205 protein-coding genes, 4 tRNA genes and 8 pseudogenes (2 of these 217 cut by a window edge) are annotated in these 230,686 nt (G+C 62.1%); 100 read left to right on the plus strand and 117 right to left on the minus strand.

The genetic code is table 11. The features are described from left to right. Window positions 1–535 carry the 3' portion of a sulfurtransferase gene (locus tag DYST_RS22470; protein WP_239948576.1) on the plus strand. 347 nt of this gene lie to the left of the window's left edge, so only the last 535 of its 882 coding nucleotides appear in the window; its start codon lies beyond the left edge, outside the window; the stop codon is at window positions 533–535. Window positions 536–588: 53 nt separating this feature from the next. On the opposite strand, the gene DYST_RS22475 is transcribed toward DYST_RS22470, so the two are convergent. The 4 genes from DYST_RS22475 to uvrA form a co-directional block, all read right to left on the minus strand. Continuing rightward, window positions 589–1,344 (minus strand): enoyl-CoA hydratase/isomerase family protein, encoded by a 756-nt coding sequence (locus DYST_RS22475; protein WP_239948578.1) that lies wholly within the window; start codon window positions 1,342–1,344, stop codon window positions 589–591. 99 nt (window positions 1,345–1,443) lie between these two features. Then, window positions 1,444–2,901: a DUF4139 domain-containing protein gene (locus DYST_RS22480; protein ID WP_428993938.1), complete on the minus strand. Its 1,458-nt coding sequence runs from the start codon at window positions 2,899–2,901 to the stop codon at window positions 1,444–1,446. A gap of 104 nt (window positions 2,902–3,005) precedes the next feature. Next, window positions 3,006–3,512 (minus strand): acyl-CoA thioesterase, encoded by a 507-nt coding sequence (locus DYST_RS22485; RefSeq protein ID WP_239948579.1) that lies wholly within the window; start codon window positions 3,510–3,512, stop codon window positions 3,006–3,008. Beyond that, window positions 3,509–6,415 carry an excinuclease ABC subunit UvrA gene (gene uvrA, locus DYST_RS22490; RefSeq protein ID WP_239948581.1) on the minus strand — a complete coding sequence of 969 codons (2,907 nt, stop codon included), beginning with the start codon at window positions 6,413–6,415 and terminating at the stop codon, window positions 3,509–3,511. Before uvrA ends, DYST_RS22485 begins: the two co-directional genes overlap by 4 nt. Before the next feature lie 183 nt (window positions 6,416–6,598). On the opposite strand from uvrA, the gene DYST_RS22495 reads away from it, so the two are divergent. The 5 genes from DYST_RS22495 to cgtA all read left to right on the plus strand — a co-directional run bounded on the left by DYST_RS22495 (window position 6,599) and on the right by cgtA (window position 10,036). Next, a complete protein-coding gene (locus DYST_RS22495) occupies window positions 6,599–7,345 on the plus strand; it encodes a DUF2059 domain-containing protein (protein WP_239948583.1) in 747 nt (248 codons plus the stop codon). 97 nt (window positions 7,346–7,442) lie between these two features. Further along, a complete protein-coding gene (gene rplU / locus DYST_RS22500) occupies window positions 7,443–7,757 on the plus strand; it encodes a 50S ribosomal protein L21 (RefSeq protein ID WP_038616498.1) in 315 nt (104 codons plus the stop codon). Window positions 7,758–7,776: 19 nt separating this feature from the next. Next, window positions 7,777–8,034: a 50S ribosomal protein L27 gene (gene rpmA, locus DYST_RS22505; RefSeq protein ID WP_102303537.1), complete on the plus strand. Its 258-nt coding sequence runs from the start codon at window positions 7,777–7,779 to the stop codon at window positions 8,032–8,034. 155 nt (window positions 8,035–8,189) lie between these two features. Next, entirely contained in the window at window positions 8,190–8,960 is a 771-nt protein-coding gene (locus DYST_RS22510) for a hypothetical protein (protein ID WP_239948585.1), read from the plus strand. Further along, window positions 8,957–10,036, plus strand: coding sequence for an Obg family GTPase CgtA (gene cgtA, locus DYST_RS22515; RefSeq protein WP_102303539.1), 1,080 nt, complete (start codon window positions 8,957–8,959; stop codon window positions 10,034–10,036). The genes DYST_RS22510 and cgtA overlap by 4 nt, the downstream gene beginning before the upstream one ends. 338 nt (window positions 10,037–10,374) lie before the next feature. Here cgtA and rpsT read toward each other — a convergent pair whose 3' ends face one another. Then, entirely contained in the window at window positions 10,375–10,638 is a 264-nt protein-coding gene (gene rpsT, locus DYST_RS22520) for a 30S ribosomal protein S20 (protein ID WP_102303540.1), read from the minus strand. A gap of 277 nt (window positions 10,639–10,915) precedes the next feature. On the opposite strand from rpsT, the gene murJ reads away from it, so the two are divergent. The 6 genes from murJ to DYST_RS22550 all read left to right on the plus strand — a co-directional run bounded on the left by murJ (window position 10,916) and on the right by DYST_RS22550 (window position 18,373). After that, complete coding sequence (gene murJ, locus DYST_RS22525) at window positions 10,916–12,508, plus strand: murein biosynthesis integral membrane protein MurJ (protein ID WP_239952181.1); 1,593 nt, start codon at window positions 10,916–10,918, stop codon at window positions 12,506–12,508. A 63-nt stretch (window positions 12,509–12,571) separates the two neighbouring features. Continuing rightward, on the plus strand, window positions 12,572–13,525 hold the full coding sequence (locus DYST_RS22530) for a bifunctional riboflavin kinase/FAD synthetase (protein WP_239948586.1): 954 nt from the start codon (window positions 12,572–12,574) through the stop codon (window positions 13,523–13,525). A 115-nt stretch (window positions 13,526–13,640) separates the two neighbouring features. Continuing rightward, a complete protein-coding gene (gene ileS, locus DYST_RS22535; protein WP_239948588.1) occupies window positions 13,641–16,523 on the plus strand; it encodes an isoleucine--tRNA ligase in 2,883 nt (960 codons plus the stop codon). A 193-nt stretch (window positions 16,524–16,716) separates the two neighbouring features. Continuing rightward, entirely contained in the window at window positions 16,717–17,208 is a 492-nt protein-coding gene (lspA, locus tag DYST_RS22540) for a signal peptidase II (protein WP_239948590.1), read from the plus strand. 77 nt (window positions 17,209–17,285) lie between these two features. Further along, the gene (gene ispH / locus DYST_RS22545; protein ID WP_102303545.1) at window positions 17,286–18,245 is read left to right on the plus strand and encodes a 4-hydroxy-3-methylbut-2-enyl diphosphate reductase; all 960 of its coding nucleotides are present in this window, start codon (window positions 17,286–17,288) and stop codon (window positions 18,243–18,245) included. Between the two features lie 52 nt (window positions 18,246–18,297). Beyond that, window positions 18,298–18,373 (plus strand) — tRNA-Thr (locus DYST_RS22550). 413 nt (window positions 18,374–18,786) lie between these two features. Here the strand turns inward: DYST_RS22550 and DYST_RS22555 are convergent. Beyond that, window positions 18,787–19,056, minus strand: a complete 270-nt coding sequence (locus DYST_RS22555; protein WP_239948598.1) for a hypothetical protein — start codon at window positions 19,054–19,056, stop codon at window positions 18,787–18,789. A gap of 383 nt (window positions 19,057–19,439) precedes the next feature. On the opposite strand from DYST_RS22555, the gene DYST_RS22560 reads away from it, so the two are divergent. The 5 genes from DYST_RS22560 (at window position 19,440) to DYST_RS22580 (ending at window position 25,932) form a co-directional block, all read left to right on the plus strand. After that, window positions 19,440–21,212: a KAP family P-loop NTPase fold protein gene (locus tag DYST_RS22560; protein WP_239948599.1), complete on the plus strand. Its 1,773-nt coding sequence runs from the start codon at window positions 19,440–19,442 to the stop codon at window positions 21,210–21,212. A 239-nt stretch (window positions 21,213–21,451) separates the two neighbouring features. After that, the gene (locus tag DYST_RS22565) at window positions 21,452–21,967 is read left to right on the plus strand and encodes a hypothetical protein (protein ID WP_239948601.1); all 516 of its coding nucleotides are present in this window, start codon (window positions 21,452–21,454) and stop codon (window positions 21,965–21,967) included. A gap of 125 nt (window positions 21,968–22,092) precedes the next feature. Then, window positions 22,093–23,325 (plus strand): Qat anti-phage system QueC-like protein QatC, encoded by a 1,233-nt coding sequence (gene qatC, locus DYST_RS24220; protein ID WP_343214878.1) that lies wholly within the window; start codon window positions 22,093–22,095, stop codon window positions 23,323–23,325. A 17-nt stretch (window positions 23,326–23,342) separates the two neighbouring features. Next, window positions 23,343–24,062 carry a Qat anti-phage system TatD family nuclease QatD gene (qatD, locus tag DYST_RS22575; protein WP_239952182.1) on the plus strand — a complete coding sequence of 240 codons (720 nt, stop codon included), beginning with the start codon at window positions 23,343–23,345 and terminating at the stop codon, window positions 24,060–24,062. A 1,249-nt stretch (window positions 24,063–25,311) separates the two neighbouring features. Next, on the plus strand, window positions 25,312–25,932 hold the full coding sequence (locus DYST_RS22580; protein ID WP_239948612.1) for a replication protein RepA: 621 nt from the start codon (window positions 25,312–25,314) through the stop codon (window positions 25,930–25,932). Between the two features lie 447 nt (window positions 25,933–26,379). Here DYST_RS22580 and DYST_RS22585 read toward each other — a convergent pair whose 3' ends face one another. Continuing rightward, entirely contained in the window at window positions 26,380–26,958 is a 579-nt protein-coding gene (locus DYST_RS22585; protein WP_239948614.1) for a hypothetical protein, read from the minus strand. Between the two features lie 469 nt (window positions 26,959–27,427). On the opposite strand from DYST_RS22585, the gene DYST_RS22590 reads away from it, so the two are divergent. Together DYST_RS22590 and trbL are read left to right on the plus strand one after the other, a co-directional pair. Then, window positions 27,428–27,859: a hypothetical protein gene (locus DYST_RS22590; protein WP_239948619.1), complete on the plus strand. Its 432-nt coding sequence runs from the start codon at window positions 27,428–27,430 to the stop codon at window positions 27,857–27,859. Between the two features lie 936 nt (window positions 27,860–28,795). Further along, a complete protein-coding gene (gene trbL, locus DYST_RS22595) occupies window positions 28,796–30,034 on the plus strand; it encodes a P-type conjugative transfer protein TrbL (protein ID WP_239948621.1) in 1,239 nt (412 codons plus the stop codon). Between the two features lie 504 nt (window positions 30,035–30,538). Here trbL and DYST_RS22600 read toward each other — a convergent pair. The 3 genes from DYST_RS22600 to DYST_RS22610 all read right to left on the minus strand — a co-directional run bounded on the left by DYST_RS22600 (window position 30,539) and on the right by DYST_RS22610 (window position 33,842). After that, the gene (locus DYST_RS22600) at window positions 30,539–30,886 is read right to left on the minus strand and encodes a hypothetical protein (protein WP_239948623.1); all 348 of its coding nucleotides are present in this window, start codon (window positions 30,884–30,886) and stop codon (window positions 30,539–30,541) included. A gap of 294 nt (window positions 30,887–31,180) precedes the next feature. Further along, window positions 31,181–32,287, minus strand: coding sequence for a UvrD-helicase domain-containing protein (locus DYST_RS22605; RefSeq protein ID WP_239948625.1), 1,107 nt, complete (start codon window positions 32,285–32,287; stop codon window positions 31,181–31,183). After that, entirely contained in the window at window positions 32,265–33,842 is a 1,578-nt protein-coding gene (locus DYST_RS22610; protein ID WP_239948632.1) for an ATP-dependent nuclease, read from the minus strand. Before DYST_RS22610 ends, DYST_RS22605 begins: the two co-directional genes overlap by 23 nt. 280 nt (window positions 33,843–34,122) lie before the next feature. Here DYST_RS22610 and DYST_RS22615 point away from each other — a divergent pair, with 280 nt between their 5' ends. From DYST_RS22615 to DYST_RS22625, 3 genes are all read left to right on the plus strand, one after another. Then, window positions 34,123–34,407 (plus strand): hypothetical protein, encoded by a 285-nt coding sequence (locus tag DYST_RS22615; RefSeq protein ID WP_239948634.1) that lies wholly within the window; start codon window positions 34,123–34,125, stop codon window positions 34,405–34,407. Window positions 34,408–34,412: 5 nt separating this feature from the next. Continuing rightward, a complete protein-coding gene (locus tag DYST_RS22620) occupies window positions 34,413–35,303 on the plus strand; it encodes a TIR domain-containing protein (RefSeq protein WP_239948637.1) in 891 nt (296 codons plus the stop codon). A gap of 102 nt (window positions 35,304–35,405) precedes the next feature. Continuing rightward, on the plus strand, window positions 35,406–35,921 hold the full coding sequence (locus DYST_RS22625) for a DUF2971 domain-containing protein (RefSeq protein WP_239948639.1): 516 nt from the start codon (window positions 35,406–35,408) through the stop codon (window positions 35,919–35,921). 263 nt (window positions 35,922–36,184) lie between these two features. On the opposite strand, the gene DYST_RS22630 is transcribed toward DYST_RS22625, so the two are convergent. Beyond that, a complete protein-coding gene (locus DYST_RS22630; RefSeq protein WP_239948641.1) occupies window positions 36,185–37,297 on the minus strand; it encodes a site-specific integrase in 1,113 nt (370 codons plus the stop codon). Window positions 37,298–37,322: 25 nt separating this feature from the next. On the opposite strand from DYST_RS22630, the gene DYST_RS22635 reads away from it, so the two are divergent. From DYST_RS22635 to DYST_RS22675, 9 genes and pseudogenes are all read left to right on the plus strand, one after another. Then, window positions 37,323–37,433 (plus strand) — tRNA-Ser (locus DYST_RS22635). Between the two features lie 482 nt (window positions 37,434–37,915). Continuing rightward, entirely contained in the window at window positions 37,916–39,547 is a 1,632-nt protein-coding gene (locus tag DYST_RS22640) for a ShlB/FhaC/HecB family hemolysin secretion/activation protein (RefSeq protein WP_239948642.1), read from the plus strand. Between the two features lie 41 nt (window positions 39,548–39,588). Next, a complete protein-coding gene (locus DYST_RS22645) occupies window positions 39,589–43,719 on the plus strand; it encodes a filamentous hemagglutinin N-terminal domain-containing protein (RefSeq protein WP_239948644.1) in 4,131 nt (1,376 codons plus the stop codon). Continuing rightward, window positions 43,676–45,310: pseudogene (locus tag DYST_RS22650) on the plus strand (beta strand repeat-containing protein); the annotation flags it as partial. The gene DYST_RS22645 and the pseudogene DYST_RS22650, both read left to right, overlap by 44 nt. Window positions 45,311–47,000: 1,690 nt before the next feature. Next, window positions 47,001–51,383, plus strand: a complete 4,383-nt coding sequence (locus DYST_RS22655; protein ID WP_239948646.1) for a hemagglutinin repeat-containing protein — start codon at window positions 47,001–47,003, stop codon at window positions 51,381–51,383. Beyond that, the gene (locus tag DYST_RS22660; RefSeq protein ID WP_239948648.1) at window positions 51,380–52,270 is read left to right on the plus strand and encodes a PoNe immunity protein domain-containing protein; all 891 of its coding nucleotides are present in this window, start codon (window positions 51,380–51,382) and stop codon (window positions 52,268–52,270) included. The genes DYST_RS22655 and DYST_RS22660 overlap by 4 nt, the downstream gene beginning before the upstream one ends. A gap of 29 nt (window positions 52,271–52,299) precedes the next feature. Continuing rightward, on the plus strand, window positions 52,300–52,905 hold the full coding sequence (locus DYST_RS22665; RefSeq protein ID WP_239948650.1) for a hypothetical protein: 606 nt from the start codon (window positions 52,300–52,302) through the stop codon (window positions 52,903–52,905). 198 nt (window positions 52,906–53,103) lie between these two features. Further along, the gene (locus DYST_RS22670; RefSeq protein WP_239948652.1) at window positions 53,104–53,919 is read left to right on the plus strand and encodes a hypothetical protein; all 816 of its coding nucleotides are present in this window, start codon (window positions 53,104–53,106) and stop codon (window positions 53,917–53,919) included. Window positions 53,920–54,142: 223 nt separating this feature from the next. Beyond that, window positions 54,143–54,811 carry a hypothetical protein gene (locus tag DYST_RS22675; RefSeq protein ID WP_239948654.1) on the plus strand — a complete coding sequence of 223 codons (669 nt, stop codon included), beginning with the start codon at window positions 54,143–54,145 and terminating at the stop codon, window positions 54,809–54,811. Window positions 54,812–55,537: 726 nt separating this feature from the next. Here the strand turns inward: DYST_RS22675 and DYST_RS22680 are convergent. Further along, window positions 55,538–57,208 (minus strand): WG repeat-containing protein, encoded by a 1,671-nt coding sequence (locus DYST_RS22680; RefSeq protein WP_239948656.1) that lies wholly within the window; start codon window positions 57,206–57,208, stop codon window positions 55,538–55,540. 698 nt (window positions 57,209–57,906) lie between these two features. On the opposite strand from DYST_RS22680, the pseudogene DYST_RS24110 reads away from it, so the two are divergent. The 9 genes and pseudogenes from DYST_RS24110 to DYST_RS22720 all read left to right on the plus strand — a co-directional run. After that, window positions 57,907–57,966, plus strand: a pseudogene (locus DYST_RS24110) (prepilin-type N-terminal cleavage/methylation domain-containing protein); the annotation flags it as partial. 21 nt (window positions 57,967–57,987) lie between these two features. Next, a complete protein-coding gene (locus DYST_RS22685) occupies window positions 57,988–58,437 on the plus strand; it encodes a GspH/FimT family protein (protein WP_275666985.1) in 450 nt (149 codons plus the stop codon). Continuing rightward, a complete protein-coding gene (pilV, locus tag DYST_RS22690) occupies window positions 58,434–58,919 on the plus strand; it encodes a type IV pilus modification protein PilV (RefSeq protein ID WP_239948659.1) in 486 nt (161 codons plus the stop codon). The genes DYST_RS22685 and pilV overlap by 4 nt, the downstream gene beginning before the upstream one ends. Continuing rightward, window positions 58,916–59,923 (plus strand): PilW family protein, encoded by a 1,008-nt coding sequence (locus DYST_RS22695; RefSeq protein ID WP_239948661.1) that lies wholly within the window; start codon window positions 58,916–58,918, stop codon window positions 59,921–59,923. The genes pilV and DYST_RS22695 overlap by 4 nt, the downstream gene beginning before the upstream one ends. A gap of 1 nt (window position 59,924) precedes the next feature. After that, window positions 59,925–60,530 carry a pilus assembly PilX family protein gene (locus DYST_RS22700; protein ID WP_428993939.1) on the plus strand — a complete coding sequence of 202 codons (606 nt, stop codon included), beginning with the start codon at window positions 59,925–59,927 and terminating at the stop codon, window positions 60,528–60,530. 66 nt (window positions 60,531–60,596) lie between these two features. Continuing rightward, complete coding sequence (locus DYST_RS22705) at window positions 60,597–64,331, plus strand: pilus assembly protein (RefSeq protein ID WP_239948665.1); 3,735 nt, start codon at window positions 60,597–60,599, stop codon at window positions 64,329–64,331. A gap of 62 nt (window positions 64,332–64,393) precedes the next feature. After that, window positions 64,394–64,849 (plus strand): type IV pilin protein, encoded by a 456-nt coding sequence (locus DYST_RS22710; RefSeq protein ID WP_275666892.1) that lies wholly within the window; start codon window positions 64,394–64,396, stop codon window positions 64,847–64,849. A gap of 163 nt (window positions 64,850–65,012) precedes the next feature. After that, on the plus strand, window positions 65,013–66,035 hold the full coding sequence (locus DYST_RS22715; RefSeq protein ID WP_239948667.1) for a prepilin-type N-terminal cleavage/methylation domain-containing protein: 1,023 nt from the start codon (window positions 65,013–65,015) through the stop codon (window positions 66,033–66,035). A 1-nt stretch (window position 66,036) separates the two neighbouring features. Continuing rightward, window positions 66,037–66,588: a pilus assembly PilX family protein gene (locus tag DYST_RS22720; RefSeq protein ID WP_275666893.1), complete on the plus strand. Its 552-nt coding sequence runs from the start codon at window positions 66,037–66,039 to the stop codon at window positions 66,586–66,588. Here DYST_RS22720 and recD read toward each other — a convergent pair. From recD to DYST_RS22740, 4 genes are read right to left on the minus strand one after another with little or no spacing between them, the layout of a single operon-like run. Beyond that, complete coding sequence (gene recD, locus DYST_RS22725) at window positions 66,585–68,594, minus strand: exodeoxyribonuclease V subunit alpha (RefSeq protein WP_239948678.1); 2,010 nt, start codon at window positions 68,592–68,594, stop codon at window positions 66,585–66,587. The genes DYST_RS22720 and recD overlap by 4 nt on opposite strands. Beyond that, window positions 68,584–72,249: an exodeoxyribonuclease V subunit beta gene (gene recB / locus DYST_RS22730; RefSeq protein ID WP_239948680.1), complete on the minus strand. Its 3,666-nt coding sequence runs from the start codon at window positions 72,247–72,249 to the stop codon at window positions 68,584–68,586. The genes recD and recB overlap by 11 nt, the downstream gene beginning before the upstream one ends. Then, window positions 72,246–75,797, minus strand: coding sequence for an exodeoxyribonuclease V subunit gamma (gene recC / locus DYST_RS22735; protein ID WP_239948690.1), 3,552 nt, complete (start codon window positions 75,795–75,797; stop codon window positions 72,246–72,248). The genes recB and recC overlap by 4 nt, the downstream gene beginning before the upstream one ends. A 40-nt stretch (window positions 75,798–75,837) precedes the next feature. Further along, window positions 75,838–78,291 (minus strand): TonB-dependent receptor plug domain-containing protein, encoded by a 2,454-nt coding sequence (locus DYST_RS22740; RefSeq protein WP_239948692.1) that lies wholly within the window; start codon window positions 78,289–78,291, stop codon window positions 75,838–75,840. A gap of 332 nt (window positions 78,292–78,623) precedes the next feature. Between DYST_RS22740 and DYST_RS22745 the strand changes: the two genes are divergently transcribed. The 3 genes and pseudogenes from DYST_RS22745 to DYST_RS22755 all read left to right on the plus strand — a co-directional run bounded on the left by DYST_RS22745 (window position 78,624) and on the right by DYST_RS22755 (window position 81,665). Next, window positions 78,624–79,073, plus strand: coding sequence for a DUF3574 domain-containing protein (locus DYST_RS22745; RefSeq protein WP_428993940.1), 450 nt, complete (start codon window positions 78,624–78,626; stop codon window positions 79,071–79,073). A gap of 1 nt (window position 79,074) precedes the next feature. After that, window positions 79,075–80,668: pseudogene (locus DYST_RS22750) on the plus strand (hypothetical protein). A gap of 241 nt (window positions 80,669–80,909) precedes the next feature. Further along, the gene (locus DYST_RS22755; RefSeq protein ID WP_239948694.1) at window positions 80,910–81,665 is read left to right on the plus strand and encodes an SEL1-like repeat protein; all 756 of its coding nucleotides are present in this window, start codon (window positions 80,910–80,912) and stop codon (window positions 81,663–81,665) included. Window positions 81,666–81,690: 25 nt separating this feature from the next. On the opposite strand, the gene DYST_RS22760 is transcribed toward DYST_RS22755, so the two are convergent. Both DYST_RS22760 and DYST_RS22765 read right to left on the minus strand, forming a co-directional pair. Then, the gene (locus DYST_RS22760) at window positions 81,691–82,140 is read right to left on the minus strand and encodes a hypothetical protein (RefSeq protein ID WP_102303569.1); all 450 of its coding nucleotides are present in this window, start codon (window positions 82,138–82,140) and stop codon (window positions 81,691–81,693) included. Window positions 82,141–82,369: 229 nt separating this feature from the next. Continuing rightward, window positions 82,370–83,842 (minus strand): hypothetical protein, encoded by a 1,473-nt coding sequence (locus DYST_RS22765; RefSeq protein ID WP_239948696.1) that lies wholly within the window; start codon window positions 83,840–83,842, stop codon window positions 82,370–82,372. 338 nt (window positions 83,843–84,180) lie between these two features. Here DYST_RS22765 and DYST_RS22770 point away from each other — a divergent pair, with 338 nt between their 5' ends. Genes DYST_RS22770 through DYST_RS22780 form a run of 3 tightly spaced genes read left to right on the plus strand, consistent with a single transcriptional unit; the run spans window position 84,181 to window position 87,762 of the window. Beyond that, window positions 84,181–84,957, plus strand: a complete 777-nt coding sequence (locus tag DYST_RS22770) for a TIGR00266 family protein (protein WP_239948698.1) — start codon at window positions 84,181–84,183, stop codon at window positions 84,955–84,957. 49 nt (window positions 84,958–85,006) lie between these two features. Next, complete coding sequence (locus DYST_RS22775) at window positions 85,007–85,915, plus strand: response regulator (protein ID WP_239948700.1); 909 nt, start codon at window positions 85,007–85,009, stop codon at window positions 85,913–85,915. 2 nt (window positions 85,916–85,917) lie between these two features. Further along, window positions 85,918–87,762, plus strand: coding sequence for a sensor histidine kinase (locus tag DYST_RS22780; RefSeq protein WP_239948702.1), 1,845 nt, complete (start codon window positions 85,918–85,920; stop codon window positions 87,760–87,762). Here the strand turns inward: DYST_RS22780 and DYST_RS22785 are convergent. After that, window positions 87,759–91,151, minus strand: a complete 3,393-nt coding sequence (locus tag DYST_RS22785) for an Ig-like domain-containing protein (RefSeq protein WP_239948712.1) — start codon at window positions 91,149–91,151, stop codon at window positions 87,759–87,761. The genes DYST_RS22780 and DYST_RS22785 overlap by 4 nt on opposite strands. A gap of 222 nt (window positions 91,152–91,373) precedes the next feature. Here DYST_RS22785 and DYST_RS22790 point away from each other — a divergent pair, with 222 nt between their 5' ends. Further along, a complete protein-coding gene (locus DYST_RS22790; protein WP_239948714.1) occupies window positions 91,374–91,880 on the plus strand; it encodes a GNAT family N-acetyltransferase in 507 nt (168 codons plus the stop codon). A 148-nt stretch (window positions 91,881–92,028) separates the two neighbouring features. Here DYST_RS22790 and DYST_RS22795 read toward each other — a convergent pair whose 3' ends face one another. Further along, window positions 92,029–92,304, minus strand: coding sequence for a hypothetical protein (locus tag DYST_RS22795; RefSeq protein ID WP_239948716.1), 276 nt, complete (start codon window positions 92,302–92,304; stop codon window positions 92,029–92,031). A gap of 46 nt (window positions 92,305–92,350) precedes the next feature. After that, on the minus strand, window positions 92,351–93,295 hold the full coding sequence (locus DYST_RS22800; RefSeq protein ID WP_239948718.1) for a hypothetical protein: 945 nt from the start codon (window positions 93,293–93,295) through the stop codon (window positions 92,351–92,353). A gap of 80 nt (window positions 93,296–93,375) precedes the next feature. On the opposite strand from DYST_RS22800, the gene DYST_RS22805 reads away from it, so the two are divergent. From DYST_RS22805 to DYST_RS22815, 3 genes are read left to right on the plus strand one after another with little or no spacing between them, the layout of a single operon-like run. Beyond that, entirely contained in the window at window positions 93,376–93,981 is a 606-nt protein-coding gene (locus tag DYST_RS22805; RefSeq protein ID WP_239948720.1) for an ECF-type sigma factor, read from the plus strand. Further along, window positions 93,978–96,698 carry a serine/threonine-protein kinase gene (locus DYST_RS22810; RefSeq protein WP_239948722.1) on the plus strand — a complete coding sequence of 907 codons (2,721 nt, stop codon included), beginning with the start codon at window positions 93,978–93,980 and terminating at the stop codon, window positions 96,696–96,698. The genes DYST_RS22805 and DYST_RS22810 overlap by 4 nt, the downstream gene beginning before the upstream one ends. Window positions 96,699–96,734: 36 nt before the next feature. Continuing rightward, complete coding sequence (locus tag DYST_RS22815; protein WP_239948723.1) at window positions 96,735–97,181, plus strand: NUDIX hydrolase; 447 nt, start codon at window positions 96,735–96,737, stop codon at window positions 97,179–97,181. A gap of 9 nt (window positions 97,182–97,190) precedes the next feature. On the opposite strand, the gene DYST_RS22820 is transcribed toward DYST_RS22815, so the two are convergent. Then, window positions 97,191–97,772, minus strand: a complete 582-nt coding sequence (locus DYST_RS22820) for a flavin reductase family protein (protein WP_239948725.1) — start codon at window positions 97,770–97,772, stop codon at window positions 97,191–97,193. A 110-nt stretch (window positions 97,773–97,882) separates the two neighbouring features. Here DYST_RS22820 and DYST_RS22825 point away from each other — a divergent pair, with 110 nt between their 5' ends. The 3 genes from DYST_RS22825 (at window position 97,883) to DYST_RS22835 (ending at window position 99,289) form a co-directional block, all read left to right on the plus strand. Further along, window positions 97,883–98,332, plus strand: a complete 450-nt coding sequence (locus DYST_RS22825; RefSeq protein WP_239948727.1) for a helix-turn-helix transcriptional regulator — start codon at window positions 97,883–97,885, stop codon at window positions 98,330–98,332. 35 nt (window positions 98,333–98,367) lie between these two features. Further along, a complete protein-coding gene (locus tag DYST_RS22830; protein ID WP_239948729.1) occupies window positions 98,368–98,778 on the plus strand; it encodes a VOC family protein in 411 nt (136 codons plus the stop codon). Between the two features lie 130 nt (window positions 98,779–98,908). Next, window positions 98,909–99,289 (plus strand): GFA family protein, encoded by a 381-nt coding sequence (locus DYST_RS22835; protein WP_239948730.1) that lies wholly within the window; start codon window positions 98,909–98,911, stop codon window positions 99,287–99,289. A gap of 13 nt (window positions 99,290–99,302) precedes the next feature. On the opposite strand, the gene DYST_RS22840 is transcribed toward DYST_RS22835, so the two are convergent. The 6 genes from DYST_RS22840 to DYST_RS22860 form a co-directional block, all read right to left on the minus strand. Continuing rightward, entirely contained in the window at window positions 99,303–100,019 is a 717-nt protein-coding gene (locus tag DYST_RS22840) for a hypothetical protein (protein WP_239948732.1), read from the minus strand. A 191-nt stretch (window positions 100,020–100,210) separates the two neighbouring features. Beyond that, window positions 100,211–101,140 carry a hypothetical protein gene (locus DYST_RS22845; protein ID WP_239948734.1) on the minus strand — a complete coding sequence of 310 codons (930 nt, stop codon included), beginning with the start codon at window positions 101,138–101,140 and terminating at the stop codon, window positions 100,211–100,213. Window positions 101,141–101,384: 244 nt separating this feature from the next. Then, window positions 101,385–101,516, minus strand: a complete 132-nt coding sequence (locus DYST_RS24115; protein ID WP_275666896.1) for a hypothetical protein — start codon at window positions 101,514–101,516, stop codon at window positions 101,385–101,387. A gap of 21 nt (window positions 101,517–101,537) precedes the next feature. Further along, window positions 101,538–101,714, minus strand: a complete 177-nt coding sequence (locus DYST_RS22850; RefSeq protein ID WP_239948736.1) for a hypothetical protein — start codon at window positions 101,712–101,714, stop codon at window positions 101,538–101,540. Between the two features lie 425 nt (window positions 101,715–102,139). Further along, on the minus strand, window positions 102,140–102,517 hold the full coding sequence (locus DYST_RS22855; RefSeq protein WP_239948737.1) for a hypothetical protein: 378 nt from the start codon (window positions 102,515–102,517) through the stop codon (window positions 102,140–102,142). An 84-nt stretch (window positions 102,518–102,601) separates the two neighbouring features. Further along, a complete protein-coding gene (locus tag DYST_RS22860; protein ID WP_239948739.1) occupies window positions 102,602–103,129 on the minus strand; it encodes an AAA family ATPase in 528 nt (175 codons plus the stop codon). A 234-nt stretch (window positions 103,130–103,363) separates the two neighbouring features. Between DYST_RS22860 and DYST_RS22865 the strand changes: the two genes are divergently transcribed. Next, a complete protein-coding gene (locus DYST_RS22865) occupies window positions 103,364–103,921 on the plus strand; it encodes a carboxymuconolactone decarboxylase family protein (RefSeq protein WP_239948741.1) in 558 nt (185 codons plus the stop codon). Between the two features lie 118 nt (window positions 103,922–104,039). Continuing rightward, window positions 104,040–104,885, plus strand: a complete 846-nt coding sequence (locus tag DYST_RS22870) for a helix-turn-helix domain-containing protein (RefSeq protein WP_239948743.1) — start codon at window positions 104,040–104,042, stop codon at window positions 104,883–104,885. Window positions 104,886–104,990: 105 nt separating this feature from the next. On the opposite strand, the gene DYST_RS22875 is transcribed toward DYST_RS22870, so the two are convergent. The 5 genes from DYST_RS22875 to DYST_RS22895 form a co-directional block, all read right to left on the minus strand. Further along, the gene (locus DYST_RS22875) at window positions 104,991–105,206 is read right to left on the minus strand and encodes a DUF3820 family protein (RefSeq protein ID WP_102303598.1); all 216 of its coding nucleotides are present in this window, start codon (window positions 105,204–105,206) and stop codon (window positions 104,991–104,993) included. 185 nt (window positions 105,207–105,391) lie between these two features. Next, a complete protein-coding gene (locus DYST_RS22880; protein ID WP_239948745.1) occupies window positions 105,392–105,901 on the minus strand; it encodes a cytochrome P460 family protein in 510 nt (169 codons plus the stop codon). 22 nt (window positions 105,902–105,923) lie between these two features. Further along, window positions 105,924–106,976 carry an alpha/beta fold hydrolase gene (locus DYST_RS22885; protein WP_239948747.1) on the minus strand — a complete coding sequence of 351 codons (1,053 nt, stop codon included), beginning with the start codon at window positions 106,974–106,976 and terminating at the stop codon, window positions 105,924–105,926. Window positions 106,977–107,284: 308 nt separating this feature from the next. Beyond that, complete coding sequence (locus tag DYST_RS22890; RefSeq protein ID WP_102303601.1) at window positions 107,285–107,560, minus strand: hypothetical protein; 276 nt, start codon at window positions 107,558–107,560, stop codon at window positions 107,285–107,287. A gap of 141 nt (window positions 107,561–107,701) precedes the next feature. Next, window positions 107,702–108,298 (minus strand): redoxin domain-containing protein, encoded by a 597-nt coding sequence (locus DYST_RS22895; protein ID WP_239948749.1) that lies wholly within the window; start codon window positions 108,296–108,298, stop codon window positions 107,702–107,704. A 390-nt stretch (window positions 108,299–108,688) separates the two neighbouring features. Here DYST_RS22895 and DYST_RS22900 point away from each other — a divergent pair, with 390 nt between their 5' ends. The 4 genes from DYST_RS22900 to DYST_RS22915 all read left to right on the plus strand — a co-directional run bounded on the left by DYST_RS22900 (window position 108,689) and on the right by DYST_RS22915 (window position 112,383). Next, a complete protein-coding gene (locus tag DYST_RS22900; protein WP_239948751.1) occupies window positions 108,689–109,528 on the plus strand; it encodes an SAM-dependent methyltransferase in 840 nt (279 codons plus the stop codon). 173 nt (window positions 109,529–109,701) lie between these two features. After that, complete coding sequence (locus DYST_RS22905) at window positions 109,702–110,001, plus strand: hypothetical protein (RefSeq protein WP_239948752.1); 300 nt, start codon at window positions 109,702–109,704, stop codon at window positions 109,999–110,001. A gap of 9 nt (window positions 110,002–110,010) precedes the next feature. Then, a complete protein-coding gene (locus tag DYST_RS22910) occupies window positions 110,011–111,786 on the plus strand; it encodes a tetratricopeptide repeat-containing diguanylate cyclase (RefSeq protein WP_239948754.1) in 1,776 nt (591 codons plus the stop codon). A gap of 192 nt (window positions 111,787–111,978) precedes the next feature. Next, a complete protein-coding gene (locus DYST_RS22915; RefSeq protein WP_102303606.1) occupies window positions 111,979–112,383 on the plus strand; it encodes a VOC family protein in 405 nt (134 codons plus the stop codon). A gap of 49 nt (window positions 112,384–112,432) precedes the next feature. On the opposite strand, the gene DYST_RS22920 is transcribed toward DYST_RS22915, so the two are convergent. Further along, the gene (locus DYST_RS22920; protein WP_239948756.1) at window positions 112,433–113,143 is read right to left on the minus strand and encodes a DUF899 family protein; all 711 of its coding nucleotides are present in this window, start codon (window positions 113,141–113,143) and stop codon (window positions 112,433–112,435) included. Window positions 113,144–113,345: 202 nt separating this feature from the next. Between DYST_RS22920 and DYST_RS22925 the strand changes: the two genes are divergently transcribed. Continuing rightward, a complete protein-coding gene (locus DYST_RS22925) occupies window positions 113,346–113,798 on the plus strand; it encodes a GyrI-like domain-containing protein (RefSeq protein ID WP_239948758.1) in 453 nt (150 codons plus the stop codon). Window positions 113,799–113,808: 10 nt separating this feature from the next. On the opposite strand, the gene DYST_RS22930 is transcribed toward DYST_RS22925, so the two are convergent. Then, entirely contained in the window at window positions 113,809–114,429 is a 621-nt protein-coding gene (locus DYST_RS22930) for a hypothetical protein (RefSeq protein WP_239948759.1), read from the minus strand. Window positions 114,430–114,633: 204 nt separating this feature from the next. Between DYST_RS22930 and DYST_RS22935 the strand changes: the two genes are divergently transcribed. Both DYST_RS22935 and DYST_RS22940 read left to right on the plus strand, forming a co-directional pair. Continuing rightward, the gene (locus tag DYST_RS22935; RefSeq protein WP_239948761.1) at window positions 114,634–116,079 is read left to right on the plus strand and encodes an alkaline phosphatase family protein; all 1,446 of its coding nucleotides are present in this window, start codon (window positions 114,634–114,636) and stop codon (window positions 116,077–116,079) included. A gap of 178 nt (window positions 116,080–116,257) precedes the next feature. Further along, window positions 116,258–118,567, plus strand: coding sequence for a transferrin receptor-like dimerization domain-containing protein (locus DYST_RS22940; protein WP_239948763.1), 2,310 nt, complete (start codon window positions 116,258–116,260; stop codon window positions 118,565–118,567). 16 nt (window positions 118,568–118,583) lie between these two features. On the opposite strand, the gene DYST_RS22945 is transcribed toward DYST_RS22940, so the two are convergent. Together DYST_RS22945 and DYST_RS22950 are read right to left on the minus strand one after the other, a co-directional pair. After that, on the minus strand, window positions 118,584–118,907 hold the full coding sequence (locus tag DYST_RS22945) for a GIY-YIG nuclease family protein (RefSeq protein ID WP_239948770.1): 324 nt from the start codon (window positions 118,905–118,907) through the stop codon (window positions 118,584–118,586). Window positions 118,908–118,974: 67 nt separating this feature from the next. Further along, window positions 118,975–119,430 carry a hypothetical protein gene (locus DYST_RS22950; RefSeq protein ID WP_239948772.1) on the minus strand — a complete coding sequence of 152 codons (456 nt, stop codon included), beginning with the start codon at window positions 119,428–119,430 and terminating at the stop codon, window positions 118,975–118,977. Window positions 119,431–119,543: 113 nt separating this feature from the next. Here DYST_RS22950 and DYST_RS22955 point away from each other — a divergent pair, with 113 nt between their 5' ends. Then, window positions 119,544–120,200: a 2'-5' RNA ligase family protein gene (locus DYST_RS22955; RefSeq protein ID WP_239948774.1), complete on the plus strand. Its 657-nt coding sequence runs from the start codon at window positions 119,544–119,546 to the stop codon at window positions 120,198–120,200. A gap of 51 nt (window positions 120,201–120,251) precedes the next feature. On the opposite strand, the gene DYST_RS22960 is transcribed toward DYST_RS22955, so the two are convergent. The 3 genes from DYST_RS22960 to DYST_RS22970 all read right to left on the minus strand — a co-directional run bounded on the left by DYST_RS22960 (window position 120,252) and on the right by DYST_RS22970 (window position 121,780). After that, window positions 120,252–120,815, minus strand: a complete 564-nt coding sequence (locus tag DYST_RS22960) for a Spy/CpxP family protein refolding chaperone (protein WP_239948775.1) — start codon at window positions 120,813–120,815, stop codon at window positions 120,252–120,254. A gap of 37 nt (window positions 120,816–120,852) precedes the next feature. Beyond that, complete coding sequence (locus DYST_RS22965) at window positions 120,853–121,191, minus strand: hypothetical protein (protein ID WP_102304939.1); 339 nt, start codon at window positions 121,189–121,191, stop codon at window positions 120,853–120,855. A gap of 187 nt (window positions 121,192–121,378) precedes the next feature. Next, on the minus strand, window positions 121,379–121,780 hold the full coding sequence (locus DYST_RS22970) for an ExbD/TolR family protein (protein WP_239948777.1): 402 nt from the start codon (window positions 121,778–121,780) through the stop codon (window positions 121,379–121,381). A gap of 157 nt (window positions 121,781–121,937) precedes the next feature. Between DYST_RS22970 and thpR the strand changes: the two genes are divergently transcribed. The 6 genes from thpR (at window position 121,938) to DYST_RS23000 (ending at window position 127,427) form a co-directional block, all read left to right on the plus strand. Further along, on the plus strand, window positions 121,938–122,549 hold the full coding sequence (thpR, locus tag DYST_RS22975; RefSeq protein WP_239948785.1) for an RNA 2',3'-cyclic phosphodiesterase: 612 nt from the start codon (window positions 121,938–121,940) through the stop codon (window positions 122,547–122,549). Between the two features lie 81 nt (window positions 122,550–122,630). Continuing rightward, window positions 122,631–124,025: a M20/M25/M40 family metallo-hydrolase gene (locus DYST_RS22980; RefSeq protein ID WP_239948787.1), complete on the plus strand. Its 1,395-nt coding sequence runs from the start codon at window positions 122,631–122,633 to the stop codon at window positions 124,023–124,025. A gap of 88 nt (window positions 124,026–124,113) precedes the next feature. After that, window positions 124,114–124,881 carry a class I SAM-dependent methyltransferase gene (locus tag DYST_RS22985; RefSeq protein WP_102304943.1) on the plus strand — a complete coding sequence of 256 codons (768 nt, stop codon included), beginning with the start codon at window positions 124,114–124,116 and terminating at the stop codon, window positions 124,879–124,881. 48 nt (window positions 124,882–124,929) lie between these two features. Beyond that, complete coding sequence (locus DYST_RS22990) at window positions 124,930–125,112, plus strand: oxidoreductase-like domain-containing protein (RefSeq protein WP_239952185.1); 183 nt, start codon at window positions 124,930–124,932, stop codon at window positions 125,110–125,112. A gap of 288 nt (window positions 125,113–125,400) precedes the next feature. Then, on the plus strand, window positions 125,401–126,213 hold the full coding sequence (locus DYST_RS22995; protein WP_239948789.1) for a creatininase family protein: 813 nt from the start codon (window positions 125,401–125,403) through the stop codon (window positions 126,211–126,213). Window positions 126,214–126,251: 38 nt separating this feature from the next. Further along, window positions 126,252–127,427 carry a YncE family protein gene (locus DYST_RS23000; protein WP_102304945.1) on the plus strand — a complete coding sequence of 392 codons (1,176 nt, stop codon included), beginning with the start codon at window positions 126,252–126,254 and terminating at the stop codon, window positions 127,425–127,427. 61 nt (window positions 127,428–127,488) lie between these two features. Here DYST_RS23000 and DYST_RS23005 read toward each other — a convergent pair whose 3' ends face one another. The 4 genes from DYST_RS23005 to DYST_RS23020 form a co-directional block, all read right to left on the minus strand. Continuing rightward, on the minus strand, window positions 127,489–128,916 hold the full coding sequence (locus DYST_RS23005) for a carbohydrate porin (RefSeq protein WP_239948791.1): 1,428 nt from the start codon (window positions 128,914–128,916) through the stop codon (window positions 127,489–127,491). A gap of 94 nt (window positions 128,917–129,010) precedes the next feature. After that, window positions 129,011–130,654, minus strand: coding sequence for an NRAMP family divalent metal transporter (locus DYST_RS23010; RefSeq protein ID WP_239948792.1), 1,644 nt, complete (start codon window positions 130,652–130,654; stop codon window positions 129,011–129,013). A 108-nt stretch (window positions 130,655–130,762) separates the two neighbouring features. After that, a complete protein-coding gene (locus DYST_RS23015) occupies window positions 130,763–131,191 on the minus strand; it encodes an S-adenosylmethionine decarboxylase (protein WP_239948794.1) in 429 nt (142 codons plus the stop codon). Between the two features lie 1,155 nt (window positions 131,192–132,346). Next, on the minus strand, window positions 132,347–133,405 hold the full coding sequence (locus DYST_RS23020; RefSeq protein WP_275666900.1) for a DMT family transporter: 1,059 nt from the start codon (window positions 133,403–133,405) through the stop codon (window positions 132,347–132,349). 161 nt (window positions 133,406–133,566) lie between these two features. On the opposite strand from DYST_RS23020, the gene DYST_RS23025 reads away from it, so the two are divergent. Continuing rightward, window positions 133,567–134,565, plus strand: a complete 999-nt coding sequence (locus DYST_RS23025) for an LLM class flavin-dependent oxidoreductase (protein WP_239948796.1) — start codon at window positions 133,567–133,569, stop codon at window positions 134,563–134,565. 1 nt (window position 134,566) lies between these two features. Here the strand turns inward: DYST_RS23025 and DYST_RS23030 are convergent, their stop codons facing one another. From DYST_RS23030 to DYST_RS23070, 9 genes and pseudogenes are all read right to left on the minus strand, one after another. Continuing rightward, window positions 134,567–135,607 (minus strand): HDOD domain-containing protein, encoded by a 1,041-nt coding sequence (locus DYST_RS23030; RefSeq protein WP_239948798.1) that lies wholly within the window; start codon window positions 135,605–135,607, stop codon window positions 134,567–134,569. Between the two features lie 98 nt (window positions 135,608–135,705). Continuing rightward, window positions 135,706–136,968: a TIGR03862 family flavoprotein gene (locus DYST_RS23035; protein ID WP_239948799.1), complete on the minus strand. Its 1,263-nt coding sequence runs from the start codon at window positions 136,966–136,968 to the stop codon at window positions 135,706–135,708. Between the two features lie 52 nt (window positions 136,969–137,020). Continuing rightward, window positions 137,021–137,770 (minus strand): slipin family protein, encoded by a 750-nt coding sequence (locus DYST_RS23040; protein WP_102304951.1) that lies wholly within the window; start codon window positions 137,768–137,770, stop codon window positions 137,021–137,023. 26 nt (window positions 137,771–137,796) lie between these two features. Further along, window positions 137,797–139,164 (minus strand): NfeD family protein, encoded by a 1,368-nt coding sequence (locus tag DYST_RS23045; protein WP_239948801.1) that lies wholly within the window; start codon window positions 139,162–139,164, stop codon window positions 137,797–137,799. A gap of 262 nt (window positions 139,165–139,426) precedes the next feature. After that, window positions 139,427–139,897 carry a hypothetical protein gene (locus tag DYST_RS23050; RefSeq protein ID WP_239952187.1) on the minus strand — a complete coding sequence of 157 codons (471 nt, stop codon included), beginning with the start codon at window positions 139,895–139,897 and terminating at the stop codon, window positions 139,427–139,429. Window positions 139,898–140,017: 120 nt separating this feature from the next. After that, the gene (minE, locus tag DYST_RS23055) at window positions 140,018–140,287 is read right to left on the minus strand and encodes a cell division topological specificity factor MinE (RefSeq protein WP_102304953.1); all 270 of its coding nucleotides are present in this window, start codon (window positions 140,285–140,287) and stop codon (window positions 140,018–140,020) included. A 5-nt stretch (window positions 140,288–140,292) separates the two neighbouring features. After that, entirely contained in the window at window positions 140,293–141,108 is an 816-nt protein-coding gene (minD, locus tag DYST_RS23060; RefSeq protein ID WP_102304954.1) for a septum site-determining protein MinD, read from the minus strand. Between the two features lie 42 nt (window positions 141,109–141,150). After that, a pseudogene (gene minC, locus DYST_RS23065) lies at window positions 141,151–141,928 on the minus strand (septum site-determining protein MinC). Then, on the minus strand, window positions 141,925–142,545 hold the full coding sequence (locus DYST_RS23070) for a GNAT family N-acetyltransferase (protein WP_102304956.1): 621 nt from the start codon (window positions 142,543–142,545) through the stop codon (window positions 141,925–141,927). Before DYST_RS23070 ends, minC begins: the two are co-directional and overlap by 4 nt. A 235-nt stretch (window positions 142,546–142,780) precedes the next feature. On the opposite strand from DYST_RS23070, the gene DYST_RS23075 reads away from it, so the two are divergent. The 7 genes from DYST_RS23075 (at window position 142,781) to DYST_RS23105 (ending at window position 151,305) form a co-directional block, all read left to right on the plus strand. Then, on the plus strand, window positions 142,781–144,010 hold the full coding sequence (locus tag DYST_RS23075) for a sensor histidine kinase (protein WP_102304957.1): 1,230 nt from the start codon (window positions 142,781–142,783) through the stop codon (window positions 144,008–144,010). A 372-nt stretch (window positions 144,011–144,382) separates the two neighbouring features. Next, a complete protein-coding gene (locus DYST_RS23080) occupies window positions 144,383–145,024 on the plus strand; it encodes a response regulator (protein ID WP_102304958.1) in 642 nt (213 codons plus the stop codon). 237 nt (window positions 145,025–145,261) lie between these two features. Next, entirely contained in the window at window positions 145,262–146,608 is a 1,347-nt protein-coding gene (locus tag DYST_RS23085; RefSeq protein ID WP_239948803.1) for a polyketide cyclase, read from the plus strand. A gap of 169 nt (window positions 146,609–146,777) precedes the next feature. Then, entirely contained in the window at window positions 146,778–147,710 is a 933-nt protein-coding gene (locus DYST_RS23090; RefSeq protein ID WP_239948805.1) for an ABC transporter ATP-binding protein, read from the plus strand. Further along, window positions 147,707–148,441, plus strand: coding sequence for an ABC transporter permease subunit (locus tag DYST_RS23095; RefSeq protein WP_102304961.1), 735 nt, complete (start codon window positions 147,707–147,709; stop codon window positions 148,439–148,441). The genes DYST_RS23090 and DYST_RS23095 overlap by 4 nt, the downstream gene beginning before the upstream one ends. Next, window positions 148,438–150,342, plus strand: coding sequence for a GldG family protein (locus DYST_RS23100; protein WP_239948811.1), 1,905 nt, complete (start codon window positions 148,438–148,440; stop codon window positions 150,340–150,342). The genes DYST_RS23095 and DYST_RS23100 overlap by 4 nt, the downstream gene beginning before the upstream one ends. 99 nt (window positions 150,343–150,441) lie before the next feature. Then, window positions 150,442–151,305 carry a cytochrome c oxidase assembly protein gene (locus DYST_RS23105; protein WP_239948812.1) on the plus strand — a complete coding sequence of 288 codons (864 nt, stop codon included), beginning with the start codon at window positions 150,442–150,444 and terminating at the stop codon, window positions 151,303–151,305. Between the two features lie 63 nt (window positions 151,306–151,368). Here the strand turns inward: DYST_RS23105 and DYST_RS23110 are convergent, their stop codons facing one another. Both DYST_RS23110 and DYST_RS23115 read right to left on the minus strand, forming a co-directional pair. Further along, the gene (locus DYST_RS23110; RefSeq protein ID WP_239948813.1) at window positions 151,369–151,830 is read right to left on the minus strand and encodes a copper chaperone PCu(A)C; all 462 of its coding nucleotides are present in this window, start codon (window positions 151,828–151,830) and stop codon (window positions 151,369–151,371) included. Continuing rightward, complete coding sequence (locus tag DYST_RS23115) at window positions 151,827–152,444, minus strand: SCO family protein (RefSeq protein WP_102304965.1); 618 nt, start codon at window positions 152,442–152,444, stop codon at window positions 151,827–151,829. The genes DYST_RS23110 and DYST_RS23115 overlap by 4 nt, the downstream gene beginning before the upstream one ends. An 81-nt stretch (window positions 152,445–152,525) precedes the next feature. Between DYST_RS23115 and DYST_RS23120 the strand changes: the two genes are divergently transcribed. After that, window positions 152,526–152,903: a DUF423 domain-containing protein gene (locus DYST_RS23120; RefSeq protein ID WP_239948820.1), complete on the plus strand. Its 378-nt coding sequence runs from the start codon at window positions 152,526–152,528 to the stop codon at window positions 152,901–152,903. Between the two features lie 6 nt (window positions 152,904–152,909). Here DYST_RS23120 and DYST_RS23125 read toward each other — a convergent pair whose 3' ends face one another. The 5 genes from DYST_RS23125 to DYST_RS23145 form a co-directional block, all read right to left on the minus strand. Next, window positions 152,910–153,374, minus strand: a complete 465-nt coding sequence (locus DYST_RS23125) for a DUF1203 domain-containing protein (RefSeq protein ID WP_239948822.1) — start codon at window positions 153,372–153,374, stop codon at window positions 152,910–152,912. Window positions 153,375–153,453: 79 nt separating this feature from the next. Further along, a complete protein-coding gene (locus tag DYST_RS23130) occupies window positions 153,454–153,657 on the minus strand; it encodes a hypothetical protein (protein WP_239948824.1) in 204 nt (67 codons plus the stop codon). 95 nt (window positions 153,658–153,752) lie between these two features. Continuing rightward, the gene (locus tag DYST_RS23135; protein ID WP_102304969.1) at window positions 153,753–153,944 is read right to left on the minus strand and encodes an Arc family DNA binding domain-containing protein; all 192 of its coding nucleotides are present in this window, start codon (window positions 153,942–153,944) and stop codon (window positions 153,753–153,755) included. Continuing rightward, the gene (locus DYST_RS23140) at window positions 153,934–154,803 is read right to left on the minus strand and encodes an SPFH domain-containing protein (RefSeq protein WP_239948826.1); all 870 of its coding nucleotides are present in this window, start codon (window positions 154,801–154,803) and stop codon (window positions 153,934–153,936) included. The genes DYST_RS23135 and DYST_RS23140 overlap by 11 nt, the downstream gene beginning before the upstream one ends. Window positions 154,804–154,864: 61 nt before the next feature. Next, complete coding sequence (locus DYST_RS23145; RefSeq protein ID WP_239948828.1) at window positions 154,865–156,364, minus strand: transglutaminase-like domain-containing protein; 1,500 nt, start codon at window positions 156,362–156,364, stop codon at window positions 154,865–154,867. A gap of 148 nt (window positions 156,365–156,512) precedes the next feature. Between DYST_RS23145 and purT the strand changes: the two genes are divergently transcribed. Together purT and DYST_RS23155 are read left to right on the plus strand one after the other, a co-directional pair. Further along, window positions 156,513–157,694: a formate-dependent phosphoribosylglycinamide formyltransferase gene (gene purT / locus DYST_RS23150; RefSeq protein WP_239948829.1), complete on the plus strand. Its 1,182-nt coding sequence runs from the start codon at window positions 156,513–156,515 to the stop codon at window positions 157,692–157,694. A 117-nt stretch (window positions 157,695–157,811) separates the two neighbouring features. Then, on the plus strand, window positions 157,812–159,335 hold the full coding sequence (locus tag DYST_RS23155; RefSeq protein ID WP_239948831.1) for an FMN-binding glutamate synthase family protein: 1,524 nt from the start codon (window positions 157,812–157,814) through the stop codon (window positions 159,333–159,335). A gap of 91 nt (window positions 159,336–159,426) precedes the next feature. On the opposite strand, the gene DYST_RS23160 is transcribed toward DYST_RS23155, so the two are convergent. Continuing rightward, window positions 159,427–159,957, minus strand: a complete 531-nt coding sequence (locus tag DYST_RS23160) for a hypothetical protein (protein ID WP_239948833.1) — start codon at window positions 159,955–159,957, stop codon at window positions 159,427–159,429. Between the two features lie 335 nt (window positions 159,958–160,292). On the opposite strand from DYST_RS23160, the gene adhP reads away from it, so the two are divergent. Further along, on the plus strand, window positions 160,293–161,327 hold the full coding sequence (adhP, locus tag DYST_RS23165; protein ID WP_239952188.1) for an alcohol dehydrogenase AdhP: 1,035 nt from the start codon (window positions 160,293–160,295) through the stop codon (window positions 161,325–161,327). A gap of 41 nt (window positions 161,328–161,368) precedes the next feature. On the opposite strand, the gene DYST_RS23170 is transcribed toward adhP, so the two are convergent. The 4 genes and pseudogenes from DYST_RS23170 to DYST_RS23185 all read right to left on the minus strand — a co-directional run bounded on the left by DYST_RS23170 (window position 161,369) and on the right by DYST_RS23185 (window position 164,125). After that, the gene (locus DYST_RS23170; protein WP_102304976.1) at window positions 161,369–162,079 is read right to left on the minus strand and encodes an arginyltransferase; all 711 of its coding nucleotides are present in this window, start codon (window positions 162,077–162,079) and stop codon (window positions 161,369–161,371) included. A 78-nt stretch (window positions 162,080–162,157) separates the two neighbouring features. Beyond that, a complete protein-coding gene (locus DYST_RS23175; protein ID WP_102304977.1) occupies window positions 162,158–162,550 on the minus strand; it encodes a hypothetical protein in 393 nt (130 codons plus the stop codon). 86 nt (window positions 162,551–162,636) lie between these two features. After that, window positions 162,637–163,500, minus strand: coding sequence for an acyl-CoA thioesterase II (gene tesB / locus DYST_RS23180; RefSeq protein ID WP_102304978.1), 864 nt, complete (start codon window positions 163,498–163,500; stop codon window positions 162,637–162,639). A gap of 59 nt (window positions 163,501–163,559) precedes the next feature. After that, window positions 163,560–164,125: pseudogene (locus tag DYST_RS23185) on the minus strand (N-acetylmuramoyl-L-alanine amidase). Between the two features lie 80 nt (window positions 164,126–164,205). On the opposite strand from DYST_RS23185, the gene DYST_RS23190 reads away from it, so the two are divergent. From DYST_RS23190 to egtD, 5 genes and pseudogenes are all read left to right on the plus strand, one after another. Then, window positions 164,206–164,727: an alpha/beta hydrolase gene (locus DYST_RS23190; RefSeq protein ID WP_102304980.1), complete on the plus strand. Its 522-nt coding sequence runs from the start codon at window positions 164,206–164,208 to the stop codon at window positions 164,725–164,727. Then, on the plus strand, window positions 164,724–167,063 hold the full coding sequence (rlmKL, locus tag DYST_RS23195) for a bifunctional 23S rRNA (guanine(2069)-N(7))-methyltransferase RlmK/23S rRNA (guanine(2445)-N(2))-methyltransferase RlmL (RefSeq protein ID WP_239948842.1): 2,340 nt from the start codon (window positions 164,724–164,726) through the stop codon (window positions 167,061–167,063). Before DYST_RS23190 ends, rlmKL begins: the two co-directional genes overlap by 4 nt. Then, on the plus strand, window positions 167,060–167,392 hold the full coding sequence (locus DYST_RS23200; protein ID WP_199045950.1) for a hypothetical protein: 333 nt from the start codon (window positions 167,060–167,062) through the stop codon (window positions 167,390–167,392). The genes rlmKL and DYST_RS23200 overlap by 4 nt, the downstream gene beginning before the upstream one ends. Window positions 167,393–167,637: 245 nt before the next feature. Further along, a pseudogene (gene egtB / locus DYST_RS23205) lies at window positions 167,638–168,892 on the plus strand (ergothioneine biosynthesis protein EgtB). After that, window positions 168,889–169,875 carry an L-histidine N(alpha)-methyltransferase gene (gene egtD / locus DYST_RS23210; protein ID WP_102304984.1) on the plus strand — a complete coding sequence of 329 codons (987 nt, stop codon included), beginning with the start codon at window positions 168,889–168,891 and terminating at the stop codon, window positions 169,873–169,875. The pseudogene egtB and the gene egtD overlap by 4 nt, the downstream one beginning before the upstream one ends. Before the next feature lie 45 nt (window positions 169,876–169,920). Here the strand turns inward: egtD and DYST_RS23215 are convergent, their stop codons facing one another. From DYST_RS23215 to DYST_RS23225, 3 genes are all read right to left on the minus strand, one after another. Continuing rightward, window positions 169,921–171,075 carry a calcium:proton antiporter gene (locus DYST_RS23215; RefSeq protein ID WP_102304985.1) on the minus strand — a complete coding sequence of 385 codons (1,155 nt, stop codon included), beginning with the start codon at window positions 171,073–171,075 and terminating at the stop codon, window positions 169,921–169,923. Window positions 171,076–171,087: 12 nt separating this feature from the next. Next, window positions 171,088–171,510, minus strand: a complete 423-nt coding sequence (locus DYST_RS23220) for a VOC family protein (RefSeq protein WP_239948844.1) — start codon at window positions 171,508–171,510, stop codon at window positions 171,088–171,090. A 178-nt stretch (window positions 171,511–171,688) separates the two neighbouring features. Continuing rightward, window positions 171,689–173,617, minus strand: coding sequence for a CocE/NonD family hydrolase (locus DYST_RS23225; protein ID WP_239948846.1), 1,929 nt, complete (start codon window positions 173,615–173,617; stop codon window positions 171,689–171,691). Between the two features lie 215 nt (window positions 173,618–173,832). Here DYST_RS23225 and DYST_RS23230 point away from each other — a divergent pair, with 215 nt between their 5' ends. Next, entirely contained in the window at window positions 173,833–174,714 is an 882-nt protein-coding gene (locus tag DYST_RS23230) for an AraC family transcriptional regulator (protein ID WP_239948847.1), read from the plus strand. A 10-nt stretch (window positions 174,715–174,724) separates the two neighbouring features. On the opposite strand, the gene DYST_RS23235 is transcribed toward DYST_RS23230, so the two are convergent. Next, a complete protein-coding gene (locus DYST_RS23235) occupies window positions 174,725–175,159 on the minus strand; it encodes a VOC family protein (RefSeq protein WP_239948849.1) in 435 nt (144 codons plus the stop codon). Window positions 175,160–175,339: 180 nt separating this feature from the next. On the opposite strand from DYST_RS23235, the gene DYST_RS23240 reads away from it, so the two are divergent. Next, the gene (locus tag DYST_RS23240; protein ID WP_102304991.1) at window positions 175,340–175,897 is read left to right on the plus strand and encodes an NADPH-dependent FMN reductase; all 558 of its coding nucleotides are present in this window, start codon (window positions 175,340–175,342) and stop codon (window positions 175,895–175,897) included. A 54-nt stretch (window positions 175,898–175,951) separates the two neighbouring features. On the opposite strand, the gene ppk1 is transcribed toward DYST_RS23240, so the two are convergent. Both ppk1 and DYST_RS23250 read right to left on the minus strand, forming a co-directional pair. Beyond that, on the minus strand, window positions 175,952–178,135 hold the full coding sequence (gene ppk1, locus DYST_RS23245; RefSeq protein ID WP_239948851.1) for a polyphosphate kinase 1: 2,184 nt from the start codon (window positions 178,133–178,135) through the stop codon (window positions 175,952–175,954). Between the two features lie 204 nt (window positions 178,136–178,339). After that, complete coding sequence (locus tag DYST_RS23250; protein WP_239948854.1) at window positions 178,340–179,122, minus strand: AraC family transcriptional regulator; 783 nt, start codon at window positions 179,120–179,122, stop codon at window positions 178,340–178,342. Window positions 179,123–179,249: 127 nt separating this feature from the next. On the opposite strand from DYST_RS23250, the gene DYST_RS23255 reads away from it, so the two are divergent. Next, complete coding sequence (locus DYST_RS23255; RefSeq protein WP_275666901.1) at window positions 179,250–180,503, plus strand: MFS transporter; 1,254 nt, start codon at window positions 179,250–179,252, stop codon at window positions 180,501–180,503. Window positions 180,504–180,678: 175 nt separating this feature from the next. Here DYST_RS23255 and murB read toward each other — a convergent pair whose 3' ends face one another. From murB to amaB, 6 genes are all read right to left on the minus strand, one after another. Beyond that, a complete protein-coding gene (gene murB, locus DYST_RS23260; RefSeq protein WP_428993941.1) occupies window positions 180,679–181,719 on the minus strand; it encodes a UDP-N-acetylmuramate dehydrogenase in 1,041 nt (346 codons plus the stop codon). Then, window positions 181,709–182,746 (minus strand): quinone-dependent dihydroorotate dehydrogenase, encoded by a 1,038-nt coding sequence (locus DYST_RS23265; RefSeq protein WP_102304995.1) that lies wholly within the window; start codon window positions 182,744–182,746, stop codon window positions 181,709–181,711. The genes murB and DYST_RS23265 overlap by 11 nt, the downstream gene beginning before the upstream one ends. Before the next feature lie 2 nt (window positions 182,747–182,748). Beyond that, a complete protein-coding gene (locus DYST_RS23270; RefSeq protein WP_239948855.1) occupies window positions 182,749–183,516 on the minus strand; it encodes a class I SAM-dependent methyltransferase in 768 nt (255 codons plus the stop codon). A 4-nt stretch (window positions 183,517–183,520) separates the two neighbouring features. Further along, entirely contained in the window at window positions 183,521–184,312 is a 792-nt protein-coding gene (locus DYST_RS23275; protein WP_239948857.1) for an SDR family NAD(P)-dependent oxidoreductase, read from the minus strand. Between the two features lie 7 nt (window positions 184,313–184,319). Beyond that, window positions 184,320–184,619 (minus strand): DUF4190 domain-containing protein, encoded by a 300-nt coding sequence (locus DYST_RS23280; RefSeq protein ID WP_102304998.1) that lies wholly within the window; start codon window positions 184,617–184,619, stop codon window positions 184,320–184,322. A gap of 72 nt (window positions 184,620–184,691) precedes the next feature. Next, window positions 184,692–186,227, minus strand: a complete 1,536-nt coding sequence (amaB, locus tag DYST_RS23285) for an L-piperidine-6-carboxylate dehydrogenase (protein WP_239948858.1) — start codon at window positions 186,225–186,227, stop codon at window positions 184,692–184,694. Between the two features lie 114 nt (window positions 186,228–186,341). Here amaB and DYST_RS23290 point away from each other — a divergent pair. Next, window positions 186,342–186,418 (plus strand) — tRNA-Arg (locus DYST_RS23290). Window positions 186,419–186,549: 131 nt separating this feature from the next. On the opposite strand, the gene DYST_RS23295 is transcribed toward DYST_RS23290, so the two are convergent. Further along, the gene (locus DYST_RS23295; RefSeq protein WP_239948860.1) at window positions 186,550–186,852 is read right to left on the minus strand and encodes a hypothetical protein; all 303 of its coding nucleotides are present in this window, start codon (window positions 186,850–186,852) and stop codon (window positions 186,550–186,552) included. 105 nt (window positions 186,853–186,957) lie between these two features. Next, on the minus strand, window positions 186,958–187,173 hold the full coding sequence (locus DYST_RS23300) for a hypothetical protein (protein WP_102305185.1): 216 nt from the start codon (window positions 187,171–187,173) through the stop codon (window positions 186,958–186,960). Window positions 187,174–187,421: 248 nt separating this feature from the next. On the opposite strand from DYST_RS23300, the gene DYST_RS23305 reads away from it, so the two are divergent. Next, window positions 187,422–188,174 (plus strand): hypothetical protein, encoded by a 753-nt coding sequence (locus DYST_RS23305; protein WP_239948861.1) that lies wholly within the window; start codon window positions 187,422–187,424, stop codon window positions 188,172–188,174. Between the two features lie 44 nt (window positions 188,175–188,218). Here DYST_RS23305 and DYST_RS23310 read toward each other — a convergent pair whose 3' ends face one another. Beyond that, window positions 188,219–188,647 carry a LuxR C-terminal-related transcriptional regulator gene (locus DYST_RS23310; RefSeq protein WP_239948863.1) on the minus strand — a complete coding sequence of 143 codons (429 nt, stop codon included), beginning with the start codon at window positions 188,645–188,647 and terminating at the stop codon, window positions 188,219–188,221. Between the two features lie 94 nt (window positions 188,648–188,741). After that, a pseudogene (locus DYST_RS24225) lies at window positions 188,742–188,861 on the minus strand (DNA-binding response regulator); the annotation flags it as partial. A gap of 489 nt (window positions 188,862–189,350) precedes the next feature. On the opposite strand from DYST_RS24225, the gene DYST_RS23320 reads away from it, so the two are divergent. The 6 genes from DYST_RS23320 (at window position 189,351) to DYST_RS23345 (ending at window position 194,494) form a co-directional block, all read left to right on the plus strand. Then, a complete protein-coding gene (locus DYST_RS23320; protein WP_239948865.1) occupies window positions 189,351–190,871 on the plus strand; it encodes a DcaP family trimeric outer membrane transporter in 1,521 nt (506 codons plus the stop codon). A 55-nt stretch (window positions 190,872–190,926) separates the two neighbouring features. Beyond that, entirely contained in the window at window positions 190,927–192,270 is a 1,344-nt protein-coding gene (locus DYST_RS23325) for an amino acid permease (protein ID WP_239948867.1), read from the plus strand. Between the two features lie 170 nt (window positions 192,271–192,440). Continuing rightward, complete coding sequence (locus DYST_RS23330) at window positions 192,441–192,899, plus strand: hypothetical protein (protein ID WP_239948869.1); 459 nt, start codon at window positions 192,441–192,443, stop codon at window positions 192,897–192,899. A gap of 107 nt (window positions 192,900–193,006) precedes the next feature. Beyond that, the gene (locus DYST_RS23335; protein WP_239948871.1) at window positions 193,007–193,525 is read left to right on the plus strand and encodes a 2'-5' RNA ligase family protein; all 519 of its coding nucleotides are present in this window, start codon (window positions 193,007–193,009) and stop codon (window positions 193,523–193,525) included. 27 nt (window positions 193,526–193,552) lie between these two features. Beyond that, window positions 193,553–193,807 (plus strand): hypothetical protein, encoded by a 255-nt coding sequence (locus tag DYST_RS23340; RefSeq protein WP_239948872.1) that lies wholly within the window; start codon window positions 193,553–193,555, stop codon window positions 193,805–193,807. Between the two features lie 231 nt (window positions 193,808–194,038). Next, on the plus strand, window positions 194,039–194,494 hold the full coding sequence (locus DYST_RS23345) for a hypothetical protein (protein ID WP_239948874.1): 456 nt from the start codon (window positions 194,039–194,041) through the stop codon (window positions 194,492–194,494). 89 nt (window positions 194,495–194,583) lie between these two features. Here DYST_RS23345 and DYST_RS23350 read toward each other — a convergent pair whose 3' ends face one another. From DYST_RS23350 to DYST_RS23385, 8 genes are all read right to left on the minus strand, one after another. Beyond that, window positions 194,584–194,985: a DUF2628 domain-containing protein gene (locus DYST_RS23350; protein WP_102305175.1), complete on the minus strand. Its 402-nt coding sequence runs from the start codon at window positions 194,983–194,985 to the stop codon at window positions 194,584–194,586. 441 nt (window positions 194,986–195,426) lie between these two features. After that, the gene (locus tag DYST_RS23355; protein WP_239948876.1) at window positions 195,427–195,912 is read right to left on the minus strand and encodes a hypothetical protein; all 486 of its coding nucleotides are present in this window, start codon (window positions 195,910–195,912) and stop codon (window positions 195,427–195,429) included. A 42-nt stretch (window positions 195,913–195,954) separates the two neighbouring features. After that, window positions 195,955–196,308: a hypothetical protein gene (locus tag DYST_RS23360; protein ID WP_239948878.1), complete on the minus strand. Its 354-nt coding sequence runs from the start codon at window positions 196,306–196,308 to the stop codon at window positions 195,955–195,957. 306 nt (window positions 196,309–196,614) lie between these two features. Continuing rightward, entirely contained in the window at window positions 196,615–197,448 is an 834-nt protein-coding gene (locus DYST_RS23365; RefSeq protein WP_239948879.1) for an AbiJ-NTD4 domain-containing protein, read from the minus strand. 300 nt (window positions 197,449–197,748) lie between these two features. Beyond that, window positions 197,749–198,165 carry a hypothetical protein gene (locus DYST_RS23370; RefSeq protein ID WP_239948881.1) on the minus strand — a complete coding sequence of 139 codons (417 nt, stop codon included), beginning with the start codon at window positions 198,163–198,165 and terminating at the stop codon, window positions 197,749–197,751. A 26-nt stretch (window positions 198,166–198,191) separates the two neighbouring features. Next, window positions 198,192–198,881, minus strand: a complete 690-nt coding sequence (locus DYST_RS23375; RefSeq protein ID WP_343214844.1) for an RHS repeat-associated core domain-containing protein — start codon at window positions 198,879–198,881, stop codon at window positions 198,192–198,194. Between the two features lie 100 nt (window positions 198,882–198,981). Continuing rightward, complete coding sequence (gene xerC, locus DYST_RS23380) at window positions 198,982–199,977, minus strand: site-specific tyrosine recombinase XerC (RefSeq protein WP_239948883.1); 996 nt, start codon at window positions 199,975–199,977, stop codon at window positions 198,982–198,984. Window positions 199,978–199,980: 3 nt separating this feature from the next. Next, window positions 199,981–203,001, minus strand: a complete 3,021-nt coding sequence (locus DYST_RS23385; protein WP_239948885.1) for a CHC2 zinc finger domain-containing protein — start codon at window positions 202,999–203,001, stop codon at window positions 199,981–199,983. 144 nt (window positions 203,002–203,145) lie between these two features. Here DYST_RS23385 and DYST_RS23390 point away from each other — a divergent pair, with 144 nt between their 5' ends. Beyond that, a complete protein-coding gene (locus tag DYST_RS23390; RefSeq protein WP_239948887.1) occupies window positions 203,146–203,502 on the plus strand; it encodes a helix-turn-helix domain-containing protein in 357 nt (118 codons plus the stop codon). A gap of 199 nt (window positions 203,503–203,701) precedes the next feature. Then, window positions 203,702–204,292: a DUF6037 family protein gene (locus DYST_RS23395; protein WP_239948889.1), complete on the plus strand. Its 591-nt coding sequence runs from the start codon at window positions 203,702–203,704 to the stop codon at window positions 204,290–204,292. Between the two features lie 41 nt (window positions 204,293–204,333). Here DYST_RS23395 and DYST_RS23400 read toward each other — a convergent pair whose 3' ends face one another. The 6 genes from DYST_RS23400 to DYST_RS23425 all read right to left on the minus strand — a co-directional run bounded on the left by DYST_RS23400 (window position 204,334) and on the right by DYST_RS23425 (window position 210,673). Continuing rightward, window positions 204,334–204,699, minus strand: coding sequence for a hypothetical protein (locus tag DYST_RS23400; protein WP_239948891.1), 366 nt, complete (start codon window positions 204,697–204,699; stop codon window positions 204,334–204,336). Window positions 204,700–205,069: 370 nt separating this feature from the next. Beyond that, entirely contained in the window at window positions 205,070–205,333 is a 264-nt protein-coding gene (locus DYST_RS23405; RefSeq protein WP_239948893.1) for a hypothetical protein, read from the minus strand. Window positions 205,334–205,402: 69 nt separating this feature from the next. Further along, a complete protein-coding gene (locus DYST_RS23410; protein ID WP_239948895.1) occupies window positions 205,403–205,597 on the minus strand; it encodes an MbcA/ParS/Xre antitoxin family protein in 195 nt (64 codons plus the stop codon). A gap of 242 nt (window positions 205,598–205,839) precedes the next feature. Continuing rightward, window positions 205,840–206,553, minus strand: a complete 714-nt coding sequence (locus DYST_RS23415) for an RHS repeat-associated core domain-containing protein (protein ID WP_239948897.1) — start codon at window positions 206,551–206,553, stop codon at window positions 205,840–205,842. A 100-nt stretch (window positions 206,554–206,653) separates the two neighbouring features. Further along, entirely contained in the window at window positions 206,654–207,649 is a 996-nt protein-coding gene (gene xerC, locus DYST_RS23420; RefSeq protein WP_239948883.1) for a site-specific tyrosine recombinase XerC, read from the minus strand. A gap of 3 nt (window positions 207,650–207,652) precedes the next feature. Further along, window positions 207,653–210,673 (minus strand): CHC2 zinc finger domain-containing protein, encoded by a 3,021-nt coding sequence (locus tag DYST_RS23425; RefSeq protein ID WP_239948899.1) that lies wholly within the window; start codon window positions 210,671–210,673, stop codon window positions 207,653–207,655. A 111-nt stretch (window positions 210,674–210,784) separates the two neighbouring features. Here DYST_RS23425 and DYST_RS23430 point away from each other — a divergent pair, with 111 nt between their 5' ends. Then, entirely contained in the window at window positions 210,785–211,180 is a 396-nt protein-coding gene (locus DYST_RS23430) for a helix-turn-helix domain-containing protein (protein ID WP_239948901.1), read from the plus strand. 154 nt (window positions 211,181–211,334) lie between these two features. Here DYST_RS23430 and DYST_RS23435 read toward each other — a convergent pair whose 3' ends face one another. From DYST_RS23435 to DYST_RS23535, 22 genes and pseudogenes are all read right to left on the minus strand, one after another. Next, window positions 211,335–211,682 carry a hypothetical protein gene (locus DYST_RS23435; RefSeq protein WP_239948903.1) on the minus strand — a complete coding sequence of 116 codons (348 nt, stop codon included), beginning with the start codon at window positions 211,680–211,682 and terminating at the stop codon, window positions 211,335–211,337. Window positions 211,683–212,038: 356 nt separating this feature from the next. Then, window positions 212,039–212,302 carry a DUF2730 domain-containing protein gene (locus DYST_RS23440; RefSeq protein WP_239948905.1) on the minus strand — a complete coding sequence of 88 codons (264 nt, stop codon included), beginning with the start codon at window positions 212,300–212,302 and terminating at the stop codon, window positions 212,039–212,041. Window positions 212,303–212,356: 54 nt separating this feature from the next. Further along, window positions 212,357–212,776 (minus strand): hypothetical protein, encoded by a 420-nt coding sequence (locus DYST_RS23445; protein WP_239948907.1) that lies wholly within the window; start codon window positions 212,774–212,776, stop codon window positions 212,357–212,359. Between the two features lie 10 nt (window positions 212,777–212,786). Further along, the gene (locus DYST_RS23450) at window positions 212,787–215,927 is read right to left on the minus strand and encodes an RHS repeat-associated core domain-containing protein (protein WP_239948909.1); all 3,141 of its coding nucleotides are present in this window, start codon (window positions 215,925–215,927) and stop codon (window positions 212,787–212,789) included. Window positions 215,928–216,554: 627 nt separating this feature from the next. After that, a pseudogene (locus DYST_RS24405) lies at window positions 216,555–217,316 on the minus strand (DUF6531 domain-containing protein); the annotation flags it as partial. Window positions 217,317–217,642: 326 nt separating this feature from the next. Beyond that, window positions 217,643–217,728 (minus strand) — tRNA-Leu (locus DYST_RS23455). A 26-nt stretch (window positions 217,729–217,754) separates the two neighbouring features. After that, window positions 217,755–218,333 (minus strand): cysteine dioxygenase family protein, encoded by a 579-nt coding sequence (locus tag DYST_RS23460; RefSeq protein ID WP_239948911.1) that lies wholly within the window; start codon window positions 218,331–218,333, stop codon window positions 217,755–217,757. A gap of 67 nt (window positions 218,334–218,400) precedes the next feature. Continuing rightward, the gene (gene metX / locus DYST_RS23465) at window positions 218,401–219,504 is read right to left on the minus strand and encodes a homoserine O-acetyltransferase MetX (protein ID WP_239948913.1); all 1,104 of its coding nucleotides are present in this window, start codon (window positions 219,502–219,504) and stop codon (window positions 218,401–218,403) included. 3 nt (window positions 219,505–219,507) lie between these two features. Beyond that, on the minus strand, window positions 219,508–220,551 hold the full coding sequence (locus DYST_RS23470; protein WP_239948915.1) for a tetratricopeptide repeat protein: 1,044 nt from the start codon (window positions 220,549–220,551) through the stop codon (window positions 219,508–219,510). Then, on the minus strand, window positions 220,548–220,994 hold the full coding sequence (locus tag DYST_RS23475) for a cytochrome c-type biogenesis protein (protein ID WP_239948916.1): 447 nt from the start codon (window positions 220,992–220,994) through the stop codon (window positions 220,548–220,550). Before DYST_RS23475 ends, DYST_RS23470 begins: the two co-directional genes overlap by 4 nt. Continuing rightward, window positions 220,991–221,533, minus strand: coding sequence for a DsbE family thiol:disulfide interchange protein (locus DYST_RS23480; protein WP_239948918.1), 543 nt, complete (start codon window positions 221,531–221,533; stop codon window positions 220,991–220,993). Before DYST_RS23480 ends, DYST_RS23475 begins: the two co-directional genes overlap by 4 nt. Next, entirely contained in the window at window positions 221,530–223,509 is a 1,980-nt protein-coding gene (locus DYST_RS23485) for a heme lyase CcmF/NrfE family subunit (protein ID WP_239948920.1), read from the minus strand. Before DYST_RS23485 ends, DYST_RS23480 begins: the two co-directional genes overlap by 4 nt. Next, on the minus strand, window positions 223,506–223,973 hold the full coding sequence (gene ccmE, locus DYST_RS23490) for a cytochrome c maturation protein CcmE (RefSeq protein ID WP_239948927.1): 468 nt from the start codon (window positions 223,971–223,973) through the stop codon (window positions 223,506–223,508). Before ccmE ends, DYST_RS23485 begins: the two co-directional genes overlap by 4 nt. A gap of 20 nt (window positions 223,974–223,993) precedes the next feature. Beyond that, window positions 223,994–224,179, minus strand: coding sequence for a heme exporter protein CcmD (gene ccmD / locus DYST_RS23495; RefSeq protein WP_239948935.1), 186 nt, complete (start codon window positions 224,177–224,179; stop codon window positions 223,994–223,996). Next, the gene (locus DYST_RS23500) at window positions 224,179–224,985 is read right to left on the minus strand and encodes a heme ABC transporter permease (RefSeq protein WP_239948937.1); all 807 of its coding nucleotides are present in this window, start codon (window positions 224,983–224,985) and stop codon (window positions 224,179–224,181) included. The genes ccmD and DYST_RS23500 overlap by 1 nt, the downstream gene beginning before the upstream one ends. A 4-nt stretch (window positions 224,986–224,989) precedes the next feature. Next, window positions 224,990–225,676, minus strand: coding sequence for a heme exporter protein CcmB (gene ccmB / locus DYST_RS23505; RefSeq protein WP_102304270.1), 687 nt, complete (start codon window positions 225,674–225,676; stop codon window positions 224,990–224,992). Then, window positions 225,673–226,311, minus strand: a complete 639-nt coding sequence (gene ccmA, locus DYST_RS23510; protein ID WP_239948945.1) for a cytochrome c biogenesis heme-transporting ATPase CcmA — start codon at window positions 226,309–226,311, stop codon at window positions 225,673–225,675. The genes ccmB and ccmA overlap by 4 nt, the downstream gene beginning before the upstream one ends. A 111-nt stretch (window positions 226,312–226,422) precedes the next feature. Then, window positions 226,423–226,842, minus strand: a complete 420-nt coding sequence (locus DYST_RS23515; RefSeq protein WP_239948947.1) for a DUF3293 domain-containing protein — start codon at window positions 226,840–226,842, stop codon at window positions 226,423–226,425. Further along, complete coding sequence (locus DYST_RS23520) at window positions 226,835–228,235, minus strand: FAD-dependent oxidoreductase (RefSeq protein ID WP_239948948.1); 1,401 nt, start codon at window positions 228,233–228,235, stop codon at window positions 226,835–226,837. Before DYST_RS23520 ends, DYST_RS23515 begins: the two co-directional genes overlap by 8 nt. Before the next feature lie 124 nt (window positions 228,236–228,359). Next, window positions 228,360–229,121, minus strand: a complete 762-nt coding sequence (gene phbB / locus DYST_RS23525; protein WP_239948950.1) for an acetoacetyl-CoA reductase — start codon at window positions 229,119–229,121, stop codon at window positions 228,360–228,362. A 103-nt stretch (window positions 229,122–229,224) separates the two neighbouring features. Beyond that, window positions 229,225–229,728, minus strand: a complete 504-nt coding sequence (gene phaR / locus DYST_RS23530) for a polyhydroxyalkanoate synthesis repressor PhaR (protein WP_102304262.1) — start codon at window positions 229,726–229,728, stop codon at window positions 229,225–229,227. 148 nt (window positions 229,729–229,876) lie between these two features. Beyond that, window positions 229,877–230,686, minus strand: partial view of a DHA2 family efflux MFS transporter permease subunit gene (locus DYST_RS23535; protein WP_239948952.1) — the 3' portion only. Its footprint extends 744 nt past the window's final position; 810 of the gene's 1,554 nt are visible here — the last part of the coding sequence; its start codon lies off the right edge, out of view; it ends in the stop codon at window positions 229,877–229,879.

Consider the following 230,686-nt stretch of genomic DNA (forward strand, 5'->3'; position numbering starts at 1 on the left):
GTGGTTGCTGAAGCTTGCTGGCATTCGTGACGTGGCGGTACTCGACGGTGGCTATCAGGCGTGGGTAGCAGTGGGCAAGCCGGTGGAGTCGGGCGATGTGCATCGGACGTCCCGCCCGGTGTCACTGCATTTCGATACCAGTCGATACATCGTGGATCATGCCTCGCTGCGCAGTGATGCGCATCGCATGCTTATCGATGCACGCGCTACGCCACGCTATCGCGGTGAGGTCGAGCCGATCGATCCGGTGGGCGGCCATGTGCCGGGCGCATTCAGTCGCCCGTTCTCGGAAAATCTTCGCGTGGATGGCCGTTTCAAACAGGCTGCCGAGCTGCGTAAGGAATTCGAGGCCTTACTCGGCACGCACGCGCCGCAAGATGTGGTGCACATGTGTGGCTCTGGCGTCACCGCGTGCCACAACCTGCTGGCGATGGAGCATGCGGGCCTGTCAGGGGCGCGGTTGTACGCGCCGTCCTGGAGCGGTTGGGTGAGTGATGCGAATCGCCCTGTGGCCAAGGGCGCCGAGCCGGGCTGATGCCGCTTTCATCTGCAGAAGCGCACGTTGTGCGCTGCTGCAGGAAAGAGGTATCAGTCTTTCTTTTTCAGGCGTGCGACAAGCTTCTCCAGCACCGCCTGAGTTTCCGGATGGAAGTACGCATCGACAAACTCGTTGATCGGCAGCTTTTCTGGATGTGCCCAAATCGCTGTGAGGTCCGCGCGCGCAATGGTGCGCGTCCTGAGCATGGCGTTGGAGGGCAGGGCAAGCATGACTTGCATCCACGCTACCGCACGCGTCACCACCTGATCGACATGGGTGAGTTCGTCCACCAGGCCGATGGCCAGGGCTTCAGCCGACTCGACCATCGCGCCCGCCACCATCAGCCGTTCGGCGCGATAACTACCCACAATGCGGCGCAGCGCCATCTGGATGCTTTCCGGCACCACCAGGCCGACCTGCACTTCGTTGAGGCCGATACGGAACGGACCGTCTGCCATCACGCGGTAGTCGCAAAACAGCGATAACACCGCACCGCCCGCGGGGCTGTGCCCGGTGATGGCGGCGACGACGGGCACGGGTGACGTGGCGAGCTTGGAGCAGGTGAGAAAGAACTCGCGCCAGAAATCGCGCACGCCATCGCGGTCACGTCCGAGCAGCGAGGGTACATCGACACCGGCAGAGAACATGCCGGGCATGCCCGACAGCACGAGGCCACGTGCGCCACCAGCGACGGCGTTGTCGACTGCATCGCGGATCGCGCGCAACAGGTCGACATTCAGCGCGTTCACCGGCGGACGCGTCATGTTGATTTCGGTGATGGCGTCGTGCGTGATCAGATTGAGCATGGCGATAGGCCGGGAATGAGTGAGAGAGGTGTGTGGCGAGAGTAGCAAAGACCACGAGGCCCCGCTTTCTCTCGCCACTCAGTCCGTTTCACTCGTTGCTCACCCCTGCGGGTTGTCGTCTGCCGTCCACTGGTAGCGCACCGCATAGTCAAGCGTTGCCTTGCCGTTGGCTGGCACCGTCACCTTGAATTCCAGTGTGTCGGTGGTTTGCGAACTCGGCTTGCTGCTCGATGACACCAGGGTCCACTGGCGCCACCGCTGAGGATGCTCACGCACCGTCACCGTGCGCGGACTGTCGCCAGCATTGGTCAGCGTAATGCGGAAGGATTCGTCCAGCGTGCGGCCGTTCTTGTCGACGTGGAACGCGGTACGTTCGTGATTGCCACGCAGGTCGAAGGACTGGCCCAGCGTGATGCGTGCATCCTCGCCCTTGGGTGTGTCGTTGATACGGCCTTCGCCGATGAATTGCGGCGTGCCGTTGCGATCAGCGGTGAGCACGCGGAGATAGCCGGCGGGCAGGCTGTCGAAGGCATGGAACTGCAGCGTGCTGACGATGCCTGTGTTCTCACCGCCGGGTGCGAAGTCCTGGCCGATCATCGGCTGCGGTGGTACCCAACCGCCGCCATTTTCGTACAGTGACGTGCGTTCGCATTCGATCGTGCGGGTGGTGTACAGCGGTACCTGGCTCACGCTGCCGTCCGGCAGGTCCACGGCGCCCGGCAGCGTGTAGGTGCGGTAGTCGGCCAGCGTTGATTGTTCGGGCATGGCCCTGTCAGCGGCCTGGGCCTTCATGGCAAAAGCCATGGGGCGCGGTCCACCGACGGGCTTGGCGATCTGCGGCTCTCCTGCGACCAGGGTCAACTGCACATTGCTCCAGTCGCGACCGCTGCGGTTGGCGATGCTGGCGCGGGATTCGAACTGCATCTTGCAGCCATCGCCCGGTGCCAACGTACCCACGTAAGCGGCACGCCAGCCGAGTCCCGACGTGGTGTAGCTCAAGGTGGCCTGTGCCTTGCCGGCGCGTTTGGCGTCGACGCGCAATTGCAGGCTGGCGCCAGTCTGGAAGCTGCCTTGCGCGCGCACGGCGGCGTAATCGCGGATCAGGCTGGTACGGCCGGAGGCATCTTGCACGAGCAGCCCGTCATCAGCGCGCAGCAGCGTGCCGTTGGCCAGCGGCTGACCGCTGGTGGCGAGGACTTCTACGGGTTGGCCGATCAGGCTACCCAATGCGGCGTTCTGGCCCTGGCCGAGGCGCAGTCGCTGGGAAATCACCTGGGCGGCGTCGCCGTCGACACTCAGTGCCATGGCTTCCGGGTCAAGGTACTGCGGCAGGCCGCCGAGGCTGATGTCCTGCGTGCCGGACTTGAGATCCAGTTGGCGGGGCTCGCGAGCCACGGCATAGCCAGCATGCACGCTACCGCTGTCACCGGCGCTGTAGAGCGCGGTGTCGTCACTACGATACAGGGTGAGCGTGGTGGAAGAGGGGGCGGCGATGGCGCCAGCGCCGGTGCCGGCGGCCATGGCAAAGGCAAGGGTACGAAGGGGAAGCGGGATCACGGTCGAACTCCTTTCGGGTGGTCGCCGTTGATAGTACGGATGCCGCATGAAGCTGCGGCATCCGTCGAGCCGAAGGGCTTAACCCCGAATGCCGGTTGGGTCGTTCAAGCGCCCGCTTCGGCAGCGTCGCGGATCGACTGCGGTAGCGGCACGGGTTTGCCCGTGGCCGGGTCCATCCACACCATGACCACCTTGCCGTCGCTGTAGAGCGCGCCATCGTTCGCGTTGACGATGCGGTGGGCGATGGTGACCGAGCTGTTGCCCAGGCGCTCGCAGAACAGCTCCACGTTCAACTGGGCCGGCCATTCGATCGGGCGGCGATAGTTCAGCTCGCTCGCCGCCAGCACGGGCATCGAATGCTCGTCGAACCAGCCCGGCACGTGCTGCAGCCACTGCAGGCGCGCCTCTTCAAGGTAGGTGAGGTAGTTTGAATTGTTGACGTGATTGAACGCATCCAGGTCACGCCAACGCACGCCGATGGGGGCGACGAACAGTGGGCCGCTCGCCGCCTCCGGTGCCTGTGCGTCGTCCGTCACGGCCGGGGCAGCTTCCTGCACCTCGGCCTTGCGGGAACGTGTGCGCTTCTCAGGCACTGTTTCGGTGGAACTCATGCAGTCTTCTTCCGTAATGCGGGTTTGCTCTTGCCATTGCTCTCGGCCTTGGTCGCCTTGGCCGCCTTGGTGGGCTTCATGTCGAGGTGCGGGGCAAGGAAGTGTCCGGTATGCGAACCCGGCGTGGCAGCCACCTGCTCCGGCGTGCCGGTTACGAGGATGCGACCACCACCGGCACCACCTTCCGGGCCGAGATCGACCAGCCAATCGGCGGTCTTGATCACATCGAGATTATGCTCGATCACTACCACCGTGTTGCCCTGTTCCACCAACTGGTGCAGCACGTCGAGCAACTGCTCAATATCGTGGAAGTGCAGGCCAGTGGTCGGCTCGTCAAGGATGTACAGCGTGCGGCCCGTGTCGCGCTTGGACAGCTCCTTGGACAGCTTCACGCGTTGTGCTTCGCCACCGGACAGCGTGGTCGCACTCTGGCCGAGCTTGATGTAATCCAGGCCCACGGCGCGCAGCGTTTCAAGCTTGCGTGCGATGGTCGGCACGTTCTCGAACAACTTCAGCGCATCCTCCACGGTCATGCCGAGCACGTCGGCAATGGTGTGGCCCTTGTAATGCACTTCCAGGGTTTCGCGGTTGTAGCGCTTGCCGTGGCAGACGTCGCAGGGCACGTACACATCCGGCAGGAAGTGCATCTCGACCTTGATCATGCCGTCGCCTTCGCAGGCCTCGCAGCGGCCGCCGCGCACGTTGAAGCTGAAACGGCCTGGCGTGTAGCCACGGGCGCGTGCTTCCGGCACCTGCGCGAACAGTTCGCGCAGCGGCGTGAACAGGCCAGTGTAGGTGGCAGGATTGGAGCGTGGTGTGCGGCCAATCGGCGACTGATCGATGTCCACCACTTTGTCGAATAGCTCCAGGCCTTCGATGGACTTGTACGGCGCCGCCTTTTCGCCGGAACCATTGAGTTCGGTGGCGGCAAGGCGGTACAGCGTGTCGTTGATTAGCGTGGACTTACCCGAGCCGGACACGCCTGTCACGCAGGTGAACAAGCCCGCGGGAATGGCGAGGTCGACGTTCTTCAGGTTGTTGCCGTGAGCGCCCTTCAGGTGCAGCCAAGAGTCGGGGTCGAGCTGCTGGCGGCGTTCCTCTGGCACCTTGATGCCGCGCTTGCCGGACAGGAACTGGCCGGTGACGGAGCGCGGCGAGGTCAAGATGTCCTTGAGCGTGCCTTCTGCGACGATTTCGCCGCCATGCACACCCGCGCCGGGCCCGATATCGAGAACGTGGTCCGCCATGCGGATGGCGTCTTCGTCATGCTCGACCACGATCACTGTGTTGCCTAGGTCGCGCAGACGCGTCAGCGTGCCCAGCAGGCGCTCATTGTCGCGCTGGTGCAGGCCGATGGATGGCTCGTCGAGCACGTACATCACGCCGACCAGGCCGGCGCCAATCTGCGAGGCGAGACGGATGCGTTGAGCCTCGCCACCGGAGAGCGAATCCGCCTGACGATCCAGCGTGAGGTAGTTGAGGCCCACATCGTTAAGGAACGTGAGGCGCTCTCGGATCTCCTTCACGATCTTCACGGCGATCTCGCCGCGCCAACCGGTAAGGGTCAGCTTCTCGAAAAAGGCGAGCGCATCGTCGATGGAGCGCGAGGTCAGCGAGGGCAGGGCGTGGTCGGCCACGAACACGTTGCGTGCCGAGCGGTTCAGGCGCTGGCCTTCGCATTCGCGGCAGGCCTGGTCGCTGATGTACTTAGCCAATTCCTCGCGTACCGCGGGGGATTCGGTTTCCTTATAGCGGCGTTCCATGTTCGGGAGGATGCCTTCGAACGCGTGTTCGCGCGTTACCCGGCCACCGCGTTCGGTGATGTACTTGAACGCGATCAGCTCCTTTCCGCTGCCGTAAAGCACGGCCTTCTGGACGTCCGTCGGCAGCTTGCGCCACGGCGTGTCCACGTCGAACTTGTAATGCGCAGCCAGCGACAGCAACAGCTGGAAGTAGTGCGCGTTGCGACGATCCCAGCCACGGATGGCGCCACCCGCGAGCGACAACTCCGGATGCGCTACGACGCGCGTAGCGTCGAACACCTGCGTCACGCCCAGGCCGTCACAGGTCGGGCAGGCGCCGACGGGTGAGTTGAAGGAGAACAGGCGCGGTTCCAGCTCCGGCAGCGAGTAATCGCAGACCGGGCAGGAGTAACGCGAGGACAGCAATTGTTCCGGCGCCTTGGCATCGTCCATGTCGACCACGATGGCCAGGCCGTCGCCCAGGCGCAGCGCGGTCTCGAACGATTCGGCCAGGCGCTGCTTGATGTCGTCGCGCGGACGGAAGCGGTCGATCACCACTTCGATGGTGTGCTTTTGGCGCAACGTCAGAGGCGGCACTGCATCCAGGTCGTACACGGCGCCGTCGACGCGGGCGCGCACGAAACCTTGTGCGCGCAGCTGATCGAACACCTGCACGTGCTCGCCCTTGCGCTCGCGGATCACGGGCGCAAGCAGCATGAAGCGCTTGTCGGCGTCCATGGCGAGCGTAGAGTCCACCATCTGGCTCACCGTCTGCGCTTCCAGCGGAATGCCGTGGTCCGGGCAGCGCGGCGTGCCCACGCGGGCATATAGCAAGCGCAGGTAGTCGTAGACCTCGGTGATCGTGCCCACGGTCGAGCGCGGATTGTGCGAGGTCGACTTCTGTTCGATGGAAATCGCTGGCGACAGGCCCTCGATATGGTCGACGTCGGGCTTCTCCATCATCGACAGGAACTGACGGGCATACGCCGACAGCGACTCGACATAGCGGCGCTGACCCTCGGCATAGATGGTGTCGAAGGCCAGCGAGGACTTGCCCGAGCCCGACAGCCCGGTGATCACGATCAGCTTGTCGCGGGGCAGGTCGAGGTCGATGTTTTTGAGGTTGTGCGTGCGCGCACCGCGAATGCGGATGGTGTCCATGTCGCCCGGGATAGTCGATGGGAGAAGGGGGAAACTGTACTATATCAAACTTGTCAGTACGGTTATTGCCGGCTGACCCCATCCAACAATCTCTTAAGACGAAGATCCGGCCGAGTATGGCCTAATGGAATCTTTCGTCGGTTTCCGGCCGACATAACGGACTAGAGAGTGCGGATGGGCAAGTTGAGCAGATGGGGTGCCGCCATTGCGCTTGCAATGGGCGTGGGACAAGCCATGGCGTCATCGGCGCCGGCGACCGAGGACCAGGTTCGCCAGCTGATGGAAGTGGTCGGGCTTGGCAAGATGCTGCTGCAGATGAATACCCAGGCAGTGACCACGCTGGAGCAGTCGATGCCCTGCGTGCAGCCCGAGTTCTGGCAGAACTATATGGACGCCAACCAGACCCAGCTGTTTATCGGCCGGTTGGTGCCCGTCTGGCAGCGCCATTTCACCTCCGACGAGATGAACGGCCTGCTGAAGTTCTACCGCTCACCATTGGGCCAGAAGGTCATTACCGAAATGCCCACCACCATGGCTGAAGCCAACCAGGCCGGCCAGCAGTGGAGCCACGAGCGCAGCGATCAGATGGTCAACGAGCTCAAGCAGATGGGCACCTTGGACAGCACCGGCCGCTGTCCCGCCAAGATCGCCGTCACACCAGCACCTGCCGCTTCCGTGGCTGGGGCAACTGCAATCACGAAGACCGAAACAGGATCCGACGCGGAAGAGGCCAAGCCGGCGGCGCACTCCACCCATACCACCTCGCACGCCAAGACCCCGGTCAAGAAGACCACTGCCAAGCCTGCGCCCAAGAAGACCACGCCTGCCAAGACCACCAGCAAGGCGCCAGCCAAAACGGATAGCAAGGCCGCGCCGGCGAAGAAGGACACCAAACCCGCCAGCCAGCCCAGCGGGCAGAGTGGTCAGTAATTGACCAGATCCCTTCAGGCCCGCTATACTCCCGAGTTCGCCGGTGTCCAATTGGGCCCGGCGAGCCCAAGAGAATAACGACAGAAGGGATATTCCCATGAGTTACGCAGTCATCAAGACCGGCGGCAAGCAGTACCGTGTTCAGCAGGGCGACGTCCTGCGCGTGGAGCTGCTCAACGCCGAAGAAGGCGCCGCCTTCACCTTCGACCAGGTTCTGCTGGTCGGTGCCGGTGAGTCGATCACCGTGGGTGCCCCGATCGTGGCCGGTGCCACCGTCAGTGCCACCGTGCGTAAGCACGGCCGTGCCGACAAGATCCGCATCATCAAGTTCCGCCGCCGCAAGCACCACAAGAAGCAGCAGGGACATCGTCAGCATTTCACCGAAGTCGAGATCACGGGCATCAACGCCTGATTAGCCGGAGCAAATAGTCATGGCACATAAAAAAGGCGTAGGTTCGTCCCGCAACGGTCGCGATTCGAACCCTAAGTACCTCGGCGTCAAGATCTACGGTGGTCAGGCCATCGAGGCCGGCAACATCATCGTGCGTCAGCGCGGCACCAAGTTCCATGCCGGTACCGGCGTGGGCGTGGGTCGTGACCACACGCTGTTCGCCTTGGTTAATGGCACCGTTGAGTTCAAGACTCGCGGCGCCGAAGGCCGTAAGTTCGTCAGCGTCGTCAAGGTTTGATTGCCTAGGCGTTGAAGCGAAAGCCCCGCTTCGGCGGGGCTTTTTGTTTCCAGGAACGGGTTTATCGGAGGACTGCAGGGATGGTCAGGCCTAAGATTTGCCGCTGGGTTTCGCTCGTAACGGTACTGTTTGTTGCGGGTTGCGGTTCCCACTCCATGGAAACTCAGGAGCCGCCCCTTCCTGATGTTCGGTATGACCGTTTGCAGGGCCATGTCGAGCAGGCAAGCGTCAAGATCTACCTGCTTGAGCGCCCAGCCGATATGGCCGCGGCGCTCGCTTCTCCGGAGACCTTTTCGCCGCCGACTGACCTACCGGCCAAGTCGAAGGACGGTGAGGATGTCACCGAGAGGGCCGTGGAAATGCACTATGGGCCGACTGGGAATACACTGACCTTCCGGACGGTGTTTCTGTCTTTGGGTGGCAGTGAGTTTACGGTCACGGCTTCGCCCAAGGCGCCGGGTTTGCGTAGCCTGCAATGCGAAGGTTCGCTGGTTTACAAAGGTGGTCCCGAACACCCGTTTTCGTGTGGTCGTGGCGAATGGAGCTATCGATCGCCTGGCGTTTGGCGAATGATGGTTGATAGCCAGACAAGCACGTCAGTCATTGAGCGGCAGGTCGATCCGCAAGGACGCGAGACGGTTTTCGATCAGAGGACAGATGGCAAGAAAGCGCCATCGGGTGAGAAATCCAAGGATTTTTCGCTGCACGCGGTTTCCCAGGCTTTCGACGATGGTGGTCGGGTGACAGTAGCCCGCGAAACCAAGAATGGCCAACTAGGTTACCGTTACACAACTTATTCCCAATTTGATCATCACGGTAATCCGCAGCGCGCGGTGGTTCTGTCGTCGACATCGGCAGACCCACACGACCGGACATCGGTGGTGAAAATCGAGCTGCGGCTCTACGCCTATAGTTATTACCAATGAAATTCGTTGACGAAGCCATAATCAAAGTTCAAGCCGGCGACGGCGGCAACGGGTGCATCAGCTTCCGTCGCGAAAAATTCATTCCCTTCGGCGGGCCTGACGGCGGCGACGGCGGCAGTGGCGGCTCGGTGTGGCTGGTGGCTGATGAAGGCCTCAACACGCTGATCGACTTCCGACACCAGCGCTCGTTCAAGGCCGAGCGCGGCCAGAATGGCATGGGCAGCCAGATGTACGGCAAGGGCGGTGAAGACACCTTCATCCGCGTGCCAGTCGGCACGGTCGTCATTAACGTCGATACCGACGAAACCATCGGTGACCTCACCCAGCATGGCCAGCGCCTGCTGGTGGCGCTTGGTGGCAAGGGTGGCCTGGGTAACATCCACTTCAAGAGCTCAGTGAACCGTGCGCCGCGTAAGTCGACACCGGGTACACCGGGCGATCTGCGTGAGCTGAAGCTGGAGCTGAAGCTGCTGGCGGACGTGGGTTTGCTGGGCTTCCCCAATGCGGGCAAGTCCACTTTCATCCGCGCCGTGTCTGCCGCTACCCCGCGCGTGGCGGATTACCCGTTCACGACACTGCATCCGAACCTGGGTGTAGTGAGCCTGGGTACGGACCAGAGCTTCGTCATCGCCGACATTCCTGGCCTTATCGAGGGTGCGGCAGATGGCGCAGGCCTCGGCATCCAATTCCTGCGTCACGTGTCGCGCACGCGCCTGTTGCTGCACGTGGTCGACATCGCTCCTATCGATGGTGCAGATCCGGTGGAGCAGGTGCAGGCCATCGAGCAGGAGCTGGAGAAGTTCGATCCGGAACTGCTGGAGCGTCCCCGTTGGCTGGTTATGAACAAGGCCGACGTGCTGCCGGAAGACGAGCGCCAGACGATGGCCGAGGACGTCGTGAAGCGGCTGGGTTGGACGGGTCCTTGGTTCCTGGTTTCGGCGATTGCCCGCGAGAACACGATGCCGGTGTGCCAGAAGGTTTGGCAATTCCTGTCGGAGCAGCAGATGGCGCACCAGGAGCGTGCGGATATGGTGCCGGGGGATGTGAGGTTGAGGGGAGAGGGCCACGCTGAGTAAGCGCGGCGCTTTGTTTCCTCAGCTTAAAAAGGCGGCCATATGGCCGCCTTTTTTCTTCCCCTCTCCTTCGGGGAGAGGGTTGGGGTGAGGGGCGGGTGCTCGCCTCATCGTTTCGATGAAACCGTCATCCCGGCGTAGGCCGGGATCCAGTAGCTGTGCGTGCGGTTATCGCCTCGTGCCTTCTCGCGACCCGGCCTCCGGCAGGAGGACGGAAGCCCGCTGCAGGCGAGCCAGATTGCCGCAACGCCACGGCAAGACGCCCACTTTTATCCCACCCACAAAAAAGCCGGCTTTCGCCGGCTCTCTCGCCAACCCGAGATTCAGTACGCGGAGCTGGCTTACGCCAGCTCGCGGATCTTCGCGTTGAGGCGGCTCTTATGGCGAGCAGCCTTGTTCTTGTGGATCAGACCACGGGCAGCGTAGCGGTCCATGACCGGCTGTGCAGAGGCAAAGGCCTCAACGGCGGCTGCCTTGTCCTTGGCCTCAATGGCCTTGACGACCTTCTTGAGGGCGGTGCGGACCATGGAACGTGCGCTGACGTTGCGCAGGCGGCGCTGCTCGGACTGGCGCGCGCGCTTCTTCGCGGACTTGATGTTGGCCAAGGTAGAACTCCGAAATGAAATGCTGGGTTGGAAAAAGACTGGCAATTATGCGGGTAATGGGCCGCAGCGTCAACAGCTTAGCGTTGTCAAGGCGTCCTGAAGGGCGCCGAGCCGCCGAATGGGCGGTCACAGGTGAACCGAAGGCCCTGATTATGCCACGTATAAGCTGTCATCTTGCCACTCGGGGCTGTCACACTACGCGCCTTTCGGCGCAGGGCAGAGGGGCCAGGCGCGTCTCATCAGAAAAGGCACGTAAAGAGGCATGAAGTCTCCCAGCATGTTTCGTGGGCTGCTGTCCTTCAGCAGCATGACCATGATTTCGCGCGTACTCGGTCTGGTCCGGGACATGTCGATCAACGCCACGTTCGGCGCCAATGCGGCGACCGACGCCTTCTGGGTGGCGTTCCGCATTCCTAACTTCATGCGCAGGCTGTTCGCGGAGGGTTCGTTCTCCACGGCCTTCGTGCCGGTCTTTACCGAAGTGAAGGAAAAACGTCCTCACGAGGACCTCAAGCAGCTGATGGCCCGTGTGTCGGGCACCTTGGGTGGCGTACTGCTGGTCATCACTGCGCTGGGTGTCATTTTTGCACCGCAGGTGGCGGCGCTGTTCTCGCAGGGCGCGGCTGATACGCCGGAGAAGTTCGCGCTCACCGCGCAGCTGCTGCGACTGACTTTTCCATTCCTGTTGTTCGTATCGCTGACCGCGCTGAGCGGCGGTGCGCTCAACAGCTTCCACAAGTTCGCGCTTCCGGCGCTCACGCCGGTGATTCTCAACCTGTGCATGATTGGCGGCGCGTTGTGGCTGTCGAAATTCGTGCACCCGCCGATCATGGCGATGGGCTGGGCGATCCTGGTGGCCGGCCTGTTGCAGTTGCTGTTTCAACTGCCATCGCTGCGTGGGCTGGATCTGCTCACGCTGCCGCGCTGGGGCTGGAGCCATCCGGATGTGCGCCGCATCCTGACGCTGATGGTGCCGACGCTGTTTGGCTCCTCCATCGCGCAGATCAACCTGCTGCTGGACACGGTGATCGCGGCCTATCTGATGACGGGCTCGCAGAGCTGGCTGTCGCAGGCTGATCGCTTTCTTGAATTGCCGCTGGGTCTGTTCGGCGTCGCATTGGGCACGGTGATCCTGCCGTCGCTATCGCGCCATCACGTAACCACCGACAAGGAAGGTTTCTCCAAGGCGTTGGACTGGGGCTTGCGCATCACGCTGCTGATCGCCGTGCCGGCCATGTTTGCGCTGATGCTGCTGGCACGGCCGCTGGTAGCCACCTTGTTCCAGCATGGCCAATTCACGCCGTTCGACACGCATATGGCGACGCTGTCGATCACCGCGTTGAGCTTCGGCCTGCCGGCGTTCGCGCTCGTGAAGGTGGCGCTACCCGCGTTCTACTCGCGCCAGGACACCAAGACCCCGGTGCGCGCTGGCGTGGCGTCGTTGGTGGCAAACATGGTGATGAACGTCATTTTCGTGGCTCTGCTTTACACGCTTTGGGCGACGCCGGAACAACGCCAGCTGCCCTGGATGGATGGCATTGCCGCTGTGCCCGGCTTGCACATGGCGTTGGGCATGGCGAGCGCTATCGCCAGCTACATCAACCTTGGTTTGCTGTGGCATTGGTTGCGCCGGGCAGGGGTGTACCAGCGCCAGCCGGGCTGGGCGCGCCATACGCTGCGACTGGTGTTGTCGTGCGCCGTGATGGTGGCGGTGCTGCTGGCTGGCATGCACGTGTGGCCGGACTGGACCGGAGCAGACAAGTGGACGCGCGTGTGGCGTCTGGCTGTGCTGGTAGTGGCGGGCGGTGGTGCCTATGTCGTCACGCTGTTCGCGGCCGGTTTCCGTTTGCGCGAACTGCGCGGCGTATAAGAGCCTGCTTTGAGGGGCCGGCTTCGCGCCGAAACACTGGGCGCGAGCCGCTATACTCGGTAGATGATGAGACTTTCCAGGGATGTCGCCGGTTCCACTCTGGCGCCCGGCGGCAGCGTGGTAGCCGTCGGCGCGTTCGATGGCCTGCATCGTGGTCACCAGGCACTGCTTGCGCAGGTGCATGAGCGTGCCGCCGAGCTTGGCCTTACCCCCATCGTAGTGAGCTTCGAGCCGCTACCTCGTGCCTTCTTTTCGCCGGAACCGGTACCCCGGCTTTCCAGCGTCCGCGAGAAACTGCGCGGGTTCGATGCGGCGGGTATGGAGCAGGTGCTCTTGCTCCGCTTCAATCGCGCCCTTACATCGATGTCGGCGGACGATTTCGTGCGTCGCGTGCTGGTAGATCGCCTCAATGCGCGGGAGGTTTGGGTCGGTGCAGATTTCCGCTTCGGCCACAAGCGCAGCGGCGACGTGGCGATGCTGGAGCGGGTAGGTCCGGAATGGTGCTTCACCGCGCGCACCATGCCGTCGGTATTGCTGGATGGCGCGCGGGTCTCGGCCACGCGGGTCCGCATGCTGCTGGCGGCGGGTGAATTCTCCGGCGCGGCGCCCTTGCTGGGTCGCCCGTTCGTGATCGACGGCAAGGTGGAATACGGCAAGCAGTTGGGTCGCCAACTCGGCTATCCCACCGCCAATATCCATCTGCGCGACCGCGCCAGCCCGGTCCACGGCATCTTTGCCGTGCGCGTGGGTCTGGGCGAGAGCGAATGCAGCTGGCCGGGCGTGGCGAGCCTGGGTGTGCGGCCCACGGTGAACGAGGTGCCGGAGCCGCTGCTGGAGGTCCATCTGTTCGATTTCGACGGCGACCTGTACGGCCAACGCATGGCGGTAGAGTTCGTGGCGAAGCTGCGCGACGAGCAGAAATTCGACAACCTGGACGACTTGACCGTCCAGATGGCCAAAGACGCCCGCCAGGCTCGTGAACTGCTGGGCATGAATCCGCGTCTCAGCGAGGCGTAACCGGCTCAAATCCGGTAACGTTGGCGCTTTCGCCTTAATGGTTGAAGCGCCGGCCCCATGGGCTACGGCGCCCACCGGGCGACACCCGTACAACTGATCAGAGCGTCCCCAGGCAATGACCCAGGATTACAAGAACACCATCAATCTGCCGCAGACGGAATTTCCGATGCGCGGCGACCTGCCCAAGCGCGAGCCCAAGTGGCTGGCCGACTGGCAGCAGGTGAACCGCTACGCGCAGATCCAGGAGCGCGCAGCCAATCGTGACAATGTGTTCGTGTTGCACGATGGCCCGCCGTACGCCAACGGCGTGATCCATCTGGGTCATGCCGTAAACAAGGTGCTCAAGGACGTGGTGGTGAAGTCGCGCCTGCTGGCCGGTTTCCGCGCGCCCTATGTGCCGGGCTGGGACTGCCACGGTCTGCCGATCGAAGTCGCCGTGGAAAAGAAGTTTGGCCGCGTGGGTGACAAGCTCGACGCCGCCGCCTTCCGCCAAAAGTGCCGCGAGTACGCGCAGCAGCAGATCGACCTACAACGTACCGACTTCAAGCGCCTGGGCGTGCTTGGCGATTGGGAAAACCCCTATCGCACGATGGACTTCAAATACGAAGCCGACATGGTGCGTGCGCTGGCGAAGATCGTCGGTAACGGCCACGTGGTGCGGGGCGCCAAACCCGTGTATTGGTGCTTCGATTGTGGTTCGGCGTTGGCCGAGGCCGAGATCGAGTACGCCGATAAGGTGTCCCCGGCGGTCGACGTTGCCTACGACGCGGTTGATGCCAAAGCACTCGCGCAGAAGTTTGGCGTCGATGCGGGAGACGCGATCGTCGCCATCCCCATCTGGACCACCACCCCGTGGACGTTGCCGGAAAGCCAGGCGGTATCGCTCGGTGGTGAACTCGAGTACGCGTTGATCGAAGGCCCGGCACGCGACGGTCATCGTGTGCTGTTGGTTGTCGCCAGTGCGCTCGTCGAAAAGGTTGCGCAGCGTTACGGCATCGAAGGCGAGGCCAAGGTGCTCGGCCACGTCGCCGGCCAGGCGCTGGAAGGTGTGCTGCTCAAGCATCCGTTCTATGCGCGCGAAGTGCCTGTGTTGATCGGCGACCACGTGTCTGCCGAAGACGGTACCGGCGCCGTGCACACCTCGCCCGACCACGGCGTGGAAGACTTCATCGTCTCGCGCAAGTACGGCATCGAAACGCTCAACTACACCGAGGCACGCGGCACCTACCGTGCCGATACGCCGGCCGCGCTCGATGGCACTGTTATCGCGGGCAAGCATCTTTGGAAAGCCAACGACGAGATCGTCGAGTTGCTGCGTCGTCGCGGCGTGCTGCTGGCCTTCGCCAAGATCGAACACAGCTATCCGCACTGCTGGCGTCACAAGACCCCGGTGATCTTCCGCACCACGCCGCAGTGGTTCATCAGCATGGAGAAGGAAGGCCTGAGCCGGACTGCCCTCGATGCGATCAAGCAGGTGCGTTGGGTGCCCTCGTGGGGCGAGGAACGCATCGCCGGCATGGTGGGCGATCGTCCTGACTGGTGCATCTCGCGCCAGCGCACCTGGGGTGTGCCGATCGCGCTGTTCATCCACAAGGGTACGCAGGAGCCGCATCCGGATTCCGTCGCGCTGCTGGAGCAAGTAGCCAAACGCGTGGAGCAAGGCGGTATCGATGCGTGGTACGCGCTGGATGCCGCCGAACTGCTGGGTGATCAGGCGAAGGACTATGAAAAGGTCCTCGACGTGCTCGACGTGTGGTTCGATTCCGGTGTCAGCCACTTCGCTGTGGTGGGCCAGCGTCCCGAACTGCAGCAGGGCAAGGCGTCGAGCTACAAAGTGATGTACCTGGAAGGCTCGGACCAGCATCGCGGTTGGTTCCAGTCGTCGCTGCTAACCTCGTCGGCCATGTTCGCGAAGGCGCCGTACAACGACGTGCTCACCCACGGCTTCACCGTGGATGCGCAGGGTCGCAAGATGTCCAAGTCGCTGGGCAACGGTATCGAGCCGCAGGACATCATGAAGAACCTGGGCGCGGACATCCTGCGCCTGTGGATCTGCTCCACCGACTACCGCAACGAAATGTCGTTGTCGGACGAGATCCTCAAGCGCGTTTCCGACACGTACCGCCGTATCCGCAATACTGCGCGCTTCCTGCTCGGCAACCTGGATGGCTTCGACCCTGCCAAGCACCTGGTGCCGGTGGAACAGAGCCTCTTGCTCGACCAGTGGGCCGTGCAGCAGGCGTACGACACGCAGCAGGCCGTGATGGCCGCTTATGACCGCTACGATTTCCCGGAAATCGTCCAGCGCGTGCAGAACTTCTGCACCAACGAGCTGGGTGCGCTGTACTTGGATATCACCAAGGACCGCCTCTACACGATGCCGACCGAGAGCCACGGTCGCCGCAGCGCGCAGAGCGCGATGTATCGCATCGCCGAGGCGCTGGTGCGCTGGTTGGCACCGGTGCTCACCTTTACCGCGGAAGAGATCTGGCAGAACATGCCTGCTACGAGCGGGCCGGGCGAGCGTAGCGAAAGCGTGCTGTTCGAAACCTGGTACGAAGGTCTCGCATCGACACAGGGTTCGCCGGAACAGCGCCGCTACTGGGCCGACCTGCTGGCCATCCGCGACACCGCATCGCGCGTGCTCGAAGGCATGCGCAAGGGCGAGCAGATCGGTGCCTCGCTGGAAGCGAAGCTGGCGATCCATGCCGACCCGGCCATTGTTACGCGCTATCAGCCGGTGGCTTCCGAGCTGCGCTTCTTCTTCATCACATCCGATGTGCGTCTGGACTTGGCCGGTGGTCAGTCGGCGGACGCTGTGCTGACGGAGCTGGAAGGTGCGGACGTGTGGGTCTCGGCCACGGTCAGTGACGCCGCCAAGTGCGTGCGCTGCTGGCATCGCCGCGACGACGTCGGTACGCATGCGAACCACCCGGAGCTGTGCGATCGCTGCATCAGCAATGTGGATGGTCCGGGTGAGGATCGTCGCTGGTTCTAAGGCTCTTCTTCCTCTCCCCTCCGGGGAGAGGACCCGAGGTGAGCCCCCAAAAGGGGGTAAAGGTCGGGTGCTCGCGGCAGAGCTTCTAAAGAGCAGACGTCGCTTCGCTTCAATCCCACTGCAAGATTGGCCCCTCACCCCAACCCTCTCCCCGGAGGGGAGAGGAAGTTCAGCTCGTTACACCGAAGTACTTATGAAACCCAAACCCAACGCCCTGTCCTGGCTCCTGCTCTCCACCGTCGTCATCGTGCTCGACCAGCTGAGCAAGTGGTGGGCGCTCGCTGCGCTGCAGCCTGCGGGTACGCCACATCCAGTGATCCCGGGTTTCCTCAACTGGACATTGGCCTTCAACAAGGGCGCTGCCTTCAGCTTCCTTGCCGCCGGTGATGGGTGGCAGCGCTGGTTCTTCGTGGCGCTCGCGGTGGTGATCAGTGGTGTGCTGGTGACGTGGCTGTCGCGCACGCCGCGCGGCGACTGGAAGACCGCGTTGCCCGTGAGCCTCATCGTGGGCGGTGCACTGGGCAACCTGATCGACCGCCTGCATGCCTCGCAGGTCACCGACTTCATCCATGTCTATTTCCGCGAGTGGAACTACCCGGTGTTCAATCTCGCCGACTGTGGGATCACCGTAGGTGCAGTAGCGCTGGTGGTTTTCGGCCTGTTTCAGGGCAAATCCAAGGTCTGAACACACCCTCACGTACGGCCCCACCGGCCGTGCGATAATCCGGCCCTGTCAGTCGAACCGATAGATCCGGAGCATCCGTGGACATTCTGCTCGCCAATCCCCGTGGCTTCTGCGCGGGCGTAGATCGCGCGATCGCCATCGTCGAGCGTGCGCTCGAATCCTACGGCGCACCCATCTACGTGCGGCACGAAGTGGTGCACAACCGCTACGTGGTCGACAAGCTGCGCAACGACGGCGCCGTATTTGTGGAAGAGCTGCACGAGGTGCCTGATGGCGCTACGGTGATCTTCAGCGCCCATGGCGTCTCTAAGGCTGTGCGTGAAGAAGCCGAGCAGCGTGGTCTGAAAGTATTCGACGCCACCTGTCCGCTGGTGACCAAGGTGCATATGGAAGTGGCGCGCCTGGGTCGCACTGGCCGTAGCGTGGTACTGATCGGCCATGCCGGCCATCCCGAAGTGGAAGGCACCATGGGGCAGTGGAACCCCGCCAACCAGGGTGAGATCCTGCTGGTCGAATCGGTGGAAGACGTCGCCGCGCTGGCACCCAAGTTCCCGCACCAGCTGTCCTACGTCACGCAGACCACGCTGTCGGTGGATGACACCAAGGCGATTATCGAAGCGCTGCGGACCACGTTCACCGACATCGAAAGTCCGCGCAAAGACGACATTTGCTACGCCACGCAGAACCGCCAAGACGCCGTGCGCCGCCTCGCGAGTGCCGTCGACTTGATGCTGGTGGTCGGCTCAGTCAATAGCTCCAACTCCAACCGTTTGCGTGAGCTGGCGGAGAAGGAGGGTGTACGCGCCTTCCTCATCGACGGTGCCGAACACATCGAGCGCAGCTGGCTGGACGGCGTTACTCGCATTGGCCTCACCGCCGGTGCCTCCGCGCCGGAGAAGCTGGTGCGCGACGTCATTGCGCGCCTGCAATCGTGGGGCGCAGGCGCCGTACGCGAACTCGACGGGGAGCCGGAGACGATTACCTTCGCGCTACCCAAAGAGTTGCGACTCGCAGGTGGTGTCTCGGCCAGTATCTGACCGGCAACGTCTTGCGCGGTTTCGATCCGCTACGTAGAATTGGCAGTTCAATGCCGGAATAGCTCAGTTGGTAGAGCGGCGCATTCGTAATGCGTAGGTCGTAGGTTCGATTCCTATTTCCGGCACCAATTTTTCCAATTAAAACAGCGCATTACACGTTGCAGTGTGATGCGCTGTTTTGCTTTGGATTGCAGGATTTCGCAGCTTGGGTGTGGCAAATTTGTGGCGCGCCCGCAGGTTGTGCCAAGGATGCGTGGCTTATCTGCAACACATTGCCGATTTCGACAGTGCCCGAGCTCGAGGATCAGCCACTTCCCTAAGCCACAGCACATAGCGCGCCGGCTATAAGGGTCGACCTTGGCTAGAACAGAGGGCGCCGCAAAACTGTGAGTCGGGGGAGCCGATGCAGTACGTTTTTTAACGAGATAGGTCTAGGTCTGCTGGCTGTAATCTGTTTCATCGTATGGTGGAACGAGGACTACACCGACAAGGACGACGGTTAACCTGATATACCGCCTTCATTGCTCGCGAGCCAGCTGCCTCATAGTGAGTCTTTGAGCGCCTTCAGGTCTTTGGTCAACTTGATGGGTTTGTACTGCGCTTTCCCGCTGCGCACCCGAACATTCATGTATTTGCCCAACCCATCCTGCAGCCGGCCGCCGCCCGGTTCATACCACCCGCCGCCGATCGGGCGCAGCATTCCCGTTGCGATTAGATCGTCGAAATCGGGGTAGCTCTTCAGATATTGCCGAAATTCTTCCCTTATTTCGTCCATCGTCTTTGGGGTGTCATCGTGACGAGTCGATGCCATGCCTGCCTTCCTCGCGAGGTTCGTCAGTGCGGTATTGCACACCCTAGCAGAGTGGCCAGCGTGGGCGGGGCGAACAATCTAAAGCAGCTCTGTGGTGAATGATCACCGCGTCCACACCCATCAATAGCGCCCCGCCAATCCATCGGGCGCAATCGCGGTGACACATTTGGGCACGCGTGATGGACAGGTACCGGGTGGCGAAGATGGGGCCCTTATAAGTGGATTCTGAGTGGCTCAATCATCCTAGAGGACTGGATGCCCCTTGGTTGCCGCGTCCATCGCATGACGCGACGCAACACTGCCACAGTCACAACTGATGTGTGATAGAAATCGCAGTTATGGCAAGACGCCAGACTGTGTGTGGACGACAGGGGGAAGGGAGCATGTGGTCGGACATCGAGACCCGGAGTGACTACCTCAATTATTTAGAGGTTGCAGAGGTCGTCTCAGAGATTCTTTTGGATCCTGCAATGCGGCCGGTTTCGGTCGGCATTTTTGGCACATGGGGAACAGGTAAATCTAGCCTGCTAAACCTTATCGAGGCTGACCTCAAACATCGTGCGAATGACGGTGTCATCGTGATTCGCTTTGATGCCTGGCTCTATCAAGGATTTGACGACGCACGAGCGGCGTTGATGGATGTCATCGCGCGAACGCTCTACGACAAAGCCAAGGAAGACGCAGGCTTGTTGGGGCTTGCTAGGCGTTTACTTGCACGCGTGAACACAGTTCGCACACTTGGGCTTGCGATCGAAGTGGTTGCGGCCGCCCATGGGATTCCCGTTTTTGGTGCTGCAGCCCGTGCGGTTGACGCAGTTGGCAATTACGTTGCGGGCCAACCAGGTGCTGACGATGCCAAGGCTGTGGCTGAAGGTGGAAAGGAAGTCCGCAAGCTCGTAGAGCCTGAAAAGAAGAAGAGTCCTCCTGAAGAAATTGATGCGTTTCGAGCTGAATTTGGCGAGTTGCTTACAAAACTCGGAAAAACCCTGATTGTCTTTGTCGACAACCTAGATCGCTGTCTACCAACGCAAACTATCCAGACACTCGAAGCGCTTCGCCTGTTCCTATTTATGGAGAGCTCGGCGTTCGTTGTTGCCGCAGACGAAGATATGGTTCGGCACTCCGTCTCTCAGTATTTTCGGGATGCTGACACGCGGCACGTCAAAGACTACCTCGACAAGCTCATTCAAGTTCCGGTGCGCGTGCCGCGGTTAGGCATTGCGGAGATTCGGGCCTATCTCTTCATGCTTTTCACCAATGCAAGCATTGGCGATACGAATGCTGTGGAACGGTTGCGTGAGCGGCTTGAGACCAATTTGCGACTGAGTTGGAAGGAGGCGCCACTATCGATTGAGGATGCATTGGCGGTCCTTGGAGAGGAAGGCAAGGAGCTAAGGAATAGTTTCGATGTTGCTGACCGGATGGCTGCCCTATTGGCCAATGCTCCACTTGTTGAGGGCAATCCGCGCATCGTAAAACGCATGCTCAATGTGGTGCGCCTACGATCTCGCATAGCTTCTCGTAGAGAGATGCCGGTTGACGAGCAGATGGTTGCCAAATTTGCGTTGTTCGAACGCTGCGTGGAACCAACCGCTATCACCAAAATGTATTCGCTAATTAATGAAGCGCCGAGTGGGAAGCCGGATCTCATTGCCACGCTTGAAGCCCTGCGCGACGATCCGCCCAAATTTATCGAGGTATGCCCAGACGAATGGAAGAAAAACGCCACCTTCCTTCTTGACTGGTTTGGTCTAAGCCCATCACTAGGTGGGCTCGATTTACGTCCATTGGTATATCTCAGCCGAGAGACCACTCCCCTCCGAACCCAGTCGGCAGAACTTTCCCAGGCGGCAGCACGGGCGGCGCTTCGCTTGAGGAGTATTAGGACGCTGGCGTCGCCTGCTGCCAAAGAAGCTATCCAATCCATTCCTGCGGGCGAGCATGTTGGGGTGATGCGAGACCTCATCGCTGTTCTGCGCACCCATGCGGATTGGAAGGGTAAGCCGGAAGCGTTCAACGGAGCGCAGCTTCTGGCTGACGTCAATCCGGCCGCAGCGGAAGAGCTCGCGGCATTCGTGCATGGACTTCCTGGTCAAAGTCCGCCGTGGTTGCGGGCCGCGATTGGTGACAAGGATTGGTACAAGGAGGAGAAGTAATGGGGACCTCGACGTCAAGCAAAGGACCGAATAGTAATAGCCCGTTGGTGCCTCCCTGGGCCGATGTGGATGGTGCCGGCCCTGGTCCGGAACCAGAGCCTAATCGATTCCGAGGTTTTCGCACGTCACTGGGTCGATTTGTTTCGAGCGGTGACCCGACCTACCTGCGCAAGGCCCTGCGTGGATATGCGCGCAGCGCAACTGGTGGCTCGGCAGTGGGGCCTCGGCGCTTCGGGGCAATGGCGCAAGCCGGTGGCGGCCTTTACAACGCACTGAATCAACTTCGCAACGACCCGGCTAATGCTCCGGTCAACTTGCGTGCGTTGGCTGGGCGCTCCACACGGGACGCTATCAACGCGATCGTCGATGCTTTAGTGCCGGAGAATGGCGACTCGGATCGAATCCGAGCAGCGCTGAATGAGGCGCTTGCCACCTGCCTAGACGGTGAGGTTGCCTTCGACTTCAACAGTATTACTGATGAAGTGCTGATGGACGTGATGGTCGCTTATGCAACTCAGTGTGTCTTTGAGCAGGTTGTTCTTGACTCAGACCGAGCATTCGCTAAGGCCGAAACGCCAAAGCAAGCCGAGGATGCAGAAAGAGATCTTTTCGAACTGGTTAGGGCTGTTACTGAAAAGCACATGAGGCCATTGCTTGAAGGTCAGCTCCAAGTGATGACCACTGCCCAAATGCAGGCGGCCCAGCTGGCCGCAATCAAGGAAGTATGGCGCGAATGGGAGGACTACCAGCCGTGACCGAGGTGATTGTTCATCCTGATCTAACGAAGCTGCCAGCACCTCACGCTGGATGTGTCCCTGTCCACCTTTACGGACCGCTTGCGCAGCCACGCATGGCTGCAATCGGGGGTCCTGTGCTTGACATGGTTTCGCGAATTGCCACTCCGGTGGACCCAGGAGCGTTTGATTTTCTGTCTCTGTCGCTAGCGGTCACTGCTGCAGATACGTTTACCAATCGTCGCGAAGCCGCTGATGGGTGGGCGCGGGATATACGACTGGTCGTTGCTCTAGCTGACCCAGCGCGGTGGGCGCCAGCCGCGCCGCTCCTCGAGAAGGCACTGCGATTCTTGAGTGGAGATCAATGGGCGCTAGAGTTTACGGATGGGGGTGAAACGCCGCCTGTGCCTCGTACACGAGTAACCAATAAGCTCGTTCTCGATGGTTGTGAAAGCGCGTGCCTATACTCTGGTGGGCTCGATAGCGCCATCGGCATGTTAAACCTTCGAGCGCAGGATCATAGGACAGTACTTGTCAGTCATGCCTACTCGCACGACGCTAGCCGGCAAGAGGAGATTTTGCAGCATGTACGTGATCGCGCCCCCCGTTTAGCTTTACATGCCCATCCTCTGAATCATTTAGATCATGCGAATGACGTTCAAATGCGAACCCGTAGCTTCAACTTCTTTGCGATGGGGGCGTTGGCGGCAGCTACGATTGCAAAGCGAAACGGGCATCGCCAACGAGTGCAGCTATTCATTCCCGAAAATGGGTTAATCGCAATCAATCCGCCGCTTACCAATCGTCGCATTGGTGCGCTTAGTACGCGGACAACCCATCCACACTACCTAAGTCTCATTCAGGCCGTGCTCGATACGGTGGGGTTGCCTGTTCAACTGCACAATCCTTTCGCACACAAGACAAAGGGCGAGATGATTCGAGACTGCCTTGACCAGGATCTATTGAGAGGCATTGCAGGGCGCACTGTCTCTTGCGGCAAGTGGAAGAGGACTGGGCAGCAATGCGGTAAGTGTGTTCCATGTTTGATTCGACGAGCATCGTTCCATGCCGCTGGCTGGGAGGACCAAACACACTACAAGCCCCCGGGCGATAACCTGCGTCAAGTGCTTGCGCACGATGTTGATTCGGATGACCTCATGGCAATGATCCTTGCATCTCGTCGCCTTCCAGATGAAGACATTGCGACATGGGTGGCTAAAACGGGGCCGCTGCCGAACGATCATGCACAACAAGCGTCCCTTGTCAGCGTTGTGCACAGAGGAATGTCGGAGGTAAGGGCCTTTCTGGAAAGTGAACAACTTCTTCAAGGACCGGCAGAGGCAAGAGCCATCGTGGAAAACGAACAAGCTTTCCAATGAGCGGGCCCACAGTAGACATGCACTGCCACCTGGATCTCTATCCAGATCCCCGCGACCAGGTCGCGAATATCGCGCGACAGAAGTCCTACGTGTTGTCCGTAACAACAACTCCGCGGGCTTGGCGCGGCACTACCGAACTGGCTGCAGGCCATCCACGCATCAAAACCGCACTGGGTTTACATCCCCAGCTGGCAAAAGACAGAAAGTCAGAACTCAGCCTCTTTGATAAGTTGCTTCCTGAAGCACGATATGTCGGTGAAGTCGGACTTGATGGCGGTCCGGAGTGTCGTACCTTTTGGCACGATCAGGCTGAGGTGTTTGACCACATTCTTGCCTCATGCGTGAAAGCAGGAGGACGAATACTCACATTACATAGCCGCGCGGCGGCAAAGGATGTACTTGATGCTTTGGAGAAGCATCCAGGTTATGGGGTGGCTGTCTTGCATTGGTTTTCGGGCACGCAGCGTGAACTGGCTCGGGCTTCAGAAATGGGATGTTGGTTCTCGGTAGGAAGCGCCATGCTTCGTAGCCAGAAAGGCCGGACATTGGCCGCCCGCATGCCATCTCATCGCGTGCTGACAGAGACGGATGGTCCCTTCGGAATGGTGGCCGGCAAGCCTCTGCAGCCAGGCGAATGTGCCGACGCGATTAAGGTCCTGGCTGATTTATGGGATACGGATGAAGCAGCAGCACGAGACAAGGTCGCCTCATCATTTCGAGAACTAGTATCTCTATAGGTGCCCACAGGCCGCCTTTCCATCAAGCGCGAGCGGGTAGCATCAGGATCGGCCGTCATGAATAGAGATCCTGTGGATCTATGTGAAGTCTCTGATGAAGTGCACACGCGCGCGGAAACGCATTGAGAAAAAAAGGCGGCCACAACTGCCCGGCAAGAGTCATGATTGGTCGGCCGCCAATTGCATGACATTGCACAAGACTGCTGATACGCTGCACTCAATGCGCTGAAGGTTTCATTGCTTTGAGCTTCTGAAATCGTGCTGAGCTCGCCACTCGCCGATCGATTCAGAGCAACAGCCTGTTCAGTGGCCAGTTGTCGAAAAGCGGAAGTAGACGATTGGTAAGAAAGGATGCCGCGAGGCAATCGCCTGAAGAGTAAGTCGAGCTGTCCGCCGGTCAGGATGAGGCCGGAGAAATGGAACAGATCGCCAGGAGAGCAGGGAAACTTGGGGCAGAACCCCGTCATCAATGCACCCACCCGAGGATTGGCTAATCCAATGGGTTATTGGCTTGAACGCCAGGGCGTTGTGACTGCCGCGCACTCATCCGCCTGTGCCAGGTTCAATTGGCACGGACGGAGAGGTTACGCCCATGCAAGCTCTTCTCACTGTTGAGCAGCTTTCTAAGTACATCCATAAGTCCGTAGCGAGCATTCGTTGCGACGCCACGCGCAAGCCTCATTCTCTCCCGCCCATCTGCCGCCTACCAGGGACGAAGCGGTTGCTCTGGCGAGTAGAAGATGTGGAGTGCTGGTTGGCCATTCATGTGTCTGCTGTGGGCCAATCAGATCCCCTGAATGACGCGGTCGATAGACGGCAACGAAGGGGGCGGCCGACCAAAGTCGAGCAGGTTGCGAAGCGGCGCACAAGAGTTGCCGCTGTTCGGCACGAACTTTCGTCGCGCCCCGGCGAGGGCTCTAAATGAGCATCAATGCCTCGCCCTATCGGGAAAAGGAATCTATCGCTCTACACGCACCGAAGTTTCGTGAAAGACGAGTACGTGCCGAGCGATTGATCTCTACTGGCTCGCTAATAGCAGCCACTCCTCCGGGAGATGACGAACGACACTATATGCATTCGATCTTGTGCCAGGTGGGTTTACCTGAGATCAAAGGTGAATGGCACATCGTTCGAGCGAAGATCGGGACGTGTCGCACTACTGGTCGAAGCTGGGCGCATATGGACAGGTCAAGACTATGTGCAGCAACCCCTCCCCTATGGGGCACTTCCTCGCCTCATGCTCGCGTGGATGAATACCTACGCAGTTCGGCACAACACGCCAGAGATACCAATTGGGGATAGCGCGAGCGGGTTTCTTCGCATGCTCGGCAAACAATCTAATGGTGGGAAACGAGGCAGTTTCACCATGTTTCGCAAACAGGTGCAGGCGCTGGCCGCATGTCGCATGACCCTCGGCTACAACTCTGACGATCGGGCCCACACATACGACGGCAAGCCTATAAAGCACTTCGAAGCATGGCTTTCTTCGAGAGAAAATGAGCGTTCATTGTGGCCTGGCTCAATGACGCTCTCCGACGACTATTATCAGACCCTCAAACAACACGCCGTGCCATTGGACCTACGTGCGTACACCGATCTGAAAGGTTCTGCGCTAGCCATGGACGTGTACATGTGGCTGGCGCAGCGCCTTCACCGTATCGGTCCGCGCCCGGCTATCGTGCACTGGTCCAGCTTGCGTGAGCAGTTTGGCCAGGAATACCAAGGCAAAGACCCGGGCAAGGATTTCAAGAAGAAATTCCAACTGGCATTGCGGGCGGCACTAGTTGTCTATCCGCAAGCAAAGGTTAGGCGAGTTACAGGGGGCATCATGCTGATGGCGTCTCCTCCACCGGTGCCCTTTAAAGATTAGTCATCACTGGCTGGCGAGGTGCACGGTCAGCACCGCTTGCCCCTTGCCAGCTGATGCGTGCACGCCGAATCGGCCCCCGTTGCTGTACACGCCAGCCAGAATGATCTACTGACACGAAGCCGGTCCCCGCGCAGATGCCCATAGCGGCGGTCCGGTCAGGGGCTGTTTCTAACCCTGTTAGTAACTTGAGTTATCCACGCCGAATCAGGCCCCTACGATTACGCTGAATCGGCCCCCTGCCGTAGCCATGGTCACGCCGAATCGGCCCTCTCCGGTGCGCCGAATTGGACCTCCCCTAAACCGATAGGTAGCCCATAGGTCTTCTTACCTATATATAGCTCCGATAGTTGTGCGGGAAGTTCTGTGGACAACTCCGGCTAACTTTGCCGTTAACGGCAAACTCCCGCGCTTCCAGACCGGCATATCGCAAAAATGCGACGCAGCTAGTCATGGCGTACCCTGCTCTATGCGCTTGGCAACAGTGTGATCAGCGCGGCGGTAAACATCCTCCATCTCAATTTGAAATCTGCCGTCAATGTCAGCGACGCTGGGAAGGAGTGGCAATGAATCACGAGACTCAATCCATTCACCGTGTAGACATGCCGCGAACGCCCCGAGCTGAAAATGATTTCGGACCTTGAGATAGATATCTGAAAGGATTTTGCTTTCGTCGAGATACTTGTCCAGGCCTTCTCGCACCTTCGTGTCCAGTCCGGACACCATGTCGATCATGCCCCGATATCGGCTCATATCTACAACGTAGCGTGGTTCTTTGAAGAAGTGCAGGACGCAAAGCTTTTTTACCTCCTGATCATAATTGATAGCCTCTTCTTGAACCTCTTGCTCATGGGCGAAGTCCTCGTTTGAAGATTCGCTCATGTCGTAGACGCCGAAATTTCCTTCCGCTATCCCCACCAAGAAATCGGTCACGGAATCTACGCCCAAGTCTCTAATGACCGCTTGCAACCTTTCATACGTGCCTTTTTGAACGGAGATGCATACGGCCCCTTCATCAGAAAAAGTCACGTTACCTCCTAGAACCAATGGCCAAAAAGCGGGTGACTAGCTGCGGAGACGATAAGGGCAAGCCCTTGTCGTGATGTGCAGGCGAAACCTGTACCCCGCCAAGTTTGCCGTTAACGGCAAACTTCGGCGCCCACCATCTACCTAAACGCCGCTCGCGCACAAGACCCTCCAAGATTGATTCTTTTTTCAGCCGCCTAAGGCGCCGCGGCCAGCACGTCTGGCGCCATCGACTTTGCCGTTAACGGCAAAGTCGGCGCGCACTCCTGACAAGGATGCGATTGGCCCGCAACATCGCTCATCGCTGCTTTTAAGACCAACTATTGGACGCGCACAAAACATCTTTGAGTAGTGGAACATAAAGGTTGTCGGACGTTTATCGTCCATTACGATATTAGTTATTGTTTTGACGGATATTAACTGTCGGACACGTCAATTGTGATTGTCCGACAACGTCTGACAAGGGGATTTAATGCCATACAAGCTCAGTGTTCGCATTCCTGACCATCTAAGCCATCAACTTGAAGATGCAGTCGATGAGCGCGGAGTAATCGGGGCCAGAACAGATATCGTGTGTGAAGCGCTGGCTCACTACTTCAAAGCTAATGCCGAGCGGGACTCGCGTGACGAAATGGAGGCCCGCATAGCTGCCACGCTGACACGTGTACTAAAAGATGTGATGCAGGGTCGCAATGAGGTCCAGCTTCTGACTTCCATGTTTGATTGCTTCCTGCGCGCCTACTTCATGCACACGCCACCGGTTCCACGCGAAGCCATAGACGCATCGGCAGCTGCGGCACAAGACCGGTACGCGCGACTGATCCGGCAGGTGCCGGAAGTGATGCAGGGTGGCGGTGGCATCCTGACTGAATTTCAGCGGGTTCTGGGGGAGCAGGCGCAGTGACGACTTTGCCGTTAACGGCAAAGTTCGCCCAGACGGGCCTACCAGCACGACCGACCGATTGCAAAAAAAGATCAGTGGAAAACAGTTAGAAAGTCGGCCAAATGCAATCAAAAAGCCGTTGCAGAAAATCACATATTGAAGCGATACTTCTCGTTACGTCGCATTGACCATAATGCGATATCCACACCGCGCAATGGAGGTGTTTTATGGACATCCAAATCAGAGATCCGGACACGGTATCGTTGATTAACGACTACATCCGTTACTTGAGACAGATCGATGGAATCAAAGGATCTGCAGACCAAATTGCAGAATCCATGGTTCTTGGCTTCATCGACGAACACACACAGTTTCGCAGCTGGAGGAGAACGCAAGTCCAAGCGCTAAGATAATTGCAGCACTAAATTGAAAAACTGTACGTTCCCTGCCGAAGATTAGTTTTCAACAGCCTGGCGCTAGGCAGCGCCAAGCAGTGGCCAGCAGCCCCGTTTATGGGGGAGGCACAGATCGGTGGAACGAGCCTGATCACCCTGCTCAATCAAGAGCAGCGACTCGCTCTCCATAGAAGGCCACTTGCATGAATAGTCAGCAGTCTGTCTGTGCAACTCAGACCGTAGTAACCCTCGTCGCGCCAAACCCTTTCACGATCGGATGTATGCCATCCCAGCGGCGCCCGATCTTGCCTCTCTTTTTTTGTGGCTTGTTGATGGCTGGTCTGGTTGGTTGCTCCTCAGCTCAGCAATCATCCGAACCAGAGAATCCGCTTGCTGGTTTTCATGCTCCACCAGAGCAGGACGCGCGAATGAAGGAGATCCGCGCCAACACTGCGGAAAAGAGGCCTACCGCGCCATCGAAGCGGGGTTTTGAATCAAGCTTTGAAGTTCTGAGGCATGCCCGTAAGCCAGCTTCGGCATCTTCCACAACGGGAGCAGCTCAATGAGCACGGCTTGCTTCCTTTCCAGGGCGTTGCATTCGCTGCTTGTCGCGCTGCTCATCTTCGGTATTGGTATCGGGGCCGCCTGGGCGCAGGGCGGAACCACGGCGGCACCGGGTGGCTTGCCGACGGCGAGCGGTCCGCCGGACGTCAACAATTTTTTTGATGGAATCACCATCCAGTACGTCACCGAGTCGACGAAGTGGATTGACGGCATCACCAAGGTTGCAGAGCGACTACTGGGCTGGCTAGCCATCATCGGTTTCGCGCTCGCTCTGCTGATGAACTACCTCAAGAACGCTGACAACTTTTCATCCTTGCCAGCCATCATCGTGCGACAGCTGATGGTTATTTCTTTCTTCTTGTGGACTGTGCAGAACGCCGGGCACGTGTTCGATATGATCACAAGCTACTTTCAGGAGGTTGGCGAGGCAGCGACAAGCACGAAAGCGCCCACCGCGTCCACGATCGCGACGGTTGGCATGGACTGTATGTTCCACATCATGGAATCCGTCGGAAAACTCAAGTGGTCACAGATACCGACGGTTGGCTTGGTCGCTTTGTTTGTGGCCTTGGCCCTGGTGCTCTGTTTCGTAGCGGCCGCGGCGATTCAAATGATCACCATCATTGAAGCGGCGCTAATCATGGCGGTGTCGCCAGCCATGCTCGCTTTCGGCGCGCTTTCCTACACACGTGATTTCGCAACAAGATCATTGATGTTCGGCGTAACCGTTGGTGTAAAGCTCTTGGTATTACACCTGGTTGTATCAATTGGCATGCACTTCGCCGTGCAATGGGTGGATCTTCTTACCTACACGAAGGTGGGACAGAACTTTTTTCCGAATTCTTTTTTCATTCTAGGCGGAGCCGCGGTATTCGCTTTACTGTGTTGGAAAGTGCCCGCGCTCGCTAGCTCGATCGTGAGCGGAGGGCTCAATCTGGGGGCAGCTGATTTGCTTGGTGTGGCAGCCGCAGGGGGCGCCGCTGCCGCAGGCGGTGCAGCATTGGGAGGCGCAGTCGGCGCCGCTGCAGGGAGCACGCTAAAGGGCGCTACGCAGGCGGTCGCCGCTGGAAAGGGGCTTGCAGCGGCGCAAGGCATCACGGGCTGGAGGGGTCTCAGGTGCAGGACTGGGCCATGCGTTGCAGGCGGCTGGAACAGAAGCAGCGCAAGGGATGCGTGCCAAGGTTGGTCTCGACAAGCGATCGGAACACTCCGTCGACCGCTATGGCAAAGAAGTTAGCAACCTCGGCACTCGCGCCGCCAATCGGCTTGACGCCAACGCACAGGCTTCGCGAGAGACAGGGACAGCCACCACTGCCGCAGGCCAGTCTAACGCCCCAAATATGTCCGGATCGGGCCTGGGCTCAGGCAGTGATAGTGGTCAGGGAACCAAAGATGGCACAGGTAGCAGCGGTTACGCTGATCCAGCCGCTGCGCCTGCGGCGGAAAATAATAGTGCGCAGGAAGTGCTGAGCTCGATAGCGAAAATTAAGCCAACACCGCTCAGCTCTCAGCTGCACGCGGATGCCGGAGGGGGACAGATCCAAGATGCAGTTCGACGCGTAAAACCACCACAGGTGCCGCATGATGGAGGCAGCGTCGAAGCTCCGACTATCAGGCTTGAGGGTGAGGAATAGCACTCAATGGGCCGTGCATATGAGAGGTGGCCTGTCGGCCACCTCTCATCGTCACTAATCACTTAGAGCCACCCACGAAAACAAAGAAACAAACAAAAAGAATCAATTCAGTTCATAGTATCGAGTGCGACTGTGCTCTGAGAACGGACGAAAGCGACCGCGTCCTCCGGGCTGAAAAATTCGACCACGTCGGAGCGTCCCTCGCCGTATTTGCGAGCCATCCATGACCTTCCTCCATCTTTGGCTGTCACCTCACCTACGCATCTGCCGGAATCATCCTGAATCGCGTAGAGGGGATTCTCGCGAATCTCCTTCACGGCGGTGATCCATTTGATGATGTTCCGCGCTTGAACGGGGGTAATTTCTCCTCGACCGAGAGCGGCATGCGCGGCTGCAACATCGAGCGATTCCCGTAACTTTTCCACGACATTCCGATTCGTTCTAGCCAAGCTCATCCTCTTTACTCCTTGACTGGATCGAGTGGTTTAAGCGCTCTGCGCTCACCGTCTGGTGTTTCTTCGATGAGACAACCATTCTCAATGTAGTGGATATTCAGCCCTTTGGATTTTGCCTGCCGCACAGCCTCAACTGCCGCGCGCTCCCCGGCCGCAACAATCGCCGGTGTCTGCTCAAGCAGGAATCGTAGACCCTTCCGATTCATCAAGACCTCACAAAGCGGGCTAAGAAGTGATATGAGGATTTCGGTAATGGGTGACCATCGTTCCGGCAACTCCATACTACTCCGCCGGTCATGCGGCCGATGGGGTGATTGGCATTGTGGAGTACACCTGATGACCCGGCCAGGCGCAGGTTCCCCTCATAACGAAAGCTACGCTTTGTTGCGCGCGTGTCAGTGCGACGTAGTACTTGGCCGGCGAGCTGATGCTTTTCACATCTGCAGAACGCAGGAACTTGGCCAAGGGCCCGTTGGGAAAGATCAGTACGCGCGGGTAGGTGCGCCCTTTGGATTGGCCGAAGTTGACAGCTGGTAAGCCAGCGCAGGTTTCCTTGCGGTCATAGCGAAGCACCGTTGGCGCGAATTCCTGAACATACGCAGAAACCTGCTCTGGCGCCACGATGTAAATCCCCTCGTGTCCGGTCACTTGCACGTTGCCTGATTCGGTCGGCGGCATCTGAGGAAACAAAGCATCGGCCATATCGCACAATGCTTGCACGCAACGGTGACTGATCTGGCGATGTTGAATCTGGCAAAGGTTGCGGGCCTCCCAGTCTTGAAAGAGTGCCATCATCGACACGCCCCTGTACTGCTGATGGCGCGCTGAGTGGTTGGTGGCATAGGTCGCTTGACGAGTATCGCCCACCAGCACGATCCCGATGCTACTGGACAATAGGCGTTCGATCAGATCTAGATCGTAGCCTGCCAAGTCCTGGACCTCATCGATGTAGAGCTCGTCGTACATCGCCGCCACGCGTTCGATGACCGCGCCTTGCGTGAGGTCGTCGCAGCGCAGCGCAAAGTCCGCTGCCCGATCCGAGTACATACGGCTTCCGACTAGGTAGTGGCGAAGCACCTGATTACGCGGGGCACGATTGTTGGTTCTGCCCTCCACAAAAAAGATGGATTCAACGCGTGGGTGTGCGCATAGCGCGGCCTGATAGGGACGAATGCATTCACGTAGTAGGAAGCTGTACCAGCTGTAAAGCGTTACGTGCATGGGAACTGCTCCAACATGGCGCTCGAACGCTCGACGGATCTCTTCCAAGTTCTCAAGAGTGTAGGTCAGTATCGCGATGCGACGATGGGGGCGGCTTAGGGCCTGCCGCACCAGCAAGGTTGTCTTGCCGGAGCCGGCGGCGGAGAGCAGAACTTGGTTAGGCGATGGCGCGCTGGACATAGTCTGGGAACGCGATCGAGTTCGGGCTGCTGAAGATGGCCAGTGCCGTATCGGTCTTATTGCCTTGCATGAACTTCAGCATGGCCGCTTCGTCGGCGAATTTCTTGTTCAGTACCAGATTCAACTTGTCTAGCGAATTGGCCTTGATCAGTTGCTGCTCCAATGAAGGAGCAGCCTCATCGGAGTCGTAGTAAATCTGGTTAAGAAAATCAGCGTAGCGCTCCTGCAACACTGCGATATCCCCGTCGTTGTCGGTGACCACGCGTGCATTGATCCCTAGGCGTTGGGCGATCTGCAGGAATCGCTTGAAAGCCAGCGACTTAACCGAAATTACGTCGACGCCGCGGGCCAAAGGCGACATACCGTGGTGGTCGAGGAACGCGCGCTGGACGATCAGCTCATCTGATGGTCCCTCCACCAGGATGGCTTGCTTGGCCAGGATCAATCGCAGCGTATCGTGGCCGGGCAATTTCATGAAGTAATCGTGGGTATCGGGCGGCAATTGCTCTAACTTCATGTAGCCGTTCGCACTAAACAGAATCACGTTGTCCACACCCAGCTTGTTCAGCACGAAGCTACTGTGGGTGGCGATGACCACTTGCTGGGTCGAGGACAAAGTCGCGATCTTGTCGATTAGTTGGGTCATGTTGGAGAACGACAGGTGGTTCTCTGGCTCCTCAACCAACAGTACGTGCGCCGCACTAGCCGCGCGCATGGCCAACTTCATTTTTACCGCGCTCTGTTCACCTTTGCCGGCGTGGGTGAAAGGTAGCTCATCCAAATAGGGAGACAGGCTTCCCTCCCACGTCGACCGGGCCGAAGTATCGACACCGACGCTTAGAGATTTGTTGCTGATATCGTCGTTGTTCTTGGCTAGGAACGTATTGATGGCCGTTACATCAGGTTCCAGCGCAAAGCTTTGTCGCATCCGGCGGTAGCTTAGCGAGAGCGCCACGCGCTGCTCAGTGGTGAGAACCTGATCGATGATGCCGGCGATGTAACGATCGGCGCCAGAGAGCGTCTTAGCCGCAGACGTATCGATGATCGTGGAATCAAAGGGAATACTGCGCGCGGTGACCCCATTATTGGCGAAGGAGTACCAGCGCACCGTGTAGTACTCCACCGGCAGGCCGCCATCTTGATGCTGTCGCACGTAGGCATCGAATTCCGAACGGTAATCCTCATTAAGTTCGATCAGCAGGCGAAGGCCAGCCGTGTTCGCACCTAGGGAGTTGTTGGTGCCGCGCAAGGCGGCCAGCGCCGGATCTGCTCCTAAATAAGCCTCAATCATGATCCGCTGCGGTGAGCCGAACTGTCCCTGCTTCAGTCCTGCCAGGTACGTCTGCACCGTGGGCTGATGGAACAGATAGGGGGTGATCTCGTAGGCGACGCCCCTACCGTGCAGTTGGCCGGTTACGACTGCATGGATGGCTTCTAGAAGGGTCGACTTGCCGACCTCGTTGTTGCCCACAATCAGGTTCATGTGTGCGTTGAGCGGCAAGTCTAGATGGTGAAACGCCTTGAAGTTCTCGATGACGACGCGTTCGATCGGCATTTCTCATCCTTATGGCACGGTTCCCGCGGCCAGACCGAGGGGCACGAACTCCTTGGTAATGCTAAACCAACCACGGAGGTGTTTAGGGTTATCAAGCGGGGCTGAGGCACCTACGAACCGGCGGCTCCTTGAGGTGTTGGGTCCGCTCCTAGCTAAGCCGGCCCCGACTGAAAACGCCCCAAGAAGGCCCGGCCTGTCTCATCGCGAGAGAAGGCCAAGGTAGTATTGGAGTGCTTCTTCCTACGGCGGGCGCCGACCAGGGTATTAACAAGGAATTAACATGATTGGGATTTCCGGGCTGGACCAGTTATCACGGCGGTTGGAGCAAGCGCAGGAGGCCCTGGCAGAGATTGATGGGGATTTGGACGCGGTGAATTTCGACCCCCATGATCCCGCCAGCATCGAGACGGCCATCCAGCAGGCCGAAGCGTTGATCGATGCCAAGGTTAAACCGTGGGCCGACAACCCGCTGGTGGCTCAAATCACCGATGGACTGAAAGAACAGTACCGTAACGCGATCATCAATCGTGCAGCGGAAGCGCGCCTGGAGAACGACCAGGAATGAGTGCGGTGGACCTGTTCGAGCAGATCAAGGCGGCCGTCCTCGACCTTCAAGGTGCTAACTACCAGAGTTTTGAACGCCCGTTCCGTAAGTTGGGTCTCTTGCTCGATCACGAGGATTTGGTCGCCATCAACCAGACACTGACGGAAGGCCTGGACTATCAGGCTTTTCTAGCCGAGAGCGAAAAAAACGGCGGTAGCATGGCCGGAAGTCATCGGCTCGCCTGGCCCGAAGACCCCATTCAACAGCTGGGCATGATGCTGCTGCTGTTGAAGGATCTGACCTCGCGACCTGATCAAGCCATAGACTTTGCCCATCACTATTTTGATTCCGGCCGCCACGTCATGTCCGGCCTGCACTCGATGACGCGAGACCTGATCACTCCATTTGTGCGGGACTACAAGACGTATGTCGGCAAGCACGGCACTGTGAAAGTGGCGCTGATCAGAGAGAAGTCGAACAAAGTCTTCATCGTCCATGGTCACGACGGAGAGGCACGGGAAACAGCGGCACGATTTCTTTCCAATCTAGGCCTTGTGCCGATCATTCTTCACGAACAGGCTAGCCGCGGGCGCACAGTCATTGAGAAGGTAGAAGCCCATGGCGAGGTTGGTTTTGCCATCGTGCTACTCACACCCGATGACGAGGGACGTGCCCGTGGCAACGGAGAACTGGCGCCACGTGCCCGCCAGAACGTTCTGTTAGAACTTGGCTACTTCATCGCCCGGCTCGGCCGCGAGAACGTCTGCACGTTGAGGAAAGGCCAGGTGGAGATCCCCAGCGACTTTGCAGGGGTAGTATGGACCGACATGGACAATAGCGGTGGATGGCGTGTGGCGCTTGGTAAGGAGTTGAAAGCCGCGGGCTACGAGATCGACTGGAACCAAGTGATGGGCTGATGAACACCACTAACGAAGTTGATAGTCCATCAATCAGCCAATCGTCATCTTGATCAGCGAAGTGCTACCAAGGGCTTGGCCACAAGCTGATATTTTTTCTGCATGTTGGCGACGGTCGGTAATCTTTGCGCCACACCCTATGGACAAGTCCGCGTGCACCTATATCACTTTCTAGAGGCCAAATGGGCACTGGATAACATCCGTCATCGGCGATTGAAAATATCGCGCCTGGATAAGCTCAACGACCCCTTTGAATTTTTCGCCGTAGATCTCTCAGACAAGGACTTTCGTCGAGCCTTGATTCGAACTCGCGATAAGATGGCGGCTGATCGCGGCATCATTTGTTTCTGCAATAACTGGCGCAACCCACTCATGTGGGCGCACTACGGCGACCGATACAAGGGTATTTGCCTGGGCTTTGATGTGATCGCCCCAGAAGGAACCATCGCCAAGATCGATTACGTGGAAAGGCGGCTCAAACGGCCCGCAGATTTCCTCGCGCAGACAGAGGCCGGCAAGCTCGCCTTTCTTCAGCGCCTAATCACGACGAAGTTCCATCACTGGCAGTACGAGGGCGAGCACCGGCTCCACGTCAGCCTGAGACGCAAAAGACCCTGATACAGGGCAGTACTTTTTCGACTTCGGGAAACATCTAGTGTTGCGTAAGGTCATCGTGGGCGCTGAGTCAAACGCGACGCGTAAGCAAGTTCGCGACGCGCTAGGGCCGCTGGCGTCCACGGTCGAAGCGTTCAAGAGCCGTCCAGGCTTTAGCAACTTTGAGATTGTGCGTAATCAAGACAGGCTCGCGTGGAAGTAGTTGCCGGTCGCTGAGTGAGATGCACCCAGCGTACCGTTCTAGTTAGACCTACCAGAATCTGCAGTTACCCCAGCCGCTTCGCTAGATCCGCAGCATCCGGGTGGTAGTACCGCAGAAGCATCCGCGTATCGCGATGGCCGGTGATTTTTGCCAGTTCGTGGAGCTGGAAGCGCGACGCAAGGCGAGACGTGGCTTCATGCCTAAGATCGTGAAACCGCAAGTCTCTCAAAAACTTTGGCTTCGTTTCGCGCCCATGTTCTGCGCATTCCGCTTCATATGCTTTTCTGGCTCGCTGAAGGGCACGCTCGAAAGCCTGCGTAATCCCGTCCGGATGAACGGCAAAGACCGGGCCACTTAGTGAGGGAGGTACGATCGGAACCTTGCGCCGCTGTGCCGCGCGCCCAAGTTTTGGCAACAACTCGGCAAGTACGTCCACTGCGGCCTGCGACAGCGGCACATCGCGGCTATTTCCATTCTTCGTTTCGGGCAGATGTGCCACTCGCCGATCCAGGTCGACGTGTTCCCAACGCAAGGCAGCAATTTCGCTCCGCCTCATAGCTGTTTCTACGGCAAGCGTAATAATTGTTGGTAGGACGCGCGATTCGCTCGCAGCGATAACTCGCGACAGCTCATCTTCCGTACGTCCACGTTGGCGCCCTGCAGTTGAAGACGCCACGACACGTCGCGTACGTGCATTGTTCGGCGTCGGTTTGCGAACAAGTTCGACAGGGTTAGACAGGCTCTCCATGCCCCATTCCTTCCGTGCCGTATTGAACAAGTGTGAGAGGCGCGCCAGGCGCCGCAGTACGGTAGCCGGCGCCAACCCATCTGCCAGCCAGGCATCGCGTTGTTGCGCGATGTCACCGCTGCGAATGGTGGCAACTGTCCGCTTCGCCAAAGGCGTCTGCCGCCAGAGGTGGAGTACGGACCGCTCTCTGATAGCTCCCTTTAATGCGGGCACCACTTCCGCCTCGTAACGGTCCAGGAGCGCGCCCAGCGTGGTGCTCTCCGCTTCACTGCGATCGAGCCACACACCGCGGTTCATCTCGGACTCGATCATGGCGGCCCAGGCTTCGGCTTCAGCCTTTGTATCGAAAGTCTTCGTCTGGGACGGCCAGCCGCGCCTGCGCACCTGCGCTTCCCACGAATACCGTCCCCGCCGCCGATACGTTGCCATGCTTACTGCCCTTGCCACGGATGTGGCATAAGTGTGGCATCAATTCGGTTTAAATGGATAACTGTTTGATTTTACGCATAATGTAAACGCATTCGTAATGCGTAGGTCGTAGGTTCGATTCCTATTTCCGGCACCAGCAAAATCAAAGGCTTGCGTGGGTTTTTGCCTCGCAGGCCTTTTTTGTGCCCGTGTTTTCCACGCGCACTGTAGTCCTTGATCTCGCCTTGCGCGAATGGGCTTCCGTCAGCCCCTTGTTCGTAAGAACATATCTAAAGTTCTTACGAATACTGCCGAAGAGCGGATGTGGCTTTTCAGCTTTGTCCCATACAGGGGGACTGCACGCCCTTAGCCTTTTCGTCGCTACCAGGCCTATTGATCGGACTTCCTTCGCTTGGAACGACCGACGAGCCAGATAGCGCCGGATTCACGTGACCACGCTACATGTGGCCGCGCGGGTGCTTGCATGTCCCTTCAATGGTCTGGATAGGTAGCGATGTTGTCGCTGCTTGTTCGTATCTGCAGTGAAAGGAAAGGGTTGTGCTTCAAGGACGAAAGAGGGCGCTCGCGTGGCGTCCATGGCTGACATGCGTGGGTTTGTGCTTGCCGATGGCATCCGCCATGGCGCAAGTGGCCGATACGGCGACACAGGAAATCCTGCGTCAACAGGAACGTGAGCGCGCATTGCGCGAACAACAGGCATCGCGCCCCGACGTGCGTTTGCCCGCGCCGGAGCAGGCGGTTGAAGATCGCATTCCCTCGGATGAAACGCCGTGCTTCGCCATCCAGCACATTCGTCTGGATGGCGATGACGCATCGGAGTTCCACTGGGCACTGAAAGCGGCCGACACGTCGCACGATCCCGCTACCGGTCGATGTCTGGGCACGCAGGGCATCAATGTCGTGATGAAGCGCATCCAGAATGCGATCGTCGCTCGCGGCTACGTCACCACGCGTGTGCTCGCGAAACCGCAGGATCTGCACAGCGGCGTGTTGACCCTCACCGTCGTTCCGGGTCGCATTCGCGCCATTCGGTTTGCACCGGGTGTGGATGCGCGCGCCACTTCATGGCGCGATGCGTTGCCCGCGCGCCCCGGTGACCTGCTCAACCTGCGCGATATCGAGCAGGCGCTGGAAAACTTCAAGCGCGTTCCCACCGCGGATGCTGACATCAAGATTGCTCCCGCCGATGGTGATGCCCAGGCGGGTGAAAGCGATCTAGTGATCGAGTGGAAGCAATCGTCGCCCATGCGGCTGACGTTCTCGCTCGACGACTCGGGTAGCCAGGCGACCGGAAAACTCCAGGGGGGCGCCACGTTGTCGCTGGACAACCTGCTGACGTGGAACGACCTGTTCTACGCCAACCTGGGGCAGGACGTGCTGGACGGCAACCGCAAAGGCACGCATAGCTACACCGTGCACTACGACGTGCCCTACGGCTACTGGCAACTGGGCGCCACCGCTAGCAGTTACACCTATCAACAGACCGTTGCCGGGTACGAGCAGAACTACGTCTACAGCGGCACCAGTCACAACGCCGATGTGCGGCTGAGCCGACTGCTTTATCGCAACGCCACGCTCAAATGGGGTGCGTATGTGCGGGCGTGGGAACGCGATTCCAACAACTTCGTCGATGACACCGAAGTGCTTGTGCAGCGTCGTCGCCAGGGTGGTTGGGAAGCTGGTTTCACCTATAAGCAGTTCATCGGCGCCACCACGCTGGATGCCAATGCTGCCTATCGCCGGGGTACCGGCGCCTTCAATGCCTTGCATGCGCCGGAGGAGGCCTTCAATGATGGCACCTCGCGCACCAAGCTCATCACGGTCGATGCAACCCTCACCGCACCATTCCAGCTCGGCAACCAACGCTTCCGTTACATCGGTAGCTGGCGTGCGCAATGGAATAAGACCTCGTTGGTGCCGCAGGACCGCTTCGCCATCGGCGGCCGCTACACGGTCCGCGGTTTCGACGGCGAGCTGTCGCTCACCGGTGATCGCGGCTGGCTGTTCCGCAATGACCTCGGCTGGAGCATCGGCAGCGTAGAGCTGTACCTGGGCGCAGATGTCGGCCATGTGAGTGGCCCGCCGACGCAGTGGGAACTGGGCCAGACATTGGCCGGTGGCGTGCTCGGCCTGCGCGGCGGTTGGCACGGCTGGGCGTGGGACGCCTTCGTCGGCGCACCCATCAGCAAGCCGCACGGTTTCCAGACCGACAACCCGTCCACCGGTTTCACCCTCAGTTGGTCGTACTAATCCAGCGCACGTGTCGTTTGTTTGCCTGACAGGGAAAGTCCATGAACAAGCATCTGTATCGCATCGTCTTTAACCACGCGCTAGGTGTATTCCAGGCCGTATCGGAGTTGGTTCGCCGGCCGGGACGAGGCGCATCACGGAGCGACGGTGTCGTGGCGGCAAACGTGCGTCCTGTCAGCCTGGGTCTGTGGGTTGCCTTCGGCTGGATCGGCCTTGCCTCCGTTGCGAGCGCACAGATCGCAGGCGACGCGCAGGCGCCGGGCAACCAACGCCCCACCGTCATGGCCGCGCCCAACAACGCGCCGTTGATCAACATTCAGACACCTAGTGCCGCGGGCGTATCGCGCAACACCTATAACCGCTTCGATGTCGGCAACGAAGGTGCGGTGCTCAACAACTCCCGCACCAACACGCAGACGCAGTTGGCGGGCACAGTGTCCGGTAATCCCTGGCTCGCCACCGGCACGGCCAAGGTGATTCTCAATGAAGTCACCGGACCCCATCCCAGCCAGTTGAACGGCTATATCGAGGTGGCCGGCGATCGCGCGCAGGTGGTCATTGCCAACCCCTCCGGCATCGCGTGCGATGGTTGCGGCTTCATCAACGCCAACCGCGTCACCCTGACCACCGGCGTGCCCGTGCTCAATGGCGGCTCACTGGATGGCTACCGCGTCAGCGGCGGAACCATTCAGATCAACGGTAAGGGCATGGATGCCAGCCGTGCCGATTACGCCGACATCATTGCGCGCGCAGTGCAGGTCAACGGCGGCATTTGGGCTCCGCAGTTGCAGATCACCACCGGCGCCAATCAAGTGAGCGTGGATCAGTCGCGGGTGAGTGCGACCAACGCCGACGGCAACAAGCCCGCCTTTGCGTTGGATGTCAGCGCGCTGGGCGGCATGTACGCCAATAAAATTGCCCTGCTCGGCACCGAATACGGCGTGGGTGTGCGCAATGCAGGCACCATCGGCGCTCAGGCTGGCGAATTGACCGTGACTGTTGACGGCCGGCTGGAGAACACCGGCTCGCTGCAATCGCAGGCCAATACGCAGTTAGCTGCAAGTGGCGGCGTCGCCAACGCAGGCACCATCAGCGCTGCGCGCGAACTGGGGATCGTCACCACGCAGGATGTCGACAACAGCGGCGGTACGTTGAACGCAGCGCGCATCGCCGTCGACGCAACATCAATGCGTAATGCCGGCGGCAACGTTACACAAACCAGCGCCCAAGCGATCGCCTTGCAGGTTGGCGCGCTTTCCAATCGCAATGGCGGTCGTATCGGCACCACCCAAGGTGGCCCAGTGCCGGAGGTCGACGCAAGCAATGGCGGATCTTCCGGTACACCCGATACCTCGACAGGCAACAGCGGCACTTCGACGGGGAGCGGCAGTGTCGCTTCGGGCGGCAACGGTTCGGCCGTCACGCCAGTCGCGCCGCTAGCTGACGGATCGCTGCGTATCGCGGGTCTGCTCGACAACGATGGCGGCCGCATCACAGCAGCCTCCGGCTTTGACCTGACCACGGGTAACGGCATCGCCAACGACGGAGGTCAGCTCGCCTTGCACCAGCTCACGCTCGCTGGCGGTGACTTGAGCAATCGCCATGGCGTGCTGTCTGTCGACAGGACGTCCACCGTGCACGCGGCACAGGTCATCAACGATGGTGGCCAGCTGACATTCGCCAAAGCACTGACCTTCGACGCGCAGGAACTGTCCAACCGTAGCGGCCAGTTCTTGATGGCCGACCCTACCGCCATGAAGTTCACGGTTGCCGGTGTGCTGGACAACAGCGGTGGCACGCTGGCGAGCAACGCCTCGCAATTCACATTGGGCAGCGGTGCCCTTATCAACGAAAACGGTGTCATCAATCATGCTGGCACAGACGGCTTCTCGCTTCAGACGGGCATATGGCAGGGGGCAGGCGGCACAGTCGCCACCGCTGGGGCAGCAAGCATCAGTGCGGGCAGCGTCGATCACCAGAAGGCGGTGTTGAGCGCAACGCAGCTCACCCTCCGTGCCATTAATTTCGACAACCGAGGCGGCACCATCGCGTCCTCTGGTGGTCAGACGAACATGCTGAACGTGGTCGGTTCGCTGGACAATGGCAACGGCGGCACGATCCGAAGTAACGGCAATCTTTTTATCTCGGCGGAGACCCTCGGCAACGCTGGCGGAACGGTGCAGCACGCCGGGCAGGGCGCGTTGGGTATCCACGCGATCACGCTTGATGGGACAGACGGCACTGTCGCCAGCAACGGCAACCTCAGCGTGCTTGGCGGTGCGATCAATCTCGCCAACGGCACCACCTACGCGCAATCCGTCACGTTGGATGTTGACTCGTTGATCACGTCCGGTGGCAAGCTCACCGCGTTGGGCGGCACGCCACTGGACCTCACGGTGCGTGGCCTGTTTGACAACACGCACGGTGCCGTCGCTACCAATGGCGCGCTGCGCATCAACGCGCAGTCGCTGACCAGTATCGATGGAAGCTTCACATCGGCAGGCAAGGACGCGACGGGTATTGCCGTCGCACAGACCTTCGAGAACACGCGCGGCACGCTCACTGCGATGGGCGCCACTACCGTCCATGGCGGCAGTATCGTCAACCAGGGAGGCACGATGCAGGCGGGTGGGGGCTCCACGCTCACAGTTACGGCCGATGGCCTGCTCGACAACAGCACCAAGGGTACTCTGACGTCAGATGGCGATCTTTCCATCACGGCATCCACGCTCGATAACACGCAAGGCATCATCGCCCATGCAGGAACCGGTGCGCTGACGATTCAGGTATCGGCGCTCAGCGGGCAGGGCGGAACCATCGCCAGCAACGGCCAGCTAGGTGTGCATGGCGGCGCGATCAATCTCGCCAACGGCACTACCTACGCGCAGTCCATCACGCTGGATGCGGATTCGCTGACCACGGCTGGCGGCAAACTCACTGCGTTGGGTGGCACGCCACTGGACCTCACGGTGCGTGGCATGTTCGACAACACGCGCGGTACCGTCGCCACCAATGGCGCGCTGCAGATCAATGCGCAGTCGCTGACCAACACCGATGGCGCGTTCACGGCGGCAGGTATAGGCCCGACTGGCCTCACCGTCGCGCAGGCCTTCGACAACACGCGCGGCACGCTGGCCGCGATGGGCGCCACCACCGTCCATGGCGGCAGCGTCGTCAACCAGGGTGGCACGATGCAGGCGGGCGGAGGCTCCGCGCTCACCGTTACGGCGGATGGCCTGCTCGACAATAGCGCCAAAGGCACGCTGACGTCCGATGGCGACCTGTCCGTCACTGCATCCACGCTCGACAACACGCAAGGCATCGTCGCTCACGCTGGCACCGGTGCACTGACGATCCAGACTTCTGAGCTCAACGGGCAGGGCGGCACCATCGCGAGCAATGGCCAGCTCGGTGTGCATGGCGGCGCAATCAATCTTGCTAGTGGCACCACGTACGCGCAGTCCGTCACGCTGGATGTTGATTCGTTGACTACGGCTGACGGCAAACTCACTGCGCTGGGTGGTACGCCACCAGATCTGACCGTGCGTGGTTTGTTTGACAACACGCGCGGTACCGTCGCGACTAACGGCGCGCTGCAGATCAACGCGCAGTCGCTGATCAATACCGACGGTACCCTCACGGCGGCAGGCAAAGACGCGACCGGCATCACCACCGCGCAGACCTTCGAGAACACGCGTGGCACGCTGGCCACGATGGGCACCACCACCGTCCGTAGCGGCAGCATCATCAACCGGAGCGGCACGATGCAGGTGGGCGGCGGCTCTGCGCTCACCGTAACGGCGGATGGTCTGCTCGACAACAGCCAGCATGGCGTGCTCGCTAGCGATGGCGATCTCTCCGTCAATGCATCGACGCTCGACAACACTCAAGGCACCGTTCAGCACGCCGGACAGGGTACGTTGACGATTCATGCGTCCACGCTCAACGGACAGGGGGGGCACCCTTGCCAGCAATGGTGCGCTCACGATCAGCGGCACCAGTACCAATCTGCGCGATGGCACCACTGCAGCGCAACAGATCACCATCGATACGGGCTCGCTGGTCACCGCGGGTGGCCATCTCTCCGCGCTCGGTACAGGTTTGCTGCATCTGGGCGTCAGCGGGGCGATGGACAACACCGGCGGCCACGTCGCTACCAACGGCGCGCTTGAGCTCAATGCTGGCTCCCTATCCAATGTTAGCGGTTCGATCTTGGCGGCGGGTACGAATGACAGCTCGCTGCATGTCGCCAACGCGTTCGCCAATACGCATGGCACGCTGGCAACCACCGGCGCCACCACGCTGCACGCCGCGAGCCTCGACAACACTGGCGGCACAGTGCAGTCCGCGAGCTCGGAAGCGCTGATTGTCACAACGGATGGTCAGCTCGTCAACGACAGCGGTGCGCTGGTTAGTAACGGCGCACTTGTGCTCACGAACGGCAGCCTGAGCAATCACGGCGGTGCCATCCATGCACAGCAAGGCATCACGGCCACTACGACTGGCACGCTTGATAACAGCGGCGGCGCGGTGATCGCCGGTGGCGATGTGACTGTGTCGGCTGGCACGTTGCTCAACCGCGACACCATCCAGGGCGGTCCGGCCAACAGCTCGATCGCTACGCAGGGCATCTTCGGCAACCGGGTCCAGGTGCAGGCGGACACCGTCGACAATACGCGCGGCCAGATCCACGCCAACAACACGCTTGCCTTACGCGGACGCAATCAGGCCAGCACGGCGCTCACTAATGCCGCGGGCCTGCTGGATGGAACGGGAACGGTCACGGTAGTGGCTTCAGCGTTGGACAACACTGGTGGGCAGCTGATTCAGCGGGGTGATGCCGGTACGCTTTCGCTCACCGCGAGCGGCGCGATCGGCAATACCTCCAAGGGTCTGATCGGCGCGGAAGGTGTGGCGAACATCCAGGCGGGTGCCTTCGACAATACCGGCGGCACGACCTATGCCCGGCATGATCTTACCCTCACCAGTTTCGGCAATCTGTACAACCGCAACGGCGGTCAGCTGCAAACGAATGGTGCGCTGAATCTCTCGGCTGGCGGCAGTTTCGATAATAGCGCCGGTGCCGTGGATGCTACGGGCGCCGCCACGGTGGGTGCGGCATCCATCGCCAATGTGGGCGGCCAGTTGCTTGCGGGCAATGCGGGCAATGCCAATGCGGCGTTGCAGGTAACGTCGGGCAATAGCATCGACAATCGCGGCGGCTCCATCGGCAACCGTGGTGGCGATACCAATCTTCGTGCATCGGGCATCGATAACAGCGGTGGCGGCAAGTTGATCGCGCAGCGCAATCTGAACCTGGATGGCGTCGGCTCGCTCAACAACATCGGTGCCACGACCTACGCCACGGGCAACCTTAGCTACCAAAACGGCAACGCCTGGCTCGACAACAGCGGTGGGCAATTCGGTGCGGGTGGCACGGCATGGCTCACGTCGTCGAGCATCACCAACGCCAACGGCGGCCGTATCCAGGCAGGCGCGTTCTGGCTCAACACTTCCACGCTAAACCTCGGTGGAGGTGAGATCGATGCCAATGCACTGCATGTGCAGGTATCAGCCATCAACGGCCTGGGTCGCCTCTACGGTTCGCAACTGCTCGACGCACACATCAATGGCGATTTCACCTATGCCGCTGGGCAGCGCTTCGAAAGCGACGGCGTACTCAGCCTGACGATAGGTGGCACGCTAACCAACCAGGGCACGCTGCAGACACAGGGTGAGCTGGACATTACTGCCGCGAACCTGATCAACCAGGGCAGCATCAACGCTAGCGCAGGGAACGGCAGCGCCAGCGCAAACATCTCCACCAGCGGGCTGATCGACAACCAGCGCGGTGCGTGGCTGGAAGCGGACACACTCAAGCTGTCTGCGGGCGACGTCTACAACACCGGCAACATCGTCGGCGACAACATACGCATTGATGCAAACACCCTAACCAACGGCCACGACCTGGGGTCGGCGATGGCCGCCGTGGACTACGGCGAAGGCTTTATCGGCGCGGCTAATGGGTTGGATCTACGCATCGCGCAGCGCCTGGACAACCTGGATGGCGATCTCTTCAGTGGCGGCAACCTCACCATCGCCGGACGTTGGGACGGTACGCGCCTCGCAACGCTGAACAACGTATCCAGCCGCATCCAAGGGCAGGGCAACGTCTCCATCAACGCGGACCAGATCGACAATCGTCGCCGCATCATCAACACCGCCACCTATACACTGAGCGCGGACGAGCAGGCCGCCAACAGCGGAAGCGCCACCGTGGCGCAGTACCTCTACAGCGATAGCGACCCTGGTCATAAGCCGCCGGCTGTCGGCGCCGACCAAGTCGTGGATGCAGCCGGGTTGGCCAAGGCCAAAGGGTATTGCGACAGCCACAACTACTCGTCGCTTCGCTGTATCGGCTATCCGCAGGGCCGCGGGTCGCCGGTCGTGTTCCAGTCGGTGACCACTAGCACGCTCACGCAGGTCACGGTGATCACCAGCGCCAGTGCGGGTAGCCGCATCGAGTCCGGCGGCGACATGGTGCTCAACGGCAACATTCGCAACAGCGCATCCACCATCGCCGCCACACGTAACCTCACCATCAACGGCAGCGGTGGCGGCGACGGCTGGGCCAGCGTGCAGAACATCGCCTGGAACCCTACTGGCGAAGTCACCACCATCACCAACTACCAGACCCAGTCGCAATACCTGATCGATAGCCCGCGCACTTGGCTCGATGGCCAGTGGTGGACCTACGACACGTCCAGCGGTAACCAGTCCGTGCTGCTTACGCCCGGCAACGTGCCGGGTTGGGTCACGTACAACGTCGGCCAGGGCTTGGGTGCCACGATCACGGCCGGCGGCAATCTCTCCATTGGCGGCAACGTCACCAACACCGTGGTTGGCGCCAAGGGCGGCGGTAGTTCCATCAATGCGGGCGACCTTACCGGTCCCGGAGGCGTCGCCCTGCGCAGCGCCAGCTCCGCACGCGCCGACAACGCAGGCGGCATCGACAACGTCCATGGCGAAGGCGTCGCGGAGATGGGTCGCGTCAATGGTGCGCAAGGCCAGGGCGTTGGCAACGCCGGTAGCGTCGGGCGTGCGGATGGCAGCAAAGTCAGTGACGCCGGCAGTGCGAAAGGCGCTGGCGCGCAGTCGGTGGGTTCGTCCGAACAGGCCTTGCCCGGCTACGTGCCACCTACCAATGCGATGTACGCACAGAACGGCGACCCCGGTGCTCCATTCCTGGTGAACACCGCGCCGCGCTTCGCCAAGGGTGCATCCACCAGCTCCGACTATCTGCTGAAGGCACTGGGCGACGACCCTAGCAACACGCAGAAGCGCCTGGGCGATGGCTACTACGAGCAGCAGCTGGTGCTTGATCAATTGGTGCAGCTGACTGGCCGCCGCACCTTGAACGGCAGCGCCCCCCCTTGCGCAGTACACCGCGCTAATGGATGGGGCTGCCAACGAAGCTGCGCGCCTGGGCCTGAGCCTGGGTGCACCGCTCACCAGTTCGCAGATCAGTTCGCTGCAGTCCGACATCGTCTGGCTGGTGGATCAAATAGTCGATGGGCAGCATGTGCTGGTGCCGGTGGTGTACCTGTCCAAGGCCACGGCGGACAAGTTGCAGAGCGACGGCGCACTGATCGCCGGCAACACCGTCAACATTCAGTCCAGCGGCACCGTGCGCAACGACGGCACCATTACGGGCACGCAGGGTACCGCGATCAGCGCCGATACGCTGATCAACAAGGGCACACTCAACGGCGGCCAGCAACTCGCCATCGCCACCCGCAACGACACCATCAATAGTGGCGCCATCAACGGCGGTACGGTGAGTGTGCAGGCAGGGCGGGATATCGTCAGCACGGGCGCCATCACCAGCACCGGCGACATGGCGTTGCTGACAGGTCGCGACCTGACGGTGGGCAGTGCCCCAGTGCAATCCGGCGGCAACCTCGCCATGGTGGCTGGCCACGACCTGACCGCCACCGCCAGCCATATTTCCGCTGGAGGTAATGCACAGCTCGTGGCCGGCAACGACATCAACCTTGATGCGACCGTGCACACCACACGTACCGGCGGCGCTTCCAACGGCCAGGAAACCACCACGCACGCCGTAACCGACATCACCGCGGGCGGCAACCTTGCGCTGGTCGCCGGCAACGATCTCACCAGCGTCGGTGCCCAACTCAAAGCAGGCAACCGGTTGGGACTGAGCGCAGGACACGACATCACGCTCAATGCGGTAACGGACAGCCAGGCGAACTACAGCAAGAGCGCGGGGGGGAGCACCGTCAGCACCACGCGTAGCGACGACGACACGGTGCGCGGCAGCACGCTGAGCGGCGCCAATGGTGTCAGCCTGGTCGCCAAGAACGACCTCACCGCCACCGCCGCCAGCATCAGTTCCACCAATGGCGGCGTTGGCCTGATGGCTGGCCACGACCTGACGCTGAACACCGCACAGGAAAACCACAGCACCGTCACCGACACCAAGACCACCAACAGCGGAATGCTGTCCAGCACCACCAAGCGCACGCATGACAGCGTGAGCGACAGCCTCGCCATGGGCACCACCCTAAGTGGTGACAGCGTCTCCATGGCGGCCGGCCATGACCTGACGGCGACCGCCGCGCAGATTGTCGCCGACCACGACATCGTCATGGCCGCGGGCAACAACCTCACGCTCAACACTGCCAACGACGTCCACACCGAAGAACACGGTACCAGCAAGACCAAATCCGGCCTGATGGGCGCCGGTGTCGGCGTCATGCTCGGTGAAGCCAAGCAAAGCCAGGACGCGACGCTCACCCAGACAACGCCAACCGGCACTACCGTAGGCAGCTTGGGCGGTAGCGTGACTATGACGGCGGGCAACACTGTCCACCTCACCGACGCAAACGTACTCAGCGACACCGGCACCGTCATCGTGGGCAAGAACGTCACCATCGATGCGGCTTTGGGCACCACGGACACCACGCAGACGCAAAAGCAAAGCAGCAGCGGACTCACCTTGAGCTTAGGCGGTGCCGCCGTGTCGGCAGCGCAAGGCGTTTACGCCGCCGCCCATCGCGGCAGCGAAGTCAAAGACGATCGCCTCAAAGCGCTCTACGCCGCCCAGGCCGCGTACGGAGTCAGCGATACGATCGGCGCTGCCCAAGGTGGCGTCAGCAAAAGCGGGACTGATGGGGGCATCAACCTGCAGTTGGGCATCGGTGCCAGCAGTGCCAGTAGCAAGACGGTTACCCACGACGAAACCGCCTACGGCAGCACCATCCACAGCAACGGCAATGTCGTTATTGCTGCTACTGGCGGTGACCTCAACGTCATCGGCAGTCAGATCAGCGGCGACAACGTCGGCCTCATGGCCGCCAACAACATCAACCTGCTGAGCCAAGCGGAAGATCACACCCTAAAAAACACCAACAAGAATGCCAGCGGCGGCGTCGGCGTGCAGATCGGCACCGACGGTATCGGCTTCTACGCACAAGCGTCGGTGGGCAAAGGCAGCGCCCACGGCAACGGCACCACGCACGTCACCACCAGTGTCGATGCCAAGAACACACTGACGTTGGTTAGCGGTGGCGACACCACCATCCAAGGCGCCCAGGCGAAGGGCAACACCGTGCTGGCCGATATCGGCGGTAACCTCAACATCCGCAGCGAACAAGACACCAACGATTACGCCAGCAAGCAACAGCAAGCAAGCGGCAAAGTCGTGGTAGGTGTGGGAGCCAGTGGCAGTGGTAGCTACAACCAAAGCAACATCGACAGCCATTACGCCAGTGTCACCACGGTCAGTGGCATCGATGCCGGTGACGGCGGCTTCAACATCCACGTCAACGGCAACACCGATTTGAAGGGTGGCGTGATCGCCAGCACGGCCGACGCCAGCAAGAACCTGCTCGATACCGGCTCGCTCACATTCAGCGATATAGAAAACAAGGCCAAATACAGCGCAAGCAGCGTTGGCATCAGCGGCGGCAGCTCAGGCAGCGGTGTGGCCGTATCTCCCAGCATCGGCATCCCACAGGGCGACAACAGCCACAACACCACGAAGGCCGGCGTTGCCGACGGCACTATCGTGGTACGCGATGGCAACGCCGATCTCAGCGGATTGGATCGTACCGCCACGCTCGACCAGCAGGGCCTCAAGTCCATCTTCGACCTGCAAAAGGTGCAAGAGCAGCAGGAGATGGGACAAGTTGCCGGCTATGTGGGCATGCGCACCGCCGGCACCGTCGCCGACTACATGGCCCATCACGCAGCGACGGATGAGGAGCAGACGTCGTGGAAGGACGGCGGTACCAACAAGGTGCTGCTGCACGGCTTGGTCGGTGCAGGCACCGCAGCGCTAGGGGGCGGCGATATCGCGGGTGGCACCATCGGTGCCGCTGCGAGCGAAGCGGCCAGCGGTGCAATGCAGAAGTATCTGGACGATCAACACATCACCGATCCGGCGCAACGAAACACCTTCATGAATCTGGCGAGCGCTGCTATCGGTGGTGCCGTCGGCGGTGGTGCGGGTGCAACAACTGCCTTGCAGGGCGAGCAGTTCAATCGGCAGTTGCATCCTGACGAAAAGGTCTGGATCAAGACGCATGCGGCCGAGTATGCAGCCGAGCATCCCGGTATGACAGAGGATCAGGCGATGCAGGCATTAGCTCAGCAGGCTGCACGCCAGACCGATGTGCTGTGGGCAGCAGCCCTACCGGGCGACGATAGTGATGCTCGCCTCTTTCTGGCAAGCGCAAAGGGCACCTTCACCAACGACCTTGGTGGCGCGCAGAAGTTGTTTACCGCTGAAGGCAACCAGTTCCTGCAGCCAATGATGTACTTGCCCGAAGCGAGCGCTGACCGTGGCTTCTACCAGCGGTACGTGCAACCCGGGGCCGGCAACATCAACACAGGCCTGCAAGCGATGCTGGCGCAAGCAGGCATTAACGCCTACATGAACCAAGGGCAGACAGCCTGGAACGTGATCACAGGTGCACTGACCGGTATCGGTGGTGCCGTTCTGCATCCCGTGGACACGTTCAACAGTGCTGGACAGGACCTCGGTAATAACGCCGTCTATACGTTCAACGCCGGCTTGATAGACAACCAGTTCCAGGCGGTGTATGGGCAGGATGTCAGCAAAGCAGCCACCACGTTGACGGCACTCAATACCTCACTCACTTTCCTGGCGGTGACCGGTGCGGGTAAAGGTGCCGCAGCAGCGATCGAAGGGGCAGCGAAGTCGGCTACGACCGATGCCCTGATTGCTGCGGTTAAAGCTGGCGCGTCGGGTGATGCTGCGGGTCTGGAGAAGTTCACGCAGAGCATTGTTGGCAAAGCAGGGTTTGCGGCTGACGGTACGCCCTTGATGGACTTCCGATCGTTGACCAACGCGCAGAAAAGTGTGGTGGCCGAGTTGCTGGGTGGCGACAGCTTGCAACAACTTGTTCCTGATGCGACGAAAATAGGCCGCTCGCCCGGAATCGGTCAAAATGGCATTGACGATCTCTACAAGGTCAATCGACCGGATGTTGATTATGTAGTTGTCGAATACAAGTTCGGCTCATCTGCGCTCGGGCAGACGGCTGATGGCCTGCAGATGAGTGATAACTGGCTAACGGGGGCCAATACGAATTACAACCGCATACTGGAATCAACAGGTAACGAAGCTGTGGCGGATAGTGTCAGTACGTCACTTCAACAAGGGCGAGTCGAGCGCTGGGTGGTCAACACTGATCCCTTTGGAAATGTATCTGTCGGAGTTGTGGACAAAAGCGGCAAATTTATTCCCAATCCTCAGGGAGCATCGAAGATATTAAGGGGCAATCAATGAAGCGTGACAGTCGTGGATCAATCACCTATTGGAATCAGTGGATCTCCTACAAGGAGAAGCACATTCCCGAAATGTGGGGTGTGCTTCGTCAAACAGGCGGAGATGAGGGGTATGCGCCGCAGTACGCTTTCGAAATTGTGAGAAAGCACTACGAACTTGCACTTCAGCGCTACTCACGAGGCGATGCAGTAGGTGACTTCAAGCTGTTGTTCAGTGGTCTGCTGGATGCTTGGGAAGAAAGTGAGCGCCTGGGGGAACATGTTTGGACTGAAGAGCAGCGCTACATGCGTCACTCTTGGGCGGTGAACCTTGACCATTACATTGTCTGCTTCTGGCTGACGGGTTTGGCATTGATGCTGGAGATCCCCGACGACCAATGGCAGCGACTGGTCGCCTTGATCGGTAACGAAGGTGAAGACGCACTATTGGATCGTGTGATCGCCTTTCGCCAGCCGGAGCGAAAAATTGGTGAGGTGCTGTGCTTCCCGAAGGCCTATCAGGGCCTACTAAACGTCGTGAGCGCCCCCGTAGACCAACGCCCCAGCAAACTTCAAAGCTATGTGGGGCGCTGGTTCGTTAGCCTGAAGAATGCGGGTAGCTCGAGCTTTCCTCCGGCACATCGCACTCCTTATTGGTGGAATTTCTGCGCGAACGAGGAGCTGGGTATGAAGGGGGCCTATTTCGGTTGCTGGTGTATCGAGGCCGTCACGGTAGCTACCGTGTTCGACATCGACGATGCCGTCTGCCTTGATCATCCTAACTACCCGGGTGATTTGCGGAAGGACAACCGTTGCCCGCGTTATCCCGATCCTGAGCCGTCGCTGCCACCACCACTTCCTCCGGCGCTAAAGCCTCAGGGTTGGCTCTCACGATTGCTGGGAAAGTGAGTCACGTCTATCCGGCATCGATATGACAAATGCTCACCAGTAGTGCCTCGCAAGACAAAAAATTGTCAGAAGACAAAAAAGGTCAGAGTGCACTTTCTCCTAGCCCACCTTCCCAATTGATCGGAAAGTCCACTCTGACCTCTGCTTTGAAGCTCGGGCCATCCAAGGTTCATTTTTCCGAAGTTGAAAGTGAGCTGAATTCGGTGTTGCGCTTCGATCCCGGGTTGAAGCGCTCTGGAGAAATAGAAATGAGCAAACTCGGCTGCCAGTGTGGAAACATAATTCGAGACAATACTGACTCGTCGCCCTACAAGGCATCCATATTTAAGGATGTACTTTGTGGTTCCTTTACGGATTGGCTTGTAAGTGAGGTGCAGAGCTATGTGGTAGCTGTTGGGAAGGAAGGCGTCCGCTCGTGGCTTTTGGATCGAGGCTACTCTGATGAGTATGTATCTCTTCAGCTCGACCATGGGAACGTGATTCACGATCACCTTTGTGGGCGGTTCAATGAGTTGTCACGCACGGCTTATGAGTGTCTTCAGTGCGGTAGATTGCATGTTGAAACTGCAGTCGACAATTCATTCGCCTCGTACTCGCCCGATACGATGAGACGCAATGGAGTGCTCTCCAGCTAAGTTGAACTTGGTTAGGCGCAATCAAAACAGAGGGCCAAAACGGGGGAAGGTTCATTTCCCTGGTATTGGAAGTGAGATGGCCCCGGTCTCATTGGCGACGCTCATAGCCACTTCATACAAGTCTCTAGAGTCAGCGCGAAAAAGTAGGCTCTGCCTTCCCGATTTTCGTTCTACTCCATCTATAAAAGGATTTTTCGCTTGAAAGCTCTTTCAAAGCGTATCGCTGCAGCGTCATTGATGTCATTTGCTCTTTTTTCCTTGGTGCTGAGTGCGCAAGCGGAAGTGGTTCCGGGAAAGGCGAGATACTTGTCCGCGGCGGACAAGCTTTTGTCGTTGATGCAAGGAAAGGGGCAGAGCGAGATGCCTCGGCAGTCGGACCCAACGGTTGCGCCCTTGTTCGCCGTGCTTTCCGATGTCAAGGGAACGTTTGGGGAAGAGCCGGTCGAGGCAAAGGATATGGGCGACTTGTTTGATGTCTGCGGCAAGTCCAATGAGATAGCTACCCGATATGCCATGGCTGGCATAGAGCGCCTTAAGCCTCTCGCTGGGGACATTCCCCGCATGACCATCGAGCTGCGGAAGCTTCAGGAGGAGAGCGCGGTTCTCTATCAGGACGAGCTGGTTGGCTTCCAGGCATTTGCTGTGACCTGTGCCGCTCAGCAGGTTGCTCCGATGAACACGCGGCTCACCTCGTTGAAACCCGAGGAACTCACTACGGTCCGTCGGGCAGGCGCCATGCAGATGCGGACGGGGGTGTTCCAGATGATTGCGGGCGGACTGATGTCGGAAGCGGATACGAGGTTGAAGTTGGAAAACCGTCTCAAGATGCTGACGGCATTGGCAGACAACATCGACTCATTAGCGTCCGTTCTTCCCGAGAACATGCGAAGCATACTTGCGCAATCGGGGCTTGCTGGAGCTAAGACTGTCGACCCGGCGCTCAAGTCTGCGAACGACAAGATTGTTGAGGGAGTGGTGAAGCATAGGGAGTGCGTAGGGATCTGCGCGCTTTGATGCCTAAGGGGTAGAAAACGGGGCGGAGTGGACTTTGACTGGGCAATCCGACTGCGCGTTGAAGAAGTGCGCTCAGCCCTCTACTTTTGAAAACTAAAGTTCTTGCGATGGCTGCCGACAGCCATCACTCCCTTGCCTTAGACATCTCCGTTCAAGCTGTCATGTAACGGCTTGATCCATGTCGCGTGCAAGGAAGCCGCTATCAACTCAAGGAGCAAATTCAATGAAGGGACGTTTTCTTCTGTCGGTGCTTTTGGTCAGTTTGGCCGGTTGTGCCACTCAACCCGTTGGAGTCAGCGGTGATCAGGCCACGGCGTTTCGCGAACAAGGCGCGGCAGTGGGCCAGGTCTCCGGGGCCGGGGCGGTGCAACTGAAGACCAAGGGTCAAGCGATCGGCGGCATGGTGATCGGTTCGGTGGCCGGCTCGGTCGCTGCTTCCAATCCAGCTTCGGTGACGCCGCAGGGCATGCAGCAGTCGATGGAGCTGGGCAACATGACCAACAGTATGGTCCAGCAAACCGTGGCTGATATTGGTCAGCACGTCGAGCAGGCGGATACCCCGGCGCTGGCCATGGCGGCGAGCATCGCCAAGGCCCAGGGTGAACGCACGAGCGCTGCTTACCACGTAGATATCAAGCAGGAACTGTGGCTGCTCGATTACGACAGCATGTTTGGTTCGGACAACTATCGCCTGCACTGGACGGTGACTTCCAAGGTTCGCGATGGCCAAGGCAAAGTCATCGCCACCTCGCGTTGCCAAGGGGATGGCGAACAGAAACGCGCGCTGGATGAGTGGAAAGCCGGTGACTACTCCAAGGTAAAGGAAGTGGCGCGCACCGTTGGCGAGCGCTGTGCAAAGCAGCTGTGGAGCGACATCGGTCTGCGCGGCTGATGTCCTTTCATGCCATCGACCCGACGCCCGCCCGCAGCGGGTGTCTTGGGTGGGATGACTAAGCCTGAAAAAGGTGCAGAGACATCTGTCACTCGCAATGGACGAGGAAGATGACTCTGACCCCTTTTCGGTCGTAGATGTAATGCGCCATGACGCGAGCGCCCGATTAGGTCATGTTCTAAAGCAGGGGTCAGAGTGGACTTCTTACTGGGCAATCCGGCGGCGTGCTGGAGAAGTGCACTTTGCCCCCTGTTTTTCGACCCCTGTTTTTCCGGTATTCCTTGGCAAGTGAACTTACGGCTCTCTTCTTTTCCTTCAACACTTCAGAGCGATCTGATTGATGTAGTGAGCGCTGCGGGGTGACACTCCAACCGTCAGATCCGCTGTATGCACATCCGTTGGTCCGACGTGATGTCGTTGCTGTGCTGCGGTTCCCCCTTGTTAAAAAGCCTTGGTTTTTCACCTTTCCGAGGCGCCGCCCGCTGAATCTGACGAACCGACCCTGCCTTGTGCAGGGTTTTTTTCTTGGGTGAGCGGTTGCCAAGCCTGCCTCGTGTCTTAAGAAAGGTTGGAGTTTGTATAGGTCGGCGTGTTGTGAGATGGCGGCTGCGTGCGGGCTGGCCGCCGTGAAGAGGCGCACAGGCCTGCTGATCTTGGCGGGCTTAAAAAAAACAGGGCCCGAAGGCCCTGCTTGCATACTTTCTTTGATGTGTCCCTGCGCGGCGTTTAGCCGTCCGTCGTAGCCTGCGCCGGGTCCTTCGCGTCAGCCGTCGGGCAGTAGGGCTTGGGGTCGGCCGGCCAGATCACCTTGCCGTTGCCGTCCACCAGTTGTTCAGCGCCACATTGGGTGTGCTTGATGGTGAACAGCGTCTTGCCCTGCAGGTCGTAGGCGGCGCGCAGCATGTGTACGGCGTCGTCGCCGGTGCCGTCGAGGTCGTAGCCGAGGATCACCGCGTCGTCCTTGTCGATGCTGATGTCCTGCCACTCAGGGGCGATCAGCTGTTTGCCGTCGAGATCCAGCAACGCGACATGGGCATTCTCCAGGCCATCGCGTGCGCGCAGGAAATGGCCGCTGTCGTCGAGTTGGATGTCGGTGAAATGTTCCGGCTTCAGCAGCACCTTGCCGGTGGCATCCATCAGGCCAACGGCGGGTGTGGCGTCGTTCTGGCCGAGCATGGTCACGTTGACCATCGGTGCATCGGCGCCGCTGAACACGAAGCGCTCTGGCGTGAGCATGCCGAGTTGCTTGTAGGTAGTGGGGATCAGTTCGCGACCCTGGTTGAGGTCGTAGATGCCGTACGTGTACGAGAAGGTCGACACCTCCTTGAACACCGATGCATAGCCCGGCACGTGGTCGAGCATGCCGAGCATGGAGCGGCCCGCTTCGCCCGCGTAGTCGTAGGTGGGCTGCACGACCCAGGCGCCGGTGTGATCGATCACGCCGTACTTCTTGGTGGCGCCGTCAGCGCCTTCGTTGGTCTTGGCCAGTGCGCCCTTCTTGCCGAAGGGCATGCAGTCGCCAAAACGCGGTTCGATCACCACCTTGCCGGTGTAATCCATATAGCCGCAGGGGCCGTCGTTCTTTTCGCGGAAGCTCACCAAGCCTTCGCTGGGCGTGCCGAGCAAGTCGTACTTGAGCGGGATGGTCAGCGTGCCGCTGGCATCGACCAGGCCCTTGTACCTGTGGTCGGGTGAGGTCACCACCATGTGCCCGTTCTGCATTTCGTCCATGTCGGCGTAGCTCACCTGCTTCTGCGTGCCATCTTTCAGGCTGATGGCCCACTGCTGCTCGCCCCGCTCGCCGATGACCCAACCGCCGCGCTTGGCGAAATCCTGGCGCACGATCAGCGTGTCGTAGAGGGCATCAGTAAGTTGCTTGCCGTGGGCATCGAGGATGCCGTTCTTGCCGTTGAGCTCGTAGCCGATGTATTGGCCATCGCCACCAAGGAACAGATCATCGAAGCGCGCAGGCTGCACTTCGCTGCCGTGGAAATCCATGATGCCCATCTTGCCGTCGGCGCCGAAGCCGAAGTAGCCGGGCGATAGCTGGTAGATGTCTTTGCCCAGCGTCTTGAGCGGGGTCTTGGTTTTTGTATCGAGCAACTGCCACTGCTCACCTTTCTGCAGCAGCATGGTGTCCTTCATGGGAAACGAGCCATACGTGTCGTACTGGCCGTTATCGAAGGGCACGAGCAGCGATGCGTTCTGGTCAATCACCGCACAGTGGCCGTTGACACAGATCGTGCTGTTGAAAGGCAGCGGCGGCGGTGTTTTCTGCTCTTGCGCCTGTGCCTGCGAGGCGTCGCCGGTTAGCTTGTCGCCCGAACCGCAGGCACCGAGCAGCAGGGCGGAAAAGGTGGTGGCGAGCAACGCGGGGGACACGCGGGGACGGTTCATGTCGATGAGCTCCTTAGGGTAAATCTGCACAACGTGATGTGTGTGCACGTGTGTTCCGAGAACCGGTCATTCCCTCGCGCGGTGACGCGTGCGGCGATGGAAGGGACGACGGTGGCGTGCACGGCGACAAATGATCGGGTGGGGTGTCGTGCAGGTCGTAGTGATAGTAGCCAATTGCCTAGGCGGAATCAGTGCGTGGCGGGCACTGTCCTGCTGGAGCTAATGCATGGGATTCGGAAGCGCGATGGCTCAACCGATCACGGGCTGCTGGTTTGGGGGAGGGCGGGCTGCAACTGCCTGAATTGCGTAAATTATTGCGACTGCAGCACCTTCCCGTCGCGGGGCTGTCCTTCCGCCTTCGAGACCCTGACTTGCTGTTTTCATCGAACGGAAGGGTCGCGCGGGAGGGAAGAAAAGGACGCAAAAACAAGGGCTGGAGACTCCTGCTCCGATCGGAGGGTCAGGTCGCCACCTGAGCCGAAGGGCCCTGGCTTCGTGACGGGTGTCACGATTCGCCTCGTTTTGTAGCGTAAGTCTTACCGTTTGTCCGAAAGAACCTACCGTTCGTCGGATCAGAAGTTTCTTAAAGCTGACGACGCGGTAAGTTCTTGCGCCTATAACAGGGGGCAAACGTATGAACAGGCCGTGCGGGCAGCAGGGGGGGCAAGCTAGCTCCGGATAGGGGTGGGCGCGCCGCGGGATTCACGCTCGTCGAGATGGTGGTCACGCTGGTGGTCGTTGCCGTGCTGTTTGCGCTCGCCGTGCCGAGCTTCCGCTCCATGGTGATTTCCAACCGGCTGACCACGGCGGCGAACGAAGTCATCGATGCGATCAACATCGCCCGCGTCGAAGCCATCAAGCGCAACGGCAATGTGCAGCTATGCAGCAGCACGGCGTCCCTGAATACGACTGACACCCTCGGCACCAAGTGCGCCACCAGCGCGGGTGCCGTGTATGGCGCTAGTGTCGGCAGTGACGGTGCTGCAGTGCTCGATCAGATACGTGGCCCGTTCATCGGCATCGCGTCGCCGCTGAAGATCTCCGGCGACTTCAATGCCCTGCGTTTCAATGGCCAGGGCATGGGCATGAAGGCGGGCAGCAGTGGCCCGTACAACGGTGCGGTGATCGACATCTGCACCAGCAGCCTGAGTGCCAATAACCACCGCAAGGTGACTCTCGTGGCGGGCTCCATTGCCCAGATCGAAGTGTCATCGGAGACATGCACATGACGACAAACAAACGCGCTGCATGGGTTATGGGTCGCCGGCAGAAGGGCGTGGGCCTGATCGAGGTGCTGGTCGCGGTGCTGATTCTGTCGGTTGCATTCCTGGGCATCGCCGCATTGCAGGCGATGTCACTGTCGGCCAACAACAGCTCCATGTCCAAAAGCATGGCGACAGTAGCGAGTTATTCGATTCTCGATGCCATGCGGGCCGATGTGGATAACGCCACGAAGGGCTCCTACAACACGTCCACGGTGTTGAAGGCCAGTGCTTGTCCTTCCGATGTGAGCACCCTTGCCGCGAGCCACCTGGCGCAATGGTGCGGCCAATTGGGCAACACGCTGGGTGTGGCCGAGACCACCACCGGCGCCATCAAGTGCGTGGGCAACGATTGCACCGTCACCATTTCGTTCATCGACGTACGTCCGGGCCCGGGTTCGGATTCAAAAACGAAACAACAGACCGTCGAGACCAGGGCGCTGCTATGAGCGGATACCGTTTTTCTGTGCCGCGCGGTCACGTGCGGTGGCTTGGCTGCGCACGCGGCTTCACCCTCGTCGAGCTGATGGTGGCCATGTTGCTGGGTGCGGTGGTGATCGCCGGCGTGATCAGTGTATTCCTGACCAATCAGCAGGTTTACCGCACCAATCGCGGACTCAGCGACGTGCAGGCCAGCGCACGCATCGCATTCGAGCTGATGGCGCGCGACATCCGTGCAGCGGGTTTGACTGGCTGTGGCAATAGCTCGCGCATCGCCAACGCGATCAATAGCGGCACGACCTACTGGTATACCAACTGGGGCACACCGGTCATGGGCTACACCGCCAGCCAGAAGGACCCTGCCTCGGGCACCGGTGGCACGGAACGCACGACGAATACCGAATCGCTATCGCTGTTGGGTGTGGACGGCGTGGGTTACAGCGTCAAAGCCAATAGCGAACCTGCGGGTACGTTCACGCTCAATGAGTCCAGCACTCCCTTGAAGTCGGGCGACATCACGATGGTCTGCGATCCGGACCATGCCGCCATCGTCCAGATGACCACCGTCAGCGGCAGCACGCTGACGCATGCCAAGTCGGGCACGCCGGGCAATTGCACGAATGACTTGAGCTATCCCACGGTGTGCAGCAGCGGCAGCAGCTACACGTATAGTGCGAACGCCCTGGTAGCCCGGCTCAGTGCGGTGGATTGGTACGTGGCAACGAGCGCTGGCGGTACATCGCTCTATCGCATGTCGCTGACTACGGATGACAAGGGCGCCACCATTCGCACGGATGAGATGGTGCGTAACGTCACCAGCTTGCAGTTCGGCTATCACCTTGCTGGGAGTGCGTCGTACCTCACTGCCGACAAGGTGACCAATTGGGCCAACGTGGACGCGATCCAGATCAACCTGACCATGGTCAGCACGGACAGTCGGGCTGGCGTCGACAGCAAAGCCATCTCCCGCTCGTTTACCTCTACCACCACGTTGCGTAACCGGGTGAATTGATATGACGCATCCTTCCGTCGTGCGGGCAAGCGCCCGGGTTCCGGGGTGTGCCGGCGGCCGTCATCAGCGGGGCGTGGCTCTGGTGGTGGCGATGATCTTGTTGATTGTGATCACGCTGGTTGGCTTTGCCGCTGTACGCGGCACGCTGATCCAGCAGAAGATGTCCGCCAATATGTACGACCGCCAGATTGCGTTCCAGAACGCAGAGGCGGCCATGCGCGCCGCGCAGAAGCGTGTACAGACAAATCCGGGCGACATCGCGCGCAACTGCCAGGCGGGTGGCGTGGTGTGCCCCGCCAACCCGTTCACCGATACCCAGTTGGCCGCGAGCAATGTCATCAATGTGGTCGCGGGCTCGGATGCCGGCCAGTACACCGCCAGCAGCCTGGCTACGGGACAGCCGCAGTACGTGATCGAGAACATGGGCAAGTGGCAGGACCCGGATTCCAGCACGGGCTACAACCAGAGCGCCAATGCGCACAACTACGGTGCCCAGGGTCTTTCGACCATGGTGACGTACTACCGCATCACAGCGCGCAGCGGTAATCCCAAAGATGCAGGTACCCGTTCGGTGGTGACGCTGCAAGCCATGATCAAGCAGAAGTGATTCGTGCGAATCGCGTCTCGTAGTGCTTCCACTCCACACGCCGTAGCCACTGACAGGCTTTCTTTCATGCGCATGCCATTTCATTCGAGCCAACCGCTCGCCAAGTTCCTGGGTCGGCTGGCGGGTACCAGCGCCATGGTGTGCGCACTTGGCGTGTTGAGTGCGCCCGCGCAGGCCGCCGTGACGGTAGATAGTTCGCCATTGATTCAAAGGCCAACGGTGCCGCCGAACATCCTGCTGATGCTCGACGACTCCGGCTCGATGGCGTGGGACGTGATGCCCGACTACGGGTATTTGAGCGATACGTCGGCTAGCGGCCTCGCCAGCGCAAGCGTCAACGGCGTCTATTACAACCCGCAGACCACGTACACAGCACCGCCCATGGCGGACGGCACCTATTACCCCAATGCCAGCTTTACCAATACATGGGTCAACGGCTTTAATCAGCCCGATGGAACCGTGAACCTCTCGCGCTATGACGGCTCGCAGGACAGCAGCAGGAGCGGCTACAGCTCAAGCAGCATTGCGTACATCAAGAGCGTCAGTGGTTCATCGAATACCTATTCGCCGACCATGGTTTGCGCCAGCGGTGATACGGGGCCACTTACCAGCGGCGACAACATCGGCAAATGCCAGAAAACCAGCGGTAAGACCATCACCTATTACGCGCCCAATGTGCCGACGTGTGATAGCGGATCCACCTACACCAGCAAAAGTAAGCTTTGCACGCAGAGCCCCGTCAGCGTGTTCACCTATACAGTGCAGTCGGCGACGAATTCTTCGTCTTACACCCGGTATTACATTGCCAGCCACGCCGGCGACTGCAGCGCAGCGGGCCTGAGCAACTGCAGCGAAAGTGCGGCAGATCAACAGAATGCGGCCAATTGGTTTGCGTACTACCACACGCGAATCCTGATGGCCAAAAGCGGCTTGATGGCGGCTTTTAGCGGGCTCAGTGAAAAATATCGCGTCGGTTTCGGTTCCATCGACGGTGGCGATAGCAGCAAGGGCAATGGCAATTACGCCAACCTGCCATCCTCACGGTACAAGTACGCTGATGGCTACAACGGCGGAAACAATTACATCGCCCAGGTGACGCCATTCGGTGACGGGTCCAGCAGTACTGATCAGAAGAATGCGTTCTGGACATGGGTGTCCAAGGCGACGGCTTCCGGTGGTACGCCGCTGCGCCAGGCGCTTACGGCAGCGGGAAAATATTATCAACAGGCTCAACCCTGGTCGGCGATGTCGAGCGACCCCCCGACCACCAAGGGCGCTGAGCTGGCATGTCGTCAGTCGTACACCATTCTCACGACGGATGGCTTCTGGAATGAGAAAGACACGAACTTCTCAACTCCGGGTAACGCCGACAACACGAGCATGGGCACCGCCATTACCGGGCCGAACCAGGCGAGTTACAAATATGTCGCTGCAGCCCCCTACGCTGACGGCGACTCCAACACGCTGGCGGATGTCGCGTTCACCTATTGGAGCACCGACCTTCGCCCCAATTCGTTGAACGAGGTGCCGACCAGCGATGACGATCCCGCGTTCTGGCAGCACATGGTGACGTTCACCATGGGCCTGGGGTTCACCCCTACCGGGATTTCGCCGTCCGGTACCACGATTGAGCAGGTTTTTAACTGGGCCAATGGCACGTATAAGCCAACGCAGTCTTGGATCAACAGTTTCAGTTGGCCTACGCCCAAGGCCGACAGCATCAACAACATAGCTGATCTCGCGCACGCCGCGCTCAATAGCCGCGGTGGTTTCTATTCGGCCACCAGTCCTACCAGTTTCTCTGCAGGTCTTGCGGATGCGCTCAAGCGTGCCACTTCGCGTACCGGTTCGGCCGCAAGTCTATCGTCCAATTCCACGCAGTTGCAGACGGGCACGGTGACGTACCAGGCCACCTACACGACCTCCAAATGGACCGGTGATCTGTTGGCCTACGACGTCAACTCCACCACGGGTGCGATCGACACCAAGTCGAAGTGGACTGCTTCGTCGAAGCTGCCCGCTGCGGCCGACCGGAACATCTACACCACCGCCGACGGCACCACATCGATTGCGTTCAAGGTTGGAGCCGACGGCGGCCTGCCCAAGCTCTCGACTGCCCAGCTTACGGCGCTTGGTGCAAGCACGACCGCTCAGACAGACGTGATCAACTATTTGCGCGGCGACCAGACCAAAGAAGGTACGACAGGAGCAGCCTTCCGCAAGCGCGAATCGTTGATTGGCGACATTGTCAGTTCGCAACCGGTGTATGTGGGGGCACCTTCGGCCAACCAGTTCCTGGGGCAGACGTTCACCGGCACCGATACGTTCAGCACGTACGCCAGTGACAACGCCAGTCGCGCTGGTCGTCTCTACGTGGCCTCTAACGATGGTTATCTGCACGCCTTCGATATCAATGGTGCCGAAACCTTCGCCTATCTTCCTGGCGCAGTGATCCAGTATGGCGGCCCTAACGGCATCGCAGACCTGACCAACAAAAGCTATGGAGACAGCAATACGGGTAGCCCGCTTCATCAGTACTTCAACGATGGCGAACTGGCCATATCGGATGTCTACACCGCCAGTGGGTGGAAGACGGTGCTGGTCGGTACCACGGGCCGTGGTCTTGCCCGGACGGTATATGCGCTGGACGTTACGGACGCCACCAAGTTCAAGCTGTTGTGGGAGCGCTCTGCCAACGACGGCAATTCGGATGGCAATAGCAAGTATATCGGGCAGATGATCGGCAAGCCGGTGATTGCACAGACCGCGGCCGGCAAGTGGTCGGTGTTGATGGGCAATGGCTACAACAGCGCGGCAGGCAAGGCAGCATTGCTCCAGTTTGCCTTGACCGACGGCTCGATGACCGTCTACAGCACCACGGATGGAACGGGTCTGGCGGCACCTGCTGTCTGGATTGGCACCGCAACCAACGGCGTGAGCACGGCAGCCTATGGCGGCGACCTCGATGGAAACGTGTGGAGTTTCGACCTGACCGATGCGAGCAGTGCGGGTACGTTGTTGTTCACCGCAACGTCGGATACGGCGGGCAAAGCCCCTCAACCCATTACTGCGGGCATGCTCATGGGCAAAAGCTCGGCGGGCGATCTGTGGCTGTTTTTCGGTACGGGCAAGTACCTCACCTTGTCGGACCTGACGGATACGAGCACGCAGAGCTGGTATGGCCTGATCATTGCCAAGGGTACCAACAGCAGCAGCACGCCCATCACCGACCAGACCACCAAGACACGCGCAAAACTGGTGCAGCGGGCGATCACGTCAGAAACGTCGGCGACCGTCGACACGTCCGGCAACCTCTCCAAATCCGGTGGTCGTACCGTTACCACCACGGACGAGGCCAAGTCGATGACGGGACTTTCGGGCTGGTATATGGACCTGTTGCAGCCCGTCACTGGTGGAACGACCAAGGCGCAGGGGGAGCGCATGGTCACGCCCAACCAGTTCCAAGGCAGTTACCTGCTGGGCACCACGCGCATCCCCAACTCTGACGATCCGTGCAATCCCGCGGGCACAGGCTGGGTCATGGCGGTGGATCCCTTCACCGGTACCAACCCGCAGACGAGCTTCTTCGACCTGAACCATGACGGCAAGGTGGACTCCTCTGACTATGTCAACGGTAAGCCTTCCGCTGGTATCGGCTTCAACTCGCTGCCTAACAACCCGATCTTTGTGGGCAGCTCCATGCTCATGAGTTTCGACAACGGCTCCAACGCCAGCATCCAGACCTCGGGTGGCGGCAACAATCTCACCCGTATTTCCTGGCGCGAGATGATCAATCAGTGAAGGGGCAGCGTATGACTAAGCAGGCTCGGGTCCGTACGCGCATGCGCGGACAGGGAACAGCGATGACATCTCGGGATGTGTCACTGTGGCACCACGCGGGATTCACCCTGATCGAGGTGATGATCGTGATGGCGATCATCGCCATTCTCGCAGCGGTGGCTTTCCCCTCGTACCTCAAGCACGTGACCAAGGCCAATCGCGTGGCTGCAGAGGGATGTCTCTCGCAGTTGTCGAGCTATATGGAGCGGTACAACGCCACGTATTTGCGCTACGACAAGACGGGGAGCGACAAGTCCGCTACGGATGTAGCGTTGCCTAGTCTGGATTGTTCATCGAGCCAGCAGACCGGTCGGTTCTATAAGTATGCGTTCGATAGCACACCGACCCAGACCACATACAAGATCAATGCAGCACCTCAGGACGCGCAGAAGACGCGTGATGGCATGTGCGGCACGTTGAGCCTTGATCAGGCGGGAAATCGCACTACGAGTACGGGCCAGACATCCGATTGTTGGTAAGGGCGGCACCGCCGTCAGCTCATCAGGGCTGACGGCCGTCGCATCCGCCAGAACATCATGCTGGCGGATGGGTAAGGGATAGCGCACACAACAACGCGTTCTGCACCCTGCGTTGATCGGGGCGCCGCGCGCTATACGGCCTTCGCCAAGGCATGGAGTATCGGTGGCTTCGCCATCTGTCTCCGGAGCCATCGTGTCGTCGTGTTCGCTAGCGCGCCCATCGCGATATGCCGGGCGGCGAGGCTTCAGTCTCGTCGAGCTCATGGTCGCCATGCTGATCGGGGCGATCGTCGTCGTGGGCGTCAGCAGCGTTTTCCTGGCATCTCAGCATATTGCCCGCACCACGCATGCCTTGGCCGATGTGCAAGACAGCTCGCGCATGGCCTTCGAACTGCTGGCGCGGGATATCCGCAATGCTGGCGCTACGGGATGTGGCAACCGACGCGTCGCCAATGTACTGGCCATCGGGCCAGACAATGGCGGCGTTATCTGGTGGGGTGATTGGCGCCGCGCCATCCTTGGGTTTGATGGCAATGATCCGGATACCCCCGTAGGCAAGGCCGCAGGCGACCGTGTGGCGGGCAAGCCGTCGCTGCAACTGCTGGGCAGCAAAGACACGAGCTATAGCGTTGCCTCACACGATGAGGCCCGGGCGACGCTCACTCTGCGTGAGGCGAGTGCGGACCTCTCCACTGGCGAGGTGTTCATCGTGTGCGATTACGATCACGCGGCGATCTTCAAATCCAGCAGTGTCAGCGGGCGCACCGTGATGCATGCCAAAGGCGACGGCAACTGCTCGGCCGGCCTCGGTTATCCCGCATCGTGCGAGTCACCCAACAGGTATGTCTTCGGCCCTAACGCCATGCTGGCACCTGTCTACGTCTCGGATTGGTACCTCGGCATCAATCCGGATAAGGGACTGTCGCTTTATCGCCTGGGGCTGGAGGGCGGCACGCTCAAACGTCAGGAGATGGTGCGAGGCGTGACGGATCTGCAATTGGCGTATCAGCAGCGCGACCATGCAGGGCCATTCAGCCGCGCAACCGAAGTGACCGATTGGGAAAACGTCATCGCGGTGCGTGTGACATTCACTCTGCAGAGCGCCGACCCACGAGCGGGCGTGAACAATGCACCCATCTCGCGCGAGTTCGGCATGACGGCCACGTTGCGCAATCGGGTGCAGTGAGATGGCTCGGCGACAAACGAGGGCGCGCGGCTTCGCGCTTGTGGCGGCTCTGCTACTGCTCGTCGTGCTCACCTTGGTCGCATTCGCGGGCCTGCGCGGCACGCTGCTGCAACAGAAGATGTCGGCGCATCAGTATGATCGTCAGATCGCGTTCCAGCATGCGGAGGCAGCGCTACGCGTGGCGCAGTCACGTCTGATCAGCCATCCCGAAGAGATTGCGCGCAACTGTCAGAGCCAGACAGTGGCCTGCCTTGCCAGCCCGTTCAACGATCCCGGTCTGCCGAAGGGCAGTATCCATACCGTGGATGGCCGTGACTTCACCGTGTCGCAAGTGGCCCCTGGCCAGCCTCAGTACGTGATCGAGAACATGGGTGACTGGGTCGATCCGGAGCAGGGTGTGGCGGTGGAACAAAGCGCGAATGCCCGCAACTACGGGAGCCACTCGGAGAGCTCACGACGGTATTACCGCATCACGGCGCGGAGTAGCGATCCGGCCATCACAGATGGACGCGTGCTGGTCATCTTGCAGGCCACGCTGGAGCAGCGCCGCTAGTCGCGGGCGCTGCTTGAGTTCTGGCGTGCGTCCGCTGATGACCAGCGCTGATACAGGCCGGAGTGGCGGTGCACGGGCTGCTCCACGGACTGTCGTACGATGGCGGCCGGGGTCAGCAGGCTGAACCAGCGCCGCGCGCGCGTGATGCCGGTATAGAGCAGTTCGCGCGTAAGCACGGCATTGGCCTCCGCAGGTAACACGAGTGCGGCGTGGTCGAACTCCGAGCCCTGCGACTTATGCACCGTCATCGCGTAGACGGTTTCCCGTTCGCTCAGGCGCGAGGGCAAGACGAAACGGATGCGCGACGCGTGGTCCGCCGCGTCGCCGGCGACTTCGAACGCCACGCGCAATTGCATCACACCCTGTTCGTCCGGCACGCGCAGGGCGATGCCCACGTCACCGTTCATCAGTCCCAGGCTGTAGTCGTTGCGCGTGACCAGCACGGGGCGGCCTTCGTACCACTCGTGACTGCTGTCGATCAATTGGGCTTGATGGAGAATGCCAGCGATCTGGCGGTTGAGTCCTTCCGCACCGAACGGGCCTTGTCGCAACGCGCACAGCAACTGGAAGCTGCCGAAGGCACGCAACACACCGCGGGCCCATGTGTCGAATACATCGGGCGTGGCTGCCACCGACGGGCGTTCGCGCCGCAACCATTCAATGTAGTGGCGATAGCCGTGCGGTTGTTCGCCATCGGCGCGCGGCAGAAAGCGCGACGCGCCGCCGTCGAGCACCAGGTCAGTGAGTGTGCGCGCATCGGCAGCGGCATCGACCCAGGCGATATCGGCGAGCCGTTTGGAAAGCAGTGCCTGCACCTGTGTTGCATCACCTTCGTTTACACGCTGCGCGAGCGTGCCGATGCCGCTGTCCGCGCCGAAGCGATGGCTGTGGCGAAGCATCGCGACATGCTGGTCCAGCGCGCGGGCGTCATCGCATACCCATGTATCGATACGATCGCCGGTGGTATCGCGCAGCCATGCAGCGGTGGCCGCACTGTAATGGCCGGCTTCGGCGCGGCGACACAGGTCGCCAAGCACGGCACCAGCCTCCACCGATGACAATTGGTCTTTGTCGCCGAGCAGGATCAAGCGGGCGTTGTCGGGCAGCGCGGCCAGCACGGCGGACATCATCTCCAGGTCGATCATCGACGCTTCGTCGATGACCAGCACATCCAGGTGCAAGGGATGACTGGCGTCGTGACGGAAGCGCCGCGTATCCGGCCGCGCACCCAGCAAGCGGTGCAATGTATCCACCTGGCTGGGAATGCTGGCGCGCACGTCGCTGTCGACGTCCAGTTGCGCGATCTGTGTGCTGATGGACGACTGTAGCCGCGCCGCTGCCTTGCCGGTCGGTGCGGCGAGGCGGATGCGCAAGGGGCGCGCGGTTTCTTTGCGATGCAGGGTCTGCAACAGGCCGAGCAGGCGCACCACCGTTGTCGTCTTGCCGGTACCCGGCCCACCGGTGATCACCGTGAAGGCGCCTCGCGCGGCAAGCGCGCACGCCACGCGTTGCCAGTCGGGCGCCTCGGAGGAAACGGCGGGGAACAATCGGGTGAGTTGTGCCGACAGTAGCGGTGATGCCTCCCACGTGTTGGCCAGGCGCTGGCTGATCGCCTGCGCGACCCGTTGCTCGTGATTCCAGTACCGGCGCAAGTAAAGCCGGTCACCGTCGAGCACCAATGGCGAGGCGCTGCGCGCGGGATCATCAATCGCGGCCAGCAGCATGGATGAGAGCAGCGTTGACGGTGCGCGCGCGGCCTCGGTGAGCATCGCCTTCCAGTCGGAAGGCCAGCCACCGTCGTCCGCCAGGGATTCCCACGATGACAGGTCAAGGCAGAGATGGCCGTCTGCTTGCTGTCGGCTGACTAGCGCGCCGAGCAGGGGCAGGGCGGGCGGGGCGCTCGGATCCTGCGCATCGAGGAAACGCGCAAAGGCGACGTCCAACGGTCGCAGCCAGTTGCGCTCGATTGCCTGTTCCATGGACGTGAGCCGGGATTCAGGCGACATGGGCGTGCTTTCCGGTGGCGAACAGGCGATCCATCGCTTCGATCAGCGCTTTGGGCAGGTGCTCGATATGTACACCGTGCCCGGCCTCGTCCACACCACGCAGGTACAGGTAAGCCACGCCTCCCATATGCCGCTCGTAGTCGTAGCCGGGCAGGCGAGCGCGCAACTGCCGGTGCAGTGCCAGCGTGTACAGCGCGTACTGCAGGTCATAGCGCTCGCGCAGGATCGAATCGCGCATCGCTTCCGTCGTGTACGCGGTGGCGTCGTTGCCCAGCTTGTTGGATTTGTAGTCGATCACGTAGTAACGGCCCTGTTGCTCCACCACCAGATCGATGAAACCCTTGAGCAAGCCGTTGATACGCTCAGCGAGCAGCGGCAAGCGAGGGCGCGCATCCAGCGTATGCGTCGTCACCAGCCGATCGAGTGCCAGCGTGTCGACGTGCATCGCCTCAAACCAGAACTCCAGTTCGGCGTAGTGGCTGTCCATCTGTGCCAGCGATGCACGTGTGCCATCCGGCAGAGCGAGTGGCGTGCGCAGCAGCTCCGCCATCCATGCAGTGAGCATGGCGATGTGCGATTGCCAGCCGCGCCGCTGGCAGCGCCGTGCAATTTCCTTCTCGAGCGCTGACGGGTCGTCAGCGGTCTGCGCAAAGCCTTCGTCGGCGGCCCATTCCAGCAGGTCGTGCAGGAACGTGCCGGCTTCCGCACCGGCGTGGAAAGCGTGGATGCCTTGCGCCGGTGCTGCAATGACGTTGGGCAGCACGGGTTGTTCGGCGCTAGCCTCGATCAGTGTGTCCTGCGCTGCTGTTTCCGGCGCGGGGATGTGTATGTGCTCGACCTCGGCGTACTTCAGGCCGCTGTAGCTCGATACGCGCCAGCGCTCCGTGGTCGGGCCCTCGTAGTTGCGCGCATCCCACAATGGTTTGATCTCGGACGGCGAGGCAGGCACGGGCTGGGTGGCTGGCATGTCCAGCAAACAGATGGTCATGTCGCTGCCGTCGCCACGCAAAGCGTCCAGTCGCGGCAGGAGCTCGGCGGGCTCGATCTTCGAGCCGCCTGACAACACATGACCGAACGCCGATTTGTGCAGCGTCGATGCCTTGCCCTGTCCAGCGCGCGTGCAGGCCACGCCCAGCCAGCAGGCGTACTGCGCGCGGGTCAGGGCCACGTAGAGAAGGCGTAGGTCTTCCTGCAGGCGTTCACGGTCTGCGCGTGCGAGCGCAGCGTCGTCGGCGCGCAGGTCCATGCGCAGCTCGCCATCGTCGTCGTGCCAGGTAAAGCTGTCATCGGCTTTCAGTTCGCGCGCCGAACACACGAAAGGCAACAGCACCAGCGGATATTCCAGGCCCTTTGACTTGTGGATGGTCACCACCTTGATCAGCGCCGCTTCGCTTTCCAGGCGGACGATTTGCTCGTCGGCGGTGTCGGAGTGCGGGTCGCTGGCGGTGGCTATCTGCGCGGCGAGGTAGCGGATCAAGGCGTGCTCGCCATCCAGCGTGGACGCGGCGTGCTGTAGCAGTTCGGCTAAATGCAGCAGGTTGGTCAGTGCGCGCTCGCCGTCGAGATGCGACAGCAGTCGCCCGGGCAGGTCAAAGGCGTGTAGCAGGTCGTGCAGCATGGCGAGCACGCCGTGGCGTTGCCAAGTGGCGTGCAACAGGCGGAACCGGTCGCCGCAGGCTTCCCAATGGTGTTCGTCAAGGTTGAGACGATCGAGCTCGGCATCGCTCTGGCCCAGCGTTGGTGTGGCGAGCGCAGCGCGCATAGTGCGATCCGAGCCAGGCTCGGCGCAGGCGCGCAGCCAGCGCAGCAGGTCGGTGGCTTCCGGCGAGGCGTAGACCGAGTCGCGGTCGGAGAGATACACGCTCTTGAGACCACGACGCTGCATTTCCTCGCGCACTTTCGCCGCTTCGGAGCCACGGCGTACAAGAATGGCGATGTCGCCCGGCTGCAACGGGCGCAGCGTGCTGTCCTCGCGCCGAAAACCGCAGCGTCCCTCCTGCGCGGCGGTGAGCAGATCGACTAGATAGGCGGCGGCGTGCTTCGCCATCAGGTCGGTGTAAGCGGTGCCGCTGATCGCGTCGTCGCCCGGCTGCACTGCCAGTTGCATCGGTGGTAGCGGCTGGCCGTCCAGTACCAGCTCGTCGCTACGGCCACGCGCGGCGACGGGGAAGAAGGGCAGCGCATCCTTGCCACGGCCGAAGTCGAATGCACCGTTCTCGTGCGTGTCGGCAAACGCGAATACACGATTGACGGCATCCACCAACGGCACAGTGGAGCGGTAGTTGGTGCCCAGTGTCCACATCGGTTGCCGCGCACTGGTGCGGGCACGCAGGTAGGTATGGATGTCCGCACCGCGAAAGCCGTAGATCGCCTGCTTGGGGTCACCGATTAGTAGCAGTCCGTTCGTATCGCGGTGGGCGTATATGCGATGGAAAATGCGCCACTGCAGCGGGTCGGTGTCCTGGAACTCGTCGATCAGCGCCATCGGATACTGCGTGGCGATGGTGTCGGCAAGGCGCTTGCCGGTATGCCCGTACAAGGCGCCGTCGAGGCGCTTGAGCATGTCGTCGAAGCCGAGCTGCGAACGGCGTTGCTTGGTTTCCTCAAGCTTCGCCGCGACCCAGCGGGTGGCATGCGCGAGTACGGGTGCGCGCCAGGGCGCGACCAGTCCGTGCGCTTCCACGCAGGTTTCGATGGCGTCGAAGGCGGGATGCTGCAGCGCTTCGGCGCTCTTGTTCTTTGCCGCTGCCAACGCGGTGCGCGTGTAGCGAGGCAAGGCGATGGATGCGTCCGCGCCATCGCTGGCCCAGGCGCGGAGCAGGGCGAGTTCGTCGATCACCTTCTCTTTGCGCATCTTGTTGCCGTTGAGCGCACCGGCTGCCAGCGCCTGCGCAAACAGGGCTTCGATGGCGTCGACGTCGTCCAGCCAGCGCTGTCGGGCTTGTGCCTCGGCGATGGCCGAAGCACCGACACGCTCGCGGAATTCATCGAGCGTCCGTTCGGCATCGGGCAGGGGGCGACCATCCAGTCGCAAGCTCTCCGGCGGTTGCCGCAGCAAGGGCTGCAGGTCGCTCTGCAGGTCGGCCGGTGTTTTCCACCAGCGCGAGATCAGTGCGGCGCCGTTGCGATCCAGCGGAAAGAAGTGGCAGCGCCAATAGTCGCGTACAACATCGGCAAGCAGCGCGCTTTCGTCGGTGTCCGTGTCCTGCACGAACGGATGCCCGCTGTCGAACGCGTGCTGGCTCAGCATACGCTGGCACCAGGCATGGATGGTGTGGATGGCCGACTCGTCCATCCATTGCGCGGCCAGGTCGAGTTGGCGCGCGGCGCGTGCGCGGCAGTCGTCATCGGGATAGACGTCGATCAGGCTGCGCAGGAATTCGTCCGCCTCGCGGCGCCCGCGGAACGCGTCCGCCGCTTCGCCCAGGCGCTCCCGGATACGTTCGCGCAACTCGGCCGTGGCTGCCTTGGTGAAGGTGAGCACGAGGATCTGCGAAGGCAGCAACGCCTTCCCTTGATGCGTGCCGTGACCAAGCACCAGTCGTAGATATAGCGCGGCAATGGTCCAGGTTTTACCCGTACCCGCGCTGGCTTCGATGAGCTGGATGCCTTGCAGCGGCAGTTGCAGGGGCTGGAGCGGTGCGGTCGCCGTCATGCATCCGCTCCGTTGACGATGGCTGGCAGCATGGGCTGGTACAACGCCAGCCAATGATGGAAGCCTCCGGCTTCGAGCGCATCGAAGCGCGGCCATGCACGGGCGAGATAGGCATCTTCCTGCACCTCGCCGACGCCACCGAAGCCGCTGCCTTCATAGGCTAGCTGCGCCTGCTTGCGTGCCTTCTCCGGATCGTCCGGATTCTGCAGCCACGCGAACGCTGTTTTGCGTGCGACGGGCAGCGGCATGCGCATGCCTTCGCGCAGGCAGGACAGCATGGCGTTGAGGCACATGCGGGCGTCGTCAGCGTCCAACGGTTTCAGCACCAAGGTCGTGTCGGTACCGATGATGCGCGACTGCAGGCGCAGGCCTAGCGCATGCGCCACCACATGGATGACCCAGGCGTTGATCGCCTTGTCGTAGCGGATGTCATTCTTCTGTTGCAGCTTTCCCGTGGCCAGTTCGAGGCGCACGTAAGGGGTTTCGTCCCCACGACGCAAGTCGGTCAGCCAGTCTTCGAGGCGTACGCCGTGCGCCTCGTGCAGCACTTCTATCTTTTCATCCACCAAGGGCCAGCGCTCGCAGGCCAAGCGCCAGCGGGTGGCGAGGTCGCCGCTTTCGCGGGCCAGTGCATCGCGTGCGAGTTCGCCAAAGCCGCCGGGAGGCAAGCTGCCCTGGTCGATGAGTTGGCGGGTAGCAATGTCCACGGCAGCACGTGGGTCGACCGACGTCACCGCGGCACGCAGAACGCTGGTCGTGGCGACGTGGCGCTCGAGCGCATTGAGGCCGAACGGCTCCTCGTCCATCGCTTCCTCGTTCCATGTATTGAAATGGACTTTGAGGCGATGGTTGAAGAAGTGGCGTACCGGACGCGCCACGAAGCCCTGCAACAAAGCCAGGCTCATGGCGGCATCGGGCTCCCACGGTGCCAGCGATCCGTTCATCGCTGCATCGTCGTGGTCGCGAAGTGCCTGGCGCCATTCACGGGCATAGGTGAACAGGTGGGCGTCGGCGTCCGCATTGAAATAGCGGCGGCTGAAGGGTTGCAGCGGATGCACCGTAGTCATCGCGTCCAGCAGGTGTTCGCCGCTGCGGATGTCATCCGGATCGTCACCCAGGCGATGCCAGCCGGCGGCGATGTAGTCGCGCAGTTGACCCACCAGCACGGAAGGTGGCAACACGCTGTTGTCACGCACGTTGCGTCCCACCCAGCTCACGTAGAGCGTGTCGCGCGCGGATGCCAGCGCTTCCAGGAACAGGTAACGATCATCCTCGCGGCGTGAACGGTCGCCAGGGCGCGCGTTGCCGGGCTGCGCCATCAGGTCGAAGTCAGCGGGGGCTTGTCGTCGGGGGTAGTCGCCGTCGTTCATGCCGAGCAGGCAGACCACGCGGAACGGAATGGCGCGCATCGGCATCAGCGTGCAGAAGCTCACCGCGCCGCCCATAAAGCGTTGCGACAGCCGGCTTTCGTCCATGGAGGAAAGCCAATGCTCGCGCACGATGTTGAGAGGCAAGGGCAGGGCGAAGCCTGCTTCCGCGCAGGCCTGCTTCCACTCGTCCAATGCATCGTTGAGGCGCGTGAGGCGGTCGCTATCGGCCGGGTCGTCTGCATCGAAGAAGTCGAGCAGCAACTGTTGCAGGCGTTCGTGCCATTGATCGGGTGCAGCAGGTTCGCGCATGCGCGCCCACCATTGCTCCAGCTGGTCCATCAGCAGGATCAGCGGGCCGACCAGCGCGGCGTCCAATCCACCTACTTCGCCGTAAGGGGCGATGCCGTGCCAGGTGTCGCCTTCACCCACGGCGTAGCCCAGCAGCATGCGACGCAGGCCGAAGCGCCAGGTGTTCTGTTCGATGCCCGGCAATTCCAGGCTTTGTTTCTGCGTGCGGTCGAGGCCCCAGCGGATGCCCGCGCCTTCGATCCAGCGCCGCAGCGTATGCAGGCCGTTTTCGTCGATGTCGAAGCGGCTGCGCAACGCCGGTACGTCGAGCAGGTCCAGCAGGTCGCTCACGGCGAAGCGTGATTCCGGCAGCGACAGCAGATGCTCCAGCGCGACCATCAATGGCACGGCACCACGCGCGGGTTGATCGGCGACGGAGAAGGGCAGGTGGCGCGGATCATCCAGCGGCAGACGGCCGAATACGGCCTGTACGTGCGGCGCATAAGTCTGGATGTCCGGCACCATCACGATGACATCGCGCGGCGACAGCGGCTCGCCGCGTTGTGCCGCGCCCTGGAACATCGCCAGTAACTGATCGTGCAGGATCTCCACTTCGCGCTGCGGGCCGTGCGCCACGTGAAAACGCAGCGAGGTGTCATCATCGCGCCACGCCTTGCGCTGGGCGGCTTCGACTGGCAGCGGCTCCAGGTCCAGAATGGCCTGCTGCATCTGCCGCAGTAGTGTGCCGCCATCGGTATCGGCAAACAGGTCGATGCTGCGGTTCCATGCAGTGAACTGCGAGCGATAGCCCTCCGGTTTGTCGAACGCGTCGAGCAGGCGAATGTAGTCGCGCCCCTGTCGGCCCCAGGCGGCCAGCAGCGGATTGGCATGCAGGTGCAGATCTTCGTAGCGCGGCTCGGCCGGTAAGCCGGGCTTCTGGTCGTGGCGGCGCTGGCTGGCCTTGAGCAGTTCGCGATCTTCGATGATGTCGGCCCAGTAATGCCGACAAGGGTTGGCCACCAACAGCATCACCTGGCTGAAGCGAGCCAGTGCGGTCAGCGCTTCCAGGGTCTGCTGTGGCAGCGAGGAAATGCCGAACACCACGATGCGGCGAGGCAGCGCGGCAGGCCGCGTCGTCATCGTGTCGATGCGATCGAGAAAGGCCTGGTGCACGGCGGCACGATGGTTGTGGCGCTCCTCGCCCACGTCGTCGAGCAGCAATTGCCACAGACGAGCCTGCCAGCGTTGATCGGCGGGAAGCTCGGGATGCTCGCCGCGCAGATCGTTGCGCAGCACATACCGCCCCTGTTCCCAGTCCGCGAGCCAGTCGGCGCGATACACCTGGTACTGGTCGAACAGGTCGGCCACGCGTTCGGCCAACTGGAAGCGTTTGCGCTCGTCGGGGTCGTCGCGAAGGAAGTCACGCAGCGGTGCGAACTCAGCCTCGTGCAGATGCGCGGGCAATAAGCGCAGCAGTCGCCAGCTCAAGCGGGATTTGTCGAATGGCGACGTGGTGGGCACCGCATCACGCCCCAGCACGCTGCGATAGGCCGCCCACAGAAAGCGACCGGGCAGTTGCACGTCGATGGCGGCGCTGATGCCCAGGCCGCCGCCTACGCCGGTGGGCCGAGCCAGCGCCCACTTCAACCACTGCGCGATGCCGTTGCTCTGCACCAGCATCAGCTCATCTTCCAGCGGACGCAGCGGCGCGCGGGCAAGCCAGCCCGTCAGCAGATCACGCAGGTCTTCCATGCGATTGCCATGGATGACCATCAAGCCCGGCTGGATCGGGCTCTCCAGAGGCAGGTCCAGGGTGTGGCTCATGGCTGGCAGCGGCAGGTATCGCTCATGGCGGGCATTCTCGCCGAGTGGGCGAGAGATGTCCCGCATGTTGCCGCCGTGCCGTCCCATGGCCTGAGACGGCGCGGGCTTAGAAGGTGTAGCGCACCCGCCCGTACCAATAGGCACCGTTGAGGCCGATGGGCGAGATCACGTCATAAGGGAAGTTGCCCGCGTAGTTGATCTCGCTGTTGGAGCGGGTGGGGTATTGGTCAGTGAGGTTGTAGCCGCCCACGGCGAAGCTCAGTTGCGTGGTCGCCTTGAACTCCACTTCCGCATCCAACTGCCAGCGCGGCGCGTAGGTTTGCGTGGGCATGTCGCCGCCGCCGAAGTCGAACACGCGCACCACGGAACCCTGGCGTGTCACGCGCCCCAGCAGGTTCCAGCGCGTGTTGCTCCAGTTGGCGGTAAACGAGCCGCGTTGACGCGGCGCTGCATCCGTCAGCGTGTTCTGTTCCTCCACGCCGAACAGCACGTTGCCGGCGCCGGTAGCGGCGAGTGCTTGGGGCGTGGGAATCACATGCAGGATATCGGTGTGGTTATGGCTGTAGGCCAGAGTGAGCAACAGACCGCCACCGGCAAGCGGTGTGCGGTAGTTGCCGACCAGTTCCGCGCCGCGCGTGCGCGTGTCCACCGCGTTGGTGAAGAACGCGATGCTTTGCACGCCGGGTACGCCGAAGTGCTGCAGGATGTAATCCTCCAGCCCCGGGCTGTCGATGGTTTCCGACAGCGTGACCCGATGGTCGATGTTGATCTGGTACGCATCCAGGCTGAAGTCGAAGTGCTCGCCCACCTGACCGGTCAGGCCCAGGCTGGCGTTGCGCGACTTCTCGGGCTTCAGCGGTTCGGCGCCTAGCCCGCGCGCGATGGGGTTGTTCACCGAAAGAATGCGTCCGGTGACCAGCTTGCCGTCCGCGCCATAGCCGGTGGTGGTGGCCTCGTAGCCGATCTGGCTGAGCGATGGCGCGCGGAAGTTGTTGGACCAGGCACCGCGCAATGCGAACCCAGGAGCGAACTCCCAGCGGCCGCTGAGCTTGCCGCTCCAGTTGCCGCCAAAATCGCTGTAGTGCTCGTAGCGCGCAGCGGCATCGACGAACACATGTTCGGTCACATCGCTGGAGAGCTCCGCATAGGCCGCGCCCACGTCGCGCGATAGGTTGGCGGCATCCTGCGGCTGCAGACCACCACCCGCCTGCGCGCCGACCGGTGCGTCGACGTAAGGGCCGGCGATGTAGGACGCAGGGTCACCCGGACGCGTGCGGAAATTTTCGTGGCGGTATTCCGTGCCCAGTGACAGCGTGACGTTGCGCGATGCCACGTTGAAATCATGGCTGAAATCGCCGTTGACGCTGCCCTGGTTAAAGGTATAGCTGCCGATGTGGAACGAGGTCGGGCTGTCCGGGCCTAGTGACGCATTGAGCGAATCGCGCAGGTCGTAGTCGAAGCCATTGCTGCCCCAGTTCAGGCTGCCGTCGTAGTGCCAGTCGCCGAACAGGCCGCGCACGCCAGCCGCAGTCTGCAGGTCGCGATCGCTGCCGACGGATTTGGGCAGGTAGCCGTCCGGATAGATGGAGGTGATGTTGGCGCTGCTGTCCGGGTAGCGGAAATAGTTGTCGCCCACGCTATGGCGTTGCGTATACGTGCCGAACCAGTAGAACGTCGCATTGCTGCCCAGCGGTACTTCGCTGTTGAGCCAGCCGTTGTAACTCTGTGCGGCGGGGTCACCTGCGGCGTAGTTGCGCCGCCCGCGTAGCGCCAGGTTTGACGGCGTGGGATCGGCTAGCCAGTCCGGCACGGTGTCGATGCCGGCCCGGTTGGTCGAGCCGTGGTTGTTCGCTTCAATACCGAAACGGAAGAAGCCGGTACCGGCCAAGCGCGTGCCCCACTTGGCGGCGGCGTAGCCGGAGTCGCCATCGGTGATGTCGCGGTCGGCCGGGCGGAAATGCGTGTGGTAGGCGCCGCCCGTGGCAGTGACCTCACCGCCCTGTGGCGCATCGTCGAGGATGATGTTGACCACGCCGGCAATGGCATCGGAGCCGTACTGCGCGCCTGCGCCATCGCGCAGCACTTCCACGCGTTTGATCGCGCTGATCGGGATGGCGTTGAAGTCCACCGGTGTGGTGCCGCGGCCGATCTTGGTATCCGTGTTCACCAGCGCGGAGGTATGGAAGCGCTTGCCGTTCACCAACACGAGCACCTGGTCAGGCGAGAGTCCACGTAGCTGCGCTGCACGCACGTGATCCGAGCCGCCCGAGTTGGATTGGCGCGGAAAGTTGAACGAGGGCAGCAGCGTCGCCAGCGCTTGGCCGAGTTCGCCATTGACCGCGCCGGCAGCGCGCAGGTCGTCCTGTGTCAGCACGTCGACAGGTACCGGTGATTCCAGTGCCGTGCGATGGCTGGCGCGGACACCGGTGACCACAACCTGATCGAGCGTCTTGGCCTGTCCATCGTCGGCCTGGGATTGGGCCTGCGCCACCGGCGCGAGCAGCCCGACGATCAGGGCCGGCAGGAGTCGGCGGCGTAGGGCCGCGGTGTTGATCGGCATCGGGTTTCCTTGGGGTGCAGCGGTCCATGACGCCCGAGAGTCGGGCGCCGGAGGATGGATAGAGAAGGGGAAGGGCGCCCATCAGGGCGCCAGAGCGTCAGCCCGGGCAACATCGCCGCATGGCATGGCCATGCGGCGGCGAGCGATGTCCAGGTGTAGCGACGTTCATGTCAAACAGACCTTGTGTCCCCGGTGAAACTGGCAGTGGGCCCGTATGGCTACGTGACCGTAAGTTATTTGTTGCATTGCGCAAGTTCTGTTGTCAATACTTTGCGAAGACATCCATGGATTTTTATCCGTCTGGATGTCCAAACGAACATAAGGACATAACGATGCGTCATATGCTTTTTGTTTCCGCGCTGCTGTCGGCAGCGCTGCTGTCGGGCTGCGTGACCACCGCGCCGGTGACCCAGGCCACCCTGCATGGCGATGCGGCGCACCCCGCGCAGACGCAGGGCTGGGTGGAAACGCGGCTGTACTTTGGGCTTGGCGTGGTCGGCGACGACACGCACGGGATCACCGAGCAGGGTTGGCGTGCCTTTCTGGATGCCGAAGTGACGCCACGCTTTCCCGATGGGCTGAGCGTGGTGGATGTCTATGGCCAGTGGCAGGGCAAGGGGCAGGCAACGCCCGAGCGCCTGCGTTCGAAGATGCTGGTGATCGACTACCCCGATATCCCCGCCAACCGCGATAAAGTGGAGGCCATTCGCGCCGCATGGAAGCAGCGCACGGGCGATCAGTCCGTGTTGCGCGTGACCCAACCGGCCGAGGTGTCGTTCTGAGATGAGTGTGACGGTACGTGAGCGCTGGATATCGCCGGGCGACCTCAACGGGTTCCTGGGGCTGGTGGTGGACAATCTGTCGGTGCTGGCGTTTCTCGCCACGGCGCTGATCGGCGTCTTCGGGTTTCCTGCCGACATCGTGTTCATGCGCATGGTGCCCGGCACCACCTTCGGCGTGTTGCTTGGCAACCTGGCCTATACGGCCATGGCCCGACGACTCGCGCGTCAAAGTGGACGGACGGATGTCACCGCGATGCCGCTGGGGCTCGATGCGCCCACTAGCATTGGCATGGCCTTTCTGGTGCTGGGCCCTGCGTTTCTGCACTTCAAGCAGGTGGGGCTCGATCCACAGGCGGCCGGGCTCGCCACTTGGCGATTGGGCATGGCGTCGCTGGTGATCATGGGCGTGTTGAAGTTCGTGCTGTCGTTCTTCGGCGGCATGGTGCAACGGCATGTGCCACGCGCCGGCCTGCTGGGTTCCATCGCGGGTATTGCGCTGGTGTTGATGGGGTTCTTTCCGTTGGTGGAAATCCTCAAGCATCCGCTGGTGGGCTTTGCGGGATTGGGCGTGGTGCTCTATGCGCTGGTGGCGCGTGCACGCATGCCGTGGAACTTGCCGGGTGTGCTGGTCGCTTTCGTGGTGGGTGCGCTGCTCTATTACGTGCTCGGCCCACTCGGTGGGCTAGGCAGCGGCTATGAGCCGCCCAAGCCGTGGACGTGGCGCTTCGCGCTGCCGCTACCGACGCTGGAGTGGATCGGTGGCTTGGGATCTGCGGTGCCTTATCTGCCGTTGATCCTGCCGTTCGGCCTGTTGATGGTGGTGGGTGGCATCAACGTGACGGAGAGTGCACGCGCCGCCGGGGACGAGTACCGCACGCGCGACATCTTGTTGGTGGAAGCAGTAGCAACGCTAGTGGCGGGTTTCTGCGGTGGCGTGGCGCAGACCACGCCGTACATCGGTCAACCGTCCTACAAGGCGATGGGTGCGGGCACGGGCTATACGTTGCTCACCGGTCTGTTCGTGGGCCTGGGGGGGCGTGTTTGGCTATCTCTCCAATCTGGTGGAGTTGATTCCGCTATCGGTGCTGGCGCCCATCCTGGTGTTCGTCGCCATCGGCATTACCGTGCAGGCGTTCGAGGCGACGCCGATGCGTTACGCGCCCGCCGTGGTATTCAGCTTCTTTCCCGCCATTGCGCGCATGGTGGCGATCAAACTGAGCGACCCTACCTATGTGTCGCCCGAGCACGTCGTCGCGTTGCTGGGCGATCGCACGCACGGTTTCTCGGAGTTGGCCATCATCAACGCACTGGGCAACGGCTTCATCATCACGTCGATGGTATGGGCAAGCTTTGTGGTGGCCATGATCGACGGCAAGGCGTTGCGTGCGGCGTTGATTCTGCTGCTTGGCGCGGCGCTCAGCCTGTTCGGCGTGATCCATTCAGTGGAGCTGAGCGGCGGTATCTATCTGCCGTGGCAGCTCGATGAGGCCCAGCGCCAGCTCGCATGGCAGTTCGCGGCTGCGTACGCGGTGCTGGCGGTGGTGCTGGTGGCACTTTCCCTGAGTGCTTCGTCACGACGGGCGAATACGGCCTGACGCATCTCACAGATTTGCGATTGGACGCAAGGACGCGTCGCGTCGTCATCGACACAATCCGCGAGCCTCGTCGTGCTGATGCGCGGGTGTGTGCCTAGGAACACATGTCCGACATCACGCGACGAGGCACCGTGGAGGCGTGGGTGTCGCAAGAACATACTTCGCGCCGTCGTCATCCTTCGTACGCCAGTCAAGGTTAGGATGTGCCGTCATTGAACAAGGCACATCAACGGAGACGGGTATGACCACGCAAGGACGGCAGGGCAGCTTGATCGCATGGACGTTGGCCTTGTTCATGGCCTTCGCGGCGCCGCAGGCGTGGGCGCAGTCGGCGGATGCCGCAGCGGAGAGCGACACGCCGCCTACCGATGCCGATCTTGCCGGCACGCGCTGCGTGTCTGGCGAAGAGAAAATCCTGCCGGGCGACTACTTCTATTGCCTGGGCACGCAGACCTACGGGCTGGGCAAGTACGCCACCTCGCAGCGCTTCTTCAAGACCGCCGCGAGTTGGGCAAGCAAGCCCGCGCAGTACGTGCTGGGCGTGATGGCACTCAACGGCGACAATCAACCGGTGAACCCGGCGCTGGGCCTCGCCTGGCTTACGCTGGCGTCGGAGCGTGCCAATTCGCCATTCCGGCAGGCGTACGACACGGCGTTGAAGAACGCCACGGAAGCCGATCGGCACGCTGCCGAACAATTGCTGGTCAGCATGCGCCCGGTCTATGGCGATGCCACCGCTGGGCCGCGCGCGGAGCGCCGTTACACGGACGGCATGGCCACGCTGAACCGCCTGAGCGCGCGTGGCGCGAAATTCTGCATGGCGGGCATGACCGACCCATCGCGACCCGTGGCCGATCCCAACGGCTGTCCGCCGATAGAGACCGTGATGAAGGCCTTGGACAAGGCAGCAGTCAATGTCTTCGATGGCTGGGTCGGCCACGTGCAGGTGGGCCCGCTGGAACAGGTGCCCGCCGCAGACGCGCCGAACAAGAAGTAAGCCTTCTGTCGCAGCGCGGCAGATCTTAGTTCCGTGCGTCCATCACCCATGCATGGGTCAGGCTGGTGATGTCGGCCAGGTTCATGGAGCGCTCCGCGCGCTCCAGTGCGTTGCAGGCCGATTCCGCGGCATAGCGCATCAGGTAAGCGAGATGCGCACGGTACTGCGAGCCGATGCCATGCGCGCGGATCATGCCGGCCGCTTCGGCCAGGCACTCCAGATCGTTGTAGGCACGGTCGAGCTCTGCACTGCTGGAGCACTGCACGAATGCACCGGCGTCACTGGGATCACGTGAGCGAAGGCTCACCACGTCTTCCACCAGTCGGGCCGCCTGACGCGCCGCGAACATCAGCACGTCGGCGGCAGCGTGGGACAGCTCACTGTCGGAGACGGCTCGGTCGGTCAGCTCGACAAGGCTGCGCGTGACAACAAGCAGTTGGGCCACGGGGCGGCCCGCGGCATCGCTATGAGTCATGGTTCCGGCTCCCCCCCGGACTGATGGGCCGGCACATTGTCCACGGAGTCGTGACGTTTGTGTACACGGCGGCACTAGGAATTTGTGACAGCTCGCTCACCTTGACAGGAGGATTTCCCCCCCGCTAGCGGAGTCGCCCGGCGGCGTAGAAGACGCAGGTTATTGAAAGCACGGACCTAGTTTGCCTGTGAAGCATGGCTTTGCGTCGACGTGGGTGCGGCACCCGCCATCAAGGGGCCAAGTCATAGGTATAGATGTTGGGGTCGCGACCGCTAAACCCGTCGCCATGGGCACCCACGACTCGATCATGGGCCGGGTCGAAACCGAGGATGCCCAGGTACCCCTGCAGGCCCAGCTTCTTCCAGCTTTTGCCGCCGTTGGTGGAGTAGTAATTCGCGTCGCCAGAAATATGGGCTTCATGCTGATCGAAGGGAGTGAGCAGGCGAGGGGCCGTGTACTCGCTGTCCGTCGTCACCACGATGCTTTTTGCACCCACCGAGAACGTGTAGGTGGCATTGCTGCGCAGCGTGGTCAGGTTATCCAGCGGCCAGAACGGACTGGGCAAGGAGCCTTGTTCTTCCCACTTGCCGGTGCCGACATTGAAACGCTCGATGGCCTGCGTGTTTCGTTGATCGCGCGAGGTGACCGCATAAAAATCCCCCTGGGGATTTTCGGTCAGCTTCTCCAGATAGAGACCGTCGTCGCGGGTCGAGCTGGTGATTTTCCAGGTGTTTCCATCCCTGGATAGCTGCAGGCGTGTCGTCACGCTGTAGCGCGCTCGCTTGTCGCTGTCTGGCCAACTCGCATCGAAGTATTGCGATAGCCAGCCGACGGCGTGGGTGTCGTCCAACTGCCGGATGACGCGCTTGGTGTCGCCGTCACTGATCGATGCATCGGCGGGAAGGTGTTTCTGCGCCTCGTCGTCGGAAACACCGATGGGCGATGTGGTTTCCACCGGAACAACGGTCTTGCCCAGGTCGGCCGAATAGAAAAGGCCGATACCCTGGGTGTCGCCATTGGGGGCATCCCAGACCCAGACCTGGTCACCCTTGAAAAACTGGGGCTGCATCGCCCACGCGACGAGGTTCGCCTGTGGAAAAAAACCGTCCTTGAGCCATTGCCAGCTCTTGCCCTGATCATCGGAACGAAAGACGGCCGACTGTCGGAGCAGCGTGTCGCCTTGCGGCGCATCGAGGCCCGTCAGCAGAAAGACGTGCGCACCATCGGCACTGGTGATCAGGCAGGCATCCTCGCCCACGGTGGCGACCAGCTTGAAATGGCCTGCGTCATCAAGGCGCGATATGTAACTTTGCTTGGAATGATCGCTGAGGGCGTAGCCGGAGAACGATGGCGACGAATCCGTCTGCGAGTCGTCCTTGGCGTTGTTTCCCGGCGGCGTGCTTTGCAACAGCGCATCCATGTCGACGGCTTTGAGCTTCTTGAGCTCATCCGGAACATCGTCGTCCATCTTGCCGACCAGCCAGGTCGATGCCGGTGTCGTGGTGACCCCCGTGCAGTACTGATCCATGTTTCGCAGATAGGCAGACTCGGCTGTTCCAAGGAGCTTTTCGTTCGGTTTGGAGCCGCCCCATTCCAGCTTTGCAGCGCTGAGTATCAGCACATAGGTTGCGCCGAGAAGCACGGGAAGTCCCACGATGCCGCCGAGCCCGATCGCCAATTTTTTCTGTGTGGAAAGAGTCATGGTCATGTTCCCTATGAAAGCCGTACCCGATCCAGGTGGGGCGGCGCTGATGCCAATACGAGGTGATTGCAACGTTGCTGAGCGCGCCAGCGTTGAGACGTCGCTGCAGGATAGCCGTGGCCAGTGTGCCACTTGTCCACCAGGCGCGGCTATGACGTCGTTGGCTTCATGTAAGGCTCAATTTCTTGCGCTTTGCGGTGCCTGTCTGCGTTGCAGCCATGTCGCCACACGGATAGCTGGCGGTCACTTCGTGGTGGCGGTAATGTCCGCCCCGATCCGGAACCGGTACACGCTTTTCAACACCGGGCAGCCCTCGTCCATCATCAAGAGACCAGCTCATGCAGACTCGTATTCAGGGCACCGTGATGCCCGTACTGGAAGTACGGCTTGAACCCAACGAAAGCGTTTTCGCCGAGAGTGGCGAGCTTTCGTGGATGACTTCTTCCATCCAGATGACCACGCACACGCAGATGGGCGGCGGCGGTGGCCTGTTCGGCATGTTCAAGCGTGTGGTCGCCGGCGGCAGCCTGTTCATGACTGAGTATCGTGCCGCGCAATCGCCCGGCGAAGTGGCATTCGCCACCAAGGTGCCGGGCCACATCGTGCCGATCTCGGTGAGTCCGAGTGACGAATACCTGGTTCATCGGCATGGTTTTCTTTGCGCAACGCCGCAAGTCACCATCGGCGTCGGCTTTCAGCAGTCGCTGGGTGCAGGCATCTTTGGCGGCAACGGTTTTGTGCTGCAAAAGATCGGCGGCTCGGGCACGGCGTGGCTGGAGCTCTCTGGCGAACTGATCCGCAAGGATCTGGCTCCCGGCGAAACCCTGCGCGTGCATCCGGGGCACGTCGGCGCGTTCCAGGCGTCGGTCAACTTCCAGATCACCACGGTGCCCGGCATCAAGAACGCCATCTTCGGTGGCGATGGCATCTTCCTCGCCGCGTTGACCGGTCCTGGCACGGTGTGGCTGCAGACCTTGCCCATCTCGCGCCTGGCGCACCAGATCGCCGAGTATCTTCCCGGCAGTGAGGGCGGCAGCGGCACCGGGCGGGCTACCGTCGGTGGTGCACTGCTGGGCGGCATCGTGGGCTCGTTGCTGAGCGGCGACGACAACTGATATTCGGAAGGAAGCGCGGGGTGAGGGCGGATACGTCTTCGCCCCGCTGGTGGCTCGTCGGGTATCGCCTTATCTCATTGATAGCAAACGACATGGTGTTGCCGCTCCGCAGCCCTTCGGCTCAGGCCCACGCGCTGCGGGGCCGCGGCAGGGAATCGTCGCCGAACTGCATGCCAGCAGAAAACCGTGGTCTGGTGGGTGTCGCCAAACTATGATCGCCCTCGAACGTCGCTTGGCCGGATCGGCCGATGGGGGGCGCGTGGATTCCACAGAAGAGCACATCGCATTCCGGCCGGCGCTCATCGTCGAAGATGATGAAGCGACGCAGCATCGTCTTGCGCGTCTTCTGCTGGAATTGGTTGGCACGGCGGATGATGTCACTGTCGTAAGCAGTGTGGCCGCTGCCAAGGCTGTCGTTTCTTCGTTGAAGCCGCGTCTTGCCCTGGTCGATATCGGGCTGCCGGATGGAAGCGGGCTTGAGTTGATCGACTGGGTGGAAACGCATCATCCCAACACGACGACGGTGGCCATCTCGGCCTGGGGACACGAGGAAGTCGCACTGGCGGCGTTGCGTTCCGGGGCTGTCGGTTACCTGATGAAAGAGCGCGACGACGTTGAACTTCGCGCGGCACTGCAGAGCATTCGTCGTGGCGGTGCCTTGATTGATCCGCTGCTCGCGCGCCGCATTCTCGCCCATGTTTCGCTCGCATCCAGAGACGATGCGACGCCAGCGCTTGCGACCACCGATTCGCCGGGTAAACGCGATATTTCGCTCTCGGAGCGAGAGTCGGAGATCCTGCAATTTGTGGCGCGTGGATTCAGCAATCGCGAGATCGCGAATCTCACCAGCCTTTCGCGCTTTACCATCGAAGGCTACACGAAGAGCATTTATCGCAAGCTGGCGGTGAGCTCCCGCACGGCTGCTGTTTTCGAAGCCAAGGCGATGGGGTTGCTCTAGACATGCGCGCGCTGCTCGCCCTGTGGCTGGTATGCGCCATGCTCGCGTTTCCAGCCTTTGCGCAGGAGTCCGCGCCGGCTGCCGCTGCCACGATGGATCTTCGGTCCGCCGATGCGGCAACCGCGGATTGGCTATCGCCATCGCCACCGGCGGAAGGCTGGACGCCCGTCCAACTCGTCGATACGTGGGATGGACGCTGGCCACAGCACGATGGTGTCGTGTGGTACCGCCTGCATTGGAATCAGGCGAGTGCCGACCGGCCGGTAGGTTTGCTGATCGACTATGTCAGCTCGGCCTACGCGCTTTACGTCAACGGTAGCCTGGTCTACCGCGATGATCATCTGGTCGAACCGCTGTCGCGCGTGTGGGTTCGGCCGCAGTATTTTCTGCTCGACAAGCCACTGCTGCGCCAGGGAGAAAACACGCTTTGGGTGCGTGTGTCGGGTTTGGGCGCCTATCAGTCGGGGCTGGGCGTCGTCACGGTCGGGGTGCCCGAGTTGGTACAGGCGCGACAACGCCGGGGTGAGTTCTGGCGCTACGACATGCAGTTGTTCGGCCAATCCGTGGGGCTGGTGTTCGGCGGATTGTTCCTCATCCTCTGGTTGTTTCGGCGCAAAGACACCTACTACGGCTGGTATGTGCTGTGCACGTTGTTCTGGTCGCTCTATTCGTTCAACTTCGTCGCCTACAGTCCGTGGCCGTTTGACAATACCGACGCTTGGGAAGCGGTCAATGCAGCGGCTTATGTCGCGGCATCGGTGACCTTTTCGATCTTCCTGCTTCGCTATGCCGGCCACCGATGGCCACGCACCGAACGAACGCTGTTGGTGCTATGCGTGGTGTTAGGCATAGCAGCCATGGCATGGCCGATCTGGGTTGGGCACCATCGCGCCGTCGCGTTCGTCTTTGGCTGCGGCACGTACTACGCGGCGGTGTTTGGTTTCCTGGGCTACTCGCTGCGACGCCGACGCACGGATGGCTATGTGCTTGCCGCGAGTCTGTTGATTCCCCTGTTCGTCTCCGCGCACGACATGCTTTTGTTCTTCGGTGTCATTCACGACCAAACGTATTTGATGACCGTGACATCGCCATTGACGATCATTGGCTTGGGTTTCGCACTTGCCTATCGGTTTGCGGCGGCCATGCGGCGAGCTGAAAATTTTGCCGTGGAATTACAGCGCGAAGTGGACGCCGCCACCCGGCAGTTGACCGAAACGCTGGGGCGTGAGCATCACCTGGCCTTGAATAACGCGCGTATCGGCGAACGCCTCAATCTGGTTCGCGACTTGCACGATGGGTTCGGCGGCAGTCTGGTTGCAGCGATTTCAGCGCTGGAGCATCCAGGGCGCCCGGTCGGCCCGGCGCAGGTCGTCGCCACACTGAAGGAACTACGGGACGATCTGCGCCTGATCATCGACACGACGACGCACGAGCAGGACATCGATCTGGCCGGTTTGATCGCTCCGCTGCGACATCGCTGGAGTGAACGCTTCGAGGCCATGGCGATGGAAAGTTCGTGGACCGTGGAAGGCGTGGACGGTATTCGCCTCGGCGCCATGCGGGTGCTGGAGTTGCTGCGCTTCCTTCAGGAGGCGTTGACCAACGTACTCAAGCACAGCGGTGCATCGCGGGTGCGGGTGTCCGTCCGTTGCGAGGGCGAATACCTTGCCGTGGATGTTCGCGATGACGGGCGCGGATTTGATGCAGCAAGCCTGGCCACTCAGGGCGCAGGCCTGCCGAGCCTGCACGCTCGCGCCAGCCGCCTCGGCGCGAGGTTGCGACTCACCACATCGCCGGGGCAGGGGACGCGTCTGAACTTCGACGCGCCCTTGGCGTCCAACGCTTAGAACTGTTTGCTCAGGCCGATGCGTATGCCCTGGTCATGTGCATGCGGCATCAACAGGTATTGGTATTCGGTGGTGATCATCAGGTGGTTCGAGAGTTGCAGGTCACCGCCGAAAGCGGCTTGCACCGCGGTGCCATTGGCCGAATAAGGGTTGCTCAGCACATTCCAGGAGCCCGCCGATGGCACGAAGGCATAGCTCAGTGCGGTGTCGCTGGTGCCTTGGAAATCATGGCCGACCTCCAGGCGCACGTGCGGTATGAACATGCTGTCCTTCCAGGGAATCGTGCCGCTGGCACGTATACCGGCGACCACCTGCGAACTGCGTACCGTTTGTGCACCATAGGCCAGTGCTTCGGCGGCATCACCGCTTTCCGAGTAGCCGTTGAGCGAAGACAGCGACCATGCCAGTCGACCGTAAGGCGACATCGACCACACGCTGGTTTTGTATTCGTATCCCGCCGTAAGCGAGGCGAACCACTGGCTGCCGTTGCGTTGGCCGAGGAGCCCGGTGCCGCTGTCAGCAGCATAGCGCCGGCTATCGAAACGCAGGCCGCCACCGCCCAGAACACCGTCGATATACACCTGTGATAGCGGTTGGTAGCTACCGTAGATGGCAGCGCTGTAACCCTGTGCGACGCTGCGGGTGCCGTCGTTGCCGATATCGCTGTGGTCGTGGTTATAGCCAAGGCTGAAGCCCACCAGGGCGTGCTCGCCGATCCGCTGGTCAATACCGGTATTCACCGCGATGGTGTCCGAGTCGAAGCCGGCCGATTGCCGGTACGTATCGAACGAGCCGAAGTTCGCCGCGCCATCGATCCACACGCCAAGGCCAGAGGATGCTTGCGTGGTGGGCGCTGGGGCCTTGGCTTGAGGCGGCGTATCCGCGCTGGCTATAGCGCTTTCTGCGGCGCCCATGCCCGGGCGAGCGCCGATAGGTGTCGAGGCCCCGGAAGTCGGCGTTCGCCCGGCGCTGGATGCCGTATCGCCGGTTGCCTGCAGTGGCTTGCCATCCAAGCTAATGGATAGATGGTTGCTGAAGCTTGCTGAGGTATTTCCGTCATGCAGGCTGTCCAGCCGGCTCTGAATATTGCTTAGCTGGTTCTGCGCGAACCGTTCGGCCTGCATGGTCTGTGCGTTGATCAAGCCCAATGCATCCGGGTTGTGCGACGGATCAGGCTGACTGCTCACCAGCACCAGTACATCGACCACTTGCGACTGCCCATTGGCGGAGATCAGCACGGCCGTTATCTGTACCAGGCCGTGGAAGGTCGAGGCGGGCGTGAAGGTCAACGTTGCAGGTTGGCTCAAGGTCGTGCTGCCTGCACTGGCAGGCGACAATCCAAGCAACGCCGATGATGCGTAAGTGCCGGGCGCGATTCCAGCCAGATTCACCGACACCGTGCTGCCCGGCCGCGTGGTCACGGTCTGGCTCAGGCCGGCAGCGCTGCCGGCGGCAGTTACAGTGACCGTGATAGTGCCGGGCGTCGACGTGCCGAAATGGTTGCTCAGTTGATAGCTGAAACTGTCCGTACCCACGAAGCCTGCAACGGGCGTGTAGAGGATCTGCTCGCCGCTGACCGTGGCGGAGCCATGCATCGGTTGCGTCGCCACGCTGGCGCCGGTCAAGGGTTGTGTACTGTTGGCCACGGCTGCCGCTTCGATGAGTACGGGCGTTGCCTTCGTGGTGGCGACGGAGAGTGGCGGGGCGGTCGGCCCGTTCAGCGGCGTCACCGTAATCGTCACGGTGGCGGGTGCCGAATGTCCGCCCGGATTGATCGCGGTATAGGTGAAGCTGTCGGTGCCGCCGTAGAACGTGGCCGATGGCGTGTACGTCACCGTGTTACCCGTGACGCTAGCACTGCCATGCGTAGGCGCGCCGGCGATGTCGATGCCGGTGATGTCTGCCCCCGATAGGGCAGTGGAGAGATCGATGCTCATCGACGTGTTGTAGGGCGTGGTAACCGTCTTCGCCGTAGCCGTTGGCGCGGGCACGGTGCCGATGGTTATCGTGATGGTTGCCGTAGCCGATGTGCCACCCGCATTGGTTGCCGTGTAGGTGAAGCTGTCGGTGCCGCCATAGAACGTGGCGGAAGGCGTGTACGTTGCGGTCTGGCCCGAAAGACTTGCCGTGCCGTGCGATGGTGCATTGACGATGTGCACCGCCGTGATGCCCGCTCCCGAAATCAAACTAGCCAGGTTGATGTTGGTGGGCGTGTTGTACGGTGTCGTGGCCGCATGGCCTGATACGGTCGGCGTGCCCACCGTGCCTACGTTTACGGTGACCGTGGCGGGGGAAGAGGTTCCTCCCGCGTTCGTCGCCGTATAGGTGAAACTGTCGGTACCGCCGTAAAACGTTGCGGATGGCTTATAGGTCACCGTTTCACCCGATACGCTGACGGTACCGTGCGAGGGCGCGGCAGCGATGTTGACGCCGGTGATGTTCAGGCCGGAAATCGCGCTTGCGAGATTAATGCTGGTCGCCGTGTTGTACGCCGTCGTTGCCGACGCGGCAGTGACAGTGGGTGCCGGCGGTGGACTGACCGTGATGGTTACCGTGGCGGCAGTCGAGGTGCCGGCGGCATTGCTGGCCACATAGGTGAAGCTGTCCGTCCCGGTGTAACCCGTCGTAGGCGTATACGTGATCACCGTGCCGGCGGCGTTTGCCGTACCGTGAGACGGTGCGCTGGCCACCGTCACCGAGGTGGGATTACCACCGAGGTTGAGTGTGATGGGGTTGTTGCTACTGTTGAACGCCACGCTGGCGCTTGCTGATCCTGCGCTGGGTGGGAGGAACTTGAATGTCCCACCGCTATAAGTGCCCGTGTCGGTAACCACGGTGATCGCGACCGTACCTGAGCCGTTGGGTACGGTCGCGGTGATGCTCGGGCTGGCGCCGTAGTTAACGCTGAATGCGGTGGCGGGTATGCCGCCAAAGAGTACCTGCGTTGTTCCCCAGAAACCGGAGCCGGAAAGGGTGACTGTGCTGCCGACGGTGGCCGAAGATGGGCTGACGCCCGATATCGTGGCACCGACCGATGTGCAGGTAATGCTGTAGTTCGTTGGGCTGCCAAGCAAGTTGTCGATGTTGTCGGCGCTGGCGCCCGAGCCGCTCTCCGTGCCACTGACGGTGTTGTTGTTAGCGAGCATTTGCAGGAACGAGCCACCATAGAAAATCTGGCCCGACGTGGTCAACGTGACGTAGTCGCCTTGATTGACCTGCTGACTGTTGGTCAGCAATTGGATGTAGCCATTCGCGGGAATGGTGCCGGATACCCCGTTGAGCGCCTGGCACCCAGGCGATGCCTGCGCCAGGCCCGGCAAGCCAAACACGCCAAACAACGCGAGCCAACCTAGCCCACGCCCCACCCGCCGCGCCCACGTGCTGCTCATGCCCCTGCCCCTGATACTCAACACCGTGCATTGTGTTCGGGGGTGGCAGTGCAGGCACCCCCGATTTCAGGGGTGTACATAGCGCGGGATACGTTTCTGATATTCCCGGTGGCCGCTCCTTTCGGTTGGTAGATACCCACGCAGCTGCCTTTCCTGTTCCTTTGGTAGTGGCGTCGTAAAGCATGCCGGCTCAAGATGGGGTGTTACTTGGAGCCCCCCTTCATGACCGTGCTGATCCGCCCCGAGACACCTGCCGATGTCGACGCCATCCATGAGCTCACCGTGGCGGCGTTCCTCGATGCCGAGCATACGTCGCATACGGAGCAGTTCATCAACGATGCCTTGCGTAACGCGGGGCATCTCACCTTGTCGCTAGTGGCGGATGACGGTGGCGCCATCGTCGGGCATGTCGCCATGTCTCCCGTATCGCTTTCGGATGGAAGCGTGGGTTGGTTCGGCTTGGGACCGGTGTCGGTGTTGCCTGCGCGTCAGGGCGAAGGCTTGGGCTCCCGACTCATCCGGCAGACGCTGGACGCGTTGCGCGAGCAAGGTGCGGCGGGTTGCGTCGTGCTGGGCAATCCGGATTATTACGGGCGTTTTGGTTTCCGCGCCGATCCGCGCCTGGTGCTACCTGACGTGCCGCCGGAGTACTTCCAGGCGCTGGCTTTCGTTGGCCCGATACCCGACGCCAGTGTCCGCTACCACGATGCGTTCAACGCCAATGCATAGGATCGCGATGCGGAGCAGTACACGTCGATGGACATTGAGCTGGACAGGATGCGCGTGTTGAGGCTCATTCACCGCTATTTCGGCCAGTGATGGGCCTTGTCGATGCACGGTCGATACCTCGCTTAGGCGAGGTATCGACATAGTGCGCTTACTGCGCCAACACCCAGCCATCGTCTGTCTTGACGAAGCGTTGCCGCTGTACGCCTGTCGCGCCTTGCACGTCGCACTCGTAGCCGCGGTCGGCTGACTTGCAGCCGAGCACTTTGATCGAATCGATTTCCTTGGCGTATATCTCCGTCGCCTGGCTGCCGGCCAGTGCAGTCATCTGTTTGCGCACGGCAGCCTTGACGTCGTCGGTGCTGGGGCCGGACGAGCAGGCGGCAAGAGTCAGTGTGGCGATCGCCATCGTCAGCAGTCGTTTCATGGGTGTTCCTTGAAGTGGGGTAAGCGTGTTTCGCGCGCGGCGCGCATCAGCACGGCGATTCACTGGAGGCGGCCATGCTCCAACCCGCGCCGGCCGCTGCGGGTGCTGCGAGGTTCAGTGCCTTGCGGGTGGTCGAGCATTTCACCTCGATGGGGCCCAGCTCTTTGCCGCCGAGGGTGAACAGCGGTTTGCCGGTCTTGCGGTCGACGGCGGTAATAGCGTCGATACCGAGGATGACGGTGTCGTCCTTGCCTGGGCCCCAGATCGTGCCCAGCGTATGGCCTTCGTATTGGGCCAGCACGGTGACCCAGTCGCCACCACCGGCGTTGCGCTGTGACGCCAGTGTCGCCTCGATGGCGCGTGCCTCATCCTCGTTCTTCGGGTGATAGGCGTAGCTCGTGCCTGCGGTCATGGCCGGGATGCCGACGAAGCGGAAGTTCCACGCGCCATAAGGGTGCGGATTGCCTGCGTTCTTGAACACGCCGATGCTGCTGCTCTCGCCGTCCGTGGAGAACGCGATCTTGAAGCTGCCCGTGGCTGCATCGTACGGATACACCTGCATGAGCGAGCTGGTGCGCACGGCGTAGTCCTGCCGTTGCCGGGCCGTTGAGTAACTCTGCTCCAGTTCTGCAGCATGTGACTTCACGATATCGGTGCGCTTGAAGCTGTCGTTCTCTTGCCGGTAAGCGTCGATGTAGTCGTAGGCCAGCTTATCCATGTCCTTGGGCGCAGCGGACCAGAACGCGGCGCGTACCTGCCGGATCAGGCCTTGATAGACCGGCTCAGCGTAGCTACTGGGAGAGAGATCGATCAGCTCATAGGCATCCATGGGCTTGGCATCGCGGCGCTCGGGAGCAGTCGGTGCCCCGGCTTCGCTGTGCGCGGGTGCGGCAGCCGTCGGTGCTGCGCCAGCGGGCGCATCGTGCTTGCCACAGGCGGCGAGCACGGCTGCGGCAAGCAGGCAGGGAAGGAGCAAGGCAGGGTGTTTCATGAAGGTCCTTTCGTCGGGCGGATGGGGCGGCGAACAGGTCGCCTTATCTCCCCATACGGAACTTCGCCGCCGAAAGCGCCATGCCTGCAAAAGAAATCTGGCACCATGCCGATGTAATTCGTGCCATGGCCGATGGCGTCCGTTGTCCCAGCCCGAAGCCGATCCCCATGCCCGTTGCCCCCAGTGCTCCGCCCAGCGGCGACCTACTCGCCGAGACGTACAACGAACTCAAACGCATGGCCCACCAGCGCCTGCGCAAGGGCGAGCCGCTGACCTTGTTGAACACCACGTCGCTGGTGCATGAGGTGTGGTTCCGTTTGCGTGATCGCCATGCGGTGTGGAAGGACGACAAGGCCCATTTTTTCGGCTACGCCGCGCAGGCCATGCGCTCAGTGGTGGTGGATGCCGCGCGTGAGCGGGCGGCGTTGCGTCGTGGTGGAGAGCTCAGGCAGGTCACGCTGGACACGCAGTTGCCGCAGATCGATGGCGATGCGGAAATCCTTCGTGTGCACGAGGCGTTGCAGGATCTCGAGAAAATCGACGCCCGCCTGGTCCGTGTGGTGGAGCTGCGTTATTTCGTTGGGCTTGATGAAGTCGAAGCGGCCGACGCATTGAACGTTTCCCGGCGCACGGTGCAACGGGATTGGTTGAAGGCGCGTGCGCTGTTGTGGGAGGCCATGAAGTGAGCGAGCCAACCACGCCAGCATGGCCCGAGGTTTCGGCACTCCTCGATGCCTTGATCGATCTGGAACCTGCCGGGCAAGAGGCGGAGCTCTCCGCACTGCACGCCACGCATCCAGCGTTGGCAGTGCGTGTGCGCGCACTGCTGGCGTCCGCACGCGCCGCCGAAGCGGCAGGCTTTCTGGACACTATGCCGGCGATCACGACGGCCGATGCAGGTGGCGCAGCCCATCACCAGCCGCAGGATTGCGTCGGCCCCTGGCGCCTGCGCTCGCTGCTCGGCTACGGCGGCATGGCCGAAGTGTGGCTGGCACATCGCGACGATGGCTTGCTCGAACGCCATGTCGCGTTGAAGCTGCCCCTGCCCGGATACGGCACGGGTCGCCTGGGCGCACGATTTGCGCGGGAGCGGGAGATCCTCAGCGCGCTAAACCATCCGCACATTGCGCGCCTCTACGACGCGGGTGTCGACGGACAGGGGCAGCCGTGGCTGGCGCTGGAACACGTGTCGGGCGCGAACCTGCTCGACTGGTGCGACAGCCGGCAGTTGGGCATGGAACAGCGACTGGCGCTGTTCCTGCAGATAGGCAGCGCTGTGCAGTACGCACACGGCCAGTTGGTCATCCATCGGGACCTCAAGCCCGGCAACGTCCGGGTGAACGACGACGGCCAGGTGCGCCTGTTGGATTTCGGCATTGCGCAACTGCTCGATGCGGATGACGAATCGCCCGCGCTCACGACGGCTGGTGCGTCGCCGCTGTCGCTGGAGGGCGCGTCGCCCGAGCAGGTGCGCGGTGAGCGGCCTGGCGTGGCGTCCGATATCTATGCCCTCGGCCTGCTGCTGTATCGCCTGCTGACCGGCGTGAGCCCGTACGAGCCGACGCAACCCGGTCGTCAGGCGCTGGCGCATTGCATTCTCCACCAGACCTTGCGTCGTCCCTCCGAGCGCGCCATCGAACGCGCGCAGCAACGGCGGTTACGCGGCGACCTGGATACCATCATCCTCAAAGCGACCGACAAGGCACCCGATCGGCGTTACGCCACGGTCGAGGCACTGGTCGATGATGTGAGTCGCCATCTGCGCGGCGAGCCGGTGCTGGCGCGCAGACCGAGTACGGGTTATCGACTTTCTCGCTTCGTCAGTCGGCACAAGATCGGAGTGGCGGCTGGCGTGCTGGCGGTGGCCGCGCTGCTGGGGATGACGGGTGAGGCGCTGTATCAGGCACGCACGGCCGGCCGCGAAGCGGCGCGTAATCAGGCGCTGTATCAATTTGTGTTGGGTGTGTTCAATCCGCGTGGGCTGCCCATTCCCGATACGCGTTCGCGCAATATGCCGGCGCACGAACTGGTGGCATTGGCTGCGGATCGCGTGACCAGCAGCATGCCCGACCAGCCGCAGGCACGGTTCCAGTTGATGCACGACCTCGCCGCGCTTACCACCAGCCTGGGTATGGCCGATGCCGCATCGAAACTGCATGAGGCGCGGCTGGCGCAATCGCTGGCGCTGATGGGCAAGGACAGTCCCGAGTACGCGGATGCCTTGCTCGACCGTACGTCCGACTTGGAAGGGCAGGGGCGCTACCCCGATGCGTACCGGGATGCGAAACAGGCCTTGGCCATCTATACCGCTGCCGGCGAATCCTCACCCGATCGGCTGGCGCGTGCGCACTACCAGGTCGCCGCCTTCGGCATGCACTCGCATGCGGCCGGTGATGCCGACGATCTGATGCACCTGCAGACTGCCGCCAGTTTGTGGCGAGGGCGCTATGGCAAGAGCGAGTTTGGCTCGGTCATGGAGCGTATGACCCAGTATTACCTGCTGCTCAACCGCAACGAGGATGCCTACCGCGCCGCGCGCGACGGCATGGAGAACAACCTGCGCCAGTTCGGCGAGCTGGACTGGAAAACGGCGGCGGCAGAAGAACAGACTGGCCTGATGCTCAGCACCTTGCTTCGGCCAGCGGAGGGCGAGCCCTTGCTCAGGAAGGCGCTGGCGACTCAGCAGGCGATCTGGGGTGAGGGCCATTTTCTGGTTGCGCGTTCGCAAATGTACCTGGGCAATATGCTCGCAGCTTCGTCGCACCATGACGAAGCCGCGGCCTTGCTGCGTTCCGCGCAGGCGTCGATCCATGCCGAACAGTGGCGGGGCAATAAAGTGGTACTGACCGGCTTTATCGACGCAAGTAACGCCGACCTGCACGACAAGTGGGGCGACCCATCCGAAGCCCTGAGTACCTGCGAGCCGTACTTCGCACAGATGCCGCCGTTGCAGGCGCCCGTGCATGTGCGGTTGGATCTGGTTTGCACGCACGCGGCAGCCGTCGCCGGCAGGATGGATGCCGCGACCCGGATGCTGGACGATGCCACGCATACCGTCGCCGCCAACTGGCCGAACGATCCCGCGCGCATGGCTCCCGTGTGGCGGCGTCGCGGCGAGGTCATGCAGATGGCCGGCGATGTCGCCGGCGCCACGCACGCTTACACTGAAGCACTCAAGCTTGCGGATGGCGATGACCTGGACACGCTCAGCGGCGCATGGCTCGACCTTGCGCGCGTGGCGAAGGCACCGCTTGACGACAACCAGCGAGCAGCCGTGGTGCAACTGCTCGCCCGCATGAGTGCGGCATCGCCTGGCGACTACTACGCGTTGTATGTGGAGCGCCTGCGCGAATCGCTGGGTGGCACAGCGATTCGAGAAAATGGCGGCAAGCACGCCATTTGATGTGGCTTGCCGCGCGTACGAATCAAGGAGAGCCAAGTGAGGCAGCGTTTCCCATTGACCACGAGTGTCTTCGTCATCGTTCAGCACGAGGGTAGGGTGCTGCTGTTGCGACGGAGCCATACCGGGTGGAATGATGGATGCCTGAGTCTTCCCGCTGGCGCACATGACGGGGGCGAACCGCTTGCGACGGCCGCTGTCCGCGAACTCCGCGAAGAAACCGGGCTGCTGGCCGAGCCGACTGCACTTCGGCTGGTTCATCTCATGCACTGTCGTTCCGGTGACGCCGGCAGTGAGTGGCTTGGTGCCTTCTTTCGCGCTGATATCTGGAAGGGCGAGGGGCGACTGATGGAACCCGAAAAGCACGATCATCTGGGCTGGTACGAGCCGGCTCGATTGCCTGGGAACGTGATTCCTTACACAGTTCAAGGCATACGCTGCGCGCTCGACGGTGTGCCTTATTCGGAATTCGGTTGGGATGAGTAGCGCGCGCCGTCACTCGATCGGTTCGGCCTTCAGCGATTCGCCGATGGCATAGAACTGTCCGCCCGCAATGTAGTGCAGGCTGCGCCACGCGGGCTCGGCGTTTTCATAGTCCCAGTGGCCGTTGGCGAAGGCGCGGCTGTCGGCCCATGCGCCGACGACTTCACCGATAAAGAGGTCGTACGTTTCCTGGTTGTGCGGCTCGGGAATAAGCCGGCACGCCAGCCATGCGGAGCAACCGGCGACAAAGGGCAGGTCGTGGCCGTCGATGTCGAACCACTGCACGCCGGCGCGCTCCAGTTTGTCGGTGACCTGCGCGCGTCCCAGATTTCCAACGGTGTACGTGAGCTGCAATTGCGCTGCCGTGGGCACCTGAATGACAAAGCAGCCGGTCTTTTCGATCAGCTCACGGGTCTTGGTCATCTTGTCGAGGATGACGGTGAGCTTGGGCGGATCGAAATCCAGCGCGCAGGCCCACGCGGCCGCCATGACGTTGTCCATGCCGTCGTGGCGGGCCGACACGAGCACCGTGGGGCCGTGGTTGAGCAGGCGATAGGCCTTCTCCAGCGGAACCGGTGAAATATGGCTGTCCATGGGACTGTCTCGATCGTGGTGTCGTTAATCGCCGCATTCTGCCAGCACCCCGGTGTGCTACTGCAACACCGCGACTTGAGCCCACTTTCTCGTCGTGACACGATGGGCGTATGACCAGCAGACCCGACGAAGCGCAGACCCTGCGTAACCTTGCGCGGCTGCGTCGCGTGCGCGACCGGATCGACCGGGAGTACGCGCAACCGCTGGACGTGGAGGCACTGGCCAGCGGCGTGCACATGTCGGCGGGGCATCTCAGTCGCCAGTTCCGCCAGGCTTATGGCGAATCGCCGTATTCGTATCTGATGACGCGGCGGATCGAGCGCGCGATGGCTTTGCTGCGCAGGGGCGAGCTTAGCGTTACCGAGGTCTGCTTCGAGGTGGGGTGCTCCTCGCTTGGCACCTTCAGTACGCGGTTTACCGAACTGGTCGGTATGTCCCCCAGCACTTACCGGCGCGAGCAGGCGCATGCAACGCAGGGCATGCCGTCGTGCGTCGCCAAGCAGGTGACGCGACCGATCAGGAATCGAGAAGCGCCGCCCCGGGAGCCGGAATTAGACTGATCCCCATGGACTTCACCACCCACTGAGAGAGCGCCATGGACATCCAGATTCATTCCAGTTTCCTCCCCCAGAACGACCCCGATGCCGCGTTGGTCTTCTACCGCGACACCCTCGGTTTCGAGGTACGCAACGACGTTGGTTATGGTGGCAAGCGCTGGATCACGGTCGGCCCGAAAGGCCAGCCTGCTACCTCTATCGTGCTGTATCCGCCGGAGGCCAGCCCCGGTGTCACCGACGACGAGCGCCGCACCATTGCCGAGATGATGGCCAAAGGCACCTTCGGCATGATCCTGCTCGCTACCCACGACCTTGCAGGTGCCTTCGAGCGATTGCAGGCGCAGGATGCCGACATTGTGCAGGAGCCGACCGACCAGCCATACGGCGTGCGCGATTGCGCCGTCCGTGATCCGGCCGGCAATATGCTCCGTATCCAGCAGTTGCGCTGAACGCGACGACGCCCGAAAGGACATGGCGGCGGTTTCACATGGGTGAATCGCTGCCATGTACGTGATGGTGCTCTCGGCCGCGCACGCCGTTGCTTTCATCGATGCCACGTAAAACTCGGGAGTCCACTACATGCTCGCTGCAAGCTGCCATTGCGGAGCGGTTCGACTTCAGGTTCTTTCCGCGCCGGTGCATCTGATCAACTGCAATTGCTCGATTTGCAGGCGCTATGGAGCGCTATGGGTGCTCTATGAATCCCACGCGGTCACGGTTTCGGGGCGAGAGAGCCTGGCGGCGTATGTGTGGGGCAAGCGCACTATCCGCACTATGCATTGCGCCGTCTGTGGTTGTGTCACCCACTGGGAGCCGCTGCTTGCCGAGGCGGGGCAGGGGTTTGGCGTCAACATGCGCAATGTCGATCCAGCGCTGATTGATGGCATTGAAGTACGGCGGTTCGATGGTGCGGATACGTGGACGTACCTTGATGCGGATGCCTCGCCCGCGGACTCATGATTTTCCCCATGACTCAACCATTGCCGACCGAGGGGCTGGCTGCCGGTACATGGGCGACCTGAGTCTCGGAGGCCGCCGGGAAGCTGGCGCTGATCTCCTTCGCAAGCGCGTCTAGCGCGTTCACCTCTTCGCTCAACAGGCCCACCATCTGATTGGTGACGTGCAGCAACTCCCGTGGCTCGTACTCACCCGTCTGGATGTCGATCATGGCGTCCGCCATGCGCGACTCGCTGAGCACCGCGGTCGTTTCGCCGGCTATGGTGGCGGCCTTGGTGTTCTGCTCTGCATAGATGCTGGAGTAGCGACGCAGGAGTTCCGTGTCGACCCAACTGGCGGACTGATTGGCGACAGCAACATCCCATGCTTCACGGCGAAGGGTGGGCCAGCGACCATCGAGATAGAACTCGCTGGTCATGGCGTTGTGAACGTATTTGTCGATGTCGCTGGCGGACGCGTGGGATTTCAAGGCATCCAGCAGGCCGTCGCGGATCTTTTCCAGTGATGCGATACGCTCACGGTCGTGATCCCTGGCCTTGGTGATTTCCACCAGGTTCTGATGAATCTCTGCCTCAATCCTCGCGCGGGCCTCGCTCGCCGCCCGCTCATGATGAGCGTGTTCGATCCATGCTTCCAGCGAAAGCGCAGTCAGAATGCTGACCACGATCATCAAATAGTGCTTGGCAAAATCTTTCAGCGAATGAGCGCTGACTTCCGGCAGTTCGAAATGCATGGCGCGTACCCTGTCTCGTCAATGCAGCGTGCGGAATGAGCAACCAGCCCGTCGCAGCGTACACGTTTTGCGCACAAGGGAAACGTTGGCCTTGGCTCAAAAAGCGGGCCTATACAGCAGGGGAGACGCGCCTTCGTACAGAAGGCTCGCATTGCCGCGCACTCCCACGTTCCTTCTGCCCGCTCGGCAGCTCATCGTTCACTCAGATCCCTATAGACGGATGCCAACGGCGCCACGAGGATGGCGAACAATGGACCAACCAGCGCGAAGCCCACAGCGAGTGCCGGCGCTAGAGCGACCAATAAGGGCACGACGTTCGGGATTTGCCCTTGAGGGAAGAACGCGTGCAAGTGGGCTTGATCGAAGCCACCAAGCCGCGCATAGACGATCGCAATAATGATGCATTCCATGATCAACGCGATGGTGATGGCAATCACGGCCAGAACGGCGCTCATGCCGGTCAGTTTCCAGGCATGGCCTTTCGTCAATGCCCAGGACTCGTGCAACCGAAACTCCTTCTCGGCAAACGTCATCACGGGGGCGAGGGAGAGTCGAATCGCTACCCATGCCCATGCGCCGATGGCAGCGATAACAACGCCACCAATGAGCACAACACGGGTGAGAGTGGCCGCGGTCGGGTCGGGTATCAGACCGCCGATCAGCCATGCCAAACCACCCAGGATACCGCCGCCAATCATCGCCCCCAGCATCGTAAACGCAACGATCACGCTATAGACGAACAGCACAAGACCCAGCCAGAGCTCCTGCGCGCCGAAGCGTAGAGAAAAGAAGCGGCGATTATCGGGTTCAAGAACGCTGCGATAGATGGCGCCGACCAGAAGTGCGCGTCCGGCCAGCCCAGTCACGAACATCAGCGGGTTGGCCATCATCATCCGGCTTTGCAGGCGAAACATGTCGGCCGACGGTCCCTTGTGCGGGTCCATGTGTTGGAGACTTGCGAAGAGCGAAGGCATCTCCGACAACAGGTAGCCAAACAACAATGCCATCGGGGCGATCGCAACGAGAAGGTACGCCATGCTCCAGGCAATCGCCGATCCCGGTCGGCGTGCAATAAGGGAAAAACCTGAACCTAAGGCCCTGCTGATTGAAAAATCCGTCACGTTCCCTCCCGACGAGATTAGTGATTATGCAGATGAAATATCTAAAGAATGCTAATGGTTAACCTTGCAAATCTTGATCGCGGCGTGCCTGTTTGAGATGAGTTTGGTCACCGTTCTCGACAAATGTCCGTTTGAATTCAAGAGGCGGGCACATCCGCTTTGGGTCGGAAGCGGCCGCTTCCAATGAAACAGCCTATCCTGCTCAATCCCAGGAAACTTAGAGCAATAGATCGTCCGACGAGCCTCAGTTTTCGTTGTCCCAAAACACGTCTATCGCGTCGCGGTTCATGATGCCCCATATGGGCGTGCCCAGTCGTACCAGGCCTGTGCGTATGCGATGGATGGATTCGTCGTAAGCAGAGATGCGAAAGATCATCTGGTACTTCGAAGTGGTGAGCTACATCGACAGCGGAACGGACAGCCAGAAGGTGTTGGATTTCGCGTGCAGGATGCGCAAACCGTTGGAGTCGGCCCAGTCACTCAGCAGTGCCCTGGCGTTCTGGTAATGGCGCCAGCTCAGCCCGATCGCTCCCGCGATCAGCAGCAAAAAGAGCAGTAGCGTTGCTCTGGTCATGATGCCTCCAGGGGTTCTCCGCGCGGAGCCTAGGAGGCTTTCCGCGACTGCGCAAGCCGATCTGCTGGCTGAGGGTGATGGCGGCTATTGCCAAGGTCTGCTCCGGGTCGAAAGCGGACATTAAATTAGGGCGTTGATAGTAGAGCGGTCGCAATAAACCCGGCCACGCCGGCCGACAGACAGACAGCGAGCATGAGTAGCTCACGTAGCGTCAACTTTCTCAGTGGCGGACGCGGACGCCTCCATGCTGGCTTTGGCATGCCTAAGCGCTTGCGGGCACTACGCATGACAAGGTTCCCGCCTACTATCCAGGCAAGCATTCCGAGAATGAGCGGCTCAATCTTGTAAAATTCCAATCTCCCGCCCCTTGGCAGATATCGGTTTCTGGCTTCCGTTGATCGTCCGCTTCGGGTCGGAAGCGGACATTACGGATCCCTGTTGCTATCGACCACTGGTGTTCGATATTTGCTTGCGAAGAACACCTTTAATTCCGCCCCATACTTTGAGGCCAGGCCCAAGAATTCAGGTGGCACGGTGAATTCGGTCCAGCTTAGATCGGTTCCTATGCTGGCCTTAACCTGGATGCCTTGGAACCGTCCTGAAATGGTGACGACAGCCCACGCTAAGCATTGCTCAATCTGAGCAAGGTCGCAGGTCACGGACACATAGTGATTGAGATCATGAGGGCGGGCACCTGCCTGCCTTGTGGAGAACTGCCGTAGCGTCATCTGCAGCGCTTCCGGATCGAGCCCGTCGATAACAACGTGATAGACGACACTGTCGTTAGGGTTGATGGAAGTCATGACGATGCAGTTGCCTGATGGCTGTTAGTTTCGTTTCTACGATGGACCGACAGTATCCGCTTCGGGTCGAAAGCGGACCTTAGCCTAAGTTTTAGCAGGCTCAAGTTCGTCCGGATAGGAGATCACGCGAACGTCGTACATTTCGCGCTCGATCTCATCCATGGGTTGCCAGTGGTCGCTTGCCATTTCGAAAAATGCGTCAGGCACATCCATGGCGTAGGTCGAGCCCTTTTCCAGGTTGCGCCTGCGGACTCGTTCACGTCGGATGTCTCGTGGGGCATCCAACAGGTAGATGGTCAGCTCGTATCCGGCCTCCAGCGCTTGCGCGCAGAAACGTTCGCGACTCGTCCTTTCTACCAGTCCAAGCTCAAGGACGACGTCATGGCTCGCGTCGAGAACCTCTTTCGCCGTTTCCCAGATCTGGTCCAGGCAACGCTCTTTCCTGGCTATGTACCATTCCATCAGGTTGGTGGCAGGGCGATCCGGGCTGTATAGCCTGACGAACCACGCGTCCAGAATGAAACCTGGTGCTGCGTGTTGCTTTCGCAGCTTCGCGACGTACGTGGACTTGCCGGCGCCCACTGGTCCTTCGATCAAGTGAATCTTTGCCATTTGAGTTAGGCCATCCTTGGTAGGGCGTAAGAAGAGAGGGCGATTTCGAACCGGCTGTTCGCTTTGGGGCGAGGACGGATATCTCATCATATCGCGAGACCCGCTGCTCCTTTCTTTCGCGAATCGCGACCGGTTTATTACCTCTCAGGTAGTTGGCGCGTTGAATGCACACGCCTAAGGTTCCTCCACGTCATCGATATCGATGGCGATGCACATATTCAGCGAGGACTACCCATGACATCTTTCCCCATCCATACGATCGAATCTGCACCACTGCAGTCCAGGCCTTCTCTGGAGGCGCTGCGGGGCGCGTTTGGCTTCATCCCCAATATCGCAGGCGTGATGGCCACATCCCCCATCCTGATCGACGGCCTTGTCGGGCTCTTTGGCAAAGTTCATGGTGGCAGCTTTTCCGAAGAGCAGGTTCAGGTGGTTCTGCTTACCAATGCCGTGACGAATGAGTGTCCCTGGGCCGTGGCCTTCCACTCCTTCCTGGCCATAAAGGAGGGCGTTGACGATGCGGATGTTCATGCTATTCGCGAGCGCCGGAATCCCCTTGATACGAGGAACGCCGCACTCTCCGCCTTGGCGCGGACGCTTATCGAGAAGCGAGGGCATTTGGGCGATCACGACGTATCGACGTTTCTTCAGGCCGGTTTTGATAAACATCACCTTCTGGAAACGGTTGCCATTGTTGCTGCATCCACCATCACCAACTACACGGGCAATGTCACCCATCCGCCGCTGGAAGAAGCGTTCCAAGCATCCCGTTGGTCTGCCCCGTCGGCCTGACCATCCAAGGGGTCGTTGGGCGGGCGAGGGTGCTGATAAAGACGTAGGTGGCGAACGCACATGAGACACTCAAGCGGTTATCGTGCACATCGTCAGTTGGACGTGCTTAGAGGATCCCATGGGCACCATGCGTAGCGACCTGACGTATCCATCCCATGACCTGGGTCTTCTGCTGCGACACTGGCGAGGAATGCGCGGCGCCAGCCAACTGGGGCTGGCGCTTGATGCGGGTATGTCGCAGCGGCATCTGAGCTTTATCGAAAAGGGTCGCAGTGTGCCAAGTCGCCACGCGCTGGCGAGCATTGTCCAATCACTGGACGTTCCATTGCGCGAACGTAATGCGATATTCCTGGCGGCTGGCTATGCGCCGATCTATCCAGAAACCGCCTGGAATGCCGAGGAAATGCAGGGCATTACGCGGGCGGTGGATCGCATGCTTCGTCAGCATGATCCCTTTCCCGCCGTCGTCATGGATCGTTACTGGAATGTGCTGGCTACCAATGCGTCATCGCCGCATTTTTTCGGCTTGTTTATCGATATGGCAGCACGCACGAAGCCGAGGAACATGTTGCATCTCATGTTTGATCCCGAAGGCATGCGGCCGTTTTTCGTGGATTGGGAAACGGTCGCCAGAAGCCTTATCCAGCGCGTGCATCGGGAACTGATCGGAGGTGTCTTGGACGAGCGAAGCCAAACCTTACTGGATGAATTGTTTGCGTACCCAGGGGTTGATCCATCGTGGCGACAGCGAGGACTAGACGGTTCCGCACCAAATCTTCCCATGATTCCCTTGGGTTTCAGGAAGCACGGCAAAACACTCCGTTACTTTTCCATGGTGACCACGGTAGGTGCGCCTCAAAGTGTTGCCGCCCAGGAGCTGCGCATCGAATCCATGTTTCCTGCGGACGAGGAAACGGAAGTGCTGCATGAGGCATTCATGTCGGGCGGGCCATCAGCGGCCTGACTGTGTGTGGGTTTGATCAATGCCTGTGCATGTGCAGTACCTGATTCACGATATCTGTTTCGGATCGAAAGCCGTTCCCCTTATGCTTTCTTCGCCCGAACAGCCCTATCTACGCTTCCTCAACGGATCAAGCAGCGGCTTCAAACCGTTGTGATCAAGTTCGAGTGCCAGGGCGAGGAGGTTGCCGAGGTCGCCGGGCGGGAAGCCTTTGCGGGCATACCAGGCGAGGTAGGCGCCGGGGAGATCGGCGATGAGGCGGCCCTGATACTTGCCATAGGGCATGGGCATGGTGACCAGTCGCTGCAAGTCTTCGGGCTTCATGGGGTGAGCCGTGGCGTGGCGTCTTGTTCCGTGACCGCGGTCATGTGTTCTCCCGTACTTGAAGCTGTGATCGTATGTGAGAGACGGCCACAGGGTTTCGGTGGCCTCTCGCCGCGCGGATCTTCCAACAGACCCTCGGCTCTGGCAACAGATCCGCGGGTTATGGGCAACTCCATCGGGCGTTTTCAGGGCGCGTATCGCGTGAACACGAAATCGTGCCCGCTGGCGCGCGCTGCGTGGCACGCAAAACAGGTACGGTGCTGCGCTTCATCCGCTGGCTTACCGTCGATGAAGCGGCCAAAGCCCCATCCACCGGTGGCGGCATACTTCTTCGAATCCTTCACCATTACTTGAACGGTAGTGGCGGCGCCAGGCACCGTTGCGGTGGCGAACTCGGCGGACGGTTGGCGTTTCCATGCGAGCTTGACCAGCACGGTGCCATCAGGAAAGGGCTGGCTGTTCCGGGCATAGGCATCAACGGCGGCCTTGTTGCCGACGACGGCACGCAGCTCGTTGAGTGGTGCGTCTTCCAGCGCGGGCGCAATCAACTCCCATTGACGGTAGCCCTGAGGCAGGGAGACGCCGTAGATGGGGGAGGCTGGACTGGTGGCGGATTCGCTCGCTTGTGACACGCCGGCCAGCACGCCCGCGATCACCAGGCCGCCGGCAGCGGCAAGAGCTAATAGCGTTTTCATGGATGTGTTCCCCGGGAACGGTTCAGAGGTGGTCCGCGTCGATCACGGCCTGCGCGAAGGCCTCTGGAGCTTCCTGCGGCAGGTTATGGCCGATGCCGCCGCTGATCAGGCGATGCTCGTACTTACCGTTGAATCGCTTCGCATAGGCGGCCGGTTCGGGGTGTGGCGCGCCATTGGCATCGCCTTCCAGCGTGATGGTGGGTATCTGGATGTTCGGCAGCGTGGCGAGCTTTGTTTCCAGTGCGTCGTAGTGTGTCTCGCCTTCGGCGATGCCCAGGCGCCAGCGGTAGTTATGGATGGCAACGGCGACCTGATCAGGGTTATCCAAGGCGGCAGCGGAACGCGCGAAGGTGGCGTCGTCAAAGTTCCATTGCGGCGAGGCCAGTTCCCAGATAAGGCGTGCGAAGTCGTGCGTGTACTTCGCGTAGCCCGCTTCACCGCGCTCGGTGGCGAAGTAGTACTGGTACCACCACTGCAGTTCGGCTTTGGGAGGCAGCGGCGCGCGGTTTGCCGCCTGGCTGCCGATGAGATAGCCGCTGACCGACACCAGCGCTTTGCAGCGTGCGGGCCACAGCGCGGCCAGGATATCGGCGGTGCGTGCGCCCCAATCGAAGCCGGCGACGATCGCCTGATCGATCTTCAGCGCGTCCAGTAGCGCGATGGCATCGACCGCGAGCGCAGCCTGTTGTCCGTTGCGCGGGGTGTCGGCCGAGAGAAAGCGGGTGTCGCCGTAGCCACGCAGCCACGGGATGATCACGCGGTAACCTGCGGCGGCGAGGATGGGGGCTACGTCGACGAAGCTGTAGATGTCGTACGGCCAGCCGTGCAGCAGCAGGACGGGTTTGCCATTGGCGGGGCCGTCTTCGGCGTAGGCGACGTCGAGCACGCCGGCCTTCACATGCTTGATGGACTTGAACGAGGTGTGTCCACTCGTTGCCGTACGCCCACCGCTGGTGGGCGCTGGCTTCGCCGCCTGGGCGCTGGCGAGCGAAGACAGGCCCAACGGGGCAATCGCAAGGCCAAGCGCGGTGGCACCAAGGAAGCGGCGGCGCTTCGAGTCGATCAGGTCCGACATGGCTGTTCTCCGGCAGGTGGGTATGGCGTTAGGAGAACATCGCCGTGTATCACCTTCGTGTGACGCATCGGCGGAATTGCAAGCTCATGTACCTACGGGGCGGCTGGATACATTCGGATACAAATCTCCGGGGCGCGCACCGGGTCTTTGGGATGTTGCTGGGGCGCTATGTGCGCGAAGCGATGCGCGGCTCGTTTCGCGAGTAGCGACGGCCTACCTATGTGCGTGAGCGCACGAGGTGGTGCGGGCTAAAAGAAAACGGCCGGCAAAGCTGCCGGCCGCCAGGGATGGAGCGAAAAGGGCGCGGATTATTCCTCGCCGTCTTCCTCTTCTTCCTCTTCGCCTTCGTCCTCGAAGGTTTCGAGTTCTTCCACGCGCAGGAAATTCGGCGCGGCGTCGGCAAAGCTGATCTGCTTGCCGTTCACCAGCATCGGGCGCACGTCACGGTGCGTGGTGCCGTTCTGCACGGACTCCACCAGCGCGAAGCACACGAGCGCTTCCGCACTCTCGTCGCCGTTCTCGTCGAACACGGCAACCCAACCCGTGGCGGGCATGATCTGGATGATGGTTTCTTGCGAGGACATAGCAACTCCGGTTGGTCAAACGGGGAAGCTTGCCGGGTGCCCGGTGGGACTGCAAGCGACGGTTTCGTGACCGTGCGCGGTGCGCCCCGGATCGCGCACATCCGCCCTCGACGGGGCGGATGTGCGCTGCGTGGCGAATGCTCAGGGCGCCTTGGTTGCCTGGAGCTGTTGCACGATGGCGAGCGACTTGCTCACATGGTCCTGCGGATGCAGGTGATCGGCTTCGGAGGAGAACACGGCGGCCACTTTGCCGTCGCGCCCGATCACGAAGGTCACGCGCGAGATGAAACCGTGCTCGATGGCCTGGCCTTGCACATCTTTCGCGTCAGGCTCGGCGGCGGACATCTTCACGTCGTACTGGGCGGCGATCTTGCCCTGCGGATCGGACGCCACCGGGAATTTGCCGGCGCAGTAACTCGGGTCGGCCGAGAACGTGTTGAGCCGGTCGATGCTGTCCGCCGAGACGCCAATGATGGTGGCGCCTGCCGCAGCGAACTTCGCCGCTTCCGTGGCAAAGGCGTGTGCTTCGATATCGCAACCGCCGGTATAGGCCGAGGGAAGAAGTACACGATGACCGGCCCCTTCTTGAGCGCGTCGGCCAGCGAGAGGGTGAAGCTCTTGCCGTCGTGACTGGCCTGGGTGGTGAAGGCCGGAGCGGTGGCGCCCTGGCTGATGGCGGCGAAGGCGGGGGGCGTCAGGAGCATGCCGCCAGCCAGAACAGCAGCGGCGAGCGAACACAGGAGATGCTTTTTCATGCCGGTATCCTCGTGGTGCGTCGGGGTAGACAGTGGGGAGTGAGTGCCCGGGCCAGGCCCTGGGGTTCAAAAGCTCAATCTATCGCTTGTGGCCGATGCGGCGACAGTGGGCGGCGATGGCGCCGGGCGGCCCGGGCGTTCGAGCCCGATCGGCGCCGTGCTCAAGGTGGACGGCGTGCGAGGCTCTTGCCGGCGCGATTCTCACCGGCCGGTGAGGCTACCATGCGCCCAGGCGTAGGCGCGCGCCACTTTGCTTGTCTCGATCCAGCAAACTTTTCGGCGGTTGCGCAGGGCCCTGCGGCGGCTCGGGGCGATCCTTTGCCATATGTCGCCTGGCGTGCTCAGCGGTCAGAAATTGCCCTAATATCGCGGGATGGAAAACTCTTCGACACCGGCAGCGACAGACGTGCGCCACGGCAGCCTGGCTTGTGTCGGCCTGGGCATGACGCTCGGATCCCACCTCACGCCGCTGGCGCGCAGCCATATCACCCAGTCGGACGTGGTGTTCGCGGGTGTGTCGGACGGCATCGTGGAGGCATGGCTGCAACGCATGCATCCAGACGTGCGCAGCCTGCAGCCCTATTACCGGGAAGGGAAGTCGCGACTCACGACGTATCGCGAATGGGTCGACCTGATGATGACCGAAGTACGCGCGGGCAAGCGCGTCTGCGGTGTGTTCTATGGGCACCCTGGCATCTTTGCCTGGTCGCCGCACAAGGCCATCGAAGCGGCACGCGCCGAAGGGTATGCCGCGCACATGGAGCCCGGCATTTCCGCCGAAGATTGTCTCTATGCGGATCTGGGCATCGACCCGGGCCGTTTCGGTTGCCAGCATTTCGAAGCCAGCCAGTTGCTGTTGTTTGAGCGCCGCATCGATCCCACCGGTTATCTGGTGCTGTGGCAGGTGGGGCACGTGGGCGACCAGTCGCTGGCGCGTTTCAAGGCGACGGGTGCCGCGTATCGGCAGGTGTTCGTGGACCTGCTGAGCGCGGATTATCCGCTCGACCATCAGATGATCATCTACCGCGCGGCCACGCTGCCCATCCAGCAGCCGCGCATCCGCCGTGTCGCCTTGCGTGACCTGCCGGATATCGAGTTGTCCGCCGAGGAAACCGTGGTGTTGCCCCCGGCGAAGGCCATGAAGCCAAACCTGACGATACAGGCGCGGCTGGCCGAGTTGGATGCGCTGGAAGAGGCCAGCATGACGGCCTGACGCAGTAACATCGTCGGGTGCCACGGGGGGAGAGGACCGTTGGCGCATGGCGTGATGAGTGAGCACCGGTGGCGCCCGTCATCGTGTTTCATCAAGATATGCCGGCCTGGCACATCGCGTGAGTGACGCAATGAGTGCAGGATCATCACCGTAAAACAATAGGGGGATTGTTTATGACAGATACGATGGAGCTGCTTGAAGCCATCGGGCAAGACGCTACGTTGCGTCATGCCTCGGCCGACGCATTAGGCGACGTACTCGATGCGGCGGAAGCATCCGATGCATTGAAGGCTGCCGTGGCGTCTGGTGACAGCGCATGGCTCGCACAGGAATTTGGAACCCGTGCCACCATGAATGGCAGCCAGAGCTCGCAGACCTGTCCTCAGGAAGAGCCACTGCCCACGCCCGAGCGCGAGGACGAAGAAGAACCGTCCACGCCGCTGGAGCCCGACGTGTCCTCAAGCAGCGGCTAGGGGGCAGGCATGCTCCGGCAGTGGCGCAAGCGCTGGCCCTGGCTCGCTGCGGCGAGCATGGGACTTTGCGTGCTGCTGGGTGCTGCATACGCCGTCGAGGTCTCATCCGACCCGACGGCGTTTCTCCAACAGACCGAGCGCGTGCGTACCACTGATCACTCGCGCTTTGTCCACATGCTGGCGCAGATCCACGATGAGGCCTCCAGCCTCAAGCCGGCACAGCAGTGGTACTTGCGTTACCTCGATGCGTGGCAGGCGGCGTTCGAAGGCGATACCGCCAGGGCCAATACCATGCTGCGGGACGTCATGGACCATTCCGGTGACGTGACGCTCCAGGCCAAGGCCACGGCCTTGCTCATGCACAACTACGGATTGAGCAGCCGGTACGAAGATGCCTTTGGGCTAGCTAACCAGCTGGCCTCTGACCTGCCCAAGGTCAACGACAATCTGGCGCGCTTCACCGTGCTGTCCAATTTGTCGCAACTGATGATGTTCGCGGGCCAGGGTGAGTTGGCCATCAAGTACGCCCGCATGATGGAAGACTCGTTGCCGCCGGGCGAAAGCCTGTGCAACCCACTGTCGATGGAAGTGGCCGCGCTCAACAACACCGGAAAGCTGACATCGTCCAGCCAGAAACTGCGGGAGGCCATCGATGCCTGCGTCGCGGGCGGGCAGCCGGTGTTCGCCAATACCGTCCAGCTGGTCAAGGGTGATCTCTACCTGAGCGAGGATCAGCCGGCGAAGGCGCTGGAATTGATACAGCGCATCCTGCCCAGCATCAACGCCAATCGTTACTACTCCCACATGAGGGCGGCGCAGGTACAACTGGCGCAGGCGTACGAAAAGCTGGGCGAAGACAACGACGCACGCAAGGCCGCGCTGACGGTGCTGTCCATGAGTGGCCAGGACGAGGTCAGCGAGTGGGTACGAAGCGCCTACGAGGTGCTCTACAAAGTGGAGAAGAAGCGCGGTAATGCGGGTGCGTCGCTAGCCTACTACGAGCGCTTCGTAGCGCAGGATAAAGGCTATCTAAACGATATCAGCGCCAGGTCGCTGGCCTATGCCACCGTGCAGCAGCATCTGCTCGCGCAGCGGCTGGAGGCCGAGGGGCTGAGCAAGCAGAACAATATCCTGCGCTTGCAACAGGCGCTGGACACCAAAGCTGTCGAGACGAGCCGGCTCTACATCGCGTTGTTACTGCTGCTGGTCATCTCCATCGCGGCATGGCTGTTGCGCATCAAGCGCTCGCAGCTGCGCTTCAAGATGCTCTCTTTCCGCGACAGCCTGACCGGCATCTTCAACCACCAGCACTTCGTGAGCGAGGCCGAGCGCGTGTTGCGCACCACGGAGAGGAAATCGGGTGCTGCCTGCCTGATCTCCATCGACCTGGATCACTTCAAGCTGATCAACGATACCCACGGCCATGCCGTCGGCGACATCGTGCTCAAGCACACCGTGACGCTCTGCCAGCGACAGCTGCGCCCCACGGATCTGTTCGGTCGCCTGGGTGGCGAGGAGTTCGGCATTCTGCTGCCCGACTGCACGCGTGAGCAGGGCGTGGCTATCGCGGATCGCATCCGCACGGCGATCGAGGCCACCCCGGTGGAGGGTGACGGCCGTCTCGTCACGTTCTCCGCCAGCATTGGATTGGCGTCCACCGACAGTTCGGGCTACGAGCTTCAGCTGTTGCGCAGGGAGGCGGACGCCGCGCTTTACCGTGCCAAGCGCACCGGGCGAAACCGCGTTATCGCGGACAACCAGCTCCCGGGCATGATCCGGGCCTGATCTGTTCGACCCGGCGCGCGCCGTGGTGGCGTCGCCCCATGTCGATCCGTGAGACGCCTGTTCGTCATTCTGATGAACCATCACGCCGGAACGATGACCGGCACGATTTAAAGGATGGCCATACGGCTGCCGTTGCGCTCGCGCGGCGGGACGCCGTAAGGCTTTCTGTCCCCACGATGTAGGAGTAGCCCGATGAAGTTCATTCCCTATCTTGATTTCGATGGCCAGGCGCGCGAAGCATTCGACTTCTACGCCAAAGCGTTCAACGGCAAGGTCACCATGCGCATGACCTACGGCGAATCGCCCATGGCCAACGACATGCCGCCGGAAACGCACGGCCGCGTCATGCATTCGCAACTGGAAACGCCCAGCGGCATTCTGATGGGTGCAGATGGCCCGCCGCACACGGTTGTCTCCAAAGGTTGCGTGAATATCGACGTGGACAACGCTGCAGAGGCCGACCGCGTGTTCAAGGCACTGGCCGAGGGTGGCGAGGTGTCGATGCCCATCGCTGAAACCTTCTGGGCGCATCGCTTCGGCATGCTCACAGACCGTTTCGGCAAGGCGTGGATGGTCAATTGCCTGAAGGCGATGTGAGAGTGAATGACGCAACGGGCCGCGTAGTCGCGGCCCGTTGGTTCCGTAGTCAGGTGCCGTAATTCAGCTTCGGATACCAGTCAGTGCCGCGGCCCTCGGGCACGCAGTCCAGGATGGTCCAGATCGGCATGAGGTCAGGCGCGCCGCGCGGGTCTTGGCCGGGGTCGGCGGTGGCCATACTCATTTCGCCGGCCCAGAACAGGCGGATGTGGCCATCGCGTTTGGTAAAGACACAGAACGCCGGTTCATCGTTGCCTTTGTCATCGATGGCGCCGTAGTCGCGGCTGAAATGGGCGTTGATGTCGGAGTACAGCGGCAGGTCTTTCCAGCCACGCTCTTGCTTGAAGGCGAGCAGGCGTTCGATAGGCGAGCGGGCGATCACAGCCAACGCGACGCGTTGCTGGATGTCGCGCGCCTCGCCGTTCCAAGCGCCTAGCAACGAGGTGCACATGGGGCAGGGGCGTTCACGCTGCGGGCCGAACATGTAGCTGTAGGTGACCAGGGTCTGTTTGTCGCCAAACAGGCCGGCGAAATCCAGCGGGCCATGCTCGCCCATGAAGCGGTAGTCGCCCTTCACGTCGGGGCCGGGTGGCAGGGCGCGGCGTTGCTCGGCCACGCGTTCGATATGGCGGCGCAGTTCGAGCTCTTCGGCCAATAGAGCGTTGCGGGCGTGGCGGTATTCAGCACTCTCGCCGGCGAACGTGACGCCGTTGCGCTTCACCAGCTCGTCAACGGGGATCAGGGTGGGGGCTTGGGACATGGACATAACCTCGGGCGCAGAAGGTGGAGGGCCAGACGCATCCTTGACCTGGTGAGGCGAAGGCGGCGTCTATCCTCACGACGAACGGAGGGCTGCCATATCGACAACGTCCTGCCATGCAAGTGGCCCTTTTCACCCTGTTGCCATGCATGCCTACTGACTTAGTCTTGGGGTTCGCTCAACGCTGCCCCAGGACGCCGCCATGGACCACCGGATCGTATCGCTGCCCGCCTTCACGGTCGTCGGACTGGAGTATGTCGCCCGTAGTCCCAACGGCGTCGGGCCGCTATGGGAGCGCTTTCTGCCACGCGAGCACGAAGTGCAGCCGCTGGCGGAGTCAGGCGTGGCCTACGGCGTCTGCACGCCCATGCCGGACGGCATGCTGCGCTACGTGGCAGGCCTGCCAGTGGCTGAGGACGCAGCCGTGCCCGAGGGCATGGTGAAGTTCACAGTGCCGGCCCAGAAGTACGGTGTGTTCATGCACCGGGGTGTGGTGAGCGGGATCGCCGAAACCTTCCAGACCATTCACACCCGCTTGCTGCCCAAGCTGGGCCTGCGCGTGCGGGCCGGGGTGGAGTTCGAGCGTTACGACGAGCGCTTTATCGCGCCGGACGACCCGTCGTCGGAAACGGATCTCTACATTCCCGTGGAATAAGAGCCTGTTCTCAGGCAGCCAGCTGGGCGCGTGGGAACGCGGCGAAAGCCTCGTTCAGTGTGCTGCTTATCTGTGCAGCCAGTTCGCCGTAGTTCGCCGCGCGGGGCACGCGGACGCGCTTGGGGGCCTCTTCCAGCAGATCGACGAAACCGTTCGTGGTGGCATCCGCCGCGCTGGCGAACAGGCAGGCGCGCGGCGAGTCGAGGTACACGCGCATCTCCACGCGCACGCGGGTGTCAGGCGTAGCGGAGCTGTCCGGCTGGATCAGGATGGACAGCGAGCGATGGCCACGGCGACGTAGCATGCGCAGGCATTCATCCAGCTCGATCATCCATTCGTGGCCTTCCGGCAGGCACAGGTCGCGGTAGAGCACGGCTTCGAGCTCGTTCACCGCTTTGCGCACCTCATTCTCGATGCGGCCCAGGAAGCCCACGCGCAGTTCGTGCCGCGTGTAGTGGATGGGCATGGTGGACACCTGAACGTCGTTCTTGCGCACCAGGGTGGAGTGGTTGACGCGCGTGAAGCTCAGGCCTGCCGCTTCGTAGCTTTGCTGGGCGTTGGGGCCGCTGATGCCCGCGAATGCAGCCCATGCGGCCTTGAGATAGGCGATGTTCGGCGCCGTTTGCAGCATAGGTGTCCCGCCATGACGTGTGGGTCCGTGCCCCAATGCCGGGCACGAGGGGTTTATCGGCGCATCGGTTAGAAACTTCAGTCCCGCCGATCCTGAACGCCGGGATGTGCTCCGGGTCACGCGTACGACACGCATCGATGATGGAATGCAGACACGCCAGGCGGCGAAATGGCCCTATCCCCACGCAAATCCCAAGGCGGCGACATGACCACCCAGACCGCAAGCCAGCTGTCTGCCATCAACCACATCGTGGTGCTGATGCTGGAGAACCGTTCCTTCGACCACATGCTGGGCTTTCTCTATGCCGACTCAGGCAACCTGTCGCCCGCCGGCCAGCCTTTCGAAGGGTTGACCGGCAAGGAGAGCAACCCCGGAGCGAGTGGGGGAGCCGCCGTCACCGTATTCAGCATCCCGCCCAACACCACCAGCACGTACTACATGCCCGGCGCCGACCCCGGCGAGGGTTACAGCGCGACCAATGCACAGCTGTTCGGCAGCGCGACCGCACCGGTGCCGCCGGTGGCGACGAATGCGGGCTTTGTCGCCAACTTCGCATCCACACTAACGTGGGAGGCGCAGCAGAAGCGCTCCATCCTGGCGGGCACCGTAGCCGGCGACATCATGGGTATGCACACGCCGCAGACCTTGCCGGTGCTATCGGCGCTGGCGCGTGGCTTCGCGGTGTGCGACCACTGGTTCGGCGCGGCACCCACCGAAACCCTGCCGAATCGCGCGTTCACCCATGCGGCGACCTCACAGGGCCACATGGACGACACCACCAAGTCGTTCACCGCGCCGACCATCTATGCCGCTCTCACGCAGAAGGGCGTGTCCTGGGCCATCTACGGCTACAACGCCGAGCCGCTCACGCGCGTGACGTACACTGATCTCGTCAACGCGCCGGATGCCAACTTCGGCCAGTTTTCGGACTTCCAGACGGCTGCTGCGAATGGCACGCTGGCCGCCTACACCTTCCTCGAACCCAGCTGGGGTTCCAGCGGCAATAGCCAGCACCCTAACTACGACGTGGCGTTGGGCGAGCAGTTGATCCACGACGTCTACACCGCGTTACGCAGCAGCCCGCTGTGGAACCAGACATTGCTGATCGTGACCTACGACGAGCACGGCGGTTGCTATGACCACGTGCCGCCACCGACCAACGCTGTGCCACCTGATGCCACGGCGGGCGAATACGGTTTTGACTTCAAGCGCTTTGGGCCGCGTGTGCCGACCTTGCTGATTTCACCGCTGATCCCGGCAGGCACGGTATTTCGGGTGCCGTCGGGAAGCATGGCGCTGGATCACACCTCCATCCTGAGCACGGTCGAAGCGCGTTGGGGCGTGCCGGCATTGACGGCGCGTGATGCCGCCGCGCCGGATGTTGGCAACGTGCTTACCCTGGCGACACCTCGTACCGACGATCCGCTGGCAGGCGTGACGGCACCGACTTCCAAGGGCAAGAACCCCGCGGCGGGCGAGCCTTCGCATCTGCAAGAGGTTTACGCCGAACTGGTATCGCAGTTGCCCGTGCTCGATGCGCAGGGCGACACGCACCACGCGATGCCCGCGCTTACGACCGAGGCCGATGCGGACCATTACATCGCCGAGCGGCTGGCCGCGTGGAAGGCGTCGCGCGCCACGCGGTCGTGAGCCCTCCTGCCGAAGGCTCATGCGGCGGATATCCGTCCAAAGCATGACCTTTGTCCTAGGCGAATGCCGCAGGGCAGGGGGTATAAGTGTCACGACAGCATTGAATATCGTCGCGAAGGGAGAGCGCGACGACAACGACTCGTGAACTATTCGCGCCACCGCTGGGGAGAGACAACGCATGACCCGTTTGACGATACGGCCGCTGCTGGCGGCTTGCTTGCTGGCTTCGATGGGCAGCGCATTGGCTGCGGACGATCCGGGCAAAGCCGACCAAGGCATGCTCGGCTTCACCACCGACGGCGCGGCCGCGCAACAGAGCCTGGAGCAACGCTTCGATGCCTTGCTCGATCCCGCCGACCAGCGCGCGTGGCTCAAGCAAATGTCGTCCGAGCCCAATCAGGTGGGCTCGCCGCACGACAAGGCCAATGCGGAGTTCATGCTGGCCAAGTTCAAGGAGTGGGGCTGGGATGCCCACATCGAAACCTTCAACGTGCTCTATCCCACCCCGAAGAAAGTGGCGCTGGAGCTGAAAGGGCCGCACCCGTATACCGCCAAGCTGCACGAGCCGGCCGTAGCGGGCGATGCAACATCCAGCATCAAGGACGGCGTGTTGCCGCCGTACAACGTCTACGGTGGCGATGGTGACGTAAGCGCGCCGCTGGTCTACGTGAACTACGGCATGCCTGACGATTACAAGGATCTGGCTCGCCGCGGCATCGACGTGCGCGGCAAGATTGTCATCACCCGCTACGGCGGCGGCTGGCGTGGCCTCAAGCCCAAGCTGGCGCAGGAGCATGGCGCCGTGGGTTGCTTGATCTATTCCGATCCGCACGATGACGGTTACGCCGAAGGCGACACCTATCCGCAGGGTGGCTGGCGTCCGGAAGATGGCGTGCAGCGCGGCTCGGTGGCCGACATGCAGCAGTACCCCGGCGATCCGTTGACACCAGGCATCGGCTCCACGCCGGATGCCAAGCGGCTAGCGCTGAAAGATGCCAAGACCATCCTCAAGATTCCGGTCTTGCCTATTTCCTATGCCGACGCCACGCCGTTGCTGAAGTCGCTGACCGGTCCGGTGGCGCCGGGCAACTGGCGTGGCTCGTTGCCGATCACCTATCACATGGGCCCGAGCAGTGCGCCCGTACACCTGACCGTGCTGTCGGACTGGGGCCAGAAGCCGGTGTACGACGTGATCGCCGTGATCAAGGGTTCCACCGAACCCGACCGCTGGATCGTGCGCGGCAACCATCACGACGGCTGGGTGTTTGGCGCGTGGGATCCGCTGGCCGGCAACGTGGCGCTGTTGGCGGAGGCGAAAGCCATCGGCACGCTCTATAAGCAGGGCTGGAAGCCGCAGCGCACGCTGGTCTACGCAAGTTGGGATGGTGAAGAACCGGGCTTGCTCGGCTCCACCGAATGGGCGGAAACCCACGCGGACGAGTTGAAGCAGAAGGCCGTGCTGTACCTCAACTCCGATACCAACGGACGTGGATTTCTGGAGGCGGGCGGCAGCCACTCCTACCAGCATCTGGTGAATCAGGTAGCCGAGGGCGTCGTCGACCCTGAAACCAAGGCGAGTGTGCGTGAACGCATGCGCGCACACGTCATGGTCAACGGCAGTAATAAGGACGCCAAGCCGGAGGCCAAGGAGTTCGCCAAGCTCGCTGCTGCAGGTGGCGATGTGCCGATCATGGCGCTGGGCTCGGGCTCCGATTACAGCGCCTTCCTCGAACACTTGGGCATCGCCTCGCTGGACCTAGGCTTCAGTGGCGAGGACGACAACGGCGGTATTTATCACTCCGCCTACGACTCGTTCGATCACTACGTGCGCTTCGGCGATCCCGACTTCCAATACGGCGTGGCGCTGTCGAAGGTGGCTGGCCACATTGTGCTGCGCACCGCCGATGCCAGCGTGCTGCCGATGCGCTTCGGCGATTTCAGTGACACGCTGGATCGTTATGTCGAGCAGTTGCACAAGCTGGTGGAGGACACGCGCAAGGACACCGAGCAGCAACACCAAATGCTCGACAAGCATGCGTATGCGCTGGTATCCGACCCGACGCGGCCGATCCTGCCGCCCGAACGTGATTCGGATGTGCCTGACATCAAACTCGCACCGCTCGATGACGCAGCGAAGAAGTTGAAGAAGAGCGCGCAAGCGTTCGAAGATGCATACAGCAAGCGCGCTGCCGCCGGCTTCAAGCTGTCGGCCGAGCAACAGCAGCAGGTGAATGCGCTGATGGGGCAGATGGAGCAATCGCTCACCGATGCCTCCGGCCTGCCAGGACGCCCGTGGTTCCAACACATGATCTACGCGCCGGGCATGCTCACCGGCTACGGCGTGAAGACGGTGCCGGGCGTGCGCGAGGCCATCGAGTCGCGTCGCTGGGATGAGGCGAACCAGTTTGCGCAGGCAACGGCAAAAACGCTGGATGGTTACCGTGAAAAGCTGGACACCATCACGGCGATGCTGAAGAAGTCGACCTGATGGGAAACGACCACCGTCATTCCGGCAACGCTGGGGTGACGGTGGTCGTCACGGCGATGTCCGTGTCGGCATGCAGATAGCCGAGCTTGCGGTGCTTCGGCAGCTGTTTGATGGCCCACTCGGCGCGCGATGCTGCCGCGCGGTTTTCATAGGCGCGCGAACCGAGCAGGCGCAGCGGAGGGTGCGAGCGTGTGTAGCGCGCGCCCTTGCCATTCACGTGAGCCTGATAGCGCGCATCGAGATCGTTGGTGATGCCCGCGTAATACGAGCCGTCGCGACATTCGATCAGGTAGAGCCACCACGTGCCGGCGGGTGTGGCGGTGTCGGTTGGGTCGGGCATGGTCGGGGCAGCGCATTCCATCGTCGCCAGTGTGCCTGATCCGGCATCGTCACTGCAGGACGACGCGTCAGCCAGCGAGCTTGTTGCGCGCGAACAGGGCGATGATCCAGCCGAACAGCAGCATGGCCGCCATGTTGGCGATGAAACTGAAGGTGCTGAAGTGCGGCTTGGCGTGCAGCGCAGAGAGCGGCACGACCACGTAGTTCATCACGAAGAAAATCACCACCCCATACGCTACACCCCACACGGGCCATTGACGTGTTGCGGCGGCGCGCCGGCCCACGGTGAACACGAAGACGGCGGCAATCAGCAGCGACATGGCCCATTGCAGCACCAGACCCAGCGCGGCCTCCGCGATGCCGCCGGCCAGCGCGGCCTTGCCCAGCAATCCGCTGGCGATGTACCTGAGGATGACAAGCGGGCCATAGCCGCTGATCAGCGTGGCGGCGCCGATGTCCAGCGTACCGGCGACGAATCCGCCCCAGAGAACGGCGGCGAGCGGGGAGTGACGCGAACGGAACATGGCATTCTCCATGGCATCTAGCGGCGTCACTGTAGCCGCAACCGAGGTTGGCAGCGATATGACTTTCCGCATGACCGGCGGCGGCTTCGGCCAGGAATCGCTACCATCTGACCATGCTGTTTTCCGATCCCGTGGCGGGACCCGCCGAAACGCTGGTGGCCGAGTTGCGCGACTACCCCGAGTGGCATCGGGGGCGCGGGCGGTATGGCGTATGGGTGGTGCCGGTGCAGGATGCGGCCTTGCTCGAATACATCGATACGGCGCGCGAACAGCTGGCGGACCTGATTCATCCGAGTCCGCGCCGACAACCCCACCTCACGGTGTTCGTCTGCGGCTTCCATGGCCAGGGTGTCGAGGATGATGATTTCCCACCGCAACGGTTGGCGCGGCAAGTCGCGTTGCTGCGGGCCTGCGCAGGCGCGATGTGCACCTTACCGCTGGCGCGGCCCGACAGTTTCGCAAGCGCAGCGTTTGTTCCCGTGCGTGACGCCATGGGCCAGTTGGCGCGATGGCGGCACGCGCTGGGGGAGGCGAGCCGCGAAGTACGGCAGTCACCTTATGTGCCTCACATCACGCTGGGCTTGTATCGCCGATGCGTGGCTGGTGACGTGGTGCGTCGGCGGCTGGCCATGCTCGCAACGCCTCCGCCGATGCTGGCGGTACGGGAGCTGCACTACGTCACTTACGACACGCGCGACCAGCTTGGCCCACTGGAAACCGTCTATTCCGTGTCGTTGACAGCGGCGGAGGGGACCGCGGCGGATACCTGAAAACGGACGCGGCGCGAAGCGCGCGCCGCGTCGAGGTAGATGGTGTAGCGATTAACCGCTTGCCGAGGAGGACGCGCTAGCTGGCGCGCTCTTGCTTCCCTTGCCGCCTTTGCCGCCCTTGTGCGGGCCACCGGCCTTGGGGCCGCCTGGGTTGCGGTACATCGCATCGGCGATCTGTTTCTGATCCGGTGTGAGCACGGCGTACAGATCGTCGAAGGCCGACGAGAGCTTCTTCATGTTGTCGGCATGCGTCTGCGTGAGATCGGCATACGACTTCATCGCATCGGGTGCGTTCATCGTCGACAGTTTCTGCGCGCGGTCGCGGAAGGCTTCATCCGCCTTGCGCGCGTTGTCACGCATGGTCTGCGCAAACGCATCCCAAGGCTTGGCCTGTGCATCGGTGATCTTCAGCTGGGTATGCAGATCGGTGATGCGACGCTCCACGGCATCGGCGTGCTTCTGGCCGTGGTCTTGCGCCGCCGCAGGCGTGGCGGTGGGTGGTTTCTGCGCGGCAGGTGCCGTGGTGGGCGTGCCTTGTTGCGCCAGGGCCGGCCCGGCAACCAACGCGAAGGACAGCAGCGCCGGCATGGTCAGACTGCGAAGCATGGTTTTCATGGTCAGTATTCCCTATGCAGAGCGAATCCGTAGCGGCTCAGTAGCCACTGTTGTCGTAGTAGACGACGCCGGGTGGCGGCGGAGGCGGCGGCGAGGTGTAGACCACGGTGGGCGGCGGCTGCGGCGTGTTCGCATTGGAAATGGCTACGCCAGCCGCTACGCCGAGCAAGGCGCCGGCGACAATGGCGCCGGTATCGTTGCCGTGGTGGTCGTCGTGATAGTCGTAGTGACCGTGGTCGTAGCGGTGGTCGTAATGCTGCGGCGGCGGGCCATGGTGATACTGGGCCAGCGCCGGCAGGGGCAGAGCCACCCATGCCACGGCGATCGCGGCAGCGGCGAGCTTGTGGCGAAGTGCAATGGACGAGTCGTGTTTCATCAACGTTCCCTCCGGCAGACAGCGGCGGTGTTGCACGGAGAACAGCGTAGGTCCAGCCGTGTGCACGCCGGCACAACGCCGTGCCGCAGGTTCATGCGGCTTTCGGAACGGTTTGCTTATGTCACGGATACGTGATGACGTCGCTGCACCCGCGAAGGCGTGCCAGTGCCTTCGCGGGTGCGCAGCCTCAACGTGGATCCATGAAATCGATCCTCTGCAGACCTTGCTGTTTCGCCTCGGCTATCACACTGGCAACGGTCTGGTAGGAAACGCCGTCGGCGGGATCGAGTACCAGATGCGGCTGCTCACTCTGGTGTGCGGCGATCACCAACTGCGACGACAGCATCGATGCGTCGATGGGGGCATCGTTCCAGGTCATCGATCCATCCGCGTGGATAGCGAGCTGGACCATTTCGGGTGGTGTAGTGAAGTCCACGATGCCGTGCTGAGGAAGATCGAGCTTCACTTTGTGGGTGAGTACCGGCGAGGTGATCATGGTGATGACCAGTAATACCAGCAGGACATCGACCAGCGGAGTCACATTGATCTGGGCGAGCGGCGCATCGGAAACACGTGCAGAGAAAGCCATGTTCTTCCTCCTGACGGCGTGATGTTGCATCGTTGTGGATGCCGAGCTTGGGGATGCATCGGCGATGCCAGCTTACTACCGGGCGGCGTCTGTCGTGCAAGTGCGGCGAGGAATGTCAATTGCGGTAAGGTGGGACGTTTCCATCGGCCCGTTCTGCATGAGTCGCTCCCGTTCCCGCACCACCACCGATATCCAGCCCGACCTGCTTGGGGGCGGTGGCGAGCCCGCCCAGATCCATCGTCTGTTCTTCGCGCTTATGCCGGGCGAGGCTGTGGCGCGCCAGATCGAGCATGCAGCGGCTGGCGTAGCCGCAACGCAACCCATGCATGCGCGGATGATCCGGCCGTCGCGTTACCACGTCACCCTGCATTTCCTGGGTGACCACCCGATGCTGCGTGAGGACATCGTGCGTGCGGCGATTGATGCGGCAGGCAAACTAGCGGTGGAACCTTTCGAACTGGTGTTGGACTCGGTATCGGGCTTCCACGGGCGTGAGTCGCCTTGCGTGTTGCGTTGTTCGCAGGTGCCGGACGGGCTGTTGAAGCTTTGGCAGGATCTGCGGCAAGCGCTGGTGCTGGCAGGACTCGGGCAGCACCTGTCGCGCAGCTTCACCCCGCACGTCACGTTTGCTTATAGCCGTGGTGCGCTGCCGCAGATGGTTTCGATTGAACCCATCCGGTGGCGGGTGGACAGCTGCTCGCTGCTGCACAGCATCGTGGGCGGCGGCGAGTACCGCACGCTGGGTACCTGGCCTTTCCAGCAGGACTGACGCGCCGGTATCGTGGGGTGGTGTCGCACGGGCAAACGACGCGACATACTCACGGCTCCTTTCGACGCCGGTGAGACGCCCATGCTGAAATCCCTGCTCGCATCTTTGCTGACCTGTTCCGTCGCATTGCCCGCCCTGGCGGCGCCCGACGCCAACCAGGTCCAGGCACGGGACATCTTCAGCCACCTGATCGCTTTCAAGACGGAGATCGGACAGGGGCAGGTGCCGGTGATGGCGAGCTACCTTGCCGACCAGTTTCGCGCCGCGGGCTTTCCTGATTCGGACATCCATATCATTCCGCATGGCGAGACGGCGGCGATGGTGGTGCGCTATCGCGGCAACGGCACGGGCGGCAAGCCCATTGCATTGATGGCGCACATGGACGTGGTGACCGCCAAGCCGGAAGACTGGCAGCGCGATCCATTCAAGTTGATCGAAGAGAACGGTTACTTCTACGGGCGCGGCACCGAGGACATCAAGAGCGGCGTGACCGTGCTGGCGGCCAACTTCATCCAACTTAAGAAAGCCGGCTTCGTGCCCACGCGCGACCTCATCATTGTCTACACGGGCGATGAGGAAACCTCGCAGGACACGATGAATGATCTGGTCAAGAGTCACCGCGATCTGGTCGATGCCGAGTTCGCGCTCAACACCGACGCCGGTGGCGGCGAATTGGGCGAAGACGGCAAGCCACTCGTGTTCGGCCTGCAGACCGCCGAAAAGGCGTACGCGGATTTCGAGCTGACCACGCGCAACTCGGGCGGTCACAGTTCACTACCGCGTGCTGACAACGCCATCTACGAGTTAGCCGATGCGCTGAAGAAGGTGCAGGGTTACGCGTTTCCCGTGATGTCGAACGACACCACCGTCGCCTCGTTCAAGGCGCTGGGTGCCAGCACGCAGGGCAAGGTGGGGCAGGCGATGCGCGATTTCGCCAAGGACCCGCACGATGCCGCGGCGGCCGCCGTGCTTGCCGCCGAACCATCGGAAGTAGGCAAGACGCGCACCACGTGCGTGGCCACCATGTTGCGTGGCGGCCATGCGGACAATGCGCTGCCGCAATCGGCGACCGCCAATATCAATTGCCGCGTGTTCCCGGGTGTGGCGATCGAGACGGTGCGAAAGACGTTGCAGGATCTCGTGGGTTCGAAAGTGGAAGTGACGCTGATTGGCCATGCCGTGGCCAGTGACGCATCGCCGCTCCGCCCCGACGTGGTCGCCGCCGTGACCAAGGCGGTGCATTCGATCCGTCCAGGTGTTGCGGTTACGCCGGTGCAGGAGTCGGGTGCCACCGACGGCATCTATTTCCGCGCAGCAGGCATTCCCACGTACGGTGTCAACGGCATGTTCATGAAGAACAGCGATTCGTTCGCGCATGGCCTCAATGAGCGCGTGCCGGTGAAGTCGTTTTATGACGATCTGGCGTACTGGCACGTACTGCTGACCACGCTGGCGGGGCCGGGCACCGCCAAATAACGCGACGCAGCACCGTGCCGAAACTCCTGCTGCGGTTTATGCTTTGGGGGCGCAGAATAGCGCCCCTATCCCTGACATGGAGTTCGTTATGCGTCCGACTGTCCTTGCCGTGTTGGTAGCCCTCGCTTTCCCTGTCACCGCTGCGCTGGCGACACCGCCAGCGCCGACGGACGTTCCCTCCTACGTCACCGCAGCCGTCAACGACCCCGCCCGCAAGGACGACACGGCCAACGACGAGCGCCGCAAGATTGCCGACATCATGGCCTTTGCCGAGGTGAAGCCGGGCCAGTCCGTGGTGGACCTGATCCCGGGCAGCGGCTATTTCACCCGTGTGTTCAGTGGCATCGTGGGCGCCCAGGGCAAGGTCTTCGCCGTGTGGCCGAACGAGTACGGCAAAGAGGCCACGTCCGACGTGCAGGCCTCCAAGGCGCTGGTCGCCAACCCGCACTACGCCAACGTCGGCGTGCTGATGGTGCCGGCCAAGGAATTCAAGACACCGCAGAAGGTTGACCTGATCTTCACGTCGCAGAACTACCACGACTACCCGGACAAGTTCATGGGCAATGTCGATCCGGTGACGTTCGACAAGCAGGTGTTCGATTCGCTCAAGCCCGGCGGTCTGTTCGTGGTGATTGACCATGTGGCCGAGGCGGGTTCGGGCATGCGTGATACCGACACGCTGCACCGCATTGATCCGGCCATCGTGAAGAAGCAGGTGGAGTCGGTTGGTTTTGTCTTCGATGGCGAGAGCGATGTGCTGCGCAATCCGAAGGACCCCCACAACATCAAGGTATTCGACAAGTCGATCCGCGGTCATACCGACCAGTTCGTCTATCGTTTCCGCAAGCCCGGCTAATTTTTAAGTGGTACTCCCCGTTTGACCGAATCACAGCAAAACACGAAGGTGGAGGGCGCAGTTGCGCCCTCCACCGATCGACCACCCACGCCACCGCAACGCCCCGACGACGAAGATTGCTGCGGTCAGGGCTGTGTGCCCTGCATCTTCGATCTCTACGATGAAGCCATGGGGCGCTATCGCGAAGAACTGGCAGCGTGGAAAGAGCGACATCCAGGCGAGTCGCCCTGATCCTCGCAACAAATCATCAGGGCGCTGGCGCCGAAGCGGCGAGGGTCGCGGCAAGGGCAAGAATGTGGCGATGCATGGGCGGCTCCCGGGCAGGGGCGGGGCAATTCCCGTTCATCGGGAACAGATCACGGTGCCCATGAAAGGCCCGTGTAGCACCTAACCCCTTGTAACAGCGCCCCTTGTGCGCTGTCAGATGCCGCGCGCGCCCCGATGGGGGTGATCGCGTGCGGGGTGTGCTCCCAAGGGGATGAGCTTTACACTTGGCACCTGGTTTTTCAGGACGATCCAATGCCTTACCCGTCGTTGCGAGCCTTGCTGTGCGGCGTATTGCTGCTCGGCGCCCATGCGGCCTTTGCCCAGACGCCGCGCACGGTACAGCTCGAAGACCTTACCTGGACCGAGATCCGCGATCAGGTCCAGGCCGGCAAGACCACCATCATCATTCCCATCGGCGGCACTGAGCAGAGCGGCCCCGGCATTGCCGTGGGCAAGCACAACGCGCGCGCGGCGTTCCTGTCGCAGAAGATCGCCGAGCGCCTGGGTGACGCCTTGGTCGCCCCGGTGGTGGCCTATGTGCCGGAGGGCAACACCGCACCGCCCAGCTCGCACATGCGCTTTCCAGGCACCATCACCGTGCCCGACGCAGTCTTCGAGCAGATGTTGGAGTCGGCCGCGCAGAGCTTTGCCGTGCATGGCTTCCGCAACGTGGTGTTTCTCGGTGACCACGGTGGTTACCAGAAGGATCTTGACCGCGTGGCGGCGAAGCTGAACAAGGCATGGGGCGGCAAGGCTCGCGCCATCGTGCCGCCGGAGTACTACGCCACCTCGTCCGACGGTTTCAACCAGATCCTGCGCCAGCACGGCATCAAGGACGATGAAATCGGCACCCACGCCGGCCTTGCCGATACCTCGCTGCAATTGGCCGTGGCCCCGCAAATGGTGCGGCTGGACCGCCTGCAGCACGGCCCGAAGCTGGGCGCTGCCGATGGCGTCTACGGTGGCGATCCGCGCCGCTCCTCGGCTGACCTTGGTCAGCTGGGCGTGGATGCTATTGTGGTAAATACCGCTAACGCCTTGCGTCGCGATACGCAGACGCGCTGAACGAATTCCCCCTGTACCACTCAACCAAGTTGTGACCCATGGCCATCGCTAAATCCCTGCGCTCCACCCGTCTGTTCCGACTCGCACCGTTCGCGCTTGCCGCGGCGTGTATGGCCGGCACTGCCCTGGCGGCTTCGTCCGTGACCACCGTGCCCGGCATGCCGCCGGTGGTGAATCCTGCCGACATGTACAGCGAGTCTGGCCTCGGCCACCTGAGCCCGGCAGTGAAGAACGATCTGGAACGCATCTACGTGCCGAACCTGCGTTCCAACGACGTCTACGTGATCGACCCGAAAACGTACAAGGTCGTGGACAAGTTCAAGGTGGGCGAGAGTCCGCAGCACGTCGTGCCGTCGTGGGATCTGCGCACCCTGTGGGTGACCAACAACGCCGAGCGCAAAAAGACCGGCAGCCTGACGCCGATCGATCCGCGTACCGGTAAGCCGGGCACCGAGGTGCCGGTGGACGATCCGTACAACATGTACTTCACGCCGGACGGCAAGGAATCCATCGTGGTGGCTGAGGCGTTCGCGCGCCTGGACTTCCGCGATGCGCACACCCAGGCGCTGCATAACAGCCTGCAGGCGCCGGAGTGCAAGGGCATCAACCACGCCGAGTTCTCTATCGATGGCAGCTTCGCCATCTTCACCTGCGAATTCACCGGCAAGTTGGTGAAGATCGACATGGTCAACCGCAAGGTGGTGGGTTACCTCGACCTGTCCAAGAAGGGCATGCCGCAGGACATCCGCTCGTCCCCGGACGGCAAGACTTTCTACGTCGCCGACATGATGGCCGACGGCCTGTACCTGATTGATCCCTACAGCTTCAAGCAGGTGGGTTTCATCAAGACTGGCGTGGGCACGCATGGCCTGTACCCGAGCCGTGACGGCACCAAGCTGTATGTCGCCAACCGCGGTTCCAATAAGGTGCATGGTCCGCGCGGCGGCAAGGGCAGCGTGTCGGTGGTCGATTTCGCTTCGCAGAAAGTGGTCGCCAACTGGGGCATTCCCGGCGGTGGCAGCCCGGATATGGGCAACGTGAGCGCGGACGGTAAGACGCTGTGGCTCTCCGGTCGCTTCGACGACGTGGTGTACGCGTTCGACACCACCAGCGGTCAGGTGCGCATCATCAAGGTGGGCCAGGAGCCGCACGGCTTGGCGGTGTGGCCGCAGCCGGGCCGCTACTCGCTGGGTCATACCGGCATCATGCGCTGATCGAATAGCGCTGCAGTGAACACAACGGCGGCCTCCACGAGGCCGCCGTTTTCTTCGGGACTCAGATTTCGAAGTGCAGGCGTCCGCCGAAGATCCGCACGGGCCCCTTGCGGTCGGCGTTGTAACCCGGGTTGGTGACCTGCTGGAAGTCGAAGCTCACCTGCACGCCCTTGATCACCTGGACGTTGTAGTACGCCTCGAATACCTGTTCGCGACCGTAGTGCGTTAGCTGTCCGTCGCCAAGGAAACCGCCGAGTCCGCCTGCCGCCAGATAATCGCGGTGATCCTGATTGAGTCCAGATGACGAATAGGCCAAGCCCACCGTGTCGTCGGGTCGCTTCCAGCGCATACCGTTGATCGAGACTCCGCCGGAAATGGTGTCGTCGATTTCAGTGAAGGCATACTCCTCCACTTTGTCGTCGGCCTTGCTGGCACGAAGGAAGACGCCCACGTCGTCGGTGACGCGTTGCTCCAGGCTGATGCCATACCCGGTCTTGTCCGAATCCTTGCGTACCGCCGTCACGTCCGGCACACCACCGGTAACCAGCGCTTCGTTGATCGCATCGCGGTAACTGCCGGCGAACGCGCGGTTGCGAAACACCATCACGCGGACGAGTCCCGGCTGACCATCGATGCTGTGATCGTGTTCGACCTCGAGCGTGTCACCGTGATAGCGGCCGATGTTGTAATTGAGCTTGGTGCCATTGGCGACGGTGGGCTCCATGAAACGCCCCGCGCGCACCGCCCACTCGTTCCAGTAGAGCTCGGCCGCGCCGCCAATGGTGTAGGCGCGCGCATCCGCCGCGTAGTCCCAGGCACCGTGCGTGATCATGGCCCAGTTAAGGAACTGCGTGCGCGGATCATTGGCGTAGGTGTTCTTCTCGAACAGATCGGTTTGCGTGATCTTGCCCAGCGTGATGACCAGGCGTTCGCGCTGATAGTTGCTCGCCAACTGATTGGGGCCAGCGTCAACGTGGAACGTCTCGCCACCGAGGTTGATCACCTGGCGGAGGAAGGCGCGTGCGTAGTAGCCGCGCGGCGTGGTGCCGCCGTTTTTCTGGATCTCGCCGTTGTTGATGCTGGCCAGACCATACAGGTGGGAAAACGGCAGACCTTCGACCACTTCGGGGTTCACGTAGAGCTCGCCGCCTTGCCAGAAGCGCGCACCGAGAAACGCAGTAAACGTCCAGGTGTAGCTGTGCTCCGCTTGCGGGATCAAGCTTTGCGGCCCGGTGTAAGGCGCGTCGAACGCATCCTTGTGCTGCCACACGTAGGTGGTCTGCGCGTGGGCGCTCCAGCGGTCCTCGTGGGTATCGACATCGCTCGACGGTTGCGGCTCGCGCGAAGGCACGGCGGCACGGTCGTCGGCCGTCGTCGGTGCAGGCGTGTCGGTGTCCACATCGGCTGCGTGAGCGGCCGAGGCGAGGCAACCGGCCAGGAACGCTGCAGATAGTGTGCGGCGCGCGAGAGGGGCGAGGGTTGGGTACATGGCAAGTCCTTTGACGATAAAAACGGGCAAAAAGCGTCCTGACACCCTCGCCAGGCGAGGGTGTTGAAGAGAGGTCCGGTCAATCAGTGGGTGACTAGTGCTTGGCGACGATCATCTGTACGACCTTCACGATGGCCATGATCAAAGCGGCCGCGAGATAGGCGCGCAGCACGCCCAACCACAGGCGACGACGCACGCTCATCTGCGCGGAAGGCAAGGTGTGCAGCGGTGGCATGCGCCAGTGTTCACGGCCTTCACGATGGATAGGTTCAGCGTGCGGTACACCGCGCAGGCGACGTGCTGCAAAAAGGCCAAGCGCAACGACGGCCGTCAGCGCCATGCCGCCCACGAGGATGCTGAGGATCTGCGCGCTGCTGATGGACGGATAAAGCACGGATGCGGTGAGGATGATCGACAGCAGCACCAGCACCGCGACCACGATGCCAGTGAAGATGTTCGTCAGGCGTCCGTTGACCCACGGGCCGAGCACGGCCTTGTCGTTGCACAACAGCAGCAGGAACACCGAGGCGCCGGGAAGCAGGATGCCGGCCAGCGTTTGCACTGCGTTGGTGATCAGGCCCAGCGGCGAGTCGGGGATAAGCACCAGGGCTGCGGCCGCGACGATCAGCAGGACATACACGCCGTAGAACGTCTTGGCATCGGAAGGCTTGCGGTGCAGCGAGTGATTGATCGCGAACACGTCACCGATCGCGTAGGCCGTCGATAGCGACACGGCTGCCGCACCGATGATGCTCGCGTCAATCAGCGCAATCGAGAACAGCGTGGCAGGTACTTCGCCTACATACTTGGCAACGCCGGCGGCCACTGCGGCGGCGTCAGCGAATTGCCCCATCTCAGGACGGCCGGCGAAGGTGGCCGCGCTGAAACCCATCATGGCGATGGCGCCCACGATCACCAGCACGATGCCAACGACCAGATCGATCTTTTCGTAAGTCATGAAACGCGGCGTGATGCGCTTATCGATGACGTAGCTTTGCTGGAAGAACAACTGCCACGGGGCCACCGTAGTGCCGACGATAGCGATGATCAGCAGCATCACTTCGCTCAGTGGCGCGCCTTTCGGCATGCCCGGTACCACCATGTCATGCAGCACCTGATGCATCGGCGGATGCACCATCACCAGCACGGGCACCAGCAGCAGGCTGCCCAGCACCAACATGAGCGAGAAACGTTCAAAACGCCGGAAATTGCCCGTACTGGCGGCTAGGATGATCATCAGCGCCGATATCGCTACGCCCCAGTAGCGCGGAATACCCAGATGATCGAGGCCGAGACTGATGCCGATGAACTCAGTCACGATGGTGAGTGCGTTGAGGATGAACAGGTCGATGACGCTGAACGCACCCCAAAATTTGCCGAAGCGCTCCAGGATGAGTCGTGCATGGCCGACACCGGTGACGGTGCCGAGGCGTAGCACCATTTCCTGATTCACATAGAGCACGGGTATCAGCAGCGTCAGCGTCCACAGCAGCGCAGTGCCGTAATTCTGGCCGGCCTGCGTGTAGGTGCTGAAGGCGCCAGCGTCGTTGTCGCCGACCATGACGATCAAGCCCGGGCCAAGGATGGCGAGCAGGGTGCGCCAGCGTGCTCCCCAACTGGTTCGTCGCCCGGTGTCGTGGCGGGAGATGGTCCCCAGTGCGCCGTGGATGTCGCCAACGTGGGCGCTGTCGAGCACGGCCGAGTTACTGTGGTCTTGCGATGCGTGTGTATTGAGCATGGAACACCATGGTTGCCCAGCGATGTCGTGACATCGCCGGGTCCTTGCGAAAGGGATGTTGCCGAGCGCGGGTGCGCTGCGACGTGGCGGAAAATCGAGGGCCGGGTACTAGGCGGCACGCCACCTCTCTGCGCCGAAGGTCTGGGTGGGTGTGATGGGCAGGCGCCCGGCGGGCATCGCATCGGTGCCGTGCTGCACGCGATGCAGCACCGTACGCGCCGGCTTGAAGTCGTCGCAGAGGCCGGTCAGCAACTGGAACATCGCCGCGACGTCCGTGTGGTGCGACGGAACGGCGTACAGGTCGACGTTGATCGAATCGCGATCAGGAAAGGTACGCACGACGATGTGCAGGTCGTCCGCCATGACCGCGCCGATCACGCCTCGATGGGCTGAAACGGTGAAGAAGTCATAGGTAATCGCTATGTGGTGCCGCATCACGTGCTCGACGCAAAGCGCACGGATGGCTTCAGGGTCGCGCAACGCGCTCAGCGACGCGCGGCAATCGAACCATTCGCCAAGGAAATGCATGCTGTTCATGAGTGAATCTCGCGCAGGTCTACCGCGACGGCCATCGCGCAGGCGCTATCGGGCGGTGAGCGCACACACGCTCACGCCTGCGCCTGGCGCAAGCCAGCACGGGTGACGAAAGAAGACAGGGATGGATGCGACGATGGATCTATCGTCGCAACGGGCGCATCAACGCGCCGGACGCGCGATGTCAGCGCGTTGGAGGGCGCATATCAGCGTGGATGTCCCGACGCGGCATGCTTGCAGGCTGTCGAAGGGGAGGGGGCATCGCAGGTGGCGCGCCATACGGTGAGGTGGCCTGCCAACGGCAGCGCAGTGCGCCCGTTGCCGGGTCTCGCGTCCAGCGTGCCGTCAGCGGATGGATGCGCACCTCGACTTCCTCACGGCGAGGGCCGCGTGGTGTCATGGCATAGCGGATGTTGTATAGCCGTCCGGGCGGCGCAAAGCGACGGCCCGCACGACGGCGGCCGGGCCCGATGTGGCCCGTCACGGAATGAAAGAGGTTCATGACTCACCTCCTGTTCGCGCGCAGCGACGCAGGAGGCGGCCGGACTTCCCTGAGACCAGGAAAGCGCCGGTCGACCGCATACGGTCGCCACAGGCGTCCAAGTTGTCTACACGGCGCGCCAACATCGGATAGGTGCATCCAACATTGGCGCTGCTACTAGGGTAACTGTCCATTTCTCGCAGGTTGATAACCAGACAAGTGCCACGGGAGGGCCGGAAGAGCCTGTTCACGATCTCCGCACAGCCCGCGTTGTTCTTGAGTGGTCGCCCGGCGGCAGTGCGTGGCGCAGCGCCTGCCTGGTGGGCAGGTCAAGCCGCGCGCTGTCGTTGGGTGGCCACTCAAGAACAACCTTCCGGGCCGGATCTGTTTGCCCCCAGGTCGGCGTCATCACTCAGTCGTGTACGGACGTACACTCCTTCGTTCTTCCTTGTCCTGCGTGCAAACAGCTTCCGGCGCGGGCTATGCGGAGATCGTGAACAGGCTCTCAGGCGCGGGCACGATACTCAGCCCAGTTGCCGCGTGTCAACGAAAATTTTCCAATTGAAACAATGTATCGCAAGCGTTTTGGGGTCGGCATGGAATGGACGGCCAAACGTCTTTCGGCGCTGACCCTCGGGCGGCGTTGCTGCAAGGCCTTCACGTCTCGGTACGTGTTTTCACGCATGGCCGTGGCGATGATGGATGTCCGGGTAGTGCGGGTGCGTGTGCGTGATGGGCGTGTGCTGGTGCGGATGCGTGTGCGGTTCCGTGCCGTCCCAGTCGAAATCGTGTTCGTGCTGGTGATGCTCATCGTGGACATGGCGATGCGCGTGGAGCATCGCTTCATGCGTGTGCTCGTGTTCGTGCCGCTCGGTCAGGTGCAGCCAGACGCCCGTGCCCATCAAGGCGGCAGCCAGCCAAAACATCGTGGATGCGTGTTCGCCAAAGCAAAGGATGGCGATGGCGGCGCCGATGAACGGCGCCGTGGAAAAGTAGGCGCCGGTGCGTGCCGTGCCCAGGCCGCGCAGGGCGAGCACGAATAGCACGAGGCTGATGCCATAGCCGAGCAGGCCGATCAGCATGGCCGGCATCGCTTGCGTCCACGACGGCCACGCAGCGCCAATAGCCAGTCCCACCGCGGTGTTGATAACACCGGCCACGGCACCCTTGCCGCCCGCAAGGAACAACGCATCCTGCGCGGAGACCTTGCGCGTGAGATTGTTGTCGATGGCCCAGCACAAGCACGCGCCACCGATCGCGACGGGGCCGATCCACGAACCCTGGCCGTGACCCGTACTTGACCAGGAAAGCAGCAAGCCACCGGCGACAATGAGCAACATACCGGCGACGATGCGTCGATCCGCGTTTTCCTTGAACACAACCCACGCGAGCAGTGCGGTAAGCACGGCTTCAAGGTTGAGCAACATGGAGGCGGTGGATGCGGTGGTTTGGACCAGCCCGAACATGAGAAGCAGTGGCCCGAGCACGCCACCGAAGATCACCGCGCCCAACCACCACCACCATTCACTCGCGGGCATGGTCGGCAGTTGCAGCGACCGGTCGCGCACGATGCGGATCAGGTTCAAGCCTATGCCGCTGCCGAGGTAGAGCAGGCCGGCCAGCAGGAAGGGCGAGGTCTGGCCGACCAGCTGCTTGGCAAACGGGGTGCTGGCGCCGAACAGCGCTGCCGCCAGCAGGGCAGCGGCGACGGGGCGGGAGAGCATCATCTTGGTCATGGCCTTTCCGGGGCGAGGCGCCGCAAGGCGCGTGCTTAGTGGGCGTGGGACATCATTGTAGGCCGATCCCATGTGGTCTCCGTTCGTAGGCGCGTTCGCCGAAGGGCTGGCTTTTTCCCGGCAAGCCCCCACGTGTGGAGCTTCCCCGTCGAGGAAGTCTCATGATTCCTTTCTCTGTACTCGATCTGGCGCCCGTCACTGAGGGCAGCAACACCACCCAGGCCTTCGCCAACACGCTGGATCTGGCGCGCCGCGCCGAGCAGTTGGGCTATACGCGCTATTGGCTGGCCGAACACCACAACATGCCGGGCATCGCCAGCGCCGCTACGGCGGTGCTGATTGGCCATGTGGCCGGCGGAACCTCGACCATTCGCGTCGGCGCGGGCGGCATCATGCTGCCCAACCACGCGCCGCTGCAGGTGGCCGAGCAGTTCGGCACGCTGGTATCGCTCTATCCCGGGCGCATCGATCTGGGGCTGGGACGTGCGCCCGGTACCGATCATCCCACCGCGCGTGCGTTGCGACGCTATTTCGACAGCGCCGATGCGTTCCCGCAGGACGTGGCCGAGCTGCTCGCTTATTTCGAACCCGCCACGCCAGAGCAACCGGTCCGTGCTGTACCGGGCGCGGGCATCGAGGTGCCCGTATGGTTGCTGGGCTCCAGCCTGTTCAGTGCGCGGCTTTCCGCGGCGATGGGCTTGCCGTTCGCTTTCGCGTCGCACTTTGCGCCGGATGCGATGGACGAAGCGCTGGCGTTGTATCGCCGTGACTTCCGTCCTTCTGCACGCCTGCCATCGCCGTACGCGATGCTGGGCGTCAATATCGTCGCGGCAGAAAGCGACGCCGAGGCGAAGCGTTTGTTTACCACGCAGCAGCAGAGTTTCATCAATCTGCGTCGTGGACGCCCGGGCCTGATCCCGCCGCCGATCGACGATATCGAGACGTACTGGACGCCGACGGAGAAGTTCGGCGTGGAGCGTGCGCTCGCCTGCGCGGTGATCGGTAGCCCCGACACGGTGAAGGAAGGCATCGAAGCCTTCGTGGCGCGTCATCGTCCCGATGAGTTGATGGTGACGGCCAACGTGTTTGACCACGAAGCGCGTTGCCGTTCGTTTGCCCTGGTAGCCGAAGTGAAGAAGCGACTCGCCGCCGCTCGTTGAGTTACGGCGGTGTCACGGTGTCGAAGCTCTGCCGCAGATCCTGCCGACAACGCGCGACCAGTTGCGGCGGGAAGGTGGCGATGGGATCGTCGCCGACACCGGAGTCGCGATCGAGCAGGCCTTGCTCGGACAGCAACTGGTACATCGCCAGCCGTTGAGCCACGTGCAATACGCGGCTCATCGGCAGCATGAGCGCGGCGCTGCCGTGTTGCGCGTGTTCTACCAGAGCCTCCTGCACGGCAGGCGGCAGCTCCCAGTGCTGTCCCGCCTGCACGGTGAGCTGCGCCGCGAGCTGGACGCAATCGTCGATGAAGGCGGGCGAGCTGGCGGGCAGCTCGGTGTTCTGCAGTTCCCTGTCCAGCAGGCGGGCCACGGCACCCAGGCCGCTATAGCCGACCAGCGCCAGCAGGTAGGATTCGAAAGCGTCGCATTGGCCTTTGCTGAGATACACCGCGGCGTGCGCGCAGCGTTCGGCGTGGTCCCACAGGCGCTGGCCGACGATCTGGCCGCTGGCACCCGCGCTGGCCATCAGAATGGGTTTCATCACGTACGACGTCACCACATGGCGCAAGCCGATCTGGCCGAGCAGCACCACGGCGTGCTGCAGGCTGCCGATGGGGTGCGCGGTGCGATAGGTGACGCTTCCGGTGACGCGCATGACCTCGCCCACCAGCACAGGGTCTCGCTTGATCAGGTCAGCCAGTTGCGCGCCGCTGAGCTTGTCGTTCTTCATCGCACGCATCAGCTGCGGCAGCACGGTGGGCATGCGGGGCAGGCTGCGTATATCGAAACGACCGCTTTCGCACTGATCTCGTAGTCGCTGCAGGATGGCCTGCTCGCGCACCTTGTTGGGCGTGTCGCCGGCGCTGACCGGCTGGTTCAGGATAAAGCGGAAGAAGCGTTCGGCGATCTCGTCGCACGGAACGGTGGCGTGAGGCGACAGCGTCTCGACAGTTAGTTCTGGATTGGGTGCAGCCGGGCGTGCCGCCGCTGGTTCCGCCGCGCGTTCACGTCCGAAGACTCTCCACCAGTTCCCCATCATCGTGCTGCCAGCCCCCCCTCGTATGGCACCCGCTCCGCTGTGTATCGGCAGCCGGCCGGAGAAACGTAGACGGGCCTTGCTGCGATGCGACGGGATGCTCAGTTATCGGCGGACACAGGCGATTGCTTGATCCAGGCGGCTGCACCCAGCCCCGCGCGCTGCCCGCTGGCGAAACAGGCGGTCAGCAGATAACCCCCGGTAGGGGCCTCCCAATCGAGCATTTCGCCAGCACAGAACACACCGGGAAGGGTCGTGAGCATCAACTGGGGAGAGAGCGCTTCCAGCCGCACGCCGCCGCCGCTGCTGATGGCTTCGTCGATGGGGCGCGGCTGCGAGAGGCGCAGTGGCAGGTGTTTGATGGTGCGGGCGAGCGTGTCGGTGTCGTGGAACTGTTCGCGGTTGAGCACTTCGTGCAGCAGCCCGGCCTTCACGCCGCTCAGGCCGGTATGCCGGCGCAGGTGTTCGCTCATGGAACGGCTGCCGCGCGGCTTGGCGAGATCGGCGCGCAGGCGCTCAAGCGGCCGGTCGGGCGACAGGTCCAGTGCGATGGTGGTGGAGCCGTGGGTGGTGATCGCATCGCGCAGCATGGATGAATAGGCGTAGATCAGGCTGCCTTCGATGCCGGTGGCGGTGATGACGCATTCGCCTTGGCGCGAGTGCTCGTTGCCGTCTTTGTCGCGCAGGTGGATCACCACCGGCTTGAGCGGGGTACCGGCGAAGCGAGTCGCCAGGTGTTCGCTCCAGCCGATGTCGAAGCCGCAGTTGGACGGCACCAGCGGCGACACGTCCACACCGCGCGCGGCGAGCGGCGCCTGCCATTGGCCGTCGGAGCCCAGCTCCGGCCAACTGCCGCCGCCCATCGCCAGCACCACGGCATCGGCACGGACACATCGCTCGCCGTCAGGTGTGGCGAAGCGCAGCGCGCCGTCATCGGTCCAGCCCAGCCAGCGATGATGGACGTGGAAGTGCACGCCATCTTCGCGCAGGCGACGCACCCAGCCGCGCAGAAGTGGGGCGGCTTTCAGGTCGCTGGGAAACACGCGGCCCGAGCTGCCGACGAAGGTCTCCACGCCGAGATCCCGAGCCCAGGCACGCAGATCATCGGCGTCGAAATCGGTCAGCCATTCGCCGACCTCGTGGGCTCGCGCACCATAGCGCTGGATGAAATCCGGTTTGGGCTCGCCATGCGTCAGGTTCATGCCGCCCTTGCCGGCGATAAGAAACTTGCGGCCCACCGAACCTTTGGCGTCGAACATGTCTACCGACACCCCAGCCGCGCGCGCGGTTTCGGCGGCCATGAGGCCGGCGGGGCCGCCGCCGATGACGGCGAGGCTGACGTGGGTAGGCGTGCTGCTGGACATGGATGATGCGCGCGGCAAACGGCCGTCCATTGTACAGGCAGCCTGGCGTAGCTCAGCCCAGCTTGTCGATCAGCGGTTTCAACAGATCCAGCGGCAGTGGAAACACGATAGTGGAGGCCTTGCCGTTGTTGGACATGTCCGACATGGTCTGCAGGTAGCGTAGCTGTAGTGCCTGTGGCTGTTGTGCGAGCAAGGCGGCGGCGTCGCGCAGCTTTTCGGCGGCCTGCAGCTCACCGTCCGCGTGGATGACTTTGGCGCGGCGCTCGCGTTCGGCCTCGGCCTGGCGGGCGATCGCCCGCACCATGGTTTCGTTGAGATCCACGTCCTTGATCTCGACGTTGGTGATCTTGATGCCCCATGGATCGGTGGCTTCGTCGAGGATCTGCTGCAGGCTGTGGTTGATCGAATCGCGTTGCGAAAGGATGTCGTCCAGCTCGTGTTGGCCCAACACCGAGCGCAGCCGCGTCTGGGCGAGTTGGCTGGTGGCCTGGAGGAAGTCGGCCACCTGCAGGATCGCCTTGTCCGGTTCCACGACGCGGAAATAGACCACTGCATTCACCCGCACAGAGACGTTGTCGCGCGAGATCACATCCTGTGGCGGCACGTCCATCACCGTCACGCGCAGGTCCACGCGGATCATGCGTTGCACGATAGGCACCAGCACGAACAGCCCCGGTCCTTTGATGCCGGTGTAGCGGCCCAGCGAGAGCACGACGCCACGCTGGTATTCCGGTAGCACTTTGATGGCAAGGAACAGCAGTGCGATGACCCAGACCACGATGACGCCGACAAAGCCGAACATGAGCATCTCCTCTGCAGTCGAATAGATCAGGCGCGCGTGACGCGCAGTAACAATCCGTCGCGTGCCACCACGCGTACGCGCGTGCCCGCCGGCAGGCTGGCTTCACAGTGCACGCGCCATTGCTCACCGCCGATACGTGCCCAGCCTTCGCCGCTCGCATCGATGTGCTGAGTGAGTTCGCCGGTGGTCAGCAGCATCTGCGTATCGCCGTTGAATACACGCGCGCGTCGCGAGCGTGTCACCGTGCGCACCAGCAGTACCAACACCACGACGGCGCCGGTCGCTATGCCGGCGATGACACCAAGATTCACGGCATACCCGGGTACGCCCGTGTTGAACAGCATGATCGATCCGATCACGAACGCGATGACGCCGCCGATGCCGATGGCACCGACCGAGGGCATCACCGCCTCTGCCACCACGAGTCCGATCCCCAGCAGCATCAGCGCCAGACCGGCGTAATTCACGGGTAGCAATTGCAAGGCATAGAGCCCGACAAGCAGGCAGATGGCGCCCGCCACGCCCGGCAGGAACACGCCGGGATGAAAGGCTTCGAGCACCAATCCGTACATGCCGGCGAGCAGCAGCAGATAGGCGATGGTGGGGTGGGTGACTAGCCCCAGCAGGTGCGTGCGCCAGTTCGGCGCGTAGTCGCGCAACGGAAGTCCGGCGAGGTGCAGCACGGTGTCCTGCCCGTCGACGCGCACGTGGCGTCCCTCAATACGAGTGAGCAGGGTGGGGATGTCGGGTGCGATCAGGTCCACCACGTGCTTCTGCGCCGCTTCGTCCGCGGTCAGGGTTTCTGCGCCTTGCACAGCCTTCACGGCCCAGTCTGCGTTGCGGCCGTTGTACTGGGCCAGCGACCGGATGGAGGCGACGGCATCGTTGAGCACTTTGTTCGATTCGGCATCCGGCGATGGCGCTGGTGTGCTGCCCGAGGCGGCTGGCGGGTTGAACGACGGCAACGGACTGCTGCCGCCGATCGGTACCGGCGTTGCTGCACCGATATGGGTGGCGGGTGCCATCGCGGCTACCGGGCAGGCATAAAGGATGTACGTGCCAGCCGACGCAGCACGCGCGCCGCCGGGGGCGACGTAACCAATGATGGGTTGGTGCGCGGCAAGGATGCTGGCGATGATCTGTCGCATCGAATCGGACAGGCCGCCAGGCGTATCGAGCTGCAGTACGACGGCACTGGCTCCATCGCGGGTGGCGCGCTGCAGGCTGTCGTCGACGTATTCCGCTGCGGCAGGGCCGATGGGGCCGGACAGATCAACGCGCGCCACGAAACCAGAGGATCGCGAAGGGACGCCTGCCTCGTTGCCGGCCACCACGGTGGCAGCCAGCGTTATTGCCAACAGCGCACCGGCCAATGTCACGAGACTTCGCGTCACGCCATGCCTCCTTGAGAGGCGCACCACCACATTGCGCCAGCGGATGTTTCGCTGGCGTGAGGCGGGGCGTTAGCGATCGCTGCGGGTGCTCGAGGCGGCAGCAAAGGCGCTGGATCCCTGCCTTCGCAGGGATGACGGTGAGGTTTCTTTTGCTGCTTTCCATCTAGACGGGCGCACCATCCTCGTCATCCCTGCGAAGGCAGGGATCCAGTGCCTTTGCCTGCAGGGAGCGAAAGCGGTAACGACGTCGGGTGGGCTACCTTCAGCTAAAAACCGGCCTTCCGACCTGATCCAGCAGGCCATGGTCGATCAACCATTGCCGCGCATTGCCGGCGTCTTGCTCGAACCACGCTCGCGCAGAGCCAAGGCGGAAGGTGTAGCCCCAGGCATCCATATCGGTCATCAGACGGACGCGGCCCACGCCGGACAATTCATCGGCCAGGACGATCTGCAGGTAGCAGGTGGCGTCCTCTTCGTCGATGGAGTCGGTGGCGTCGGTGTGCACGAAAGTGCGCCGTTCGGGTGGCAGCACGATGAGATGGCCGGCCTCGTGCAGCAGCGAATGCACCGGTGTGTCGTCACGCGCGTAAACCGTGGTGCCAATGATGCCGGCCTCCTCCTCGCCCCAGAAACTACCGGGAATGGGGATGCCGGGTTCCACGCGTTCGAGCGCCAGCCCGTAGCGGGCGAGCAGGTTCGCGGGCGCCTCGAAGCCGGTCTCGGCCAAGCGCATCACGTTCGTTTCGTGGGTGGGGAGTGACGAGGGGACTGACATGGGATGAAAGTCGCCGCCGGTTTACGGCGGCGACACCTGCAGGTTTGTGAGTGGCGCGACGCAGGTCGCGCCACGACATCAGCCGGGTTTGGCTTCGGCGTGTTCGGGCAGCGCTACCGAAAGCTCGAGGATCTCGTGTCCGCTGTCGCGCTCGACGTTGATGTTGATCGCGTCGAGGTCGACGTGGACGTATTTCTTGATCACTTCGAGCAGCTCGTTGCGCAGCAACGGCAGGTAGTCGGGAGCGCCACGGGTGGAGCGCTCCTGAGCCACGATGATGCGAAGTCGCTCCTTGGCGAGTCCAGCGGTGGGTTCCGGCTTGCGCTTCAGGAAATCAAGAATACCCATCGCGATCAGCCTCCGAATACGCGCTGGAAGAAGCCCTTCTTAGGCACCTCAAGAAAACGCAGGGCACGTTCCTCGCCGAGGATGCGCGCCACTGTGTCGCTATAGGCCTGACCCGCGAACGAGTTGTCGTCCAGAATCACCGGCACGCCCGCGTTCGACGCGGCCAGCACGTTCTCGGATTCCGGGATGACGCCGACGACATTGATGCCGAGGATTTCCTCGACGTCCTTCACGCTCAGCATTTCACCCACGGCCACGCGGGCCGGGTTATAGCGGGTCAGCAGCAGGTGCTGCTTGATGGCTCCGTCGCCGCGCTCGGCGCGCCGTGTTTTGCTGGCGAGCAGGCCAAGGATGCGATCCGAATCGCGCACCGAGGACACTTCCGGGTTCACCACGACGACGGCGTGGTCGGCGAAATACATCGCCAGGTGCGCGCCCTTTTCGATACCGGCCGGCGAATCGCACACGACGAAGTCGAAGCCTTCCTTGCCCAGGTCTTCGAGTACCTTCTCCACGCCTTCCTGAGTAAGCGCGTCTTTGTCGCGCGTCTGGCTGGCAGCGAGCACGTAGAGGTTCTCGTAGCGCTTGTCCTTGATCAGCGCCTGCTTGAGCGTGGCTTCGCCGTGCACGACGTTGACGAAGTCGTACACCACGCGCCGCTCACAGCCCATGATCAGGTCGAGGTTGCGCAGGCCGACGTCGAAATCGATCACCGCGACTTTCTTGCCGGCCATGGCGAGGCCCGTGGCAAGCGAGGCACTGGTCGTGGTTTTGCCCACGCCACCCTTGCCCGAGGTGACAACGATAATCTCAGCAGTCAAGGCTCATCTCCGCGTAATGCTTTGTTGTAGTAATGGCGATCGTCACAGCTTGGCGATCAGCAGTTTTTCCCCTTCGAGCCAGCATCGCACAGACTGGCCTTCCAGGTCCTTTGGAATTTGTTCCATCACGCGGTAGTGGCCGGCGATGGCCACCAACTCTGCGCGGAAATCCGAAATGTATATGCGCGCTTTCTCATCGCCCTGTGCGCCGGCCATCGCACGGCCACGCAAGCTGCCGTAGATGTGGATGCTGCCGTCGGCGATCACTTCTGCCGCGTTGGCGATGGTGCCGTTGACGACCAGATCGCGATCACGTGCATACACCTGTTGACCTGAACGCACGGTGCCGTCGACGTACTGCGCGCCGAGCACGGGCGCAGCGACCGGCGCCGGCTCCTGGTGTACAGGCTCCGCGCGGCGCACGGGTTCCGGCGCCGGGGCGGCTGGTGCCGGCGGCGCGATGCTGCCGCCATCAGCCGGCTCATACGCGGCGCGGAACTTGGCAATCAATGGCAAGCCCATGCGCTGCGCTAGTGCGTCGACGTCGCTGGTGCCGTAGGCGAGGCCCACGGGCAGCATGCCGGCGCTGCGCACCGCTTCGAGCAGTGCGTCGACCGTACCGTCATCGGGCAGGGTCAACAGATGGCTCAGATCCAGCACCACGGCAGCGCGGGAGAACAGTTGGGGGGGCCGTGCGTACGCGGCGCTCCAGCTCTTCGCAGAGTGCGGCGGCATCCACGCGTTTGATGCGTACGTTGGCTATGCCGACCTGGCCGAAGCGCAGGTCACAGGCGTCTTGTGTATCCATTCTTGCATTCATGGGCGTCGCTCTCCCGCGAGGCGGCGCTGGGGGGTATCGGGGTGGACGGGGCGTTCGCGTTCGGCCAGCCACGGCACATCGGGCAGGCCGTCGTGGTCCAGATAGGTTTCGCGCACGAAAGCATAGCTTGGCAGGTCTTTGGCGAGCAGGCTCACCTGTGGACCTTCCGCGCCCATGCGTTGCTGGCCCACTTCCTGGAAGCCGTAGGTGCCGTGGAACAGCACCACCACGTCGTCGCGCGGCTCCAGGAACACTTCGCAGGTCAGCAGCGGCACGCGCACTTCGGCAAAGCTGGTGACGTCGCAATAGAAGATGCGACCCAGCCCGTGGCGACGGTAGGCGTTGGCGATGACGATGCGATCGATGTAGGCGAACTGCGGATAGTGCTCGGAGAACCAGTGATAGTTCGGGCTGTCGTAATCGCGACCTTCGCGCAGGGCAATGAGGAACCCGGCCAGGTGGCCATCGATCTCGGCCACGCGAAAATAGTCCGCGTGTTCGTAGAAGTAGCGCAGCTGTGCCGCGTCCAGGGCGAGGATGGTGCGGCCGGCGGCGTTGTTGAGCGCCAGTACGGCATCCAGGTCGTGCTCGCGCACGTCGCGGATGGCAAGGGCCATTCGTTGCTCCGCTTTGCTGTGATTCGAGGGTAAGACCGTTGGATTGGCCCCGCGTGACGCCGCGCATTATGACATGTGACTGGCGGCCGCACATATCACGGCGCACCATGTAAAACCTTTGTAAAACGCCATCGGGCGTGCGAGCCGACGTATCAGCAGGCATGTCTTCCGGCAGGGGGAGGGTAGTGACTTCTCACGCATTGCACCACGCCTGCCGGTGGCTAATGATGCGCATATGTCCTGGTCAAACATTAATCACATCCGGCTGCTCCGGTACGCTGGTCTGACAACGTACCTGTGCGTCGCCCTGCCGTTGCTTCCCGGCAGCTGGAGCCTTGCTCAGGTCAATTCCTGGTGGAGCGATCCGGATATCTCCGGCTGGATCTTTTCCTACCTCATGTTTGGCGTCACCTATGTCCTGTTGACGCGGCGATCCACGCTCAATCGGCAGGCTGGACTGCCGCCGATCAGCCGGCTGATCGGCCTGGTGGTGCTGACTGGCTCGGCCATTGCCATGGGCTGGTTCAGCCAAAGCGGTCTGTCGGCCATGCTGATGCTGGTCATTGCCGTGGTGCTGCCGTGGCAGTTGCCGGTGGGGGCAGGGCTGGCTTGGATGCTGGCGCAGAACCTCATGCTTATTCCCATCATCGCCAGCTACAAGGGCTGGACCACGGTGACGGCGATTCTTCAGGTCTGCATGTACTTGGGGATATCTGCCCTGGTGTTCTTCACCTCGATGATCGCCAGCCTGCAGGCGGAGGAGCGCGAGGCGCAGCGCCGCCTCAATTCCGAACTGCGTGCCACCCGGGCGCTGCTGGCCGAATCCACCCGCATTGCCGAGCGCATGCGCATTGCCCGCGACCTGCACGATCTGGTCGGCCATCACCTGACGGCGCTCAGCCTGAACCTGGAGGTGGCGAGCCACCTGGTCAACGCGCAGGCGGCGGAACACGTGCAGAAAGCGCAGGTGACCGCCAAGCACCTGTTGTCGGACGTACGCGAGGTGGTGAGCGAGCTGCGCCAGGACGATGCCATCGATCTGACCCTGGCGTTGCGCAGCCTGACCGAGGGTGTGCCGGGCCTGAGTGTGCACATGGAAACGCCGCCCCGCTTCAGCGTGGAGGACCCTCGCCGGGCCCAGGTGTTGCTGCGCTGTGCGCAGGAAATCATCACCAATACGGCCCGTCATGCCGGTGCGCGCAACCTTTGGCTGCGCTTCGACTACGTTAATGCCAACTTGCTGGAACTCTATGCCCGCGACGATGGGCGGGGCGCGGCGAACTTCCGGCCGGGCAATGGCCTGTCGGGCATGCGCGAGCGCCTGGCCGAGTTCGAGGGCAGTGTCACGGTGGACTCGGCCATGGAGCAGGGCTTTGCCCTCAACGTGCGCCTGCCGCTGGGCGAGGTGCCGGAGCTGGCGCACACGCCGTCACGGTTCGAGCCTCCAGCGCTGGGCATGCTGTAGCCTTGCCGGGAGGTCGTGTAAAAATGTGTGGCCTGGAGCCTGATCTTGGGCTGCGCATGGTTCGCGCCGGAAGTTGTTTGCGCGCCAGACAAGGAAGATCGAGGGAATGTATGTCGATACACGACCGAGTGATGACGCAGGATGGCGGGCAAACAAATCCGGCCCGTAGGGTTGCTCGCAAGCGCCCGCCAGAAAGCGACGCGCGGCTTGACCTGACCGCCAGTCAGGTGCTGCGCCACGCGCCACTCCCTGGCGGGCGCTTGCGAGCAACGCGGACCATGAGCAGCCCAAGATCAGGCTCCCAACGCCGCATCGTTCTCCCCGTTGGTCGCGGGCATCGCACTCCGACCACTACTGTTTCGAGGATTCGCGATGATTTCCGTCTGTCTCGTTGACGACCAGAACCTGGTTCGCCAGGGTGTCCGTTCATTGCTGGACCTGGCGGAGGACATCCGCGTGGTGGCCGAGTGCGCCGATGGTGCCCAGGCTGTCCAGGACATCCCCCGGATAAAGCCCGACGTGGTGCTGCTCGACCTGCGCATGCCCAACATGAGCGGTCTGGAAGTGTTGCAGGCGCTGTCCGCCCGCAACGAATTGCCCCCCACCATCATCCTCACCACCTTTGACGACGATCAGTTGGTGCTACAGGGGCTCAAGGCTGGCGCCCGTGGCTATCTGCTCAAGGACGTCTCGTTGGAGCAACTGGTGGAAGCCGTTCGCACTGTCTCGGCTGGCGGCTCGCTGGTGGCCCCGATGGTCACACAGCGCCTGCTTGCCGGCGTCGGTCGCATGCAGAACCAGTTCACCAGCCTGGAACAGCCCGATCCCCTGACTGAGCGCGAGACAGAGATCCTGCGTCTGCTGTCGGGTGGCTACAGCAACAAGGAGATCGCCAACTCCTTGAAAGTGGCGGAGGGAACGGTGAAGAACCACGTTTCCAACATCCTCTCCAAGCTGGGGGTACGCGATCGCACGCGTGCCGTTCTGAAGGCGTTGGAACTGGGGATCGTCTAAAGACTGGCGCCACCCTGCGGAGCCTTGCCTGACGCCATTCGCGGGCGTCTGGTGGGGCTCCTTCGGGCAGTCTTTACGGCCGGATAGCGTTCGGGCGCGCGAGCAAGTAGTATCGGTGGCTTCGGCGCTGGCCGACCCCCGTTCATGCATGGATTCTTCGGGAATCTCCCGTGGCGGGCCGGTCTCCGGCGACTGCCCTTAGTGCCGTATACAGAGAGACGTGCGGAGAATCCCGGAATGATGCGTGTTCTTGAATTTATTGTTGCCCTGATCATCGTCGCGGTCGCGGCAGTGGTGGTGGGTGTGGTGATGCCCAGCAGCGGGCATATCGAACGATCGCTGGTAATCGGCAAGGACATGCGTCAGGTCTATGACGTGCTGAACAACTTCCGCCGTTTCCCGGAGTACTCCGAGCAGCGCGACGCTGACCGCAACATCAAGTTCGACTTCTCCGGCAAGGCCTATGGCCCGGGTGCTGAAGTGAGCTGGTCCAGCAACGACGGCAAGGTTGGCAGCGGCAAGTTCACCGTTGCATCGGCTGATCCGAGCTTCGACAAGGTCGACGCAACCGCCAAGAAGTCCACCGTCGTGTGGAACGTCGACAACGACTGGCGCGGCAACGACAAGCACTTCACGATCGACCTGGAGCGCAACGGCAGCCGCGGTCAGCTGACCAAGGCCACCTGGTCGTATGACGTCGACTACGGCTTCAACCTGATCAATCGTTATTCCAGCCTGTACATTCACGGTGATCCGGACGTGTTCGTTCAGGCCACCCTGAACAACCTGCAGAACGTGCTGGCTTCGGTCCAGAACGTCGACTACACCAAGCTGATCCCGTACATCGAGCAGACCCAGGCGACCCCGGTGCTGATGGTGTCGACCTCGATCGAGCGCAAGGGTGGTCTTGAGGCCCTCAACGACGCGACCGACAAGGCCGTTGGCGAGATCCAGGCTGCTGCCAAGAAGTTGGGCGTGACCACCACCGGTCCGCGCATCATCTACACCACCAACTACGGCGACCAGACCTACACCTTCGACGTGGCTGTGCCGATCAGTGCGACCAGCCTGAGCGTTGCCGGTCAGACGGTGGAACTGGCTGTCGCCAAGTCGCCTGACCTGAACCCCGCTGCCGCAAGCAGCAGTGCTGACGCTGCCACTGCTGGTGGCGACAACACCCCGGGTGGTCACGACCGCTTCGGTCGCCTGATCGTCGACAACGACGTGCGCGCCTTCCTCGCCTTCGGTGGCCCGGCCCTCAAGGCCGTGTGGAACGGTACCGCTGCCGGCGTCCCGCAGACCCGCGACCTGATGAAGGCCTACGCTCAGACCCACGGTTACAAGTTCGACGAAGTGGTGAACCGCTTCTACGACATCGAAGCCAAGCCGGAAGTGAAGCAGGGCGACGAAGTGAAGCAGTACGCCGAGTTCGACGTGTACCTGCCGCTGAGCTGGGCACCGGACCAGACCCCGGAACAGGCTGCCGGCATCAAGCCGCCGTCGCTCGACGACAGCAGTGACCAGGCTCCGGCCTCGTCCAGCACCGCCGCCGCTCCGGCCAGCGCCGCCAGCACCGGCAAGTAAGTCGCCCTGGCGTCAAGTATCGAGAAGGCCCTTCCTTGTGAAGGGCCTTTTCTTTTTGTGCCTCCGACGATCAGGTCACGCTGAACTTTTCGGTTAAAGTGCGGGTCCACGTCGCTGCTGGGGCCCGCGACTCGCGCGCAGCAAATGCACGCTACTGACTAATCCGGACATGATCGAAACCGAACAACTCACTCGTCGCTACGGTGCCCTTACGGCAGTGGACTCGCTGAGTTTCCGTGCCGAACCCGGGCAGGTACTTGGGCTTCTGGGCCCAAACGGCGCGGGCAAGACGACCGCGATGCGCATGATTGCCGGCTTCCTGTCGCCGAGCTCCGGCACCGCGCGCGTGTGCGGTTACGACGTGCGCAAGGAGCCACTGAAGGCAAAGCGCGCGCTGGGCTACCTGCCCGAAGGCGCGCCGAGCTATGGCGAGCTGACCGTCCGCGAATTCCTGGTCTTCATCATCCGCATGCGTGGCCTGCAGCGGGACGAAGGCGCACGGCGCTTTGAGCGCGTGGTGGGTGGCCTGCAACTGGAAGGCGTGCTCGACCAGTGCATCGACACCTTGTCGAAGGGCCTCAAGCGCCGCGTGGGTTTGGCGCAGGCCATCGTGCATAACCCGCAGGTGCTGATGCTGGACGAGCCCACCGACGGTCTCGACCCGAACCAGAAGCACACGGTGCGCCAGCTGATCGATCAGATGGCGCGCGACCGCACCATCCTCATCTCCACCCACTTGCTGGAGGAGGTGCATGCCTTGTGCAATCGCGTGGTGATCATCGCCAACGGTCGGCTGATGGTGGACGCGACGCCGGCGGAGCTCGAATCGCGCTCGCGCTATCACGGCGCGGTGTCGTTCAGCGCACCGGGCAGCGGCGTATCGCAGGAGATGCTGGGTCGGCTACCGCAGGTGGCCTCGATCGAAGTTGACCCGATGGATGGCCGCATCACAGTGTTCCCTCGCCCAGGCGAGCGCATCCTGGAACCGGTGGAAACCTTGCTGCGCCAACAGGGGCTTGAAGTGTCGGAAATCCAGTTGGAGCGTGGGCGACTCGACGAGGTGTTCCGTCAGATCACCACCGGCGCGGAGAGCAAGGAATGAGCCCGATCGCAGCGGTGACGCGCCGCGAATTGCGGAGTTACTTCGTGACGCCGGTGGCGTACGTGTTCCTGGTGATCTTCCTGGTGCTGTCCGGCATCCTCACCTTTTATGCGGGCGATTTCTACGACAGGAATCAGGCGGACCTGCAGCCGTTCTTTGTGATGCATCCCTGGCTTTACCTTGTGCTGGTGCCTGCGGTATCCATGCGCATGTGGGCGGAAGAGGCCAAGGGCGGCACGCTGGAGCTGCTGATGAGCCTGCCGCTGACGCTGGCGCAAGCCATGCTGGGCAAGTTCCTCGCGGCATGGATTTTCATCGGGCTGGCCTTGGTGCTGACCTTCCCGATCTGGATCACCGTGAATTACCTCGGGTCGCCGGACAACGGCGTGATCGTCGCCGGCTACCTCGGCAGTTGGTTGATGGCCGGCGCCTTCCTCGCCATCGGCGCCTGCCTTTCGGCGGTGACGCAAAGCCAGGTGGTGGCTTTCGTGCTTACGCTAGTGGTGTGCTTCCTGCTGATCCTGGTGGGGCAGCCGCAAGTGATGGAGTTCTTCCAGGGCGCGCTGCCGCGCAAGCTGGTGAATGCTTTGGCGCATCTGAGCATGGTGCGCCATTTCGAGGCGATTTCGCGTGGCGTGCTGGACTTGCGTGACCTGATGTACTTCCTGGCGACCATGGCCGCATGGCTCACGGCCGGTGTGTTGACGCTCGACCTGAAGCGGACGCCATGAGCTTGAAGCGCATCCACATCACTCGTCGTGCCGTCTTGCTGGCCGCCCTGGCCGCACTGGCTGCCCTGTTCGTCGTCGTCGTGCTGACCAGCAGCCGCTGGCGCATGGGGCGGGTGGATCTCACCTCCGACCAGCTCTACACGCTTACGCCCGGCACGGTTCATATCGTGGATGGGCTGCATGCGCCGTTGCGCTTGACGCTGTACTTCTCCAGTCACGCCACACGCGATATGCCGCAATGGCGAAGCTACGAGCAACGCGTGGCCGAGATGCTGCAGGAGATGGTCGCTCGCTCGCATGGCCGTTTGCGCCTGCAGATCGTCGACCCGGTGCCGTACTCGGACGACGAGGCGAGCGCTGAAGGTTACGGGTTGACGCCGATCAATGGTGGCACCAATGGCGAACGCGTGTTCTTTGGCCTGGTGGGCAACACCTTGCCGGCAGGCGGCGATGCGGATACCGGCGATGAGGATCGCTTGCCCAAGCGGGTGCAGGCGATTCCGCTGTTCGATCCCTCGCGCGAAACCTTCCTCGAGTACGACATCGCCAAGTTGCTCTATGAGCTGGATCAGCCGTCGAAACCCCATATCGGCCTGATCAGCAGCTTGCCGGTGCAGGGCAACCCCGTGATCGGTGAAGAACCCTGGACGGTCATGCGCCAGTTGGCGCAGCAGTTCGACGTCAAGTCGCTCGATCCTGCCCGGCTCAAGCAGATCGACGGCGACATCAAGGCATTGCTAGTGATTCACCCCAAGCACCTGCCTGTCGATGCGCAATATGCCATCGACCAGTACGTGCTCAATGGCGGGCATCTGGTGGTGTTTGTGGATCCGGTCGCGGAGATGGATAACACACCATTCGTCGACAGCAATGGCGTCACCGACGATCACAACTCGAACCTGTCACGCCTCTTTAGCGCGTGGGGCGTGCTGTACGACCCGCAGAAGGTGGTACTCGACCGTTCGCGCGCGTTGCGCATCGAACTGGCGGACAACAGCTCAAGCAATCACCCGGCCATGCTGGGGCTGGGGCAGCAGGAGCTCAATCACGACGACGTGATCACGGCGAGCCTGCAACGCATCAATGTGTCCAGCGTGGGTTACTTTGATTTGGCGCAGGGCACGCTCTCGCGACTGACGCCGTTATTGCAGTCGACCACCGACGCCGAGGTCGTGCCGAGCCAACGCGTACGGGAGTCGATCAATAATCCGGCGGCTTTGCTCGACAACTACAAGCCTGACAACATTCATTACGTGATCGCGGCGCGCGTGCGCGGACCATTCACCAGCGCATTTCCGGAGCGGTCGAACGACAAGGGTTATCGCGCGCGCGTCGACGGCAATGCCGAGGTCATCCTCGTTGCCGATACCGACCTCCTGAGCGACCGCCTGTGGGTGTCTTATGCGCAAAGCCTGCTGGGCCAGCCGCAGCTGAGCGCGATCGCCAACAACGGCGACCTGGTCACCAATATCGCCGACAACCTGAGCGGATCGTCGGCGCTGCTATCGATCCATGGTCGTGTCAGTTCGCAGCGACCTTTCACACGTGTGCTCGCCTTGCGTGGCGCGGCCGACCAGAAGTTCCTGGCGAAAATGCAGGAGCTGCAGCGCGAGCTGACCGTCACCCGCACGCGGTTGAGTGAGCTGCAGCCCGCCAAGACGAGCGGCCGCAGTGACTCCACGACACCGGAGCAGCGCGCGGAGATCGAGCAGTTCCTGCAGCGCCAGCTGGAGGTCAACAAAGAATTGCGCGATGTGCAGCACCAGTTCAACGCGGAGATCGATGCGCTCGGCTTGCGCCTGAAGTTCATCAACATCGTGTTGATTCCGGTGCTGGTGACGTTGTTTGGCCTGCTCTATGGCTGGCGCCGTTCGCGGCGTAGCCGTCGAAAGCGCGCGTGAGTTTCTACGCCAGCGGTGATGTGTCGCATCCTCGTGCTGTAGGCATGGTCGCGCGGCGTATGATGAGCGATCGTCGCTGACCAGGGGCAGGGCCGTTCGATGATGGCAAGCGTGCTCAAGTGGATCGTGCCCTGGGAGTTCTCCTGGGTCTTTCTACTGTCCTTCATCGGTTTCAGCGTGTTTTATGTTCGTGGCTGCCGTCGCCTGCATGTCAGCGTGGGACGTCGCCTGTCGTTCTGGGTTGGCATGGCGCTGATCTACGTGTCCCTGCACACGTACCTGGATTATTTCTTCGAGCATGAATTCTTCATGCATCGTATCCAGCAGATCGTGCTGCACCATCTGGCGCCGTTGCTGATCATCGCGTCGTATCCGGGCACGGTGCTGCATAAGGGCTTGCCGTTCCGGTGGCGGCTGCGTCTGTTGAGGCCCGCGCGGCGCTCCTGGCCGTGGCGTTTGGCCAGTGCGGTGTGGTGCAACCCGGCCGTGGCCACAGTGGTGTTCGTGGCCTTTATCCTGATGTGGCTGGTGCCGTCCATGCAGACGCTGGCGATGCTGGACTGGCGCATCTATCGCTTCATGAACTGGTCGATGCTGGCCAGCGGTTTCACCTACTGGTGGCTGGTGCTGGACCATCGCCCGCGTCCGCCGGGCCGTATGACACCGGGCATCCGCGTGTTGTCGCCGGGCATCACCATGACGCCGCAGATCCTGGCCGGCGCCATCGTGACGTTCTCTAAGCACGATCTCTATCCAATCTTCGAGATCTGCGGTCGCGCGTTCACTTTCAACGTGCTTACGGCCCAGCTGGTGGGCGGCGTGATCATGTGGGTGCCCGCGGCGCTGATCGAGTCCGCCGGTGGATTGCTGGCGATGCGTCAGTGGCTGCAGCTCTCGCGTAGCGGACGCATTCGGCGCAAACCCTGGCCAACGCGTCGCACGCCTGCAGCTGCGCAGCCATAAAACACTTGCCACTCGCAGGAACACCGGTTGTGCGCGACGCGTAGCCTGCGTCGCAGCGGTGGATCAGTCGCTCGCGCCTGTGGCATTGGCGGGGCGCGCGACGAAGTCGGCATCCAGCGTACTGCCGTCGCCGAAGGTGAGCGTCACCTTGACCTTGTCACCGATCTTCACCGGTGATGCTGCCTTCATCAGCATCAGATGGTACCCACCGGGCGACAATTCGGTTTTGCCGTGTGCGGGAATGGGCAGATCGTCGACCATCGCCATGCGGCTGACACCGCCTTGCTCGCTACTCTTGTGCAGCATGGTGCTGGCGTAACTGGCGCTGCGCGCGCCATGCAGCGTGGCGGGCTGGTCGCTGGTGTTCTCGAGCGTGACGTAGGCGCCTGCGGGAAGGTCGCCCGGCAGCACGCGTATCCACGCCTGACTTGCGCGAATGTGCTCGGCTTCCGTGGCCTGCGCAGTGATCGCGAACATCAGTCCGGCGGCGAGCAGGGGCAGGGTGCAGGCGACACGAAAGCTCATGATTTGCTCCCCAGGCTCAGCAGCAGATGCAGGTCGTGGACCATGTCGTCCTGCGAATTGTTCGGTGTGGCCAGCAAGCGAGCCTTGCCATTGGCGTCGAACACGTAGATGGCCGAGCTGTGGCTCACTTCGTACTGCCCGTCGGCGCGGTCGGGTTCGCGGGTGAAGGCGGAACGGTAACGCTTGCTCAACGCCTCGATTTCACGCGGCGAGCCCGACAGACCGATTGCGCGCGGATCGAAGGCATTGACGTAGGCATGCATGACCTCGGGCGTGTCGCGCGCGGGGTCGACGCTGACGAACAGGATGCGCGCGCCGTCGGCGAGTGGCCCCAGTCGCTGCATGACTACGTGGAGCTGTGCCAGGGTCAGCGGGCAGACGTCGGGGCAGTGTGTGTAGCCGAAATAGAGCAGCACGACCTTGCCGCGATAGTCCTGGCCGCTGACGTTCTTGCCCTGGTCGTCGACCAGATGGAAGTCCAGGTCGGGCATGTGGCCGGAGACGTTGGTGAGCTTCCATTCAACCCCATCGTCGCGATGGCAACCGGTGAGCAACGATGCACCGAGCGCCAGCATCAACAGCATCAGCCAGTGGCGGGTGCGACAAAGCTTCATGCGAGAATCGATGGGAATCATTCCGGCAGCATACGACACTGGCTGCCGGGCCGGAGCCCTGCAAGTCGAGGAGCCATGTATATGCGACAACCTGCCTTTGCGACGGGCTTGCTGGTCGGGCTGGCCGGGGCCAGCGCGGTCGTCCTCGGTGCATTCGGTGCACATGCTTTGCGCGACGTGCTCGACGCGCGCGGCACGGAGCTGTGGCACACGGCGGTGAGCTATCACTTCTGGCATGCGCTTGCACTGGCCTTTGCCGTTATGGCGACAAAGGGCCGTGCAGCGCGCGTCGCCTTGATCGCGTATGTCATCGGCATCGTGGTCTTCTGCGGCAGCCTTTACGCGCTAGCCCTGGGTGCGCCGCGCTGGTTCGGTGCGATCACGCCGGTGGGCGGCCTGGCCTTTATCGTGGGCTGGATCGCGCTGGGTATCGGGCTGACAGGCCGTGAGGCGCGCTGAGCGAACTCAGACACGATCCACGCGGGCGGCGTAGCAACCCGGTCGCGCAATATGGATGTGGAGATAGGCGACGCTGTCGTCCGCGAACAGGCGTTCGATCAGCGGTTCCAATGCCGTGCCCTGGACGACGTCCGCATCGCGCAACATGCCGTGTTCGTCGAAGCCGCGCACGGAGAGCAGGCGACGGCGCAACTGGTCGGGTACCTCGTCGAGGCGGTCGTATTGCGTTTCGCCTTCGCGAATGTAGATGGCATGCGTGGAGCGGAAGGGTGAATTCGCAGGCTGGTGTTCGTAGTTAAGCAGGATCAGCGATTGCCCGGGTTCGGCATCGGTCAGGCTGATGCGGCAGGGGTATCCGTGTGCGCGGTCGGCCGTCACGCGCATGGCGCGGCGTTCGGTTAGCGCTTCATCGGGCAGGGCGAATAGTTCGGCGAAGGGTTCGGCGGGGAGACCGGAAAGGCGGAAGTGCATGAGGGGAACTCCGTCGGGGGCGATGAGTTCCAGCTTCCCGCGACGTCGCTTCGGCGACCATCCGATTCTTGCGGCCCCGTCAATCCACCCGAAATACCTGGACGGATTCGCACTCGGGGCAGCGGTAGCTCTGTAGTTCCGCGTCCTGCTCCTCCGCCCATTTGCGAGCCTCGGCGGGCAGCGCCTTATGGGGCTCCATCTCGACTTTCGAGCCTGTGCGCGAACAGGTATCGCACAGCACGGGGCCATCGGGGATTTGCGGATAGGGCTGGTTGTTAGCCATGGCGGTTCTCCGGAACGTGACGAAGGAGACCGAAGCTAGCGCCGACGTCGTGCAGGTCGCGTCGAAGCGGCATGAACAACGGACGTGCTCAAGATTCAGTCGTTCTCGTCGTCTTGTACCGGCGCGGACGTGTCGCGCTTCAGCCGTCCTTGCTTGCGCAACGCTTCACGCAGAACGAATTCGATCTGCGCATTCACGCTGCGCAGATCGTCATCGGCCCAACGCTGCATGGCCTCGAGCACTACAGCGCTGATGCGAAGCGGGTAAGCCTTTTTCTCAGCCGCCATACAGCGTGCCGGCATTCACTACCGGTTGCGTGGCGCGATCGCCGCACAGCACCACAAGCAGGTTGCTCACCATGGCGGCCTTGCGCTCTTCGTCCAGTTCCACGACGCCTTGTGCCTTCAGCCGGTCCAGTGCCATGGCCACCATACCAACCGCGCCGTCGACGATGCGCTCACGCGCCGCGACGATGGCGCTGGCCTGCTGGCGCTGCAGCATGGCTTGGGCAATTTCCTGCGCGTAGGCGAGATGGCTGATGCGTGCCTCGACGACGCGCACGCCAGCCTTGTCCAGCCGTGCCTGGATCTCGTCGCGCAAATGGTTGTTGATTACTTCGCCGTGGCTGCGCAGGGCGGGCTTGCCGTCGTCGTGCGCATCGTAGGGATAGTTCTGCGCCATCTGGCGCAACGCCGACTCGCTCTGGATGGTCGCGAAATTCTCGTAGTCGTCCACGCAGAACACGGCTTCGGCGGTGTCGACGACCTGCCACACCACCACCACGGCGATCTCGATGGGGTTGCCGTCGCTGTCGTTGACCTTGAGCTTGCTGCTTTCGAAGTTACGCACGCGCAGCGAGACACGGCGGCGCGTGCAGAACGGGTTGGTCCAGCGGAGACCCTCCTCGCGCACGGTGCCGTGATACTTGCCGAACAACTGCAGTACCTGGCCTTCGTTAGGGGCCACCTGGAAGAAGCCCTTGGTCATGAATACCGTGACGACGTGGATGGCGATACCCACCGCGCCCATCAGCGCGTGTTGGGTGAGGAGTGCATAGCCCTCGCAGGCCAGGCCAAGCAGGGCGAGAAAGATCACGACGGCGACCGTCGGTATGCCAGCGGTCGAAAAGCCTTGCTGCTCGTTCATGGTGGTTCCCCTTGAGGTCAAGAAATTAGATATCAATTTGATATCTAATTTCAAGGGAGGGTCACCAATCTCGGGTAGCCACGGTGCCACGCAGTACGGAAGGGGCCAGTTCCTGGGCTGGGGCGACTTGAGCTATCCGCATCTGGCCGAACAGGTTGGACAGGTTGGCAAAGTGCCAGGGATCACCATCGCCCGTGTCCAGCGCGATATGGGCGCTGTCGAAGCGGCCGAGCGCGGCGTCGAAGCTCTGCCAGCGGCCGTCGACCCAGGCCTGCACCCACGCATGCGGAACGAATACCCGCGAGCTACCCGCGTAGTGATCGGCGTAAACCATGCCGGTCACCACCCGCGCGGGAATGCCCCGTGCCCGCGCCAGCGCCGCCAGTAGTACGGCGTACCCTTTGCAGTCGCCCTGGCGGGTTCGTGCCACTTCAAGGGCGGAGGCGTAGCCACCGTTGCCGCTGTGGCCGGCGAGGTAGCTGCTGGTGAAGGCGAGCAGGCGGTTCATCGTCTGCAGGTCGTCGCTGGCGCCTTGGGTGGCGTTGGACGCCAGTGCACGCAGTTCCGGCGCATCGGACTGCAGCCAAGCGTTCGCCTCGGTGTCCTGCGCTGTCGGCCCCGGCTGCCCACCGGCTGTGGCGTTACCGATTTCGACCAGCCAGTCGCCGTGCCCCAGCGAAAAGACGCGCTGTTCGTCGGTGGCGATCACGGGGCGTGCATCGTCGTCCGTTGCGTGGATGACATAGCGCAAGACTTCCTGGCGCATCGACGCGGATACCCGCTCCGGCGAATCGACCATCGCCGCGCGGAGCATGTCGATGTCCTGCACCGGGGCCAGCGCGCATGCCTGGCTGCAGGCCAGCATGTCCAGTTCGTGGCCGAGCATTTGCAGGGAGCCTTTGCGGGTCTCTCCGCGCGCATTGATCCACAGATCCATGTACTGCGTACCACGTGGCGTCTGCAGCGTTTCGCGCTGATGGCTCAGCAGTTCCGGGCCGTCCGGGAGCGCAATGCGTTCGCTGCCCAGCACCTCGACGTCCACGGAGGCCACGCTACGGCTGGCGGGGTCGAACAGGTTCAGCGTGTAGTGCCCGGCATGGTCGACGGCGCTCGCCATGGCTTGCCGCTGGCCATCACTGAGCAGGGCACCGGTAGGCCATGGCAGGCTGGTCACGGTGGAAAGACCGGCTACCGTGGAGGTGACTGCGTACTGGCCGTCAGGCTGCCGTCGGCCATCGACGATGTTGCTGGAGGCGGACAGGGTGCTTTTCGCGTAAAAGCCCAGCGGCTGGCCATCGAGGGTTTCCACGCTGCGCGTCAATACCGCCATGGGCGTGGTTTTGCCGCTGCGCTCCAAGGCAATTTGCAGGTCCTGGGTGGTGGTCACCACGTCGCCATCGCGCACACGGTCTATGCGTAGATGGCCAATCTTGCGACCGCCCAGCTGCACCGACATCCAGGTGGTGTTCGTTGCGGCCGCGCTTTCCCGGGCCTGCGCGAGAACGCAGGGGGAGGGGCTCAGCGCGAACGCCATCGCTAGCGCGGCAAGCCACTTGCGCATAGGTCGCTCCGTGGGGACGGTGACAATTGCAGTCAACGCCGGTTCGCGACGTTCGTCAATGGAATCTGCGTGATGACGAGATGACGTCTGGCCCGATTCGGCGAGCGCACGCTTACAATGGCGCTTTGCCATCTCCGGGGAGAGACCGATGAAGCCATTTGGCACGCCTTATTCCGATCATGCGCTGCGCGTGCTGCTGCTGGGGTCGGGCGAATTGGGCAAGGAGGTGGCCATTGAACTGCAGCGCTACGCCGTGGAGGTCATCGCGGTCGATCGCTATGCCGACGCGCCGGCCATGCAGGTGGCGCATCGCAGCCATGTCATCGACATGCTGGATGGCGCTGCACTGCGCGCCATCATCGAAAAGGAAAAACCCGATCTGGTCGTGCCGGAGATCGAAGCCATTCACACCTCCACGCTGGTCGAGCTGGAGAAGAACGGCCTGCACGTGATTCCCACGGCGCGCGCCGCGTGGCTCACGATGGATCGCGAAGGTATCCGCCGCCTTGCCGCCGAAGAATTGAAACTGCCGACCTCGCGCTACCGCTTCTGCGATACCGAGGCTGAGTACCGCGATGCGGTCGCCTCGATCGGCCTGCCGTTCGTCATCAAGCCGGTAATGAGCTCTTCTGGCAAGGGCCAGAGCGTGGTGCGCCAGGAAAGCGAACTGCAGCACGCGTGGGACTATGCGCAATCCGGCGGGCGTGCGGGCAAGGGGCGCGTGATCGTGGAAGGGTTCGTCGACTTCGATTACGAGATCACCCTGCTCACCGTGCGTCACACGGACGGCGTCAGCTTCTGCGCGCCGATCGGCCATCGCCAGGAAGACGGCGATTATCGCGAATCGTGGCAGCCGCAGCCGATGAGTCCGGTGGCGTTGGCCGAAGCGCAGCGCCAGGCCGAAGCCATTACGGGGGCGTTGGGCGGCTGGGGCGTGTTCGGCGTGGAGTTCTTCGTGAAGGGCGATCATGTGATCTTCTCGGAAGTGAGCCCGCGCCCGCACGACACCGGTCTGGTCACACTGGTGTCGCAAGACCTTTCGGAGTTCGCGCTGCACGCGCGCGCCATCCTCGGTTTGCCGATCCCGGCGATCCGCCAACTGGGGCCGTCCGCGTCGTGCGCGGTGCTGGTGGAGGGCGAGGGTGCCGCGCCGCGCTATCACGGCGTGGCGGATGCGCTGAAGGAGCCGGACACGCAGTTGCGTATCTTCGGCAAGCCAACCGTGAAAGGCCGTCGTCGCATGGCGGTCACGTTGGCGCGCGATGAAAGCGTGGATGCTGCCAAGGCTAAAGCTATCCGGGCCGCGAAGGCGCTGCGGATCGAGCTTTAGTCTTGGCATCCTCACCCTGATGGGGTGAGGATGGTACGAGTCAGGCCGTGGCGGCAGTGATGCGTGAACGCCCGGATTCAACAGGTTTGTCGCAACAGTTCACCACTGGAGGTAAGGATGGAGCCGTCGGGATTCGCGCATTGGCTGGTCGTCGTTGTCGAGACGTTTGCCGCCCTGTTTCTTTTGCTGCTGGCGCTGCTGGTGGTGGTGATCGCTGTGGTCTGGCTGGTGGACCGCAACCAGACCAGCAACTCGGTGCTGCGCAACTTCCCCGTCATCGGCCACTTTCGTTATTGGTTCCTGCATCTGGGCGAGTTCTTCCGCCAGTACCTGTACTCCAGTGATCGCGAAGAGCTGCCGTTCAACCGTGCGCAACGCATGTGGGTGTATCGCGCGGCCAAGAACGTGGACAACACCAATGCGTTCGGCTCAACTCGCGACCTGCGTGGCGAAGGCGTGCCGTTCTTCGTCAACGCGCCGTTCCCCGCGCTGGGCGACCGGCACATCAAGCCGCGGCCCGTCACGCTGGGGCCGTACTCGCGCGAGCCGTATCAGCACGCGGCGTTCTTCAATATCTCCGCGATGAGCTTTGGCGCGCTGTCCGCGCCGGCGGTGAGCGCCCTGTCGCGTGGTGCCAAGAAGGCTGGCATCTGGATGGATACGGGCGAGGGCGGCCTGGCGCCGTATCACCTCGAGGGCGGTTGCGACATCATTTTCGAGATCGGCACTGCCAAGTACGGCGTGCGCACACCCGATGGCAAGCTGGATGACCAAAAGCTCCTGGCAATCTGCGCCCATGCGCAGGTGAAGATGGTGAGCATCAAGCTGGGGCAGGGCGCCAAGCCCGGTATGGGCGGCCTGCTGCCGGCGGCCAAGGTGACGCCGGAGATCGCCGCGATCCGTGGCATTCCCGTGGGCGAGGACTCGCAGAGTCCAAATCGTCACCTGGATATCGGCAATGTGCAGGAGCTGATGGATTCCATCCATCACATCCGCGAACTCACCGGCAAGCCGGTCGGTTTCAAGGCGGTGTTCGGCGGCGTGGATTGGATCGCCGACCTATGCGAAGAAGTGAAGAAGCGCGGCATCGAAAGCGCACCCGACTTCATCATCGTCGATGGTTCGGAAGGTGGCACCGGCGCCGCGCCGCAAACATTGATGGAAGGCGTGGGCCTGCCGTTGCACGAAGCGTTGCCGGCTCTGGTGGACCTGCTGGTGGTGAAGGGCCTGCGCGATCGCATCAAGGTGATCTGCTCGGGCAAATGCATCACTGCCTATGACGTGGCGTGGGCGCTGTCGATCGGTGCGGATTTCGTCAACTCCGCGCGTGGCTTTATGTTGGCGCTGGGCTGCATTCAGTCCCTGCAATGCAACCGCAATACCTGTCCCACGGGCATCACCACGCAGAACCCGAAGTTGCAGCGCGGACTGGTGGTGGCGGACAAGAGCGAGCGCGTGGCGAACTACGCCACCAACGTCATGCACGAGGTCGGCATCATCGCGCACAGCTGTGGTGTTGAAGAGCCGCGCCAACTCAGTCGCTCACATTGCCGCGTGGTGGGCGACGATGGCCTCTCTGTGCCGCTGGTGAAGCTGTACCCGTATCCCATCGTGCCGCGGGCACCAACGCAGCACGCTTGATCCGTTGAAGAAGACGGCCGGCGTTACGCCGGCTGTCTTGGGCGCGCTGTTCCCCGCACTCACGGGGCTTGGTGCTGTGGCGTCGACGCGCTCAGGCCTCAGCGGCAAGTTCGTTGAGTTGCTTCTGGAGCGACTTGTAGTCCACCTTGAGCTGTTTCTGTTCGAACCGGATGGCGAACTTGGTTGCTTCGCGCACGCGCCTGGTTTCGTCCGTGGCGGTGATCACGACGAGGCTGTATTGACCCTCTTCGAGTGTTTCACCGAGAGCCTGAAGATCACCGCGCGAGATGCCTGATTCGATGTGGCCGGCAATCACTCCGGCCGCTCCGCCGACGGCGGCACCAGCCAGCGCGCCCACGGCCAAGGTGATGGCCGGGAACAAGGCGAGGCAAGCGCCTACCGCAAGACCGATGCCTACGCCCTCCCAGCCTTTCGTATGTTCCGCCTGTTCGCGTTTGCGCACGAGGCTGATCTTGCCGTCCTTCTTCACCACGATGGCTGCGTCGTAGGTGTCGATACCTTGCGCATCACCAAACACGTACTCCACGGCGTCGAAGCCGGCCATGGCGGCCTCCTTGTCGGGATAGGTCATCGTGAACAGTTGATAGTTGTCGTACGTCATGGGGCGTTTTCCTCGAGTGTGCACGGGACGTTCCGTGCACACTCGTTTTAGCGACTCTGGCGCTGGCGCTAAATCGGGGATTGGAGATGCAGGCTGTAGAGGCATGTCCTTCGTGGTTGTAGCGTTTGTGCAGTTGCGTGTAGGCAGAGTGCGGGGCTTGTACGCATGGCATTGCTGGATGCATCCGTCATGACGACGCAACTCGTTGATTGTGGTCACCGTGCCATCACGTGTGGGACGGCATCTTTCCGTGGTCATCCCCCTTCGCACGGCTCTGCTGGCTACATGACGTGGCTAGGTCGCCGTGCGTTATGACCTAAGGAGATTGCCGCATGATTCCCAAGACGATGAAGGCTGCCGTTGCGCATCATTTCGGTGAGCCGCTGCGCATCGAGGAAGTGCCCGTGCCGGTACCGTCGCGCGGCGAAGTGCTGGTGAAGATCGTGTCCACCGGTGTCTGTCATACCGATGTGCACGCTGTAGATGGCGACTGGCCGGCGAAGCCGAATCCGCCTTTCATTCCCGGCCATGAAGGCGTGGGTGTGGTGGTTGCGTTGGGCGAGGGTGTGGACAACCTCAAGCTGGGCGATCCCGTGGGCATTGCCTGGCTGCACGATGCGTGCGGCCACTGCGAGTACTGCATCACCGGCTGGGAAACCTTATGCGAAGCGCAGCACGACAGCGGCTACAGCGTGGATGGCAGTTTCGCTGAGTACGCGATCGGCAATGCGGCGTACGTGGCGCGTCTTCCGCACGACGTGGATTTCGCGTTGATGGCGCCGGTTCTCTGTGCTGGTGTGACGACCTACAAAGGCATCCGCGAAACCGAAGCGCGTCCGGGCGAATGGTTGGCCATCTCCGGTATCGGCGGTTTGGGGCATCTGGCCATCCAGTACGCCACGGCCATGGGCCTGCAGGTGGTGGCGGTGGACGTTGCCGACGACAAGCTGGCATTGGCACGCAAGCTGGGTGCCGCAGCGACTGTCGATGCGCGTCAGCCCAATGCCGTGGAAGAAGTGCTCGACATCACCGGTGGCGGTGCGCACGGTGTGCTGGTGACGGCAGTGTCGCCGCCGGCATTTTCACAAGCGCTTGGCTTCATCCGTCGACGCGGCACCATGAGCCTGGTGGGTCTGCCGCCCGGTGATTTCGCCACACCCATCTTTGATGTCGTGCTCAAGCGTCTGACCATTCGTGGGTCCATCGTCGGCACGCGCAAGGACCTCGCCGAAGCGGTGGCTTTTGCCGCAGAGGGCAAGGTCGTGCCGACCATCGAGCGCCGCCGGCTGGAAGACGTGAACGACGTGCTGCAGGGCCTGCGCGAAGGGCATATCCAGGGGCGTGTGGTGCTCGACATCGCCCACCCCTGATCAACACCCTTGCAGGAGCGCACGATGCGCGCCTGCAAGAGTCAGGGATCCGCCATCTCCACCCAGCCTTCGCTGGTGCGTATCTGCAACGGGCGGAAGTTGCGCTTGTAATCCATTTTCGGATGCCCGGCGATCCAGAAGCCCAGGTAAATCCAGGGCAAGCCGCGGCGGCGGGCGAGCGCCACCTGTTGCAGGATGGCGAACGTGCCCAGGCTGCGTGCCGTCTCCTCGGGGTCGTAGAACGTATAGACGGCCGAAAGGCCTTGCTGGCACACGTCGGTAACGGCCACGCCGAGCAGGCGCGAACCCTGGCGGAACTCCAGGAACATCGTGGGGCTCCATGGCGCGGTCAGGAACCGGCGGAAGTCGCTGGCGTCCGCCTCGTCCATGCCGCCGCCCGGGTGGCGCTGGCGCAGGTAACGTTCGTAGAGCGTATGGCGCTCGGCGTTGTAGCCGGCCATCGATTCGATGACCGTCAGATCCTCGTTGCGCTTGAGGCAGCGCCGCTGTCCGCGATCGGGGGCGAAGCGCGCTACGTCGATGCGGCAAGGCGTGCAGGCCCGGCAGTTGGTGCAATAGGGGTAGTAAAGGTGCCCACCGGCCCGCCGGAAGCCGCGCTCCAGCGCTGGACCGTATAACTGGTCCAGCTGCGGCGCGGCCGGATCGATCACGAGGTTCTGTGCCGTGCGCTCGGCAAAGTAGCCGCAGGCGTGCGGCAGGGTTTGGAAGAGGCGGACACGATCAGAGCGCATGGCCTGATTCTATGTCTGGTTTGGGTCACTGTGTCACTAGCTGAAATGTGATAGCCGGATGTGACAGCCCAGGCAGGGTCAGATAACGCCCATGTACCGGAGCATCAGGATCACAAAGGCGCCGGCCACGGCCAGCATGACGATCCGGCGCATCCGGGTGGCCACGCTCTTGCGCTGCATCTCTGGCGTGGGGTTGCGGGCCAGGGCCAGTTCCTCCCCATGGCGGACCACCGGCTCGATGCCCAGCTCCTTGAGCATGGCGCGGGCGCGGGTGTAGTCGTCTGCCTTGGTGACCCAGACCTGGGCCCAGTTGTCCCGGTCTTCATGGCGTTGTGAGTAGCTGAAGCGCTGGTAGCTGGGGCGGCGGTAGTTGGAGCGGTTCTCGATCGTGTACTCGATCCCCTGGTCGGCCATCAACTTGGCGACGCGGTCAATGTTTTCCTGGCGGGGCGAGGTGTAGAGCTGACGCATGGGGGAGCCTTGGTTCGTCGCCGGTCGGGCGCGGCTGGCCGAGGAGGCCGGCCAGCTTCATTTTATTACTACGGTGGCCGGGCGGCTTAGCCGCGCAGGCGGATCAGGCCTTCCTGGGCCGTCGAGGCCACCAGCCGGCCGTCACGGGTGAAGATCTGGCCGCGCGCCAGGCCGCGGGCGCCTTGCGCCGTCGGGCTGTCGAAGGAGTACAGCAGCCACTCGTCGGTACGGAACGGGCGGTGGAACCATAGCGCATGGTCCAGGCTCGCCATCTGCACGTTGTGTGTGTAGTACGAGATGCCGTGCGGCAGGGTGGCCGTGCCGATCAGGTTGAAGTCGGAGGCGTACGCCAGCAGCGCGCGATGCAGTTCGGGCGAATCGCCCACTGGCGCAGTCAGGCGGAACCAGATGTGCTGGATCGGCGGGCGCTTCACCGGGTGCAGCTTGTCCTGCGGCCACACATGGCGGAATTCGAACGGTGCATCCACGCCCAGCCAGCGTTGCAGCTTCTCGGGCAGTTTGGCCAGCTGTTCCGGCGGCATCGGCTGCATGGGCTCGATGTCTTCGGGCATGGGCACCTCGGGCATCGACGACTGGTGTTCGAAGCCGGTTTCCGGCACTTGAAACGAAATCGAGCCATTGAGGATCGGCTGGCCGTGCTGGATGGCCACCACCCGGCGCGAGGAGAACGTGCCACCGTCGCGGGTGCGCTCCACGCTGTAGACGATGGGTGCATTGATGTCGCCAGCGCGCAGGAAATAAGCGTGCAGCGAATGGGCCTCGCGCCCGGTTTCAACCGTGCGCTGGGCGGCCGACAGTGCCTGGCCCAACACCTGCCCGCCAAACACGAAATGCGTGCCGATGTCCCGGCTTTGGCCGCGGAAGAGGTTGTCCTCGAGGCGCTCGAGTTCGAGCAGGTCGACGAGTTCGCGGACGTTGTTTTCCGTCATGGAAAAAAGCTCGGCGGAGGTAAGAGACCGGCGATTATAGCTGGCGCCCCGCCGCCGCTTCAGTGGTTGGGTGACGGAAGCCGTTCCAGCCCGCTGCCGTCCAGCACCTCGACCCAGGGGAATAGCGGGCCTGGGTCGAGCTTGCGCGGCACTTCCAGCGACGGATCGTTGCTGGCGGGCAGCCGGGCCGTATCCAGGTCCTCATGGCCGGCGATCAGGTGCAGCAGGGGGTAGTCCTGCCTCAGCCGGGCCAGCAGCGCCCGCAGGGCCGCGACTCGGCCGGGGTGTACGGCTCGGTCATGGTCTGGCGGCGCGAATCCCACCAGTCCGGGTACCGGCCCAGGTTCACCAGCTCAATGCCGATGGAGTTGGGGTTGTGGCCGCGTACGTGGTTGGCCACCCGGTTGCCGGGCACGTATTGGTAGATGCTGCCGTCACGGTCGATATAGAAGTGCCCGCTGGCGCCTGCACCACTCTCGTAGAGCGCCCGCTCGCCGTACTCGCGGGCGGTGGCCAGATCAGGCAGCTCGGTGCAGTGGATCACCACCATTTCCACCGCACTGGCGGGGCGCTCGGGCAGCAGGGAAACGTAGGGCAGGGGCTGGTCGACGATGTTTACAGGCATACCGGCCAGTCTATCCGCCGTCTCCCGGGACGTCGCCTGTTACGATGCGCGCCCATATAGACGCTGTTTCGGAGACCGCGATGCGCGGCCAGATCATTCTTTCGCATGGCTCGGACTCCGGTCCGGATGCCACCAAGGTCAGCGTGCTGGCTGCTTTCGCCGAGTCGCTGGGTTGGAAAACCCAGCGCCCGGACTACCGTACCGACGACCTGCAGGGTTTTGCCGGCTCGATCGATCCGCGCATCAAGCGGCTGGTCGCCGCCATCGATACGCTGGATGCCCCGCCGGTGCTGGTCGGCTCCAGCATGGGTTCCTTCGTGTCCGGGCTGGCCTCGTTGCAGCGCCCGGTGGCAGGCCTGTTCCTGCTGGCCACGCCCAGAGAGATCCCCAGTTACCGGCAGGCTTTCGATGTCGCCGATGGCGTTCCCACACTGCTTTATCACGGCTGGCGCGATGACGTGTGCCATCCGGAAGGGATGATCGACTTCGCCGGCCGCCGCCGTCTGCCGCTGATCGTGGTCGACGATGACCACCGATTGGTCGACAGCGTCGATCGTATCGTCGAGCAGTTCGGCCTGTTCCTCGCTGGGTTGCCGACATGAGCGCATTCTTCGCCACCTGCCCCAAGGGGTTGGAATACCTGCTACGCGACGAACTGGCGGCGCTGGGGGCCGACGACGTCCGCGAGGCGCTGGCCGGCGTGCATTTTTCCGGCACGCTGGAAACCGCCTACCGCGCTTGCCTGTGGTCGCGTCTGGCCAGTCGCGTACTGATGCCGTTGGCTGAGTTCGATGCCGCCACGGACGACGCGCTTTACGGTGGCGTGCAGTCCATCGATTGGTCAAAGCACCTGGGCCCACGCGCCACACTGGCGGTGGATGCCAACTCGGCGCAAAGCAAACTCACGCACAGCCAGTTCATCGCCCAGCGCGTGAAGGATGCTGTGGTCGACCAGTTCCGCCAGCGCGACGGCTCCCGTCCGGACGTGGACACCGACGAGCCGGACGTGCGCATCAACCTGCGCCTGCGCCGCGATAGGGCCACGCTGTCGATCGACTTGGCCGGCGCACCGCTGCATCGTCGCGGTTGGCGAGAGCAGCAGGGCGAAGCACCGCTGAAGGAAAATCTCGCCGCCGCCATGTTGTTGCGTGCTCGCTGGCCGGAGATCTATGCCGAGGGCGGGGCACTGCTCGACCCCATGTGCGGTTCCGGCACGCTGTTGGTCGAAGGCGCGTGGATGGCCGCGGATGTCGCGCCCGGCCTGCATCGCGAGTACTACGGATTCTTGGGCTGGGCGCAGCACGACATCGCACTGTGGCGCGGCCTGCTGGACGAGGCGCGGCAGCGTGCCGATACCGGCCTGCGCGCTCTGCGTGCGTGTTTCTTCGGTAGCGACGCTGACCCGCGCATGGTGCAGACCGCCAAGCGCAACGCTCAGGAGGCTGGCGTCGCTGGGTTCCTGACGCTGGACAAGCATGACGTCACGCATGTATCGCCGCCACCGGGTTACAGCCGTGGCTTGGTGATTACCAACCCTCCGTATGGCGAGCGCCTTGGCGACCGTGGCGAGATGCCCCGTCTGTATCGGGCTATCGGCGAAACCCTGCGCGAACGCTTCGCCGGTTGGCGCGCGGCCGTGCTGGCGGGCGATGCCGAGCTGGGACATGCCATCCCGCTGCGCGCGGAGAAGAAGTACGCGCTTTACAACGGTGCATTGGAAACCGTGCTGCTGATCTTCGAGCTTCACGCGCGCAGTGAAACGCCGCGCGAGGTGAAGCCGCTCTCCGAGGGCGCGCAGATGCTGCGCAACCGCATGGAGAAGAACCTGCGCCACTTGCGCAAGCGGCTGGAGCGCGAAGGCATCCATTGCTGGCGTGCCTACGACCAGGACATGCCGGAGTACGCGGCGGCCGTCGATGTCTACGGCGACGAGAATGATTCGTTGTGGCTGCACATCCAGGAATACCGCGCACCGGCCGAGATTCCGGTGGAGACGGCACGCCAACGCCTGCGCGAGATCGTGCGCGTGGCCGGTGAAGTGCTGGGCGTGTCGCGCGACCGCATCGCGCTGAAGACGCGTGAGCGTGGCAAGGGTGGCTCCAAGTACGGCCAGTTCGACCAGCGCGGCGAGTTCGTCGAGGTGGCGGAGGCTGGCCTGCGCTTCCTGGTCAATCTGACCGACTACTTGGATACCGGCCTGTTCATCGACCATCGCCTGGTTCGCGGCAAGTTGCGCGAACTGGCCACGGGGCGGCGCTTCCTGAACCTGTTTGCCTATACCGCCACGGCCAGCGTCTACGCGGCGGCGGGCGGCGCGCGCGACACCACCAGCGTGGACCTGTCGGCCACCTACCTGGACTGGGCATCGCGCAATCTTGCGCTCAACGGTTTCTCCGGTAGCAAGCATCGCCTGATGCAGGCGGACGCCATGACTTTCTTGCGGCAGGAGCGCGATCGCTACGGGGTGATCTACGTCGATCCACCGACCTTTTCAAACTCCAAGCGGGCGGAGGATTTCGACGTCCAGCGCGACCATGTCCAACTGTTGTTGGCCTGTGCCGACTGTCTCACGAGCGATGGTGTCATCGTGTTCTCGAACAACTTCCGGCGCTTCAAGCTGAACCATGAAGCACTGGCGGAACGGTTCGTCGTCGAGGACTGGAGTGCGCCCAGCATCCCGTTCGATTTCACCCGTCGAGGGGACATTCACGGCTGCTGGCTCCTGCGTCTGCACCCGAAAGAAACGAGTGAGGAATCCCCCCTGGGGCGGCACTGTGAGCCACGTCCGGAACCAAAGCAGGCGTTAAGCATTTTCACTCTTTCTACTCAGTCCGGATTCAGCGCGAAAGTTCGAGCATTGATCCCGGCAAAGAGCGATAGAGGGCAACGTCAAATCCCTCTATCGGAATCAAGCCTCCCTTGGGAGACAGACTCATGAACAAGACCAAGACCTCCATCGTCAAGCGCGTTGCCCTGGCGTCTGCCATGCTGATCGGCTGTGTAGCCGTCGCACCGGCCTTCGCTGGACACGTGAGCTTGAATATCGGCGTAGGTCTGCCGGTGGTGGGCGGTTATTACGCGCCGGCCCCGGTTGTCTACGCACCGCCGCCGCCGGTTTATTACGCACCGGCTCCGGTCTATTACGCACCGGCCCCGGTGGTGTACCCGGCAGCCGTGGGCGCCACGGTCGTGGTGGGTGGCCGTCCGGGCTACTACCACCGCGGTGGCTACTACTATCGCGGCGGTTACCGTTACTACGGTCACTAAGCACGCGACCGTTGGTGCAGTTGCGACAAAGCCCGGCCCAGCGCCGGGCTTTGTTTTTGCGTGATTCACGATGCGGCGCAGCAGAAATAGGCTGACTGCTGTCAGCCATTCGCCATCTTCGCATCACACCTTTTGAACAGCTCCTCCGGCATGGTGCGCGGCATGTTACGGCGCACGACTCTTGGTATGAGGCATCACGAACGAATCGGCCCGGCCGACCATGTAACCGCACTCCGGAGGCGGCGATGACGTTGGCGCCATCGGCCATGCAAGCCGAAGCGCTGATGCTGCGATTCCGGAGGATCCGCTCCCGCAGCATGGCCTTGTGCGCATCGCTGACGCCGGAAGACATGATGGTGCAATCGATGCCGGACGCCAGTCCGACAAAGTGGCATCTCGCGCACACCACCTGGTTCTTCGAACGGTTCGTGCTGGAGCGCGATGCCGGTTACCGGTCGCCTCATCCGGACTGGAATTACCTGTTCAACTCCTACTACCAGGCTGTCGGTCCGATGCATGCGCGACCGCGCCGCGGGTTGCTCTCGCGCCCTGGCATTGCGCAGGTCCGCGACTATCGAGAGAAGGTAGACGAGGCCGTGTGCGAGTGGCTGTCGCGCGGCGTCGATGCCACCACGGCAGACATTATTGGGCTGGGCTTGGAGCACGAGCAGCAACACCAAGAACTGTTGCTCACTGACATCAAGCATGCGTTCTTCTGCAATCCCTTGCTGCCTGCCTACACGGCGCCGCATGCGTCGTCATCAGTGGCGTCGTCGGTGCGGATGGAGTTCATCGCCGGGCGCGAAGGCATCGTCGACATGGGGCATTCGGGGGGGCGATTTCGCGTTCGACAACGAATCGCCGCGCCATCGCGCGCTGTTGCAGCCGCATGCATTGGCCAACCGGCTGGTGACCAACGCTGAGTTCGCCGAGTTCATCCGCGATGGCGGGTACCGCGAGCCGTCGCTGTGGCTGTCCGAGGGCTGGGATACGGTGTGCCGCGAGCAATGGCAGCGACCGTTCTACTGGCAGGAAGATCTTTCAAGCGAATTTACCTTGGCTGGCGTGAGGCCGATCGATCCCGATGCGCCCGTCAGTCACGTCAGCTATTTCGAGGCCGATGCCTTCGCCCGCTGGGCCGGCGCAAGGCTGCCTACGGAAGCGGAATGGGAAAGCGCCGCCAGCGCGTTGCCGGTACAAGGCAACCTGCTCGACACGATGAGCTTCCACCCGCAGGCGGCGACGGCTGGCGAAGGCATGCTGCAGATGTTCGGCGATGTGTGGGAATGGACCGCGTCGCCCTACGTCAGCTACCCAGGTTTTCGGCCGTTGGCCGGTGCACTGGGCGAATACAACGGCAAGTTCATGTGCGGTCAGTGGGTGTTGCGCGGCGGTTCCTGCGCGACGCCGCGCGAGCACATGCGTGCCACCTACCGGAATTTCTTTCCTCCCCATGCGCGTTGGCAGTTCATGGGGATCCGCCTGGGGCAGGACCGATGAGTGTGCAAGCTTTCGATATCCGCGACGACGACCGCCGCCCACCCGTCGACGATCTGCTCGGCATCGTGCAGCGCGGGCTGCGCGCACGTCCCAAGCGGTTGCCGTCGTGGCTGTTCTATGACGAGCGCGGCTCGCAACTGTTTGAGGACATTTGCGAGCAGCCCGAGTATTACCTGACGCGTTGCGAAATCGCTTTGATGGATGCGCACTCGGGTCACATTGCCGACGTGCTGGGTGAAGACGTGCGTCTGGTCGAGTACGGCAGCGGCAATGCCATCAAGACGCGCATGTTGCTCGAACATTTGCACGCACCCGTGTCGTACGTGCCGGTGGAGATTTCCCACGAGCCGCTACGCAATAGCACGCAGGTATTGAACGAGCGTTTTCCCGCCGTACCTGTGCAGGCATTGCATGCGGACTTCACGCGCCCGCTGCGTCTGCCGATTCCGCCGCGTGCACCGCGTCGCACGGTGATCTACTTTCCAGGCTCCACCATTGGCAACTTTGAAGCGCGAGACGCCGCCGAGTTGCTGCGCAAGATGCGCAACGAAATGGGTGATAACGGCGGCATCCTTATTGGTGCTGACCTCAAGAAGGACACGGCCGTCATCGAGGCGGCATACAACGACAAGGCAGGCGTGACCGCCCAGTTCACACTCAACATGCTGGCGCGCCTGAACCGCGAGATCGGCAGCGATTTCGATCTGTCCAGCTTCGGGCACCGCGCGCACTACAACGCCATGGCAGGGCGTATCGAGACCTTCCTGGTCAGTACGCGCGATCAGAAGGTGCGCGTTGGCAAGCAGCAAGTGAACTTTGGAGCGGAAGAAGCGATGCAGGTGGAGTACAGCTGCAAGTATTCGCCGGAGGATTTCGCTGTGCTTGCCGCCAAGGCCGGGCTGGCCATTGCGCAGGGATGGACCGATCCGCAAGGCATGTTTGCCGTGTACTACCTCGTCCGGGCCACCGCACGCGTAGCCTGACGTCGTTGACCGCGCTCCAGCAGGAGCGCGGCCAAGGCCCGGTTGCTAAGGGCTGAACACCAGCACCAGGAACACCACGAATAGCGACAGGTGCACCGCGCCTTCGAGCATCGTGGTACGCCATCCCGAGAAAGTCAGCGTGCTCAGCACCAGCGTAGAGGTGAGCAGCACGATGCTGGCCGCTGGCAGGCCCAGCACCACGGGTTTGCCGGTGAACAGGCCGATGGCTAGCACCGCTGGCACGGTGAGGCCCACGGTCGACGCAGCGCCGCCCAGACACAGGTTGATCGCGCGGGTGAGCTGGTCGCGACGGATGGCGATCAGCGCCGAGATGCCTTCCGGCGTGAACACCAGCATGGCGATGATGATGCCGCCCAGCGAGTGCGGGGCGCCTGTCGCGGCGATGCCGTAGTCGAGCACCTTGGCGAGGCTCTTGGACAGAATCACGATCGGCAGGATATTGACGATCAGCAGCACCAGGTGGAACGCCATTTCGCCCTTGCGCGGACGGCGCGGCGGCGGCGGCGGTTCCTCCGGCACATTCGCGTCGGTATCCGAGCGCGGCGCCAGGAAGTAACCCTTGTGGCGTCCCGTCTGTAGCCATAGGAACAGGCCGTACAAGCCGATGGTGAGGATGGAGAACGCCACTGCCTGCACCGGGGTCAGCGAGCCGTCATTGGTTGACGTGGTGAAATTGGGCAACACCAGTGCGATGGTGGCAAGCGGGATGATGACTGCCAGGAACGCTGACGCGCCATGCAGGTTGTAGGCCTGCTCGTGATGGCGGATGCCGCCGGTCAGCAGGCCCAGCCCCACCACGCCGTTCAGCACGATCATCAGCACGGCGAACATGGTGTCGCGGGCCAGCGTGGCCGTATCTCCCGCACCCAGCATCACTGCGGAAATCAGCACGACCTCGATCAGCACGATCGATAGCGTGAGCACCAGCGTTCCTACCGGCTCGCCCAGCAAGCTGGCGAGTTCCTCCGCTTCGTGAACCACACCGAACGAGCCCCAGACGATCACGAAGAACAGCCACCCGAATAGCGATAGGCCGATCTCGTGGCGACTCAGGTGTTGCATCCAGTCCGAACCGAACACAAGGAACAGTGCCACTGTGATCCAGGCGGCTGCGGGTCGTATCAGCATCTTCGGATTGAACATCGGCTGCCCTTCAGGGCGCGGTGAGTCGAGGGTCATAGGTGCTCCGGCTCAGGGTGTATCTGTCATCGGCGTGCCGCCCCATTCGATGGGGTCGACGTCGGCGATGGATTGGGAGAACTTCCAACGGTGGCCGCCGATGTCCTCCAGGGAATACTGGCGTTCACCATAAGGGTAGTCGGTTGGCGCATTCAGCACACGCGCGCCTGCTGCGCTGGCGTGCGCGTGATGCCGGTCGACGTCGGTGACGTGCACCATCACGGCGTGAGCATGGTCGATAGCTTGTGCATCGTCAGGGAGTTCGGTGACCACGATGGAGCAGCCTTCGCAGGTCAGTTGTACGCGATGATCGGCGATGCGCAATCGCTCGCGGAAGCCGAGTACGCGGCAGAGCCAGGCCGCAGCTTCGAGGACGTCAGGGTAGGCGAGCTCGGGGATGATGATGCCGGGTGGCATGGAGCGGTTGGTGATCATGCGGGGCTGGTTGAGTGGTGGTGGCGTGGCGGTGACGATGCTCCATGAGGCGTGCTTGGTGGGTGATCTTGTGGCGAGGGTTCTTTGCTGGTTGTCTTAGTCGCTGATGCTGCGCGCTTTTCTCCCTCTCCCCGAGGGGGAGAGGGAGCGATCGCCGCACTCGCGCCACCCCAACGAATCAACCGTTCGGCACCACCGGCAAACTGATAGAGCTAGCCGTCCCCTGCGTATGCCACACCCGCTGCGTAGCCTTCTGGTAATCGGAAGGCTTGGCTTCGAAGATATTTGGCACGAAGGTTTGCGGGTTGCGGTCGTACAGCGGAAACAGGCTGGACTGGACCTGCACCATGATGCGGTGGCCCGGCTGGAACACATGATTGGTCGTGGGCAGGCCGAAGGCGTACAGCAGCGGCTGGTCGGGTGTGAGCGCCTGCGGGTGTTCGAAGCTGGTGCGGTAGCGGCCGCGGAAAATGTCCAGCGACACGGCCAGTTCATAGCCGCCCATTTCCGGGTTGGACGGCACCGTATCCGGATACACGTCGATCAGCTTCACCACCCAGTCGCTGTCGCTGCCGCTGGTGGATGCGTACAGGTTCACCTGCGGTGCGCCGCCGATATGCATCGGTGCGGTAAGCGGTTCGCTCACGTAGGTGAGCACGTCGGGGCGGCCATCCACGAAACGCTGATCGTTGACCAGCCAACGGGTCCACGCGTCGTGATCGGCAAAATGCACCGGACGCGGCTGATAGGGCACGGGCTTGGCTGGATCGGAGACGTATTCGTCGTACTTGGCGGCGTCGGTGGTGGGGGCATTGAACGAGAGCGAACCATGGGCGCCGAGGTACAGCGCCTTGGGTTTGTTGGTGCAACCCTTGTCGCAGCTGAGCGGCCACGACTTGTAGCGGTCCCAATGGTTTTCGCCGGTGTTGTAGATCAGCACCGGAGGCGTGTTCGCCTTGGGCGCGCCAGCCACCAGATACTGGTCGAAGAACGGCTTGAGCACGTCGCGACGGAACTGCAGCGCGGTGTCGCCATCCCACTGCAGCGGTCCCAGCGAACGCCCGTCGTAGTTCACCTGACTGTGGCGCCACGGGCCCATCACGAGGAAGTTCTTGTCGTTGCCCTTGTCCTTGGGTTCTGTCGCCTCGTAGCTGTGGATGGCACCCCACATGTCTTCCTGATCCCACAGGCCCTGCAGCCACATGGTGGGCACGGTCAGCGGTTGTTGCGCCATCACCTTGTCCAGCGCCTGGTTTTGCCAGAACGCATCGTAGGACGGGTGTTCGTCGATTTTGTGCCAGAAGGCCAACTGCTCGAAGCCATGCGCACGGGCGTAGTCGCCGGCGGAGCCAGCCTGGAGGAAGTTGCTGTAGTCGTCGTAACCTACGCGTGGCACGCCACCCTTGCGGCCGCTCTTTTCGGCCGTCTGGCCGTAGATGTAGTCGAAGTTGGTCTGGCGGAACGCGCCGTAATGGAACCAGTCGTCGCCCATCCAGCCGTCGATCATTGGGCTTTCCGGCGCGGCTACTTTGAGCGCCGGGTGCGGATGGACCAGTGCCATCACCACGGTGAACCCTTCATACGAGGAACCGAGCATGCCCACGCGGCCGTTCGATTCGGGCAGGTTCTTCACCAGCCAGTCGATGGTGTCGTAGGCATCGGTGGAGTGGTCTACCTCACTGGAATTGAGCGGGCCGCGCAGCGGGCGCGTCATCACGTAATCGCCTTCGGAGTCGTACTTGCCGCGTACATCCTGGAACACGCGGATATAGCCGCTATGCACGAACACCTCGTCGCCCTGCGGCAAGGTGGCGTCCATATGGGGCGACATATAGCGTTCGGCGCGGCCGCTGGCGTCATAGGGCGTGCGGGTAAGCAGGATGGGTGCGTTATGCGCGCTCTTGGGGACGACGATCACCGTATGCAGTTTCACGCCGTCGCGCATCGGGATCATCACCTCGCGCTTCACGTAGTCGTAGCCAGCGGTGTCGTCCACAAAGGCCTTCTGCGGAATATCGGCCGTGAGCGGCGCCGTCTGCGCGTGGACCAGGGCGCCGGCAAAGGCGGTGAGCGTGGCGATGGCGAGCAGGGTACGGCGGATATGCATGAATCCTCCAGGCGGACGGTCGCGCATCGGCGGTCCGGTGAACAAGGTGGAAGGGTGGTTCTGGAGTGACTGTAAGCGAGCTGTCATCTCCCTCCCACCATGACTTTCTGCCTATACGGTCACGCGGGCCGCTTCGCGCCGATTGCGCAAGAATGGGAACGTCGCCGCCGTCTGCGCCCGCCACACTGGCGACTACCTCACCGGAGCGCCCGGCCATGAAAGCCAACACGCGAGAGGACTACCTGCAACGCATCGACCGCGTGGTCGCCGTTCTGCAGGCCGCCGTGGAGCAGGGCGATGAACTACCGGAATTGGCGCGGCTGGCCAGTGTGGCGCATCTGTCGCCGTTCCATTTCCATCGCATCTATCGGGCATTGTCTGGCGAAACCGTGGGCCAGACGGTAGCGCGCCTGCGTTTGTTGCGTGCGCTGCAGCTGCTGGCCGAGCCCTCGGAACGGGTCACGGAGACGGCCCTCGCCGTGGGTTACGAAACCCCGCAGGCCTTCGCCCGCGCGTTCCGCCAGGCCTTCGATGCCTCGCCCAGCGAGTTGCGCGGGCAGGTGGAACGACTGCGCGAGGCAATGCAGCGGCTGCGCTTGCCGCCCGTGGTCGTTGCCGAGCCGGCTCTGCGAGTGGAAGTGGTTTCAGTGGAGCCATTCCGGGTGGTGGCCACGCGTTACGTCGGCGATCATCGCGACCTGGATCAGGCGTATGGACGTCTGTTCGCATGGGCGGCGGACCACGCGTTGTTGGAGCGTATGACCGGCATCTATGGCGTCCCGCATGACGGTGATCACGATGCCGTGCCTGATCACGGAGCATTCGACTGCGCGCTCGCGTTTGATGGCGGCGATGTGGCGACCGACGACGTAACCTATCCGATCCGCCTTGGCGGTGGCCAATGGGCACGCTGGCGCCACAAGGGCCCCTATGATCATCTTGGCGCGCTCACTGACCAACTCATCGCCGGCTGGCTTCCGGGTAGCGGATATGTCCTGCGGGACGAGGCTCCCTTCCGGCATTTCCTGGACGATCCGGAAAACGTGCCCGCGGCACTTCTGCGCGCGGACGTCTATCTGCCCGTGGCGCCCAGTTGATTCAATGGGATCACGCGCCTTGTTCGGCCCACGGGTCGTAGCTGCCGAACGACCATAGATGGCCTTCCAGGTCGCGGCAGCTGTAGCCCGCACCGCCGTAGTCCTTCTCGGCGTAGTCGTTCACTATCACGGCGCCGGCGGCCTTGGCCTGCTCGTAGTGGGCCTTGCAGTCTTTGACGACGACATACGGGCACTGCGTTTCGCGTCCGTCGGTCTGGTCAGGCTGGATGATGCGCAGGCCGAATTCGTCGTCCCTGACCGACCCCAGCATCAGCATGCCCGTGCCATGGATGAGCTGTGCATGGGCCACACCGCCTTGGTCGTCGTCGTAGACCGCGTGCTTGGTGAAACCGAACGCCTTGCACAGCCATTCGATGGCAGCGTGGGCATCGCGATAGCGCAGGCCGGGAATGACGGTGCTGCCAGAAATTCGAGAGGTGCTCATGGGCCGGACTCCGTGGATGGGATGGCTCCAGCGTAGCCACTCTGGCGCCGTTGTCTTGTGGATTTTCGAAGTCGAGGGACAGGGGCGCAGGCTGCCGGACTATCACAAGGGATTCACCGCTCCCGATGCCATGCTTCCGACCTCTCGTCGCATCTATTTCCCTCTCCCTGGAGTCAAGGCATGAGCAAGATTCGTGTGGCCGTTCTGGTCGGCAGCCTGCGCAAGGATTCCTTCAATCGCCACCTCGCCCGCGCCGTGGAGCGGCTGGCCCCAGCGGATTTCAGCTTCGACCATGTGCGCATCGATAACCTGCCCCTGTACGACCAGGATTTCGATGCCCATTACCCGGCGGAATGCCAGCGGATCAAGGACGAGGTCGCCGGCGCAGACGCGCTGCTGTTCGTGACGCCCGAATACAACCGCTCGATCCCCGGCGTACTGAAGAATGCCATCGACATCGCCTCGCGCCCCTGGGGAACCAACTCGTTCGCGGGCAAGCCGGGCGGGGTGATCGGCGTTTCCGTGGGCGCCACGGGCACCGCGCTGGCGCAGCAGCATCTGCGTAACGTGCTTTCCTACCTCGACGTAGCCACGCTGCCGCAGCCGGAAGTATTCATCCAGAACAAGGAAGGACTGTTCGGCGCGGATGGTCACATCGGCAACGAAGGCACGCAGCAATTCCTGCAGAGCTTCGTGGATCGCTATGTGGCCTGGGTGAAGCTGTACTTGCAGCGCTGAGCTGCATCCCCGACATGGGCGCACCTGCGCGCTCATGTCGGGGATGGTTGATCCTCAGGCCTCGGTGGCTGTTGCCCCGGAGCCGCAGAGTTTCTCCAGCAACTGCACCTGCACGTTGCGCGGCGTTTGATTGGTGCCAGGCCTGATGCGCGAGTAACGGCCGTCGGCGTTCAGCAGCCATGCGCTGGAGTTGTCGGATAGGTACAACTCCAGCTCCTTCTTGAGCCGGCTTTGCAGCTTCTTGCCTTCCACCGGGAAGCCGGTTTCCACACGGCGATCCAGGTTGCGCTCCATCAGGTCTGCGCTGGCGAGATAGAACTGCTCTTCGCCATTGTTGAGGAACCAGTACACGCGGCTGTGCTCCAGGAAGCGGCCGACGATGGAGCGCACGCGGATATTGTGCGACACCCCCGGCACGCCCGGACGCAGGCAACACATGCCGCGCACGATCAGGTCCACCTTCACGCCAGCCATGCTGGCCTTGTAGAGCGCGCGGATCATCTTGGCGTCGGTGATTGCATTGGCCTTGATGATGATCTGCGCGGGCTTGCCAGCGGTGGCAAGTGCCGTCTCGCGGTTGATCATTTCCAACAGCGTCTTCTTCAGCGTAAAGGGCGCATGCAGCAGTCGTTTCATCTGTAGCAGCTTGCCCATGCCGGTGAGCTGGCTGAAAAGCTTGTGCACGTCCTCGCACAGCGCAAGGTCGGAGGTGAGCAGGCTGTAGTCCGTGTAAAGACGCGCATTGCCGGTGTGATAGTTGCCCGTACCCAGGTGCGCGTAACGCACCAGCTCTTCGCCTTCGCGACGCTGGATGAGCATGAGCTTGGCGTGCGTCTTCACGCCCACCACGCCGTAGATAACCATGGCGCCGGCCTGCTGCAGGCGCGAGGCAAGCGTGAGGTTGGATTCCTCATCGAAGCGGGCGCGTAGCTCGATAACAACGGTGACTTCCTTGCCCGCGCGCGCGGCGTCAACCAGCGCATCGACAATTTCGGAGTTGGCACCGCTGCGATAGAGCGTCTGCTTGATCGCTAGCACGTTCGGATCTTTCGCGGCCTGGTGCAGCAGGTCCACCACCGGCGCGAACGACTCGTAGGGATGCAGCAGCAGCACGTCTTGGCGGCCGATCACCTGGAACAGGTCCTCGGCCTTCTTGAGCGCCTTGGGAATGGATGGCGTGAACGGCGGGTACTGCAGTTCGGGGCGAAGGGTCTTGGTGATCAGGCCGAACAGGCGGGCCAGGTTCACCGGGCCGTTTACTTCGTACATCTCGGCGGCGGTCAAGCCGAACTGGCGCAACAGGTAGCCGGTGAGTTCCGGCGGGCAGTTGTCAGCCACTTCCAGGCGCACTGCGTCGCCGAAGCGGCGCGAATACAACTCGCCGCGCAGCGCACGCGCCAGATCCTCGACGTCTTCCGGGTCGATGGTGAGGTCGGCGTTACGGGTCAGGCGGAACTGGTAACAGCCGCGCACGGACATGCCGGGGAACAGTTCCTCCGCATGCGCGTGGATGATCGAAGACAGCAGCACAAAGTTCTCGCCGCCTTCGCACACGTCGTCCGGCAGGCGGATCAAACGCGGCAGCACGCGCGGTGCTGGCACGATGGCCAGACCTGAGTCGCGGCCGAATGCGTCGGTGCCTTCCAACTGCACGATAAAGTTGAGGCTCTTGTTGACCAGCAGCGGGAAGGGATGCGTGGGGTCCAGGCCGATCGGTGTTACCAGCGGTGCCACTTCATGGCGGAAATAGCGGCGCACCCACAGCTTCTGTTTGTGCGACCACTCGTTGCGACGAACGATGCGGATGCCGCGTTGCGCCAGCTCCGGCAGGATCTTGTCGTTGAGGATGGCGTACTGGCGTTCGATCTGCTTGTGCGTGATCTCGCTGATCTCGGCGAGCGCCTTGCGCGGCGTTACGCCGTCGGAGCCGACGATTTCATGGTCGAACGCGATCTGGCTTTTCAGGCCCGCCACGCGGATCTCGAAGAACTCGTCCAGGTTGCTGGAGAAGATCAGCAGGAACTTGAGGCGCTCCAGGATCGGCTTGCTTTCATCCAGTGCCTGTTCGAGCACCCGGATGTTGAATTGCAACTGCGAGAGTTCGCGGTTGATGTAGAGCGAGGGGTCGTTGAGGTCCGGCGCCGGGCTGGCGGGCGGGGCTTCGGGCGGCGCAGGGCGCACGACTTCGGCGGCCACGGTGTCGTGCTCGGGGCTGGTACGGACGACATCGGTACTCATCGGTTCACCGTCTGGCAGGCGGACGCGGCAGGGCCGCGTGGTCCGCAAAGGAACATAGTACGGCTCCGATAACTACCGGGCCATGGCAGCGCAGCACAGAGGTCGCACTGTCACGTCTCCGACATATTGCACATCGCAGCTGACGTGACCATGACAGTGCATGCACGTGCGTCACGAGGCTGTGAGTTGGTGCATCGCTAGCTTTTACGCTGCGGGCGACGCGAGATAGCGGCTGGGCGCCATGCCAAGCACGCGCCGGAAAGCTGCGGTGAATGCGCTGGGATTGCCGTAACCAAGGTCCACCGCGACCTGCGTGATGGCCTCGCCGTTGCCCAGCCGGGTCAGCGCCGACAGCAGGCAGGCTTGTTGCCGCCATGCGGTGAAGCTCATGCCGGTTTCCTCGCGAAACGTGCGGGTGAAATGGCGGCGGCTCATGCCCGCTTGGCGCGCCATGTCGTCGATCTTCACTTCCTGCGAGGGTTGCTCCAACAGTTGGCGACACAGCGTGGCAAGACGCTTTTCGCGGGGCAGCGGTGTGCTGAGCGGCAAAACAGGCATCCGGCGGATCTCGTCCAGCAATAGGCCCATGACGCGCCCGTCGCGTCCGTCCAGTTCGTACTCGGCAGGCAGATCCACCGCTTCCATCAACAGCTCGTGGAGCAGAGGGGAAACAGCGATGACCTGGCAGTGGGAAGCCAGGCCGGCAGCACGCGCAGCTTCGGGTGTCACGTAGGCGCTGCGCGTGGTGACGGGGCCGCCCATGTGCACTTCATGCGTCACGCCCGGCGGAATCCACAGCGCCCGTCGCGGCGGCACCACCCAGCTGCCTTCGCTGGTGACCGTGGTCAGCACGCCGGTGGAGGCGTAAAGCAACTGTCCGCGCCGATGCGAATGCGGGGGCAGCACGTGGTGCGTGGGGTATTCGTTACCCGTCGCGATCACGTCGCGGGGTGTCTGGTCATACGCTTCGGCGCGGGCGTTGCGCACAGGTTTGGCCCATTTTCGACAGAAATTGACCCGGTGATGCATGCGGGCCCACGCCGCCCACTTTATGGTGGGCTCCCCACCGACGCAAGCGCGTCGTGTTGCCGCACACCAACCCCTACGAGTCATCATGCAAACCCGCGTCGAAGACATGCCGTTGGCCGCCACGCCACCCGCCGTACCGTCCGTTGCTCTGCCTATTGCTCAGGCCGAGCATTCCACGGAATTCCGCATCCTCGGGGCGATCAGCTTCTCGCACCTGCTCAACGACATGATCCAGTCGTTGATCCTGGCGATCTATCCGATCCTCAAGAGCGGCTTCAATCTCAGCTTCGCGCAGATCGGCACGATCACGTTGACGTACCAAATCACCGCGTCACTGCTGCAGCCCGCCGTGGGCCTGATCACTGACAAGAAGCCGATGCCTTATTCCCTGCCCATCGGCATGGGTTTCACGCTGTGCGGCCTGTTGCTGCTGGCGACCGCGCCGAACTTCGCGGTGCTGTTGGTTGCGGCGGCGCTGGTGGGCACAGGCTCGTCGGTGTTCCATCCGGAGTCCTCGCGCGTGGCGCGCATGGCCTCGGGCGGCCGCCATGGTCTGGCGCAGTCGCTGTTCCAAGTGGGCGGCAATGCCGGTGCCTCGCTGGGCCCGTTGCTGGCGGCGTGGATCATCGTGCCGCACGGCCGCGGCAGCGTGGCGTGGTTTGCGTTGGCTGCGTTGCTGGCCATCGTGGTGCTGCTGCAGGTGAGTCGCTGGTATCGCGATCACCACGCGGTGCGCGGCAAACCGAAGGGGCGCAGCGCCTCGCACATCGTACTTTCGCAGACGCAGGTGGTGTGGTCGCTGGTGATCCTCGGTCTGCTGATCTTCTCCAAGTATTTCTATCTGGCGAGCATCAGCAGCTATTACACGTTCTTCCTGATTCACAAGTTCGGGGTGTCTGTTCAGAGCGCACAGACGCACCTGTTCGTATTCCTGTTCGCCGTGGCAGTGGGCGCGCTGATCGGCGGGCCGGTGGGCGACCGCATCGGCCGCAAGTGGGTGATCTGGGCATCCATCCTTGGCGTGGCGCCGTTCACGCTGCTCCTGCCACACGCCAGCCTGTTCTGGACGGGTGTGCTCACGGTGATCATCGGCTTGATTCTGGCCTCGGCGTTCTCAGCCATCCTGGTGTATGCGCAGGAATTGATACCGGGCCGCGTGGGTACGGTATCGGGCCTGTTCTTCGGTTTCGCCTTCGGCATGGGCGGCATCGGTGCGGCCGTGCTCGGGCACGTCGCGGACGCGCGCGGCATCGAGTACGTGTACGGTCTGTGCGCCTACTTGCCGTTGATCGGCATCATCACGGCGTTCCTTCCGAACCTCGAACGCAAACATGCCTGAGGGTATTCGCGAGGTTTCTGCAGTAGTGCATCTCGCGTGCGACCGAAGAACGTCGCTGCTTTTGCTCCGCTAGAGAGCCTCGTGCAAAGGCTTTGCGAGGGCTTGAAAACCGGTGCGCGTGGTTCGTCATTCCTGCGAAAGCGGGAATGACGAACTTCTTAGGGGGCGCGTTGCGTTAGACGACCACTGGCTCCGGTTCCAGTCGCACGCCAAACTTGCTGCGCACACCTTCAATCACTTTCTGTGCAAAGGCCCACAACTCGGCGCCGGTGGCGCGTCCGTGGTTCACCAGCACCAGCGAATGACGGTTGGAGATGCCAGCGTCGCCGTCGCGCATGCCTTTGAAGCCGCTGGTTTCGATCAACCAGGCAGCGGAGAGTTTCCAGCGTCCGTCGCTGCTCACCCACGACACCAGTTCCGGATGCTCGCGCTTGAGCGCTTCACCAAGCGAGGCGTCGACGATGGGGTTCTTGAAGAAGCTGCCAGCGTTGCCGATCACCGCCGGGTCCGGCAGTTTCTTCGTACGCAGATGCACCACGGCCTCGGCCACGTGGAAGGGCGCCGGCTTGGCGATGCCCATGCGAGCCAACTCGTCGCGGATGCCCGCGTAATCCAGGCGCAGTTCGCGGGAGCGGGGCAGGGCGAAGCGCACGGCGGTGACGATGTAACGCCCTGGTTCGTGCTTGAACACCGAGTCGCGGTAGGCGAAAGCACAAGCGGCGCGGTCGAGTACGGCGACGCGTTGCTCCTGGGTATCCCACGCTTCCACGCTTTCGATGAACTCGGCAACTTCCGTACCGTACGCGCCGATGTTCTGGATCGGCGCGGCGCCCACGGTGCCCGGAATCAGAATGAGGTTTTCCAATCCGGCGAAGCCTTGGCCCAGCGTCCAGCGCACGAAATCGTCCCAGCGCTCGCCCGCCGCCACGGTGATGCGTGCGACTTCACCGTCCTGTTCCACCTGCACGCCGCGCGTGGCCATGGCCAGCACGGTAGCGTCGACATCACCGGTGAACAGCATGTTGCTGCCTTCACCCAGCACCAGCAGCTTGCCGTTGCGCACGGCGGGGAAATCCAGCAGCTCGGTGAGCTTGGATGCGTCGTGGATTTCCGCCAGCAGGCGCGCACGTGCATCGACGCGCAGTGTGTTGCGCGTGCCAAGCAGAGCGTTTTCGATCAGCGTGTAGCCGCCCATGTCAATGCGCTCAACCGGCATGCGTGTCTTCCCGCTGGTGACGGATCGCATCGACGCATTCGGCGATGAGTGCCGGACCGCGATAGACCATGCCGGAGTAGATCTGCACCAGCGAGGCGCCGGCGTCGATCTTCTCTGCAGCGTTGTTACCGTCGAGGATGCCGCCCACACCGATGATGTCCAACTGGTTGCCCACGCGCTGGCGCATGCCGCGCAACACCGCCGTGGACCGGGCGAACAGGGGCTTGCCGGAAAGGCCGCCGGTCTCGTTGCCATGCGGGTCGTCCGCCACGGCAGAATGATCAATCGTCGTATTGGTGCAGATCACTCCATCCACCTTTGCCGCCAGCAGCACTTCGGCGATGGCGTCCAGCTCGGTGTCGCTCAGGTCCGGTGCGATCTTTAGCAGCATCGGCTTGCGTGCGCCGGTTTGCGAGCCCAGGCGTTCCTGTGCTTCGCGCAGCGTCTCGATAAAGCGGCGCAGCGTGGCCTCTTCCTGCAAGTCGCGCAGGCCCTGCGTATTGGGCGAGGAGATGTTCACGGTGATGTAGCTGGCGAGCGCATAGACGCGCTCCAGGCAGAACAGGTAATCGTCCACCGCCTTCTCGTTGGGCGTGTCCTTGTTCTTGCCGATATTGATGCCGAGCACACCGCGATAGCTGGACTTCTGCACGTTGCGCACTAGCGCATCGACGCCGTCGTTATTGAAGCCGAGGCGATTGATCACCGCCTGGTGGCGGGGCAGCCGGAACATACGTGGCTTGTCATTGCCAAGCTGCGGGCGTGGCGTGGTGGTGCCCACTTCGACAAAGCCGAAGCCCAGCGCGCCCAGCGCGTCCAGGTGGTCGGCATTCTTGTCCAGGCCGGCAGCAAGCCCCACAGGGTTGGGGAAGCGAACACCGAACGCCGTGGTGGGCAACTCGGCTGGCGGCTTGGCCACCTTGTGGATGAAGTTGCTGCGATGGGCAACGTCCAGACCGTAAAGGGTTGCGCGGTGCGCCGCTTCCGCGTCGAGTGCGAACAGCAGTGGGCGGATGAGGTTATACATAGTCACTTGAGCTTGCCCACGTAGATGACAGTGTCGTAATCAAAGCTGATGCGCCCATTCACCGCGCAGCGGTCGAACAGCTCGCGCAAGGCGTGCATCATCGGTTCGTGTTGCGGCTGCCCTTCGCGCGGCGCGTACGACGACGAAAGCAGGCGGCCGGCCAGGCCGTCGTAATCCAGCAGCTGGCCGTGGTCGAAGCGACCCATGGCAAGGTAGCCGTCTGCGAACCAGGCGCGCATGCTGAGCTCATCGCCGTAGCGTTCGGCCACGCTGGTGTAATCCGTGCCGTACTGCTTGAGCAGGGCTTCATAGCCTTCGAGGAACGGCGTGCCCACCAGTCGACGGGAATTCCAGATGATCGCCGCCAGCCCCTTGGGGCTCAGGATGCGCCGGAACTCCTCACGCGTCGCGTCTTTGTCGAACCAGTGGAAGGCCTGCGCCACGGTGATGAGATCCACGCTCGCATCGCCCAGGCCAGTGGCCGTGGCACGGCCATCGACGGCGCTGAAGCGCGGGTCGTCGCCCAGCCAGCTCTCGGCAGCTTCGCGCATGGACGCATTTGGCTCCACGGCGATCACACGGTAACCACCGTCGAGGAAGAGCTTGCTGGAGATACCCGTGCCAGCGCCGATATCCGCCACCTGCCATGCTGGCGCGATGCCAAACGTGTCCTGCAACCACTCCAGCATCGCGACAGGATAGTCGGGCCGATAGCGTACGTACTCAGCGACGCGGTCGCTGAAGCGTTCGGTGGACTTGAGGTCGGTCATGGCATTACCCCGTGAGCAATTGGCCGCCGTCGACGCACAGCGTCTGGCCGGTGATCCAGCTGGCGAACGGTGAGGCGAGGAACAGCGCGGTATGGGCGATTTCCTCCGGCTTGCCGAAACGGCCGAAGGGAATCTTCGCCAGCGTACGCTGATACAGCTCGGGTGCTTCGGTTTTGCGGCGATCCCACAGCCCGTCCGGAAACTCGATGGAGCCAGGCGCGATGGCGTTGACGCGGATGCGGTGTTCGGCCAGCGTCAGTGCCTGTGAGGTGGTGTACTGGTTCAGCGCGGCCTTGACCGCCGCATACGCCGGGCCGCGCACGCCAGGATGGAACGCTGCGATGGACGAGGTGTGCAGAATCGAGCCATGCGATGACGCCTTCAGCCAGGGCAGGGCATGGCGCGACGCGCGCACGGCGGCCATGAGGTCGATTTTGAATCCGGCAGCCCAGCCGTCGTCATCGTCGCTGAAGCCGTAGCCGCTGGCGTTGTTCACCAGCACATCGATGCCGCCGAGCACCTCGGCGGCCTCATGGATGTAGCTCTCGATGGATGCCGCGTCGCCGAGGTCACAGCTGCGTGTATGCACTGTCGCGCCATAGGCGGCGATCGCATGGCGTGCGTCGGCCAACGCGGATTCGCCACGTGCGCACACTGAGACGGATGCACCCGCCTGGGCGAAGGCCAGCGCGATGCTGCGCCCGATGCCCTTGCTACCGCCGCAAATGACGACGCGATATCCGCGAAAATCGAAGGCCGTGGATGCCTCGCCTGTCGTTTCTCGCGTATCGGCCATGATCGTTTCAGTGCAAGTAGCTAGCGCCGACACCGAGGCCAAACGCGATGAATGCGATGACGAACAGCGCACCAAGAACCGTAAATACGATCTGCGTATAGCCCAGGATCAGCCCGGCAAGCGCCAGCCCATCACCGTCCACAGCGCCTTGCGGTGCCCGTCGGATTTCCTTGCGCGCCATATGGCCGCAGACCACCGCGACGATGGCGCCGACCACCGGCAGCAGAAGCCAGGTGGCGATGCCGAACACCAGGCTGACCACCGCCAGCTGGTTGGTCGTGCGTTGGGTAGCGGGCTGGTAGCTCATGGTTCCTGCACGTCCTGCGCACGTTGGAAAGAAAGGGCGGCCGGCAAGCGCCGGCCACCCCATGTCACGGTCTTACAGATCGAACTTGATGCCCTGCGCGAGCGGCAACGAGTTCGAGTAGTTGATGGTGTTGGTCTGGCGGCGCATGTAAACCTTCCATGCATCCGAACCCGACTCGCGACCGCCACCGGTTTCCTTCTCACCGCCGAACGCGCCGCCAATTTCCGCACCGGACGTGCCGATGTTGACGTTGGCAATCCCGCAGTCGGAGCCCGCTGCCGACAGATACTGCTCGGCGGACTTCAGGTTCTGCGTGAAGATCGCGGAGGACAAGCCCTGCGGCACACTGTTCTGCAGGTCGATGGCTTCATCCAGCGTCTTGAACGGGATCACGTAGAGGATCGGCGCGAAGGTTTCCGTCTGCACCACCTCGTCGCTGTTCTTTACGCCAGTGATGATGGTCGGCAGCACGAAATTGCCCTTGCGATCGGTGAGCGCGGCACCGCCGGTGCGCACCGTACCGCCCGTAGCCTTGGCCTTTTCGATGGCGCCCAGGTAAGCCTGCACGGCTTCCTTGCTGTTGAGCGGGCCCATCAGCGTGGTGGCCAGCGTCGGGTCGCCGATCTTGCCTTCCACTTGCTTGTACGCGGTGATCAGCTTGTCGGTTACTTCGGCAGCGATGGATTCGTGCACGAACAAGCGGCGCGTGGTGGTGCAGCGCTGGCCAGCAGTGCCGACGGCGCCGAACACGATAGCCGGGATGGCCAACTTCAGATCTGCGCTTTCGTCCAGAACAATGGCGTTGTTGCCACCCAGTTCCAGCAGCGAGCGGCCCATGCGCTTGGCGACGCGCTCACCCACGTGGCGGCCCACCTTGGTCGAGCCGGTGAAGCTGATCAGCGGGATGCGATGGTCATCCACGAACGCCTGCGAAATGTCGGTGCCAGCGTCGTTGAACATGAAGAAGATGTCCGGGAAGCCGGCTTCCTTCAACGCGTCGTTGCAGATCTTCATCGTCGCGATGGCCGACAGCGGCGTCTTCGGCGACGGCTTCCAAATGCAGATGTCACCGCAGATGCCGGCAAGGAACGCATTCCACGCCCACACTGCCACCGGGAAGTTGAACGCGCTGATGATGCCCACCAGGCCCAGCGGCTGGTACTGCTCATACATGCGGTGGCCAGGGCGCTCCGAATGCATGGTGTAGCCGTAGAGCATGCGGCTCTGGCCCACCGCGAAGTCGGCGATGTCGATCATCTCCTGCACTTCGCCATCGCCTTCAGGCTTGATCTTGCCCATTTCCAAGGCGACCAGCGAACCCAGGGCGTCCTTATGCTTGCGCAGCGCTTCGCCGCACAGGCGGACTGCTTCGCCGCGACGCGGTGCCGGCGTGGTACGCCAGACCTTAAAGGCTTCCTGCGCGCGCTTGACGATCAGTTCATAGTCCGCCGCGCTCGATGCGTGCACCGAGGCAATCACGTCGCCGGTGGCCGGGTTGACCGGATTCAGCGTGCCGGCATCGGTCGTCTTCGACCATTCGCCATTGCCCAGATAGGTGCCTGATTGCGTGTTGCCAAGACCGAGGGCAGTGAGGATTTCGTGGGACATGCTTCACTCCAGACCGTGGCGCGGGGATAGCGCCGGGATGAAAACGACCATTCTAGCAGGGGCCCCGGACCGGGTTCGCGCCGCCCACCGTTCCATGCCAGAATTCACCCCGCTGCCCCCGTAGCTCAGCTGGATAGAGCGTCCCCCTCCTAAGGGGAAGGTCGTACGTTCGAATCGTATCGGGGGCACCATTTTCAATCACTTGCGTGGTTGATGCGGTGCGCCATTCCATGGTGTTACAGAGGAATGGCATGTCGCCTCGGTGCTAGCGGCACAGGCGGCGCGCCGAACGGTTCGTCTTGCGGACGACGGCACGCATGATTCAGTCAGTCGATTCCCGATCGCCGCCGTCAGCTGGAAAAAGCTGGCGCAGTTGGTCGCAAAGCTGCCGGATGTCGTCGGAAGAATGGATGTTCCGGGGATCGTTGCCGAGCAGCGGAATGCTCGCGGTCGAAAGCTTGCGCAGTTCTGACTGGGACAGTGCCAAGAGACCCTGGGCCGACTCCAGCAGATCTTTCAGGAGTTCGTCGTGGTGTGGCCTCCGGGAGCCTCGCGACAGCTCCTCGAGCCCTTGCTCCAAGTCCTCAACCCAGGCCAGCAATACGCGTTCGGTCGAAAAGGGCATTACTACGCTCGCACCACTCATACAGCCGCCTGAGATGGTGCGCGAGCTCCCTGTGCAGATGCAACTGGCGGCTGTCGTTCCTTGTCATGCCCATGACGCTGTGGGTCAGCTTTTGGCGAAAATGCCCCGGTCGAGCACCTCGGCCTGCACGTGCCCGGCCACCGCGTCCTCGTCCACCGCCTCACCGCTCAGCTCCTCCTGGGGCGATACCGAGCCATAGATATGGGCACGCCACGCAACGCGACCGGGCAACCGGTCAACTTCGCAAAGCACTTGAAGTTCGTGGTGTGTCTCATCTACGACACAGAAGTTCATGTTCATGCGTGAGCGCCCCTGACGCTCGCGAAACGGTCTTGCGTTGGGTGGTGGGAAAGTCCAGCGAGCGGGCCCCATCGAAGGGTTATTGTTCTGCGGGGCGCTATGCTTCAGTCCATGGCAATCAAGGAACGTGCCATGCCCGAACCAGACATGATCCACGCCATTCCGCGGCGCACCATGCATGCAGTGGCCATGCGGGCCCAGTAGGCTAGGGCGCCATCGGCCCGGTGCCGTGAGCCAAGGATGTCGTCATGCGAGTTCCCGCAAGCTGGGTGTCATGGGGCCTGACGCTGGCCTGTCTATGTGCGACTGTGCCCTGGCGTGTCGCCCACGCCAACGAACTGCAACAGGCCACCTACGATGGCACGCTGGGGCCGCAACGGATCGGCTTGATCCTCAGCATGGCGGGTCAGCAAGTCGCTCCCAGTCGTTACTACTACTTCCGCCACCTCACCGATATTCCACTCACCGGTGAGTGGCGCAACAACACGTTTACCCTGCACGAACAGGGCGCCACCATGACCCTGCATTTCGTGGGCAATGGCAGCGAGGACGGCGGGGCGCTGGATTTCGACAACAGCGTGGGCCTCGAAGGAAGCTGGAGCAACGGCAAGATCACGTTGCCGGTAAAACTGCAGGGTGGTGGCTTGTTCACCGCCAGCCCTGATGGACATTGGTATCAGTCCATCACCGACGAAACGGATGATGTGTTCGAAGCACGCACGAAGGGCTTCTGCGCAGCGGTAGCGAAAGGCGATAGTGCGCTCGCGGCGCGCTACGTGCATTTTCCCCTGCGCGTGAATCATGGCCCGGACAAACCTGTGCAGATCCGCGATGCCAAGCAGTTGGCTGCGCAATGGAAGCAGATATTCACGCCTGCCTACGTGGCGCGCTTCGCTGATGCCTCGCCCCATAGCATGGCCATCGTGCAAGGCATAGCCATGTTGGGCAGCGGCCTTGCGTTTTTCAGCGACAAGGGTCTGGAAGTCCTCAACGTACCTTAGTGCGAGGACGCCGTCGCGCCTTCAGGCGAGGTGATGGCCCATGCTCAGGCGAGGATGCCGTGCTCGCGCGCGTAAGCGTAGACATCCAGGTCGTTCTTCAACCCCAACTTGTTCATGGCGTCCATCTTCTGGCGGCTGATGGTCTTGACGCTGCGGTTGAGCTGTCCCGCGATTTCAGTGACCGTGAACCCTGACGCGAACAGACGCAGCATTTCGGTTTCGCGTTTGGAGAGTGCAGGGTGGTCATCCGCATGTCCGCCCGGGCCGCCTTCGTCGATCAAGTGACTGATGCTGCTGCTGAGGAACGGCCGTCCATGCGACACGGCCTGCACGGCCAGCGTGAGTTCCGAAAGCGCATCTGTCTTGCTTATCAGGCCGCGTACGCCGGCAGCCAGAATGGCCTTGAGCACGCCGCCGTTGTTCACCATGGTCAATACCACGATGGGAAGGTCGGGCCGGCGCCGGCGGATCATGCCAAGCATCTGCAGACCGTCGGCCGATTGGCCCCCCCGGCATGCTGAAGTCGGAGATCAATAAGTCACAGGGCTGCTTTTCCACCGCGTCGATCAACTCGGCCGGTGAACCGACCTCGGCGACGACGTGAGCATTGCTGCTGTTCTCCAGCAGCGCGCGCACGCCGCTGCGGAAGATGGGGTGGTCGTCAGCGAGAATGATGCGAAGGCCCACAGTTTTCCGTCCCGAATGTTCGTATAGCCAACATAGGGTAGCTGTTCGACTTGCAATGACTTGTAGGGAGGAGCTTACAAGTCATTTGTAGTCTTCACACAGCGCTCATGAAACCTGTCACAGCAAACATCATGGGAACCTGCCTGGCAGCCAGCAACCGGATAGCTGCCAGGTGGAAACATGGCTATTTAAATCCCTTAGCCATGCTTTCGTCATTGCGAAATTTTACTTAGATGCGACATAAGCCCCGGGGCCATTGATCTGGTTCACGGGGCTTCCACAATTTTTCGGCTCTAATCGGTCTCGGGTGGCGTCCGCATTCGGCGGCGTATGTGTCGGTGTTGCGTGAGGGCAGATGGAGTGATTCCCGCCCTGCGACCCGAGAACGTGTTCTGTGACTCCCTCTCTCGTGCTGGCGCACTTCGCGCAAGGCATGAGTGCGTGCTTGCGGTCCCAGGCTGCCCTTGGCGTTCGAACAGGAGTGTTCTTATGCGTCCACGGCTTTGCCAAGCGACACCGACGTCTTACCGCCTACGCCTTCTTTGCTCGTTGCTCGCCGGTTCCTGCGTTGCATCGTTTGCGCCCACCGCCTTCGCTCAAGCCAGCGCGTCGTCCGATGACCTGAAGGCGCAGGTCGCGCAAATGCGCCAACAGATGGAAGCCCAGCAACAGGTGATGCAGAAGATGCAGCAACGCCTGGCCGAGCTGGAAGCGAAGGAATCCGCACAGGAGACGGTGTCGCAGGCGGCCCCTGCGGTGCCCGTTGCACCCGTCACGCCAGCCCCGTCGCAGGCGTCTGCCGCGCCACTGGTGGCGTCCGCGTCTGTACCCGAGCCGTCCAAGCCACCGCCGTACCGACCACCTTCGGCACCCGCCGGTGTCACTGAGCCCTTGCCGGAGGGCTACGTCAGGCTGGGCGATACCGGCAACTTGCTGAAGCTCGATCTGGTGGCGCAGCTCGACACGATGATCGACAACACCTACATGGGCTCGTCCGACCTGTTCGTACCTTCGTCCATTCCTGTGCGTGGACAACCCTTTTACGGCAGCGGATGGCGCACCAATCTCAGTGCGAGGCAAAGCATCTTCCGCATGGATTTCCGCCGCGATACCGACTACGGCACGCTCAAGGTCGTCTACAAGAACAACTTCTTTGGCAGCGGCACCGGCGACATGCCGTACAACATGCAGTTCTTCTACGGCGAGCTGGATAACAGGTATTACACACTGCTCGCCGGCTACAACATCTCCGCGTTCACTGATATCGACGTGTTTCCTAACACGCTCGACTACGAAGGCCCTAATTCCTTCACGTTCAAGTACGGGCCGCAGATTCGCTTCTCGCCGGTGCTCTACCGCTCGGGTGACAGCAAGCTCACCTTGCCGCTATCGATGGAAAAGCCGAACGCGGACATCACCAAAGTCGGCAACTACTCGCCGTATTCGCGCCTGGCCGACTTCACCCTGGGCCTGCGCTGGGAAACGCCGGACTGGCACATCCAGTGGGCCAATCTGTTTCGCGACCTGGGCATGCAGGATTCGACCAACGGCCATACCCAGCGCACCACCGCCTTTGCCACACAGTTGACGGGCAGCACCAAGGTTTTCGATTTGGATAGTGCGCAAGGCTGGTTCAGTAATGGCCATGGCTACGCCAATTTCCTGCAGGACATCTCCGGCCTCGGGCTGGATGCGGCATTCACCAACAACGGTACGCTGAGCGCCATTCGCGCACGCGGCTGGGGCGTGGGCTACACACACGGCTGGACGGAAACCCTCAGTTCCAGCGCATCCTACGGTTACCTGCGCATCAGCCCCACGGCTGACATGTTGATCGATCGCGAGCTGCCCAAGAGCACCAAGTTCGCCTCCCTCAACCTCGCTTGGCAATTCAGCCAGCGCGCGATGCTCGGCATCGAATACCTGTGGGGGCAGAACATCTCGCTCGAAGACATGCGCGGGCAAGGGCAGCGCGTCCAGACGACGTTGCGTTACGACCTCAACCCATGATGTGCACGCGCGCCGAAGGCCGCACACGGTTAGCCACCGTCACGCGGGAGACAGCATGGCCGCACAACCCGTAAAAAAGATGGGCCTATTGGCCGCCTCCTCGCTGGTGGTGGCCAACATGGTGGGCACCGGGCTGTTCCTGCTGCCGTCGAGCATGGCCGGCGTGGGCAGCATTTCCCTGCTCGGCTGGATCGCCGCTGCCATCGGCGCCAGTGCGCTGGGCTTGGTGTTCGCGCACCTGGGCATGGTCGAACCGCAGGCGGGTGGGCCCTATGCGTATGCGCGCGACCACCTGGGGCCGTTCGCCGCCTTCCAGACCAACTTCCTTTACTGGGGCGCCAACGTGATCGGCAACGTGGCCATCGCCGTTTCCGTGACCGGATATCTCGCGGTGTTCTTTCCCGTGCTCAAGAGTCCATGGTTCGCCAATGCGAGCACGGCAGGCATCATCTGGCTGTTTATCTGGCTCAACACGCGCGGCGCCAATGTAGTGGGGCACTTCACCACGATCAGCACGATGGCGGGCATTCTGCCCATTGCATTCGTGGGTCTGCTCGGCTGGTTCTGGTTTCGTGCGGATGTATTTCAGGCCGGCTGGAACCCCGGCGGCCTCTCCACATTCGATGCCATCGACCGCAGCGTATCCATCGCGCTGTGGGCGTTTCTTGGCGTGGAGAGCGCAGCCGTGTCGGCTGGCGTTATCGAGAACCCCAAGCGCAACGTACCGCTTGCCACCGTGATCGGATTGGTGGTGTCCACGGTGATCTACATTGCCTGCTGCACCGTAATGATGGGGCTGTTGCCCAACGACGCGCTGCGCGTCTCCGGTGCCCCCTTTGCCGACGCCGCCCGAGTGATGCTGGGCAACTGGGCGGCCATCGTCATCTCGCTGGCGGCCATCCTCAAGGCAGCGGGCGCGTTGGTGGGGTGGATACTCATCGTGGCGCAATCCGCACAGGCCGCCGCGCAAGACGGCATGTTCGCCACCACGTTTGCGGTCACCAACCGATATGGCATGCCGACGCGCAACCTGGTGATCACCGGCGTGCTGATGTCACTGCTGCTGGTGCTCACCACCTCGCCCGACATCGCCACGCAGTTCGCCACCATCACCAATGCCACCGTCGTGCTGATGGCGTTGCCGTACATCTATTCCGTGGTGGCGATGTGGCGGCTCAACCGGACACTGGGGCTTACGTCTGCCCGTCGGAATTTCCTGGTGGTCGTCGGTTTGCTGGCCTGCGCGTACTGCGTAGGTGTGGTGCTAGGGCAGTCCGCCGAACTCAACCGCAAGGCGCTGGTGGTGTTGCTGGTGTCCACGCCGCTGTTTGCGCTGGTGAAGATGCAGGCCGTGCTGAAGCCTCGCATTCGCCAGCCCCGGGTTCGTCACGACGCCTGATTTCGGTCAGCACATTAGCGCCAGAAAATGCTGCTTCGCAGCAATTTCTGCGGGCAGGGCGATATTGCGAGTCGATGGATCTCGCGATTCGCGGCGCAGGTCCTTGATCCCGGTTAGGACAATGCCTATGTCGCGGCGCGGAAGCGTCGTAAATTCATGCGGTTACAGCCATGACCTTTGCCATGCGATGGCGGCAGCCCGTCCTCAATAAGCTAACGCGTGAGCATTTTCAGCACGTCATGCCGCCGGCCAAGCCCCTTCGCCGGCGTTTCCCCCATGGCGCAGCGGATGAAAAGGAGTTCCTCATGGCTGTACTCGTCGGGATCTATTTGATTCAGGGCGACGCCTTTGACGTCGTGCGCGATGGAAAAACGTCCTGGACCGGGACGTGGACGCTCTTTCGTTCCCCAAGTGTCAACCGCACCCAGTGGGAGTCCCTGACCGGTGGTGAGACATCGACGTCGTTCACGACGCCGGTGCTGGCTGCGCTTGCCGGTGAAGACGACGGCGTGTCCTTCGCACGCATGCTGCAAGGCGACGACGGGCTGGAACCCATGACGTGGGAGGACGTGCCGGCAGTGGTCGCCAACTTCCTCCGACGAGCCTGCGTTGGTGCTAGCAGGTACTGACGAACAGCTCGTAGCCGTGACGTGCGCGCGAGCGTCACGGTTGACGCAGGTAGCATAGTGTCCGCTCACGGCGGTGTGCCGGCACACAGGAAGGCAATGGGTCGACCATGGCGCGTACCCTGCTAGCGCTGCTGGTGCCGGAGGCCGAGCCGGTCGTCGGCAGCTTTCGCGAGCTGTATGACCCCTCCGCACGCCGCGGGCTTGGCGCGCACATCACGCTCATCTATCCCTTTATCGACAGCGAGCTGCTGACGCCCGGTCTACTCGCCCGCGTGCGTGATGTGGCCGCCGAATTGCCTGCGCCCATGTTTCGCCTCGGGGAGGTACGCACGTTTCCGTCCGTGGTGTGGTTGGCCCCCGAACCCGCCAAGCCCCTCGTGCACATGGCCACGGCACTCGAACGCGCATTCCCCGACCACCCGAAGGGCGGCGGCGCCTTTCCTGATTTCGTACCTCATCTTTCCGTCGCCCGGAACGTGCAGCAAGAGAAGACCGCCGTGATCAACGAGCTTCAGGCGCGTCTTGCGGATCACGGGCCGATCTATGGTTGGTGCGAATCCCTATCGCTGCTGGTGAGCGAAAACCGGCGCTGGCGAGAATGGGCGAGTTACCCGTTTCTGTACTGACCGCATCACCACTTCTCAGGAGAATCCATGGTCAACCCACCCGCGGACGCCGACATCATCCAGGACGCCTACGCAGATCGCCTGAAAGCGCTGTTCGACAACTATGTGGACGTGGCGCCATCCGACCCGGATGGCGCGAAGGCCAAGTTCGTTACTGGCGTGACCTTTCTGCGCAACGTGCGCTCGGCAGCCCTGCAAGCGTTGCCAACAGACAGCACGCCCGCGAATGCGATGAGCGCACAGGCCATCACCGGCGAGGCAACGCCAAAGACGACGTCATAGCGCAGGGCAGAGCCTGCACGGCGCGCGTCATCGGCTGCGCACGCAAGAACAGCGGATGGCCCGTAACCATCCAGGTGTGGCGCATCGTGACGCTGATGCCGCGCGATGCGGCGGCTTTTCTGTACGTGCGGGCATCCCATTCCCTTAACTGCAATGGGTCTGATAGCGTGCCGCCCAAACAAAGCGCGCACCTATCGTGCAAACGGACTCGAACCTGGCGAGCACGCGGCCATGACAGACGACTATCTGCAGAGTGTTTTTGACGCCTTCGATGCCGCCGCAAAAGCGGCGAGTGAGCAGGGCAACAAATGGCTACTCATCGACTGCGTGCACGAGCACCTGGATGACCTGGGCATCTTCGACTACCACGACGTGCTCGCGCGCATCCTCCACTTGGTGGAGCGCTATCCATTGTTGGATATGGGTGGGCCAGGGCCCTTTGGCACCTTTATCGAAGGCCAGCCGTTCAAGGCCTACACACCCCAGTTGCTCGCCTCTCTGCAGCGACAGCCGAGCACCACGGTACTCGGCTGGCTGGATCGCACCATGGGCGATGAAGACTTCCAGAACGGCTACGGCCCTAACCCCGTGTCACGCGAGCACTTCCATGCTGTGCTTGCCTTGATCATCCACGATCCACGCGTGGACACGGGGTGCCGTGACTTTGCCCGGCTTTGCCTTGGCTGATCCCGCCAAGGCCACTGACACCTGCAACGCAGGTAACGACAGCCATCCAATGGCACACCAGTGAGCGGGCAGAGTCGCGCAGGTCATCCTTACCAGCGCATGCCTTCGAACAGATTCCAGCCCGTGTCGCCGCGACGCTCCTTCAGGAAGTAAGCGTAGTTCGCCGTCAGACCAAACAGAAACGCCAGCGCAAAGCCCACACCGCGACTGAGGATGTCGCCCATGCTGCCCGGTAAAAAGGCCGTTACCACACCCACGGCAATCGCGATGCCAAAGCCCGTCAGCGCCTTGCGCCACATGCCGACCACCAGAAAATAGAACGGCCCAAACAACCACGCCAGCCAGTTGAAGTTGATCTTCCTGCGCTGACCGTACGGCAGCGCCTTCAACGCTTCCTTGAAGCCAGGGCTATTGGGCGCGCCATGCTGCTCGAAGAAGGCAAACCGATCCTGCCATTTCTGCGGGTAGGTTGTTGTGCTGGTCGCATCCATAAAAAGTCCTATCGACATGAAGTAAGAGGTTGAGCGGCATCGCCCGCCGTCACGGATTTAAGAATCGTCCGAGTGGCGCAACTATCGGTGGATGACGGCGAGCGGGCTAGCCGACGCCGCCCATCCGAAGTGTGGTGCTCGACCCATATGGATGTAGGAACTCCCCTACATCAGGGCGATGATTGGCAGATGACGTGGCTGCGCTGGTGGGGAATCGCTTCGCAGCAATGCTGCGCCGTCATGGGGAGGGTTATGACAGTGGGTGTGTTTTAGGCTTCAGCGGCTTCGCTATAGGTGTCGTGTCGTTGCGCAACACGGCAAAGCAATGCAGACATCAAAGCCGGCCCGATCTTCATCAGAACGGCCCGTAAACCGTCCGAGAAATCGCGGATGGTCCAGGGCCGACCGTCGGCGGCATTCGCCGCCGACGGTGGAGACACTTTAGTCGTCGAAAAGCGTACTGATGATTGGTGCAACGGACGGGTGTCGAGCTGTGACGGTCAATGTTGGCGACGATGAGCCATCGCTGTCCTGGTCACCATCGTAGTGCGCGTAGAAGCTGACAGTTGACGTCGTGCCCTTCGGAAATGTGTAGGCGAACGATACGATCGAGTTCGGCGCATGACACACGCGGTTGAACGACGGATCTGATATCAGCTTGCAAGACACTCCGGTGGAGTTCGGAACGACAGGAACAGCTTGGCCAATGCTCGATCCAGCTCCATATAACTTCATCAGTCCGGGTGGGACTGAGCCGGGGCCGTCCCAAACGATATGGCTTCCCGTGAGCGTGGCTTGAACGACAACTTGCTTGCCCGGGATGGCTAGACCCTTGATCGACAGAGTTGTCGACGTGCCTGCGAAGGCGGGAGCAGTGACGAAAGCCAACGCTAGAAGGCCAATAGAGCCGTATGCGCGTAGCTTCATGAATCCTCCTTAATCCGTGCGATTGATGTGCGGCGCCAAGGATTAAGGATTGATCGCCAAGCCGATAATCAACGGACGACCGCTTGAGCCGCACGTTGTATTGCTCACGACGATGGATACATTCTGCCCAGAAGACACCGCAGTTAGCGTCGTGGCGAGGATTGTCTTGTAGCCGCCATTGGTTGAGCCCAGCTCGTACAGGTCTGACGAGGGGCAGTTTGCCGGGTTGGTCGCTGTCGAGCCGTTGCCTATGCTGAACTGGTCACTGGCCCAGCCACTATTGAAGACCCGGATCGTGGTCGGCCCCACTTGGGTTTGCGCAGCGGCGGTAGCAGAGAAGAGGCTTGAGGCGGCAAGACACACGCCAAGCGACGCAATCATGAAGCGTGACTTCATAGGTTATCTCCTTGCTTAAGTAGACGCTCGTCATTGAGCATAAGCAAAGTGCATGAGCTTGCCGCGCTAGGCAATATGGATAGAGGGAGTATTTCGCAGGAGGTATCAGTCAGCCCATTAGATGAGATGCACGTCGCATTCGTGCGCCGCGCTCTGTGCTTGGGCCTATGTATATTCGCGCAGTGAAAACGGGGCAGAGTGGAGTACCCCTGATTTCTCTGACCCCTATTTTGGTACTTCTGGACTCATGCCATCTGCGAGGAGTCTTTGTCGCCCGCAACCTGGAAACTTCACGAAGTCATGGAGCTAACTGCCGAAGCGTGAGACGAGGTAATTCAAGAACGTGCTGCAGGTGATGAGCATGTAGCGCGCATCGGCTTCTGTCACTTCGACATTGTCGTCGAGCATTGCATGCCGGATGCCGTCCTCGCCGTTGGTATAGCTGTAGAGCTTGATGAAGCCCTGTTTCAGCACGGCGTGGAGTTGATGTTTCTTCTCGAGCTCTGCCAGGGCTGGTGCTAAGTCGTCTTTTCCGGTGAGCATACGTGCCACGCTCTCGACGGCCGAGATGGACTCCTTCACTACATTGCGATAGTCAGGTGCCTTTCGGTTGGCGTAGAGCTGGACCGCCTGCTGGATGTGCGCTGCTGCCGACTTAAACGGGCTGCCAGCAGCATCTTCGACGGACTGAAGCTGTTGTTCGTCGGTGATTTTGACGAACTGACCGCTAACGAGCCTGTATCCCGATCGCTCCCGTTCGAGGATGAACTTCAGATCCGACTCGACGTCAGCTCGTACGGCCATTCCTGTATCGAGTAAGAACTCGATCAGATCGAACACCTGATGCCAAGGAGCCGCCTTGTACCACTCCGACATGAACTCTCTGAGACCCAGGTTTGACCTCGGGGCTTCGGCCACAGGGCGCTTGAAGTAGTGCAACCACAACTGTCTGCCAAGTTGCGCGGATCGAGTCATGCTCGATGCTGAGTGTGGGTCGACCAAATGGTCAAATCGAGGATTGCCCCAGTAATGGAGATACAGGACGTTCCATAGGCCGTTCCTCAGGTCGTCGTCCATGCTATGGATCTGAATCAGATCCCGTGGTTTAACGAATCCATTGCGTTCGCTGAAGCGGGCCATCCGATTTTCCCTGAAGTGCGGCATTGATACCCCCGCACTTTATCTGCCCCAGTCTGCACGGTCGAGTTCGTCCCCGAAAACCACCGTCCCTTCGAACCCGCACACAAGACGGGTTTTTCGTTGCTCGCAGGATTACCCATGTCGAATGCCCAGGCCGGCTGCAGCATCGCCGAGACCACGCTCAGCCAAGAAGGGTATTGGTGATTGGTGATTGGGGGAAACGGGGGTAGTCCAACCTGACCCCGTTCTTCTGCTTCTTCGGTGCCTTTTTTCCTGACATCCTTTTCACTGACCCTTTTCTCACACATCTCGCGGCATGAAAAAAGACTTCTCTTGTACGTCTAGATCTCGGCAAACACATACCAGTGCGCACCCGAAGGAAGGATTGATCCTCACGGCAATACATTTTTCCCTGACTAGTCTTTCGAGAATTTGCGGAAGGAAGGCCTTGTCATTTGGTGCTACGCCATATGCCTCAGCAACATCGCCCACGTCCAATGTCGATGAAGATGTCACCGTTAAGCTAAGGATTGTGTTTCCCTCTCTGAAGTTGTCAGCCTTAAGCCGTTCAACTCCACTAAGTACAAGGCACATGGCTTGCCCGTCAGCTGTTTTTAAAGGGATCGAAACGCTGCGATCCCCATTTAGTAGCAAGCCCAGAACCAATGCGTCGTGGACGTTTGGGTAAACCACCGTTTCATCCTCGATGACTAACATTTTCCTATCCTCGAATAATCGATCATTTAGAATCCAGGGTCGCCCGGCTGCGGTGGACGCCCTGCGCCGCGATCGTCATTGGTGGGTGGCCCGCCACCAGGCGGGCGGCCCCAATCATGAACATGTGGCTTACCTAAACCTCCGTGTGAATGATCCCAGTCTGTATCAACATCAGGGAAACCATCTTCGCCGTATCGGCGGGTCTGCCCTTTCTCACCCCTTTTATTCGGGCAGGTGACCTCGCTTCCGGGCTTCCCTGTTAGCGGGTTTGATTGCGACTGGTTGGTCGCATGCACAGTTACCCAGTCCGCCGTTGCCAGGGCTGTGATGGCAGCGGGCGCGCAGAATATGTTGATCAAACATTCCACGGCCGGATCAACGCGAACTGGTTGCTGATAGTTGGGGGGCGCATCGAGGAGAGGCGGGGCCACCGGGCGGGGCTCGGGCAACGGTACCAGGAACTGCGTCCCGCTTGGGTCGACGTAATTCGATGGAGCTCCATTTGCATAGAGATAAGAATTAAGACCGCCTTCGATTCCGATAGGGTCGCTTTGAATGTAACGCCCGGTCGCTACCTCATAGTCGCGATGGACGTTGTAATTCAGCCCGCTCTCGGCGTCGTAATACTGGCCCGGTAACCACACCCTTGACGCACCCCTGCGCCGACGGCGGTGGCTTTCCTTGATGCGACGCGGTTTGGCGAGCGCAGCGAGCATGATGCGGCGGTGCGTCCTGGCTAAAAATCCCTTGAGACGGTTTTGTACGCGCCCACGCCCACGCGGGCAAGCGCGGGCCGCAGGGCGTGCGACGGGGGTATCAGTCGGAGGCGCGGGCCAGCTTGGCGGCCGGGTGCGTGGCCGTGTGGATCTCTTTGAGCTTGCCGATGGAGACGTGCGTGTAGATCTGCGTGGTGTCCAGCCGCTCGTGGCCCAGCAGCTCCTGGATGTAGCGGATGTCCGCGCCGTTCTCCAGCATCTGCGTGGCCATCGTGTGCCGCAGCAGATGGCAGGCGCCGCGCTGACGCACGCCGGCCGCTTCCAGATACCGGCGCACGGTGGTGGCCAGCCCGTTGTTGCCCAGGCGCTGCCCGAAGCGGTTGAGGAAGAGCGCGGTTTCATGCGCGTCGATCACCAACTGCGGGCGCGCCTGATCCAGATACCGGCGCACCCAGGCCAGCGCACGCTCCCCGATCGGCACGAGGCGGTCCTTGCCGCCTTTGCCCTGACGCACGCGCACGACGCCGTGCACGAAGTCCAGATCGAAGATCGAGAGGTTACGTGCTTCCTGTCGCCGCACGCCGGTGGAGTACAGCAGTTCCAGCAGCGCCCGGTCGCGCAGGCCTTGCACGTCCTCGACGTCCGGCAGGGCCAAGAGGGTGTCCATCTGCTCGGCCTGCAGCCCTTCGGGCAGTGTCACGCGCGGCGCGCGTGGCAGGTCCAGATCGGCCGCCGGGTTGGTCGGGATGTGGTGATGCTTCACCAGCCACCTAAACCAGTGGCGTAGATGCGTCACGGCCAAGGCTTGGCCACGCAGGCTCAGCGGCTCGCCGTTGGCCTTGCGCCACTGGAAGAGATGGCGCTGGTAGCGTTCCAGGATCGGCAAGGTGATCTCGGCGGGCCGCGCCAAGCCGCGATCCATGCACCACGCCAGGAAGACGGCCAGCGTTTGCCGGCGGGCACGCAGCAGCTCTTCGCTGTAGCCCAGGGCCACCATCACCTCCAGATACCGGCGCATCCAGGCCGCCATGCTGTCCGGTGGGCTGGGGGCTTCCAGCAACCGGCGGTGTTCGCCGTAATGACCGGCCCGTGGCATCGCTTACGCGCCTCGCATCGCGCGGTACGACGCCTCGCTACGATGCGACGGCGCGGTCTCCGTCCCGCGATGCGTAGTGGATGGACGAGCTGCCACTAAAACGGATGAGGCCGCATCGTCGTTGGGCTGCGCCGCGATCACGCCGGACCGATGCTCCCCCGCCACGGCACCGACCGCACCACGACCGCTGTCCGACCGATCACGGGATGCCCCCGACCGATCTGCCGTCGTAGTGGTGTCCAGCGTCGCCACGTCCACCAAGCCGATCAGCTGACGGTGCGTGTCATGCACATCGCCGGTAAACGCCAGTTCGTAGTGGAAGCGCGTGCCGGTGCGATGCACGATCAGGTATTCGTGATCTTCCAGCCGCGCCAGATGCAGCTTGAGCTGCGTGTCGCCGTGCCCGGTCGCATCGCGCAGTTCGCGCCGGGTAAACCGCACCTGCGAGCGGGCCAAGCCCTGCGCCTGCTGGCACCCTTCGACGTAGGTCACCACGTCGCCCAGCACGCGGCGCGTCTGCGGCGGCAGGTCATCGAGCGAGCGGCCCAGCACCTCGCCGGCCAAGCGGTTGGCCAGCGCGATGTCGGCCAGCGTCACCTCGATGTATTCCAGCCGGCCGGCGCGCTGGATCGGGCGCTGGTACTGGTGCAGCAAGGCGATGGCGTCGATCAGCGTCAGGTACTTCGCGTGATCGCGGCGCAGGCGTGGGGATTCGCTGCGGAAGGTCAGACGCTCCGCATACGGGTTCACCACGGCCAGCGGTCGCAGCAAGCGTTGTGCGTTCTGATGCAGTGCACGGATGTCGCTAGAGGTCTGCGCGGCCAACAAGCCTTCCAGCGTGCGCGCCTGCCGCTGCCGGCGATGGATCGCCTCGGTCTGCTCGCGGCTTTCGTTGATGGTGAGCACGAGGCAGCGGTTAAGCAGTTCCTCGTCGATCACGATGGCCGTCGTCGTCAGGAAGAGCATCACCGGCCCTTCGACGCGGTATTCCTCGGTGACCAGTTTGCCGGTGGTCGGGTCTTTGCCGGTACTGGCGATGGTCAGCTCGCCCTGCGATTGCAGCAGTTTCAGTGCGTAAGCCGCTTGGCGCACGCCTTCTTCTTCCGCGATGGCGAGGATCTTGTGCTTGAGGTCGCCTTCGCCGAGGTAAAACAGCGATTGCCCGGTCATCGCCGAGTAGTGCACGCGCTGCTCGTCCGGCATCAGCGCGAGCAGCGTGTCCATCACGGTGGATTTGCCGGCGGCACTGGTGGACTGGATCAGGATCGCGAGCGGCTTGTCGAGCCGGCGCGACACGCAGGCCAGATAACCCACCAGTGCGTTGTGGTCTTCGCCCACCACGCCCAGCGTGGCCACGTCCTCCATGATGCGCTCGATCAGCGCCGGATCACGCAGCAAGGCCATCGCGGCATCCTGCTGTTCGGGCGATACCTCGGGCGTGGCTGTGGCGGCGGTTTTTGGCGACTGTCGCGCACGGATCAGCTCATCCTGGCGCAGCTCCACTACGCGCAGCAGCTTGGCCAGATCCTCTTTCATCGCTTCTTCCGTCATGCCCAGCTCGATGCTGGCCTGCCGGCACCATCCCTGACGCTGCCGCGCGGCGTACAGCTCCACCGTGTCGATGTGCAGATACGCGGCGCGCTGCACCTTGATCCACACCTTGAGCTGCTCGTACCCGCTGTTTTTCTCGATGCCACGCACCACGTACGCGCGATCGTCCAGCGTCACGCGCAGCTCGCGTTCGTCCACCTCCACCGGCAGCGACGGCGCGGCCGGCGGCAAGGGCGAGGCGGCTAAAACGGGAAGCTCCGGTGCAGGTTCCGGTGCCAGCTCGGGTGCCGGCGACGCGGCGATAGTGGGCGACACGTCCGCTGCACTGTCGCATGCGACACTCGGCGTCGTGATCGGGGTCGGTGCCCCGTTGCCGATCCACGTGGCCGAGCGGATCACTACGCCTAAGCTCTGGCTGGCCGGCGTCACCTTCAGCGCGTAGTCGTTCGCATCGAGCCCGTGCGGGAAGCGGCAGCGGTAACAGGCGATGCCCTCGGCCATCAGGCGGGTGGCCAGTTTCTCGGCCGCCGCATCACCCGCGGCATCGCGGTCATACGCGATCAGCACGCGCTCGGTGCCGTAGCGCTTAAACGCGGCTAAGTGATCGGCGGTAAATCCTTCGACGCCATAGGACGCAGTGACGTTGCGGTAGCCGGCGCACCAGAAGGTCATGGCGTCGATCAGCGCTTCGCACAGGATGATCTCGCGATGCTCCTGCACGGCGGCAAGGTTCCACAGGCCGCGATGCGGCCCCGGCAGGTACAGGTGCAGCGGCGTACCGCTGCGCAGATTAGGCGTGATCTTGCGGCCGTACAGCTCGGTGATGTCGCCGTGCTCGTCCCACACCGGGATCACCAGCGAGCCATTCAAGTGCTCGTGGCCGGAGTCGCGCAGCAGGCCCACGGCCTGCAGGCGGGCACGGATTTCCCCGCCGGTTTTGCGGTTTTTCTCCGGCAGGCGCAGACCCAGCGTGCGGTTGGCAAAGCCCAGCCGGAAGCGCTCGATCAGCTCGGGGTGATTGAGGCCGCGCGCGGCCAGATAAGCCAGCGCTTCGGGGCTTTGCTTCAAGGTGTCGTGGTAGTAATCGACCACCTGGTGCAGCAGGGCTTTGTCATCGGCTTCGGTGCTGACCGGCGCCGGCAGCTTCGTCACCGTCGAGCGGCGCACGCCATCGCCGGTCGCGAGCGTGGTCACGCCTTCGCGCAGCCGCTCCACCGCGTGCCGGAAGCTGATGCCTTCGCTCTTCATCACCCAATCGATCGCCGTGCCGCCCGTCTGACACGCGCCCAGGCAGTGCCACAGGTTCTTCGCCGGCGACACGACCAGCGAGGGCGTCTTGTCGTTGTGGAAGGGGCAGCGGCCGATCCAGTCCGCGCCGTGGCGGGCCAGCTCGATGCCGCGCGCTTCAACCAGCCGTTGCACCGACACCTCCGTTTTCAGGCGCTCGATCTCGTGCTCGGGGATGCGGGCCATAAAACGGGTCTCCGGCCAAAAGCCTGTCAAGAGGGGCGACTAAAAAATAACTCGATAGCAGAGTACTCATATTCTGAGTATAGTCAACCAAGGTCCAGCGGAGTGCCTCCTATGCTCGGTGCAACTTTTCAGCATCCGATGCCCATGGCAGCTAAAGAAAAACTCTTCTATGAGCAGCTCGGTCGGCGGATTGCCGAGCGCCGCAAGGCAGCGGACATCACGCAGGTAGAGCTGGCCAAGATCCTGGGCGTGGCTCAGCAGACGATGGCCCACTACGAGGGCGGCGTGTCCCGCATCGCCGTGGCCTTGCTACCGCCCTTGGCCAGGGCGTTAAACACGACGGTCGAGGATTTGCTCGGCGAGGACAGCAAGCGCGCCGGCAAACGAGGACCCGCATCGAAGCTGCAACAGCAGCTCGATCAGGTCAGCCAGCTTCCCAAGGCGCAGCAGAAGTTCGTCAGTCAGATGCTCGACACGGTGCTGCAGCAAGCGGGCCACTGAGCGGTTAAAAGATAACGATTCGGCTCTCGATAGCCTGTCGCATAAACCTACCTCGCAGGTCGCGTGAGCGGCCTGTGAGGTAGGTTTTTTCTATGTCTAAAAATATTAGCGGGCTAATAATTCCAGCCTGACCCGAGTCGGGTCACCGCTATGGCTCCGCTCCCTGGCACCCGTATGATCTAACCAGGTCACCATGAGGATGCTCAGAGCTATGCGTTTAACCGGATTGGAGCCGCTCTATCGCAGCATGCAGGCGCAGGGCATCGGGCGGGCCAAGTTTCGCTACACCCTTAATCACCTGACCTTTGAGTGCCTGTTTTTTGCCGACACGGCACCGTACGAGCTAGTGATGGGCTGCCTGGGCCATAACTTCGTTATTTTCATGGACGTCAGTGCAACGTTCGAGATCAAGCCCTTCATCGAGCCCAAGGAGATTTTCTATGCCTTGCGCAAAGCGTTATTTCAAAACGCCGGCAGTGGTCAGCACCTGAGCGTCACGGACTTCTTCAAGGAGTTCAACCAGCATATTCCACCGCACACTTCGCCACGCGAAGCGGCCACGGCAGACGACGTGGTGCGGTACTACCCGGATATCGAGGAGTCAGCCAAGCGCTATTTCTGCGGGTGGCAAGACAACAGCATCAAGGGCGAGAGTGTGTCGCCAAAAAACCTGGCCAAGACCCGTCGCTTGCAGGGTCAGCGCGCCCATGATTTTTCACGGCGACGTAATCAGAGCACCCGTTGGACGCATCGGCCGGAGCGGGCGATCGCTTTCTTCATTCCCGAGTAATCGGCTAACAAGGCGTGACCCGAGTCGGGTCACGCCAGCCTTTAGGCTTTTCCCTGCCACACCTCGACACCGATACGTTTCAGTTCGCTATGCACGCCGCGCATGTGCTGGAGACCGGCCACCGATCGAAGCAGCAGTAGGATTTCGAGCAGCATGTTTGATGTATCGGCCTGCGATGCTTCAGGACTCGACGCCGGGGCCTCGCGGTCGGCCAGGTCCTCGACCGTTTGACGCAGCATCATCATCGCCTCGGCCGTATTGTCGCCGGCCGCCAATCGCTTCTTGAGGTACGTGGACACCGGCAGCGGCTCGGGGAACGCCTGAGCAGCCATCGCCTCGTAGCGCGCATACACCTCGTCACTGAAGCGGATCGGGACTATCTTCGCCATCGTTGTTTGCTTCCACATGCACCGTATAGCGGCATGTATAGCAAACGATCGCGCTGAGAAGCCATCGATTTCGCTTTTCGTATAGACGGCCATATACGCAGGCATTTGCATCATATTTGCAATTGTTCTTGCGCGTCATGCACTTGCTGCACCTGACTAGGTGCGTATGGTGTATGGCGGATCGGCTTAAGGGATAAGGGGCCTAAGCCGGCCAAAAACACCCGTAAAAAGCCGCTCCGCGCACGCCAAGAAGGTCAAGCATGATCACGTGGCCCAGCGGGCCACGTCGCGATGCACGGATGATGCAGCGGTGATGCAACGATGGTGCACGGGTAACGTATCGTGATGCATGGATGTGGCAAACATGATGCAGCGATGAGGCAACCGATCAGTGCGAGGCCGACGCGTAAGCGGCTTTGATCAACATGCCGTAGAGCAAGCGGACCCGCGTAGTTACGGCGCGGTCGCCGGCTGTGACAGCGTCGATTTCGTCGCGCAGTTGAGACATCACCCCTTCCAGATCAGCCAGGTGTTGCGTATCAGGCTGGCTGCGTGAGGCTTCCTTCCGGATCTCTGCCGAGAGCTTGCCACGGCAATGGAAGAGGATTTCTCGGGCGCTCGACATCTCGGCGTCATCGGCGGCGTAGCTCATCAACCTTCCTCCTGGTGCGTGACATCGGTAGCGGATTATCGCGCTACCGATGTCACGTGCCCGTGGTGCTCAGCCGACGAAGCCGGAGGCGATGGAGTGGAGGTAACTGATCACGGCATCGAGGCGGCCTTCGGCGGTCAGTTGCAACGGCGTCTTGCCGCCAAACGTATCGAGTGGCTGGCTCAGCCACTCGACCGCTTTAGCTCGATCACCGGAGACCGATTCGGCTGCAGCGATGACACGAACCACATGTGGGTTTTCCATTGCTGATTGCACGATTCCTCACCATCACCGCAGCCGCGACACCGTTTATGTCTTCAGATATTTGATGCAGATGAACAGCGATGGCGGCCAAACAAGCAGATAGAAGTATGGAGCGGTCCATACTTTCGACGCAGTGCCATGACCCCAGAAAAAGAGAACGATCAGGAAGGCTATCAGCATTCCCAAAAATGCCATGGCATTCGCGGCGATTATCACCTTGATAACGCGATAGACACTCTTCATTAGTTGCCGCATCCACAAGAAGTGAAACTGCTCTCCATCACCGTGCTCGAACCCGCAGTCACACCGGCCCCTATCTCAATTCCTTTCTCCGATCCAAAGGATGGCCCGGAAAAAGCGCCGGAATTGATGGGCTTTTGAAGCCCTCGACCATTTCCGCCTAGCTGAATCATCGAGGCGCTGTACCCCTTGAATAGGGAAGCGCCGGCGCTGTACATCATGAACCAGCCATTCAGTACATCCGGGTTTACGTCATCCAATCCATCGTTAAGAGTAACGGAGGACGAAGTGAGACCAGCCGGTAGCGTGCCCTTAATATTCGGACCAAAAGTTGGGCCGACAGCGTCAACTACTACATGCGCCTTCCTTCCGTTCTTGCACTCGGAATCGAGCACAAACTCGTAGAACGAGCCGCCTATCCCCACCGCTGCGCCGCCGCCCGTCATCGTCCCTTGCCATTGCGTGAGACCAAGCGGATCAACAAAACTCAGCGGATTCCCACCCACATAGGCATATACACTGGGCCCCGCAGCCAGTCCAAATGGATCTGGCTCACCATATCGTCCCGTAGCTGATTCGTAGGACCGACGAACGTTGTAGTTCAGACCACTCTCGGCGTCGTAGTACTGGCCGGGTAACCACACCCTTGACGCACCCCTGCGCCGACGGCGGTGGCTTTCCTTGATGCGACGCGGTTTGGCGAGCGCAGCGAGCATGGGGCGGCGGTGCGTCCTGGCTAAAAATCCCTTGAGACGGTTTTGTACGCGCCCGTGCCTACGCGGGCAAGCGCGGGCCGCAGGGCGTGCGACGGGGGTATCAGTCGGAGGCGCGGGCCAGCTTGGCGGCCGGGTGCGTGGCCGTGTGGATCTCTTTGAGCTTGCCGATGGAGACGTGGGTGTAGATCTGCGTGGTGTCCAGCCGCTCGTGGCCCAGCAGCTCCTGGATGTAGCGGATGTCCGCCCCGTTCTCCAGCATCTGCGTGGCCATCGTGTGCCGCAGCAGATGGCAGGCGCCGCGCTGACGCACGCCGGCCGCTTCCAGGTATCGGCGCACCGTGGTGGCCAGCCCGTTGTTGCCCAGGCGCTGCCCGAAGCGGTTGAGGAAGAGCGCGGTTTCGTGCGCGTCGATCACCAGCTGCGGGCGCGCCTGATCCAGATACCGGCGCACCCAGGCCAGCGCACGCTCTCCGATCGGCACGAGGCGGTCCTTGCCGCCTTTGCCCTGACGCACGCGCACGACGCCGTGCACGAAGTCCAGATCGAAGATCGAGAGGTTACGTGCTTCCTGTCGCCGCACGCCGGTGGAGTACAGCAGCTCCAGCAGCGCCCGATCACGCAGACCCTGCACGTCCTCGACGTCCGGCAGGGCCAAGAGGGTATCCATCTGCTCGGCCTGTAGCCCTTCGGGCAGCGTCACGCGCGGCGCGCGTGGCAGGTCCAGATCGGCCGCCGGGTTGGTCGGGATGTGGTGATGCTTCACCAGCCACCTAAACCAGTGGCGTAGATGCGTCACGGCCAAGGCTTGGCCACGCAGGCTCAGCGGCTCGCCGTTGGCCTTGCGCCACTGGAAGAGATGGCGCTGGTAGCGTTCCAGGATCGGCAAGGTGATCTCGGCGGGCCGCGCCAAGCCGCGATCCATGCACCACGCCAGGAAGACGGCCAGCGTTTGCCGGCGGGCACGCAGCAGCTCTTCGCTGTAGCCCAGGGCCACCATCACCTCCAGATACCGGCGCATCCAGGCCGCCATGCTGTCCGGTGGGCTGGGGGCTTCCAGCAACCGGCGGTGTTCGCCGTAATGACCGGCCCGTGGCATCGCTTACGCGCCTCGCATCGCGCGGTACGACGCCTCGCTACGATGCGACGGCGCGGTCTCCGTCCCGCGATGCGTAGTGGATGGACGAGCTGCCACTAAAACGGATGAGGCCGCATCGTCGTTGGGCTGCGCCGCGATCACGCCGGACCGATGCTCCCCCGCCACGGCACCGACCGCACCACGACCGCTGTCCGACCGATCACGGGATGCCCCCGACCGATCTGCCGTCGTAGTGGTGTCCAGCGTCGCCACGTCCACCAAGCCGATCAGCTGACGGTGCGTGTCATGCACATCGCCGGTAAACGCCAGTTCGTAGTGGAAGCGCGTGCCGGTGCGATGCACGATCAGGTATTCGTGATCTTCCAGCCGCGCCAGATGCAGCTTGAGCTGCGTGTCGCCGTGCCCGGTCGCATCGCGCAGTTCGCGCCGGGTAAACCGCACCTGCGAGCGGGCCAAGCCCTGCGCCTGCTGGCACCCTTCGACGTAGGTCACCACGTCGCCCAGCACGCGGCGCGTCTGCGGCGGCAGGTCATCGAGCGAGCGGCCCAGCACCTCGCCGGCCAAGCGGTTGGCCAGCGCGATGTCGGCCAGCGTCACCTCGATGTATTCCAGGCGGCCGGCGCGCTGGATCGGGCGTTGGTACTGATGCAACAAGGCGATGGCGTCGATCAGCGTCAGGTACTTCGCGTGATCGCGGCGCAGGCGCGGGGATTCGCTGCGGAAGGTCAGACGCTCCGCATACGGGTTCACCACGGCCAGCGGTCGCAACAAGCGTTGTGCGTTCTGATGCAGTGCACGGATGTCGCTAGAGGTCTGCGCGGCCAACAAGCCTTCCAGCGTGCGTGCCTGCCGCTGCCGTCGATGGATCGCCTCGGTCTGCTCGCGGCTTTCGTTGATGGTGAGCACGAGGCAGCGGTTGAGCAGCTCCTCGTCGATCACGATGGCCGTCGTCGTCAGGAAGAGCATCACCGGCCCTTCGACGCGGTATTCCTCGGTGACCAGCTTGCCGGTGGTCGGGTCTTTGCCGGTACTGGCGATGGTCAGTTCGCCCTGCGATTGCAACAGTTTCAGCGCATAGGCCGCCTGGCGCACGCCTTCCTCCTCGGCGATGGCGAGGATCTTGTGCTTGAGGTCGCCTTCGCCGAGGTAAAACAGCGATTGCCCGGTCATCGCTGAGTAGTGCACGCGCTGCTCATCCGGCATCAGCGCGAGCAGCGTGTCCATCACGGTGGATTTGCCGGCGGCACTGGTGGACTGGATCAGGATCGCGAGCGGCTTGTCGAGCCGGCGCGACACACAGGCCAGATAACCCACCAGCGCGTTGTGGTCTTCGCCCACCACGCCCAGCGTGGCCACGTCCTGCACGATGCGCTCGATCAGTGCCGGATCGCGCAGCAAGGCCATCGCGGCATCCTGCTGTTCGGGCGACACCTCCGGCGCGGCCGCGGTGGCGGTTTTCGGGGCCTGTCGTGCACGGATCAGCTCATCCTGGCGCAGCTCCACCACGCGCAGCAGTTTGGCCAGATCCTCTTTCATCGCTTCTTCCGTCAGGCCCAGCTCGATGCTGGCCTGCCGGCACCATCCCTGACGCTGCCGTGCGGCGTACAGCTCCACCGTGTCGATGTGCAGATACGCGGCGCGCTGCACCTTGATCCACACCTTGAGCTGCTCGTAACCGCTGTTCTTCTCGATGCCGCGCACGATGTACGCGCGATCATCCAGCGTCACGCGCAGTTCGCGTTCGTCCACCTCCACCGGCAGCGACGGTGCGGCCGGCGGCAAGGGCGAGGCGGCTAAAACGGGAAGCTCCGGTGCAGGTTCCGGTGCCGGCTCAGGTGCCGGCGACGCGGCGATGGTGGGTGGCACGTCGGCCGCACTGTCGCATGCGACACTCGGCGTCGTGATCGGGGCCGGCGCCCCGTTGCCGATCCACGTGGCCGAGCGGATCACTACGCCTAAGCTCTGGCTGGCCGGCGTCACCTTGAGCGCGTAGTCGTTCGCGTCCAGGCCGTGCGGGAAGCGGCAGCGGTAACAGGCGATGCCCTCGGCCATCAAGCGCGTGGCCAGTTTCTCGGCCGCCGCATCACCCGCGGCATCGCGGTCATACGCGATCAGTACGCGCTCCGTGCCGTAGCGCTTAAACGCGGCTAAGTGATCGGCGGTAAACCCTTCGACGCCATAGGACGCGGTGACGTTGCGGTAGCCGGCGCACCAGAAGGTCATGGCGTCGATCAGCGCTTCGCACAGGATGATTTCGCGGTGCTCTTGCACCGCCTCGATGTTCCACAGGCCACGATGCGGCCCCGGCAGGTACAGGTGCAGCGGCGTGCCGCTGCGCAGGTTGGGCGTGATCTTGCGGCCGTACAGCTCGGTGATGTCGCCGTGCTCGTCCCACACCGGGATCACCAGCGAGCCATTCAAGTGCTCGTGGCCGGAGTCGCGCAGCAGGCCCACGGCCTGCAGGCGGGCGCGGATTTCCCCGCCGGTTTTGCGGTTTTTCTCCGGCAGGCGCAGGCCCAGCGTGCGGTTGGCAAAGCCCAGCCGGAAGCGCTCGATCAGCTCCGGATGGTTGAGGCCACGCGAGGCCAGATAGGCCAGCGCTTCGGGGCTTTGCTTCAAGGTGTCGTGGTAGTAATCGACCACCTGGTGCAGCAGGGCTTTGTCATCGGCCTCGGTGCTGACCGGCGCCGGCAGCTTGGTCACCGTCGAGCGGCGCACGCCATCCCCGGTCGCGAGCGTGGTCACGCCTTCGCGCAGCCGCTCCACGGCGTGCCGGAAGCTGATGCCTTCGCTCTTCATCACCCAGTCGATCGCCGTGCCGCCCGTCTGACACGCGCCCAGGCAGTGCCACAGGTTCTTCGCCGGCGACACGACCAGCGAGGGCGTCTTGTCGTTGTGGAAGGGGCAGCGACCGATCCAGTCCGCGCCGTGGCGGACCAGCTCGATGCCGCGCGCTTCGACCAGCCGTTGCACGGAGATGTCCGTTTTCAGGCGCTCGATCTCGTGCTCGGGGATGCGGGCCATAAAACGGGTCTCCGGCCGGAAGGCTGTCAAGGGGAGCAACTAAAAAATAACCCGTTGGCAGAGTACCCGTAATACGAGTATTGTCAACTCGTCATCCGAGGATCAGGGTCTATGCTCGCCAGCACATCCTTTCTGCCAGATAGCCTCATGGCCGCTGCTGACCGCGCCTTCTACGAACAACTTGGCCAACGTATTGCCGAGCACCGCAAGGCGCATGGCATCACCCAGGTCGAGTTAGCCAAGACCCTGGGCATCGCCCAGCAGACACTGGCCCACTACGAGGGCGGGACGGTGCGTATCGCCGTTGCCACGCTCACGGTCGTGGCCAAGGCGCTGGAAGTCTCGATAGAGGATTTACTCGGTAGCTCGTCAGCAAAGACTGCCGGTAAGCGTGGACCCGCATCGCGGTTACAGCAGCAGCTAGATCAGATCAGTCAGTTGCCGCGTGCCAAGCAGAAGTTTGTCAGCCAGATGCTCGATACGGTGCTACAGCAAGCGAGTAGCTGAGCAGCTAAAGATAACGATTCGGCTCTCGATAGCCTTTCGCATAAACCTACCTCGCAGGTCGCGTAAGCGGCCTGTGAGGTAGGTTTTTTTCTATGTCTAAAAATATTAGCGGGCTAATAATTCCAGCCTGACCCGAGTCGGGTCACGTCTGCCCTCAGGCTTTTCCTCGCCATACATCGACGCCGATGCGCTGCAGTTCACTCTGCACAGCACGCACGCGGCCAGGATCGGCCACCGCACGTAGCAACAGCAGGATTTCGAGCTGCACGTTCGACGTGTCGGCCGGTGACGCATCGGGGCTCGCCGGAGCGGCCTCGCGGTCGGCCAGATCCTCGACCGTCTGACGCAGCATCATCATTGCTTCGGCCGTGTTGTCGCCGGCGGCCAGTCGCTTCTTGAGGTACGTGGACACCGGCAGCGGCTCGGGGAACGCCTGGGCGGCCATCGCTTCGTAGCGCGCATACGCCTCGTCACTGAAGCGGATCGGGACTATCTTCGCCATCGTTGTTTGCTTCCATATGCACTGTATAGCGGCATGTATAGCAAACGATCGCGCTGCGAAGCCATCGGTTTCGCCAAGCGTATAGATGGCTATATACGCAGGCGTTTGCATCATATTTGCAATTGTTCTTGCGCGTCATGCACTTGCTTCACCTGACTAGGTGCGTATGGTGTATGGCGGATCGGCTTAAGGGTTAAGGGGCAAAAGCTGGCCAAAAACACCCATAAAAAGCCGATCCCTGCACGCCAAGAAGGTCAAACACGATCACGTGGCCCAGCGGGCCACGTCGTGATGCACGGATGATGCAAAGATGCGGCAAAAGTGATGCAGCGATGATGCAAAAATGATGCAAGCGGTCAGCGTGATGTCGGCGCGTAAGCGTCTTTGATCAGCATGCCGTAGAGCAAGCGGACCCGCGTGGTTACGGCGCGGTCGCCGGCCGTGACGGCGTCGATTTCATCGCGCAGCTGGGACATCACCAGTTCCAGGTCAGCCAGGCGTTGCGCATCAGGCTGGCTGCGGGAGGCTTCCTTCCGGATCTCTGCCGAGAGCTTGCCACGGCAATGAAAGAGGATTTCCCGGGCGCTCGACATTTCAGCATCGTCGGTGGCGTAGCTCATCAACCTTCCTCCTGGTGCGTGACATCGGTAGCGCCGTTCAGTTTGCTACCGATGTCACGTGCTCGTGGTGCTTAACCAAGCCGTGGCGCGAGCAAGCTCATCCTCATAATCATCGAGATTCTTCGCTTCAGATTGGCGTAAAAACTCTTCAAACAAGGCCCTTGCAACTCGGTTTTTGCCGATATTGGAGAAGTGCTCGGCCAGATCAAATAGCGCAAAGAGATTGGATGCATCGACGCTCAAAATGTGTCGGTAGTGGCGCCGAGCCGCCTTCAATCGAACATCCGCCGGCATGACGTCATCCTCGGAGAACGCGTCCGTTTCCAACGCATTCCCGTAGAGCCGATGTGCCTCTATATCGTCAGGATTTTGCCGGAGAAGTTCATCCAGCCCCTTGTAAGCAACGGAGAACTGACCGGCGAGGCTCGCAGCCCTCGCACGCTCTAGACGCCTGTATCGCAGATCGTTAGCCATGACTAGATAGTTACATTTGAGTCTTGTCGATCACTGTGCCGCCCAACCCTTGATACATGCTGCACCCGATGGGGTTCCCTTCTTCGCAGAGCTGGCCCATTTGCATCTCCAACACTTCGAAGAATAGAGGTGGACACTCTGCTCGCGTGAAATTTCGCTTGGCAACCTTTAGCCATGCACGTACCTGCCTTAGCCTGTTGGCATTGAGCGCACCGCTCCTTTCGGCATCTTCAGCCGCCTTGATGGCGCGCCTCACCTCATCAGGATTGGACTGGGCATTGAGGCGAGGCGTCAACGGATCGTTACCACCTATGTTGTTTGTGCCCTGAAGTTTGCTCGTTCCGAGAGGGTCAAAGAAATTGAGCGGACTGCTATCAACGTACGCAAACGTGCTCAACCCACCGTCGAGACCGATGGGATCACTCTGCAAGTAACGCCCGGTCGCGGCCTCATAGTCGCGGTTGACGTTATTTGCCAAGCCGCTCTCGGCGTCGTAGTACTGGCCGGGTAACCGTAGACCGTATACAAAACCATTCGCACTCGTCGGTTGCTGCTCACCAAAGGCATTCGTCTGATAGGCAAGCTGCCAGATGGTGTTACCACTTGTGTTTGCGATTGCGCGCGGGGTGCCCAGCCCATCCGCATGCACATAGCTCACCGTGCTCACGCCACTCGCCGTGTCGACGGTCGCCACCGGTAGATCACCGAGCCAGACATAGTCGCGCGAGTTGCTGCCGTACTCCCCGATAAGCTGACTAGCCTCATCGTAAGCAAACCGCTGGCTGCTGGCGGACGGGAACGTCGCCACCTTCGCTGTGCGCTGCCCCAGCACGTTGTACGTATACGTCCCCACCGTACTGCCATCCCGCTGCACCACCGTCATGCGGTTACGCCCGTTGTAGCCATACCCAAAGGTGTCACCACCGATCACGCTACCCGTGGTGTTGCCGTTGGCGTCGTAGGTGCGGGCGGCGTTGCCGATGGCGGTGAGGTGATGGGTTCCGGTTTGGTAGGTATAGGCTCCCGTGGCGAGACCATTGCCCGTCTTGCTCAGGCGGTCGCCGGTCTTGCTGTACGTATAGGTTTCTTCCGGGTTGGTGCTGGCGTCGTAGAGGCCGGTGAGGCGGTAGAGCGGGTCGTAGGCGTAGGTTTCCGTGGCCGGGCTGGCGCCGGAGGCGTTGCCCAGGGCGGTGATGTTGCCCATGGCATCGCGGGCAAAGTGCAGGTTGAGCGCGGGGCTCACCACATCGGTGACGGCGTAGTTGGCGTCGTAGGTGCGCGTGATGGTTTGGCCGTTACCCAGCGTGTAGCTGGCGATGGGGCCAAAGGGCAGGTAGCTGATGGCGGTGACCACATTGCCGGCGCCTGCACCACTGGTGCCCGGGGGCAGGGCGGTGACGCCGCTGATACGGCCGGCCGCGTCGCGGCTGTACTGGATGGAGGTGCCGGCCGGTGTCAGCGTGCTGGCCAGGCGATCTGCCAGGGTGTAGCCGTAGGCGGTGACATCCGTGACGGTGCCCTGTGTCTGGCTCTTGCGGGTGACGTTGCCGTGGGCGTCGTAGCAGTACACCGTGGTCACGGCGGTTTCGATGATGCGGGTGAGGCGACCGACCGGATAGGAGGCCGGGCAGCCCGTGACGCTGTTGGCCTCGTCGTAGGCATAGGCCACATTGAGCGTGCCGTCCGCATAAGTGGTGGCGGTGCGACGGTTGAGCGCGTCGTACGTGCTATTGCTCACCACGCCCTTGGCATCCGTGCGCTGGGTGACGTTGCCGCCCGCGTCGTACACATAGGTCGTGCTGCCGGTGTCAGGACTCTGCACGCCAGTGGCGTTGCCCAGGCCGTCGTAGCTGTAGGTGGTGTTGAGTCCATCCGGATCGCTCACACCTTCCAGTCGATCGTTGGCGTCGTACGCAAAGGCACTTTGCGTGTTCTGCGTGGCGGTATCCGTGCCGCTGTAGTTGTCGATGGTGGTGATGAGGCGATTGAGCCCGTCATAACCCTGCTTGCGCTGCACACCCAGGGCATCACCGGTATGCACCAGGTTGCCGTTGGCGTCGTAGCTGTCGCTGTAGACCGCGTTGAATACCGCGTGACTCAGGCCATCGGTGACCTTGGTGAGCTGGCCCAGCGTGTTGAACGTACGCGACAGGCTGCGGCGCAGTGTGCCGCTGCTGTCGTAGGTCTGCTCAGCGGTCTTGTTACCCGCCGCGTCGAGCGTGTACTGCACGTAGTTGCCCAGTGCGTCGGTGATCTTGGTGAGGCGATGGGCTGCGTCATAGGTGTAGTTCACTGTCACGCCATCGGCGTCCTGGATGGAGGCTACCGAGCCGTAGGCCGTGTAGCCGACGGTGGTTACCGCATCGTTGGGCGAAGCCGAGCCATCCGCGTTGGCGCGGACGGTACGTGTGAGCAGCCAACCGCGTGGGCTGTAGGCAAGGTCCGTGATCACCCCGTTGGCGCTGGACTGGCGCACCACGCGCCCGTTCTTGTCGTAGGCCACCACGGTCGTGATCTGCCCAAGGGCGTTCGCCACCGTATACACGTCACCCGCGCGATGGCAGGCGCCGCCCGCGGTGCCGCAGCCGGATTCGTCGGCGCTCAGGTAATAGCTGTAGTTGGTGATGTCGGAGACATCAGTGCGTGGGCCGTCGACTGAGAGCAACAGACCGGTGAGGGGGCATTGCGTGGTGTCAACAGCATTGCAGTAGGTGTAGCGCCACTGGCGCACGCCAGCTGGGGCATTAGTGCTGCTGCCGCAGGTGTAGCTGGCGGCGCCAGTGACGGTTGGATCTGCTTCGCAACGAGCGGTGGCTTGGCCATAGGCGTTGTAGACCCAAGACGCCGAGGCAACGGTATTGCCATTGTTGTCGAGCACGGTGCGGGTCAGTGGAACGCGGAGCGTGGTGTCCCAGGTGAAGTTGGTGGTTCGTTGCGTAGCCTGCCCTTTGGCGTCGATCTGCTGAGTCAGTAGTGCAGCGGCACTATAGGTGGTCGCCGTGGTGTTGCCATTGAAATCCACATAGCTCATCGGATTGCTGTTGGCGTCGTACGTGCGGGTATTCCAGGGCTGACCACATGCTGGTCCACAAGGCTGCCCTATTGTTGCTGCGCGACTCAGGCCGTTGGCTGTCGCAAAGCCAAACGCCATCGTTCCGCCCAGCGGGTAGGTTACTGTGGATGATCCGTCACTATTGTAGGCAATTGCAGTGGCATCGGCCCCGCCTGCCGCACTGGCCCACGTCGCCCGCCCTTGACTGTCATAGGTCGTACTCTCATAGCGGACCCCGGATTCATCGATGATGCCAGTCAATGCATTGGGGAGATTGTTTCCACCAGTCAACGAGGTTTCGTTGTAAGCGTACTGACGAATTTGATTGTCCGGGTATTGGGCTGATAGCAAGTTTCCAACGCTGTCGTACGCATAAATGATATTTCCACCGTTTGGCTGCGTGATTTGATGCACGCGACCGCCGCTGTCGTAGGTGAAATTGAGTTGTCGCCCATCGGGATCAGTAACGGTCAGAAGCAGACCTGCGACTGGGGCAATGCTAGTCGGAGTTTGTGCCGTGCTGTACGTAAACGAAGCGCCGATACCGCTCTCGTCGACAACCTGCTGCATGCGGCCGTTGACATCATAGGTTTCGAAGTGCCGTAGCGCAGCAACGTAAAGTGTATAGCTCGTAGCAACGCCTTGCGCATTGTCAACTTCGGTCAACGTATCGATATTATCGCGAGATGTCGTCCAAATTCCGTTGCTCTTGGTAAAGAACTCCTGCTTTCCATCTGGGCGAAACACCGTGATAGAAGGAGGGACCGCTGAGATTTTCAGGAAACGATCAAAGCTATGCCGCCAGTGCGCTCCAATACTCGTCGTCGCGGTTGCGGCATTGCTGTTATAGAACCGACGGAATGTCAGCCATGAATTGCTGCTGTAGTCCTCGTCTTGGAGGTATTTGTTGCCGGTGGCGGCGTTAATGGGATCGGCAACGGAAGGGTTTCCGGTTTGAGCTGGCACCGCTTGTGGTGCGCCATGGTCTTTCGGACAGGTCAGTGAGCCACCTTCGCCACCGTTGCATCCGCCGCCATCGCCCACGTTTTTGCGGTCATCGACGCTGTAGGAGTAAATGGAATAGTTCTCACTCGGCCCAAGATAAATGGGAGGGGTCTTTGGTGAGCCATCATTGTTAGAAATAAGCCAGGTCCCCACCATAATCACTGGCGAACCCCAATAGGTGGCATCTACACAGGCTTGACTGTGCGACCAGTTGACCACTTGCTGAGAACCGTCTCCAGGTAGAGCGTAAGTGGATGTGCACTCATTGAGCGCCTGTGCGCGCGTCTGGAGGTAATAGACAACGTCAGCTCGTGCGGCGAAGGGCCAGAGCGCTAGAAGCGTCAGCAAGAAAAATATCCATGGAACCTTTGCTCCGAATCTTGCCTGAGCGATATTGGCTTCTGAATTTTTCTTGTTGTGGCGAACGAAAGACTGGTATGAGCCAATCCAGCGCACGAATGGCGCCGTACATTGAACAACCATGTTACCCCCTGTGACGACGTCCACGTTGTCTGCACCATTTACAGGTGCCACGAAGAATCTCTATAGCAGGGCAGCCTGTTGAGACGCCATATTTCTTCCGAGGACTCCGTCACGCTTTGGATCAAATAGATCTTCTGGCCTTGTGACGGCTACTCCATTTGGTCGATACGAACTCTTGGAGCGCTGGCTGTTGCTTGCCAGTGCAGCTATCCGCGGCAGGCTGAGCGGTATAAGAAACCTATAGCCCTGATCTGCGTATTTCGCGGCGATTAGCGACATACGAACAAGAAAAGGCCCGACATAGTCGGGCCTTTTTCTTTGAAACGTGGTACCGGTGATAGGACTTGAACCTACACTCTGTCGCCAGAAGCGGATTTTGAGTCCGCCGCGTCTACCATTCCGCCACACCGGCATTGCAAGTTGAACATTATGCCGGGTTCAGTGGACCGGGTCGAGCCCCAATTGACGATCGGAGCGCTGGTACTGGTTGTGGCCCAGGGGCTGGAACACGGCGCAGTGGGTCATGGCGCCGGAGTAGATGTGCAGGCTCACGGCGACGGCGTCGTCGCTGGGGTTGCGGATGGTGTGGTATTCGTGGGGCGGGATCAGGCTGCCGGCGGAGCCGGGGCCGGCCTGGATGGAGCCCACGGGCTGGAAGCAATAGTTGCCGTTCTCGTCGGCCAGGCGCTCGTACTGGACTACTTCCAGCGCGCCGCTCCAAACGCCTTCCACGCACCACATGCCGCAATGGTCGTGGATGGGGGTGCCTTGGCCGGGGCCCCAGGTCATGGCGACCACGGCGTAGCCGTGCTCTTTACTGCGGTACAGCTCGCGGCGGGCGTAGCGGCCTTCGGCGGTCTCGAATACGCAGTCGGGAAGCTTCACTTCCTGGCCGCGGATGAGGGCGCAGAGGCTGTTGCGCAGGCTGTCCGTCACTGCGCGGGTGGTGTCCTGCGCGACGGCGGCGTCGATGGCGTCGATGAGCTGGCGCGAGCCAGGGAAATCCAGGGTGAGCATGGTGTTCTCGGTAGGTCGTGCTGCCGGGCCATCTTAGCAGCGCCGGCCGGAGGGTGCAGTCGACCGTTCAGAGTTGGCCGAGAAAGCCGCCAATGGCGCGGCTGTAGTTGGGGATATCGACCAGAAAGGCGTCGTGGCCCTGCGGTGAATCCAGCGCTACGAAGTCCACGGCGGCGCCCGCGGCGCGCAGGCCGTCGGCGATCTGTTCCTGTTGTTCCAGCGGGAACAAGATGTCGGTGCTTACGCCGATCACCATGGCTTTTTCGATGTGGATACGCTTGAGGCCTTCCATCACGCCGCCGCTGCCGTACTCGCTGATGTCGAACCAGTCGCTGGCGCGCGACAGGTAGAGATAGCTATTGGGGTCGAAGGTGTGCACGAAACGCTGGGCGTGGCCTTCCAGGTAGGACTCCACTTCAAATTCGTGGCCGAACGGGTTGTCGCCGCGCTGCTCGGGGTCGAGGCGGATGCGCGCGAAGCGGCCGTTCCATTCCATGGCGGAGCGGTAGGTGATCACGCCGAGCTTGCGCGCGATGCTCATGCCGTCGGTGGGGTAGTTGTCGTCGCTGTACTGGCCGTGGTTCCAGTGCGGGTCGAGACGGATGGCTTCGCGCTGCAGGGAGCGGATGGCGATGGCGAACGGTTGCGCCTGTGGCGCAGTGTCCACGCTGATGTGCGCGCGCACGCTGCCCGGGTGCAGCACCATGTAGGCCAGCGCGCTCATGCCGCCCATGGAGCAGCCGATAAGGCAGGCCAACTGATCGATACCGAGACTACGCACGGCGATATACGCGGCGTTGGCCACGTCTTCCAACGAGAGTTCGGGGAAGTCGAGACGATAGGGCTCGCCGGTGGCCGGGTTGGTCGACGCGGCGCAGGTGGAGCCCTTGTCGCTGCCCAGCGAGTTCACACAGATGACGAACCAGCGCGAGGTGTCGATGGCTTTGCCGGGGCCGATCATCGCCTCCCACCAGCCGGGCGAGGGATCTTCTGCGTTGGACGCAGCGTGTGCGCTGGGCGAGAGGCCGGTGAGTAGCAGCACGGCGTTGTCGCGTGCTTCGCTCAGTGTGCCCCAGGTTTCGTACGCCACGCGGGCTTCGCGCAACTCGCCACCGCGCTTCATGGCGAAGGGCGAGGGCAGGGCGCAGTAGCGGCGCGCGTCGTTTTCCATGAGTTAGTGAACCTTGTCGATGCTGATGCTGATGGGCGTATGCGTGTTGACGTTGATCACGCCGGCATCGCCTTCCAGGTCGCCCGGTTGGGCGATGGCTTGGCCGCTTTTGCTGATGCGGGCACCGACGAAAACGCGCGACGCGGAGGATAGTTTGAGTTGCGGCGTCATGCCCATCCCATCGTTGAGCGTGACGGTAGCGGGCAGGGCGGCGGCATCCATTTTCGCCACGGCCAGCGGCATCGGCGGGCCCTGGTCGGCACGGGCGTAGACGAACAGCGTGTCACCCGGCGCGAGCTTGTCCTTCAGCGAGGGCGAGAGCGTCACCTTCACCTGCAGCGATGGTTGCACCGATTCGGCGGCAGGCGTTTCCGACGTGGTCTTGCCGCCGTTGGCGCGGGATTCGGCTACGGCGATCTGCTCTTGCACGGCCTTGGCCACGTTAGAGCTGGGATCGAGCTGCGGCTGCAGTTGGCGCCACGTTGCGGCCGCTTCGGTGTACTGATCGTGCTGGAACTGGCTGATGCCGAGCAGCCACAGGCCACGCTGGCTTTGCGGATCGATCTTCACCGCGCGTTCGAGCAACTCCTGCGCGCGTCCTTCGATGCGATGGTCTTCGCGCAGCAATGAATCGGCTTCGGCCCAGCCGACCATAGCGACGCCGTTATCGGCATCAAGGCGCAAGACGTGGTCGTAAGCGTCGCGTGCGTCGGCGGCCTTGTGCATCACGCTGTAGGTTTGACCCAGAAGCATCCAGCCTTGCTGATCGTCCGGCTTTTGCGCGAGGTGCGTCTTCAGTTCATCGACGGCCTGATCGATGTTCATACCGGCGTCGGCCTTGGGCACGCCGTTGAGCGCCACGGGCGTACCCACGGCCAGATAAAGCCCAATGGCGGCGATGGGCAGGCAGAACGCCACAATCATGGCCAGCGCGAATACGCCGCGCGGACGGCCTTGCTGGCGTCCATGACGCACCAACGGCAACAGCACAAGGAGCAGCGCCGCGACGATCATCGCCGCGGCGATCAGATAGAAAGCCAGCCTCACCAGTCGTCCCCTTCATCGGCCGGTTTGTCGTCCGTGGTGGTGGCGCTGGCGGGGCGAGCGCGTCGACGCACCGTGACCACCACCACGGCCGCACCGGCCAGCAAAATCACCAACGGCCCGAACCACAGCAGCAGCGTGCTGCCTTGCACCGGCGGGTCGTACAACACGAAATCGGAATAGCGGTCGACAAGGTATTGCTTGATCTCCTCGTCGCTCTTGCCCTGTTGCATCAGGTTGAATACTTCATGCCTCAGATCGCGCGCGAGGTCAGCATTGGAGTCGGCCAAGTTTTCGTTCTGGCACACCAAACAACGCAATTCGCGCGTGAGGTTCTGAAAACGAACTTCCTGCGCGTGGTCCTTGAAGGGCAGCGGGTCGATGGCCTGCGCAAAGGCGATGAACGCAAACAGACACAGCGACACCAGCAGGAGCGCGCGCCTCATGGCGTTTCCTTCGCCAGAGCGGCGATGACCGGCTTCAATTCCTTCTCGATCGCTTCCGGTGTCAGCGGCCCGATGCGCTTGTAGCGGATGATGCCTTTGCCGTCGACGAGGAAGCTCTCCGGTGCGCCGTACACGCCGAAGTCGATGGCAGTGCGGCCTTCGCGATCCACGATAACCATGTCGTACGGATTGCCGTGCTGCGCCAGCCAGTTCTTGGCATCCGTTGCATCGTCTTTGTAGTTGTAGCCGATGACGGGCACGCCGATGGATTTGCCCTGGGTCATCAGCACCGGGTGTTCCTCACCGCAGGCAATGCACCAGCTGGCGAACACATTGATGAGGTAGGGCTTGCCTAGCAATGCATCGCGGCTCACGGTTTGCGCGGGGTCATCCAGCTTCGGCAGCACGAAGGCCGGCGCGGGTTTGTTGATCAGCGGAGAGGGCACTTCGCGTTGGTCATGCTGGGTGTTCCACCAGATGCCGAAGCCGAACAGCACGACCAGCAGCAGGAAGCCGAAAAAAGGAATCATGCGGCTCATGCGCGCGACTCCTGCAGGGCGGTAGCCGGAACCGTTTCCGTTTCCGTGTCCGCCACGCGCTTGGTGCGGAAGCGGCGATCCGCAGCTGCGAAGAAGCCGCCTAGCATCATGAACAGGCCGCCGACCCAGATCCAGCGGACGAAGGGTTTGTCGTAGAGGCGCAGTGCCCAGGCCCCTTCCGGCTGCTTGGAGTCCATCGGTTCGCCCAGCGCCACGTAGAGGTCGCGGAACAGGCCGGGATTGATGGCCGATTCGGTTTGCACCTGACCACGTGAATACGTGCGCTTCTGCGGGTGCATCACGGCGACTTCGCTGCCGTTGCGCAGTACGGTGACGGTGCCCTGGTCACCTTCCCAGTTCGGACCCTGCGTGTGCTGCACGCCGTCGAAGCGGAACTGGTAGCCGCCGATGCTTTCGGTCTGGCCCGGCGCGACGCGTACGTCGCGTTCCACGCTGAGTGCGTTGGTAAGCAGTACACCGGCAAGGAATACGCCCACGCCGAAATGCGCGAGCAGCATGCCGGCCATTTCCGCGGGGTATCGGCGGCCCGGCGGCATCTCGCGCCAGCGCTTGATCACGTAGAGCAGCGTGCCGAAGCCGCACCAGACTGCCGCAGCCGTGCCAGCGATGGCCTTGGTTTCACCGCCCGTAGCGAACGCAGCAGCGATGGTGCAGGCGATGGCGGCGAGGCCTGCACGCCACAACACTTTCTTCAGCGCTGGCACGTCGCTTTTGCCCCAACGCAGGTAGGGGCCAAACGGCAGCAGTACGACCACCGGGATCATCAGCAGCGTAAACAGGAAGCCGAAGTAGGGCGGGCCGACCGAGATCTTGCCGAGGTTCAGCGCGTCACCCAGCAGCGGGAACAGCGTGCCCAGCAGCACCATGGCGGCGGCCACGGTAAGCATCAGGTTGCCGATCAGGATGGCGGTTTCACGCGACACCACGCTGAAGGGTTTGCCGCCCGCCACCTTCGGTGCGCGCATGGCGTAGAGCAGCAGCGAGCCACCGACCACCACGGCGAGGAAGCAGAGGATAAACAGGCCGCGTCGCGGATCGGAGGCGAAGGCATGCACCGAGGTGAGCACGCCCGAGCGCACCAGGAAGGTGCCGAGCAGCGACAGCGAGAACGCAAAGATGGACAGCAGAATGGTCCACGCGCGCAGACCGCCGCGTTTCTCCGTGACTGCTTGTGCGTGGATCAATGCGGCACCAACCAGCCATGGCATGAAGCTGGCGTTCTCCACCGGATCCCAGAACCACCAGCCGCCCCAGCCGAGTTCCGCATAGGCCCACCAACTGCCCGCAACGATGCCAGCAGAGAGGAAAGCCCACGCCACGTTGGTCCACGGGCGTGCCCAACGCACCCATGCCTGTTCCAGCTCACCGCCGAGCAGCGCCGCGATGGAGAAGGCGAACGCCACCGAGAAACCGACGTAGCCCATGTAGAGCACCGGCGGGTGGAACGTCATGCCGGGGTCTTGCAGCACCGGATTCAGATCGCCGCCATCCGGTGGCATGGGTAGCAGGCGTGCGAACGGATTGGAGGTGAAGATGATGAAGGCGAGGAAGCCCACGGCGACCAGGCCGAGCACGCCGAGCACGCGTGCCACGAACACTTCGGGCAGGTTACGGCTGAGCACGGCAAGCGCGAGCGTCCACAGGTTGAGGATGAAGATCCACAACAGCAACGAACCTTCATGCGCGCCCCACACGGCGGCGATGCGGTAGTACCAGGGCAGCGCGAGGTTGGAGTTATCGGCGACGTACTGCACGGAGAAATCGAACGACAGGAACGCTGACACCAGCAGCGCGAAGGCCAGCATGACGAACACCGCTTGCCCCGCCGCCGCCGGACGCGCAACGGCCATCAACGCACGGCTGCCGCGCCATGCGCCGATAAGCGGCAGCACGCCCTGCGCAAAGGCGAGCAGCAGCGCGAGAATCAGCGCGAGTTGGCCGAGTTCGGGCGTCATTGCGGCTTGTCCTGTCCGGCTTCTTCGTTCACCTGTTTGCCCTCGTGAGCCTTGGCCATGGCGTCCTTCAGCTCTTTGGGCATGTAGGTTTCGTCATGCTTAGCCAGCACTTCGGTAGCCATGAAGTGGGCGCTGTCCATGTGGCCAGTGGCGATCACGGATTGGTTGTCGCGAAACAGATCCGGCAGGATGCCGTTGTATTCCACGGGCATCGAACCGCTGGCGTCGACCACGGTGAAGGTGACCTTGAGCGAATCCTTGCTGCGCTGGATGGAGCCGGCCTTGACCATACCGCCGAGGCGGAAGGTCTTGTAGCTGTTCGCCTGGCCCGTCTGCACCTGGCTCGGGGTGAACAGGTAGTTCATGTTCTGCTGCAGGGCGAACACGATCAGGCCCACGGCGACGACCGCCGCCGCAACGACGAGGAGGACAATGGTGAGTCGGCGCTTGCGTGTAGGGTTCATGCTCATTTGCGTAAGTGCGCTCAGGGCGACGTCGGGTTGCGTTGCTGGCGCGCGGCTTGCCGCGCCATGCGGCTGCGAAGTTCGCGCAGATTGCGGCGGCGGCGCAGCGACGGGTTGATGTAGTCGGCAATCAGCACGATGAAGAACACCGCGTACGCCGGCCACACGTACATGGCGTAGCCGCCCATGGCAAAGAAGGCGCTCATCAGCGTGCCTCCCGTTTTTCCGCTTCTGCGCGTCCTGCGCTTGCGGCACTAGCACTTCCATGTGCGTCGGCTATCTGCCGCACCCAGTCCTTGCCGCTTTCCATCGACAGCAAGTCGGTACGCACGCGCCCGAACAGGCTGGCGATGTAATAGAACTTGGTGGCAACCATCATGGTCAGCAGCGGCCACAGCATGTCGGTGCTGATCCTCGACGGCCCGAGGATGCGCACAGTGGAACCCTGGTGCAGCGTGTTCCACCAGTTCACTGAGAAGTGCACGATCGGCACGTTGATGATGCCGATGATGGCGAGGAACGCCGCAGCGCGTGCGCCCTGGCGGCGATCTTCAAATGAGTGGTACAGGCCGATCACACCCAGATACAGGAACAACAACACTAGTTCGGAAGTTAGGCGCGCATCCCACGTCCACCACGTGCCCCACATCGGCTTGCCCCACAGCGAGCCAGTAACCAAGGTGATGAAGGTGAAGGCCGCACCGATGGGGGCCGATTCCATCGCCACCACTTCGGCCAGCTTGATGCGCCATACCAGTGAGATGAACGAGGCGACGGCCATCAAGCCGTAGATGAAAAGGCCCATCCATGCGCTAGGCACGTGGATAAAGATGATGCGATAGGCATCACCTTGCTGGTAATCGGCGGGGGCCAATACGAGGCCGCCGTAAAGTGCGATGGCACCCAGCACTACTGCAAGGCCAAGAGCCCAAGGACGCACTACACCAGCAAAACGATAGAAGTTCGGCGGGGAGCTGAGCTTGTGAACCCAGAGCGGGATCCAGTTGGCCATCGTCTTATGCGTCCAGAGCTATGCGGAGGGCGGTGGCGCAGGCCAGCGGAGCCAGCACCAGCGCCATGACCAGCGCAGCACCCAGCCAGGCGATGGGCGCAAGCCACGGCAGCCCCTGTTGAGCCGCGGCGACAGCGCCAGCGGCAAAGATCACCACGGGTACGCAAAGCGGCAGCAACATCAGCGCCAGCAGCATACCAGAGCGTCGCGTGCCGGCCGTCAGCGCCACCAGCACCGCGCCAAGCAGGCTCAGCAAGGGCGTAGACAGCAGCAGCGCATAGACCAGCACCGGCATCACTGATGTCGGCAAATGCAGCATGCCGGCCAGCAGCGGTGCGATGACGATGAGCGGCAGGGCGGTGGTGATCCAGTGCGCAAGGATCTTCATGCCCATCATCAATGCCAACGGCTGCGGTGACAGCATCAGCTGTTCGAGCGAACCGTCTTCGATGTCGCTGCGGAACATAGCGTCCAGCGCCAGCAGCATGGCGAGCAGCATGGTCACCAGCACGGCACCACCTGCGATGCGCTGGAGCAAGGCATCCTCCGGCCCCAGCGCGAACGGGAATAGCGTGATGACGATAAGCGCGTACAGCACCGGCATGACGATGTCGCCACGGCGACGCCAGGCCAGGGTGAGATCGCGGCGCAGCACGGCGGCGCAGGCGGAGGCGAGCGGCGCGTGGCTCATGCGTGCATGCGTATCCGTTTGGGCTCGCCGTTGAGAAAGCTCACGGCGCCATGGCTGGTTACCAGGGCTGCGCCACCTTCTGCGGCGTGCTGGGTGAGCAGGCGATTCACCAGTTCGATGCCAGTGCGATCGAGGTTGGCGTACGGCTCGTCCAGCAACCACAGCGTGGCCGGCAGCAGGAGCAGGCGCGCGAGTGCGGCGCGTTTCTTCTGGCCTGCGGAAAGCCGCCGCACGGGTTCGTCTTCGTAACCGGCGAGACCGAGATCAGCTAGCACACCATCCACCGTGTGCCCGTCACGTGCGCCGTACAAGCCAGCGGCAACGGCAAGGTTCTCCCTGGCGCTGAGATCACCCTTCAAGCCGAGGTGGTGGCCGAGGAACAGGGTATCGCCCAGATGATCGATGCGTCGCCATGGCTGGCCGCGCCAGTCGAGCGCGCCTTCGTCGATGTGCAGCAGACCGGCGAGGATGCGCAGCAATGTCGTCTTGCCGCTGCCGTTGTCGCCCTCCACCAACGCCACTTCCCCCTCGTGAAGGCGAAAATCCAGCGGGCCGAACACGGGTTCGTCCTGGCGGTAAAAGGTGAGCGCCCGGGCCTCCAGCAGAGGCGTGGCGACGGCGTTGGGGGCAGTCATTGGTCGATTGTCCGCAAAGCCCGGCGGCCTTGTCCATGCGGCGGGGTGACGCCAACGAGACTGACCTGCGCAGGTCCTGAGACGGGGGACTCGGGCATCATGAAAAGTCCCTCAGCCCAAGGACATAAGACGTAACTTGGCTGGGGACGCGCCTTGCCCGTGCACATATCCGAATTGCCCGAAATGCGCCGCTAGGGGATCGAGGGCGGCGATGCCCAGCCCAACGACCCACAAGCTGGGCTCAGCCCACTGTCCTGTGCGGGCGACGCCCAGACCGGGGCGAATCGCGACAGTTTCCGGAATGGCGCGCAATGCCTCGAACAGCGCCCGCTGGGCCGCCTTGTTTTGCGAGCGGGGTGTCGGTTCGGAGCGTGGGTTCCACGCGGTGATGAATCCCCACGGATTCTCCCCGGCCAACTCTTTGAGAGCCGATGGCAGGGGCTGGTCGATGTGGATGGCAGCCCAGCCGCCGCGCGCCAGACGCACTCGATAATCAGTGGCCAAGTACGCGGCGTGCAGTGCTTCATCCATGCCGTAGGTCGGGCAGCGGCGGAAGCGTGGCGCGAAGGGCGTTGATGGCGGCCATGAGGTCGACCGAGGCTGCATCGGTCGAGCCGCGCAGCAATTGATCCAGCAACATATCCTGCGCACGGCCGCGCTCATAGGCGTAGGCGTAGGGCAGGTGGGTGAAGGTGACCATGCGATAGCGCGCCATGAAGTGATCGGGCGCGCGTTCGGCCAGCAGCGCACCGAGCGAACGCTTGGCTGGATAGTGCGGATCGGCGACCGAGTCGCGCATTTCCACGTAGTTCTCCAGGGCCATCGCCGCGATGGCGTTGCTGTTGGGTTGGCGGATGCGCTGGAACTCGGCGAACACGTTGGCCGTGTCGTTCGGCGCTTCGGCCAGCAACGCGGCCAGTACCACGGTGTCTTCGAAACCGCAGTTCATGCCCTGACCGTGGAACGGCACGATGGCGTGCGCGGCATCGCCGACGAGCAGCGCGCGCCCATCCAGGTGCCAGCGTTCCAGATATAGCGTGGACAGCGTGCCCACGGGGTGGCCGTCGTAGTCGTTGGCGAAATCGGGAATCAGCGGCAGCAGGTCGGGGAAGTCTTCCTCGAAGAACGTGCGCGCGCTGCTGGCGCCGCCCAGCGTGTCAAAGCTCGGGTGTGGCCCATGCGCTGGTAGGAACAGCGTGACGGTGAAGCTGCCTTCGGTGTCGGGCAGGGCAATACACATATAGCCGCCACGCGGCCAGATGTGCAGCGCGTGCGGTTCCAACGCGAACTGATCGTGCCCGCCGCTGAGGCCGACAAGGTCGGCAGACAATCCACCCGCCGGGGGAATCTCCAGTTCCTTGTAACCGTGGCCCAGCGATTCCACGCGCTCGCCCAAGGGGGCATAAGCGTTCATGGCCGAACGAAGGGCGGAGCCGGCGCCATCGGCGCCGATGACGACGGGCGCATCGAGCTCGCGCGACACGCCTTGTTCATCAACGAGTTGAATGCGGCGGCCATCGAAATCCGCGCTGGCCAGCGACTGGCCGAAATGGAAGTTCACGCCGGAGGCTTCGGCGGCGTCCAGCAGCAGCATGTTGAGCGCGCCACGAGACACCGACCAGATCACTTCGCTGTCGTCCACGCCATACCGCTGCAAGCCAGAGCGGCCGTCGCGCGTATGCACCATGCGGCCGCGCATCATGACGGCGCGTTGCAGCACGTCGTCAGCGAGGCCCGCTTCGCGCAATGCCTGCAGGCCACGTTCGGCAAGGGCGAGATTGATGGAGCGGCCTCCGGTGAAGCCGGCGACGCGTGGGTCGGGGCGCTTCTCGAAGACGTCGACAGCGAAACCACGTTTCGCCAGTTGCTGCGCAAGCAAGGCGCCGACCAGGCCGCCGCCAATAAGAGTGATGTGCTTCGCCATGGAATCCCGCTGCTAGGTGGCAACCACGTAAAGCGCCAAGAGTAGCGGGTCAGGGGCGGGCGGGGCGATGCGCAGTGCGGCAAGATTTCACTCGCCGCGTGGAGGCATGCACCGTGAGACTTTCTTAGAAGCTCATGAAGTACCCGCCGTTGACCGGCAGGTTGGCGCCCGTGATGTAGCCGGCGTCGTCGGCGGTGAGAAAGGTGACGGCCCGCGCGATGTCGCCCGGCGAACCAAGGCGGCCGACCGGGATATCCGCGATGATCTGTGCGCGGATGTCCTGCGGCACGGCAGCGACCAGCGCCGTATCGCAATAACCCGGTGACACCGTATTCACCGTGATGCCCTTGCGCGCCGTTTCGCGCGCCAGCGCCATACCGAAGCCATGCACGCCGGCCTTGGCCGCGGAGTAGTTGGTCTGACCGAACTGGCCCGTCTGTCCGTTGACCGAGCTCAAGTTCACGATGCGGCCGAAACCGCGCGTGCTCATGCCTTCCACCACGTTGCGGCACATGTTGAACACGCCGTCGAGGTTCACGCGCATCAGTTCATGCCACTGCTGCGGCGTCATCTTGCGCAGGCTGGTGTCGCGGGTGATGCCGGCGGCGTTGACCAGGATGTCCACGCTGCCGTGCTCCTGCTCGATGCGCCCGATGAGCTCGGCACAGCTATCGAACTGGCTGACGTCGGCGGCTTCGAACTTCACCGCCCCATCGAGATCGGCCGTTTCATGTCGGAAGGCAGCGAGCCGTTCCTCGCGAGCGCCTAGATCGACGGCGATGACCTGACGGCCGGACTGAGCCAGCTGACGGCAGATTTCGGTGCCAAGGCCGCCGATGCCGCCCGTGACGAGGGCGACGCGCGGTGCGCGAGTGTGATTTGTCATGTGAAGGACTCGTGCACATGCCGCAGGGCAGCACGTGTTGTGCTGCAGCGGTAGCTGAGACGGAAGGGCGGCTCGCGATGCGGGCCGCCGTAAGCGGGCTGGATCAGCCCGGCTTCTTGGTGGTGGTGCCGCGTGGCGTGGGGTTGGCCTGCGTATTGGTCTGCGCAGCCGTGTCGATCAGGCCACGCTGCATGTTGCGCCACGCTTCCATGTTGCGCTCAGTCAAGTCGTTGAGCATGGACCAGGGTGTCTGACCGAGCAGGCTGTTGAGCTGCGTGCGGAACTGCTGCTGCTGGTCGAGAAAGACCTGCAGGCTGCGTTCCAGATACGGGCCCATGAAACCCTGCAGCGAGTCGCCGTAGAAGCGGATGATCTGGCTGAGTAGCTGGGGCGACAGCATCGGCTGCCCCTTTTCCTCATGCTCAGAGATGATCTGCAGCAAGACTGAGCGGGTGAGGTCCTCGCCGCTCTTGGCGTCACGGACTTCAAAGGTTTCGCCGTCCAACACCAGCTGACGGACCTCTTCCAGCGTGATGTAGCTGGAGATTTCCGTGTCGTAGAGCCGACGGTTCGGATACTTCTTGATGGTGCGGATCGTTTGTGCCATGCACACAAACTAGCAGAAGGTATTGCGGCGCACCAGTCGCCCAACTGGTATTCATTGCTGCACTGGCTAGTTGCAGCATTTCCTGTTAGATCAATTACATGCCGGTTTGTGCCGGTTTGTGCCGGATTGAGAGCAATCCGGCAGCAGCTTAGTGGCCGCCAGCGCCGCCCGCCGAGCCGAAGGGCGGCTTGGCTAGCCAGATCACCGGGATCAGCACGACGAACAGGATGGCGCACAGCAGGAAGACGTCGTTCACCGCCAGGGTTAGCGCCTCCTTGTTCACCAACTGATCCACGACCCCCAGCGCCTGCGTCTGTGCCAGGCCGCCGTGGGTCAGTTGCCCCACGATCTGCGTGGCGGGCTGACTGGCGTTGGTCACGTTCTCGGTCAGGTTGGCGTGATGCAGGATGCCCCGGTGCTGCCACAGGGTCACCGTGACCGCTGTGGACACGCTAGAACCCAGCGTACGGAAGAAGTTGGCCAGGCCGCTGGCGCTGGCGATCTCGTGCGCAGGGAGCCCCGAAAGGTAGATCTGGTTGAGCGGGATGAAGAAGCAGGGAATCGCCACGCCCATGACGAAACGCGGCAGTACCAGCGTGGAGAACGACGCCGAGCTGTCGAACGTGGAGAACCAGTAAGAGGTGCCGGCGAACACCACGAAGGCAAACGTCACGACCGCGCGTAGCTCCAGCTTCTGCATGTTGCGACCGATGATCGGTGACAACAGGAAGGCAAGGATGCCGACCGGCGCGGTGGCCAGACCTGCCCATGTCGCCGTATAGCCGAGCGTGGTCTGCAGCCACAACGGAAACACCACGTTGATGCCGAAGAAGGCAAACATGCCCAGCGACAGCGCGATGACGCCTGCCGTGAAGTTGCGTTGTTTGAATAGGCTCAGTTCGACCACGGGGTGTTTGGCGTGCAGCTCCCACACCACCAGGAAGGTGAGGCATAGCAA

The sequence above is a fragment of the Dyella terrae genome (assembly GCF_022394535.1).
In the GTDB taxonomy this organism is placed as follows: domain Bacteria; phylum Pseudomonadota; class Gammaproteobacteria; order Xanthomonadales; family Rhodanobacteraceae; genus Dyella.

Coding starts and splice junctions, on each gene's coding strand:
- DYST_RS22795 (WP_239948716.1), bottom strand. CDS start 92,304: ATGAAACGACTGCTGACGATGGCGATCGCCACACTGACTCTTGCCGCC.
- DYST_RS22565 (WP_239948601.1), top strand. CDS start 21,452: ATGGCGCAAGCCGGTGGCGGCCTTTACAACGCACTGAATCAACTTCGC.
- DYST_RS22695 (WP_239948661.1), top strand. CDS start 58,916: ATGAGCGGATACCGTTTTTCTGTGCCGCGCGGTCACGTGCGGTGGCTT.
- DYST_RS23440 (WP_239948905.1), bottom strand. CDS start 212,302: ATGAGCTACGCCACCGACGATGCTGAAATGTCGAGCGCCCGGGAAATC.
- DYST_RS22680 (WP_239948656.1), bottom strand. CDS start 57,208: ATGAACCGTCCCCGCGTGTCCCCCGCGTTGCTCGCCACCACCTTTTCC.
- DYST_RS23305 (WP_239948861.1), top strand. CDS start 187,422: ATGCGAGTTCCCGCAAGCTGGGTGTCATGGGGCCTGACGCTGGCCTGT.
- DYST_RS23135 (WP_102304969.1), bottom strand. CDS start 153,944: ATGGCGGCTGAGAAAAAGGCTTACCCGCTTCGCATCAGCGCTGTAGTG.
- DYST_RS22780 (WP_239948702.1), top strand. CDS start 85,918: ATGCGCGCGCTGCTCGCCCTGTGGCTGGTATGCGCCATGCTCGCGTTT.
- recD (WP_239948678.1), bottom strand. CDS start 68,594: ATGTCGCCTGAATCCCGGCTCACGTCCATGGAACAGGCAATCGAGCGC.
- DYST_RS22905 (WP_239948752.1), top strand. CDS start 109,702: ATGACAGATACGATGGAGCTGCTTGAAGCCATCGGGCAAGACGCTACG.
- DYST_RS23220 (WP_239948844.1), bottom strand. CDS start 171,510: ATGATCACCAACCGCTCCATGCCACCCGGCATCATCATCCCCGAGCTC.
- DYST_RS23190 (WP_102304980.1), top strand. CDS start 164,206: ATGCGCGGCCAGATCATTCTTTCGCATGGCTCGGACTCCGGTCCGGAT.
- DYST_RS23485 (WP_239948920.1), bottom strand. CDS start 223,509: ATGACGCCCGAACTCGGCCAACTCGCGCTGATTCTCGCGCTGCTGCTC.
- DYST_RS22685 (WP_275666985.1), top strand. CDS start 57,988: ATGGTGATTTCCAACCGGCTGACCACGGCGGCGAACGAAGTCATCGAT.
- DYST_RS22705 (WP_239948665.1), top strand. CDS start 60,597: ATGCGCATGCCATTTCATTCGAGCCAACCGCTCGCCAAGTTCCTGGGT.
- rpmA (WP_102303537.1), top strand. CDS start 7,777: ATGGCACATAAAAAAGGCGTAGGTTCGTCCCGCAACGGTCGCGATTCG.
- DYST_RS22710 (WP_275666892.1), top strand. CDS start 64,394: ATGACATCTCGGGATGTGTCACTGTGGCACCACGCGGGATTCACCCTG.
- DYST_RS23515 (WP_239948947.1), bottom strand. CDS start 226,842: ATGGATGAAGCACTGCACGCCGCGTACTTGGCCACTGATTATCGAGTG.
- DYST_RS23310 (WP_239948863.1), bottom strand. CDS start 188,647: ATGATCCGCCGGCGCCGGCCCGACCTTCCCATCGTGGTATTGACCATG.
- DYST_RS23070 (WP_102304956.1), bottom strand. CDS start 142,545: ATGGCCCTTGCCATCCGCGACGTGCGCGAGCACGACCTGGATGCCGTA.
- DYST_RS22935 (WP_239948761.1), top strand. CDS start 114,634: ATGACCACCCAGACCGCAAGCCAGCTGTCTGCCATCAACCACATCGTG.
- rplU (WP_038616498.1), top strand. CDS start 7,443: ATGAGTTACGCAGTCATCAAGACCGGCGGCAAGCAGTACCGTGTTCAG.
- DYST_RS22765 (WP_239948696.1), bottom strand. CDS start 83,842: ATGACTCTTTCCACACAGAAAAAATTGGCGATCGGGCTCGGCGGCATC.
- DYST_RS22875 (WP_102303598.1), bottom strand. CDS start 105,206: ATGAAGCCCGAAGACTTGCAGCGACTGGTCACCATGCCCATGCCCTAT.
- DYST_RS24115 (WP_275666896.1), bottom strand. CDS start 101,516: ATGATCTTTCGCATCTCTGCTTACGACGAATCCATCCATCGCATACGC.
- phaR (WP_102304262.1), bottom strand. CDS start 229,728: ATGGCACAAACGATCCGCACCATCAAGAAGTATCCGAACCGTCGGCTC.
- DYST_RS22995 (WP_239948789.1), top strand. CDS start 125,401: ATGCCTTACCCGTCGTTGCGAGCCTTGCTGTGCGGCGTATTGCTGCTC.
- DYST_RS23500 (WP_239948937.1), bottom strand. CDS start 224,985: ATGGCCAACTGGATCCCGCTCTGGGTTCACAAGCTCAGCTCCCCGCCG.
- DYST_RS22900 (WP_239948751.1), top strand. CDS start 108,689: ATGGAAAACTCTTCGACACCGGCAGCGACAGACGTGCGCCACGGCAGC.
- DYST_RS23075 (WP_102304957.1), top strand. CDS start 142,781: ATGTCCTGGTCAAACATTAATCACATCCGGCTGCTCCGGTACGCTGGT.
- trbL (WP_239948621.1), top strand. CDS start 28,796: ATGAGCACGGCTTGCTTCCTTTCCAGGGCGTTGCATTCGCTGCTTGTC.
- DYST_RS23335 (WP_239948871.1), top strand. CDS start 193,007: ATGGCGCGTACCCTGCTAGCGCTGCTGGTGCCGGAGGCCGAGCCGGTC.
- DYST_RS22805 (WP_239948720.1), top strand. CDS start 93,376: ATGCCTGCAAAAGAAATCTGGCACCATGCCGATGTAATTCGTGCCATG.
- DYST_RS22600 (WP_239948623.1), bottom strand. CDS start 30,886: ATGAGCTTGGCTAGAACGAATCGGAATGTCGTGGAAAAGTTACGGGAA.
- DYST_RS22970 (WP_239948777.1), bottom strand. CDS start 121,780: ATGGCTTTCTCTGCACGTGTTTCCGATGCGCCGCTCGCCCAGATCAAT.
- DYST_RS22800 (WP_239948718.1), bottom strand. CDS start 93,295: ATGAAACACCCTGCCTTGCTCCTTCCCTGCCTGCTTGCCGCAGCCGTG.
- DYST_RS22660 (WP_239948648.1), top strand. CDS start 51,380: ATGAAGCGTGACAGTCGTGGATCAATCACCTATTGGAATCAGTGGATC.
- DYST_RS23395 (WP_239948889.1), top strand. CDS start 203,702: ATGCTCAGAGCTATGCGTTTAACCGGATTGGAGCCGCTCTATCGCAGC.
- DYST_RS23255 (WP_275666901.1), top strand. CDS start 179,250: ATGCAAACCCGCGTCGAAGACATGCCGTTGGCCGCCACGCCACCCGCC.
- tesB (WP_102304978.1), bottom strand. CDS start 163,500: ATGACGGAAAACAACGTCCGCGAACTCGTCGACCTGCTCGAACTCGAG.
- pilV (WP_239948659.1), top strand. CDS start 58,434: ATGACGACAAACAAACGCGCTGCATGGGTTATGGGTCGCCGGCAGAAG.
- DYST_RS23330 (WP_239948869.1), top strand. CDS start 192,441: ATGACCTTTGCCATGCGATGGCGGCAGCCCGTCCTCAATAAGCTAACG.
- DYST_RS23270 (WP_239948855.1), bottom strand. CDS start 183,516: ATGACCGACCTCAAGTCCACCGAACGCTTCAGCGACCGCGTCGCTGAG.
- DYST_RS22925 (WP_239948758.1), top strand. CDS start 113,346: ATGGACCACCGGATCGTATCGCTGCCCGCCTTCACGGTCGTCGGACTG.
- ccmE (WP_239948927.1), bottom strand. CDS start 223,973: ATGAACCCTACACGCAAGCGCCGACTCACCATTGTCCTCCTCGTCGTT.
- lspA (WP_239948590.1), top strand. CDS start 16,717: ATGAAACCCAAACCCAACGCCCTGTCCTGGCTCCTGCTCTCCACCGTC.
- DYST_RS22940 (WP_239948763.1), top strand. CDS start 116,258: ATGACCCGTTTGACGATACGGCCGCTGCTGGCGGCTTGCTTGCTGGCT.
- DYST_RS23435 (WP_239948903.1), bottom strand. CDS start 211,682: ATGGCGAAGATAGTCCCGATCCGCTTCAGTGACGAGGCGTATGCGCGC.
- DYST_RS22580 (WP_239948612.1), top strand. CDS start 25,312: ATGAATACCTACGCAGTTCGGCACAACACGCCAGAGATACCAATTGGG.
- DYST_RS23445 (WP_239948907.1), bottom strand. CDS start 212,776: ATGGCTAACGATCTGCGATACAGGCGTCTAGAGCGTGCGAGGGCTGCG.
- DYST_RS22885 (WP_239948747.1), bottom strand. CDS start 106,976: ATGTCGGACCTGATCGACTCGAAGCGCCGCCGCTTCCTTGGTGCCACC.
- DYST_RS22820 (WP_239948725.1), bottom strand. CDS start 97,772: ATGGACAGCCATATTTCACCGGTTCCGCTGGAGAAGGCCTATCGCCTG.
- thpR (WP_239948785.1), top strand. CDS start 121,938: ATGAGTCGCTCCCGTTCCCGCACCACCACCGATATCCAGCCCGACCTG.
- DYST_RS23265 (WP_102304995.1), bottom strand. CDS start 182,746: ATGTATAACCTCATCCGCCCACTGCTGTTCGCACTCGACGCGGAAGCG.
- DYST_RS22960 (WP_239948775.1), bottom strand. CDS start 120,815: ATGAAAACCATGCTTCGCAGTCTGACCATGCCGGCGCTGCTGTCCTTC.
- DYST_RS22590 (WP_239948619.1), top strand. CDS start 27,428: ATGCCATACAAGCTCAGTGTTCGCATTCCTGACCATCTAAGCCATCAA.
- DYST_RS22930 (WP_239948759.1), bottom strand. CDS start 114,429: ATGCTGCAAACGGCGCCGAACATCGCCTATCTCAAGGCCGCATGGGCT.
- DYST_RS23300 (WP_102305185.1), bottom strand. CDS start 187,173: ATGAACATGAACTTCTGTGTCGTAGATGAGACACACCACGAACTTCAA.
- DYST_RS23160 (WP_239948833.1), bottom strand. CDS start 159,957: ATGACGTACGACAACTATCAACTGTTCACGATGACCTATCCCGACAAG.
- DYST_RS22755 (WP_239948694.1), top strand. CDS start 80,910: ATGACCACGCAAGGACGGCAGGGCAGCTTGATCGCATGGACGTTGGCC.
- DYST_RS23520 (WP_239948948.1), bottom strand. CDS start 228,235: ATGGCGAAGCACATCACTCTTATTGGCGGCGGCCTGGTCGGCGCCTTG.
- phbB (WP_239948950.1), bottom strand. CDS start 229,121: ATGACAAATCACACTCGCGCACCGCGCGTCGCCCTCGTCACGGGCGGC.
- DYST_RS23025 (WP_239948796.1), top strand. CDS start 133,567: ATGATTCCTTTCTCTGTACTCGATCTGGCGCCCGTCACTGAGGGCAGC.
- DYST_RS23155 (WP_239948831.1), top strand. CDS start 157,812: ATGGAGCCGTCGGGATTCGCGCATTGGCTGGTCGTCGTTGTCGAGACG.
- DYST_RS22530 (WP_239948586.1), top strand. CDS start 12,572: ATGATGAGACTTTCCAGGGATGTCGCCGGTTCCACTCTGGCGCCCGGC.
- DYST_RS22910 (WP_239948754.1), top strand. CDS start 110,011: ATGCTCCGGCAGTGGCGCAAGCGCTGGCCCTGGCTCGCTGCGGCGAGC.
- murB (WP_428993941.1), bottom strand. CDS start 181,719: ATGCCGGTTGAGCGCATTGACATGGGCGGCTACACGCTGATCGAAAAC.
- DYST_RS23355 (WP_239948876.1), bottom strand. CDS start 195,912: ATGAAGCTACGCGCATACGGCTCTATTGGCCTTCTAGCGTTGGCTTTC.
- DYST_RS22870 (WP_239948743.1), top strand. CDS start 104,040: ATGGGCACCATGCGTAGCGACCTGACGTATCCATCCCATGACCTGGGT.
- DYST_RS23115 (WP_102304965.1), bottom strand. CDS start 152,444: ATGAAGCTTTGTCGCACCCGCCACTGGCTGATGCTGTTGATGCTGGCG.
- DYST_RS22860 (WP_239948739.1), bottom strand. CDS start 103,129: ATGGCAAAGATTCACTTGATCGAAGGACCAGTGGGCGCCGGCAAGTCC.
- egtD (WP_102304984.1), top strand. CDS start 168,889: ATGAGTGTGCAAGCTTTCGATATCCGCGACGACGACCGCCGCCCACCC.
- DYST_RS22485 (WP_239948579.1), bottom strand. CDS start 3,512: ATGAGTTCCACCGAAACAGTGCCTGAGAAGCGCACACGTTCCCGCAAG.
- ppk1 (WP_239948851.1), bottom strand. CDS start 178,135: ATGAGTACCGATGTCGTCCGTACCAGCCCCGAGCACGACACCGTGGCC.
- DYST_RS23215 (WP_102304985.1), bottom strand. CDS start 171,075: ATGACCCTCGACTCACCGCGCCCTGAAGGGCAGCCGATGTTCAATCCG.
- DYST_RS22510 (WP_239948585.1), top strand. CDS start 8,190: ATGGAAACTCAGGAGCCGCCCCTTCCTGATGTTCGGTATGACCGTTTG.
- recC (WP_239948690.1), bottom strand. CDS start 75,797: ATGCGGGACATCTCTCGCCCACTCGGCGAGAATGCCCGCCATGAGCGA.
- DYST_RS22790 (WP_239948714.1), top strand. CDS start 91,374: ATGACCGTGCTGATCCGCCCCGAGACACCTGCCGATGTCGACGCCATC.
- DYST_RS23345 (WP_239948874.1), top strand. CDS start 194,039: ATGACAGACGACTATCTGCAGAGTGTTTTTGACGCCTTCGATGCCGCC.
- DYST_RS22610 (WP_239948632.1), bottom strand. CDS start 33,842: ATGCCGATCGAACGCGTCGTCATCGAGAACTTCAAGGCGTTTCACCAT.
- metX (WP_239948913.1), bottom strand. CDS start 219,504: ATGGAAAACGACGCGCGCCGCTACTGCGCCCTGCCCTCGCCCTTCGCC.
- amaB (WP_239948858.1), bottom strand. CDS start 186,227: ATGTCCCACGAAATCCTCACTGCCCTCGGTCTTGGCAACACGCAATCA.
- DYST_RS23400 (WP_239948891.1), bottom strand. CDS start 204,699: ATGTGGAAGCAAACAACGATGGCGAAGATAGTCCCGATCCGCTTCAGT.
- ccmD (WP_239948935.1), bottom strand. CDS start 224,179: ATGAGCGCCTTCTTTGCCATGGGCGGCTACGCCATGTACGTGTGGCCG.
- DYST_RS23475 (WP_239948916.1), bottom strand. CDS start 220,994: ATGAGGCGCGCGCTCCTGCTGGTGTCGCTGTGTCTGTTTGCGTTCATC.
- DYST_RS23375 (WP_343214844.1), bottom strand. CDS start 198,881: ATGCTCGCTGCGCTCGCCAAACCGCGTCGCATCAAGGAAAGCCACCGC.
- DYST_RS23030 (WP_239948798.1), bottom strand. CDS start 135,607: ATGATGGGGAACTGGTGGAGAGTCTTCGGACGTGAACGCGCGGCGGAA.
- DYST_RS22615 (WP_239948634.1), top strand. CDS start 34,123: ATGATTGGGATTTCCGGGCTGGACCAGTTATCACGGCGGTTGGAGCAA.
- DYST_RS23125 (WP_239948822.1), bottom strand. CDS start 153,374: ATGCACTTCCGCCTTTCCGGTCTCCCCGCCGAACCCTTCGCCGAACTA.
- DYST_RS22785 (WP_239948712.1), bottom strand. CDS start 91,151: ATGAGCAGCACGTGGGCGCGGCGGGTGGGGCGTGGGCTAGGTTGGCTC.
- qatC (WP_343214878.1), top strand. CDS start 22,093: ATGGTTTCGCGAATTGCCACTCCGGTGGACCCAGGAGCGTTTGATTTT.
- DYST_RS23360 (WP_239948878.1), bottom strand. CDS start 196,308: ATGAAGTCACGCTTCATGATTGCGTCGCTTGGCGTGTGTCTTGCCGCC.
- DYST_RS23235 (WP_239948849.1), bottom strand. CDS start 175,159: ATGAGCACCTCTCGAATTTCTGGCAGCACCGTCATTCCCGGCCTGCGC.
- DYST_RS23005 (WP_239948791.1), bottom strand. CDS start 128,916: ATGTACCCAACCCTCGCCCCTCTCGCGCGCCGCACACTATCTGCAGCG.
- DYST_RS23100 (WP_239948811.1), top strand. CDS start 148,438: ATGAGCTTGAAGCGCATCCACATCACTCGTCGTGCCGTCTTGCTGGCC.
- DYST_RS22745 (WP_428993940.1), top strand. CDS start 78,624: ATGCGTCATATGCTTTTTGTTTCCGCGCTGCTGTCGGCAGCGCTGCTG.
- murJ (WP_239952181.1), top strand. CDS start 10,916: ATGTTTCGTGGGCTGCTGTCCTTCAGCAGCATGACCATGATTTCGCGC.
- DYST_RS22640 (WP_239948642.1), top strand. CDS start 37,916: ATGGCGCAAGTGGCCGATACGGCGACACAGGAAATCCTGCGTCAACAG.
- DYST_RS22475 (WP_239948578.1), bottom strand. CDS start 1,344: ATGCTCAATCTGATCACGCACGACGCCATCACCGAAATCAACATGACG.
- DYST_RS22655 (WP_239948646.1), top strand. CDS start 47,001: ATGGATGGGGCTGCCAACGAAGCTGCGCGCCTGGGCCTGAGCCTGGGT.
- DYST_RS22770 (WP_239948698.1), top strand. CDS start 84,181: ATGCAGACTCGTATTCAGGGCACCGTGATGCCCGTACTGGAAGTACGG.
- DYST_RS23035 (WP_239948799.1), bottom strand. CDS start 136,968: ATGTCCAGCAGCACGCCTACCCACGTCAGCCTCGCCGTCATCGGCGGC.
- DYST_RS22825 (WP_239948727.1), top strand. CDS start 97,883: ATGACCAGCAGACCCGACGAAGCGCAGACCCTGCGTAACCTTGCGCGG.
- DYST_RS23240 (WP_102304991.1), top strand. CDS start 175,340: ATGAGCAAGATTCGTGTGGCCGTTCTGGTCGGCAGCCTGCGCAAGGAT.
- DYST_RS23425 (WP_239948899.1), bottom strand. CDS start 210,673: ATGGCCCGCATCCCCGAGCACGAGATCGAGCGCCTGAAAACGGACATC.
- DYST_RS23480 (WP_239948918.1), bottom strand. CDS start 221,533: ATGAGCCGCATGATTCCTTTTTTCGGCTTCCTGCTGCTGGTCGTGCTG.
- DYST_RS23085 (WP_239948803.1), top strand. CDS start 145,262: ATGATGCGTGTTCTTGAATTTATTGTTGCCCTGATCATCGTCGCGGTC.
- purT (WP_239948829.1), top strand. CDS start 156,513: ATGAAGCCATTTGGCACGCCTTATTCCGATCATGCGCTGCGCGTGCTG.
- xerC (WP_239948883.1), bottom strand. CDS start 199,977: ATGCCACGGGCCGGTCATTACGGCGAACACCGCCGGTTGCTGGAAGCC.
- DYST_RS22605 (WP_239948625.1), bottom strand. CDS start 32,287: ATGTCCAGCGCGCCATCGCCTAACCAAGTTCTGCTCTCCGCCGCCGGC.
- DYST_RS22840 (WP_239948732.1), bottom strand. CDS start 100,019: ATGCATTTCGAACTGCCGGAAGTCAGCGCTCATTCGCTGAAAGATTTT.
- DYST_RS23225 (WP_239948846.1), bottom strand. CDS start 173,617: ATGCATATCCGCCGTACCCTGCTCGCCATCGCCACGCTCACCGCCTTT.
- DYST_RS23010 (WP_239948792.1), bottom strand. CDS start 130,654: ATGCTCAATACACACGCATCGCAAGACCACAGTAACTCGGCCGTGCTC.
- DYST_RS22950 (WP_239948772.1), bottom strand. CDS start 119,430: ATGTTCCGTTCGCGTCACTCCCCGCTCGCCGCCGTTCTCTGGGGCGGA.
- DYST_RS23295 (WP_239948860.1), bottom strand. CDS start 186,852: ATGCCCTTTTCGACCGAACGCGTATTGCTGGCCTGGGTTGAGGACTTG.
- DYST_RS22720 (WP_275666893.1), top strand. CDS start 66,037: ATGGCTCGGCGACAAACGAGGGCGCGCGGCTTCGCGCTTGTGGCGGCT.
- DYST_RS22700 (WP_428993939.1), top strand. CDS start 59,925: ATGACGCATCCTTCCGTCGTGCGGGCAAGCGCCCGGGTTCCGGGGTGT.
- DYST_RS22920 (WP_239948756.1), bottom strand. CDS start 113,143: ATGTCCCAAGCCCCCACCCTGATCCCCGTTGACGAGCTGGTGAAGCGC.
- DYST_RS23340 (WP_239948872.1), top strand. CDS start 193,553: ATGGTCAACCCACCCGCGGACGCCGACATCATCCAGGACGCCTACGCA.
- DYST_RS22985 (WP_102304943.1), top strand. CDS start 124,114: ATGCGTCCGACTGTCCTTGCCGTGTTGGTAGCCCTCGCTTTCCCTGTC.
- DYST_RS23105 (WP_239948812.1), top strand. CDS start 150,442: ATGATGGCAAGCGTGCTCAAGTGGATCGTGCCCTGGGAGTTCTCCTGG.
- DYST_RS23000 (WP_102304945.1), top strand. CDS start 126,252: ATGGCCATCGCTAAATCCCTGCGCTCCACCCGTCTGTTCCGACTCGCA.
- DYST_RS23230 (WP_239948847.1), top strand. CDS start 173,833: ATGAAAGCCAACACGCGAGAGGACTACCTGCAACGCATCGACCGCGTG.
- DYST_RS23200 (WP_199045950.1), top strand. CDS start 167,060: ATGAACAAGACCAAGACCTCCATCGTCAAGCGCGTTGCCCTGGCGTCT.
- DYST_RS23110 (WP_239948813.1), bottom strand. CDS start 151,830: ATGAGCTTTCGTGTCGCCTGCACCCTGCCCCTGCTCGCCGCCGGACTG.
- DYST_RS22955 (WP_239948774.1), top strand. CDS start 119,544: ATGCTGTTTTCCGATCCCGTGGCGGGACCCGCCGAAACGCTGGTGGCC.
- DYST_RS23390 (WP_239948887.1), top strand. CDS start 203,146: ATGGCAGCTAAAGAAAAACTCTTCTATGAGCAGCTCGGTCGGCGGATT.
- DYST_RS23050 (WP_239952187.1), bottom strand. CDS start 139,897: ATGCGCTTGGCCGAGACCGGCTTCGAGGCGCCCGCGAACCTGCTCGCC.
- DYST_RS23405 (WP_239948893.1), bottom strand. CDS start 205,333: ATGAGCTACGCCGCCGATGACGCCGAGATGTCGAGCGCCCGAGAAATC.
- DYST_RS22965 (WP_102304939.1), bottom strand. CDS start 121,191: ATGAAACACGACTCGTCCATTGCACTTCGCCACAAGCTCGCCGCTGCC.
- DYST_RS22560 (WP_239948599.1), top strand. CDS start 19,440: ATGTGGTCGGACATCGAGACCCGGAGTGACTACCTCAATTATTTAGAG.
- DYST_RS23410 (WP_239948895.1), bottom strand. CDS start 205,597: ATGGAAAACCCACATGTGGTTCGTGTCATCGCTGCAGCCGAATCGGTC.
- DYST_RS23415 (WP_239948897.1), bottom strand. CDS start 206,553: ATGCTCGCTGCGCTCGCCAAACCGCGTCGCATCAAGGAAAGCCACCGC.
- DYST_RS22865 (WP_239948741.1), top strand. CDS start 103,364: ATGACATCTTTCCCCATCCATACGATCGAATCTGCACCACTGCAGTCC.
- ccmB (WP_102304270.1), bottom strand. CDS start 225,676: ATGAGCCACGCGCCGCTCGCCTCCGCCTGCGCCGCCGTGCTGCGCCGC.
- DYST_RS23090 (WP_239948805.1), top strand. CDS start 146,778: ATGATCGAAACCGAACAACTCACTCGTCGCTACGGTGCCCTTACGGCA.
- DYST_RS23095 (WP_102304961.1), top strand. CDS start 147,707: ATGAGCCCGATCGCAGCGGTGACGCGCCGCGAATTGCGGAGTTACTTC.
- DYST_RS23450 (WP_239948909.1), bottom strand. CDS start 215,927: ATGGCGTTTGGCTTTGCGACAGCCAACGGCCTGAGTCGCGCAGCAACA.
- DYST_RS23350 (WP_102305175.1), bottom strand. CDS start 194,985: ATGGATGCGACCAGCACAACAACCTACCCGCAGAAATGGCAGGATCGG.
- DYST_RS23280 (WP_102304998.1), bottom strand. CDS start 184,619: ATGAGCTACCAGCCCGCTACCCAACGCACGACCAACCAGCTGGCGGTG.
- DYST_RS23080 (WP_102304958.1), top strand. CDS start 144,383: ATGATTTCCGTCTGTCTCGTTGACGACCAGAACCTGGTTCGCCAGGGT.
- DYST_RS22835 (WP_239948730.1), top strand. CDS start 98,909: ATGCTCGCTGCAAGCTGCCATTGCGGAGCGGTTCGACTTCAGGTTCTT.
- minE (WP_102304953.1), bottom strand. CDS start 140,287: ATGGGTATTCTTGATTTCCTGAAGCGCAAGCCGGAACCCACCGCTGGA.
- DYST_RS23140 (WP_239948826.1), bottom strand. CDS start 154,803: ATGAACGAGCAGCAAGGCTTTTCGACCGCTGGCATACCGACGGTCGCC.
- DYST_RS23365 (WP_239948879.1), bottom strand. CDS start 197,448: ATGGCCCGCTTCAGCGAACGCAATGGATTCGTTAAACCACGGGATCTG.
- DYST_RS23325 (WP_239948867.1), top strand. CDS start 190,927: ATGGCCGCACAACCCGTAAAAAAGATGGGCCTATTGGCCGCCTCCTCG.
- recB (WP_239948680.1), bottom strand. CDS start 72,249: ATGACGGCGACCGCACCGCTCCAGCCCCTGCAACTGCCGCTGCAAGGC.
- DYST_RS22915 (WP_102303606.1), top strand. CDS start 111,979: ATGAAGTTCATTCCCTATCTTGATTTCGATGGCCAGGCGCGCGAAGCA.
- qatD (WP_239952182.1), top strand. CDS start 23,343: ATGCACTGCCACCTGGATCTCTATCCAGATCCCCGCGACCAGGTCGCG.
- xerC (WP_239948883.1), bottom strand. CDS start 207,649: ATGCCACGGGCCGGTCATTACGGCGAACACCGCCGGTTGCTGGAAGCC.
- DYST_RS22740 (WP_239948692.1), bottom strand. CDS start 78,291: ATGCCGATCAACACCGCGGCCCTACGCCGCCGACTCCTGCCGGCCCTG.
- DYST_RS23370 (WP_239948881.1), bottom strand. CDS start 198,165: ATGTTAGTCATCGAGGATGAAACGGTGGTTTACCCAAACGTCCACGAC.
- uvrA (WP_239948581.1), bottom strand. CDS start 6,415: ATGGACACCATCCGCATTCGCGGTGCGCGCACGCACAACCTCAAAAAC.
- DYST_RS22625 (WP_239948639.1), top strand. CDS start 35,406: ATGTTGGCGACGGTCGGTAATCTTTGCGCCACACCCTATGGACAAGTC.
- DYST_RS23320 (WP_239948865.1), top strand. CDS start 189,351: ATGCGTCCACGGCTTTGCCAAGCGACACCGACGTCTTACCGCCTACGC.
- DYST_RS22850 (WP_239948736.1), bottom strand. CDS start 101,714: ATGACCAGAGCAACGCTACTGCTCTTTTTGCTGCTGATCGCGGGAGCG.
- DYST_RS23020 (WP_275666900.1), bottom strand. CDS start 133,405: ATGACCAAGATGATGCTCTCCCGCCCCGTCGCCGCTGCCCTGCTGGCG.
- DYST_RS23145 (WP_239948828.1), bottom strand. CDS start 156,364: ATGCGCAAGTGGCTTGCCGCGCTAGCGATGGCGTTCGCGCTGAGCCCC.
- DYST_RS23430 (WP_239948901.1), top strand. CDS start 210,785: ATGCTCGCCAGCACATCCTTTCTGCCAGATAGCCTCATGGCCGCTGCT.
- rlmKL (WP_239948842.1), top strand. CDS start 164,724: ATGAGCGCATTCTTCGCCACCTGCCCCAAGGGGTTGGAATACCTGCTA.
- DYST_RS22830 (WP_239948729.1), top strand. CDS start 98,368: ATGGACATCCAGATTCATTCCAGTTTCCTCCCCCAGAACGACCCCGAT.
- ileS (WP_239948588.1), top strand. CDS start 13,641: ATGACCCAGGATTACAAGAACACCATCAATCTGCCGCAGACGGAATTT.
- DYST_RS23040 (WP_102304951.1), bottom strand. CDS start 137,770: ATGTTCGGCTTTGTCGGCGTCATCGTGGTCTGGGTCATCGCACTGCTG.
- DYST_RS23120 (WP_239948820.1), top strand. CDS start 152,526: ATGCGACAACCTGCCTTTGCGACGGGCTTGCTGGTCGGGCTGGCCGGG.
- DYST_RS22945 (WP_239948770.1), bottom strand. CDS start 118,907: ATGCCCGACCCAACCGACACCGCCACACCCGCCGGCACGTGGTGGCTC.
- ccmA (WP_239948945.1), bottom strand. CDS start 226,311: ATGACTGCCCCCAACGCCGTCGCCACGCCTCTGCTGGAGGCCCGGGCG.
- DYST_RS22890 (WP_102303601.1), bottom strand. CDS start 107,560: ATGTCCTCGCAAGAAACCATCATCCAGATCATGCCCGCCACGGGTTGG.
- DYST_RS23130 (WP_239948824.1), bottom strand. CDS start 153,657: ATGGCTAACAACCAGCCCTATCCGCAAATCCCCGATGGCCCCGTGCTG.
- DYST_RS23170 (WP_102304976.1), bottom strand. CDS start 162,079: ATGCGCTCTGATCGTGTCCGCCTCTTCCAAACCCTGCCGCACGCCTGC.
- DYST_RS23275 (WP_239948857.1), bottom strand. CDS start 184,312: ATGGCCGATACGCGAGAAACGACAGGCGAGGCATCCACGGCCTTCGAT.
- DYST_RS22645 (WP_239948644.1), top strand. CDS start 39,589: ATGAACAAGCATCTGTATCGCATCGTCTTTAACCACGCGCTAGGTGTA.
- DYST_RS23385 (WP_239948885.1), bottom strand. CDS start 203,001: ATGGCCCGCATCCCCGAGCACGAGATCGAGCGCCTGAAAACGGAGGTG.
- DYST_RS22880 (WP_239948745.1), bottom strand. CDS start 105,901: ATGAAAACGCTATTAGCTCTTGCCGCTGCCGGCGGCCTGGTGATCGCG.
- DYST_RS23460 (WP_239948911.1), bottom strand. CDS start 218,333: ATGCTCACCCTGGATTTCCCTGGCTCGCGCCAGCTCATCGACGCCATC.
- DYST_RS22665 (WP_239948650.1), top strand. CDS start 52,300: ATGCTCACCAGTAGTGCCTCGCAAGACAAAAAATTGTCAGAAGACAAA.
- DYST_RS22555 (WP_239948598.1), bottom strand. CDS start 19,056: ATGGCATCGACTCGTCACGATGACACCCCAAAGACGATGGACGAAATA.
- DYST_RS22855 (WP_239948737.1), bottom strand. CDS start 102,517: ATGACTTCCATCAACCCTAACGACAGTGTCGTCTATCACGTTGTTATC.
- DYST_RS22630 (WP_239948641.1), bottom strand. CDS start 37,297: ATGGCAACGTATCGGCGGCGGGGACGGTATTCGTGGGAAGCGCAGGTG.
- DYST_RS22980 (WP_239948787.1), top strand. CDS start 122,631: ATGCTGAAATCCCTGCTCGCATCTTTGCTGACCTGTTCCGTCGCATTG.
- DYST_RS22760 (WP_102303569.1), bottom strand. CDS start 82,140: ATGACTCATAGCGATGCCGCGGGCCGCCCCGTGGCCCAACTGCTTGTT.
- DYST_RS23015 (WP_239948794.1), bottom strand. CDS start 131,191: ATGAACAGCATGCATTTCCTTGGCGAATGGTTCGATTGCCGCGCGTCG.
- DYST_RS23175 (WP_102304977.1), bottom strand. CDS start 162,550: ATGCGTCAGCTCTACACCTCGCCCCGCCAGGAAAACATTGACCGCGTC.
- DYST_RS22675 (WP_239948654.1), top strand. CDS start 54,143: ATGAAGGGACGTTTTCTTCTGTCGGTGCTTTTGGTCAGTTTGGCCGGT.
- cgtA (WP_102303539.1), top strand. CDS start 8,957: ATGAAATTCGTTGACGAAGCCATAATCAAAGTTCAAGCCGGCGACGGC.